The sequence below is a fragment of the Streptomyces rubiginosohelvolus genome, from assembly GCF_014649875.1.
GTDB classification, from domain to species: Bacteria; Actinomycetota; Actinomycetes; order Streptomycetales; family Streptomycetaceae; genus Streptomyces; species Streptomyces rubiginosohelvolus.
Window position 1 is genome coordinate 1 of the sequence record NZ_BMTW01000013.1, and the last position, 208,251, is coordinate 208,251.

Here is a 208,251-nt window from a genome sequence, read left to right on the forward strand (position 1 = left end):
TTGCGGCGCAGCATGGTGGTGGTGTCGCGGGCGGCGAGGGTGAGGGAGCTCATCGGGCGTTCTCCTTGGGCTGGTTGGGCTGGGCGGGTACGGACGCGGGGGCGGTGGCCGAGTCGGTGAGGGCGAAGAAAACGTCGTCCAGGTCGGGTGTGTGGACGGTGAGTTCGTCCGCCTCGACACCGGCGGTGTCCAACCGGTCGAGGATGGAGCGCAGTTCGCGCTGACTGCCGTCGCTGGGGATGCGGAGCGACAGTGCCTCCTCGTCGAGGGCGGCCCCGGTCAGCGTGGCGGCGGCGGAGCGATAGGCATCCGGGTCGGTGAAGCGGAGCTTGACGTGTCCGCCGGGGACGATCCGCTTGAGTTCTTCGGCGGTGCCCTCGGCGGCGATCTTTCCGTTGTTGAGGACGGCGATGCGGTCGGCGAGTTCGTCGGCCTCTTCCAGGTACTGGGTGGTCAGGAAGACCGTCACACCGTCGGCGACCAGGCCGCGGATGATGCCCCACATGGTGTGGCGGGAGCGGGGGTCGAGCCCGGTGGTCGGCTCGTCGAGGAAGATGATGCGGGGCCCGCCGACCAGGGTCATGGCGATGTCGAGGCGACGCTTCATGCCCCCGGAGTAGGTCGAGGCGGGCTTCTTCGCCGCCTCCACCAGGTCGAAGCGTTCGAGGAGTTCGGCGGTGACGCGTCGTCCTTCGGCCTTGGGCAGGTGGTGGAGGTCGGCCATGAGGAGCATGTTCTCCTCGCCGGTGATCAGCCCGTCGACGGCGGAGAACTGCCCGGTGACGCCGATCGAGGCGCGGATCGCCTGCGCCTCGGTGGCGAGGTCGTGACCGCCGACGCGGATCTCGCCGGAGTCGGCGCCGGGTGAGACGAGGGTGGAGAGGATCTTGACGGCGGTGGTCTTGCCCGCGCCGTTCGGGCCCAGTAGAGCGAAGACGGTGCCTGCCGGGACGGTCAGGTCGATACCGTCCAGGACGGTCTTGTCGCCGTACGACTTGCGCAGCCCGTTCGCCGCGATGGCCGGATGGGTCATGATCGTTGCTCCTTGAAGGGGTCGGTCGAAGGGGCCGGGGTCAGAGGCTGCGGGCGGTGATGTCGCCGAGGCCCGTGGTGGCGCGGATGGTGAGTTCGGCGGTGCCGTTGTTCTTCAGTGCGTTGCTGACGCGGCCGAGGGCGGTCTCGGCGTCCAGTGCGGCCGAGACGCCGGCCGCGGCGGTGACCGAGATGTCGCCGGACTGGGTGCGCAGTACGGCCGTGCCGTGCGCGGCTTCGGCGATCCGGATGTCGCCCCGGGTGGTGCTGATGTCCGCGGGACCGCCCAGCCGGCCGATCTCGACGTCGCCCTCGATCGCGGTGAGGCGGACACCGGCCGCCTCGTCGATCTTGATCCGGCGGTAGCCGCCGTCGAAGGTCACCTCGCCGAGGCGTCCGACGGCGCGGAGTTCGGCGGCGTCCGAGCGCGCCTCGACGTGGGAACCGGCGGGCAGTTGGACGGTCACCTCGACGGAGCCGGAGGTGCCGAGGAGCCGGTTGCCGGCCGCCTGTGCCGTGACGCGCAGGACGCCCTCATCGTGGGTGACCTCGACCAGCTCGGCGGCCTTCACGTCCCGGCTCCGGGAGGCGTCGGTGGGCCGGACCTCGACCGTGGCGTCGGCCCGGTCGGCGGCGATGAACTGGATGCGTCCGGCGGGGATGTCGAGGACGGCGGTGACGGGGGCGGTGGTGGCGAACTTCTGCATCGTGCTCTCCCTGAGCTCGTTGTTTCCGATGAGGGAAAAGCTACGTTGCATTTACAGATCACTCAACATGCTTGTTGCGATGAATGCGAGTTATTGCAGCTCAGGGTGGCAATTTCGTTGCAATGCTCCTCTGGCTTAACGCAACGTCAGACGGTGTTGCGTTGCAATGAAGTGAAACTGAACGCTATAGTCGGGGCTCCGTGGACCATGAAGGAGAACAAGGAGAACCGCGATGCCGGGAGGCAGGCTCACTCAGCAGGAACGTCAGCAGATCGCGCTGGGGCTGGCCGACGGCCTCGCCTACGCGGAGATCGCCAGACGCCTGGACCGTCCGACCTCGACGATCACGCGCGAGGTGATGCGCAACGGCGGCCCGACCGGCTACCGCGCCGATCTGGCCCACCGCGCCACCGAGCGCCGTGCGCACCGCCGGAAGCCGTCCGCCCCCCGCGAGCAGCAGGCGTCGGCGCAGCCCTACGGGCGCGACGCCGAGGCCGTGCGTGAGTTCGAGGAGGTGTATGCCGTCGCGATGATGGCGTCGGGCATGCCGTTGATGATGGGCCGGGTGCTGGCCTGCCTCACCATCTCCGACTCCGGCAGCCTCACCGCGCAGGAGCTCGCCCAGCGCCTCCAGGTCAGCCCGGCGTCCATCTCCAAGGCGATCGCGTTCCTCGACAGCCAGGGCATGGTTCGCCGGGAGCGCGACGAGCGCCGCCGCGAGCGCTACATCGTCGACGACGAGATCTGGTACCAGGCGATGATGGTCAGCGTGCGGTCCACCGCCCAGCTCGTCGAGACCACCCGGCAGGGCGTCGACGTGCTCGGTGCCGGCACTCCGGCCGCCGCCCGTCTGGAGGGCGTCGCCCGCTTCCTCGACTTCGTCTCCGAGGGGATGGCCCGCGCTGCGGAGCAGGCCCGCGACGTTCTCCGTACGTCGTCGGGTCCGCAGGACGCGGCCGACCTGAAGCCGGACCGCGGGTAGGCGGCCCCGGCAGGGTCGCCTACCCGCGGTCCGGTTCGCTGCTCAGCCGTGGGCCGGCTGGGCGCCCCTCTCCTGCGTGGCGCCCTCTTCCTGCTGGGCGCTCTTGTCCGGGTGGGTGGTACGGGACGTGTCCGTGCGGGCGGTGCGGGGCGGCGTGTCCGGGCGGGTCGTGCGGGACGGCGGCTGCGGTGTGCGGTCCGCGTCCGGCGATGCCGCCGGTGTCTGCGTACGGGTCCGGGCGAGGAAGCGGATCAGCGTCCGGATCTCGAACTGGAACACCTCGACCCCGTCCGTCGAATGCAGCTCCACGATCAGCTGCGTACGGCCGCAGGGCCAGACGCGGACCGCGCCGCGCTCGATCGGCGTGCGCAGGCCGCGTTCCAGGAGGTCGCGGCCGAACGCCCAGTCGGTGCCGTCGGGCAGTCCTATGTGGACGGTGCGCCGCTCGTCGGCCGGGTCGTAGCGCAGGTCGACGGGGACCGGGCGGGTGAGGGGGCCATCGGTGATGAGCCGGGCGCGTGCGTGTTCTTCGATCACAGGGGACATAGGCCGGCTCCTCCTATATGTGTAGCTCTGCCCTCTAATGTCCCATATTTCGCAGGAGCGGCTCGGTGAGCGCGGATGTCCTCGTTCTGCCCTCGCTCTGCTCTTGCGCACAGTTCGCAAGAGAGCACTATTATTGATGGGTTCATGACCCCGCCCGCGGGTCCGTGCCCGCGCGGACGCGGACACCGTGCGGAACCGCAGAAAGCGGAGTCTCTGTCATGCATGTACCCGATGGATTCATCGACGCACCTGTCTCCGTCGCCGCCGGGGTGTTCGCGGTCGGCGCGGTCGCCGTCAGCCTGCGGGGTGCGCGCCGTGAGCTTGACGAGCGCACCGCCCCGCTCGCCGGTCTGGTGGCCGCCTTCATCTTCGCCGTGCAGATGCTCAACTTCCCGGTGGCCGCCGGTACCAGCGGCCACCTGATGGGAGGGGCACTGGCCGCGATCCTTGTCGGGCCCTACACGGCCGTGCTCTGCCTGTCCGTGGTGCTGTTGCTCCAGGGCATCTTCTTCGCGGACGGAGGCCTCACCGCGCTCGGTGTGAACATCACCGTCATGGGCGTGGTCACCGTCGTCGTCGCGTACGCGGTGTTCCGCCTGCTCACCGGCCTCCTGCCGCGCACCCGCCGGTCCGCGACCGCCTCGGCGTTCGTCGCCGCGCTCGTCTCCGTGCCGACGTCGGCCGCCGCCTTCACGCTCCTCTACTGGATCGGCGGCACCACCGACATCCCGATCGGCAAGGTCTTCACGGCCATGGTCGGCGTCCACGTCCTGATCGGCATCGGTGAAGCGGTCATCACGGCCCTGACGGTGGGCGCGGTTCTGGCCGTACGCCCCGACCTCGTCCACGGTGTCAGTGGAGTCGCCGCCCCGCTCAAGCTCCGGGTCGACGGCGAACTGGTCGACGCGCCCGCCGCCACCCGCGACCCCGAGCCGGCTCCCGCGCGCCGGTCGACCCGAGGTTTCTGGATCACCGGGCTGGTCTCGGCGTTCCTCCTCGCCGGGTTCGTCTCCTTCTACGCCTCCGCCAACCCGGACGGCCTGGAGCGGGTCGCGAGCGACCAGGGCTTCGACGAGAAGGTGGAGGAGCACGGCGCGGCCGACTCCCCGCTCGCCGATTACGGCGTCGGCGACATCGAGAACGCCCGGCTCTCCGGCGGCCTCGCCGGGGTGATCGGCGTCAGCGCCACCGTCGTCGTGGGCACCGGGGTGTTCTGGGTGGTCCGCCGCCGGAAGGAAGAGCCCGGCGAAGCACCCCGCGACCGCGACCACGAGAACGCCTGACATGGGTGCGGGCCACGCCCACACGCTCTACCGGCACGGACACTCGCCGGTCCACGGGCTGCCCCCGCACTGCAAACTCGTCGCCGTCTTCTGCTTCGTGCTCGTGGTCGTCTGCACCCCGCGCGAGGCGATGTGGGCCTTCGGCCTGTACGCGGCGCTGCTCGCCGGCGTCGCCGCCGTGGCCCGGATCCCTGCCGGCTTCCTGCTGAAACGGCTCGTCGTCGAGGTGCCGTTCGTCGCGTTCGCCCTGCTCATGCCGTTCGTGGTGCCGGGCGAGCAGACGGCCGTCCTCGGCGTCTCCGTCAGCGTCCCCGGCCTCTGGGGCGCGTGGAACGTGCTGGCCAAGGCCACCCTCGGCGTCGCCGCCTCGGTGCTCCTGGCCTCCACCACCGAACTGCGCGCCGTTCTGCTCGGCCTCCAGCGTCTGAAGCTGCCGCCGCTGCTCGTGCAGATCGCCTCGTTCATGATCCGGTACGGGGACGTCGTCACCGACGAGATGCGGCGCATGGCGATCGCCCGCCGCTCCCGGGGCTTCGAGGCGCGCGGCGTACAGCAGTGGCGGGTGCTCGCCGCCTCGGCGGGGGCCCTGTTCATCCGCTCCTACGAACGCGGCGAACGCGTCCACCTCGCCATGGTGAGCCGGGGGTACGCGGGCACGATGCCGGTGATCGACGAGGTGACGGCGGACCGGACGCAATGGGCGTACGCGGCGACGCTCCCCGTGCTCGCGCTCGCGGTCTGTCTGCTGGGATGGACCCTGTGACCGTTTCCCCGAACTCCCCGAACTCCCCGGATTCCCCGGACTCCCCGAAGGACGCAGAGGCCGTCGCCCCGTCGCTCGAAGTCAGCGGCCTTGCCTACGCCTACCCCGACGGCCACCAGGCCCTCTTCGGGGTGAACCTGACCGTCGGACGCGGCGAACGCGTCGCGCTCCTCGGCCCCAACGGCGCGGGCAAGACCACGCTCGTCCTGCACCTCAACGGCATCCTGGAGGCGGGCTCCGGCACGGTCCGCGTCGCCGGGCTCCCGGTCGCCAAGCGGAATCTGGCCGAGATCCGCCGCCGGGTCGGCATCGTGTTCCAGGACCCGGACGACCAGCTGTTCATGCCCACGGTCCGCGAGGACGTCGCCTTCGGGCCCGCCTCCGCCGGGCTGCGCGGACCGGAGCTGGAGGAACGCATCCTGCGGGCGTTGAAGCAGGTCGGCATGGAGGAGTACGCGGCCCGCCCGCCGCACCACCTCTCCTTCGGGCAGCGTCGCCGGGTCGCCGTGGCCACCGTCCTCGCGATGGACCCGGAGATCCTCGTCCTGGACGAACCCTCGTCCAACCTGGACCCGGCCTCCCGCCGTGAACTGGCCGATATTCTGCGGTCCTTGGACATCACGGTGCTGATGGTCACCCACGATCTGCCGTACGCCCTGGAGCTCTGCCCGCGCGCGGTCATCCTCAGCGAGGGCGTCATCGCCGCCGACGACCGTACGCAGGACCTCCTGCGGGACGAGGAGCTGATGCGCTCCCACCGGCTGGAGCTGCCGTTCGGCTTCGACCCGGGAGCCGTCGACATTCCGGCACCGTAAACAGATGGTGACAGCCCGGTGGTGACGGAGACCCGCTCCCCGAACACCCCGCCGGGACGTGCACCATGGGGGGATGAGCGGGAGCGCGGGAGTGAGCACGACGGGTACGGGCGCGGGAGCGGAAGCGGAATCCGGCACGGGGGCAGCCGTGACCGCGAGCGCGGACAGGGCCGTGGACGTGCGGGGCACGGTGGCCCCCGGGTACGAACCGGTCGCGGACGCCTTCGTCCGCAACTTCGAGCAGCGCGGCGAGCGGGGCGCGGCCGTCGCCGTCTACCGCCACGGGCGCAAGGTCGTCGACCTCTGGGCCGGTACGAGAGACGTGGACGGCACCGAACCGTGGGCCGTCGACACCGTCCAGATCGTCCGCTCGGCCGGCAAGGGCATCGCCGCCGCCGTCCCGCTCCTCCTCCACCAGCGCGGGCAGGTGGACCTGGACGCCCCGGTCTCCACCTACTGGCCGGAGTTCAAGGCGGCCGGCAAGGAACGCGTCCTCGTCCGCGACCTCCTCGCCCACCGGGCCGGGGTCCCGGCCCTGGACCGCACCCTCACCCCCGCCGAGGCCGCCGACGGGGTCTCCGGACCGGCGGCCGTGGCGGCGCAGCACCCGCAGTGGGAGCCCGGCACCGACCACGGCTACCACGCGCAGACCTACAGCTGGCTGATCGGCGAACTGGTCCGCCGCGCCACGGGCCGCACCATCGGCCGCTGGATCGCCGAGGAGATCGCCCGCCCGCTCGGCCTCGACTTCTGGTTCGGGCTCCCCGCCGACGAGGCCCACCGCATCGGCCGTATCGGCCCCGTGGAGCCCCCGGCCGCGGCCGGCGCGTCGGGCGCCCTGCGCGTACGACCCAAACGCTCCGTCGTCGAGGCGTACAACGACCCGGAGTCGCTGACCCGGCGGGCGTTCGGCGCGATCGACCCGTTCCCCGACGAGAACGACCCCGCCTACCGCGCGGCCGAACTCCCCGCCTCGGGCGGCATCGCGACCGCCCGGGGCCTGGCCCGCTGCTACGCCGCGATGATCGGCCCCGTCGACGGCCACCGCCGCCTGTTCGCCCCCGCCACGCTCACCCTGGCCCGCACGGAGGAGTCGGCGGGCCCGGACCGGGTCCTGGTCGTCAACACCCGTTTCGGGCTCGGCTACATGCTGCACGGCCCGGCCTCCCCGCTGCTGGGCCCTGGCTCGTTCGGCCACCCGGGCCGCGGCGGCTCCCTCGGCTTCGCCGACCCCGAGTCCGGCATCGCGCTCGGCTACGTCACCAACGGCCTCCAGAAGGGAGTCACCGCCGACCCCCGTGCCCAGGCGCTGGTCAGAGCAGTACGGTCAGCCCTATGACACCTGTGACACCTGCCCGCTTCGCCGGCTACAGCATTCTGATCACCGCCGCAGGCCAGGGCATCGGCGCGGCAACGGCCCACCGCCTGGCGGCGGAAGGGGCCTCGGTCCTCGTCACGGATCTGGACGCGCAGCGCGCGTCCGACACGGCGGCGGCGATACGCGAGGCGGGCGGCACCGCCGACTCACTGGCCTGCGACGTGGCCGACCGGACGGCGGTGGAGGCGGCGGTGGCGTACGCGGTCGAGACCTTCGGCCGGCTCGACGTCCTGGTCAACAACGCGTACGCGGCGAGCGAGGACGCCGAGCTCTTCGAGGACGTGCCGGACGAGCAGTGGGAACGCGACCTGGACATCACGCTCTCCGGCCCGTTCCGCTGCGCCCGCGCCGCCCTGCCGCACCTGGTCGCCTCGGGCCGGGGCGCGATCGTCACCATCGGCTCGGTCAACGGTGAACAGGACTTCGGCGGCCACGCGTACAGCGCCGCGAAGGCGGGCCTGGCCAGCCTGACCCGCACACTGGCGGGCCACGCCGGACCGCGCGGGGTACGGGTCAACCTGGTCGCCCCCGGCACGATCCGCACCGACGCCTGGGCGGGCCGCGACGCGGAGTTGGCCCGGGCGGCGGCCCTCTACCCGCTGGGCCGGATCGGCACCCCCGAGGACATCGCCTCGGCCGTGGCCTTCCTCGCCTCGTCCGACGCGTCGTGGATCACCGGGACGACGCTGCGCGTGGACGGCGGGATCCTCGCGGTGAACACGGGCTTCCGGCAGGCGATGGCGCAGCAGCCGTAAACTCCCTGGCCGAGCACCATCCCGGCGGCCTAACCTGCGCGGATGATCGACCACGGACACACCGACAGAACCGGCCGCCCCGTCACCCTCCACGAGGTGGACGCGGACAACTGGCGGGCGGTCGCCGACTGCGCCCCGCGCGACGACCAGCGCGACTGGGTCCCGGCTCTGGCCGCCCGCTACCTCGTCCTGAGCAGCCGCGAGGACACCTGGAACTCCCTGGCGGTCGTCGCGGGCGACGAGGTGACCGGCCACATCATGTGGGCCCGGGACGAGGACGGTTCGCACTGGATCGGCGGCATGCTGATCGACGCCGCCCACCAGGGCACGGGCATCGGCCGCGCAGCCGTACACACCCTGGCGGGCTGGCTGTCGGCCCGCGAGCCCGGCACCGCCGTACGCCTCTCGTACGCCCCGGAGAACAAGGCGGCCGCGCACCTGTACACCGCGCTCGGCTTCCGGCCGACGGGGGTGGAGGAGGACGGGGAGATCGTGGCGGAGCTGCGGTGAGACCTCATCTACACTCCCGGGCATGTTCAAGTCAGGAGTGGGGTTCCTCGCCTTGTTCGGTCTCGGCTGGTGGCTGCTGGCCACCAGCGCTCTCGACGGTGCGGCCCGGCTGATCGCGGTAGGCGCTGGGTGCTTGGTCACCGTGGGGCTGATGCTCGCCGCACGCCGTCTCCTTCCCGCGTCGGCAGGTGCACCCTTCCCGGCCGACCGCCGCCGGCGGTTCAACCAGATCAACGGTCTCCAGTGGCTCGTGATCATCGTCATCGCCGTGGTGTGCTCGCGTGCGGGGGTGCCCGTACTCGTTCCCCCGCTCGTCGCCCTGGTCGTCGGGCTGCATTTCCTCCCGCTCGCCGCCGTGTTCGGCCAGCCCCGGCTGCGGGTGCCGGCCGCCCTGCTGGTGGTGGCCGGACTGGCGGGCGCGGCCGTGTGGCTGGCGGACGGCCCGGACCATGCCGTCCGCTTCACCGTGGGCCTCGTCTCCGCTCTCTGCCTGTGGGGGACGGCCCTGTGGACCGTGGCCGGGACGGCTTCCGCCGCCGGTCGTGGTGTCACCGGGTGAGGCGGGCGACCGACACCCGCTGCTCTACGTCGCCGGGCCCAGCATCATCAGCATCTGCGGGTCGGGCACGGGGGTGAACCCGACCTTGGCGTACAGCTCGTGGGCGTCGAGCGTGGCGAGCAGGGTCCGCTTGAGTGCGTACGGGGCGAGGTGGTCGCGTACGGCGGTCGCCAGGCGTACGCCGAGGCCCCGGCCGCGGTGCGCGGGGTCCACGTAGACGTCACAGAGCCAGGCGAAGGTGGCGTGGTCCGTGACGACCCGGGCGTAGGCGACCTGCGTTCCCTCGCCTTCGTACACACCGAAGTTGAGCGACCCGCGCATCGACCGCTCGACGAGATCCCGGCTGCGGCCGAGCGCCCAGAAGGCGTCGGTGGAGAGCCAGTGGTGTACGAGGTCGAGGTCGATGCGGTCCGGATCGGTGTCGATCTCGTACGCGTCCTCGCCGGGCCGGCCGCTGGTGTCGGTGGAGGTGGTCATGGGCCGGGATGGTAGTCGCGCAACGGAGCCCCCGCCGTTGGTGCGGGTGGACGTCGTCGTCCGTGACGCCCGACACCGCGGATAAATCGGATGGCGGGGGCGGGCATCGCGCGGCAGGATGCCCCGCATGACCTTGCCCACCCCCGAGTTGCGCACCGAGCGCCTGCGCCTGCGGCCGTTCACCGACGCCGACGCGGCGCCGCTCTACGCGCTCCAGAGCGACGCCCACGTGCTGCGGTACTGGGACTCCCCGCCGTGGACCGATCCGGCCCGCTTCCGGACCTTCCTCGCGACCTGCCGGAGGATCGAGGAGGAGGGCTCGGGGGCGCGGCTGGCGGTCGAACGCGTCTCCGACGGCGCGTTCATCGGCTGGTGCGGCCTGTTCGGCTGGAACCCGGACTTCCGCAGCGCGTCACTGTGCTACGTCTTCGACGCGGCCACGTGGGGCAACGGCTACGGCACGGAGACCGCGCGGGCCGTTCTGCGATGGGGGTACGACACCCTGGACCTGAACCGCGTCCAGGCCGAGACCGACACCCGTAACGTGGGGTCCGCCCGGCTTTTGGAAAAGCTCGGCTTCGTGCGCGAGGGCACCCTGCGCGAGGACTGCATCGTCAACGGCGACGTCTCCGACTCCTGGGTCTTCGGCCTGCTCCGCCGTGACTGGGAAGCGACGGCCGAGAGCCGGTGACCGTGCCCAACGCATTGGCCGCTGGCGAGATCCCGCAACGCCTGGTGGCCTCGTACGCCACGGGCTTCGGCGAGGAAGGCAGAGCCTGGATCGCCGGACTGCCCGCTCTCGCTGCGGACTTACTGGAACGCTGGCAGCTGCGGCGGGACGGTGGGGTCCTGTCCGGCCAGGCTTCCTTGGTGCTGCCGGTCCTGCGCCCCGACGGCACGCGCGCGGTTCTCAAGCTCCAGCTGCCCCGGGAGGAGACCGCCGCCGCCCTGATCGGGCTCCGCGCCTGGAACGGCGACGGAATGGTCCGGCTGCTCGATCACGACCCCGCGAGCAGCAGCATGCTCCTGGAACGGCTCGACGGAGCCCGCACCCTGGCGTCGATCGACGATGACGACGTGGCGATGGGCATCCTCGCCGACCTGCACGCGCGGCTGGTCGCGGTCCCCGCGCCGCAGGGTCTGCGCGGCCTCGGTGACGTCGCCGCCGCGATGCTGGAGCAGGTCCCGCAGGCGGTCGCTCGGTTGAACGACCCGGCCGACCGGGATCTGCTGCGGGGCTGGGCATCGGCCGTCGCCGAACTGGCCGACGAGCCCGGAGACCGGTTGCTGCACTGGGATCTCCACTACGACAACGTCCTTGCCGCGCAGCGTGAGCCGTGGATCGCCATCGATCCCGAACCGCTCGTCGGTGATCCGGGGTTCGACCTGTGGCCCGCCCTGGACAGCCGGTGGGACGACGTCGTCGCGCAGGGCGAGCCGCTGCGTGTGGTGCGACGCCGGTTCGACCTGCTGACAGACACTCTCGGCCTGGACCGCGCACGGGCCGCCGGCTGGACGCTGGGGCGGCTGCTGCAGAACGCCCTGTGGGACATCGAGGACGGTGAGCCGCGGCTCGCCCCGTCCGCCGTCGTCATCGCGGAGGCCCTGCGCACGCGGTGATCTCGGCTCGTGCGGACCCGGTAAGACTGCTCATGCGGCGGCGGCCTGCGCGTATGCGGCGCGGGTCTCCCGGCAGTCGCGGCAATGGCCGGGATCGGGTGAGCGGAAGGCCCGGTCGCAGTCCTCGCAGGTCTGGAAGGGCGTGACGGCGAAGCGGGGGCGGGGGCGATCCAGCGCCGCGAGGGCGTCGACTCCGGGTGGTGCGGGTGGGAGCAGCTCGGTGAGCCGGTGGGCGAGGAGTTTGGCCGGGTGCTTGAGTGGGTGCGGCGGGTCGTCGGTGAGGGCACGCCGGATGGCGTCGGGGCGGGCCGCGCGTTCGAGCCAGGCCGCAACTCCGGGGACGAGTCGGCGGACGTCGTCCTCGGACAGGAAGAACTGGGGCGCGTGGCGGTGCAGATCGCTGAGGAAGGCGGTGGCCGCGTGGTCGAGCTCCGGGGTGAGGTCGCTGGGCTGGGGGAGCGGCCGGCGAGGCGCCTTGGGCGCGGTCGGGGGCGGTACGCGGGGCATGAAGAGCGGGGCTGACGGAGCGGGCGGGGCCACCGGTACCTCCGGCGCGGCCATCGGATGGCCTGCGGGTGCGGGCGCGGGTTCCTGCATGGGCACCGGTGCGGGCGCAGGCTCCTGCACGGGCGCCGGTACGGGCGCGGGCGTCGGCTCAGGCTTTGCGGGCTGCGGTGGTACCTCGGCCGGCCGGCGGGGGTGCAGCAGCGCGGCGGGCCGGTTGCAGAAGACGGTGCGGGTGATGATCCGGCCGCTCGGCAGCCGCTCGCGGACGCGTCGCAGGTAGCCGTGGGCTTCGAGTTCGTGCAGGGCGGCGGCGATGCGCTTCTCGCCTTCCCGGCAGTGGGCCGCGAGCGCCTTGATGCCCACCTTCGCCCCCTGGGGCAGGGACTGGATGCGTACGGCGATCCCGACGGCGGTGCAGCTGAGGTCGGGGTGCTGGGCGAGGTGGTTGCCGACGACGGTGAAGCGGTCGTTGTGCGGGATGATGATGTGGATGACGCCGGAGGTGGGGAGAGGTCCGGGAACCTCCGCCAGGGCGCGGGTGAGGGCAGTACTCTGCTGGGTATCCATCGGGAAGGCTGAATCTTCCTAGGTGGCCAGGCCCTCGGTTGGGATTGCAGTCCCGGTCGGGGGCCGACGTATGTGTGGGATGTGGTCTGGCGTGAGCATATGCCGGGCAACCCGCCCGAAAGCGAGCTGAGTTGGGAAATGTCACCCGTGTGAGTGACGAAGCCACGAAAGCCCCCCCGGGATCCGTCAGGTGGCCACCGGGGTGGGGTCGGGTGGGGTTCTTTCTCGTGTTTCTTTAGGTAGTTGATGTCGCGCCGCAGGGGGTCGCGGTGGAGTGCGATCCGGTGGGGGCTTACGAGGGGCGTACCGGATCGCAGTGGGGCGCGATCCGGCGAGAGGCAGCACCTCTGACCTGGAGATAGGTGTCCGATAAACACATCTGGGGTTCCGCATAACGATGACGTCACCGTTGCCGCATCTTCACTTACCGGCACGGAAAAGGTGACCTGCATCACTAAAGATCAGGTAAAGCGCGTGGTACAAATACCCAACTTCGCCGCCGAAAGCACCGCCGCGGCGTAGTAGCCGGGACCGCCCCGGAAGCAGGCCAGAGCGACCTTCGCCGTCGTCCACTCCGTGGGACAACACCGGTCGCCGACCGGACAACGACGTTCGCTCATTCCTCAGGAATCGTCCCCCCATCGCACATCGAACGGCCAGGACTCCCCACCGGTCCACCGCTCCAGCGTCATCGAGGTAGCCAACGTGTCACTCGACTCCATCACCGAGAACATCGATGAATCCGTCAGCGGGTTCTTCGAGCCCATAGCCACCTGGCTGGGCGACATCGTCTTCTACTCCGTCACCATCGCCGGGGCGGACGTCCCGCTCATCGTCACCTGGCTGGCGCTGGCCGGCCTGGTCTTCACGGGCTGGTTCGGCTTCGTCCAGGTGCGCAAGTTCCGGCTCGCCGTGGACGTGGTGCGCGGCAAGTACGACGACAAGGACTCGGCGGGCGAGGTCAACCACTTCCAGGCCCTGACCGCCGCCGTCTCCGGCACGGTCGGCCTCGGCAACATCGCCGGTGTCGCGGTAGCCGTCTCCATCGGCGGCGCCGGAGCCACCTTCTGGATGATCCTCTGCGGCCTCCTCGGCATGGCCACCAAGTTCGTCGAGGTCACCCTCGGCGTGAAGTACCGCGAGGTCCACGCCGACGGCACGGTCTCCGGCGGGCCGATGCACTACCTGCCCAAGGGCCTCGCCGAACGCTTCGGTAAGAACGGCAAGACCCTCGGCAAGGTCCTCGCCGTCCTCGCCTCGATCATGATCCTGTTCTTCGGGCTCTTCGGCGGCAACCTGTTCCAGGTCAACCAGTCCTACGCCCAGCTCGTCTCCGTAACCGGCGGCGAGGACGGTGCGATGGGCTCCTCCGGCGGTGCGCTCTTCTTCGGCATCCTGGTCGCCGCGCTCGTCGGCATCGTCCTGCTCGGCGGCATCCGCTCGATCGCCTCGGTCACCAGCCGCCTGGTCCCCGCGATGGCGGGCATCTACGTCGCCGGCTGCCTCGTCGTCATCCTCGTCAACGTCACCGCCGTCCCCGCTGCGATCGGCGAGATCATCGAGCAGGCGTTCAACCCCCAGGGCGTCGCGGGCGGTGTGCTCGGCGCACTGATCATCGGCTTCCAGCGCGCCGCGTTCTCCAACGAGGCCGGCATCGGCTCCGCGCCGATCGCCCACTCCGCGGTCAAGACCAAGCACCCCGCCAGCGAGGGCCTGGTCGCCCTGCTGGAGCCGTTCATCGACACGGTCATCATCTGCACCATGACCGCGCTGACCATCGTCATCGCCAACCCCGCCAGCTGGGGCGAGGCCCGCGACGGCGAGTCCATCGGCGGCGTGACGATCACCTCGGACGCGTTCGAGACCGTGCTGCCCTGGTTCCCGTACATCCTCACCATCGCGGTGATGCTCTTCGCGATCTCCACGGTGCTCACCTGGGGCTACTACGGCCTCAAGGCCTGGACGCACCTCTTCGGGCGCAGCCGCACGAGCGAGACGGTCTACAAGTCCCTCTACACCTTGTTCGCCGTCGCCGGGTCCCTGCTCACGCTGGAGACCCTCATCAGCCTGGCCGACGCGGTGCTCTTCACCCTCGCCGTCGTCAACATCATCGGCCTGTACCTCCTCGCCCCCGTGGTCAAGCGCGAGCTGGACAGCTTCCTCGACTACGTGCGGGTCCGGAAGGCAGGCGGCTCCGCCGAGACCGGCGGGGACACGGACGACGAGACGACGAAGGCGACCGTCTGACCCGAACAGCTCCGGATGCCCCTCGCCCTGCCTGTACGGAGGGCGAGGGGCATCTGCCGTGGAACGCCCCCCCCGGTACATCGAGGAGCCCGCGCAATCGACGATCACCGTACGAGGCTGATCTCCGCCCACACCGTCTTGCGCGGGACCGGCCCGGGGACGATGCCCCAGTGGTCCGCCAGCGCCTCGACGATGAGCAGGCCGCGCCCGGCCTCCGCGTCGTCCCCGGGCGGCTTCACGGCCCCGGGGCCGGGCGGGACGCTGTCACCGCGTGTGTCCGTAACCTCGATCCGCAGCGTGCCGCTCCGGACGGTGAGGCCGAGTTGGAAGTCCCGGCCCTTCACGCGGCCGTGGACGGTGGCGTTGGCCGCCAGCTCGGCGACGATGTGCGAGGCCGACTCCGACGGGAGCCCCCACGCGCCGAGATGGGCCGTGGTCAGCAGCCGGGCGAGCCGGGCTCCTCGGCGGGTGGGGGAGAGCAGCACGGTGAACGCGCGTTCGGTGGGCGTGTGGTGGGTGCGAGCGACTTCCTGGTTCATGTCACTCAGCGTGGCCGCCCCGGCGTACCTTTCCCAGTGATGCGGCCGTTGCGTACGGTGACTGTCCGGCGCTTGTCCGGCGCTTGTCCGGAGTTGTCCGGGCTGTCGGCGGTGACGTGCGGGGAACGGAAGCGGTTGATGCAGGAACGGCACGCACGTCGGAAGCGGGGGCTCGCATGAGCATGGTCGAGGACGGTACGGGGCGCGGCAACGACGCGGTGGACGAGCCCGGTTGGGAGGTCGACCCGGACGACGAGTCGGGAGCGGCGGTCGTCGCGGCGGTGGGCCGCCAGATCAAGACCTGGCGCGAGGCGGCGGGGCTGCGGGCGGGCGAGCTGGGGTCGTTGCTGGGGTACGGCGAGGACCTGATCTACAAGGTGGAGGGCGGAAGCCGCATCCCGCGCCCGGAGTTCATGGACGCGGTGGATGTGGCGGTGGGGGCGGGCGGGAAGCTTGCGGCGATGAAGCCGGATGTCGCGGAGGTGCGGTATCCGAAGAAGATCCGTGAGCTGGCGAAGCTGGAGGCTGCCGCCGTGGAGGTTATGGCTTACGGCAACGGCAGTGTCCACGGCCTGTTGCAGACGGCCGATTACGCGCGAGCGCTGTTCTCGATGCGCCAGCCTGCCTACCCGCCGGAGGAGATCGAACGTGGAGTGGCCGCGCGTATGGCTCGGCAGGCCATCTTCGAGCGGTCGCCTGCCCCGACGCTCGGATTCGTCCTGGAAGAGGTGGTGCTCCGGCGTCCGCTCGGAGGCAAGATGGTGTTACGTCGCCAGCTGGAACACCTCTTGTCGGTAAGCGAGTTGCGCAACGTCACGGTTCAGGTGATGCCGATGGACCTGGAGGAGCACGCGGGAATCGATGGGGAGATCCAGGTGCTGAAGTTCAAGGACGGCTCGGCGGTAGGGCGGTCCGAGGGGGCGTTCGGCGGGCGGCCGGTCTCCGATCCGAAGCAGGTCCGAATCCTTGATTTGCGGTGTGGCATGATCCGGGCCCAGGCCCTCACTCCTCGGGAGTCGACGGCCTTCATCGAGCACGTGCTGGGAGAGACATGATGGGCAAGCCGCTTGCTGGGAGCGCCTCCGAGCTGCGCTGGTTCAAGAGCAGCTACAGCGACAGCAGTAACGGCAGCGAGTGCGTCGAGGTCGCGGCGGCCTCCGACGCCGTTCACGTACGCGACTCCAAGAACACGCAGGGCCCCCGCCTCGCCCTCGCCCCCACCGCATGGGCGGCCTTCGTGCCGTACGCGGGCGGCGGTGGCGACGGAGGCCGCTGAACCCGGCCTCAACTCGTGTGCAGCATCAGGCCGATGCCCACCACCATCAGCCCCGCCGCCGCGATCCTCGGAGCCCCGAAGCGCTCCTTGAAGAACAGCGTGCCGATCGCCGCGCCCACGATGATCGACGACTCGCGCAGCGCCGCGATCGGGGCGAGCGGGGCCCTCGTCTGGGCCCAGAGCACCAGCCCGTACGCGACCACCGAAAGGGCCGCGCCTAGCAGTCCCCGTACGGCGAACGGACGCAGCTGGGAGGCCAGTTCGGTGCGGCGGCGGTAGTACGCGTACGCCGGGATCGCCAGGCCCTCCAGGATCATCAGCCACGCGACGTAACCGAGCGGGGTGCCGGAGGCCCGTACACCCACGCCGTCCACCGTCGTGTACCCCGCGATTGCCAGGCCCGTGCCGAGGGCCGCCAAGATCGCCGGCCAGTGCGGGCGCTTCCCGGAACCCCGGATGCCCCACAGGGCCAGGCCGACCAGGCCGGCCGAGGCCACCGCCACGCCCGCCGTGGCCCAGGCGTCCGGGCGCTCGCCGACGAACACCGCCGCCAGGACCGTCACCACCAGCGGGGCCGTGCCCCGGGCGATCGGATACATCTGGCCGAAGTCGCCCAGCGTGAACGAGCGCATCAGCAGCAGCATGTACGCGACGTGCAGCGCGGCCGAGACCAGGAGGTACGGCCAGGCGCCCGCCGCCGGGAACGGGGCGAACAGCGCCATCGCCGCGCCGATCAGCAGGCCGCCGCCGGAGATCAGCGTGAAGGAGAGCAGCTGGTCCTTGATCGCGTGGGCGATGGCGTTCCAACTGGCGTGCGTGACGGCGGCTATGAGGACCGCGAGGGCGACCAGCGGGGTCACTTGGCGGGCTCGCGCACATCCGCGACGGTCGCGCCCGCGTGGGCGATCAGCGTTTTCGGGTCGAGCGGGAACACCGTGTGCGGGGTGCCCGCCGCCGCCCACACCACCGCGTGGTCCAGGAGGCGCCGGTCGGCCAGGACGCGGGTCTTCGTGGCGTGCCCGAAGGGGGGTACGCCTCCGATCGCGTAGCCCGTCGTCTCGCGGACCAGGTCCGCGTTCGCCCGAGCCACCTTCTGCGCGCCGAGTTCGCGGCGTACCAGCTCAAGGTCCACCCGGGACGACCCGTCCATCAGGACCAGCACCGGCACGCCGTCCGCCGTGAAGACCAGCGACTTGACGATCTCGCTCAGCTCGCAGCCGACCGCCGCCGCGGCCTCGGCGGCGGTCCTGGTCGCGTCGGGGAAGCGGCGCACCTCGACCTGGAGGCCCAGCCCGGCCAGCGCCTCCGCGAACCGGGGGTGGGCATGGGAGGCAGGGGTGGACGAGGCGGTTTCTGTGGGTTCGGGTGTGCTCATGGCTGCACGCTAGCGGTCCGTGCACGATGCACGCGAGGGGGTTCCGGAGCGTGGGCTGACCGGGCGGTTGCGAGCCCGCAGCGTGCCGCGACCTGCTCGGGCAGTGGGGCCGCGAAACCCGGGTGCCCCGGGGCGGCGGCGCTTCTACGCTCACCTCATGGACATGGGGGAGCGGGATGCGTACCTGCTGAACGTGGTCGACGTCGAGGCGACCTGCTGGGAGGGGCAGCCGCCGCCCGGTCAGGTGAGCGAGATCATCGAGATCGGCCTCACGGTCGTCGACCTGAGGGCGGGTGAACGCCTGGCCAAGCACCGGTTGCTGGTCCGGCCCGCGCGCTCGAAAGTCAGCCCGTTCTGCGCGGAGCTGACCGGCCTGACGCAGGCGGAGGTGGACGGCGGCCTGCCGTTCGCCGGGGCCTGCCGGGTGCTGGCGGCCGAGCACCGCACGGGGCTGCTGCCGTGGGCGAGTTGGGGCGACTACGATCGTAACCAGTTCACCCGCCAGTGCCGGGAGACGGGCACGGAATACCCCTTCGGGCAGCGCCACACGAACGCCAAGGTCGCCTTCACCACTGCGTACGGCCTGCGCCGCCGCCCCGGCATGGCTCAGGCCCTGGAGACGGCCGGCCTCCCGCTGGAGGGCCGCCACCACCGGGGCGACGACGACGCGTGGAACATCGCCGCGCTGGTGCTGGATCTGGCGGGGCGGGGAGACTGGACGGCGGGGTAGGGGCCTCGGGTCGGGGCCAGCCGCTGACGCGCAGAGGTCGGGGCGGGCGCGGCGGCCCGTGCGGGTCAGCCACCCGTGCGGGCATCTGCGGCCGCGGCCGCCCACCCACGCCGACTGCGGCCTCAGCCGCCCGCCTTCAGCACCTCCGCCACGACCGGGCCCGCCGCGTCGCCGCCGTGGCCGCCGGTCTGGACGACCGCCGCGGCCGCGAGGTCGTTGCTGAAGCCGGTGAACCAGGCGTTCGAGGTGTCCTGCCCGTCGACCTCCGCCGAACCGGTCTTCGCGCCCTTGTCGCCGCCGACGCCCGCCATGGCCTTCGCGCCCGTGCCCCAGGCGGCCGTGGCACGCATCATCGTGTTCAGCTGCTGGGTAGCGGACGGCGACAGCGAACGCGAGGCCGTCGCCAACTCCCGGTCGTCCAGGGACTGCGGGACGATGACGGGCTGGCGGAAGGTACCGGTGCGGGCCGTCGCGGTGATGGACGCCATGTTGAGGACGTTCATCTGGACCGTGCCCTGCCCGATGTACTGGGCGGCCGCCTCGCCGCCCACCTCCTCCGGCACGCTGCCGTCCGTGGTGACGACGCCCGTCTTCCAGTCCAGGCCGATCCCGAAGACGTCCTTGGCGATCTTGGGGAGCGCGGCGTCGTCCTTCGTGTCGTCGATCAGCTTGATGAAGGCGGTGTTGCAGGACTTGGCGAAGCTCTGCGTGAAGGTGGAACCGTCCGGCAGATCGAAGTGCTTCAGGTTATGGAACGAATTGCCCTGGTACATCACGTCCTTGGGGCACTCCGTCGCCCCGTTCGCCGTGACGAGGCCCTTCTCCAGCAGCAGCGCCGCCGTCATGATCTTCAGCGTCGAGCCGGGCGCCTGCTTGCCCTGGAGCGCCACGTTGAACTCGGTCACCGGGTTGTTGGCCACCGCGCGGATCGCCCCCGTCGACGGCTTCACCGCGACCACCGACGCCTGGGCGAACTTCTTCACCGCCCGCTCGGCCGCCGCCTGCGCGTTCGCGTCCAGTGTCGTCTGCACCTTGCCCGGCTTGCCCTTGGCCAGGGTCAGCAGGTTGACGTCCGGCTGGGACGCGTCGGCGGGCTCGATCCAGGTCTCGATACCGGCCGAACCGCCCGAGGTCTCCCCGTACTTCTGGCGCAGGGTGTCCAGGATCGGCCCCAGCGAGGGGTACTTCTCCTTCGTCAGCACCGTGCCGTTGCGGTCGACGGCCTCGATCGCCGGTGTCGAGGACTCGCCCGTCTTCAGCGTCGCGCCCTCCGCCAACTGCGGGTGTACGACGGTCGGGTCCCAGTCGACGAGGGCCTTCCCGGTCGTCAGACCGCGGACGACGGTCAACTCCGAGGCGTAAGAGATGGGCTTGGACGTCCCCTCGTACGCGACGGTGGCCTTGACCGTGTACGGGACCTTCGTGCCGACGGGCGGGCCCGGGGTGATCTTCACCTTGCCGATGTGGGCGTCCTCGCCGTACGAGGCGAGCACCGGTTTCGCGCCCGCCTCGTTGTTGGTCAGGACGGCCGCCGCCGACGCGTTCCCGGCCGCCCACGCGTCGAAGAAGTCCTTCGACGTCTCTGCTATCTCCTCCGCGCTCGGCGGCCCCGTCTTCACCTTCGACGACTGGGACTGGCTCTGCGTGCCGCCGTCCCCGCCGCCGGTGTCCCCGAGCATGCTGTACGCCCCGAAACCGATCCCGCCGGCCACCAGCACGAACGCTCCGCCGATGACGGCGACCTTCGCTCCACTGCGCATCTCGCAGTCCCCCTCCCCAGGAGACCCCCTGAACATGTTCAAGGGGCAACTGTGAGGAACCCTAAGGGGCTGTGGCGGGCGGTGAGGGGGTTGTTACCGGACCGGAATGCTTGGCTGGAAAGCGCTCTCCGGCGTGGTCTGTGTGGGCTGGGGCCGTTGCGGGAAGACTGGCCGGGAATGCGTGGGGGCATGCGCGGGGGAACGGACGTCGGGGGGCGTACGGGATGGTCATGCGGGGGACGTACCACGATCGGCCGCTGGCGGTGAATCACCTCAAGTACCTGCCGCCCGGGACCTTGCCCGAACGTGGCGTTCCGGTCTGGTCCGTGGGCGGGGACGGCAGCACCACCCGGTCCGCGACCGGAGGTTCCGTCGCGGCCTGGTCCGTGGCCGACGCCGAACGGTGGCGCAGGGCAGGGGCCCCGACGGTCCTCGCCCCGGTCCTGGGCGGCTGGATCCTGGCGGCGCTGGTGGTGACGGCGTACGTCCTCCTCTTCGGGCTCTCGTCGGCGTCCGGGGCCTGGCGCGACGGGATCGGGATCGGGGGCGGGACGGACTGGCTGAGGTATCCGGGCGTGGTCCTGCTGACGGCCCTGCCGCTCTGGTACCGGTACGTTCCGGTCGCGGTCTTCCCGGCGGCGCTGTTCGCCGCGGTGGAGACGGCCTTGCTGGCGGCCCGGACCGATGGCATCGACCGCCCGGCGACAGCGGGACACCTGGTCGTCCTCGCCGTCTGCGCCATCGCCGCGACCGGGGCCGGCCTGCGGCTGCGGGCCCGCCGACGGCAGCGGGCCCTGGTTCTCGCCGCGGCCGGGCAACGTCGCTTCCCGCTGCCCCGGGGAGTCCCGGAATCGGACGGTCACCGCGGCCACGGGCAGGTCTACCTCGGCCTGGCGCTCTGCCTGGTCGGCCTCGCGATCCTGACCGACGGCCTGGTCGAGGACCTGACCTCGGGCGGTGTCCCGTACGACGCCATCGGGCAGCAGCGTGTCTGCCTGGTGCTTCTGGTGGCCGGTACGGCCTTCGGCGGCTGGGGCCAACTCGCGTACCGGGCGGCGCGGCGGCTCCACGAGGAGGACCAGCCGGCCCTGGTCGTGGGCGTACGCGCCGGGGCGGACGGACGCCACTGGGTGTGCGCGGACGCCCGTACGCCCTCGGCGCCCCCGCTGATCGCGTACGTACCCCGGAAGCGCGACACCCGTACCAGGACGCGGCTCCTGGGCAGCGGTTCGGTGTACGCGGAGGGGAACGGGCACCACGACATCGACCCGCGGCAGGAGCCCTTCGAGGCGGTCCTGTACGGCACGCCGACGGAGGGCGACGAGGTCGTCCTCGAATTCGCCTGCGCCGAATACCACCCCTACCAGGAGACCGGGCGGATGTACGCGGCCGTGACCACGGTCCTGCTCCGGCCGGACCGCCACCACGGGCTGGGCGTCTGGGAACCGGTGGACGGCGCCACCCGGCAGCGCGAACGGCTACGCGCGGCCCGGGAGGAGGCGGAGCGCCGGCGGGCGGCGGACGAGCGGGCGAAGCGCGCGGCGGAGGAGCGCCGCAGGAACCCGCCGCGGCCTTCGTCGGGCCGGTCGAGCGGTGGCGACGGGAGCGGCAGGTACGGCAGTGGTGGCGGCTGCGGGTCGAGCTGTGGGTCGAGTTGTGGTGGCTGCGGGGGCGATTGAGCCCGGACGGGGCGTATCTCTGCCCGGGGCCGGCCCCGGGCACCCGAACTAGTCTGCTCGTACACCAGAACGGGGAACGTCGGCCGGGCGCCGACGGGCGGGGAGGGCGGGACAGGTGGAAGGCAAAGTGAACGGGAGCGCAGCGGGGAGCGGGCAGGCCGGGCAGAGCGGGCTGGGGCCACGTGGGTCCCTGGTGATGTCACTGACGCTCACGCTGCTGCTGGGGATGCTGTCGCTGCTGGTGATGTTCCCGGCGGCCGAGCACCTGCGCTCCCTCCGTGGCGGCGAGCGGGCCGACGCGACGCTGCACACGAGCGGGTCGTGCATGATCGGCCAGTGCCGCGTCGAGTTCGAGGCCGACGGGCGGACCGTGGTGGCGGATCTGCCGACGGGCAGCGGCGGCGGCAAGCAGTCCGTGGGCGCCGCGGTGACCGTCCGCTACCAGGCCGACGATCCCCAGGTGGTCGCCCGCGATGAGGATGTCGGGGGCGGTGGCGCGGCCCTGTTCGCCTGGATGTCGGCGGGTGCCGCTCTGCTCTTCCTGGTGCTGTCGGCCGTGGCGGCGGTCTTCCTGGTACGGCAGCGGCAAAAGGCGGCGGCCGGGCCGGGAGTCGCGGCGTGACCAGGGGCTGAGGCGAGGCCGGGCGGGTGCCTGGCTGCGCTCAGGCGTCCGTGCGGGGCGTGGGGAGAAGCACCGCCTGGGTCTCCGGGAGGGCCGCTGTATTCGCGGCATGGGGGGACTGGACGTGAAGGTCCGGCTGAAGCCGTGCAAGTGGTGCGGGCGCCCGGTCAAGCAGCGCCGATGGTGGAGACCGAAGCGCTTCTGCAGCCGCTGGCACCACGTGAAGTACCGGTTCACGAGTCTGGTCGCGGAAGTGGTGGACAGCTTCTAGCATCGGGCGGGCCCATGGCCCAGCGGCCATCGCCTGGGCGCCCGGCCCCACGCCCTGGTCACCATGTCCTGGGTGTCGGAGACGTCGAGCCCGAACGAGCGCAATCCGAAGACGTCCCGCAGGGCGGTGACGGTGTCCTCCGGACGAAGCCCTGCGGCGTGCTCGGCGAAGGTGGCGCGGGTCCGTCGGCCCTCGATGCGGGGGTGCGCCGCGCTCCGTCGCGCTCATCACCTGCCGCACCGCACCCACCGCACCTATCGGCAACCCGTTGGAGCGGCGGACACGGTCCCGGTCCCCGAGCCGGAGGCGGCGGTTCCAGAAATTTCGAAGATCTGTGTGAGCAATGTGTGTGAGCGTCGAATCGCCGGGCACACGGACCTTCGCAACGAGGTCCCGGCGACATTCGGAGCCGGGACATTTCCGGTGGGGTGCAACGAGGCCGTTGTGAAGCGCAGGCGCGCAAGTGTCTGAACCGGACTTGACGATGGGAGCTAAGAAATGATCATCCTCGGACTTATTCTGCTGATTATCGGCCTGCTTGTGGGCATGGGCCTGCTGACCACGATCGGGGGCATCCTTATCCTGGTCGGTGCCATCCTGTGGATCCTGGGTGCGACCGGCCGTGCCGTCGGCGGGCGAAAGCACTTCTTCTAAGCTTCAGCTCCAGATCCGACTTCTGGAGATTCGGGAATTCTGCCGATGAGGTGAAATCCCGTGAAATGCGGGCGGGCTGCGACGTGTTGTCGTCGCGGCCCGCCCGCATTTCTTCTTTTCGCTTCCGTCACACCGCGGCGCCTACACCCACGTATCCAGCCACATCCGGTCCCGCCACAGGTCCTCCGGGATCGACGTCCCGGTGTAGAGCGGCCAGAAGTAGATGAAGTTCCAGATGATCAGGAGCACCAGCACGCCCACCGCGATCGCCCCCAGGGTGCGGCGGCGTTCGCCGGTGGGGTCGTCCGTGGTGAGGCCCAGTTCGGCTCGGGCGCCCGTGCCTGCCGCTGGGCCGGCGATCGCGCCCAGCATCATCGTGACCGCCAGGCAGAGGAACGGGACGAACACCACCGCGTAGAAGAGGAAGATCGTCCGCTCCTGGTAGAAGAACCAGGGCAGCCAGCCCGCCACCACGCCGCAGGCGATCGCGCCGGCCCGCCAGTCGCGGCGGAAGAACCAGCGCCACACCACGTACGCGAGGGCGAAGCACGCCAGCCACCACAGGAGCGGGGTGCCGATGGCCAGGACCTCGGCGGCGCACTTGCCCGTGGACGACTGCGTGCAGCCCGTCTGCTCCTCGTAGAAGTACGAGACGGGGCGGCCGAGCACCAGCCAGCTCCAGGGGTTGGACTCGTACGTGTGGCCCGAGGTGAGGCCGACATGGAAGTCGTACACCTGGTTCTCGTAGTGCCACAGGCTGCGCAGCCAGTCCGGGAACAGCCAGCTCCAGGAGGAGTCCTTGCCCTCGGTGGTCGCCCAGTTGCGGTAGTAGCCCTTGTCCGTGACGATCCAGCCGGTCCAGGACACGATGTACGTGACGATCGCCACCGGGACCGTGGAGACGAACGCGGGTAGCAGGTCGCGGCGCAGTACCGCCTGGTACGGGTGCACCGCGCCTGCCGTGCGCCGGGCGCCTACGTCCCACAACACCGTCATCAGGCCGAACGCCGCCAGCACGTACAGGCCGTTCCACTTCGTCGCGAACGCCAGGCCCAGCATCACGCCCGCCGCGAGACGCCACGGCCGCCAGCCGAGGCGCAGCGTCTCCGCCACCCGGGCGTCCGGGCGCAGGACGCCCTCCTCGTCCACCGGCAGCGCGGCCGCCAGTCTGCGGCGGGCGTGGTCCCGGTCCACCACCAGGCAGCCGAACGCCGCCAGCACGAAGAACATGACGATCAGGTCCAGCAGCGCGGTCCGGCTCATCACGAAGTGCAGGCCGTCCACCGCGAGCAGCAGGCCCGCCAGGCAGCCCAGGAACGTCGAGCGGAACAGGCGTCGGCCGATCCGGCAGAGCAGGAGCACGGAGATCGTGCCGAGCACCGCCACCATGAACCGCCAGCCGAACGGCGTGAAGCCGAACAGCTGCTCGCCGAAGCCGATGATCCACTTGCCGACCGGCGGGTGCACCACATAGCCCGGGTCGGTCGGGATGGGGACGGAGGAAGGGTCGTTGAGGATCTGCTTGTCGACGTCCTTCGGCCAGGACCCCTCGTACCCCTGGTTGACCAGCGCCCACGCGTCCTTCGCGTAGTACGTCTCGTCGAATATCACCGCATGCGGCTGGTCCAGCTTCCAGAAGCGCAGCAGGCCCGCGACGAGTGTCACGAGCAGCGGGCCGCCCCAGCCGGACCACCGCACCAGGCGGTCCGCCACGTGCGGCGGGATCGCGAGCACCGACCACACCTGCCGGCCGGGCCGCGTGTACGGCGGGTCCAGCCGGTCGCGGAGCGAGGTCTCCGGGCGGGGGACATGGCCGAAGCGGCGCAGCCGCCGTTGCCAGGAGGTCGGCTGTTCGCCGAGCGGGTCCCCGGCGTCGTGGCCCCGCTGGGTCTCGGGTGCGGTACTCGTCACCGCGCCATCGTAGGGAACGCATCTGTGCGAAGGGTGCTGCCCGTGCTGCGAGGATGGCTGATGTGACTGGAACGACTGGAACGCTCGTGCTCGCAGGGACCCCCATCGGCGATGTGGCGGACGCCCCGCCCCGCCTCGCCGCCGAACTGGAGCGGGCCGACGTCGTCGCCGCCGAGGACACCCGGCGGCTGCGCCGGCTCACCCAGGCGCTCGGCATCCACACCTCGGGGCGTGTCGTCTCCTACTTCGAGGGGAACGAGTCCGCCCGGACGCCCGAGCTGGTCGAGGCGCTGAGCGGTGGGGCTCGTGTGCTTCTTGTCACGGATGCGGGGATGCCGTCCGTCTCCGACCCGGGGTATCGGCTCGTCGCCGCCGCTGTGGAGCAGGACATCCGTGTCACCGCCGTGCCGGGGCCGAGTGCCGTGCTGACTGCCCTCGCCCTCTCCGGGCTGCCCGTTGACCGGTTCTGCTTCGAGGGCTTCCTGCCGCGCAAGGCCGGTGAGCGGCTCTCCAAGCTCCGGGAGAACGCCGACGAGCGGCGCACCATGGTCTTCTTCGAGGCCCCCCACCGGCTCGACGACACCCTTGCCGCCATGGCCGAGGTCTTCGGCGCCGAGCGCCGCGCCGCCGTCTGCCGCGAGCTGACCAAGACGTACGAGGAGGTCAAGCGCGGTCCCCTCGGCGAGCTGGCCGTGTGGGCCGCCGACGGGGTGCGCGGCGAGATCACCGTCGTGGTGGAGGGGGCGGCGGATTCCGGCCCCGGGGACCTGGACGCCGACGAGCTGGTGCGGCGTGTACGGGTGCGCGAGGAGGCGGGGGAGCGGCGCAAGGAGGCCATCGCCGCCGTCGCCGCCGAAGCCGGGCTGCCGAAGCGCGAGGTGTTCGACGCGGTCGTCGCCGCCAAGAACGCGGAGAAGGCCCCGCAGAAGCCTTAGTACGTACGGCAGTGCTTACCGTGTTTCCGTCAGCAGTCCGTACGCCGTCGCCACGAACGTGTCCGCCCGGTGCACCCGCCGCGTCGCCGTCGCCGCCACCGCCAGCCCCGTCCCGGGGCGGAACCCGAGGAACGCCTGCTGCCCGAGGGTCGCTCCCGCGTGGAAGAGGACCGGGCCGAACGGGGTCGGGTGCTGGAACCACGTCAGCGTGTGGGTGTGCGCGTGGCGCAGGCCCCGCCGTAGCACCGGGCGGGTCACCTCGGTGAGTGCGGCGGCCAGTGAGGAGTCTGTCGGGGAGCCCGCAGCGCCCCCCGTATGCGCCTCCAGGAACGTCAGCAGGTCCAGCGGGGTCGCCCGGACCGCGCCCGCCGCCGTGAAGCCCCCGGTGTCCAGCGCGGGCACCGGCGTGCCGTCGCGGCGGTGGCCCACCGCGTCCGTGCCGTCGGGGCCCGGGCGCACCCGGGTCGCGTCCAGGCCCAGCGGGGCCAGCACCTGCTGGTGCAGCAGGACCTCCCACGGGGTCCCGGTGGCCGCCGCCAGGGTGTGGCCGAGCACCGAGACGGCGAAGTTCGAGTAGTGCCAGCGGGTACCGGGCCGGTGGCGCGGGCGGGCCCGCAGGAAGGCGCGGACCACCCGGTCGGCCGGGTAGCCGCCGTACGGGTCGGTCGACCAGCGGGGCACCGCCTGCGGGTAGAAGTCGGCGGGCAGGCCCGGCAGCCCCGAGGTGTGGGTGAGCAGATGGCGCAGGGTGATCCGGCGTACCGCGGGGTGCACCGGGAAGCCCGGGGCCAGCAGGTCCGCCGCCCGGTCCTCGTACCGCACCCGGCCCTGCGCCACCAGCCGGGCCAGCAGCAGCCCCGCGTACGGCTTCGACGCCGAACCCAGCTCGTACGCCATCAGCTCGCGGGGGACCGGGCCCGGATCCGCGCTTCCGCCGGTGTGGACCGTGCGCACCCCGTTCCGGCTGACCGCGAGCACCAGGTCGGGCGCGTCGACGGCCCGCGCGGCCTCGGCCAGGACGCGGGCGGTGGCCGGAGTTCCAGGGACGGTCACGGGGGCCGCCGTCATCTCGGTCATGCCGGAGCCGGGGAAGCGGACAGGTCGGACAGGGCGCGGGACATCGCCAGCGCCGAGGCGAACGCGGCGACCAGCGTCGGGTGGTAGACCAGGTCGAACACCGACTCCTCGTCCCCCTCCGGCATCGCGCCGACCACCGGCATCGCCCCGTCCGGCTCCTGCGCCTGGGCGAGCCCGGCCCAGGCCGCCCGGTCCAGGGTCGGTTCCGGCAGGCAGGCGTCCACGACCAGCAGCTCGCCCAGCAGGTCCCAGCGCTTCAGGTCCAGCCAGTCGTCCAGCCAGACCGGCAGCCAGAGGGCCAGGTACTCCGCGATGTCGGCGGGGAGCCCGGCCGGCTTCTCGCCCCAGTCCGTGAGGTGGAAGACCGTGTGCGTGATGTCGTAGCCGATGTGGCCCTCGACCGTCCACGGCTCGGGTCTGCGCGCCAGCCAGGTGTGGGCCAGCGCCGCCGTCTCCGGAACGCTCGGCTCCACCCCGAACCGCCGCTCGATGGCGCTGAGGCCGAGCCGCCGCACCGGCAGCACCTCCAGCGCCGCCCAGCTGGCCAGTCGGTGGTTGAGCCGGATCGCGGACTCCAGGTCCGGCTGCCGGTAGCCCAGCTCCCGGAACGGTACGTAGACCTCCAGCGGCACCGGCGACAGCGGTTCGCGCCGCTGGCCCTCCAGCAGCCGTTCCCCGGAGCCCAGCAGCTCGTGCCAGGCGTGGTCCAGCAGCTTGTGGGCGAGGGAGGACTGCTGCGAACCGGCCACCCCCTCGCGGAAGATGACCTTCCCGATCAGCGCCAGCTCGCCCAGCGGTTTGAACCGGTCCAGCATCCCCGCCTCCGGGGACGGGTCCGCCTCCAGCCGGAAGCCCTCGCGGTGTTCGTACAGCCAGCCCAGGGCCTTCGCCCCGACGTCGTGGATCTGCTGGATGCCGCTGGTGGTGCCGCTGGGGGTGCCGCTGCTCATGGGGTGTGCCTTTCCCGGCCGGGAGTCGTTTCGCCTGTCTGCTCGCCTGTCGGCCTGCCTGCCCGCTCGTCCGTCTGCCGCAGCGATCTGAGGGACAGGGCCGCCGCGAAGGCCGTCACCAGCGTGGAGTGGTAGCAGTCGATGAAGGGGTACGGGTCGGGCGACGGGTCCTCGGCCGGTACACCGGTCTCCGGGACGCAGCCGGTCGGATGCTGGACGTCGGCCAGCACCGGCCAGACCGCGTCCAGCAGCTCCACGGGAGCCGGGCCAGGCAGCGACGCGGCCACCGCCAGCAGTTCGCCCGTGAGGTCCCACTGGCCGCTCTCCAGGCAGCCGTCCGCCCACGCGGGCAGCCAGGTCCGCAGGTAGCCGTCGATCTTCTTCGGCACCCGGTCGGGCATCCGGCCCCAGTCGGTGAGGTGGAAGACGGTGTGCGTCAGCGCGTAGCCGGAGGAGCCCTCGAACATCCACGGCTCGGACAGACCGCCCAGCCAGGTCCGGGACAGCACCCCGCCCGCGTCCGTATGGGTCACCACCCCCACCCGGCGCTCGGAGTTGACCAGGCCGAGCTGCCGGTTGGCGTGCTGCTCGGTGTGCGCCCAGGCGCGGGTCGCGGTGAGCGGGCGGGCCAGCGCCTCGAAGCCCTCGTGGCGCAGCCCGTACCCGGCGAAGGCGGCGTAGATCTCGTACGGGTACGCGGCGAACGGCTCGGCGCGCAGCAGCTCCAGGAGCAGCGCGCCCTCGTGCACCTGCTCCCAGGCGTACGCGACGAGGTCCCCGGCCACCTCGTGCTCGGGGGTGCCGGGGGCGGTCGTGCGGCGGATCGTCGAGCCGAGCTGGGCCAGCTCGCCCAGCGGCTTCAGCGTGGCGTTGACCTGGGTGTGGGGTTCCAGGACGTCGTCGGGGAGCGCGAAGCGGGTGCGGTGCGCGTCGGTCCAGGCGAGGGCGGAGGCCAGGACGCCGGGGAGGACGGCGAGCGCGGCCCCGGAGGCCCCCGAAGCCCCAGGGGTGAAGGCGGGCTCCCGGGCCGGGCGGCCCTGCGGGTCCTGCCCGGGACGGCCCTGCGGGTCCTCGGTCGCGGTCGTCGTCACCGGGCCCTCGCCTCGGCCATCAGCCGGGCGGCCCGCACATGGAGGGTCACCCGGGGGTCGTGCCCGCCCATCAGCTCGACGAAGTCCAGGCCGCGGTCCAGGCCCAGGGTGGCCGGTTCGCCGCCGGTCGCCGCGAGCCAGCGGCCCGCGCCCGCCGCCTGGAGCCAGTCGCGCCGTCGCACCGCGCGGACGAAGCCGCGCGACAGGTCGACGGCCCGGTTCGCCGCGGCCCGCTGCACGGCCGAGGGGGCGGCCGGGACGGCGAGCGGCGCGAGGACCGAGAGCTGGTGGGTGAACGCCTGCCAGGGGGCCTCCTCCAGCCAGGCCGCGTCCGGCTCCGCGTACGTGCCGGGGGCGGCGGCTCCCGGTGCCGGCGGCGCCATCCGCTGGAGCGTCGAGATCATGTGCCAGTGGCTCCAGGCCGTGGCGGCCGGAGCGTCGGGCTTGGGCGGGAATTCCCGCACCGCCCGGTCGAGTACGGCGACATCACCCGGATGCGGATGGCGTCCGTACAGAACACTCGGCAGCAGCAGGTCGGCCCCGATGACCCGTACCGCCGCGATTCCGGTCCGATTTTCCTCGTCGATTCCCGCAGCGCCGCACACCGTGGCGAGGTGGTCCCCGCTCCGAAGAGCGAGGACCACCTCTGTTGCCAGGTCATGCACGGCACCCGCCAAGGGCGACGAAGCATGTTTCTGGTCCATGTGCCGGCGACTAGCCCTTCTTCGGGCGCGGGGTCGGAGGCGAGAGCAGCAGGGCTCCGCCGCCTGCGAGGAGCGCCAGGTAGGCGCACTCGCGGGAGTCGCGGTACAGACCTTCGACCTCACCGGGGTTGAGAGCGGCGTCGAGGTCGAGCTCGATGTCGGTGGCAGTGGTGTCCGTGGTGAACATGGGTTGTTCCCCGTCCTGTGGGAAATGGGGTGGACGTAACGAGTGAAAAGGAGGAATGGGGGCGTCGCAAATCGGGAGCGTCAGATGGGGAAATCGCTTATTCAATTGAATGCTGAATTCATGTGGGGCGGGTGGGGTGAAAGCCCGGGAATTCAAGGGAAAGGAGGGGGCGGGCGGGGGTGGTACGCGGGCGCGTTCGCACCTGGCGCCGGGCGCGTTCGGGGGCGCTCGGCGCGGCTGCGGTCACGAGCTGTCCAGCCGCGGTCCTCACCCTCGCCATGCGTCGGCAAAGGGCGGCCCAAAGGAGGCCAAGAACGCATCAACAATGCCTCTGAGCTGGTGCGTCCATCCGGGTGCAGGTGTCCACTGGAAGGGACGGGCCACCCGTTCGAACCCCTCGTGCGGGCCGGCCGTCCCCGGAGCGCGTGTCCGGCGGACAAGAGGAGCAGGCATGAGCGAGATCGCAGCGACCACTGTCCATGAGGCGTACGCCTTCGCCTGCATGAAGTGCGGGTACGGCTGGGAGCAGTCCTACGAGATAGAGCACCACGTCGATGTGCACGGCCATGCGTTCGTCGTCTACACGGCGGACGGTGAGCGGGTGCCGTCGCCGCTCTCCACGCCCACCTGCGCCAACTGCGGCGGACATGTGGTGCGCATCATGCGGGCGGGGCGGGTCGCGGGCGTCCAGGAACTGCTGCGGAAGCAGCAGACGCCGCAGACCTCGGAGAGCAGCGCGAAGGACCGTACGGTGTCGACCGCCGCCACGCCGGAGCGCCACTGGCGGCTGTCCGACCTGCTGCACCCGTTCCACCGCAGGTGACGGCGCCTGCGGGCCGGATGCCGACGATCGTACGAGGGCGGGCCCTCGTACGATCGTCGGCATGAGCCGTACCGAAGCCCCGCCGCTGCCCGAGCCCCTGCGGGTTCCGGTCGCCGACTCCCACACCCACCTGGACATGCAGGACGCCACCGTCGAGGAGGCCCTCGCCCGGGCCGCCGCGGTGAACGTGGCCACCGTCGTCCAGGTGGGCTGCGACGTGGCGGGCTCCCGCTGGGCCGCCGAGACCGCGGCGGCCCACTCCGCCGTCCACGCCTCGGTCGCCCTGCACCCGAACGAGGCCCCGCGCATCGTCCACGGCGATCCGGACGGCACCGCACGGCAGGGGGCGCGGGAGCCCGGCGGCAAGGCGGCGCTGGACGAGGCGCTCGCGGAGATCGACGCGCTGGCCGCCCTCGACCACGTCCGCGGGGTCGGCGAGACGGGCCTCGACTTCTTCCGTACGGGCCCCGAGGGCATCGCCGCCCAGGAGGAGTCCTTCCGGGCCCACATCGAGATCGCCAAGCGGCACGGCAAGGCCCTGGTCATCCACGACCGCGACGCGCACGCGGACGTCCTGCGGGTGCTGGCGGACGCGGGCGCGCCCGAGCGGACGGTGTTCCACTGCTACTCCGGCGACGCCGACATGGCCCGGATCTGCGCGCGGGCCGGGTACTTCATGTCGTTCGCGGGCAACGTGACCTTCAAGAACGCCCAGCCGCTGCGGGACGCCCTCGCCGTCGCCCCGGCCGAGCTGGTCCTCGTCGAGACGGACGCCCCTTTCCTCACCCCCGCGCCGTATCGCGGACGGCCCAACGCGCCCTACCTCATCCCGGTCACGCTCCGCGCGATGGCCGAGGTCAAGGGGCTGGAGGAGGACGTGCTGGCCGCCGCGATCTACGACAACACGGCGCGGGCGTTCGACTTCTGACCGCAGCCGGACACTCTCTGTAGCTGTGTCGCTTTGGAGAGTCACCGCCGCTCCGCTATCGTCCCCGGCCACGACGGGGCGGCAGCGGGCGGATCTTCAGGAGCGGCGTGAACGGCGTGAACATTTCGCAGGACAGGCGTCTCGACGCGTTTCACGAGCAGCTGACGCTGGGGGGCGGGGACAGGGTGTGGGCGCACGCCCCGACCATGGTCGACACCCCGCTCGTCGACACTCCTCTCGTCCACACCGCGCCCGACGGCCCGCCGCCGCCCGCGATGCCCCGGCAGGGCCCCACCCGGGCCGACGCCCGGCGGGCCGCCAAGCGCCGCCGGAGACGCGTCGTCGTCGACCCCCAGAACCTGAAGCTGAGCCGGCTCGTCCCCCGGGCCCTGGTCGTCGCCTTCCTGGCCGGAGGCACCACCGCGTTCGTCGCCCACGACAAGGCCGTCCGGCTGGAGGTCGACGGCACGCCCCGGACCCTGCACACCTTCGCCGACGACGTCACCGAGCTGCTGGAGGAGGAAGGCGTCACCGTCGGCGCGCACGACCGCGTCTCGCCGGACCCCGGAGTCGGCCTCGACCACGGCGACGAGGTCGTCGTCCGGTACGGGCGGCCCGTCACCCTCACCCTCGACGGCGTCCGCCATCGGGTCTGGACGACCGCCGACACCGTGGCCGGGGCGCTGCGCGAGTTCGGGATCCGGGCCGAGGGGGCGCACCTCTCCGCCGCCCGCTCCACCCGGATCGCCCGCACCGGCCTGGTCCTCACCGTCCGCACCGAACGCACCGTGACCTTCATGGCCGACGGCCAGGAACGCACCCTGCGCACCAACGCCGCCACCGTCCAGGAGGCCCTCGCCGAGGCGGGCGTCACCCTGCACGGCCAGGACACCACCTCCGTCGCCCCGGCGAGCTTCCCGCGCGACGGCCAGACGATCTCCGTCATGCGGATCACCGACACCCGCGAGGTGCGCGAGGAGACGGTCCCGTACGCCGTCGAACGCAGCGAGGACCCCGCCCTGTTCCGGGGCACCGAGGTCATCGAGCGCGCGGGCCGCAACGGCGTACGCCGGGTCACGTACGCGGTCCGGACCGTCAACGGCGTCCGGCAGAAGCCGCGCCGGACGGCCGAGGAGCTGGTCCACCTGCCGGAGAGCCGCGTCGTGCGCACCGGCACCCGGCAGCGGCCCGACTCCGTCGCCGGGGCGGACGGGCTGAACTGGTCCGCGCTCGCCGCCTGCGAGTCCGGCGGGCGCGCCGACGCGGTCGACCCGAGCGGCACGTACGGCGGGCTGTACCAGTTCGACACGCAGACCTGGCAGTCCCTCGGCGGCAGTGGACGGCCCCAGGACGCGCCCGCCGCCGAGCAGACGCACCGGGCGAAGAAGCTGTACGTGCAGCGGGGGGCGAGTCCGTGGCCCCACTGCGGCCGTAGGCTTACCGGGTGAGCAGCACAGAGCCCGACGCCCTCCTGGGGCCCGCAGACATCCGCGACCTGGCCGCGACGCTGGGCGTACGCCCCACGAAGCAGCGCGGTCAGAACTTCGTCATCGACGCCAACACCGTCCGCCGCATCGTGCGCACGGCCGAGGTCCGCCCGGACGACGTGGTCGTCGAGGTGGGTCCCGGGCTCGGCTCGCTGACCCTGGCGCTGCTGGAGGCGGCGGACCGGGTGATCGCCGTCGAGATCGACGACGTGCTGGCGGCCGCGCTGCCCGCCACGGTGAACGCCCGGATGCCGGAGCGCGCCGACCGCTTCGCCCTCGTCCACTCCGACGCGATGCTGGTCACCGAGCTGCCGGGCCCCGCGCCGACCGCGCTCGTCGCGAACCTCCCGTACAACGTGGCCGTGCCCGTCCTGCTCACCATGCTGGAGCGGTTCCCCAGCATCGAGCGGACCCTCGTCATGGTCCAGTCCGAGGTCGCCGACCGCCTCGCCGCCCGCCCGGGCAACAAGGTCTACGGCGTGCCGTCGGTGAAGGCCAACTGGTACGCGGACGTGAAGCGCGCCGGGGCGATCGGCCGCAACGTCTTCTGGCCCGCCCCGAACGTCGACTCCGGCCTCGTCTCGCTCGTCCGCCGCACCGAGCCCATCGCCACCAAGGCCTCCCGCGCCGAGGTCTTCGCGGTCGTGGACGCGGCGTTCGCCCAGCGCCGCAAGACGCTGCGCGCGGCCCTGGCCGGCTGGGCCGGTTCCGCACCCGCCGCCGAGGCCGCGCTCGTCGCCGCCGGGATCTCCCCGCAGGCGCGCGGGGAGGCGCTGACGGTGGAGGAGTTCGCGGCGATCGCGGAGCACAAGCCGGAGGTGTCGTCCCTGTGAGTGCTGTGACCGCCGCTGTCACTGTCCGCGTTCCCGCCAAGGTCAACGTCCAGCTCGCCGTGGGCGCCGCCCGCCCCGACGGCTTCCACGACCTGGCCAACGTCTTCCTCGCCGTCGGCCTGTACGACGAGGTCACCGCGACCCCCGCCGACGAGCTGCGCATCACCTGCTCGGGCCCGGACGCCGGCCAGGTGCCTCTGGACCGTACGAATCTCGCCGCCCGGGCCGCCCTCGCGCTGGCCGAGCGGTACGGCATCGACCCCGCCGTCCACCTCCACATCGCCAAGGACATCCCGGTCGCGGGCGGCATGGCGGGCGGCAGCGCCGACGGGGCCGCCGCCCTGGTCGCCTGCGACGCCCTGTGGGGCACCGGCGCGAGCCGCGACGAGCTGTTGGCCATCTGCGCCGAACTGGGCAGCGACGTGCCGTTCAGCCTGGTGGGCGGGGCCGCGCTCGGTACGGGACGCGGCGAGAAGCTGACCCCGATCGAGGTCGGCGGCACGTTCCACTGGGTCTTCGCGGTGGCGGACGGGGGTCTGTCGACGCCCGCGGTGTACGGGGAGTTCGACCGCCTCACCGCCGACACCGAGGTCCCCGAGCCGACCGCGTCCCCCGCCCTCCTGGCCGCCCTGCGCTCCGGCGACTCCGGCGCACTCGCGGGAGCCCTGAGCAACGACCTCCAGCCCGCCGCGCTCTCCCTGCGCCCGTCCCTCGCGGACACGCTGGCGGCCGGTACGGAAGCGGGGGCGCTGGCCGCCCTGGTCTCCGGTTCCGGGCCGACGACCGCGTTCCTCGTCCCGGACGCGGAGACGGCCGAGAAGGTGGCGGCCGCGCTGTTGACCTCCGGGACCTGCCGCAACGCGCGCCTGGCGGCGTCGCCCGCGCCGGGCGCGCACGTGATCTGAGCTTCCTGCCCGGCGTACTCACCCCGGATCTGAGTACGGTCGCGCTGCCGCACCCCACCCGGCTCGCGCGACCGTACGTTCATGGGATCAAGTGTTCGTGAACTGGCCGGGGCGACGCCCGCCACCCGGGACCGTTACGTCGACCTCCTCCGGGTCGCCTCGCTCGGCGCGGTCGTCCTCGGCCACTGGCTGATGGCCGCCGTCACCCCGGACGGGGTCGGCAACCTCCTCGCCGTCGTCCCGGCGCTCCAGCCGCTGACCTGGCTGCTCCAGGTCATGCCGGTGTTCTTCTTCGTCGGCGGTTTCTCGCACGCGCTGTCCTACCGCTCCCTGCTCCGCAAGCGCCCCGAGGGGTCCGAGGACTCCGTCTACTCCGCCTTCCTGCGCGCCCGCCTCCAGCGGCTGCTGCGCCCCACCATGGTCTTCGTCCTCGTCTGGGGCGCGGCGGCGCTACTGGTCCAACTCCTCGGCGGGGGCGGCGGGCTGACCGGCGTGACCCTGCGCATGGTGACCCAGCCGCTGTGGTTCATCGGGATCTACCTGGCGATGGTCGCGTTCACCCCGCCGCTGCTGAGGCTGCACGAGCGGTACGGCTGGGGGGCGTTCGCCGGTCTCGCGGGCGCGGCGGTCGCGGTGGACGTCCTCCGGTTCGCCGCCGGAGTCCCGTACGTCGAGTTTCTCAACTTCGCGTTCGTCTGGCTGGCGGTCCACCAGCTCGGCTTCCTGCGTGCCGACGGACGCATCCACCTGCGCCGCGCCGCCCTGCTCGCCGGTGGCGGCCTGGTCACCGCCGCCGCCCTGGTGGCGCTGGGCCCGTACCCGCTGTCCATGGTCGGGATGCCCGGCGAGAAGGTCAGCAACATGGCCCCGCCCACCCTCGCCCTCCTGGCCCACGGCCTCTGGCTGGTCGGCGCGGTCGAGCTGCTCCGCGCCCCGGCGGCCCGCCTGCTGGAGCGCCCCCGCGTCTGGCGCGCGGTGGTGGCGGCCAACGGGGTGGCGATGACCGCGTTCCTCTGGCACCTCACGGCGATGTTCGGGGTGTACGGGGCGCTGCTCGCCCTCGACGTCGACCTGCCCGAGCCCGCATCGGCCGCCTGGTGGGCCCAGGTCCCGCTGCGCCTCGCCCTCGCGGCGGCCCTGACCGCGGCTCTGGTCGCCGCCTTCCGCGCCTTCGAACGCCCGGCCGCCTCAGCCCCCGTTCAGGGCCACGGCCCGCTCGCGGCGCTCGGCGCGACGCTCTGCCTGCTCGGCGTCCTCGGCCTGTCCATGGTCGGCTTCGGCGGCCTGCTGGACGGCCGAACGGCCCTGCTGATCGCGATCCCGGTCAGCGCCCCGGCCGCCGTCGCGATGACGCTGGGCGGCTGGCTGCTGGTGGAGCGGGCGGGGCGGAGGACGCCGTAGAGGCGACAGCGAGGGAAGCCGGGCGGCCCACCCTCCTCCCCCCTACGCCGGGCGCGGCGCCTTGCAGCCATGCCGCTTCGCCGAGCGCTCCGCGAAGCGCTGGAGGGCCGCCCGTAGTCCCTTGTGGTCCACGACCGGCGCCGCCTGCTGGGGGGTGTCATCGTCAAGGAGCGTTTCCACCTCGAACAAGGCGGTCCCGCCCGCGCCGGGGCATCCGGCGGCCAGCGCGTAGGCACTCGTACCGGGCCGCCGGCTGTCCCGCCTCTCGTCCAGCCGCATGTGGGCGTACCGGGCGGACGGCCCGTAGGACGCGGTGAACCCGTACAGGAACGCGCCGCTCCGACTGCCCAGCACGCAGTTCTCCCCGGGCGCCGGGTCCCCGGCGACCTCCTGCACCGTGCGTACGCCCCACCGGGCGGCGGTCTTCCCGTCCAGCAGGCCCGCGCAGCTCCCCGTGGCCGCGGCGACGGGCTTGTAGTCCGCGCGGGTCGTCGTGACACCGACGTTCTTCACCCGCCCGCCGACCGGAGCCTCACAGCCGGTCCGCCGGGCGTACGCGGAGGCCGTCTCCGTGAGGACGGCGACGAGCCGCTCCCGGGCCACCGGGTCGTCGAAACCGCCCCGGTCGAGGTCGGCCTCCGCCGTCATCAGCTGCCCGTAACCGGACTCCTTGCCGCAGCTCAGCATCAGGACGGCCCCCGCCTCGTCCGTGTCCTCGGTGTCCGGGTTGAACCGGAAGGAGCCGGTCCAGCCGTGCCCCAGGGGTGCGTCGAATCCGTCGGAGTTCTCCAGGTTCGTCATGTGTTCCGTTTGCCCCGACCACAGGACCAGACCCGCGTCCGTGTCGTCGTCGGACGCGCTGACCGTGCAGTGCCCCCGGTCGGCCCAGCGGCCCGACGAGGTCAGGGAGATGCCGCCGAACAGCTCCCGCACCGCCCCGGCCGCCAGGTCGCCGTCGCAGGCCGAATCCAGCGCCCGGTCGTCGCGCCAGGAGTCGTAGCCGCCGGAGACCCAGAAGAGCCCTCCCGCCAGCACCGCCGCGGTCACGGTCCAGGCCGCCGCGCGGCGCACCCGCCGCCTGCGCCAGAAACGCACGTCGCTCACTTCCACACCTTCCCGAGGACCTTCACCGCACGGCAGTCGGACGCGGCCAGATACGCGGCCAGGATCCGGTCGGCCCGGCCGGCCGCGAGAGCGGACTCGGCAGTCGTCACCGTCACCCGGCTCAGCGTCCGGGCGCCCGAGCACGAGGACTCGGCCCAGACGGCCAGCGTGTACGACTTCTCGCCGCTCTCCGGTTCCGGGGCCCCGGACAGGGCGGCCAGCTCCGCCCCGTACGCCGTGCGCACCTCGGGCAGCAGCGGCCCCCGCCAGCTCACCGAACCCACCTCGGCGACATGGTCCAGCCGGTTCGCCGGCTTCGCGCGCGGCACGCTCAGGGAGCAGGCGTCCACGTCGTCGCCCGTGACGCCGTCGGGTTCCCGGTCGTCCGGCCCCCAGGCCTTGCCGTCGAGCATCCCCGGCCGGAACCAGCGGCAGGACGGCGGAACGGCGTCGGACTCCTCGTCCGGATCCTCGACGGGCCCGGCCGGCGGCGGCCGTACGTCCGAGGGCTTCACCGCCGGGCCCCCGCAACCGCCCCGGTCCCGTACGTGGTTGGCGGCGGCCGCCACCGCGCCGCGCAGCTTTTCCGGCGCCCCCGCGACCTCCGCCCCGTCGTCCTCCAGCGAGGCGTGGACGCGGAAGCGGGTCACCGGCCGGGGGTAGCCGGGCAGGCCGGCCGGGCAGTCGGCGGTGACCTGGGTGGTGGCGTCGAGGTACGCGGTGGCCCAGCGGGGTTCCTTCGCGGCGCTCGCGGAGAGGATGTCCCTCAGGCGCACCCCGGTCGGCGCGAAGTCCAGCACCGGCACCGCAGCGAGCTCCAGACTCCCGGACGCGTCACCCCAGTATTCGTCCCACTGCACCGAGCACCGCAGCAGGGTGCGCGGCCCGCGCCCGGAGGGTCCGGTCAGGTCCAGGTCGCCGTACAGCTCCCAGGTCTCGTCCCCGGGCAGCAGACCGCTTATCGCCGCACGCGGCAGGACACCCCCGCACGCCGTGTCCAGGACCTCGGCGTTATGGGCGTCGCGCCGCTCGGACCGTACGAGGAGGAACCCGGCCACCAGCGCCGCGGCGAGGACGACCAGGGCCGCCTTCGGCAGCACCCGATGACCGATGAACCGTTCCCATGCCGCTGCCACCACGTCGCCCCCCGGCCCTTGATCAGTGCGCGCACGCTATCGCACGCCCCCGGCCCCGCGGCGAGGGTGGTCAGCCGAGCGTCAGGCTCTTCTTCGCCAGCTCGAACGCGGGCAGCATCGCAGTGTGCTCGTCGGAGTCCAGTCCGCCGAGGTGCACCACCACCGGGCCGTCGGGCGTGGTGACGGCGAAGGCGCGCTCCTTCTTCGACTCGTCCATCAGCTCGCTGTGCACGGTGTACCCGACCTCGGCGGCCGCGAGCGCACCGGCCTTCACCTGCGCGTAGGCGGCCTCGCTCGCGTTCGGGTCGTCCGCCACGAAGGCCTTCAGCACCGCCTGCGGGTCGTCCTCGGACGCCTCGCCCTGCCACACCCGCAGGAAGCCGATGTTCCCCGCCGGTTTGGCGTCGATCTCGCAGACCATCTTCACGGTGCCCTGCTCGGCCAGATCGGCCAGGATGGAGTCCGGCTCCAGCTCGATCGCCTTCGGCTTCCAGCGGGCGGCGAGGTCGAAGGTCACCGGAAGCTCGCACGCCGAACCGGCGCCCCCGAGCCGCCCGCCCTTCGCCGCCACGGCCGCCTCCGTCCCGGCCTTGTCCGCCCCGGCCTTCTCCGCCCCGGCCTTCTCCGCCGCCTTCGCGGGCGCGCTGCCGCTGACCGCCGGGACGGGGGCCGAGCCCTCGTCCTCGGTTCCCGTCCCGGCCGACGACGAACAACCGGCCAGCGTCATCGCCACCGCTGCCGTCACCGCCGCCAGTGCCGCCGGAACCCGGCCCCGTCCCGTCCCTCGCGTCATCGTCATGAAGTCCCCACCCCTGATGTCGTGCGCACCGCTCCGACCTGGGGCTTCTCCCCATGATCGATCGCGGCACGCTATCGCACCCCGCACGGCGACTACTCTGGTACGTCGAGCGGTCCTCGCCGCAGGGACCCCCGGGACAGGAGTGAAATGGCCGTCAATCTGGTCAATGTCGAGCAGGTCAGCAAGGTGTACGGCACCCGTGCCCTGCTCGACGGTGTATCCCTCGGGGTGTCCGAGGGCGACCGGATCGGTGTCGTGGGCCGCAACGGTGACGGCAAGACCACCCTCATCCGGATGCTCGCCAAGCTGGAGGAGGCGGACACCGGCCGCGTCACCCACAACGGCGGGCTGCGCCTCGGCGTCCTCACCCAGCACGACTCCCTGGACCCGAAGAAGACCATCCGCCAGGAGGTCATCGGGGATCTCGCCGACCACGAGTGGGCGGGCAGCGCCAAGATCCGGGACGTGCTGACCGGGCTCTTCGGCGGTCTCGCCCTCCCCGGCTTCGAGCACGGGCTCGACACCGTCATCGCCCCGCTCTCCGGCGGTGAGCGCCGCCGGATCGCGCTGGCGAAGCTGCTCATCGAGGAGCAGGACCTGATCGTCCTCGACGAGCCCACCAACCACCTCGACGTCGAGGGCATCTCCTGGCTCGCCGGACATCTGCGCGCCCGCCGCTCCGCCCTCGTCTGCGTCACCCACGACCGGTGGTTCCTCGACCAGGTCTGCACCCGCATGTGGGACGTCCAGCGGGGCGCCGTCCACGAGTACGAGGGCGGCTACAGCGACTACGTGTTCGCCCGCGCCGAGCGCGAACGCATCGCCGCCACCGAGGAGTCCAAGCGGCAGAACCTGATGCGCAAGGAGCTGGCCTGGCTGCGCCGGGGCGCCCCCGCCCGTACCTCCAAGCCGCGCTACCGCATCGAGGCCGCCAACGAACTCATCGCCGACGTGCCGCCGCCGCGCGACACCAGCGAGCTGATGAAGTTCGCCAACGCCCGTCTCGGCAAGACCGTGTTCGACCTGGAGGACGTGACCGTCCAGGCCGGGCCCAAGACCCTCCTCACCCACCTCACCTGGCAGCTCGGCCCCGGCGACCGCGTCGGCCTCGTCGGCGTCAACGGCGCGGGCAAGACCTCCCTGCTGCGCGCCCTCGCCGAGGCCGCCCGCACCCAGGGCGAGGAACAGCCCGCCGCCGGGAAGGTCGTCGTCGGCAAGACCGTCAAGCTCGCCTACCTCTCCCAGGAGGTCTCCGAGCTGAACCCGAACCTCCGGGTCCTGGAGGCCGTCCAGCAGGTCCGCGACCGGGTCGACCTCGGCAAGGGCCGCGAGATGACCGCCGGTCAGCTCTGCGAGCAGTTCGGCTTCACCAAGGAGAAGCAGTGGACGCCCGTCGGCGACCTCTCCGGCGGTGAGCGCCGCCGGCTCCAGATCCTGCGGCTGCTGATGGACGAGCCCAACGTCCTCTTCCTCGACGAGCCCACCAACGACCTCGACATCGAGACCCTGACCCAGCTGGAGGACCTCCTCGACGGCTGGCCCGGATCGATGATCGTGATCTCCCACGACCGGTTCTTCATCGAGCGGACCACCGACAAGGTCATGGCCCTCCTCGGCGACCGCGCCCTGCGGATGCTGCCGCGCGGGATCGACGAGTACCTGGAGCGCCGGCAGAAGATGGAGGAGGCGGCGACCCCGTCCGCCGCCGCCGCGCCCCGCTCGCCCTCGGCCCCCGCCGCCGCTCCGGCCGTCTCGGCGCAGGCGTCCCGCGCCGCGAAGAAGGAGCTGCAGAAGGTCGAGCGGCAGCTCGACAAGCTCTCCACACGCGAGACCACGCTGCACAAGCAGATCGCGGACAACGCCACCGACTTCGAGAAGGTCGCCAAGCTCGACGCCGAACTGCGTGAACTCGTCACCGAGCGGGACGAGTTGGAAATGCGCTGGCTGGAACTGGCCGAGGACGCCTGACCGGACCCGTGGGGCCGGTGGGACGGGTGGTAGAACGGGACGGCAGTGACCGTACGTTCGAGGGGGACCACACCGATGTCACAGCCGCCGCAGCAGGGCTTCGGTGCTCCGTACGAACCACAGCCCGGGGTGTACGGAGATCCGGGGCAGCCTCAGCCCGGCTCGTACGGCTACCCGCCGCAGCCGCCCACCGTGCCGTACGGCCGGCCGCAGCCTCAGTCGCCGAACCGGCCTTCCGGTGGGCGCTCCCGTGGCCGGCTCGTCGGGCTCGTCGCCGCCGTGCTCGCCGGGGTTCTCGTCGTCGGGGCGGGCGTCTGGTTCGTCGCCGGTGGCGATGACGGGTCCGACGACAAGAAGCCCGTCGCGAAGGAGAGCACCGCCCCGAAGCAGCCCGGCGCCGAGTCGAACCGGAAGAAGACGCCCGCCGCAGAGGCCGCGGAGATCAACAAGGGGCGCAAGGAAGGCGAGGCGAAGGTCCGCTGGATCCAGAAGAACGGCGTGGACCTGCCGTTGGGGGCAGCCGCCCTCGGCCCCTGGATCACCGGCGGCATCGTGGCCAAGGCCATGTACCGCACGGTGTCCGGCTATTCGCTGGAGGACGGATCGCAGAAGTGGAGCCTGCGCCTGCCCGCCGACGTCTGCGCGGCACCCACCCGGCCGACCGCCGACGGGAAGATCGTCATCGGGCTCCTGACCGACACCTCTGCGAACGCGGAGGAGAACTGCGACAGGCTTCAGATGATCGATCTGGCCACCGGTGAGGCGGTCTGGTCCAAGACCATCGATCGCGCGGTGAACAGTGACTTGCTTCGGTATGTCGTCATGGCGATCAGCGGCGACGTGATGACGATCGGGGGCCTTGGCCGTGCCGAGGCCTATCGGGTCAGTGACGGCAAGCCCCTGTGGGGCAAACTGCCCGGCTCCTGTGCGGTGAACGGCTTCGCCGGTGGATCCGTCCTGCTTGCCTCTGTCTCCTGCCCCTCGCAGACGGAGGACGGGTTCCATGACGAGGTGCGGCGTATCGACCCGGTCACCGGCCGGACCCTGTGGACGTACAAGGTCAGGAAGGGCTGGAACGTCGACGCGTTCCACTCCGTCGACCCGCCGGTGATCTTCCTGCGGAAGGGCCCGTTGGTCGGTGGCACGTCAGCGATCGCCGTCCTGAACGACGACGGGACCTTCCGCTCCCAGCCGGCCCCCGGAGGCGACGCCCTGGAGGGGCGGTGCCCCGGCAAGGAGCGCGAACTGGGCTGGAACCTCGACATCTGCATGGGCGTGGCCGCCGACACCGACACGCTCTACGTCGCCACGAAGCCCCGGCCTCAGGGCCGGTCGTTCACCAACGACGTCGTCGCCTTCGACATGAGCACCGGCAAGAAGAAGTGGAAGGTGTCCTCGCCCGCCACGCAGACCCTGATGCCGCTCAGGGTCGAGGACGGCAAGGTGCTGATGTACCTGAGTCCGCCCGGCCCGAAGACCAAGGACGTGGGCGGCGGCCTCATGGCCCTCGGCCCGCAGGGCGGCACCCCTCAACCGGTCCTGCGGCACCCGGCGTCGGCCGCGGCGACCGAGCGCGCCTTCGAGGAGGCGATCGTCCTCCATACCGACGGACGCTCCCTCCTCATGCTTCCCCAGGTATCCGGAGAAACCGAAGAGGAGGAGCTGGAACTGCGCACGATGATCGCCTTCGGTGACTGACCCTCATCTCTGCCCAGACACCGTATGTTCGAGGGGAACCACTCCGATGTCGCAACCACCGCCGCAGCAGGGCTTCGGCGCTCCGTACGAACCGCAGCCCGGGGTGTACGGGGATCCGGGTCAGCCGCACCCCGGTCCGTACGGGCAGCCGCTCCAGCCGTCGTACGGCTATCCGCCGCAGCCGCCCACCGTGCCGTACGGGCGGCCCCAGCCTCAGCCTCCGACCCCGCCTTCCGGCGGGCGCTCGCGGGGCCGGGTCGCCGGGCTTGTCGCCGCCGTGCTCGCCGGGGTCCTCGTCGTCGGTGCGGGCGTCTGGTTCGTGGCCGGTGGCGACGGCGGCTCCGACGACAGGAAACCCGTCGCGACGGAGAGCACCGGACCGCAGCAGCCCGGCGGTGAGCCGCGCCCGAAGATGACGCCCGCCCCGGGCGCCGATGAGCTCAACAAGGGCCGTAAGGAGGGTGAGGCGAAGGTCCGCTGGGTCCAGAAGAACGGCGTCGACGTTCCCGCGGGCGGCGGCGCGGTGCGTGGTCCATGGGTCACGGGTGACATCGTGGCCAAGGCCATGTACCGCACGGTGTCCGGCTATTCCGTCGAGGACGGGACACGGAGATGGAGCCTGCCCCTGCCGGCCGACTTCTGTGCGGCGCCCACGCTGCCGAGTGCGGACGGGAAGATCGTCCTGGCGCTCAGGGCCGACACCACCGGGGAAGCGGACTGCGACCGGCTCCAGATGATCGACCTGACCACCGGCAAGGCCGGCTGGACCGCCACGCTCGATCGTTCGGGAAGCATGGACGGGCTGTCGCACATCGCCATGGCGGTCAACGGCGACGTGGTGACGGTCGGGCGGCTGACCCGCACCGACGCCTACCGGATCGGTGACGGCAAGCATCTGTGGGACAGGCTGCCAGGCTCCTGCCAGCCGTACGCCTTCACCAGCGGCGATGTTCCGCTGGCCGCGGTCGACTGCCGGAAGGACCCGGGCGAGGACGGCACGCCCGACCAGGAAGTGCGGCGCATGGACCCGGCCACGGGCCGGGCGGTGTGGACGTACAAGGTCAAGAAGGGCTGGAGGATCGACCAGTTCTACTCCGTCGACCCGCCGGTCGTCTCGCTCCGCAAGGACGAGGACACCCCGGAGCCGATGTGGGCGATCGCGTTCCTGAACGCCGACGGCACCTTCCGTGCCCAGCCCGTCCCCGGCAAGGAGAACTTCGCGGTCCGGTGCGGCAAGGAAGGAGAGAACCTCGACAACTGCATCGGTGTGGCCACCGACGACGACACCTTCTACCTCACCACGGAGCCTGCCTCTGTGGGCGGGGAGGCGTCGAACGCCGTCGTCGCTTTCGACATGCGCACCGGCAAGATCAAGTGGAAGGTTCCGGCGCCGTACGCGCAGCATCTGTATCCGCTCAGGGTCGAGGACGGAAAGGTGCTGCTCTACCTGAGCCCGTCGCTCGCGGGGGACGGCACGCGCGGCGGCGGCATCATGGCACTCGGGCCGCAGGGCGGCGCACTGCGACCGGTTCTGCGGCACCCGGCGTCGGCCGCTTACGCCGAGAGCGGCATGTTCCTGCCCGCGGTCCGCTATTCCGGCGGGCGCTCCTTGATCACCAGAACCCTGGTCGGCGCGGACGGCGACGAGGAAGAAATGGACCAGCAGACGATGATCGCCTTCGGTGACTGACCATCACCTCCGCCAAGGCGTAACGACGGCATCACAAGCCGGTTCTCCCTTGGGAACAGGGGGTGGCCCGAATCGGTGCCCGACGCCTGGCGGGTGGTACAAAGAAGCCCCGCCCGACTGTCGTAACACTGCGGAAGCCATGCCCGATTCGCTCCTTTCCGAGGGGGATTGACCCTCTTGGGAATGCGGGGGAGACCGGATCGCGCACCGGGCCGCACGAAGGGGGACGTGCTGATATGAGCCAGCCGCCCAGCCAGCAACCGCCGCAGGGAGGCTTCGGGGCTCCGCAGGAGCCGCCGAACGGAGTTCCTCAGCCGCCCCAGGGCCAGCCGAATCCGGCCGATGCGCCGCAGACGCCGCCGCCCCCGGCCGGCCCGCCGCAGACGCCCCCGCCGGGCACCCCGGCGTACGGCTATCCGCAGCAGCCCGGCTACGGCTACCCGCAGCAGCCCGGCCAGGCCCCCGGTCCCTACGGTCAGCAGGCCCCCGGCCCGTACGGGCAGCAGCCCGGGCCCTACGGTCAGCAGGCCCCGGGGCCGTACGGTCAGCAGGCTCCCGGTCCGTACGGGCAGCAGCCCCAGGCCGGTTACGGCTATCCGCAGCAGCAGTACCCCGGCGCCCCCGCCCCCGGCGGACCGGGCTCCGGCGGCGGGTTCCTCAAGGGGAAGACCGGCATCGTCGTCGCGGCGGCGCTCGCCGTGGTCCTGGCGGCCGGGGTGGGCACCTGGTTCCTCGTGAGCGACAGCGGGGACGACGACCCGAAGAAGCCCGTCGCCACCGGCAGCAACGACCCCAAGGCCCCCAGCGAGTCGCCGACGGTCGACGAAGGTGACGGCAGCGGTGACGGGCGCGAGGCCGGCGACGACCTCAACGCCGGGCGCAAGCCGGGCGAGGCCAAGGTCGCCTGGCTCCAGAAGAACGACATCGACCTGCCGCGCAACGGTTCCGCCGTCCAGGGCCCCTGGTTCGCCGGCGACGTCGTCGCCAAGGCCATCTACCGGAGCGTGTCCGGCTACTCCGTCGCCGACGGCAAGCAGAAGTGGAAGCTCGACCTCCCCGCCGACGTGTGCGCCACGCCCAACTCCCCGACCCCCGACGGCAAGATCGTCATCGGGGTGAAGAACGGCACCACGGACCGCGCCAACTGCTCCGTCCTTCAGATGGTCGACCTCAACACCGGCAAGGCCGGGTGGAAGAAGGAGATCAAGAAGAACGGGAACTGGGACTTCCTGTCGGACATCGGCCTCGCGATCAGCGGGGACACCGTCGCCGTCGGGCGCACCGGCAACTCCAACGCCTACCGGGTCAGCGACGGCAAGGAGCTGTTCGGCACCCCCGAAGGCAACTGCAAGCCCTTCGCCTTCTCCGGCGGCGACAAGCTGATCGCCGCGGTCAGCTGCCGCACCGACGACATCAAGAACCCGCAGAACCAGGTCCAGGAGCTGAACCCCGCCACCGGCAAGCCCCGGTGGACGTACCAGCCGCCGCGCGGCTGGGAGGTCAGCAAGGTCTACTCGACCACCCCGCTCGTCGTGCGGCTGGAGCACGAGGAGAAGAAGCAGTACACCATCGTCGCGCTCACCGAGAGCGGCAAGCTCCGCTCCCAGCTCGTGCCCGGCAAGAGTGACAAGCTCACCGCCGACTGCGGCAACAGCTTCGCGATCTTCGGCGAGAAGCTCGAAGGGTGCAGCGGCGTCGCCGCCGACGCCAACACCTTCTACATCGCGACCGAGGACGACAGCAGCGGTACCGCCCGGACGAACAAGGTCATCGCCTTCGACCTGAACACCGGGAAGCCCAAGTGGGAGGCGCCGGCCCCGGCCGAGCGCGTGCTGAAGCCGCTGGGCATGGAGGGCGGCGACGTCCTGCTCTACATGCGGCCGAAGTACGACACCGCCGGCGCCCTCGTGACCCTCCCGCCGACCGGCGGCACCCCGAAGACGCTGCTTCAGCACCCGTCGGGGGCGGGCCGGGTCGAGAACGGCTTCTTCTCGTCCAAGGTCCTCTACCAGGGCGGCCGTTCCTTCATCTTCAGCCAGCGCGTGAGCGCGAGCAACGACAAGGAAGAGCTGGAGCAGACGACGATGCTGGTGTTCGAGAAGTGACGGCCCGCCGCCACTCCCGAACGCAGCCGGCCGCTCCCGGCTCCCCGCGCCCCCACACCCACACGTCCCCCGAGGTACGCACGCCATGACCCAGCCGCCGCAGCAGCCGCCCCGCCCCGACGAGCCGTCGGACACGCCGCCGGGAGCACCGAACACGCCCCCGGCACCGCCCGCCGGTCCGCCCGCCGGTGGGTTCGGCGCGCCGCAGGACCCGCCGCCCGGGGGCTTCGGCCAGCCGACTCCGCCGCCCGCGGACCCCTTCGGCAAGCAGCCCCAGCAGCCGCCCGCCGCCCCGCCGCAGCCGCCCGCCGCACCCCAGCAGCCGCCCGCGGCCCCGCAGGGCGCGCCCGCCGGGGGCTACGGCACCCCGCCGCCCCCGGCGCCGGGCAGCTACCCCACCCCGCCCGCGCCGCAGCCCAACGGCTACGGCTACCCCCAGGCCCCGCAGCCGGGGTACGGCTACCCGCAGGCACCCGGCCAGCACGGCCAGCCCGGGATGCCGCAGCAGCCGTACGGGTACCCGACCCAGCCGATGCAGCCGCAGTACGGGGCTCCGCAGCCGGGCGGCAACGGCGGCAAGAAGTTCTCCACCCAGATGCAGATCATCGTCGCCGCGGCCGTCGCCGTGGTGCTGATCATCGGCGCCGGGGTCATCTACTCCGCCACCAGCGGTGATGGTGGCAAGGACGAGGCCTCCTCGTCCGGCTCCACCGGTGGCGAGGGCAAGGGCGGCGAGGGCAGCGGACTGGCCGGCGGCAGCGAGAAGGTGCCCGCCAACACCAAGTCCAAGGTCGCCTTCCAGGTGCCGCAGCCGGTGGTCAAGGACATCGTGACGGTCGAGGGCTCCTGGCTCACCGACAAGGCGTACGTGAAGTCCGGGATCAACGAGATCAACGGCTACGACCGCGACAAGGGCACCAAGCTCTGGTCCTTCCCGCTGCCCGGCGAGGTCTGCACCACGTCCCGGCACGTGAGCAAGGACGACAAGACGGCCATCGTCTTCCAGGAGACGAAGCCGACCAAGGAGAACAAGTACCCGTCGTGCAACCAGGTCGGCGTGATCGACCTGGCCGCCGGGAAGCTCCTGTGGAGCAAGAGCGTCACCTCCGCCACCGGCGGCGACCGGCCGGTCACCTTCGACGAGGTCACGCTCAGCGGGACCACCGTCGCCGCGGGCGGCACCTCGGGCGGCGCGGCCTTCAAGCTGGCCGACGGCGCCGAGCTCTGGAAGCCGAAGACCGGCGCGGACGGCTGCTACGACCGCGGCTACGCGGGCGGCGAGGCCCTCGCCGTGGTCCGCAAGTGCGGTACGTACGACAGCCCGCAGCTCACCGTGCAGGCGCTGAACCCGACGACCGGCGCACCGCTCTCCTCGTACCAGATGCCCGCCGGTGTCGAGTACGCGCACATCATCTCCACCAAGCCGCTGGTGGTCGCGGCCGACGTCGGCGACACCGCCGGCGACGGCAGCGGCATCTCCGACTTCTTCTCGATCGACGCGGCGACCGGCAAGCTGAAGGTCCGTATCCCCGCCGACGCGGAGAAGTACGCGGGCGACTGCGACTCCACCGAAGTCGAGAAGTGCCAGAACATGGCCGTCGGCAACAACCGGCTCTACCTGCCGACCGAGCGCCACGACGGAACCAGCGAGTACGGCGACACGAACGAGGTCGTCGCCTTCGACCTGGACACCGGCAAGCTCCTCGGCGGCCGGGCGGACGCGGGCGACCGCCACATCCTGACCCCGCTCCGGATGGACGGCACCAGCATCATCGCCTACAAGGAGGCCCCCTACGACAAGGGCGGCCAGGTCGTCTCCATCGACGGTGAGACCTTCAAGCAGACCACGCTGATGGAGAACCCGGACGACGAGGCCGTCCGCAAGGCGGAGAAGCGCTTCAGCATCGGCTCGGGAGCTGAACTCCTCTACTCCGAGGGGCAGCTCTACATGTCCGCCAAGTCGGTCCACAAGCCCAGCACCGTCACCCCCGACGAGAAGGTCTACCTCGTCGTCGCCTACGGCACCGGCTGATCACCCCGCCCCCTCCGGGCGACAACAGGCCCCGCCGGTCGATCTCCTGACCGGCGGGGCCGATCGTTTTCCGCCCCACTTGCGCGTGACGTGATCACCGATCGCAGGTCAACGAAGGCCGAAGGGCCCGGAATTCGGCAATCCCGGGGACTTCTCCCACGTAAGCGCCGCGCCGCGTCGGGCGAGCGTGTACCTTGCCGGGTCAGGAGTCCGGGGGGCCGGGCGTACAGGGCTTTTGGGGGCTGAGGACCGATGGGCGTGCGGCTCATGGTGGTCGACGATCACCGTCTGCTCGCCGAGGCACTCGCCTCGGCGCTGAAACTCCGCGGGCACCGGGTGCTCGCGGCGGCCGCGCCGACCTCCGGCGCCGCGGAACTGGTCGTCAGCAGGGCCCCGGAGGTCTGTCTGTTCGGTACGGCCTCGCCCGCCGCCCCCGGCGTCTTCGACCCGATCACGCGCATCGGCCAGGAGCGCCCGCAGGTGGCGGTGGTGGTCCTCGGACCGGTGCCCAGCCCGCGCGGGATCGCCGCGGCGTTCGCCGCCGGAGCCGCGGGGTACGTCCGGCACGACGAGCGCATCGAGGGCGTCGAGCGGGCCATGCTCAAGGCGCGGGCGGGGGAGAGCGCCATCGCCCCGCAGCTGCTGCGGGGGGCCTTCGCCGAGCTGCTCAACCCGGCGGCCCAGCCCGACGACGAGGGCCGGCGGCTGCTGCGGATGCTCACCCCGCGCGAGGCCGAGGTGCTGGTGCGGGTCGCCGAGGGCGAGGGCACCCGGCTGATCGCGGCCGGGATGGACATCGCCCCGAGCACCGCCCGCACCCACGTCCAGCGGGTCCTGATGAAGCTCGGGGTCGGCTCCCGGCTGGAGGCGGCCGCCCTCGCCGCCCGCACCGGACTGCTGGAGCGCGCCGCGGCGAACGGCGGCGCGCAGCAGGGCCCGTACGCTCCCGGGGGAACACAGCGCGGTACGCAGCAGGGGGACACCCCTGGCGGTACGCGACAGGGGCCGTACGTTCCCGGGCAGCGCGGGTGACGAACGGCCCCTGAGCGTGGAGTGGGCGGCGGCGGGTCAGCCCGTGCCGGACCCCGGCTCCCGCTCCGGCTCCGCTTCCGGGGCCGCCGGGGCCTCGGCCGGGCGCAGCTTCATCCAGACCAGGAAGAACAGGCCGAGCGCCAGCATGGCGAGGCCGGTCCACAGGTTGATGTGGACGCCCTCGGCCTTCTTCAGGTCGGCGTCGGACGGGCTGAGTCCGGCGATGGTGACGATCACTCCGTAGACCACGAACAGGCCGCCGATGATCCGCCGGATGTCGAAGAGACGGGCCGCGGTCGCGGACTTGCGCTCCAGCTCGGAGACTTCCTTGTGCAGGTCGGACATGGTGAGTGCCTCCGATCAGAACGAGTAGGGGATGTAGCACGCGGCGGCGAGCACGATCGCGCCCCAGCCGAGCAGCGCCGGCTTGCGGTACCAGGCCCGGTCGGCCTCGTCCAGCTCCTCGTCGGGGCTCGGCGACTCGGTCCCGTACACCAGACCGGCCAGCTCCGCCTCGGGCTTCGGCGCGGTGAAGAGGGTGACGACGACCATGACGACGGCTCCGGCGACGAAGCCGACGATCGCGGAGACGAAGTTGGCGCCCTGGTCGGAGGGGATGTCGATGATCCCGCCCTTGTAGATCCAGAAGTAGTTGATCATCGCGGCCGCGGTGCCCGCGACCAGGCCCCAGACACCGGACTTCATCGAGGCCCGCTTCCAGAACATGCCGATGATGAAGACGACGAACATCGGGACGTTGAAGAACGAGAACAGCGTCTGGAGGTAGCTCATGATGTTCGAGAAGCTGGCGGCGATGAACGCCGTGCCGATCGAGGCCAGCACACCGATCGCGGTGATCAGCCGGCCGAACCGCAGGTAGTACGTGTCCGGCTTGTCCTTCACCACGTACCGCTGCCAGATGTCGGTGGTGAACACCGTGTTGAACGAGGACACGTTGGCCGCCATGCCCGCCATGAACGCGGCGAGCAGACCGGTGACGGCGATGCCGAGCACACCGTTGGGCAGCAGTTCCTGCATCAGCAGGGGTATCGCGTCGTTGTAGGTCAGGTCGGAGTCCGGGGTGCCGATCTTGGGCACGATCACGGCGGCGACCAGGCCCGGGATCATCACCGCGAAGACGATGAAGATCTTCGGGAAGGCGGCGATCAGCGGGGTGCGCTTGGCGGCGGAGAGGTTCTTCGCGGACAGCGCGCGCTGCACCTCGGCGAAGTTCGTCGTCCAGTAGCCGAAGGACAGCACGAAGCCGAGGCCGAGGATGATCGTCAGCCAGTTGGCGCCCAGCGGGTTGGCGTCACCGATGCCGGTGCCGCCCCAGGCGGTCATGAAGTCCCCGCCGTGCTGCTTGGTCAGCGAGTCGCTCATGGCGTCCCAGCCGCCGACCCGCTTCAGGCCGAGGACGGTGAGGGGGATCAGCGCGGCGAGGATGACGAAGAACTGGAGCACCTCGTTGTAGATCGCCGAGGAGAGCCCGCCGATCGTGATGTAGACCAGCACGAACAGGCCCGCGACGACGATCGCGACCCACTGCGGCCAGCCGAGGAGCGCCTCGACGACGATCGACAGGGCGTAGAGGTTGACGCCCGCGATGAGGATCGCCGCGAAGGCGAAGAGCACGGAGCTCAGCAGGTGCGCGGACCTGTCGAACCGCTGGAGCAGGAACTCCGGCACGGAGCGCACCTTGGATCGGTAGTAGAACGGCATCATCACCAGGCCGAGGAAGACCATGGCGGGGATGGCGCCGATCCAGTACCAGTGCACCACCGCGACGCCGTACTGCGCGCCGGTGGCCGCCATGCCGAGGATCTCGGTGGCGCCGAGGTTCGCCGCGACGAAGGCGAGCCCGGTCACCCAGGCGGGCAGGGACCGTCCGGAGAGGAAGAAGTCGAGGCTCGTCTTGACGCTGGCACGGGCCATGAAGCCGATGCCGAGGACGACGACGAAGTAGATCGCCAGGATGGCGTAGTCGAGCCCGTTCGTGGGGAGCCGAAGCCCTTCGGCCAGTGTCTGCATGGGGGGTACTCGCTTCGTATCGCGAACTTAACCCGACGGAACTTACGCCGTCATGTTCGAGAAATGAACAGTCTCGTTGGGGTTCTTTGTTCGATCGTGATCGAGTGCGGGCGAATGTCCGGGTATGGGGCCCGTGCAACCGGAGTCGGATCCACCGCACCTCCGGCATTGACGGAGGTGTTCGCTTGTGATTTGTTGTGTGCGATTATGTTGGAGGGATCTGGTGGAGGACCCTGGTGAAGAAGACGGTGACGACCCTCGCCGACGGCCGTGAGCTGATCTACTACGACGCCGCGGAGGACACCGTCCGCGACGCCGTCGACCAGCGCCCCCTGGACCCCGTCTCGACCTCGTCCGAGATCCGCCGCGACCCGCTGCTCGGCGACGCGGTCGCCATCGCCTCGCACCGCCAGGCCCGCACCTACCACCCGCCGGCCGACGCCTGCCCGCTCTGCCCCACCCGGGAGGGCCGGCACAGCGAGATCCCCGACGACCACTACGACGTCGCGGTCTTCGAGAACCGCTTCCCCTCGCTCGCCGGCGACTCCGGCCGCTGCGAGGTCGTCTGCTTCACCTCCGACCACGACGCGTCCTTCGCCGACCTCACCGAGGAACAGGCCGCGCTCGTCCTCGCCGCCTGGACCGACCGCACCGCCGCCCTCGCCGCCCTCGGCCAGGTCACCCAGGTCTTCTGCTTCGAGAACCGCGGCGCCGAGATCGGCGTCACCCTCGGCCACCCGCACGGCCAGATCTACGGCTACCCCTTCGTCACCCCGCGCACCGAGCTGATGCTCCGCTCGGCCGCCCGGCACCGCGAGGAGACCGGCTCCAACCTCTTCGACGACGTGGTCGCCCGCGAGGAGAAGGACGGCTCACGCGTCGTCCTCGCCACCGACCACTGGATCGCCTTCGTCCCCTACGCGGCGCACTGGCCGTACGAGGTCCACCTGTACCCCCGCCGCCGCGTCCCCGACCTGCGGGAGCTGGACGAGGGCGCGCGGACAGAGTTCCCACAGGTCTATCTGGAACTCTTGAGGCGCTTCGACCGGATCTTCGGACCCGGCGAGCCGCCGACCCCGTACATCTCCGCCTGGCACCAGGCGCCGTTCGTGGCCGACGGCCGGGAGGACTTCGCCCTGCACCTGGAGCTTTTCACCATTCGCCGGACCTCCGGCAAGCTGAAGTTCCTCGCGGGGTCCGAGTCCGGCATGAGCGTGTTCATCAACGACGTGCCGCCGGAGGCCGCGGCCGAGCGACTGCGAGAGGTAGCGAGCCAGTGAGCAACCCCCAGAGCGTGTCCAACCCGCCCAAGAAGTACCTGGTCACCGGCGGCGCCGGATACGTCGGCAGTGTCGTCGCCCAGCATCTGCTGGAGGCCGGACACGCCGTGACCGTCCTCGACGACCTGTCGACCGGCTTCCGTGAGGGCGTCCCGGCCGGGGCCGCGTTCATCGAGGGCCGCATCCAGGACGCCGCCCGCCATCTGGACCCCTCCTACGACGGCGTCCTGCACTTCGCCGCCTTCTCCCAGGTCGGCGAGTCCGTCGTGAACCCCGAGAAGTACTGGGTCAACAACGTCGGCGGCACCACCGCCCTGCTCGCCGCCATGCGCGAACACGGCGTCCGCACCCTCGTGTTCTCCTCCACCGCCGCCACCTACGGCGAACCGGTCTCCAGCCCCATCACCGAGACCGACCCCACCGCGCCCACCAGCCCCTACGGGGCGTCCAAGCTCGCCGTCGACCACATGATCAGCGGCGAGGCCACCGCCCACGGCCTGGCAGCCGTCTCGCTGCGCTACTTCAACGTGGCGGGGGCGTACGGAAGTTGCGGGGAGCGGCACGACCCCGAGTCCCACCTCATCCCGTTGGTCCTCCAAGTCGCCCTGGGCAAGCGCGAGTCGATCAACGTCTACGGCGACGACTACCCCACCCCCGACGGCACCTGCGTCCGCGACTACATCCACGTCGCCGACCTCGCCGAGGCCCACCTGCTGGCCCTCACCGCCGCCGCCCCCGGCGAGCACCTGATCTGCAACCTCGGCAACGGCAACGGCTTCTCGGTCCGCGAGGTCATCGAGACCGTCCGCAAGGTCACCGGCCACCCGGTCCCCGAGACCGCAGCCCCCCGCCGCGGCGGCGACCCGGCCGTCCTCGTCGCCTCCGCCGCCACCGCCATCGAGCGCCTCGGCTGGCAGCCGTCCCGCGCCGACCTGGCCGGAATCATCGCCGACGCCTGGCAGTTCGCCCGCCGAGAGGACACGACCACCCCATGACCGAGCACGCCGAACCGACCGCGACCGCCGTCGAGGGGCACCGGGCCGACCCCGCCGCGACCTTCGCCGAGCTGTACGGAAACGAGCCCGACGGCATCTGGGCCGCACCCGGACGAGTGAACCTGATCGGCGAGTACACCGACTTCAACGACGGCTTCGTCATGCCGCTCGCCCTCCCGCACACCGCCGTCGCCGCCGTCTCCCGCCGCGACGACGGCGTCCTGCGCCTCTACTCCACCGACGTCCCCGGCGGTGTCGTCTCGCTGCGCACCGACGAACTCACCCCGCACTCCGGCCACGGCTGGGCCGCCTACCCCGCCGGGGTCCTCTGGGCGCTGCGCGAGGCCGGGCACCCGGTCACCGGGGCGGACATCGCGCTGACCTCCACCGTGCCCACCGGTGCCGGGCTCTCCTCATCCGCCGCCCTCGAAGTCGTCACCGCGCTCGCCCTGAACGACCTCTTCGCACTCGGCCTGAGCGCCGCCGAACTCGCCGTGATCGGCCGCCGCGCCGAGAACGACTTCGTCGGCGTGCCCTGCGGGATCATGGACCAGATGGCCTCGGCCTGCTGCACCGAGGGCCATGCCCTCCACCTGGACACCCGCGACCTCTCGCTGCGCCAGGTCCCCTTCGACCTGGCGTCCCAGGGGCTGACGCTCCTGGCCGTCGACACCCGGGTCAAGCACGCGCTCGGCGACGGTGCGTACGCGGAGCGCCGGGCCGGCTGCGAGGAGGGCGCCCGGCTGCTCGGCATACCGATGCTGCGCGATCTGCCGTACGAGAATCTCGCCTCGGCCCTGGCCACCCTCGCCGACGCCGGGGCGGACGAGTCCGTCATCCGGTACGTACGCCATGTCGTCGGCGACAACCGCCGGGTCGAGCAGGTCATCGCCCTGCTCGACGCGGGCGACGTCCGTGCAGCGGGCCCCGTCCTGAACGAGGGCCACCTCTCGCTCCGGGACGATCTGCGGGTCTCCTGCCCCGAGTTGGACCTCGTGGTCGAGTCGGCGAACGCGGCCGGGGCGCTGGGTGCGCGGATGACCGGGGGCGGCTTCGGTGGCTCCGCGGTCGTCCTGGTGGAGGAGTCGGCGGCCGGAACGGTGGCCAAGGCGGTCAGCGAGGCGTTCGCGGCGGCCGGACACGCGGCCCCGGGGATCTTCGACGCCGTCCCGTCCGCCGGAGCGCGCCGGCTGCGCTGAGCCTGTTCCGGTGTCCCGCGCTCACAGGTCCTTGACCAGGATGAACTCGGTGACGCCGGGCGGGTAGTCGGCGACCCGGCCGATCTCCTCGTACCCCTGTCCGCGGTAGAAGCCGGGGGCCTGGAAATCCCAGGTCTCCAGCCGCGAGCGGGTGCAGGCGCGCTCGGTGCGGGCCGTCCGTTCGGCCTCGGCGAGCAGGCGCGCGCCGAGGCCGAGGCCCCGGTGCGGGGCGTCGACCCAGAGCAGATCGACGTGCAGCCAGTACGCCCAGGTCCGCCCGGTCAGCCCGCCCGCCAGGGCCCCGTGCTCGTCCAACGCCCACACCTCCAGCGGGACTTCGTGCTCTGCGGAGGTGGAGAGCAGCGCACGCAGGCCGGCCGACGCGGCGACGTTGTCCTCGTGCAGACGCCCGCTCAGCAGAATGCGACGTTCTTTGTCTACTTCTGTCTCAAGACGGAACATGAATCCACCCTAAGACGCGCCTGAGGCAACCAGTTCGCCGAATCGCCTTCCCCCTGTGGCCCCCGCCCGTACGCTGATGCTCAGCACCGGTGGGGGCCGGTGTCGATTCAGGGGAGCGAGAAAGCCGGGTACGGCGTCCGGGGCAGGGTGGCAGGCGGTTCGACGACGGCGGTCGTCGGCGCGGCAGACCACCGAGCGGCCGACGGACGCCGTACCCGCAGCTATCCGCCCCCACCGATGGGGGTTCTGTGGCGCGTATCCGGGTTCTCGTGGTGGACGACCACCGCATCTTCGCCGAGTCGCTCGCGGCCGCCCTCGCGGCCGAACCGGACGTCGACGTCTCCGCCGCGGGCAGCGGCCCGGCCGCGCTGCGCGCCCTGGAGCGCGCGGCCGCCGAGGGGCGCGGTTACGACGTGCTCCTGGTCGACGCCGAGCTGGGCGCCCTGACGAACGGCGAGCCGCCCGCCGTCCCCGCGCCCCGGCAGGAGGAGACGGCCGCCGTCGACGGCATCGCGCTGGTCGCCGGGGTCCGCGCGGCCCGGCCCGCCGTGCGGTCGGTGGTGCTCGCCGAGAAGGACGACCCGCGCGCGGCCGCCCGGGCGCTCCAGGCGGGGGCCTCGGGCTGGGTGGCCAAGGACTGTTCGCTGCAACGGCTGCTGTCGGTGATCCGGGGCGTGCTGCGCGACGAGACGCATCTGCCGCCCGCCCTGCTCACCGGCGTCCTGCGGGAGCTGACCGCGGCCCGCAAGCACCGCACCGAGAGCGAGCGGCTGGTGGAGTCGCTGACGCCCCGGGAGCGCGAGGTGCTGCGCTGCATGGTGGCGGGCCTGGGCCGCAAGGCGGTCGCGGAGCGGCTGTTCCTGTCCCCGCACACGGTGCGCACCCATATGCAGAACGTGCTGGGCAAGCTCGGGGTGCACTCGACGCTGGCCGCGGTGGCGCTGGCCCGCCGGGCGGGGGTCGGCCCGGCCGACGCGGGAACGGGTGCGCTAGGTCGGGATGTTGTCGAACGGGGCGGTCAACTGGCGCAGTAGCCCGGCCAGGTCGCCGCGCTGGGCGCGGGAGAGCTCGGCGAGGATGGCGCGCTCCTGGGCGAGGAGCCCGGCCAGCGACTGGTCGGCCTTGTCGCGCCCCTCGGCCGTGAGCCGGACGAGGACGCCGCGCCGGTCGTTCGGGTCGGGCAGCCGCTCGACGAGGTTCTTCTTGGTGAGCCGGTCGATGCGGTTGGTCATCGTGCCCGAGGTGACCAGGGTCTGGGTGAGGAGCTGCCCGGGGGAGAGCTGGTACGGGGCGCCGGCCCGGCGGAGCGACGTGAGCACGTCGAACTCCCACGGCTCCAGATTGTGCTCGGAGAACGCTATGCGGCGGGCCCGGTCGAGGTGGCGTGCCAGGCGGGAGACGCGACTGAGCACCTCGAGTGGTTCCACGTCGAGGTCGGGGCGCTCGCGGCGCCATGCAGCGACCAGTCGGTCGACCTCGTCCTCCATGTCGATCAGTGTAGAGGGTCCCTCGACATGAAGTCTCTTGAATTCAAGTGTCTTGACATCAAGAGATCCTCGGCGTGATCCTGTTCCCCATGACCGCAACCCACCAGCCTTCCTGGGATCCGCAGCAGTACCTGCGCCACGCGGACCACCGCACCCGCCCCTTCCAGGACCTCCTGGCCCGTATCGGCGATCTTCCCGGCCACCCCGCACCCCGTATCGCCGACCTCGGCTGCGGCGCGGGCAACGTCACCGCGCTCCTCGCCGACCGCTGGCCCGAGGCCCGGATCACCGGCTACGACACCTCGCGCGAGATGCTCGCCGAGGCCGCCGCCCACGCCCGGCCGCCCCTGCTCGACTTCGCCGAGGCCGACGCCGCGACCTGGGAGCCCACCGAGACGTACGGTCTGATCGTCTCCACCTCCGCACTCCAGTGGATCCCCGGCCACGCCGACCACTTCCCCCGCTGGCTCGACGCCCTCGCGCCCGGCGGCACGCTCGCCTTCCAGGTCCCCGGCAACTTCACCGCCCCCAGCCACACACTCCTGGCCGGCCTCCGCGAGTCCGACCGCTGGCGTCCCCTGCTCCACGGCGTCGGCGACCGCACCGCCTCCGTCCTGGACCCCACCGACTACCTCACCCGCCTCCGCGACCTCGGCTGCACGGCGGATGTCTGGGAGACCACCTACCTCCAGACCCTGCACGGCGACGACGCGGTCCTCGACTGGGTCAAGGGCACCGCCCTGCGCCCCGTCCTCACCGCGCTGGCCGACAACCCGGCCGCCCGCGACGCGTTCCTCGCCGCCTACCGCGACCTGCTCCGCGAGGCCTACCCGCCGGGCCCGTACGGCACGGTCTTCCCGTTCCGCCGCATCTTCGCGGTCGCCCGCAAGGAGAAGCGATGACCGCCGCTCCCGGCCTCGCCCTCGCCGCCGTCGACCACGTCCAGCTCGCCGCCCCGCCCGGCTCCGAGGACGCCCTGCGCACCTTCTACGCCGGCGCCCTGGGCATGACCGAGATCCCCAAACCCCCGGTGCTCGCCGCCCGCGGCGGCTGCTGGTTCGCCGCCGGACCGGTCCAGCTCCACCTGGGCATCGAGGAGGACTTCCGCCCCGCGAAGAAGGCCCACCCGGGACTGCGCGTCACCGGCATCGAGGCCTGCGCGGCCCGCCTGGAGTCCCACGGCGTGGCCGTCACCTGGGACGACGACCTCCCCGGCCACCGCCGCTTCTACGCCCACGACCCGGCCGGCAACCGCCTGGAGTTCCTGGAGCCGGACGCGTAACCGGGCGGAGCAAGCCCCGAGCCGCTGCGGGGTGAGCCCGGAGCCGGCTCCTCAGCTCTTCCGGTGCCCTATCAGCCGCGGCTTCGACTCCAGGTTCTCCAGCCCGTGCCAGCAGAGGTTCACCAGGTGCGCGGCCACCTCCGCCTTCTTCGGCTTGCGCACGTCCAGCCACCACTGGCCCGTCAGCGCCACCATCCCCACCAGCGCCTGCGCGTACAGCGGGGCCAGCTTCGGGTCGAAGCCGCGGGCCTTGAACTCCAGGCCCAGGATGTCCTCCACCTGCGTGGCGATATCGCTGATCAGCGACGCGAACGTGCCCGTCGACTGCGCCACAGGCGAATCCCGCACCAGGATCCGGAAACCGTCCGTGTACGACTCGATGTAGTCCAGCAGCGCGAACGCCGCCTGCTCCAGCAGCTCACGTGGATGCCCCGCCGTGAGCGCCCCCTGCACCATGTCCAGCAGCTGGCGCATCTCGCGGTCGACCACCACCGCGTACAGGCCCTCCTTGCCGCCGAAGTGCTCGTACACCACCGGCTTGGACACCCCGGCGCGCGCCGCGATCTCCTCCACCGACGTGCCCTCGAAGCCCTTGTCGGCGAACAGGGCGCGCCCGATGTCCAGCAGCTGCTCGCGGCGCTCCTTCCCCGTCATCCGGACCCGCCGGGCCCGGCGGGAGGGGGAGGTCCTGCTCTTGTCGCTGCCTGTGCTGGAGTCCGTCGCCACGTCGTCAATCATGCCGCGTCGGCCGGTACGGACGTGCGCCGGGAGTCGATCCGCGCGGCATCCGGCCACCGCACGTCATAGGCCCAGCCCAGCTTCTCGAACCAGCGGATCAGCCGGGCGCTGGAGTCGATCTGCCCCCGCATCACCCCGTGGCGGGCGCTCGTCGGGTCCGCGTGGTGCAGGTTGTGCCAGGACTCGCCGCACGACAGCACCGCCAGCCACCACACGTTCCCCGACCGGTCACGCGACTTGAACGGCCGCTTGCCCACCGCGTGGCAGATCGAGTTGATCGACCAGGTCACGTGGTGCAGCAGCGCGACCCGTACCAGCGAACCCCAGAAGAACGCCGTCGCCGCACCCCACCACGACATCGTCACCAGGCCGCCCACCAGCGGCGGGATCGCCAGCGAGACGATCGTGAAGGTCAGGAAGTGGCGCGAGACCGCCCGGATCGCCGGGTCCTTGATCAGATCGGGAGCGTACTTCTGCTGCGGCGTCTGCTCCTCGTCGAACATCCACGCGATGTGCGCCCACCACAGCCCCTTCATCAGAGCCGGCAGGCTCTCCCCGAACCGCCACGGCGAATGCGGGTCGCCCTCCGCGTCCGAGAACCGGTGGTGCTTGCGGTGATCGGCCACCCACCGCACCAGCGGCCCCTCCACCGCCAGCGAGCCCATCACGGCCAGCGCGATCCGCAGCGGCCGCTTCGCCTTGAACGAACCGTGCGTGAAATACCGGTGGAAGCCGATCGTGATCCCGTGACAGCCGATGAAGTACATCGCCACCAGCAGGCCGATGTCGAGCCAGCTCACCCCCCAGCCCCACGCCAACGGCACCGCCGCGACCAGCGCCACGAACGGCACCACGATGAACGCCAGCAGCGCGAACTGCTCGATCGACCGCTTGCTGTCGCCGCCCAGTGTGGCGGAGGGCAGCGGAGCCGCGGCGGCTCCGGGTGGCTCGGTCTCGTCGACCGCAGGAGGAGTGCTCGGCATGGGGGGATACCTCTGAGGGTGAGGGAGAAGGCTCGGACGGCCGTGGCTACGGTTCCGTAACCTACGGCTTGGTAAGTATGGCAGTGACGGGCCCCACAACACGAGAGGCCGCTCCAACCCGTCCCACGCGGTAGCCCGCCCGCCACCGGGGTAGGGGGTAACCGCCCGGGTGCGCCCGCGGCGGCGGCCGCGACCCCTGCGGGGCAACGGACACGCCGCCTGCGACGACACCTATCCTGGGAGGGTCGGACAGCGCGGTCCGCACCCGCTCGTCGGGGCGTGGCGACAGCACCGCTGCCAGCCGCAGGGCCCCGGACCCCGCCACCCGCCCCCACCGCCACGCACCGGGGGACGGCGAAGCGAACGCACCTCCTCATTCACTGCAAGGAGCCGCACACTGTGAGCAGTGCCGACCAGACCCCTGCCGCCAGCCCCGCGCTGCGCGCCGACATCCGCCGCCTCGGCGACCTCCTCGGCGAGACCCTCGTACGCCAGGAGGGCCAGGAACTCCTCGACCTCGTCGAACGAGTACGCGCCCTGACCCGCACCGACGGCGAAGCCGCCGCCGAGCTCCTCGGCGAGACGGAGCTGGAGACCGCCGCACAGCTCGTGCGCGCCTTCTCCACCTACTTCCACCTCGCCAACGTCACCGAGCAGGTCCACCGCGCCCACGAGATGCGCGACCGCCGCTCGGCCGAGGGCGGCCTCCTGGCCCGCACCGCCGACCGCCTCAAGGACGCCGACCCCGAGCACCTCCGCGAGACGGTCAAGAACCTCAACGTCCGGCCCGTCTTCACCGCCCACCCCACCGAGGCCGCCCGCCGCTCCGTCCTCAACAAGCTGCGCCGCATCGCCGAGCTGCTGGAGACCCCGGTCATCGAGGCCGACCGCCGCCGCCTCGACCTCCGCCTCGCCGAGAACATCGACCTCATCTGGCAGACCGACGAGCTCCGCGTCGTCCGCCCGGAGCCCGCCGACGAGGCCCGCAACGCCATCTACTACCTGGACGAGCTGCACGCAGGCGCCGTCGGCGACGTCCTGGAGGACCTCGCCGCCGAGCTGGACCGCGTCGGCGTCGAACTCCCCGCCGGGACCCGCCCCCTCACCTTCGGCACCTGGATCGGCGGCGACCGCGACGGCAACCCCAACGTGACGCCCGCCGTCACCTGGGACGTCCTGATCCTCCAGCACGAGCACGGCATCACCGACGCCCTGGAGATGATCGACTACCTCCGAGGCCTCCTCTCCAACTCCATCCGTTACGCCGGAGCCACCGAGGAACTCCTCACCTCCCTCCAGGCCGACCTGGAGCGCCTCCCCGGCATCAGCCCCCGCTACAAGCGGCTGAACGCCGAGGAGCCCTACCGCCTCAAGGCCACCTGCATCCGGCAGAAGCTCGTCAACACCCGCGAGCGCCTCGCCGAGGGCACCCCCCACCGCCCCGGCTGCGACTACCTCGGCACCGCCGAGCTCCTCGCCGACCTGGAGCTCATCCAGACCTCCCTGCGCGAGCACCGCGGCGGCCTCTTCGCCGACGGCCGCATGGACCGCACCATCCGCACGCTCGCCGCCTTCGGCCTCCAGCTCGCCACCATGGACGTACGCGAGCACGCCGACGCCCACCACCACGCCCTCGGCCAGCTCTTCGACCGGCTCGGCGAGGAATCCTGGCGCTACGCCGACATGCCGCGCGACTACCGCCAGAAGCTGCTCGCCAAGGAGCTGCGCTCCCGCCGGCCGCTGGCCCCCACCCCCGCCCCGCTCGACGCGGCCGGCGAGAAGACCCTCGGCGTCTTCCACACCATCAAGCAGGCCTTCGAACGCTTCGGCCCCGAAGTCATCGAGTCCTACATCATCTCCATGTGCCAGGGCGCCGACGACGTCTTCGCCGCCGCCGTCCTCGCCCGCGAGGCCGGACTCATCGACCTCCACGCCGGCTGGGCCAAGATCGGCATCGTGCCGCTCCTGGAGACCACCGACGAGCTCAAGGCCGCCGACCTCATCCTCGACGAGATGCTCGCCGACCCCTCCTACCGGCGCCTCGTCTCCCTGCGCGGCGACGTCCAGGAGGTCATGCTCGGCTACAGCGACTCGTCCAAGTTCGGCGGGATCACCACCTCCCAGTGGGAGATCCACCGCGCCCAGCGCCGGCTGCGCGACGTCGCCCACCGCTACGGCGTACGCCTGCGCCTCTTCCACGGCCGCGGCGGCACCGTCGGCCGCGGCGGCGGCCCCTCGCACGACGCGATCCTCGCCCAGCCGTGGGGGACGCTGGAGGGCGAGATCAAGGTGACCGAGCAGGGCGAGGTCATCTCCGACAAGTACCTCATCCCCGCGCTCGCCCGCGAGAACCTGGAACTGACCGTCGCGGCCACCCTCCAGGCCTCCGCCCTGCACACCGCGCCCCGCCAGTCCGACGAGGCCCTCGCCCGCTGGGACGCGGCCATGGACACCGTCTCCGACGCGGCCCACAGCGCCTACCGCAAGCTCGTCGAGGACCCGGACCTGCCGTCGTACTTCCTCGCCTCCACCCCGGTGGACCAGCTCGCCGACCTGCACCTGGGCTCGCGGCCCGCCCGCCGCCCCGGCTCGGGCGTCTCGCTGGACGGCCTGCGGGCCATCCCGTGGGTCTTCGGCTGGACCCAGTCGCGGCAGATCGTGCCCGGCTGGTTCGGCGTCGGCTCCGGCCTCAAGGCCCTGCGCGAGGCCGGTCTCGACACCGTCCTCGACGAGATGCACGAGCACTGGCACTTCTTCCGCAACTTCATCTCCAACGTCGAGATGACGCTCGCCAAGACCGACCTGCGCATCGCCCGCCACTACGTCGACACGCTCGTCCCCGACGAGCTGAAGCACGTCTTCGACGGCATCGAGGCCGAACACGCCCTCACCGTGCAGGAAGTCCTGCGGATCACCGGCGGCGAGAAGCTGCTCGACACCAACCCGGTGCTCCAGCAGACCTTCTCCATCCGCGACGCCTACCTGGACCCGATCTCCTACCTCCAGGTCTCCCTGCTCGCCCGCCAGCGCCAGGCCGCCGAACGCGGCGAGGAGCCCGACCCGCTGCTCTCCCGCGCCCTGCTGCTCACCGTCAACGGCGTCGCGGCAGGTCTGCGCAACACCGGCTGAGCACCGCGCAGTCAAACGGGCGGTCCTGCTACAGCGCGACGAACGTCGCCACCAGCAGGGCCGCCCCCGCCGTTCCCGCACCCCACGCCGTCCGCGTCATCCGCAGCCCCCCGCCGATCACGAACGCGGCCAGCACCAGCGCACCGGCGAGCGGAACCCAGGCATGCAGAAAGCCCGGCAACCCCGTGCGGACCACCGCATCGGAACCGGGCTTCACCACCACGGGGAAACGATCCCCCTCACGCGCCGCGACGGACCGGTCCACGGTCACCCGCGGGCGCTCCCGCGACACCGAGTCGGGTGTGAACGACCCGGTGCACTTCTCCTCGCCGCACTCCGTGACCGTCACGGTCCCGTGGTCGCGGCCCTTGGCCAGAATGATGTGGTGCGCGGCGTCCCACGACGCCCAGGCACCCGCGACCAGCAGCACCAGGACGACCAGCCCCATGGCCACCCGCCGCCCCGCTGCCGCCGCCCGGTGGGAAGAGCTCCGCTTCATGGGGGCAGATCCTTGGCCAGACCCGCACCCGCGGTCAACCTATGGCCGAAAAACGCCCCAGCAGCACCAGGAATGTCAGGAGTTGTACGCGGCGAGGGAGAGGCACCCCTCGCTCAGGAGTTGTACGCGCTCTGCGCCCGCTCAAGACCCTCCGCCAGCAGACACTCCACCGCGTCCGCCGACCGGTCCACCAGGAACGCCAGCTCCTTGCGCTCCGTCGACGAGAAGTCCTTGAGCACGAAGTCCGCGACCTGCATCCGCCCCGGCGGCCGCCCGATCCCGAACCGCACCCGGTGATAGTCCGGACCCATCGCCTTCGTCATCGACTTCAGCCCGTTGTGCCCGTTGTCCCCGCCGCCCAGCTTCAGCCGCAGCGAACCGTAGTCGACGTCCAACTCGTCGTGGATCGCGACGACATGGTCCGTCGGCACCTTGTAGAAGTCGCGCAGCGCCGTCACCGGACCGCCCGACAGATTCATGTACGACATCGGCTTCACCAGCACCACCCGCCGGCTCGCCGGACCCGGCGGACCGATCCGCCCCTCCACGACCTGCGCCTGCGCCTTCTGCGCCCGCTTGAACTTCCCGCCGATCCGGGTCGCCAGCAGATCGGCGACCATGAACCCGACGTTGTGGCGGTTCGCCGCGTAGTCGGGACCCGGATTGCCCAGGCCCACGATGAGCCAGGGGTCGGTGGCGTCGGACATCAGCGCTCGGTCTCCTCGTACTCGTACATCTCGCACTTGGGGCATGGCAGGCAGGGCAGGCACGGCAGCCGAACGGGGCGGCGGCTCCCCGGGAAGGGAACCACCACCCCGTCAGTCAAGCAGGTGGAACGGTGAGGGGAGAGGCTCAGGCCTCGGCGCCTTCGGCGGTCTCGCCCTCGGCGGCCTCGTCGGCGGCCGGCTCCTCGGCCTGCGCGGCGACGACCTGGATCACGATGGCGTCCTCGTCACCGGCCAGCGTGGCGCCCTTGGGCAGCTCGATGTCCTTGGCGACGATCGAGTCGCCGGCGTCCAGGCCCGCGACGGAGACCGTGACGGACTCGGGGATGTGGGTGGCCTCGGCCTCGACCAGCAGGGTGTTCTGGACGAACTCCAGCAGGTTGGCGCCCGGCGCCAGGTCGCCCTCGGCGTGGACCGCGATCTCGACCTGGACCTTCTCGCCGCGCTTCACGGTGAGCAGGTCGACGTGCTCGATGGTGCCCTTGAGGGGGTGACGCTGGACGGCCTTCGGGATGACCAGCGCGTCCTTGCCGTCGATCTCCAGACCGATCAGCACGTTGGCCGTACGCAGGGCGAGCAGCAGCTCGTGGCCCGGCAGCGTGACGTGGACGGGCTCGGCGCCGTGGCCGTAGACGACACCGGGAACACGGTCGGCGCGGCGGACACGGCGGGCGGCGCCCTTGCCGAACTCGGTACGGACCTCGGTGGCGAGCTTGATCTCGGCCATGGTGCACTCCTCGTCAGGTACGGAGAGCCGTCGGGGGTGACGGAACTCGAACGGTCACCCGGCCCACGACAGGCCTGCTACGAAGAGCGCGTCGATAACGGACCGCCGTACACACGGGTACGGCCTCCCTCGCCGAGCAACTCGCTGAGTCTACCCGGCGGGGAGGCCGCACCCCAAAGTGGATCAACAGGGGACCGCTCGGGCGGTCGGCCCTGCTCCTCTCAGCCCTGCCCTGTCAGCCCTGCTCCTCGAAGAGGCTCGTCACCGAACCGTCCTCGAACACCTCACGCACCGCACGCGCGATCGTCGGCGCGATCGAGAGCACCGTGATCTTGTCCAGCTCCAGCTCGCCCGGCGTCGGCAGCGTGTCCGTGAACACGAACTCGCTCACCTTCGAGTTCTTCAGCCGGTCGGCCGCCGGACCCGACAGCACGCCGTGCGTCGCCGTGACGATGACGTCCTCCGCGCCGTGCGCGAACAGGGCGTCCGCGGCGGCGCAGATCGTGCCACCGGTGTCGATCATGTCGTCGACCAGCACACAGACCCGGCCCTCGACGTTGCCGACGACCTCGTGGACGGAGACCTGGTTCGGCACGTCCTTGTCGCGGCGCTTGTGCACGATCGCCAGCGGGGCGTCCAGCCGGTCGCACCAGCGGTCGGCGACCCGCACGCGGCCCGCGTCCGGCGAGACGATCGTCAGCTTGGAGCGGTCGACCTTCGCACCCACGTAGTCCGCCAGGATCGGCAGCGCGAACAGGTGGTCCACCGGGCCGTCGAAGAAGCCCTGGATCTGGTCCGTGTGCAGATCGACGGTGAGGATCCGGTCCGCACCCGCCGTCTTCATCAGGTCCGCCACCAGACGGGCCGAGATCGGCTCGCGGCCCTTGTGCTTCTTGTCCTGGCGGGCGTACCCGTAGAACGGCACGATCACCGTGATCGAGCGGGCGGACGCGCGCTTCAGCGCGTCCAGCATGATCAGCTGCTCCATGATCCACTTGTTGATCGGAGCCGTGTGGCTCTGGATCAGGAAGCAGTCCGCGCCACGTGCCGACTCCTGGAACCGCACATAGATCTCACCGTTGGCGAAATCGAACGCCTTCGTCGGCACGAGACCGACTCCCAGCTGATGGGCGACCTCCTCGGCCAGCTCGGGGTGGGCGCGGCCGGAGAAGAGCATCAGTTTCTTCTCGCCGGTCGTCTTGATCCCGGTCACAGCACAGTCTCCTCAGACGTGTATCTGGCGCTGCACGCATAGGTCCCGATGTGCAACGAGCCAGCCGAAATGGGGTGAGCATCTATCACGGTACGCCGTCACCGGCGCACCTGTTTCCGGTCAGCTTTGCCCGTTGGGCTCCTGCGACGACGCCTGAGCGGCCTGCGCGGCGGCGCTGCCCGGACGCTTCCGGGCCACCCAACCCTCGATATTCCGCTGCTGGCCCCGCGCCACGGCCAGCGAACCGGACGGCACGTCCTTCGTGATGACCGACCCGGCGGCGGTGTAGACGCCGTCCCCGACCGTGACCGGTGCCACAAACATATTGTCCGAACCGGTGCGGCAGTGGGAACCGATCGTCGTGTGGTGCTTGGCCACCCCGTCGTAGTTCACGAAGACGCTCGCCGCACCGATGTTGGTGTGGTCGCCGATGGTCGCGTCGCCGACGTAGCTGAGGTGCGGGACCTTCGTCCCTTCCCCGATGGTGGCGTTCTTCATCTCCACGTACGTCCCGGCCTTGGCCTTGACCCCCAGCCGGGTCCCCGGCCGCAGGTACGCGTACGGGCCGACGGTCGCCCCCGGCCCGATCTCGGCCGAGAGCGTCACGGTGTTGTCGACGCGGGCGCCGGCGCCGACGAGGGTGTCCTCGATCCGGGAGTTCGGCCCCACCTCGGAGTCCTCGGCGAGATGCGTGGAGCCGAGCAGCTGCGTCCCCGGGTGCACGACCGCGTCCCGCTCGTACGTCACGGTCGCGTCGATCAGCGTGGACGCCGGGTCGACGATCGTCACCCCGGCGAGCATCGCCCGCTCCAGCAGCCGCTCGTTCAGCAGCCGGCGTGCCTCGGCCAGCTGGAGCCGGTTGTTGATGCCGAGGATCTCGCGGTGGTCGCCCGCCACGGACGCGCCGACGCGGTGCCCGGCCTCGCGGAGGATGGACAGCACGTCGGTGAGGTACTCCTCGCCCTGGCTGTTGTCGGTGCGCACCTTGCCCAGCGCGTCGCCCAGCAGCCGCCCGTCGAACGCGAACACCCCGGAGTTGATCTCGCGGATCGCCCGCTGCTCGTCGGTGGCGTCCTTGTGCTCGACGATCTCGGTGACCGCGCCGGTGGAGGGGTCGCGCACGATGCGCCCGTAGCCGGTGGAGTCCGGGACCTCGGCGGTCAGGACGGTCACCGCGTTGGCGTCGGCGGAGTGGGTGGCGGCGAGCGCGCCGAGCGTCTCGCCGGAGAGCAGCGGGGTGTCGCCGCACACGACGATCACGGTCCCGTCGACGGCCCCGCCGAGCTCTTCCAGCCCCATGCGGACGGCGTGCCCGGTGCCGTTCTGCTCGGCCTGGAAGGCGGTGCGCACGGGGGCGTCGCCGGCGTTGAGATGCGCGGTGACCTGCTCACTGGCGTGGCCGACGACCACGACGAGGTGCTGGGGGTCCAGCTCGCGGGCGGCGGCGACGACATGTCCGACGAGCGAGCGCCCGGAGATCTCGTGCAGAACCTTGGGAGTCTTCGACTTCATACGGGTGCCCTCACCCGCTGCGAGGACGACGACGGCTGCCGGGCTGGTTGCGCTCACGGATGTGCCCTTCGGCTTCGGGTGGTGGTCATCCGCAGGATACCGGGGGTGTTTCCACGGGAAACGGGGGCGGGCCCCGACCGGTGTGGTCGGGGCCCGCGTGTCGAAGCTCCCCCATCAGGATTCGAACCTGAACAGACGGTACCAAAAACCGCAGTGCTGCCTGATTACACCATGGGGGATTAATACCGGCTAAACCGGACATTGGATCGGTTCGCCGGATCGGCACCCAACACTATGCCGTACCAAGCGCCTTCCACGCGACGATAGAGCTCGGCGCTCTTGGTCACGTAGACGACGAGGCAACCGCGATAGGCCTCACCGGTGTTCTTGCGGTTGGTCTTCGGGGTGTGCTTCTTGAGTGTTGCCTTCATGAAGTCGGTGCGGGGCACCCCCGTGACCTCCGACCAGAAGCTCTCCGCTCCCGCCACGTCCACCGATTCGTGGATGCTGACGCGCACGTGCAGCCGCTCGCGTGCCACGCCCAGCAGGTCGAGCCAGCTGAGGTAGAACTTGATCACGTCGGGGTCGCTGTTGATGAAGAGCAGGCTTTCCCGGCGACTGTATGGCTTGTCCTTCATGCCCTCGGCCCAGTAGAGCGCGACGCCTGCGACAAAGAGCTCCCGATCGGTGAGTTCGCCCACCGACTCTCGTGCGACGCGCTTGGTCTCCAGTCGTTCCTGGTCCTGACCCGCCCGCAGCGCGGCGAGTCCTGCCTGCATCCGGGCGAGGCGCTCCTCTTCGGTGTAGCGAGGTTCAGGCTTCGGCAGATCCCGTACCCAGAGTGAGACCGAACTCTTCGAGCACCCCAGCTCCACCTGGATCTGGTCATACGTCATGCCCTTGAGGCGCAGTTCCCGGGCCCTCTCCCGGAGGTCGTCCTTGGCGTTCGGCCGCTTCGTCCACTCCGGTGCCGGTTCACCCTGGAGGAGGCGGTGGAGCATGTCGTTGTTGAAGACCTTCAGCCGGTCCCTGATCTGCCGAACGCTCAACCCCTCCCGGCGCAGCGCCACCGCCCGCTCGCGTAACCCCTCGAAGTCGGCGTACTTGCTTGTGGTTTCCGTCATACGGTGATCGTCGTCCGGAATGCGAACGTCCGGGTCGAAAGCGCGGTCGATTCGCCATTTCAGGCGATCGGCATGCGTTTCGTGCATGTTCGAATGCGGAACGTGCTGTTGCCGGTCACCCGGAATTGAGATGCGTCCGCCCGTAGGCTGGATGCCATGACCGCAACGGGGGCAGACCGGGAGGCGGCGGGATCGACCACCCGCGGCTACTGGTGGTGGGAGCGGCGACGGAGTGTCGCCCTGGACGTGGGACTGGCGCTGGTATCGGCGCTGGAGTGTGGCCTGGAGGGGGTGGAGTTCGCCCGGAACACCGGGATTCCGGTGCCGGTGGGTGTGGTGTTCGGGCTTCTCGCGGGTTCGGTGCTGCTGGTGCGCCGGCGGTGGCCGATCGTCGTGGTGTTGCTGACGATCGCGATGACGCCCGCCGAGATGGGCTTCCTGATGGCCCTGGTCGGCCTGTACACGCTGGCCGCCTCCGAGGTGCCGCGCCGGATCACCGTCGTGCTCGCGAGCATGGCGCTGGTGGGGACGTTCATCATCACGTACGTACGGCTGCGGCAGAGCGTGGCCGAGCAGACCGACTTCGGTCCGGGGGACTGGTACGTCCCCCTGATGTCCGTCTTCATGGCGGTGGGGCTCACGGCCCCGTCCGTGCTCCTCGGCCTCTACATAGGGGCCAGGCGCCGCCTGATGGAGAGCCTGCGGGAGCGGGCCGATTCGCTGGAGCGGGAGCTGTCCCTGCTCGCGGACCGGGCCGAGGAGCGGGCCGAGTGGGCGCGTACGGAGGAGCGGACCCGGATCGCCCGGGAGATGCACGACGTGGTCGCCCACCGGGTGAGCCTGATGGTCGTGCACGCCGCCGCCCTCCAGGCCGTCGCCCCGAAGGATCCGGCGAAGGCCGTGCGCAACGCGGCGCTGGTCGGGGACATGGGCCGGCAGGCGCTGACGGAGCTGCGCGAGATGCTCGGGGTGCTGCGGACGGGGGAGGCGCTGACCGCGCCGGCTGCGGCGGGCGGGGTTCCGCTGGCGTCGGTACGGCAGGCGGCCGCGGCGGCCGCCGCCTCCGCCGCGACGGAGGACGGGCCCCGGCTGCACGAGCTGGAGGCGCTGGTGGCGCAGTCCCGGCAGGCGGGGATGGTGGTGGAGCTGACGGTCCACGGAGACCTGCGGCCGTATCCGCCGGAGGTGGAGCAGACGGCGTACCGGGTGGTGCAGGAGGCGCTGACGAACGTGCACAAGCATGCGGCGGGCGCGAAGACGTGGGTGCGGCTCGCGCATCGGGAGGCCGAGGTCGCGATGCAGGTGGAGAACGGCCCGTCGGACGCGGGCGCGGCGGATGCGGGGTTGCCGAGCGGGGGGAACGGGTTGGTGGGGATGCGGGAGCGGGTGCTGGGGCTGGGGGGCGTGTTCGTCTCCGGGCCCACGGACGCGGGGGGCTTCCGGGTGTCGGCGGTGCTCCCGGTGGGGGCTGCCACTTAAGCCCGTGGCGCTTGGCCCTTTCAGCCCGTGCGCCTGGCTTTCAGCCTGTGCGGCGCGTGAGTGCCCACCTTTATAGCCCGTCCGGCGATTGAGGGCCAGCCTTCTCAGCCCGTCCGGCGATTGAGGACGGAACCCTGGTGGTGGGGAGCGGCGACCCCTTCGTGTCCGGGGAAGTGATGGTGCCGGTTCGTCCCGAGCCACGGTTCCGTCCTCAAACGCCGGACGGGCTGAATGGGCCGGGCCCGTCTGTCAGCCCTCAAACGCCGGACGGGCTGGATTTGCTCAGGCCGACGTAAGGCGCGGCGGTTGCGTGCCCGTGACCAGCGTGGACAGTGCCTCGTCGATGTCCTGGCCCAGGAACCAGTCGCCGGTGTGATCGATGCTGTACACCCGCCCCTCCGTATCGATCGCCAGCACCGCCCGCTCCTCGCCCTCCGCCCCCAGCGGGCTGACCTCGGTCTCCAGGGCCCGGCCGAGGTCCCCGAGCGTGCGGGCCAGGTGCAGGCCGCTCAGGGGGTCGATCCGTACCGCCGTGGGTGCGATGTGCCGGCCCGGCGCCGACGCGGTGATGCGGAGGCCGCCGAACTCCGCCCACGCCTCGACCGCGGCCGGGAACACCGCGTGCCGGTGGCCGGCCGGGGAGGCGTGGGAGCGCAGGGCGTCGGCCCATTCCTCCGCCTGGCGGATGTCCCAGCGCCCGGGCTGCCAGCCCGCCTCGCGCAGGGCGGCGTCGACGGCGACGGAGAAGCGGGTGGTGGAGGTGTGCTGCTGGCGGTCGTGCATCGGTGGGCGGTCAGCCCTTCTCGGCGGTGGTCGCGGCGCCGGTGGAGGTCAGGTCGACGGGGCGTACGCCGAAGTGGGACAGGAGGGCGGAACAGGACCGGCACGGCGGTGCGTAGCTGCCGTGCAGCGGGTCGCCGTCCTCGCGGATCCGCCGTGCGGTGATCCGCGCGTGCTTGAGCGCGCGCCGCGCCTCCCCGTTGGTCAGGGGTTTTCGCTGGGCCCGTTTGGAGCGCCCGGTCTCGGCGGCGGTGAGGTGACGGGAGAGCAGTATCGCTTCGGGGCAGCGGCCGGTGAAGCGTTCGCGCTGGCCGCTGGTGAGGGTGTCGAGGAAGTCCTGGACGAGCGGGTGCAGCACCGGCGGCTGGTCCCCCTTGCCCGCGGTGCAGGTCAGCGTCTCGCCGCGGACGGACAGCGCGGCGGCCACGGCCGGGAGGATCCCGTCGCGGCGGTGGATCAGTCGGGGCGTACGGCTTGGCTCGGTACTGCTCCAGCTGAGGCGCGGATCCCCTGATGTGACGGTTTGTGTGGAATGCATCGTGCTGACGTCCCTCCCTGCAATCCCCCGAGTTGCGGGGACAGCCTGCCAAATGTGCCGGGTGGTGGGGAAGCTGGGTGGGGGAAACGTGTCTGCGTGTCGCCCGAAGGTGCGAAACTGCCGCCTCACGGTCACGCGCCTGTGACCGTTCGTGACGGAAACGGCGGGGCGGGACCCCCTGTTGCCCCACCGCTTAGGCTGTGCGGAACACCGGACGCAGCAGGGGGCATCAGCCATGACGACAGGTCGGCTCGGGCAGCAAGCCGCGCCACCGAACGCCGCCTATGCCGGGCAGGTCGTGCATTTCCCGGATCCGGTCCGGGCGTCCCGGCACCCCGCAGGGGTGCGGATGGACGGGAACGGCCACCCGGTTCTCTCGCCGTACGCGCGCGCCGCGGCCGAGATCGCCGACCCGCCTCCGGGCTTCGGCATCGACGAGCTGCGCCTGACCGACTACGTGTCGGCGAACGCGGCGATGGCGGCGAGCGGACACGACCTGTGGGACACGATTCCCGCGGTGGCGACCCCGCACGGCTGGACGTGGCACCACGTGCCCGGCGGCCGGCGGATGGAGCTGGTGCCGGTCGAGGTGAAGGCGCTGCTGCGTCATCACGGCGGCCTCGCGGGTACGGACGTCGACCAGAACCGGCGTGGCACCCGCCCGTTGCAGGAGACCCGTCCGGCCCACTTCCGGCTGCCGAAGGGCGCGGGCGCGGTGACCGAGCAGCAGGTTCAGGGCGTCGAGGAGGACCTCGGCTACCGGCTGCCCGGCGCGTACCGCTCCTTCCTCAAGGCGGCGGGCGGTTCGGCCCCCGTGGGTGCGGCGCTGGACGCGGAACTGGGGCTGCTGGTGGACCAGCCGTTCTTCACGGTGCGTGACGAGGCCGCGATGAACGACCTGGTGTACGTGAACAAGTGTCTGCGGGACCACTTCACCAAGGACTACCTGGGCGTCGCGTTCGTCCAGGGCGGGATTCTCGCTGTGAAGGTGCGCGGCCAGGACGTCGGTTCGGTGTGGTTCTGCCCGTACGACGATGCCCGGGACCAGGACGGCTGGAGCGTCCAGGAGCGTGTGGAGCGGCTGCTGCTGCCCTGCGGTACGGACTTCGACGCCTTCCTGGAGCGGCTGGCGGGCAACCCGCCGGAGCTGGAGACCGTGGCGAACCTGATGGTGGACGGCGGCTTCGCGCGCGCCGTCCCGGTGGAGGGGTGAGCGCGGTGGTGACTTTCGCGCAGGCACAGGATCGGGCGGACGAGTGGGTCAACGGTGACGTGCCCGCGTATCAGCACCGTGAGGTGCGCGTCCGTGAGTTCGACCTCGGTTTCGTGGTGTGGGCCGAGGACCGGCCGGAGGGTCCCGTCTCGGACGGGGGCCGTCAGCGGCTGGTGATCGCCCGGGACAGCGGTGAGGCGACGCTGTGGCCGGGGCTGCCGGTCGGTGAGGTGATCCGGCGGTACGAGGAGGAGTACGGGACTCCGGCGGGTGCGCCGGCCGCTGCTCCGGAGCCGCCGCAGCGGGTGGATCTGAACCAGACGTCGTTCCTGCTGACGCCGCCGGAGTGGCTCCAGGAGGCGGCGGACAAGCTGGGGATTCCGGATCACCGCGCGGAGCGCCGGGACGCGGACGCGGCTGCGGCTGCGGCTGAGCCGGCCCCGTCGTCGCCGGCGTCCGCGGCCCCGTCGCAGCCCACGCCCCCGGTTCCGGCTGCGTCTTCGCCCTCGGTCCCGTCGCAGGCCCCGTCTTCGCCCTCGGCCCCGTCCCCTTCCGTACCGGCGTCGGGTCAGACTCCCGTTCCCGGTCCCGTCGCCGCGGACGCGACGCCGCCCTCCGCCCCCTCCTGGCCCGCCGCCGACGGTGGCGAGGCCTACGAGCCCACGGCTTCCGACGGTGTGCCCGCCGGGGCGACCCCGTGGGCCGGTACGGACACCAACTCCGATTCCGACGACGCGGCGGTCCCGCTGCCCGCGACGGTTTTCGCACCGCCGCTGTCGGGGACGGACGACGAGGAGGCCCCGCCGCCGGTCGTTCCGGCGGAGGCGCCCACCGCGCTCATGTCGGGTGGCAGCCAGTTGCCGCGTACGCAGGTGGCCCCGGCGCTCCGGCCGGAGCAGGGCGCTTCGGACGGGACCGGTGACATCGCCGACGCGGCCACCAGCAAGGCCGTGGTGCCGCCGCGCGGGGCGCGTGGGGGCGGTCCGTCGACCCCGCCGCCGCCCGGTGCCCCGGGGATTCCCGGCAGGCCTCCCGGTGCGACGCCGCCGCCCTCGGGTCCGGGTGCGCCCGGCGCCCCCGCGGGTGGGTACGTCCCGACGCAGCTCGTCTCGCAGCTCGGCCCGCCCGGCGCCACCCCGCCGGGCCCGCCCGGGCCGCCGCCGGGTTCCACCCCGCCGCCCGCTCCGCCCGGCCCGCCCGCGGCCCCCGGTTCCACGCCGCCTCCGGGCGGCGGGGTGCACCATGCCGCGACGATGCTCGCCGACGGGAGCAGCATCGGCGCGGGCGTCCCCGGCGCGCCCAGGCCGCCGGGCCCGCCCGGTGCTCCGGGTGCTCCGCAGCCCCCCGGGCCTCCCGGTCCGCCGCCGGGTTCCACGCCGCCTCCGGGTGGCGGGGTGCACCACGCCGAGACGATGTTCGCGGGTCCGGGCCAGGTCGGCCCGCCCGGCCCGCCCGGGGCCCCGGGCGGTTCGGTGGGTGGCCCCGGTCCCGTACCGCAGCCGCCGGGTCCGCCCGGTCCTCCCGGTCCGCCGCCCGGCGGGCACACCCCGCCGCCTCCGGCGTACGGCTATCCGCAGCAGCCCACCGGTCAGCCGACCGTGGGCCCCGGCTACCAGGCCGTGCTGCGGTTCCGGGCTCCGGACGGCAGCGAGCAGCAGCTGATCCGCCGCTCGGCGCCGGGTACTCCGCACCCCGAGTGGCAGATGCTGCACGAGCTCCGGGCGATGAACGTGCCGCCGCAGCAGGTCATCGAGCTCCACACGGAGCTGGAGTCCTGCGAGCTGCCGGGCGGGTACTGCGCGCGGATGATCCGGGAGACCTGGCCGCAGGTGCGGATCACCAGCGTCGCTCCGTACGGCACGGATCACGCCAGCCGCCAGCAGGGCATGCAGCATCTGCTGACGCACCAGGGCGAGCTGCACCAGGTGGCGGACGGCCCGGCGCGGCCCGCGCCGGTGCGGGCGCCGCTGCCGCAGATGCCGCCCGCGCCCGCGCTGCCGCCGGAGGCGATCGCCGAGGAGCTGGCGCAGGCGTTCGGTCCGCAGGGCATTCTCCGGTTCGACCAGCGGGCGGTGTCCCGTCAGGGCGTGCCGGAGGTCGTCGCGCGCACCCTGGTGTGGGCGGGGCTGCCCGCCGATTTCGGGCCGTTCTTCTGGGCGCAGCCGGGGCAGCCGGTGGTGCCGACGCTGGCCGAGCTGGCCGCGCAGCGCCAGGTGCAGCCGGCGCCGGACGCGGGGTCGTACCTGGTGATGGGTACGGACTTCGGCCGGGCGATCTGTGTGCAGTACGGGACGGCGAACATCGTGGCCGTGCCGGTGGAGGCGGGCCCCGGCGGGCAGCCGGTACCGCCGCAGTTCGTGAACACGGGGCTGCCCGAGTTCGTGCGGTCGATGGCACTGCTGGGCCGGATGTGGCGGCTGCGGTACGGGCTGAACCCGGAGCAGGCGGGCCGTTGGACCGTCGACTTCCAGGCACAGCTGGTGGCGCTGGACCCGGCGGCGCTGGCGTCGCCGGAGAGCTGGTGGTCGGTGCTGCTGGAGCAGATGTGGGACGGCTTGATCTGATCTGACCCGGTCTGCCGGCCCGGTCCGGCGGTCAGGCTTCATGGTCCGGCCGAGGCGCCCGAACCCTTCGCGGGTTCGGGCGCTTCGCTGTGTGCCGGTTCGGCCGGATCTGTGATGCCGGTCGCTTCCGGCCGGAATGACGCTGATCGATTCCGACTTCCGGCACCAATTGCCGCATCCTTGGCGTATCGCGGTAGGTCGGAGAGAGGGCTTCAGGGATGAGTGCTGGACCGGTGTCCGCGTTCGACGTCGTCGGTGTCCGGGGGAAGGGATACCGCCCGGAGCAGGTGGACCGTGCGATGGCCGCCCTGACGGCCGAGCGGGACGGGGCGCTCGCCGAGATCGTGCGGCTGACCGGCCGGGCCGAGGAGCTGCACGCCGAGGCGGCCCGGCTGGCGGAGACCGTCGCGACGCTGCCCGTGCAGGACTACGCCGAGCTGGGGGAGCGGGCGCAGCGGATCCTGGCCCTGGCCGGGGACGAGGCCCAGGCGCTGGAGGCCGGGGCCGTGGCGGCGGGCCAGGCGCTGCGGGACGAGGCGGAGGCGGCGGGCCGGGCCGCCGGGGACGCGGCGCGCGAGGCGGCCGATGCGGTGCGCGCGGCGGCGGACCGGGCGGCGGAGGAGCGGGTGGCCGCCGCGGTCCGGGAGGCGGAAGGGCTGCTGGCGGCGGCCCGGCAGGACGCCGAGGAGGTGCGGGAGGCCGCCGCGTCGGCGATGGCGGCGACCCGTGACCGTACGGCGAGCGTGCTGGCCCACCAGGAGCAGGAGCACGCGGAGCGCCTCAAGGCGGCCGAGGCCGAAATGGCCGCCGAGGAAGCCGCGTTGGAGGCCCGGCACACGGAGCTGACCGAGCGGGCCGAGGCGCTGCTCACGGAGGCGGGCCGGCACCTCGCCGCCACGCAGGAGGCCGCCCGGCACGGCCAGGAGGACGCGGAGGCGCGGGCGGCGGAGCTGCTGGCCGAGGCCCGGTTCCGGGAGGAGCGGGTGGTCCGGGAGACGGAGCGGATCCTGCGGGAGCACGAGGAGGGCCGCGAGGAGGTCCAGGCGCACATGGCGCACGTCCGCAGCTCGCTGGCGGCGTTGACGGGGCGGGTGACGTCGAACGACGACGGGAACGAGGGCGGGGACGAGAACGAGAGCGAGGGGGCCTGAGCGCCCGAGCGCACCGGGCGCCCGAGCGCACCGAGCGCCCCGAGCGCCGCCCCGTGTGACCGAGCGCGTGGGCGCGGCGAAGCGGTCCGGTCTTTCGTCGTCCCATTGGCCCGGGATACCGATCCGTTCGCGGCCTACGGTGGTGATCGTTCCTCCCGGAGAAACGTCCAGGAGGGCACGACAGCCCACTTGTTGAGGAGTTCCGCATGCTGCGACGTCGTATCGGAGGGCCCGCCGGTCCCCTGGCCAGCGCTCTGGCCCTGGGCACGCTGCCGTTCGGCACCACGGTGGACGAGAAGACGTCCTTCGCCATCCTGGACCGGTTCGTCGAGGCGGGCGGCAACCTCCTCGACACCGCCAACGCCTACGCGTTCTGGGTTCCGGGCGGCACCGGGGACGAGAGCGAGGCGACCATCGGCCGCTGGCTCGCCGCCCGGGGCGTGCGCGACGAGGTGCTGATCTCCACCAAGGCGGGGGCGCGGCCCACCGTGCCCGGCACCGGCCTGGAGACGGCCGAGGGGCTGTCGGGGGCGGTCGTCACCAAGGCCGCCGAGGACAGCCTGCGCCGCCTGGGCACGGACCGCCTCGATGTGTACTGGGCCCATCTTGAAGACCGGACCGTCCCGTTGGAGGAGACGGTCGAGGCCCTCGACTCCCTGGTCAAGGACGGCAAGGCGACCGTCCTCGGCTGCTCGAACCACGCCACCTGGCGAACGGAGCGGGCGCGCGCCGTGGCCCGTGCGGGCGGGATGACGCCCTACACCTGCGTCCAGCAGCGCTACTCCTACCTCCAGCCGCGCTTCGACCTGAGCCTGCCGGAGAGCGCGCACGTGCACGTCACGCCGGAGCTGCTCGACTATCTGCGGGCCGAGTCCGACCTGACGCTGATGGCCTACTCGGCGCTGATCTCGGGCGCGTACACCCGGGCGGACAAGCCGCTGCCGGAGGCGTACGACCACCCGGGCAGCGCGCGGCGGCTCGCGGTGCTCGGCGAGGTGGCCGGTGAACTGGGGGCGACGCCGAACCAGGTGGTGCTGGCCTGGCTGATGGCCGGTGACCCGCCGGTCATCCCGATCGTGGGCGTCAGCTCGGTCGAGCAGCTGGACGAGGTGCTGGGGGCGGCTGAGCTGCGGCTGCCGGAGGAGCTCAAGGCCCGCCTGGACTCGGCGGACTCCGGTCAGGCCGACTGACCGCCGTACGTGGCCGACCGGCCGTCCCGTACGCGTTCCACGGCCTGGGCCAGGCGCCGGACGGCTTCCGGCACCGCCCGGTCGGTGAGGTTCCCGTAACCGACGACGAGGGTCGAGACCGAGGGGTCCGCCCCGGGGTCCTCCGGCGCCATCCGGTAGTCGTCCAGGCTCGCCAGGCGTACGTCGTGGCCGGCCGCTTCCTTCACCACGTCGCCCGCCGGGCAGTCGCGCAGGGGGAGCAGCAGATGGAATCCGGCGGCCGCCCCGCCGACGGCCGCTTCGGGCAGGTGCGAGGCGAGTTCGCGCAGGAGGTGGTCGCGGCGGCGTTTGTAGCGCAGCCGGGAGGCGCGCAGGTGGCGGTCGTAGGAGCCGGACGTGAGGAAGCGGGAGAAGGCGTCCTGGTCGATGACGGGGGGCGGGGCGCCTCCGCTGTCCCGGGCGACGAGGGCCGCGGTCCAGCGGCCGGGAGCGGCGACCCAGCCCAGCCGTACGGCGGGGGAGAGCGTCTTGCTGAGCGAACCGAGCAGGGCGACATGGTCCGGCGCCATGCCCTGGAGGGCCCCCACCGGGTGGCGGTCGTAGCGGAACTCGGCGTCGTAGTCGTCCTCCATGATCAGGCCGTCCACCTCCCGGGCCCAGTCGGCCAGTTCCGCGCGGCGGGTGGGCGCGAGGACGACGCCGGTGGGGAACTGGTGCGCCGGGGCAACGATCACCGCCCGCACGCCCGTCGCCCGGCGCAACAGGTCGACCCGCAGCCCTTGTTCGTCCACCGCGACCGGCACCGGTGTCAGGCCCGCCGCGGCCACGGTCAGGCGCAGCTGGGTCCAGCCGGGGTCCTCGACCGCGACCCGGGTGTGCCCGGCGGCCCGCAGCGCCCGGCACAGCCGCAGGACACCGTCCAACGTGCCCGCGCAGATGACGAGTTGATCCGGCTCCACGCGGGCTCCGCGCCCGCGCGCGAGGTAGGAGGCGAGCTGTCGGCGCAGCCTCGGCAGTCCCGCCGCATCGGGGTAGCCCAGCTCGTCCCAGGTCAGTTCGGTGGTGGCGGCCCGGACCATGTCGGCCCAGCGCTTACGCGGGAACGCGCGCAGGTCGGGGACGCCCGGCAGCAGGTCGAACCGGGGCGTCCACCGCGATGCGCCCGCGCCGGCGTCCCGGGGCGCGGTGACACCGGCGTGCGCCCGCACCCGGGTGGCCGAGCCGCTGCGGGCCTCGAAGTAGCCCTCGGCGACGAGCTGGGCGTACGCCTCGGTCACCACCCAGCGGGAGCACCGCAGATCCGCCGCGAGGACGCGGCTCGGGGGCAGGGTGCTGCCCACGGCGAGCCGCCCGTCGGCGACGGCGGCCCGCAGCGCGCGGGCCAGCCGTGTGTGCAGAGGGCCGTCGGCGGGATCCGCCAGCTCCAGGAAGGTCCCCCACGCGGGCCCGGTCCGCTCACGGTCATGCGTCACAGCCGGAGATCGTAGCGGCCGGGATGCCGTACCGGCCCGGGGATTTCGCGACCCGTGGCTCTTGCATATATCCGCCGGTACGAGCTGAATAAGTCATGCACCTCGCAGTTCCCCGTTCTGCTTGCAAGGGAGTGGTCATGACCGTCCGAGCACCGGACATTCTGTCGCCAGAGTTCGAGAGAGACCCGTATGCGGCGTATCGCCGCATGCGACAGGACGCGCCACTCCTGTGGCACGAGGCCACGAAGAGTTACATCGTCTCGCGCTACGAGGACGTGGAGCGCGTCTTCAAGGACAAAGCCGGTGAGTTCACCACCGAGAACTACGACTGGCAGATCGAGCCCGTGCACGGGCGGACGATTCTCCAGCTCAGCGGGCGCGAGCACGCCGTACGCCGGGCCCTCGTCGCGCCCGCCTTCCGGGGTGCCGACCTGCGGGACAAGTTCTTACCGGTCATCGAGCGCAATTCGCGCGAATTGATCGACCGGTTCCGCGACTCCGGTTCCGTCGATCTGGTGGCCGACTACGCCACCCGATTTCCCGTGAACGTCATTGCGGACATGCTCGGTCTGGACAAGTCCGACTATGAGCGTTTTCACGGTTGGTATACGGCCGTCATCGCCTTTCTCGGTAATCTCTCCGGCGACCAGGACGTGGCGCGGGCCGGTGAACGTACGCGCGTCGAGTTCGCCGAGTACATGCTGCCGATCATCCGCAAACGGCGGGAGGCGCCGGGCGGCGATCTGCTGTCGACGCTCTGCACCGCGGAGGTCGACGGGGTCCGCATGAGCGACGAGGACGTCAAGGCGTTCTGCAGTCTGCTGCTGGCGGCGGGCGGGGAGACCACAGACAAGGCCATCGCCGGTATCTTCGCCAACCTGCTCACGCACCCGGAGCAGTTGGCGGCGGTCCGCGCCGACCGGAGCCTGATAGCCCGCGCCTTCGCCGAGACGCTGCGCTACACCCCGCCGGTGCACATGATCATGCGCCAGTCGGCGACGGACGTGGAGCTGAGCGGCGGCACCGTACCGGCGGGCTCCACGGTGACCTGCCTGATCGGCTCCGCCAACCGGGACGAGGACCGCTACCGCGACCCCGATGTCTTCGACATCTTCCGCGAGGACCTGACCGCCACGAACGCGTTCTCGGCGGCGGCCGACCATCTCGCCTTCGCGCTCGGCCGGCACTTCTGCGTGGGTGCCCTGCTGGCCAGGTCCGAAGTCGAGACCGGGGTGGGCCAGTTGCTGGACGCCATGCCCGATCTGCGGCTGGCCGACGGCTTCGACCCGGTCGAGAACGGGGTGTTCACCCGGGGGCCGAAGAGCCTGCCGGTGCTTTTCACACCGGTAGCGGGCTGACGGCACGCCGTCGTCCACGGGCGGCCGGGCCGGGGAACGCTTCCCGGCCCGGCCGCTCGCCCCGGCCACCCGGAAGGGTTCCCCGGCCCCGGCTCTCGCTACTGCGCCATCGGACTGAACTGCACCGGCAGCGCCGACAGTCCGCGCATCCAGATCGAGGGCCGCCACGTCAGCTCCGCCGGTTCGACGGCCAGCATCAGGTCCGGCAGCTGTTCCAGCAGCGTCTCCACCGCCGTCCGGGCCATCACGTCGGCCAGCAGCGGTGCGGGGTAGGGGCAGCGGTGCTCGCCGCCGCTGAACGACAGGTGCGCGGAGTTCTCGGCCCCGACGTACGCCTCCGGCCAGATCTCCGGGTCGGTGTTGGCGGCGGCGATGCCCAGGACCAGGCAGTCGCCCGCCCGGATGTGCCGGCCGCCGAGCTGGGTGTCCCGTACGGCCCAGCGGCCGATGAAGTTCTGCGTCGGGGTGTCCAGCCACAGCACCTCGTTGAGCGCCTCGCCGACGCTGAGCCTGCCGCCGGAGACGTTCACCGCGAAGCGTTCGTCGGTCAGCAGCAGCCGCAGCGTGTTGCAGATCCAGTTGGCGGTGGGCTGCTGGGCGGCGGCGATCACCGAGATCAGGTCCTGGACGATCTCCTCGTCGGTGAGCCCCGCGCCGTGCGTCACCATGCGGGAGGTGACGTCGGGGCCGGGTACGGCCCGCTTGTCCTTGACCAGTTGGCGCAGCCGGTCGCCGACCCGCCCGTAGGCCGCCACCGGGTCGTCGCCCTCACCGGCGTCGAGCGAGATCCGCAGGTCGTCCACCAGTTGCTGGGTGTCCGAGCCCGACACCGGCATCCCGCACATCTGGACCACGGCCCGCATCGGCAGGGCGTGGACGTAACTGCTCATCAGCTCCGTCCGGCCGCTTCCGGCGAAGTCCGCGATGAGCCGCTCGGCGATGCGCCGGCAGTCGCGGGCCAGCTCGAACTGGTCGACGCCCTCCAGCGCTTCGGTGATGACCCCGGCCCTGCGGCGGTGCTCGTCGCCCTCCGTGAAGAGCACCGACGGCTGGTAGCCGACGAACGGCAGCAGGGGCCAGTCCGGCGGAATGCTGTCCCACTGGTTCCAGCGGCGCGAGTCCCGTGCGAACAGCTCGTCGTGCGTAGTGACGTAGGAGAGTTCGGCGTACCCGAGGACCAGCCAGGCCGGTACGTCACCGTCGAGCAGGACCGGCGCCACCGCGCCGTGCTCCCGCCGCAGCGAGCGGTAGAGCTCCGTGGGCGTCTGTTGGTAGGAGGCGCCGGACAGGCGTACGGCACCGGGGGCGACCGGGCAGCCGGAGGGGGCGGTGGCGCCCGTAGCGCGGGGGGAGCCGAAGGAAGGATCGAAGGACGGGCTGGAGGTGCTCATGGTGTCGTCTCCCGGGCGATGGCCATCGTGCGCAGATGGTCGACGAGCGTGATCAGGACGTTCTTGCTGGAGGTCCGGACCCGGGCATCGCAGTCGATCATCGGGATGTGCTCGGGCAGGGCCAGGGCCTGACGGATCTCTTCGAGGGGGTGGGCGACGTCGTCGTCGAACCGGTTGACCGCCACCACGAACGGGGTGCCGTGGTGTTCCAGCCGGTCGATCGCGTACCAGGAGTCGTCCATCCGGCGGGTGTCCACGAGGACGACCGCGCCGAGCGTGCCGGAGAACAGCCGGTCCCACAGGAACCAGAAGCGCTCCTGCCCCGGGGCGCCGAACAGGTACAGCACGATGCGCTCGTTGAGGCTGATGCGGCCGAAGTCGAAGGCGACCGTGGTGGTCGTCTTGGCGTCGACGCCGCTCGTCTCGTCGACGCCGACACCGGCCTGGGTCATGATCTCTTCGGTGTTCAGCGGCCGGATCTCGCTCACCGAGCGGACGAGCGTGGTCTTGCCGACGCCGAACCCTCCGACCACGACTATCTTCAGGCCGGTCTCGGCGGCGTCGGCCAGCGGGGTGCGCTGGGCGGGCAGCTCACAGCTTCCGGAGACCATGGAGCACCTCCTTCAGCAGTTCGGAGTCGGGGAGTTCGGAGTGCGAGGCGGCCACGCGGGGGTGGCGGGCGGTGATGCGGCCCATGACGTGGAGGTCGTCGAGCAGGATGCGGACCACGGTGACCGGGAGGGAGAGCTCGGCGGCGATCTCGACGACGGCGGTCGGGTGGCTGCACAGGTCGAGGATCCGCGCGTGCTCGGACTGCATGCCGGGGGTCGGCCGGGACTCGCTGACCACCAGGGTCACCAGGTCGAACGAGTCCGCGGCGCGGCTGCGTCCGCCGGTGACCGTGTAGAGCCGGTCGGGGGCTCCGGTGTCGACGGGGCGCCGGGGCGTCACGAGGGACTCCCCGGCGACGTACGTCCCGGAGAAGCGCTCCCCGGTACGGTGCCGCGCGGTGCGGCGCGCAGGTGCTCGCCGATCTGGTCGACCATCTGCGTCATCTGGTTGCCCACGATGCTGGGGTCGGCCTCCTCCGTGGCGACGACGGCCAGATGCGCGCCCTCACCTGCCTCGACGATGAACAGCAGGCCGCCGTGGAACTCGGTCATCGAGTGCCGGACGCCGCCGGAACCGTCGCCGAACTCGATGGAGGCGCCCTGCGCCAGCGCCTGCATGCCCGAGCAGATGGCCGCCAGCTGGTCGGCCTGGTCGAGGGTGAGGTGCTCGCTCCAGCAGAGCTTGAGCCCGTCGCGGGACAGGGCCAGGGCGTGCCGCGTGCCGGGGGTCTGCTCCAGCAGCCTCTGCAGGAGCCAGGTGAGGCTGTTGTCCGTTGTCTGCATGATGAGTGACGGGACCGTGGCGCCGGGATCCGGCCGACGGCCCGTACCTCCAATCTCGGATGTTCGAGCGAGCGCGTCCGGTGGCCCCGGACACCCTGTGGATGGCGTTCCTGGCTACGGCGCGGAGGACTGTGGCGGCGGTACGGTCCCGGCGTCCGGCTGCTCCGCTGCCGCCGCGTTGTCCTGGGGCCGCCGGCCGCGCTGGAAGGCGCCGAACTGCTGGCCGGCGGTGCGGGGCGGGGTGGCCCGGGGTGTGTCGCCCCGCGGGTTCGCCGCGGAGGTGGGAGCGGGCGCGCCACGGTGCCGGCCGCGCTCGCGCTCCGCCTCGCCCATGGTGCGGCCGGGCGTGCGGACGGGCAGGCCGCCGGGGGTGGAGGCCGCCGCCGGGCGGGCCGCGGGCTGCTGCGGCTCACGCGGGCGGACGACCAGGGGGTCGGGGGCGGCGGGAGCGGGGGCCGGCATCGGCGCGGCGGGGGCGACGGCTTCCGGCAGGGAGGGCGTCGCGGGTACGGGCGCGGGCACCGGCGACAGGGGTTCCGGCGACACGGGTTCCGGCGTGAGCGTGCCCGTGGGGGCGGGAGCGGGTACGGCCGTGGGCGCGGGCGTCGGCGTCGCGGCTGCGGCGGCTTCCCGGAGGCTCGGCACGACCGTATGGCTCTCGCGGGACTCCTGGGCGATCAGATGCCTCGGCAGCAGGACGACGACGCCGGTGCCACCGCGCGAGGACGGCCGGTAGTTGACGCTGATCCGGTGCTTGAGCGCGAGCCGTCCCACCACGGCGAGGCCGAGGCGCGTGCCCTGGAGGGCCGCGAGGTCGGTCAGCCGCCCGGCGACGGAGTCCGCGGCCCGCCGCATCGCCGCGTCGGCCATCTTCAGGCCGCTGTCCTCGATGGTGACGACGATGCCGGTGCCGCGCTCCTCGACGTAGACGTGCACCTCGTCGATGGGCGGCGAGAAGTTGGCGGCGTTGTCCATCAGTTCGGCGAGGAGGTGCATGACGCCTTCGGCGGCGAAGCCGGAGATGGCGACGTTCGACGAGCAGTGCAGCCGGACCCGCTGGTAGGCGGCGATCCGGCCGACCGCGCCGCGAAGGATGCTTTCCATCACGATCGGCCTGTTCCAGGCGCGGCTGGGCCGGCCGCCCATCAGCAGGGCGAGGCGGTCCGTCATCAGGCCGAGCTGCGAGGTGCTGTGGTCCAGCTTCAGCAGATCGCCGAACACCTCTTCGCCGTGACGTTCCTGCATGGTGCGCAGGTCGGCGAGCATGCTGACGGACTTGGCCTGGACGCGGCTGAGCGCCTTGGCGGACGCGGTCTGCGCGGCGAGGGCGCGGCGTTCGCTGAGCGCGAGCTCCCGGAGCACCGCCTCGACGGACGCGCGCAGCAGCGGCTGGTCCGGGAGGTACACCTCGGCCTGCACCGCGGCGCCGGACTCGCCCTCACGGAGCCGGGCGGCCACACTCGGCAAGGTCTCGCGGGTGAAGCGTTCGACCTCGGAGGTCAGGGCGTGCAACTCGTCGCGGAGCCGGGCGTTCTCCCTGCCCAGTTCGTCGTGGATCCGCGTGCTCTCGGTGCGCAGGGCGGCGGTCTGCCGCTCCTGCCCCTCGACCGTGGCCGCGAGGGCGTGCAGCAGCTTGCGCTGACGCGGCCCGCGCGGGAGCGGTACGCGGCCGAGGGCCTCGTCGGCCGGTACTCCGCCGCGTACCAGCTGGAGCAGCGCGGGCAGGGCCACGTCGGCGGTGTGGGCGGTGTCCGCTTCGAGCGCGGTCAGTGAGGTCTTGAGCCGTTCGGCCTCGGCGTTGCGGGCCGAGGCGGCGCGCTCGGTACGCCGGGCGATGGCGTGCGCGGCGGCGAGCGTGACGGCCAGGACAACCCAGGCGGTGACCACCACCGCCACCGCCCAGCCGCGCGCCCCGGACGGGGCCAGGAGGACGGCCACGGCTCCGGCGACGGCGAGTACGGACAGCACGGCCACAAGCGGCGCCGTCGCCGCCCCGGGCGCTTTCATCGGCCTCCGCCGCTGACTGGCTGGTACGGGTTCTGGCATGGATGCGGTCCCTCAGTTCTACCGACAGTTCTACCGAGCAGAAGGTGTGCGGCCGCTCCGAGAAGGTGCAGTTCACCTGGCGAATCGGAGAAAAGCGGAAGCAGCCTTTCCTGTCAGGGGTTGACCTCATCGTAGACATGCTTGTGCGGAGGTTGATCCGGTGAGCGGCATAGTCCGTAGGCAGAGTGATTTTGTCGGGAAGTGGCCAGCGGGCTGCGGCTGTTGTGGTAATTGCGAGGCGGTGCGCCGCGTTGACCGGCGTCGGGCCGGAATGAGCCCCGGGGGAATGGTCGGGGCATATGCGCCATGCCTGCCGACCGGCTTCGGGGCGGGCCGCGAAGTGCTGACTCCCCGGGTGCCGGGGAATTCTTTTCGGCCAATCTGGAAAGCCTCGCCGGATCATATCGGGCGAGGCTGCGGGGCCGGTAAATCCGGTATGGCACCGGTAAATGCTCAGTGACACCAGTAAACGGTGGGACGCCGTTGCGCGCGGGATGACGCCGCGCGCAACGCGTCAGTCGGTGACGACCCCGGCGATGAACGCACTCCAGGCGGCGGCGGGGACGACGAGTGCGGGGCCGGTGGGGTTCTTGCTGTCACGCACCGGGACGACGCCGGGGAATCCGTCCGCCACCTGCACGCAGTTGCCGCCCTCCTGGTTGCTGTAGCTGCTGCTGCGCCAGTCGGCGGCGGTCGGATCGGGACGGGGCACTCGCTGCACGGTAATCGGCCTCCAGTACGGATCGGATCAAGGCGAGTGACATCAGCGGCGGCAGCGCCATCGCCCTGAGCTGATCGTAAGTGAGAACGAACCGTTCGACCTCGTCCGGTTCCTCGGTCAACTGGCCGTAATGCGCGCCCTCCGTGTAGGCGACGTCGGTGCCGTCCGGCATCACCAGCACCGTGAGGGAACCGCCCAACGAACCGTGCGCGCCCTGGTTGAACGGCAGCACCTGGATCGTGACGTTGGGCTCCTCGGCCATCCTCAGCAGTCTCTCCAACTGGCCGCGCATCACGGCGGATCCGCCGACCGGCCGACGCAGCACGGCCTCGTCGAGGATGATCCACAGCTCCGGCCGGTCCGGGCCGGTCAGCCGCACCTGCCGGTCGAGCCGGGCCGCGAGACGTTCCTCCAGATGCTCGGCGTCCCGCAGCGTGTGGCCCACGCTCAGCAACGCCCGCGCGTACTCCGGTGTCTGCAACAGACCGGGCACGGCGTGCGAGGCGTACTCGCGGATCACCGCCGCGCGGGCGGAGTACGCGATGAACGCCCGCGACCAGTCCGGGAACGCCTCGCGGTAGACGTACGGCCAGAGGTCGATCAGTAAGTCGTCCGCCACCAGCTCCTTGTCCAGGACCCGGGTCAGCTCCAGCGTGGGCTTCGCGCCGGTCGCCCGCTCCAGTTGGGCGATCCGGCTGCTGACCACGTGCGCGAGCGAGCCCACTTCGGCCTGGGTGAGTCCGGCAGCGACGCGGAGCTTGCGCAGGCGCGACCCGAAGAGGGCCGCCATGGAGGACTGCGGGTCAATTGCTTTGGCCATGGGGCTGCTTCCGATTCTTACGGCCTGCGGGGTAAGGCGCTGTCACCTTCCGAGGCTAGGGCGCACGGCCGACTCTTGAGTACGGAACGTCACGGAACCCGCACGTGCGGGTGACGTGAGAGGAGTCGAGTGAACGGATGGTCGGCATGACCGGGAAGAGGACGACTGCGGCGAACAGTGCCGACGGGCAGGAGGAGCCCCCACCCCTCCCGCGCCGCTTCGGCCTGACCGCCAACGGCTACGGGAGCCTGTCGCGGCAGTTCCCCTCGACGCCCAGGGGAGCACGGCTCGCCCGCCGCACGGTGGTGCGGCAGCTGGGGTACTGGGGGTTCGGGCCGATGACGGACGCGTCGTGCTCGGTGGCCCTGGTGGTGGCGGAACTGGCCGCCAACGCGGTGTGCCACGGGCGGTTGCGGGGGCGGAACTTCCACGTGCGGGTGGATTACGAAGGCCCGGCGAGCCGCTTCCGTATCGAGGTCTCGGACGCCGTGCTCGGCCGGACGCCCGAGCACGCGACGCTGCCCCCGGAGGACCAGGAGTCGGGGCGTGGCGTGGAGTGCCTGGCGACGAAGTGGGGGTGGGAGCCCCGGAACCCGATCGGGAAGATCGTGTGGGCGGAGGTGGCGGCCGGCCCGCCTGCCGGCGGGGCGTGAGGGTGCCCGCCCTACGCGCTCTGCATGATCTGGATCAGGTTGCCGCAGGTGTCGTCCAGGACGGCGGTGGTGACGGGGCCCATCTCGGTCGGCTCCTGGGTGAAGCGGACGCCGAGCTTGCTGAGCCGGTCGAACTCCGTCCGTACGTCGTCCACGGCGAAGGCGGTGGCCGGGATGCCGTCCTCGACCAGGGCCGTCGTGTACGGCTTCACGGCGGGGTGCTTGTCCGGCTCCAGGAGGAGTTCGGTGCCGTCGGGGTCCTCCGGCGAGACCACGGTCAGCCAGCGGTCCTCGCCGCCGAGCGGGACGTCGTGCTTCTTCGTGAAGCCGAGGACGTCCGTGTAGAAGCGCAGGGCCTTCTCCTGGTCGTCGACGAAGACGCTGGTCAGGTTGATTCTCATGGGGTCCTACCTTCTTGATCGGGCTGAGCGAGCCATCGCGTGACGATGTGCTCAAGGGGTTCGGTGTGCAGGTCGTGGAACTTGTAGCGGCCCTCGCGGCGGGTGCTGACCAGGCCCGCCGCCTCCAGGACGGCCAGATGCTGGCTGACCGCCTGCCGGGACAGCCCGAGGCCGTGCTTGGTCACCAGCCGTCCGCATATCTCGAAGAGCGTCTGGCCGTTCCGGTCGGTCAGCTCGTCGAGGATGAGCCGGCGGGTGGGGTCGGCCAGGGCCTTGAAGACATCGTCCGTCATGACTCCACGATAGGCAAGTATCGACTTGCCTATCAAGTGGAGTGCTCGCCGCCGCTACGGCAAGGCCTACGAAGCGGCGTCCTGCCGGCCCGGCGCCCCGGCGGTCCCGGCCGCCTCCGTCGGCTCCGTGATGACCGGGAAGCGGCGCGGGGCCAGCGTGATCAGGGCGAGCAGGGCCAGGGCCGCGGCTCCGGCCGCCCCGATGTAGACGTAGTCCACCGCCGCGTCGACCGCCCGGCGCACGTGGTCCGTCGCCGCCGCGGAGAACGCGCCCGGGTCCTCCAGCGCGCGGGTCACCGCGTCCAGGTCGCCGGGGAGGCCGTCCACCGGGGCGTCCAGGAGGCGGGCGGCCAGGACGCCGTTGGCGACGGCCCCGAAGAGCGCCGCGCCGATGCTCTGGCCCACCTGGCGGCAGAAGAGGACCGACGCCGTCGTCGTGCCGCGCTCCGCCCAGCCGACCGTCGACTGCACGCCCACGATCAAAGGGAGTTGGAACAGGCCGAGGGCCGCGCCGAGCAGCAGCATGAGGAGGGCCGGATGCCAGGGCTCACCGGGGTAGGGGAGGAGCGGGAAGGCCAGCAGGATCAGCAGCGCCGCGCTCATGCCGATCATCGCGGTCCGCCGGAAGCCGATGCGGTTGTAGACCCGGTCGGACAGCGCCGCCGACACCGGCCAGCTCAGCGTCATCACCGAGAGCACGAACCCGGCGGCGATCGGGCCGAGGCCCAGCACCGACTGGGCGTACGTGGGCAGGAAGACGGTCGGCGCGACCATCAGCAGCCCCATCGCGCCGAGCGCCAGGTTGACCGATGCGATGGTGCGCCGCCGCCACACCCAGCCCGGGATGATCGGCTCCGCCGCCCGCCGTTCGATGACCACGGTCAGCGCGGCCAGCACCGCGCTCGCCCCGAGCAGGCCGAGCGAGGGCGCCGAGAGCCAGGGCCAGGCCACCCCGCCCTGCACGAGCGCCGTGAGCAGCAGACTGCCGGTCGCGAAGACGGCGAGCGCGCCCGCCCAGTCGACCTTGGGCCGGGTGGCCGGACGCGGGCGGGAGGGCTCGTGCAGATGGCGGACGACCAGCCAGAGGGCGACGGCCCCGACCGGGAGGTTGATCAGGAAGATCCACCGCCAGTCGGCGTACCCGGCGAGCAGCCCGCCGACCACCGGACCGGCGACCGCCGAGGTGGCCCACACGGTGGACAACTTCGCCTGGATGCGCGGGCGTTCCTTGAGCGGGTAGAGGTCGGCCGCGATGGTCTGCACCGTGCCCTGGAGCGCGCCGCCGCCCAGCCCCTGGACGATGCGGAACGCGATGAGCGCGGCCATGTTCCACGCGGCCGCGCAGAGGACCGAGCCGACCAGGAACAGGATGATCCCGGCGACCAGGACCGGCTTGCGGCCGAAGGTGTCGGAGAGCTTCCCGTACAGGGGGAGCGTGACGGTGACGGCCAGCAGATAGCCGGAGAAGAGCCAGGAGAAGACGGTGAGCCCGCCGAGGTCGCCGACGATCTGGGGGACGGCGGTGGAGACGATGGTGCCGTCGATGGCGGCCAGCGCCATACCGAGCATGAGCGCCGCGACGACGGGGCGGCGGCCCCGGGGGGTGGTGACGGCGGTCGGCGGCGCCGCCGCAGCCTTGCCGCCGCCCGTGTCCGCGTCGCTCCTGCCGTCTGTGCCGCTCACCGGGTTCCTTCCCTATGCACGTATCTCCGGTGGCACTGTCTCATCCAGGGACGCCGAGGGGGAGCCCCTGACCCCGTCTCCGCCCGAGGGACGAGTTCCCCTAGGGGGCGCCCCCTCATAGTGGCCAGGGCCCGTTCCTCCCGGCGGAGGACGTGGCGGCGGGGGGCCTCTCCTTAACCTCTTCTTACGTCGCCGCTACGGCTCACCGCAGGGGGGTGGGTGGGGAAAACCCCACCTGAAGACTGCGCTGAGCACCATCGCGCGGGGGACGGTCCGGAACGCAGACTCGGAACGTACCCAGCGACGTCCAGTCATCGACCGACATAGGAGAAAAACCGTGACAACGGCTGTGACCATTCCCAGGCACGGGGGCACTGGAGGGCGTACGGCCGTCGCGGCACGGGCGCGACAGGTAGTGAAGGCCTACGGCACCGGCGAGACCCGGGTCGTCGCGCTCGACCATGTCGATGTGGACATCGCCCGCGGGCAGTTCACGGCGATCATGGGCCCGTCCGGCTCCGGCAAGTCGACCCTGATGCACTGCCTGGCCGGGCTCGACACGGTGACGTCGGGCGAGATCTTCCTCGACGAGACCGAGATCACCAAGCTCAAGGACAAGAAGCTCACCCAGCTCCGGCGCGACCGGATCGGGTTCATCTTCCAGGCGTTCAACCTGCTCCCGACGCTCAACGCGCTCGAGAACATCACGCTGCCGATGGACATCGCGGGCCGCAAGCCCGACGCCGCCTGGCTCCAGCAGGTCGTGGAGACGGTCGGGCTCGCCGAGCGTCTCAAGCACCGCCCCACCCAGCTTTCCGGCGGTCAGCAGCAGCGCGTCGCCGTCGCCCGGGCGCTCGCCGCCCGGCCGGAGATCATCTTCGGTGACGAGCCCACCGGAAACCTGGACTCCCGCGCCGGGGCCGAAGTCCTCTCCTTCCTCCGCAGGTCGGTCGACGAGCTGGGCCAGACCATCGTCATGGTCACCCACGACCCCGTCGCCGCCTCCTACGCGGACCGGGTGCTGTATCTCGCCGACGGCTCCATCGTCGACGAGATGCAGAACCCGACCGCCGAGCAGGTCCTCGACCGCATGAAGCACTTCGACGCACGCGGGCGGACGTCATGACCGTCTGGAAGACCTCGGTGCGCAACTTCCTCGCGCACAAGGGCCGGATGGCCCTCTCCGCCGTGGCGGTGCTGCTGTCCGTGGCGTTCGTCTGCGGCACGCTCGTCTTCACCGACACGATGAACACCACGTTCGACAAGCTCTTCACCATCTCCTCGCCCGATGTCACCGTCAGCCCGAAGGGCTCGGACGACGAAGGCGAGCAGCCCGACAACGGCAAGCCCGTCTCGCTGCCCGCCTCCGTGGTCCAGCAGGTCGAGAAGGCCGACGGGGTGGAGCGGGCCGAAGGCTCCGCCTTCTCCATGGCGGTCACCGTCGTCAACGGCGACAACAAGAACATGGGCTCCGACACCGGCGCCCCCACCATCGCGAGCAACTGGACCAAGAACGACCTGCGTTCGATGGAGATCACCTCCGGGCACGCACCCCGCGGCCCCACCGAGGTGATGGTCGACGCCGACACCGCGAAGAAGCACAAGCTCACCATCGGCGACGAACTGCGCACCATCGCCGCCACCGGTGACCTCAAGGCGAAGATCAGCGGCATCGCGTCCTTCACCGTCACCAACCCGGGCGCGGCCGTCGTCTACCTCGACACCGCCACCGCACAGAAGCACCTGCTGGGCGCCCCCGACGTCTTCACCCAGATCCTGGTGACGGCCGAGAGCGGCGTCAGCGACACCCAGCTCAAGAAGAACGTGGCCGCCGCCCTCGACGGCACCGCCGCGTACAAGCTCCAGACCCAGCAGGAGGCCGCCGACGCCAACAAGGACGACATGGGCGCCTTCCTGGACGTCATGAAGTACGCGATGCTCGGCTTCGCCGGAATCGCCTTCCTCGTCGGCATCTTCCTCATCGTCAACACCTTCTCGATGCTGGTCGCCCAGCGGACCCGCGAGATCGGCCTGATGCGGGCCATCGGCTCCAGCCGCAAGCAGGTCAACCGGTCCGTGCTCCTGGAGGCCGTCCTCCTCGGCATCGTCGGCTCCCTGCTCGGCGTCGCGGCCGGCGTCGGCCTCGCCGTCGGGCTGATGAAGATGATGAGCGCCGTCGGTATGACGCTCTCCACCGAGGACCTCACCGTCGCCTGGACGACGCCCACGATCGGCCTCGTGCTCGGGATCGTCGTCACCGTCCTCGCCGCGTACATCCCGGCCCGCCGGGCCGGCAAGGTCTCCCCGATGGCCGCCCTGCGCGACGCCGGGACCCCCGCCGACGGCCGCTCCGGCTGGGTCAGGGCCGGTATCGGTCTCTTCCTGACGGCGGCGGGCGGCGCGGCCCTGTGGGCGACGACCCAGGCGGACAAGGCCACCGAGGGCTCCATGTTCCTCGCCCTCGGCGTGCTGCTGACCCTCATCGGCTTCATCGTGATCGGCCCGCTCCTGGCCGGCGTCGTGGTGCGCGCACTGAGCGTCGTCGTCCTGCGGCTCTTCGGCCCGGTCGGCCGGCTGGCCGAGCGCAACGCCCTGCGCAACCCCCGGCGTACGGGAGCGACCGGCGCCGCCCTGATGATCGGGCTCGCCCTGGTGGCCTGCCTGTCCGTCGTCGGGTCCTCCATGGTCGCCTCGGCCACCGAGGAGCTCGACAAGTCGGTCGGCGCGGACTTCATCGTCCAGGACGGCAGCACCGGCCGCCCGATCGTGCCCCAGGCCGCCGACGCCGTGCGCGCCGTCCCCGGCCTGGAGCACATGACCGACTACACCTTCGTCAAGGCGAAGATCACCGCGCCGAACGGCAGGACGGAGGACGAGGGGATCACCGCCGCCGACCCGACGTACCAGCAGGACGTCCGCCGGACGGTCATCTCCGGTGACCTCGCGAAGGCGTACGGCAAGGACGCCATGTCCGTCGGCGACGAGTACGCCGATCGGCACGGGATCAAGGTCGGCGACACGATCACCGTCGCCTTCAAGGCGGGCGAGACCGCGAAGCTCAAGGTCGCGGCCATCACCTCGGACGACACCAACATCGACCGCGGCGCGATGTACACCAACCTCACGACGGCGGCGTCCTACGTCCCGGCCGACCGGATGCCGCAGAACGTGGTCATGTTCGCCAAGGCCGAGGAGGGCAAGGAGAAGGAGGCGTACGCGGCCCTCAAGAGCGCCATCGCCGAGTACCCGGTCTACAAGGTCCAGAACCAGGCCGACTTCAAGGAGCAGCTGAAGGACCAGATCGGACAGCTGCTGAACATCGTGTACGGCCTGCTCGCCCTGGCGATCATCGTCGCAATCCTCGGTGTGGTGAACACCCTCGCCCTGTCCGTCGTCGAACGGACCCGCGAGATCGGCCTGATGCGCGCCATCGGGCTCTCCCGCCGCCAGCTGCGCCGCATGATCCGGCTGGAGTCCGTGGTCATCGCCCTCTTCGGGGCGCTGCTCGGACTCGGACTCGGGATGGGCTGGGGCACCGCGGCCCAGAAGCTGCTGGCGCTGGAGGGCCTTGAGGTCCTGGAGATCCCGTGGCCGACGATCCTCACGGTCTTCGCCTGCTCGGCCCTCGTCGGACTGTTCGCCGCCCTGGTCCCGGCCTTCCGGGCGGGCCGGATGAACGTCCTGAACGCCATCGCGACGGACGGGTGAGCCCGCACCCGCAGGGCGGGGGGTGAGCCCGAGGGCGTCACCGTAGGATGACGGGCAGGCCCCGGGACGTTCCTCCAAACGTCCCGGGGCCGAGCCCGTTCCCCGCTTTCCCGCGCCCCGATCGCGGCTCTTCCCGGGCCTCGGGTTCCCCGGCCTCCTTTGGCCTCCTCCGGCCTCCTCAGATCCAGCCGCGTTCGCGGGCCAGCAGAGCGGCCTGGGCCCGGCTGGTCGCGCCGAGCGTCTGGATGAGATCGGCAACATGTCGCCGGTAGGTCCGCACCGACACTCCCAGCTTCCGCGCGCCCGCCTCGTCCTTGCCCACAGTGCACATCGAAACGAGCACCCGTCGCTCGATGCCGGAAGGGCGTGGGACGGCCGCGCCCGCACCGCTCCTCGCACCGCCGAGCTCCGCGCGTAGACCATCAATGACGTGCCGCGACCGGGTGACGCGCTGCAGCTCCTGATGGAGCGCGGCCAGCCGTACGTCCACCAGCCGGGCCAGCGCCACCTCGGGGTCCGCCGCGAAGATCCGCCGCTCCGCGTCCTCGGTGTGCAGCAGCCCCAGCTTCTGGAGCCGGGCGATCCGGGCCCGGGTCTCGTCCGGCCGGGCGTGCGGCAGGAGGTGGAGGTCGTCGGTGCGGGTTCCGGGGTTGCGCAGGAAGTGCCGGTAGATCTCTTCCTCGGCCTCCGGGACCCCAAAGACAGACATCTCGTTCTCGCCCACGTACGCCCCCGATGCCTGATGCCGCGGGGCCGTGCACCGAGGGGGATCGCCCCGCGCCGCCCGCCCCGGGCCGCTGCTCGCTCCGCCCGTGCTCGGTACTGCCTGTGTGACGCTCTCGGAACACCCTGGTGTGCAAGGGTCGGGCAAAGACTAGACGCTGCGCTCACTCCTGTGAGGATCCCCGGCACAACTGTGTGCGATACGGAGATGAACGGTGCGCGACCGTCGACGAGCGGCGGGCCCGCCACGACGGGCGGCCGGGGCCTCCCGGCCGGTTGCGGGCGCGGCTGTCACCCCCGGGTCGTAACCTGGAAACCCCGGCGCGTCCCACGTGTCGGGTCCTTCGCGTTGCCCCGCCAGCAGCCGGCTGCCGGCAACGACCGAGCCACCGCTGATCTGATCCCGGACGGAAACTTCATGAGCCTGCACGGTCTGCTGGATGTCGTCGTTACGGACCCGGCGCTCGCCGAGGCGGTGAAGGCCGCCGGGGACGGGCACCGGGCCCATGTCGACCTGGTCGGCCCGCCCGGCGCGCGCCCGTTCGCCGTGGCCGCGCTGGCCCGGCAGACCGGCCGGACCGTGCTGGCCGTCACCGCCACGGGCCGCGAGGCCGAGGACCTGGCCGCGGCCCTGCGCACGCTGCTGCCGCCGGACACGGTCGCGGAGTACCCCTCGTGGGAGACCCTGCCGCACGAGCGGCTCTCGCCCCGCTCGGACACCGTGGGCCGCCGCCTCGCCGTGCTGCGCCGCCTGGCGCACCCGCGCGAGGACGACCCGGAGACCGGCCCGGTCTCCGTCGTCGTCGCCCCGATCCGCTCCGTGCTCCAGCCGCAGGTCAAGGGGCTCGGCGAGCTGGAGCCGGTGAGCCTTGCGGGCGGGCAGAGCGCGGACCTGGGGGAGGTGGTGGACGCGCTGGCGGCCGCCGCGTACTCCCGGGTGGAACTGGTCGAGAAGCGCGGAGAGTTCGCCGTACGCGGCGGGATCCTGGACGTCTTCCCGCCGACCGAGGAGCACCCCCTCCGGGTGGAGTTCTGGGGCGACGAGGTCGAGGAGATCCGCTACTTCAAGATCGCCGACCAGCGGTCGCTGGAGGTCGCCGCGCACGGGCTGTGGGCCCCGCCCTGCCGCGAGCTGCTGCTGACCGACCAGGTCCGCGAGCGGGCGGCGGCCCTCGCCGAGGCCCACCCGGAGCTGGGCGAACTGCTCGGCAAGATCGCCGAGGGCATCGCGGTCGAGGGCATGGAGTCGCTGGCCCCGGTCCTCGTCGACGACATGGAGCTGCTGCTCGACGTCCTGCCGAAGGACGCGATGGCGATCGTCTGCGACCCGGAGCGGGTGCGGACGCGGGCGGCCGATCTGGTCGCCACCAGCCAGGAGTTCCTCCAGGCGTCCTGGGCGGCGAGCGCGGGCGGCGGCGAGGCCCCGATCGACGTGGGCGCGGCCTCGCTGTGGGGCATCGCGGACGTCCGGGACCGGGCCCGCGAGCTGGACATGATGTGGTGGTCGCTCTCGCCGTTCGCGGCCGACGCCACCGACCACGACGACGACACCCTCCAGCTCTCGATGCACGCCCCCGAGGCGTACCGGGGCGACACCGCCCGGGCGCTCGCCGACACCAAGGGCTGGCTGGCCGACGGCTGGCGCACGGTGTACGTCACGGAGGGCCAGGGGCTCGCCTCCCGTACGGTCGAGGTGCTGAGCGGCGAGGGCATCGCGGCCCGCCTCGACGCGGACCTGACGGAGATCACCCCGTCCCTGGTCCACGTCTCGTGCGGGGCGATCGAGCAGGGCTTCGTCGACCCGGCGCTGAAGCTGGCGGTGCTCACCGAGACCGACCTGACCGGCCAGCGCACGGCCACCAAGGACCTGGGCCGGATGCCGGCCCGCCGCAGGAAGACGATCGATCCGCTGACGCTGGAGGTCGGCGACTACATCGTCCACGAGCAGCACGGTGTCGGCCGGTACGTGGAGATGGTGCAGCGCACGGTCCAGGGCGCGACCCGCGAGTATCTGCTCGTCGAGTACGCCCCGGCCAAGCGCGGCCAGCCCGGCGACCGCCTCTACATCCCGACCGACCAGCTGGAGCAGGTCACCAAGTACGTCGGCGGCGAGGCCCCGACGCTGCACCGGCTCGGCGGCGCGGACTGGACGAAGACGAAGCAGCGGGCGAAGAAGGCGGTCAAGGAGATCGCCGCCGACCTGATCAAGCTGTACAGCGCGCGCATGGCGGCCCCCGGCCACGCCTTCGGCGCGGACACCCCGTGGCAGCGGGAGCTGGAGGACGCCTTCCCGTACGCGGAGACGCCCGACCAGCTGTCGACGATCGCCGAGGTCAAGGAGGACATGGAGAAGACGGTCCCGATGGACCGGCTGATCTGCGGCGACGTCGGCTACGGCAAGACGGAGATCGCGGTCCGGGCGGCGTTCAAGGCGGTCCAGGACGGCAAGCAGGTGGCGGTCCTGGTCCCCACGACGCTCCTCGTCCAGCAGCACTACGGCACGTTCACCGAGCGCTACTCCCAATTCCCGGTCAACGTCCGCGCCCTGAGCCGCTTCCAGTCGGAATCAGAATCCAAGGCAACCCTGGAAGGCCTGAAGGACGGCGCGGTCGACCTGGTCATCGGCACGCACCGCCTGTTCTCCTCCGAGACGAAGTTCAAGGACCTCGGCCTGGTCATCGTGGACGAGGAGCAGCGGTTCGGTGTCGAGCACAAAGAACAGCTGAAGAAGCTCCGCGCCAACGTGGACGTCCTCACGATGTCCGCGACGCCCATCCCCCGTACGCTCGAAATGGCGGTCACGGGCATCCGCGAGATGTCCACGATCACCACTCCGCCGGAGGAGCGCCACCCGGTGCTCACCTTCGTCGGCCCGTACGAGGAGAAGCAGATCGGCGCGGCGATCCGCCGTGAACTGCTGCGCGAGGGCCAGGTCTTCTACATCCACAACCGGGTCGAGTCCATCGACCGGGCGGCCGCCCGCCTCCGCGAGATCGTCCCCGAGGCGCGGATCGCGACGGCACACGGCCAGATGTCCGAACAGGCCCTGGAACAGGTGGTGGTGGACTTCTGGGAGAAGAAGTTCGACGTCCTGGTCTCCACGACGATCGTCGAGTCCGGCATCGACATCTCCAACGCCAACACCCTGATCGTGGAGCGCGGCGACAACTTCGGCCTCTCCCAACTGCACCAGCTGCGCGGCCGGGTGGGCCGAGGCCGAGACCGGGGCTACGCCTACTTCTTGTATCCCCCCGAGAAGCCCCTCACCGAGACGGCCCACGAGCGCCTGGCGACGATCGCCCAGCACACGGAGATGGGCGCGGGCATGTACGTGGCGATGAAGGACCTGGAGATCCGCGGCGCGGGCAACCTGCTGGGCGGCGAGCAGTCCGGCCACATCGCGGGCGTCGGCTTCGACCTGTACGTCCGCATGGTCGGCGAGGCCGTGGCCGACTACCGGGCCCAGATGGAGGGCGGCGTCGAGGAGGAGCCCCCGCTGGAGGTCAAGATCGAGCTCCCGGTCGACGCGCACGTCCCGCACGACTACGCCCCCGGCGAGCGCCTGCGCCTCCAGGCGTACCGCGCGATCGCCCAGGCCAACTCGGAGGACGACATCCGAGCGGTCCGCGAGGAACTCACCGACCGCTACGGCCCGTTGCCCGAACCGGTCGAGAACCTCCTCCTGGTGGCGGGCCTGCGCATGCTGGCCCGTGCCTGCGGAGTCGGCGAGATCGTCCTCCAGGGCTCCAACATCCGCTTCGCCCCGGTGGAGCTGCGCGAGTCCCAGGAACTGCGCCTGAAGCGCCTGCACCCCAAGACGGTCATCAAGCCGGCCGCCCACCAGATCCTGGTCCCGCGCCCGACGACGGGCAAGATCGGCGGCAAGCCGGTCATCGGCCGCGAACTGCTGGCGTGGACGGGGGAGTTCCTGACGACGATCCTGGGGTCGTAGGTCCCCGGAACTCTGCGAACGGCCGACCCCTGGGGGCCTACGCTCCCCGAGGCTCGCGAACGATGGGGCCCCGCCGGGTTCGCTCACCCGGTGGGGCCCGATGTGCCCCGGTCGCAGGTACTGGACGCCGCTTCTCCCGTGTCCTGGATGATGACCGGCATGAACACGGAAACCTGCGCCCCGTCGGAGGCGGCCGCCCTCCGCGAGATCTTCGCGTCCGATCCCGATGCGGCGCCGCCGGCCGGTTGGGACGCGGTGCGGTCGTTCGAGGCGGAGCACGGCATCGTGCTCCCGGAGCCGTATCGCACCTGCGTGGCGGAGATCAGCGACGGACTGCGCGCGGGACCGCCCGACTACGGTCTGCTGCCCCTCGCGAAAACGCCCTCGGACTGGGGCGAGGGCCGCGCCGAGCGCCTGCTCGCCCAGCCTTTTCCGCTCACGGAGACATGGCAGTGGGAAGGGGGAGAGGAAGGGGAGGAGCTGTCGGACGAGGAGTTCGATACCCGGGTGGAAGCCGTGTACGACCACGGCTCCCTGCTGCTGGGCACGGACGGCTGCGGCATGTACTGGCACCTGATCACCACGGGCCCGCAACGCGGTCACGTCTGGCTGATCGACGAGAACGGCGCGATACCGTTCGGCACCCGGCCGGGCACGCTCGTGATGCCGGGCACGCCCGGTTTCGCGGGATGGGTGGCCCACTGGGCCGAGGGTCGTTCCTGGTTCGCGGACGACTAGGCCGTCGCGGGGCGTAGGCCCTCCGGACTCGGCCGAACGGGGCGACCAAGGCCGTCCGGACTCAGGCCGGACGGCCTTGCCGACGGCCCCGTGCTCGACCGGCCGAGGTCACCCGGCGCGGGACAGCGCCCCCGCGATCTCCTCGTGCAGCCCCAGCGGGAGCCGGACGCCCCACCGGTCCGCCGCTTCGGCCGCCAGCTCCCGGCTCCACTGCCAGCTGTTCGCGGCCGCCGTGCGGACCGCCTCCGGGGTCAGGGGCCCGGTCGTCGTGGCGTACCGCTCGACGTCCGCGCCCGGCAGGTCCGCCTCCAGGGCGCGGCTCGGGGTGAGCCAGTGGGCGGTCGAGCCGCGCAGCAGGCGGCAGAGCTTGAGCTGGAGCGGGGCGATCACGGCGTGCAGCAGGTTGTGGGCGCGGGCGTGCTCGCCCCGGGCCTGTACGTGGGCCAGCATCAGGGTCCAGTTGGCCAGTTCGTCGGTGAGCTGCTGGGCGGTGGCCAGCGGCTCCGGCGGGGTGAAGGCGGCCAGTTCGCGGGCGGCGGCGGTCAGGCGGCCGGTGCGGTCCAGGAGCACGGCGGCTTCGGGGCGGGGGAAGTGGACCTGGCCGCGCCAGGTGGCGATCTCGGCGATACCGGGGCCCGTGGGCTCGACGTGGAACTCGCCGCGCATCAGGTCGTCGAAGACCACCGCGAGGATGCCGTACATGTTGGTGTACGCCAGCTTCAGCGGGGCCAGCCGCTCCACGAATTCCCGCCCGTCGAAGGCGTCGACGTCCTCCTCCCGTACGTACAGGCAGGCGTCCAGGTCCGAGTGGGCGTCGGCCTCGCCGAGCGTCCACGAGCCGTAGAGCAGGACGCCCTCCACCCGGGGATCGGCCTCGGCCGTCGCGCGCAGCGACTCGATTCGGCGGTCCAGGGAGGCGGGAGCGGTAGGGGCGGTACGGGCGTGGGTGGGCCGGGTGTGCGGCATGGCCGGGTCTCCTGAGGAAGGGGGCATGGGCAGACGAACGAGGCCCGGCGGTCGACGCCGGGCTGCTTCCGGTCCCGGTCCGGGACCTCGTTCGTCGCTCAGGAAACGCCCATGGGGGCAGCCTAGGCCGTGTCCGTCAACGGCCGCGACCGCCTTCTGGCGCGAAGACCGCCGCGGCGAGTGACCGGAACGCCTCCTCCGGGTCCGGCCCGCCATGCCGGGGCGCAACTTCTCGGTCGCCCGGGCTCGGGTGCCGGGGTAGGGCTCAGGCGTGCCTCATCCGAGCTCGGGCCCGACGGCGATGGCGATCTTGCCGCGGGGGCGTCGGCGGCCCTCGCCGACGGAACCGCCCTCCAGCAGCGTGTGTGCCTCCGCGATGTCGGCCAGCGGGAGCACCGCGCCGATGTCCGGCCGGAGTTCGCCCCGGTCGATCAGTCGGCTGAGGGCGTCGAGCTTCGCCCGGCCGGGGCTGACGAAGAGGAAGTGGTAGGTCGCGTTCACGCCCCACGCGGCGAGCAGGTTCTGCGGCTCGGGGGTGTCCACGATGGACACCACGCGGCCCCGGTCGGCGAGGACCTCCGGGCTGCGGGTGAGGGTGTCCCGGCCCACCGTGTCCAGCACGACGTTCACCCCGCCCAGCTCGCGGACCTGCGGTACGTAGTCACCGGCCGAGAAGTCGATCACGGTGTCGGCTCCAAGACCGGTGACGAACTCGTGGTCCTTCGCCCGCGCGGTGGTCACCACCTCCGCGCCCAGGGCGTGGGCGACCTGGATGGCGGCCGAGCCGACCCCGCCCGCTCCGCCGTGCACCAGGACCCGTTCCCCGGCCTGCACCCCGGCTCGTTCCACCAGCGCCTCCCACGCCGTCACGCCCACGAGCGCGAGACCGGCGGCCTCGACGTGCGACAGCCCCTCGGGCTTGCGGGCGACCAGGGCCTGGTCGACCACGTGGAACTCGGCGTACGTCCCCTGCCCGGCGAGCACCGGCGCGAGATACCAGACCTCGTCGCCCGGGCGGAAGTCGTCCGCCCCGGGGCCGGTCCCGACCACCACCCCGGACACGTCGTTGCCGATCACCGCCGGCAGCGCCACCTGGTCGCGGTAGTCGCCGCGCCGGGTCTGCAGGTCGAGAGGGTTCACGGACGTGGCCAGCACACGCACCAGCAACTGACCGGGGCCCGGAGCGGGCCTCGGCAGCTCCCGGGCGGCGAACGCGGTGTCCGCGTCGCCGAAGTGGACGAGTTCCATCACACGCATCGAAGTCGACATGCCGCAACCATAAATCGTCATATCGCGAATTTCCAATATGTGATTGAGTTACGATCGCCTGGTGTTCTCGGAGACGGAGTTGCTGGCGGTGTTCCGGGCCCTGTCCAACCCGGCCCGCCGCCAGATGCTGGTGTGGCTCAAGGACCCGATGAGCTTCCCGGGCCAGGAGCCCGCCGACGTCGGGATCGGCGTCTGTGTGAGCGACATCCAGCAGCGTGCGGGGCTCGGACAGTCGACCACCTCGCAGTACCTGGCGATACTGCGGCAGGCAGGGCTGGTGGTCGCCACGCGGCGGGGCAAGTGGACCTACTACCGCCGCGACGAGGCGAACATCGCCCGTCTCCTGGAGACCCTGGGCGACGTGTTCTAGAGGCCTTGCGGTCATGGAAGCGACTCCGACGGGGAAGGCGCCCATAGGATCCTCAGCGCCCGCTCCCCTCACCGTCAGGACAACTCCCCGTGACAGCTCCCCGTACGCACCGCCGCCGTACGCACCGAGCAGCGGCCCTGCCCGCCGTCGGCGCCCTCGTCGTGATCGCCCTGGCGGGTTGCGACCCCGACGACCTCGCGGCCGACGGCGGTGGCACGAGCGGCGGGACCAACGGCGGAGCGCAGTCCGCCGAGGGCTTCGGCGCCAGCCCGCTCGACAACCCGGACGGTACGAAGCCGGGCCTGGCGCCCCTCACCGGCGACGCGGACCGGGCCGCCGCCCGGCAGCTCATCGAGAAGGTGGCCACCAAGGGGCGCGGCCCGAAGACCGGCTACGAGCGGGACAAGTTCGGTTACGCCTGGAAGGACGGCGTCGACGGCATCCCGCTCGCCCGCAACGGCTGCGACACCCGCAACGACCTGCTCGCCCGTGACGGCAAGGGCATTGAGCACAAGACGGGCTCCGACTGCGTCGTCATGGCGATGACGCTCCAGGACCCCTATACCGGCGAGACCATCGACTGGCGCAAGCAGCAGGCGACGAAGGTGCAGATCGACCATGTGATGCCGCTGTCCTACAACTGGCAGATGGGCGCCGCCCGCTGGAACGAGTCGAAGCGCGAGCAGATCGCCAACGACCCGCTCAACCTCATCCCGGTGGACGGTCCGGCCAACAACGCCAAGCGCGACTCCGGCCCCGCCTCCTGGCTGCCGCCGTACAAGCCGATCCGCTGCTCGTACGCGGTGCGGTTCGCCCAGGTCTCGCTGAAGTACGAACTCCCGGTCACGACGGCGGACAAGCGGGCCATGCTCACCCAGTGCGGCGGCTGAGCGGGCCCCGGAAGGCGTCCGATCAGACCTTGCCGCCGCAGATGACGTCGTACGGGCGGCCCATCGCCATCATCAGCTCCATCGGCTCCGTGGTCGCCGCGGGGCACTCCGCCTTCTCCTTGACGAGGCCGAGGACCTTGAAGTCGTTCGCCCCGGCCGAGGCGCAGGCGATCTCCTTGGCCGTCGCCGAGATGCAGTCGCCCTCGACGAGCTGGCCGCCGCCGGCGCCCGCGTCGCCGGGGTGGTCGCCCGTCAGGTTCCGGCCGCAGACGGTGTTGGTGGGGATGCCGCCGCCCTTCTTGTCGCCGCCGGAGCCGAAGACCCGGGAGACCTGGATGATCAGGTCCGTTCCGGCCGGGCACTGGATCGCGTTGGGCAGGAAGCTCGCGTCCTCGATCTTCAGGGCCTTGAAGGTCGCGCCCGTCTCGTCGCAGTCGAAGGCGCGGTAGCCGTCCGGCTTGTTCTCCGGGTCCGGGCCTCCGCAGTCACCGATCGCCCACGATCCGCCCTTGCCGTCCGAGGCGGAGGAGGAGGACGACGAGGACCCCTTCGACTTCGACGACTCGTCACCGAAGATCTTGGACGCTCCGTAACCCAGGCCGAGGATCACCGCGAGCACCAGCAGGCTCTGCAGGCATCCGGCGCCTCTCCGGGGGCGGTTCGGTGTACTGCCGGGCTGGGTCATGGTTCTGCTCCTCGACGGGTCCTCGACGGGTGACGCCCGGGTGGCGCACGGGGTGGAAAGTCACGGGTGGGGACGCGGCATGCACACCTCACGGTTCCGGCCGGATCACTCGGCCCTCAAGCGCCCCCCGTCCAGCTCCTTGACCAGGAAGCGGGCCGGGTCCGCGACCTCGTGCCGGACGCCGTCGTCGTCGAGGTACGCGTACCGGTCCAGGTAGCGGCAGCCGGTCTCCCGGTAGCCGATCCGCAGGTAGAGCGCGGCCGCCCGGTGGTTGTCGTCGTCCACGCCGAGGCCGATCAGGGTGTGGCCGGCGGCCCGGACCTGCTCCTCCGCCGCCCGGATCAACGCCGTGCCGATGCCCCGGGACCGCAGCTCCGGTGGCCAGATCCCGAGCCCGTTCAGCTCCGGGCAGCCGGGGAGGCGGGCCTGCACCTCCGGGGCCGCGCAGCCCTGCCACAGGATCTGTGCCGTTCCCACGGGTACGTCGTCGGCCCAGGCGGTCAGGAAGGCGGTGAGCCCCTGCTCCTGCCGGTCGAACCGGGCTGCGTGCCGCCGGGTCCGGCCGGGCGAGGGCATGTGCCGCTCCAGCACGTCGAGGTCCGCCGCCCGGCAGGGACGGATGCGTACGGGGGAGTCCGGTGGTGTCGTCGTTGTCATGCGGCGAGAGGGTAGCCGGGGCCGTCCACCGCCTCCGCGGCGCGGCGGTCCACGCCGATATTCGCTGGTCGGAGCGGTGCCGGCTGCCTAAGGTCACGCGTATGGAGCTGAACATCACCACCCTCGCCGAGCGTCCCGAGCTCGCCGGCGCCCTGGACGGAATGCCGGACACCTGGCCGGAGTTCGTGCTGGAGGACATCGTCGGCTGGGCCAACTTCGCCCGGATCGCCGTCGAGTTCCCCCAGTACGTACTGGTCGCCACCGACCCCGAGGGTGCCGTCGTCGCCCGCGCCTACAGCGTGCCCTTCGTGCTGGACGCGCCCGGGCGCGGTGAACTGCCCGTCGGCGGCTGGGACCGGATGCTGCTGTGGGCCTTCGCCGACCTGCGGCGCGGGCGGACGCCCGACACGGTCGGCGCGATCGAGATCACGGTGGCCACCGGCCATCAGGGCAAGGGGATATCGGGCCGGATGCTCGCCGCGATGCGGGACAACGCGCGGCGGCACGGCTTCCGGGAGGTCGTCGCCCCGGTGCGGCCGAGCGGCAAGCATCTGAAGTCCGGCCTGCCGATGGAGGAGTACGCCCGGCTGACGCGGGCCGATGACGGGCTGCCCGAGGACCCCTGGCTGCGGGTCCACGCCCGGGCGGGCGGGACGGTCGACTCGGTCGCCACCGTGTCGATGACGGTGAGCGGTTCGCTCGCGCAGTGGCGGGAATGGACCGGGCTGCCGTTCGACACGGACGGTCCGGTGGAGGTGCCGGGGGCGCTCGTCCCGGTCCACTGCGCGCTCGCCCACGGGTACGCGGTGTACGTCGAGCCCAACGTATGGGTACGGCACCGGCTGTGACGGTGAGACGCGATGGGGCGGCGGCTCCCGGAGTGACCGTGGCCTCCGGGGTGACCGCGGCCTCCGGGGTGACCGCGGCTTCCCCGGCGGAGGCGCCGCCCACCCCCGCCCTCCTCGTCATCGACATGCAGAACACCCTCGTCGCGATCGCGCACCGCGCCTCCGCCACCGTCGCGGCCGTCGCCGGTCTCCAGGCGCGGGCCAGGGCGGCCGGGGTCCCGGTGGTGTTCGCGCAGCAGCAGGACGAGGAGCTGGAGCCGGGGACCGAGGGGTGGCGGATCGTGCCCGAACTGGCCCCCGCCGCCGGGGACACCGTCGTACCCAAGGACGCCCCGGACAGCTTCCTCGGCACGGAGCTGGACGCCGTCCTGCGCGCCCGAGGGGTGACCGAGGTCGTCGTCACCGGGTTCGCCACCGAGATCTGCGTCGAATCCACGGCCCGGCAGGCGCTGAGCCGAGGGTACGACGTGGTGCTCGTCGCGGACGGGCACACCACGTCCGTCCGGCCCGCCGTCTCCGGCCGGTACGCCGCACCGCCGGCGTCCGTCGCGCACCACAACGAGATCTACCGGAACCTCCGCTTCCCGGGGCGTCGGGTGCGCGTCCTGCCCGCGGCCGAGGTCGACTTCGGCCGCGGAAACCCCTCGTAAGGCGAAAGGCCCTGCGGCGCCCCCTCCCCGGGCCGAGCCCTACTGCTCCAGATCGATGATGTCCTTCGCGGCGGGCTTCTCCGCCACGACCGGCACATCGAAGTCGGACAGGTTCATCGTCATGGGCTCCTCGCCGCCCCGGGACGTGACGCGCAGGATGTACGGGGCGCCCTCGGCGGCGACGTCGATGGTGTAGGTCTCCTTGCCCTCCTTCTCCGTCAGCCGCAGGGCCGGCGTGCCCGCGACCTTCGTGGGGCCCTTCTTCCTCGCGGCGTTGTCGCTCGCCTCGAACTCCTTCAGGAGCCCCTTCAGGTCGCAGAACTCGATGGAGTCCTTGGTGTCCGGGTCGGACGCCTTCGACTCCGTCCAGCGGCCCGCGAGCAGCTCGACCGCCGCGTCCACGTCCTCCTTCGGCTCGCCCTTCGACTGCTCGCGCAGCAGGGCCTCGTCGAACTTCGTGTAGACCGTGTCGCCGGTCTTCACGACGTCCATCCGGCCCTCGCCGCCCATGCTCATCGTCCCGGTGCAGTCGCCGCCGAGGCTCGACGCGAAGTCGGCCTTGATGCGGCCGTCGGGCGTGGTCATGTCGAGGCCTATGCGCAAGGACTTCACCCCGTTCGTCTTGTCGAGGGCCTTGTTGACGACTTCCGGCCCCGACTGGCCGGCGAACGGTCCGGTCTCCTTCGGGGAGTCGGTGCCGCAGGCGGCGAGACCGGCCAGGGCCAGCGCGCAGAGGGTGTTGACGGAGATACGGGTGACGAGACGCATGGGTCAGGCTCCGGGAGGAGGGGCGCGAGGCGCGCCGGACAGCGGATGGAGAGCGCCCCGCAGGGACGCCCCCTGCAGGAACGTCCCCTGCCGGGATGTCCCTGTGGTGACGGGTCAATAAGAGCAAAGCTTGTGAACCGAGTCAACACGGTTCACGCGAGATGTGTCGGGCAACCGCCTCTGTGGGTGTGGCGCGGGAGTGTCGCTATGCTCGGCGAGGCGGGCAGTCAGGACGGGCAGGACAAGCAGCGCGCACGGACCGAGGAGAGAGCCAGTGCCGGAGAACGCGACCGAGGTCACCGCGGCCGGTATCGCCCGACTCGCGGGCGTGGGACGCGCCGCCGTCAGCAACTGGCGCCGTCGGTACGCCGACTTCCCGCAGCCGGTCGGCGGGACCGGCACCAGCCCGTCCTTCGCGCTGGCCGAGGTCGAGCAGTGGCTGCGCGACCAGGGGAAACTCGCCGAGGTGCCGCTGCGTGAGCGCGTCTGGCAAGCGGTCGCCGGGCATCCCGCGGGCGCCGGCCGGGCGCTGATCCACGTCGGCTGCGCCCTGCTGCTCGTCCGTGACCGGCCCACCGCCTGGCTGGAGCTCGCGGCGGCCCCGGACGAGCGGATGGCCGCCCTGCTGCCGCAGGCCATGGAGCACGTGCTCACCGCGAGGCTCGGGCCTGCGGCCGACGGTGTTCACGGGGCGAGTGCGCCGGAGCCGGCAGGTGTTCACACGGCCGGTGCGCAGGAGCCGGGAGATGATCACACGGCCGGTGCGCAGGAGCCGGGAGGTGTTCACACAGCGAGTGCGCCGCAGTCGGCACGTGTTCACACGCCCACCGCTCAGGACCTGCTCCCGTCCGTGCCGCTCCTCCGCGCGGCCGCCGAGCTGGCCGCCGGGATCGGGGCCGGTCAGGCCTTCGAGTTCCTGCTCGGCCGGCAGCTGGACGCCAACCCCCGCCAGTACACGCTGACCCCGCCCCAGCTCGCCGAGCTGATGGTGGACCTCGCCGAACCGCCGAAGGACGCGGACCGGGCGGCCCGGGAGCAGCCCGTCCGCAGCGTTCTCGACCCGGCCGCCGGAACCGGCGCCCTGCTCCGGGCGGTCGGCGGGCCCGCCGCCCTGTACGCCCAGGAAGCCGACCCCGCCCTCGCCGCGCTCACCGCCCTGCGTCTGGCCCTGGCCGCCGAAGGACCAGGCCGCGCCGCCGAAGGACCGCGCCGCGCCGCCGACGGAGCGCATCGCGCCGCCCCAGGGCCGACCGTGCGGACCGGCGACACGCTGCGGGCCGACGCCTTCCCGGAGCTGGCCGCCGACACCGTGCTCTGCCACCCGCCGTTCAACGAACGCAACTGGGGGCACGACGAACTGGCCTACGACCCCCGCTGGGAGTACGGCCTCCCGGCCCGCACCGAGTCCGAACTCGCCTGGGTCCAGCACGTCCTGGCCCGGCTGCGCGACGGCGGCACCGCCGTCCTGCTCATGCCGCCCGCCGCCGCCTCCCGCCGCTCCGGCCGCCGGATCCGCGCCGGACTCCTGCGGCGGGGAGCCCTGCGCGCCGTCATCGCGCTGCCGGCCGGCGCCGCCCCTCCGTACGGCATTCCGCTCCACCTCTGGATCCTGTGCAAGCCGGAGCCCGGCACGCGGCCCGCCGCCGATCTCCTCCTGGCCGACACCTCCGACCTCTCCGGACCGGCCCCGGACGCGTCCGCGGGCCCCGGACGGCCGCCCGGTGGCAAAGCGGCCGGCGGCAAGACCCCGGGCGGTGGACGCGAACGGTTCGACTGGCCCGCCGTACGCTCCGCCGTCCTCGACGCCTGGCGCGACCGGGCCGACGTCGAGGGGGTCAGCCGCGTCGTGCCCGTGATCGAACTCCTCGACGACGACGTGGACCTGGCCCCGGCCCGCCACCTGCCGCGCCCCGCGTCCGGAGGCGGCGCGTCCGGCCTCGGCGAGATCCGGGAACGCCTGACCGAGACGCTCCGCCTCACCACGGGGCTCGTCCCGCCCGCCGCTTCCCCCGCCGAGCCAGCGCACCGCCCGCTCACCACCGTCGGCGAACTCGCCCGCGCCGGTGCGCTGTTCCTGCACAGCGGTACGGCGGTTCCCGGCAGCGCGGTCGCCCCCGTCCTCACCGAGCACGACGTCCTCACCGGCGCGGCCCCGACCGCCCTCCCGCCCACCGGCCAGGAGGCCCCGGGCGGGGCGGCCGCCGACGACCCGGTCCTGCTCGAACCCGGCGACGTCGTCGTGCCCGTGCTCGGGGGCGGCACCGCGGCCCGGGTCGTGGACGCGGCGACGGCCGGGGCCGCGCTCGGCCGCAACCTCCAGCTCCTGCGGCCCGACCCGGCCGCCGTCGATCCCTGGTTCCTCGCCGGATTCCTGCGCGGCACCGCCAACCACCGGCAGGCCAGCAGCTACGCGTCCACCGCCGCCCGGCTGGACGCACGCCGCCTCCAACTGCCCCGGATGCCGCTCGCGGAGCAGCAGCGGTACGGGGAGCGGTTCCGCGAACTGGCCGCCTTCGAGGACGCTTTGCGGACGGCGGGGCGGCTCGGCGGCCAACTGGTCCAGGGGATGTACGACGGCCTGACGGACGGCACGGTCACGCCCGGATGAGGTGACCGCGCCGGGCGCCCCGGGGGTGGCGGCGCGGCCGGGGAGGACCGCCGCACACAACGGTGCGGACAACCTTGGGGGCAACCGGGGACAGCCGGTCGGGGGAGGTGTATACGCTCACCCCACACGTCCGACATACGCCTCCCAGGAGCAGCACATGCACGGCTACGGCCCCATGCCGCAGCAGCCGACGACACCGCGGCCGTCCCCGGCGACGCTCACGACGGTGCGCGTGATCCTCGTGGCGCTGACCGTGCTGAGCTGCGGCCTGCTGGGCTGGGCGCCGATGCTGCGGCTCGCGATCGTCACCCGCAGGCCGCGCGACTGGTTCCTGCTGGTGGTCGTGCTCGCCCTCAACATCGGGCTGTTCGCCTTCATCATGGCCACCCCGGACGACCCCGACCAGATGTCGGACGCGGCCGCGCTGTTCATGATGCTCTGGATCCTCGGCCTGCTGGCCGGGGTGATCACCTACTACCTGTACGCGGAGATACGGCACTACAACACCCTCGGCGCCCCGGCCCCGTACGCCACGCCCGTGCACCCGGCGCCCCCGCTCCCGTACCAGCAACAGCACCTCGCCCCGCACCAGCAGCCCCAGCAGCATCAGCCCCAGTCTCAGCAGCACCAGCAGCCCAACCCGTACACCGCGCCGACCACCCCGCCCACCCCCACGCCCGCGCCCCAGCGCCTCGACCAGGTCCGGGCCGAGCTGGACGAGCTGAGCGACTACCTCCGCAAGGAGAACAAGGACAGCAGGGACGGCGAGGGCCGGTGAGCGGGCGGACCATCGCCGACCGCTACGAGCTGGCGGCCATCCTCGGCCAGGGCGGCATGGGCCAGGTGTGGACGGCGTACGACCGGCGCCTGGACCGCCGCGTCGCCGTGAAGCTGCTGCGCCCCGACCGGGTCGCCGGCCCCACCGGCAGCGACGCGGCCGACGAACTGCGCCGCCGGTTCGTCCGCGAGTGCCGCGTCACCGCCCAGGTCGACCACCCGGGCCTGGTCACCGTCCACGACGCGGGCAGCGACGGCGACGACCTCTACCTCGTCATGCAGTACGTCGAGGGCGCCGACCTCGCCGACCACCTGGCCGAGCAGGACCCCTACCCCTGGCCGTGGGCCGTCGCGGTCGCCGCCCAGCTCTGCGCGGTCCTCTGCGCGGTGCACGCCGTGCCGATCGTCCACCGCGACCTCAAGCCCCGGAACGTGATGGTCCGCCCCGACGGCACCGTCACCGTCCTCGACCTCGGCGTCGCCTCCGTCCTCGACACCGACACCACCCGCCTCACCCACACCGGTTCGCCCATCGGATCCCCGGCCTACATGGCCCCCGAGCAGGCGATGGGCGGCGCGGTCGGCCCGTACACCGACCTGTACGCCCTCGGGGTCCTCCTGCACGAACTCCTCAGCGGTGACGTGCCGTTCGCCGGGTCCACCGCGCTGGGCGTCCTGCACCGCCACCTCTACGAGGCCCCGGTCCCGGTCCGGCAGAAGCGCCCCGAGGTGCCCGTCGCGCTGGAGGCCCTCGTCCTGCGGCTGCTCGCCAAGGACCCGCAGGACAGGCCCGCCTCCGCCCAGGAGGTGTACGAGGAACTGGCCCCGCTGCTGCCGAAGCACGGGACCCCCGCCGGGCCGCTCGACCCGACCCGCCCCTTCCTGCGGCCGCACGCCCCCTGGCCGGACCGGGCCGCCACCCCGGCCGCCGTGCCCGCCCCCGCCACCTTCGCCGCGCCGCCGCCGGTCCTGCCCGCGACGCGGCCCACCCTCGGCGGCCCGCCGTCCTTCACCGGGCCCCCGGCCGCCTTCCCGACCCCGGCCCAGGCCACCCCCGCCCGCCCCACCACCCCGCCGCCCGGCCGGCTGGACGTCGCGCGGGCCGTGGACGAGGTGAAGAAGCTGCTCGGCGAGGGCCGGATCACCCAGGCCGTGGACGTCCTCGGCGCCACCCTCCCGGCCGCCGCGGCCGAGCACGGCGAGCACTCACCGGTCGTCCGCATCCTGCGCAAGCAGTACGCCGCGACGCTCATGGACGACGGGCAGTACCGCCGCGCCCTGCCCGAACTGCGCCGTCTCGCCGAGGACCGCACCGCCGAGGCGGGCCCGGCCGACAGCCAGGCCCTCCAGTTCCGTTACGACGCGGCCCAGTGTCTGGAACAGCTCGGCGAGGCCGGGGCAGCGCTGGTCGAGTACCGCGCGGTCCTCCCGTACTACGAGAACGCCTACGGGCCGATCACCTCCGACCCCGGCCGCGCCCTCGACATCCGGCACCGCATCGGACAGCTGCTCCTGGCGGTCGGCGACCACACCGCGGGCCGGGCCCAGCTCCAGGCGCTGCTGTACGACGCCGAGCGCACCTACGGGCCGCACCACCCGCTGCCCCTGGACCTGCGCCGCCTGCTCAGCCACCAGCGGGACGTCCGCGGCGGCTGACAGCGCCCCGGAGCACCGGCCTTCGCGGACCACATCCCCAACTCCTCCCGAATCGTTGGTCGAATCAGTGGCACAGGCCACATCCACTGCCTAACATCGATCACCGCAAGGCTTTGTGCACCGATGCACAAACTCTCCCCGGGAGGCTCCTTTGCACCGCCGCCGTCGCACCGCGCTCTCCGTCCTCGCCGCAACGCTCGTCGCCGCGCCGCTCCTGTCGGCCTGCGGCAACCAGGCCCACCCCGGTGCCGCGGCCGTCGTGGGCGGCGAGCGGATCGAGGTGTCGGCGGTCCAGGAGCGGGCCGCTGAGGTCCGCACCGCCCAGGAGAGCTCCCCGCAGGCCGCCCAGCTGGTGAACAAGTCGGGCCAGCTCAACCGGGCCAAGCTGCACGGGCTGATCTTCGGCCGGATCCTCGACCGCGCCGCCGAGGACGCGGGGGTCACGGTCTCCCGCAAGGAGATCCAGGAGATGCGGCAGGCCAGCCTCGCCCAGCAGGGCGGCGAGGACCAGTTCGAGGCGATGATGCTCCAGCAGCGCTGGGTGGCCCCGGACCAGATCGACGCCGACATGCGCCAGGAGGTCCAGCTCCCGAAGCTGGCCCGGGCGCTCGGCGCGGACCTGGGCACGCCCGCCGGCCAGCAGGTCGTCGGCGAGGCCCTCACGAAGGCGTCCAAGGCCCTCGACATCGACGTCAACCCGCGCTTCGGCACCTGGGACGACCAGAAGATGCAGCTCGGCGACTACAGCGCGCCCTGGATCACCCAGCGCACCGAGTTCACCCCCGAGCAGCCGACGGAGACCTGACCGGCCCGGCCGCGCAGGGCGGCCCGTCGGCCGCCGGCGGAGCCGGGGGTAGGTTCGCAGGGTGAACGCCGAAGCCCCCGACACCTCCGTCGAGACCCCCGCCGACCCCGGCCGCATCGTCCTGCTCACCGCCAGCCACCGGGTCGCACCCGGCCTGCTGTCCTGGCCGGCCTGGCAGACCCTGCACGCCGCCGACCGCGTCCTCACCGCGGACCCGGACCAGCCGCAGCTGCCCTACCTCCGCGAGGCGGGCGTACGCGTCGAACACGCCACGCCCTCCGCGGACGAACTGGTCGCGGACTGCGCGGGCGGCCGGACGGTCGTCGTCCTGACCGGCGGCGGGGGCAACGGCCCCCTCACCGACGGCCTGGCCCGCCTCGGCGGCTCGGGCCGGGTGGCCATGCCGGACCTGGAACTGCTCCCCGGCTCCTACGACCTCCCCGGCGCCCGCCTCCTCGACCTGGTCCAGGTCATGGACCGGATCCGCCGCGCCTGCCCCTGGACCTCGCAGAAGACGCACCGGGGCCTCGCCAAGTACGCCATCGAGGAGGCGTACGAACTGGTCGAGGCGATCGAGGACGGCGACCGGGACGAGCTGCGCGAGGAGCTGGGCGACGTCCTGCTCCAGGTCGTCTTCCACGCCCGTATCGCGGAGGAGGACCCCGAGGAGCCCTTCGCCATCGACGACGTCGCGGGCGGCCTCGTCGAGAAGCTGATCCACCGCCACCCGCACGTCTTCGGCGACGAGACCGCGGAGACCCCCGAGGACGTCCACGCGCACTGGCTGCGCACCAAGGCGATCGAGAAGCAGCGCACCTCGGTCACCGACGGCGTCCCCCTCGGCCAGCCCGGCCTGGCCCTCGCGGCGAAACTCGGCAGCCGGGTCCGCACGGCGGGCCTCGACGTGCCCCTGCCGACGGGCGATCCCTCGTCCGACTCCATCGGCTACGAGCTCCTCGCCCTCGCCGTGGCCGCCGAGGCGAACGGCACCGACCCGGAGGCCGCCCTGCGCGCTGCGGCCCGGGCCTACCGGGACGCGATCCTGGCGGCGGAGGGCGCGTGAACGACACCCCGGCCTGCCCGCACAGCGCCACCACCCCCGAAAACGCCCCCGAGCTCTTCACCTGGGAGTTCGCCACCGACCCCTACCCCGCCTACGCCTGGCTCCGCGAGCACCGCCCCGTGCACCGCACCGCGCTGCCCAGCGGGGTCGAGGCCTGGCTCGTGACCCGGTACGGGGATGCCCGGCAGGCGCTCGCCGACGCGCGGCTCTCCAAGAACCCGGCCAACCACGCCGAGTCGCCGCACGCCAAGGGGAAGACGGGGATCCCGGGGGAGCGCAAGGCGGAGTTGATGACGCATCTGCTCAATATCGACCCGCCGGACCACACCCGACTGCGCCGGCTCGTGTCCAAGGCGTTCACCCCGCGCCGGGTCGCGGAGTTCGCGCCCCGCGTGCAGGAGCTGACGGACCAACTCATCGACGGCTTCATCGAGGAGGGGAAGGCCGATCTGATCCATGACTTCGCCTTCCCCCTCCCCATCTACGCCATCTGCGACCTGCTCGGCGTCCCCCGCGAGGATCAGGACGACTTCCGGGACTGGGCGGGCATGATGATCCGGCACGGGGGCGGGCCGCGCGGCGGGGTCGCCCGGTCGGTGAAGAAGATGCGCGGCTATCTCGCCGAACTCATCCACCGTAAAAGGGAGAATCCCGGCGACGACCTGATCTCCGGGCTGATCCGGGCCAGCGACCACGGCGAGCACCTCACGGAGAACGAGGCGGCCGCGATGGCGTTCATCCTCTTGTTCGCCGGGTTCGAGACGACGGTCAACCTGATCGGGAACGGGACGTACGCCCTGCTGCGCCACCCCGAGCAGCGGGCCGCGCTGCAGGCTTCCCTGGAATCCGGGGAGAGCGCGCTGCTGGCCACCGGGATCGAGGAACTGCTCCGGTTCGACGGGCCGGTCGAGATGGCGACCTGGCGGTATGCCACCGAGCCGCTGACCCTGGGCGGCGAGGAGATCGCCGCCGGGGACCCCGTACTGGTCGTGCTCGCGGCGGCCGACCGGGACCCGGAACGGTTCACGGATCCGGACGTTCTGGACCTTGCACGGAGTGACAATCAGCACCTCGGTTACGGGCACGGCATCCACTACTGCCTGGGGGCGCCGCTGGCCCGGCTCGAAGGACAGACCGCGCTGGCCACGCTCCTGAAGCGCCTTCCTGACCTGCGACTTGCTGAGGAAGCGACCGATTTGCGCTGGCGCGGCGGGCTCATCATGCGCGGACTGCGCACCCTTCCGGTCGCGTTCGAACCGGGAATCCGTTCCGAAGAAAGTGACACGCTGTCAACTCTGTGACTTTCACGTGATCTGCGCTGCATCGACTTGTGACACACGTTCGAGTCCCGCTAGGTTCACGGTTCGACGCGTCGGTCGCACGTTGCTCACGCGTCACTTGTGCGCCGACGCAGGCACGGAATCCCGCTGCGCGGCGCTCAGGTCACTCGCTTGTCAGTCGCACGGAAGGCATACCCATGGGCTCCGCGAACGGCAGACACCGCCGCCCTCGCCAGGCACCCGCCATCGTCGTCGCCGCAGGGGTGACGGGGTCGGCCATCGCCATCCCGCTGCTCGGGGCGAGCGGCGCGACCGCGGCCGAGGCCTCCACCTGGGACCGGGTCGCGGAGTGCGAGAGCGGCGGCATGTGGAGCGCCGACCTCGGCAACGGCTACTACGGCGGGCTCCAGTTCTCGCAGGAGACCTGGTCGGCGTACGGCGGTACGGAGTTCGCGCCCCGCGCCGACCTCGCCAGCCGGTCGCAGCAGATCTCCGTCGCCGAGAAGGTCCTGGACGACCAGGGCCCCACGGCGTGGCCGAGCTGTGCGGTGATCTCAGGTCTCGCGGTGGACGGCAGCCTCCCGGGCGTCGACCCGGGCACCTCGCCCGCCCCCGACCCGACGGCCACCCCGACCGACGAAGCGGACGCACCCGACGAAGCGGATGAATCCGGCAAGTCCGGTGAAACTGATGAGTCCGGCAAGGGTGACAAGGGTGATGAGAGCGGCAAGGGTGACCCTGCGGACAAGGGTGACAGCGCTGACGCGGAGAAGGGCGGCGAAGCCCCCGACTCCTTGGTGACGCCCTCCACTCCACCCTCCTCCGAGGCTCCCGACGCCACCGACCCCTCCACCGCCCCCGACTCCTCGAAGGGCAAGGGCGGCAAGCACCGCGGCACCCCGGCGCCCGAGGAGGCCGGAGCGGGTCAGGAGGACGGTCCGCGCGGCTCCGGCCGGCACGCCTCGCGCGGCGACGGCGACGCCCGGGACGGCGGTGCGGCGGCCGGTGCGTACACGGTGCAGCCCGGCGACAACCTCTGGGCCATCGCCGACGCCCAGGAACTCCCTGACGGCTGGACCGGTCTCTACGAGGCCAACAAGGACCTCCTGGGCTCCGACCCGGACCTGATCCTGCCCGGCCAGAACCTGGATCTGGGGCTGGGCCAGGCCGCCGGCCAGGCCGCGCCGGAAGGTGCCGAAGAGCCTGCCGAGGAGTCCGCCGAGGCGCCTGCCGCCAACTGATCCAATTCGGGAAAATACCCCGAAAACAGAGGCAGTTAAGAGACCTATGTCCACTTTGCGTAAGTGAGACATGGGTCTCTTTGCTTCAACTCACGCTCCCCTTCCGGCCCATTCGTACACATCGCCCCCGACCTGCGGAAACGACCCACCAACCGCCGCGAGTTCGGGCTGATTGCCCCCTATGTCCATCTTTGAATGTCGGGGTTGCCTGTGTTTACGGTCTAAGCCGCTCGCACCGCGGGCCCCGTCGACCGTCACGCCGAATCCTGCCGTCGGTCGAAGGGAACAGACGCGTAAGCGCCGTAGGCAGGAGCGGGGGACCCAGGTAAGCCGCCGGGTCCGCACAGCCCCTCCAGGGGGTGTACGGGACCGGCTAGGGGTGAAGCCGTGCGCAAGGTCGCACGGCCGGGCAACTCATCAGCCCGAACCCGACAGCTCACCTCGTAGGCGTCGGTGAGGAGATTCGTTCCATGCTGCTGAACAGCAAGGGCAAGCACCGCCGCCCGTCCAAGGCCGCCCGTATCGCCACCCTCGCGGGTGTCACCGGTGCCGCCGTCGCCGTCCCGCTGATGGGCGCGACCAACGCTTCCGCCGCCTCCGTCGAGACCTGGGACGCCGTCGCCCAGTGCGAGTCCGGCGGCAACTGGTCCATCAACACCGGCAACGGCTACTACGGCGGACTGCAGTTCTCGCAGTCCAGCTGGGCCGCCGCCGGCGGTACGCAGTACGCCTCGCGCGCCGACCTGGCCTCCAAGGACCAGCAGATCGCCACCGCCGAGAAGCTTCTCGACATGCAGGGCCCGGGCGCTTGGGCCTGCGCCGGTGCCGGCGGCCTCACCAACGACGGTGTGGACCCGGGCGTGAACCCCGGCGGCTCCGGCCAGTCCGAGAGCAAGCCCGAGCAGGCGCAGCCCGAGCGTCAGGCCGAGCAGCCCACCACGCGCAGCGAGCAGCGCGAGGCCCCCAAGGCCGAGAGCAAGAAGACCGTCACCACCCCGACCGGCGACAAGGTCAAGAAGGGCGACGGCGAGTACAAGGTCAAGGCCGGCGACACCCTGAGCAAGATCGCTCAGAAGGAAGACGTCAAGGGCGGCTGGAGCAAGCTCTTCAAGCTCAACGACGACATCGTCGAGGACGCCAACCTGATCTTCCCGGGTCAGCAGCTCCACCTGAAGTAATCGCCGTCTCTCCTCCCCGGAGGGAGAGGGTCCGGCGGCACTCTCCCTCGCACGGCTTCCCGGCCCGGCGCGCTCTTCCCCCCAGCGCGCCGGGCCGGGTTCTTCGTGGGCGGCGGGCGTCCGGGGGCCCGTATGCGTTCACCTCTTGTTGTTACCGCTCAGTAGATTTCTAGAGTTCTGTCCCGCTATGCAGGCCCTTGGGTCCTTTTTCGTCCCAGGAGGCGGGCGGGCGGCCGACGGACGCGGCCGGGCCGGATAGGCTCGGGTCGCAAGGCCACAGTGACCCTGCACAACCAGTGTCAGATCCCAGAAGGAGATGCCTCGTGCCGTCCATCGACGTCGTCGTAGCCAGGGAAATCCTCGACTCCCGGGGCAACCCCACGGTCGAGGTCGAGGTCGGCCTCGACGACGGCAGCACGGGCCGTGCTGCCGTTCCGTCCGGCGCCTCCACCGGTGCGTTCGAGGCCATCGAGCTTCGCGACGGTGACCCCAACCGCTACCAGGGCAAGGGCGTCGAGAAGGCCGTCCTCGCCGTCATCGAGCAGATCGGCCCGGAGCTCGTCGGGTACGACGCCACCGAGCAGCGCCTCATCGACCAGGCGATGTTCGACCTGGACGCCACCGAGAACAAGGCCTCGCTCGGCGCGAACGCCATCCTCGGCGTCTCGCTGGCCGTCGCGCACGCCGCCTCCGAGGCGTCCGACCTGCCGCTCTTCCGCTACCTCGGCGGCCCGAACGCGCACCTGCTGCCCGTTCCGATGATGAACATCCTGAACGGCGGCTCGCACGCCGACTCCAACGTGGACATCCAGGAGTTCATGATCGCCCCGATCGGCGCGGAGTCCTTCTCCGAGGCCCTGCGCTGGGGCGCGGAGATCTACCACACGCTGAAGAAGGTCCTGAAGACCAAGGGCCTGTCCACCGGACTCGGCGACGAGGGCGGCTTCGCCCCGAACCTGGAGTCCAACCGCGCCGCCCTGGACCTCATCGTCGAGGCCATCAAGGAGGCCGGTTACGTCCCGGGCCGCGACATCGCGCTCGCGCTCGACGTCGCCGCGTCCGAGTTCTACAAGGACGGCGTCTACGAGTTCGAGGGCAAGTCCCGCTCGGCCGCCGAGATGACCGAGTACTACGAGGAGCTCGTCTCCGCGTACCCGCTGGTCTCCATCGAGGACCCGCTGTACGAGGACGACTGGGCCGGCTGGAAGGTCATCACCGACCGCATCGGCGCCAAGGTGCAGATCGTCGGCGACGACCTCTTCGTCACCAACCCCGAGCGCCTGGCCCGCGGCATCGAGGAGGGCTCCGCCAACGCCCTGCTCGTCAAGGTCAACCAGATCGGTTCGCTGACCGAGACCCTGGACGCCGTCGAGCTGGCCCAGCGCAACGGCTTCAAGTGCATGATGTCGCACCGCTCCGGTGAGACCGAGGACGTCACCATCGCCGACCTCGCCGTCGCCGTGAACTGCGGCCAGATCAAGACAGGCGCCCCGGCCCGCTCGGACCGCGTCGCCAAGTACAACCAGCTGCTGCGCATCGAGGAGATCCTCGACGACGCCGCGGTGTACGCGGGCCGCTCCGCCTTCCCGCGTTTCAAGGGCTGACCCGCGGCGCCAAGTCGGTGGCCTCCGTCCGTCCCCGCACCCGGTCCCGTACCGTGTGCGGGGACGGACGTATGTGACGGGGAGGCGGGGAGACATGGCCGGCAAGGACCGTGACCGGTTCTCCACCGCGACCAGGCTGCGGCTGCTCGGCGAGCAGACCGCGGCCCGCGTGTACCGGTCGCAGAACCGCCGCCAGGCCCGCCGCTCCCGGCTCACCGGCCGGGCCGCGTTCCTGGCGCTGGTCGTCTGCTCCCTGGTGGTGGCGCTCGCCTACCCGATGCGGCAGTACGTCTCCCAGCGCGACGAGATCGCCGAGCAGGAGCGGCTCTCGCAGGAGGCGGAGCGGCGTACCGAGGAACTGCGGGACGAGAAGGCGCGGCTCCAGGACGACGCGTACATCATGCGCCTGGCCCGCCAGCACCTCCATTACGTCCTTCCCGGGGAGACCGGCTACACCGTGGCAGACCCCGACGCGGCGGAGGACCGCCGGTCGGAACCCGGCGCGAGCGACCGTCCCTGGCACTCCAACCTCTGGGACGGCGTGGACAGCGCCGACCGTGACGACCGCGACTGACCGAGCCGCGACCCCCCCTTACGAGCTTCGAGCAGAACCAAGGCAGGCATGGAAACGCCCCCTCCGCAGACCGAGTCCACCAAGCCCACCGACGCGGACATCGCCGCGTTCGAGCAGCAGCTCGGCCGCCCGCCGCGCGGTCTGCGCGCCATCGCGCACCGCTGCCCGTGCGGCAACCCGGACGTGGTGGAGACCCAGCCCCGTCTGGAGGACGGCACGCCGTTCCCGACGACGTACTACCTGACCTGCCCCCGGGCGGCCTCGGCGATCGGCACGCTGGAGGCCAACGGGGTCATGAAGGAGATGACGGCCCGTCTGGAGACCGACCCGGAGCTGGCGAAGGCCTACCGGGCCGCGCACGAGGACTACATCACCCGCCGCGACGCCATCGAGGTCCTGGAGGGCTTCCCGAGCGCGGGCGGCATGCCGGACCGGGTGAAGTGCCTGCACGTCCTGGTCGGCCACTCGCTGGCCGCGGGCCCCGGGGTGAACCCGCTGGGCGACGAGGCCATCGCGATGCTGCCCGAGTGGTGGGCCAAGGGCCCCTGCGTCGCGCCGTGCGCGCCGACGGGCGAGGACGACGGCTGGACGGTCGACGAGGGCGACGAGGGCCACTTCGCCTTCCGCCCGCTCGACGGCCCCGCCGACGGGAAGGGCGCATGACCCGGGTCGCCGCCGTCGACTGCGGCACCAACTCCATCCGGCTCCTCGTCGCCGACGTGGACCCCGCCACCGGCTCCTTCACCGAGCTGGACCGGCGGATGACGATCGTCCGCCTCGGCCAGGGCGTCGACCGGACCGGCCGGCTCGCCCCCGAGGCGCTGGAGCGGACGTTCGCGGCCTGCCGTGAGTACGCCGCCGCGATCGCGGAACTGGGCGCGGAACGGATCCGCTTCGTCGCCACCTCCGCCTCCCGCGACGCCGAGAACAGCGCCGACTTCGTGGCCGGGGTGCGGGACATCCTGGGCGTCGAGCCCGAGGTGATCACCGGCGACCAGGAGGCCCAGCTCTCCTTCGACGGGGCCACCAAGGAGCTGGCCGGCAGCGACCATCTGGCGAAGCCTTATCTGGTCGTCGACATCGGCGGCGGCTCCACCGAGTTCGTCCTCGGCTCGGACGAGGTGGAGGCGGCCCGGTCCGTCGACATCGGCTGCGTACGGATGACGGAGCGTCACCTCGTCGTGGACGGGGCCGTCGTGGACCCGCCGAGCCACGAGCGGGCCGCCGCGATCCGCGCGGACATCGACGCCGCCCTCGACATCGCCGAGGAGACCGTGCCGCTCACCGGCGCGGGCACGCTCGTCGGCCTCGCGGGTACCGTCACCACGGTCGCCGGGATCGCGCTGGAGCTGGCGGAGTACGACTCCGGGGCCATCCACCACTCCCGGGTCTCCCGGGGCCAGGTCCGCGCGATCACCGAGCACCTGCTGCGCTCGACGCACGAGGAGCGCGCCGCGATCCCCGTGATGCACCCGGGCCGGGTCGACGTGATCGGCGCCGGGGCGCTCGTCCTGCTCGCGGTGATGGAGCGGACGGGAGCCCACGAGGTCGTCGTGAGCGAACACGACATCCTGGACGGGATCGCGTGGAGTGCGGCGGGCTGACCGCCCCCGCTCAATCGCTTCGTCACCTGCACCTTTGAGCCGCCCACCGGCTTCGGTGGGCCGCTCGGGGGACCCCTTCCGGGACACGCGGCGAGAAAGTTCGTGAACTTCTTCACAAGGAATTGGGCTCTGTCGGGCGCAGTTCGCGCCCCGTACGCCCCTGCGGGGCACTCCCGAGGCCCTGGAGGAGCGTCGCGGGCGCGTTCCCGGGGTGTTACGCCCGGGTGAAAGAGGGGCGTGCTTCACCCCGCCCGAAGGGTCAAGGTCCAGCTCACAAGCGGTGAACAACGTTTCCCGCAGTGTCGTGGTTCCCTTTCGTACCCATGACCTGGGTCACGTGGGCGGCGAAGTGTAGCAGAGGGTCGGTCAATCCTTGTGAAGGGGCTCACGAGCACCCCCCTGGGGCGGGGTGGATACTCGATGGCATGAGCACCACGGAGCGTCCCAGGATCCTCGTTGTAGGCGGTGGGTACGTAGGCCTGTACGCAGCTCGTCGCATTCTGAAGAAGATGCGATACGGAGAGGCGACCGTCACGGTCGTCGACCCGCGGTCGTACATGACGTACCAGCCCTTCCTCCCCGAAGCTGCCGCCGGCAGCATCTCGCCTCGGCATGTCGTCGTCCCGCTGCGACGCGTGCTGCCCAAGGCTGAGGTTCTCACCGGTCGTGTCACGACCATCGACCAGGACCGCAAGGTCGCCACGGTCGCGCCGCTCGTCGGCGAGGCCTACGAGCTGCCCTTCGACTACCTGGTCATCGCGATGGGCGCGGTCTCCCGCACCTTCCCGATCCCCGGCCTCGCCGAGCAGGGCATCGGCATGAAGGGCGTCGAGGAGGCCATCGGCCTGCGCAACCACGTCCTGGAGCAGCTGGACAAGGCCGACTCCACGACCGACGAGGACGTCCGCCGCAAGGCGCTGACGTTCGTCTTCGTGGGCGGCGGCTTCGCCGGCGCGGAGACCATCGGCGAGGTCGAGGACATGGCCCGCGACGCGGCGAAGTACTACACCAGCGTGAAGCGCGAGGACATGCGCTTCATCCTCGTCGACGCCGCCGACAAGATCCTCCCCGAGGTCGGCCCGAAGCTGGGCGCCTACGGCAAGGAGCACCTGGAGAGCCGCGGTGTGGAGATCTACCTCTCCACCTCGATGGACTCCTGCGTCGACGGCCACGTGGTCCTGAAGAACGGCCTGGAGGTCGACTCCAGCACCATCGTGTGGACCGCCGGTGTGAAGCCGAACCCGGCGCTGGCCCGCTTCGGCCTGCCGCTCGGCCCCCGCGGCCACGTGGACACCTCGGAGAAGCTCCAGGTGCAGGGCACCGACTACATCTGGGCCGCGGGCGACAACGCCCAGGTGCCGGACATGGTCGGCCGCCGCGCCGGCAACCCGAACGCCTGGTGCCCGCCCAACGCCCAGCACGCGCTGCGTCAGGCGAAGGTCCTCGGCGACAACGTGATCTCCGGTATGCGGGGCTTCCCGCAGAAGGAGTACAGCCACGCCAACAAGGGTGCGGTCGCCGGTCTCGGCCTGCACAAGGGCGTCGCGATGATCGTCATGGGCAAGGTGAAGATCAAGCTCAAGGGCCGTCTCGCCTGGTACATGCACCGCGGCTACCACGGCATGGCCATGCCGACCTGGAACCGCAAGATCCGGATCTTCGCCGACTGGACGCTGGCGATGTTCCTCAAGCGCGAGGTCGTCTCGCTCGGCGCCATGGAGACGCCGCGCGAGGAGTTCTACGAGGCCGCCAAGCCGGCCCCGGCTCCGGCCGCCGCCAAGCCCGAGGGCGAGAAGGCCAAGGCCTCCTGACCCTCCGGTGACCCGCTCCGCGAGGAGCGCTCCGTACGACGCCCGAAGGGGCCGTCCGCCATCCGTGGTGCGGACGGCCCCTTCGGCGTACCCGGGCGCGGGTCAAGGCAGAGGCCCGGCGGGCGGCGGTGGCCCGGCCCCGCCGATGTGGGTGGGACGTACACACGCTTTGCCCTTTCGTTGCCCGGTAGCGGGATGACGGAGTGTGCGGGAAGAGTTGACGCAGGTGTACCTCGCGACGGCGCCCGGGGTGTCGTGGCGGGGTTACGAGCATGTCTGTTGCCTGTGCTTGTCGATCTTGTGCTTGCTGTGCTTGTCGGGGAAACACCACGGAGGTGTGCGCCATGGCAGACGCCGCGTCGCGGCTGACCGCTCTCGCCGAGGAGTTGCTCTCGGAACCCCTGCCGGTCCGGATCCGGGCCTGGGACGGCAGTGAGTCGGGGCCGCCCGACGCCCCGGCCCTCGTGATCCGCCACCGCCGCGCCCTGCGCCGCCTCCTGTGGAAGCCCGGCGAACTGGGCCTGGCCCGCGCCTGGGTGGCCGGGGAGATCGACGTCGAGGGCGATCTGTACGAGGTCCTCGACCGGATCGCCGGGCTGCTGTGGGACCGGGGCGCCGACGCCAAGGACACCGTCCACCCGGTCCGCGACCCGAAGGTCCGCGCCTTCGCCCGCGGCCTCCTCGACCTCGCCGGCCCCTGGCCGCCGCCCGCCCCGCCCGCCGAGGAGGTGCGCCGCCGCACCGGCCCGCTGCACACCAGACGCCGGGACAAGGAGGCCATCAGCCACCACTACGACGTCGGCAACGACTTCTACGCCCTGGTGCTCGGCCCCTCCATGGTCTACTCCTGCGCCTACTGGCAGGACGGCTCCACCCTGGAAGAGGCCCAGCGCGACAAGCTCGACCTGGTCTGCCGCAAGCTCGGCCTGAAGGAGGGCGACCGGCTCCTGGACGTCGGCTGCGGCTGGGGCTCGATGGCCATCCACGCCGCCCGCCACTACGGGGCCCGGGTCACCGGCATCACCCTCTCCCGGGAACAGGCCGCCCACGCCCGCAAGCGCATCGCCGAGGAGGGCCTGACCGACCGGATCGAGATCCGCGTCCAGGACTACCGGGACGTCGGCGACGGCCCGTACGACGCGATCTCCTCGATCGGCATGGCCGAGCACGTCGGCTCGGTCCGCTACCGCGAGTACGCCGAGGACCTCTACGCCCTCCTCAAGCCCGGCGGCCGCCTCCTGAACCACCAGATCGCCCGCCGCCCCGAACGGGACGAGGAGGCGTACCACATCGACGCGTTCATCGACGCCTACGTCTTCCCCGACGGCGAACTCGCCCCGGTCGGCCGCACCCTGGCCACCCTGGAGGAGGCCGGCTTCGAGGCCCGGGACGTCGAGGCGCTGCGCGAGCACTACGCGCTGACCCTGCGCCAGTGGGTGGCCAACCTGGAGCGGCACTGGGAGCAGGCCGTACGCGCCACCTCTCCGGGCCGGGCCCGGGTCTGGCGGCTCTACATGGCGGCCTCGGCGCTCTCCTTCGAGCGCAACAAGATCGGCGTCAACCAGATCCTCGCGGTGCGCCCGCTGGACGGCGGCGGCTCCCGGCTGCCGCTGCGCGCCCGCGCGTGGACGGAGGACGCGGACGACGCGGACACGGACATGGACGCCTGACCCGTACGCGTACGGGCACGGGCACGGGCGAGGGGCCGGTGCTCCGCTCCCCAGCGGTGCACCGGCCCCTCGTCGTCCCCTGCGTCCCGGCCCCGGGACCTGTGGCTACTCCGTCTTGATCGCCGTCAGCATGTTGAGCTTCGCGGCGCTGCGGGCGGGCCACAGCGAGGCGAGGACGCCCACCAGGCCGGCCAGGAGGAGGAAGACGCCGAGCCGGTCCCACGGGATGACCAGGGCGTAGCCGGGGATGTCGGAGGACAGGGTCCGGCCGATCGCCCAGCCGAGGAAGACCCCGAGGCCGACCCCGATCACCGCGCCGAAGACCGAGATGACGACGGCCTCCAGACGGATCATCCGCTTGACGCGACCCCGGTCGAGGCCGATCGCGCGGAGCATGCCGATCTCCTGCTGCCGCTCGAACACCGACATCGCGAGGGTGTTGACGACCCCGAGGACCGCGATCAGCAGGGCCATGGCGAGCAGCCCGTACATGATGTTCAGGGCGGTGTTGATGAAGCCGCCGAACATGTCACGGATGTCCTGCCGGTCCATGACGCTCATCGCCGGGTTGTCGCCGAGGGCGTCCACGATGGACTGCTCGTTGGCCTTGCTCGCGCCGCCGTCCGACTTGATCCAGATCTCGCGGATCTCCGGGCGGGTGGACGCGCTGTGCCGGTCGGCCAGCTCCTTCGGGAGGACGAAGGGCGAGAGGAACTCGTTCTCCTTGTACGTCGCCCCGATCGTCACCTCGCCCTTCTTCTCGTCCTCGAACGTCACCGGAAGGGTGTCGCCGGTCTTCCAGCCGTTCGACTTCGCGGTCTTGGAGCCGACCGCGACCTGGCCGTCCTTCAGCGAGGCCAGCGAACCGGACTCGGTCGTCAGCGAGAAGACCTTCTCCACGTCACCCGGGGTGACGCCGGAGGCCGAGTGGTACTCACCGTCGACCTGGAGCGAGGCCGCCTGCTGCGGGGAGAGCGCGGCGACGCCGTCGGCCTTCGACAGGGCCGTGAGCGCGGACTCGTCGAGCGAGTCGCCGCTCGCCATCGAGATCAGGTAGTCGGCCTTGATGTTGTCCGTGGTCATCTTGTCGATGGCCTGGCCGAGCGTGACGCCGAGCACCGAGATGCCGGTGACCAGGGTGAGCCCGATGGCCAGCGCGGAGGCGGTGGCTCCGGTGCGCCGCGGGTTGCGGACCGCGTTCTGCGAGGCCAGCTTCCCGGAGACGCCGAACACCTTCTTCAGCAGCGGCCGGACCAGCGCGATCACCGGGCGGGAGAGCAGCGGGATCAGGATGATGACGCCGATCAGGGCGAAGAACGCGCCCGCGGCGACCAGCTGCCGGCCGGAGGTGCCGCCGGTCGCGGCACCGCCGACGATGCCGGCGGAGCCCAGCAGGGTGATCACACCGCCGATCGAGTTCCGTACGACGAGGGACTTGACGGAGGCGGTGGCGTGCACGCTGCTCATCGCGGCGACCGGGGCGATCTTCGCGGCCCGGCGGGCGGGCAGCCAGGCGGCCAGCACGGTGATCAGGATGCCGACCGCGAAGGCGGAGATCACGGCGGTGGGCGAGACGACCAGCGGACCGGCCGGGATCTTGCCGCCCATGAGGCCCATCGCGGAGCGCAGACCGGTGGCGAGGCCCAGACCGAGGAGGAAGCCGATGACGGAGGCGAGGACGCCGACGAAGGCGGCCTCCAGCAGCACCGAGCGCTTCACCTGGCGGCGGGTGGCGCCGATGGCGCGCATCAGGGCCAGCTCACGGGTCCGCTGGGCGATCAGCATCGTGAAGGTGTTGGCGATGAGGAAGATGCCGACGAACAGCGCGATGCCGGCGAAGGCCAGCAGCATGGTGTTGAGGCTGGTCAGGCCGGACTCGATGTCCTTGGCCTGCTGGTCGGCCAGGGCCTTGCCGGTCTGCGCGGTGGCGTCCTTCGGCAGCAGCGGCTCGATCTCGTCCAGCAGCTTCTGGTCGGAGACCCCGCCCGCCGCGCTGACCGTGGCGTTCTGGAAGACACCGGGCTTCAGGTAGAGCTTCTGGGCGGTCGGGGTGTCGAACAGCACGAGGCTGCCGCCCGCGTTGACCGCGCCGTCCTCGGTGGTGAAGATCCCCGAGAGGGTGTACTCCTTCACCGGGCCGTTGGTCGCGACCCGCACCGGGTCGCCGACCTTGTACTTGCCCTTGCTCGCGGTGTCCTTGTCGAGCGCGACCGAGCCGTTCTTCGCCGGGCCCGAGCCCTCGACGAAGGCGTACTGGGCGTCCTTGCCGTCCTTGCCGGGGGCGAAGTTCGCACCGGTGTTGGACCAGCCGTTGCCGATCAGCTTGCCGTCGGGGTCGGCGACCCCGGCGAAGCCGTCGACGCGGCCGGTGGCGGAGGCCACGCCGTCCAGGCCCCGGATCTTCTCCAGGGTGGCGTCGTCGATGCCGGGGGTCTTCTCGTCGTCGCCGGCGTAGGTCTCGATGGAGACGGCGACGTTGTCGTAGCTCTTGGCGGACTGGTTGCGGAAGGCGTTGCCGAGGGTGTCGGTGAAGACCAGCGTGCCGGAGACGAACGCTACGCCGAGCATGACGGCGAGCACGGTCATCAGCAGCCTGGCCTTGTGCGCGAGCACATTGCGCAGGGCGGTACGGAACATGTCTGTGTCCTGGGATGGGTTCCGGAAGGGGAGGGCGGGGCGTGCGGGTACGGGGCCGGGTACGGCGGCCGTACGCGTCAGCCGTGCGGCGGCCGGTCGTGGTGACCGGCCGCGGGCGTCAGCTGGTGCGGCCCTTCGCGTCGAACGCCTTCATCCGGTCGAGGACGCCGTCGGCGGTCGGGTGCATCATCTGGTCGACGACCGCGCCGTCCGCGAGGAAGATGACCCGGTCCGCGTAGGAGGCGGCCACCGGGTCGTGCGTCACCATCACCACGGTCTGGCCCAGCTCGCGCACCGAGTTGCGCAGGAAGCCCAGCACCTCGGCGCCGGAGCGGGAGTCCAGGTTTCCGGTCGGCTCGTCACCGAAGATGATCTCGGGCTGCGCGGCCAGGGCGCGGGCCACGGCGACGCGCTGCTGCTGACCGCCGGAGAGCTCGGTCGGGCGGTGCTTCAGCCGCTCCGAGAGACCGACCATGTCGATCACCTTCTGGAGCCACGCGGCGTCCGGCTTACGGCCCGCGATGTCCATCGGCAGGGTGATGTTCTCCAGCGCGGTGAGCGTCGGAAGCAGGTTGAACGCCTGGAAGATGAAGCCGATCTTGTCCCGGCGCAACTGGGTGAGCTGCTTGTCCTTCAGCGTGGACAGCTCGGTGTCGCCGATCCGCACCGAGCCGCTGCTGAAGCTGTCGAGCCCGGCGACGCAGTGCATCAGCGTCGACTTGCCGGAGCCCGAGGGGCCCATGATCGCCGTGAACTCGCCCTGCGGGAAGTCCACGGTCACCCGGTCCAGGGCGACGACCTGTGTCTCGCCCTCGCCGTAGACCTTCGACAGCTCCGTGGCGCGGGCAGCCACCGCGGTGGCGCGGTGAACGGTGGGGGTGGTGGTCACTGGGACGCTCCTGGTTCGGGTGGGGCGGGGGCCTGGGTCATGCCGATGCGGGCGTTGACGCCATGCCTGGGGGACTTACTCCATCCTTACGGCCCGACTGCCCCTGGTCGTCACCCCCGATGCCCGTTCCCGGGGCCGTCTTGAGTCGCATCGAGGGCGTGGCTTCGTCCTCCTCGGGTATGACACGACCCTGAGCGGAGTCCTCCCACCCCCGGACGTCGCCGGCCGGCCGTGACGCAGTGTGAGTGTGCGGAGCGTGGACGAGGGGCCGGTCGCGGCGGCTGCCGGGCGGTCGCGGAGCGGTGCCGGGCCCGAGGTCGGAGTGCCGTCGGAGCCGAGGGTGGCGCACGCCCTGGCGGGGCATGGCGCGGACCTGGCGCGTTGGGCCGTACGAGTGCGGCGACTTTCCGTCATTCCGATGCGGCGCGCACACCGCCCGGGAACGGCCGCAGGCGTGTGGTCAGCCCGGCCCGATGTGCTGACGGACCCTCAAGCGGTCAATAAAATAAGACAACATCGCGCCACTGTTCCGCTGATCGAGGGACAGCCCCGGATAGGGTCGGTAGCCAGACGCGGAGCCGCGCGGCACGCCCGGATGGTGGAACGTAGACACGGCGAGCTTAAACCTCGCTGCCCCTCGGGGGCGTGCCGGTTCGAGTCCGGCTCCGGGCACCACGCGCCGCACGCTGCGTGACGGGCACGGGCCTTACCGTGACCGCCGAATCGCCTCCGACCGTGACCGTCGAACCGCCTCGGAACCCGGCCCGGTCCCCGACGGGCGCTCCGGCACGGATGCCGGAAAGATCCTCCCCGGGCACTAGGGTGATTCCTTTGCCTACCCATTACTCTTGTGGCAAGGCCACGCAGTGTGGCCATGGAGGAGTGAGATGAGGAGCAGCAACCCGGTCTTCTCGCGACGGGGGTTCAGCCGCGACAACGGCCACGCGGGCTTCAACGCGGCGCCGCAGGCCGGGGCCCCCGCGACGGGCAACCCGTACGCACAGGGCACCGCCGCCAACCCGTACGCCACCAACCCCTACGCGCAGACGGACATGCAGGGTGCCCCGCAGGCGCCCGCCCGTACCGACGCGATGACCATCGACGGCGTCGTGACGCGCACGGCGATGACGCTCGGCACCGTGATCCTGGCCGCCGCGGCCGCGTGGTGGATCATGCCGGTCGACCAGGCGAACCTGGGCAGCGCCTACGGCGTGGCCATCGGCGCCGCGCTCATCGGCTTCGTGCTGTCGCTGGTCAACTCGTTCAAGCGCCGGCCCTCGCCCGCGCTGATCCTGACCTACGCGGCGTTCGAGGGTGTCTTCCTCGGCATCGTCAGCAACATCGTCAGCATGTACGTCGCCCCCGGCGCCGCGATGCAGGCGGTGCTCGGCACCATGGCGGTCTTCGCCGGTGTGCTGATCGCCTACCGCACCGGTCTGATCCGGGTCACGCGCCGCTTCTACGGCTTCGTGATGGCGGCCGCCATCGGCTTCATGCTGCTGATGATGGTCAACCTCCTGTTCGCCGTCTTCGGCGGCGGTGACGGCCTCGGCTTCCGCAGTGGGGCCCTCGGCGTCGTCTTCGGCATCGTGGCCATCGTCATCGGCGCGGCCATCCTCGCCCTGAACTTCAAGCAGGTCGAGGACGGCATCGCGTACGGCGCTCCCCGTGAGGAGGAGTGGCTGGCCGCTTTCGGTCTCACCGTGACCCTGGTGTGGATCTACATCGAGATGCTGCGCCTGGTCGCGATCCTCAGCGGCGACGACTGAGCGACCCCGTAGTACCCGCAGTACCCCGTAGCACCGGAACGGCCCGCAGGCACCGCGCCTGCGGGCCGTTCCGCGTTCGCGGGAAGGGCGCGTAGGGTCGGTCGGGTGCTCGATACGACGCCCCTGATCCTGGCCGTGGACCGTTTCGCCGACCGGCTGCGTTCGGCCCCGCAGAGCCGCCTCCAGCGCGGTGCGGCCGCCGAGGCGCTGGCCGCCGCCCGGGAGCTCGCCGTGCGGGCCCAGCGGCTGGAGAGCCCGGGCGCCGAGCCGCGGGAGCTGCCGGACGCCGGGATGTTCGCGGTGGGCGACCAGCTCGCCGTCGCCGGGCGGGACCTGGCCGTGGCACTGGAAACGGCCCCGTCCCAGGAGCTGGACGAGGCCGTGCGGTGTGTCGACGAAGCGGTGGCGCGGGCTTTCGCGTGAGCGGCGCGGGTGCGCGTACGAGCGGCCCGCGCCCGGCGGTCAGAACGAGGCGATGACGCGGTCGGCGAGGATGTACACGTTGTCCTCGCCGCAGGAGAAGGTCAGCGCGTAGGCGCCCGAGACGCCCGAACCGCCCAGCAGGACCGGCTGCCGGCCCGCCCGCAGCGCGTCCGCGAGCCGCTCGGCGGTCTCGCGGTGGCCCGGGGTCATGCAGAGCGTGGTGCCGTCGGCGAAGACGTACACATCGAGCGTGCCCAGCGGGCCGGGCCGCACATCGGTCAGCTCGGTCGCGGTGTCGGCCAGCTCCTCAAGACGGTTCACGGTGCGCTCGTGGTCGGTGACGACCGGCGTCTGTACGGGGACGAAGTCCGGGTGCGAGGGGTGGCGGCGGCGGGCGGCGGCCAGCTCGGGGGAGTCCTCGGGGAACTCCGAGGTCTCCGGAAGCCCGGTCGCCAGGTCCGTCGACAGCTCCGTGTGCAGGTCCGTCGGCAGATCGGTCAGCTCACCGACCTCGTGCTCCGCGAGGGTCCGCTCGCTCAGCTCGACGAGCTCCTCCATCGCCTCGGCCGCCTCCAGGTCCATCGACTCCAGGCCGGCGAAGTCGGCCTGCCGGGGCAGGTAGTACGGGGCGTCGTCGCCCAGGCCGGGCAGACCGCCCAACAGGGACGGGGTGTCGGCGGCGTCACGGGCTTCCTGGGCCGCCCAGAAGGCGCGCGCCTCGGCCAGCTCGCGCTCCCGCTCCTCGGCGAGCGCGTCGGCGACGGCCGCGCGTATCTCCTCGGCGGGAGTGGCCGTACTGCGGCTCTGCGGTGGCACCGAGGCGCCGGGAACGTGGCTCGCGGCCAGCTCCGTGCGCAGCGCCACGACCTGCTTGCGCAGCCCGTGAGCGGCGTGCAGTGCGGCGGCGCCGACGGCCGTGGCAGCGGCGGTGGTCAGCAACAGGGCAAATGACATGGCGCTCACTGACATACTCCCGGTCTCAATCGATACCCCCGACTTCCTACATCAGCTTGGCCTGTACCGGTACGGGCTGTCAGTGCATTACGTCACGAAATGGACAGGTCTTTCGGTCCGATGTTTAGCCCCAAACCGGCCTGACCTGCGGAAACGACTCTCCCCCGGGACGCAGATCACATCCTGGGGGAGATTCGGTCACGGTCGGGGCTCGACGGGGTTAGCTGAGGCGCTCAATCACCATCGCCATGCCCTGGCCGCCGCCCACGCACATCGTCTCCAGGCCGAACTGCTTGTCGTGGAACTGGAGGCTGTTGATCAGCGTGCCGGTGATGCGGGCGCCGGTCATGCCGAAGGGGTGGCCGACCGCGATCGCGCCGCCGTTGACGTTGACCTTGTCCAGCGGCAGGCCGAGGTCCCGGTAGGAGGGGATGACCTGGGCGGCGAACGCCTCGTTGATCTCGGCGAGGTCGATGTCGTCGATGGTCAGGCCGGCCCGCCTCAGCGCCTGCTTGCTGGCCTCGACCGGGCCGTAGCCCATGATCTCCGGGGAGAGGCCGGAGACGCCGGTGGAGACGATCCGGGCCAGCGGGGTCAGGCCCAGCTCGCGCGCCTTGGTGTCGGACATGATCACCAGGGCCGCGGCGCCGTCGTTGAGCGGGCAGCAGTTGCCCGCGGTGACCAGGCCGTCGGGGCGGAACACCGGCTTCAGGCCCTGCACGCCCTCCAGCGTGACGCCCGCGCGCGGGCCGTCGTCCTTGGAGACGACCGTGCCGTCGGGGGTGGTGACCGGCGTGATCTCCCGCTCCCAGAAGCCGTTCTTCAGGGCTTCCTCGGCGAGGTTCTGCGACCGTACGCCGAACTCGTCCATGTCCTGACGGGTGACGCCCTTGGCCCGGGCCAGGTTCTCCGCCGTCTGTCCCATCGAGATGTACGCGTCCGGGACGAGGCCGTCCTCGCGCGGGTCGTGCCAGCTCGCGCCGGACTCCTCGGCGCGGGCCGCGGTGCGGGCCTCGGCCTCGGCGAACAGCGGGTTGTGCGTGTCCGGCAGGCTGTCGGAGTTGCCCTTGGTGAAGCGGGACACCATCTCGACACCGGCCGAGATGAAGACGTCGCCCTCGCCCGCCTTGATCGCGTGCAGCGCCATCCGGCTGGTCTGCAGCGAGGAGGAGCAGTAGCGGGTGACCGTACAGCCGGGAAGGTGGTCCATCCCCATCTGCACGGCGATGATGCGGCCCAGGTTGTTGCCCTGCTCGCCGCCGGGCAGACCGCAGCCCAGCATCAGGTCGTCGATGTCCTTCGGGTCCAGCTCGGGGACCTTGGCCAGCGCGGTCTGGATGATCGTGGCGGTCAGGTCGTCCGCGCGCAGGTCCTTCAGGGACCCCTTGAAGGCGCGGCCGATCGGCGAACGGGCGGCAGAGACGATCACGGCTTCGGGCATCACGCGGCTCCAAGGGGCTGGAAGGCTGTACGGGCTGTGAGGCTGTACGGCTGCACGTCGGGGTGGGCAGGCGGAACTCCTCTGGAAGTTACCCGGACGTATCGCCGGGGTCACCCGGCAGGCCGTGTGATGCGGGACTCTTTTCTAAGCGCTTGCTCAGCACGGCCCGCCGGGTGACCCCACCCGCTACGCGTGCCCGTGGGCCGCGTCCGGGTGGGCGTGCGGGGTGGGTTCCGTGGAGGCGGGCAGACGCCGCCGCCTGCGGTGCTTGAGGAGGGCCCAGGGAGCGCGCGCCCCCGTGACCTCCGTACCGGCCTCCCGGGCCGCCTGGGAGGCCGCCTTCGCCACCGGGAGGATGTCCTCGCGCCGTGCGCCGTCCAGCCGGTCGGTCTCCGGCCACAGGCCCAGCACCGCGCACAGCGTGGGCAGCACCGCCATGGCCGCCGTGGCGTAGCCCTCGGCGGAGGGGTGGTAGTTGTCCGGGCCGAACAGTTCGCGCGGGTTCGCCGCGAACTCCGGGCCCAGCAGGTCGCCCAGCGACACCGTGCGCCCGCCCTGCTCCACCGTGCCGATCGTCTGCGCCGCCGCCAGCTGCCGGCTCACCCGCCGGGCCAGCCAGCGCAGCGGCTGGTAGACCGGCTCGATCGTGCCCAGGTCCGGGCAGGTCCCGACGACCACCTCCGCCCCCGCCGTCCGCAGCCTGCGCACCGCCGTCGTCAGACAGCGCACCGACTGGGTCGCCGGCATCCGGTGGGTGACGTCGTTCGCCCCGATCATGATCACGCAGACGTCCGGGACCCGCGCCGGATCCGCGAGCAGCAGCGACACCTGCCGCTCCAGATCGTCCGACCGGGCCCCGGGCAGGGCCACGTTCCGCAGATCCACCGGCCGCTCGGCCACCGCCGCGAGACCCGAGGCCAGCAGGGCGCCCGGGGTCTGCCCGGCCCGCCGCACCCCCTGGCCCGCGGCCGTCGAATCCCCGAGCATCCCGAGCCGCATCGCGTCGTTCGGCCCGGCGAACGCCACTCCGTACCGCCCGTCCGCACTCGGCGGAACCGGCGCCGTCCCGCCGCCGACCTGCCTCTTCGCGAGCTGGACCTCCGCCAGGAACACGCCCACGGCCGCCGCACCGATCAACCCGATGCTGCCACCGCCGTAAGCCGCGCCCGCCGCGATCCGCCGTGCCACCCTTGCTCTCGACACAGTCCGGTCCACCTCCTCCTCGCCGTACAGCCGTACACGTACCTACTTGCCCCGCTCGGGGCTCCGCGTACTCCTTCCCGTACGCACAGTGCGTCCCGTACGCATACTCTGGGCCGGACCATCTCGGAGATCCCGGAGTACACGGTGCAATTCCACGATTCGATGATCAGTCTTGTCGGCAACACCCCGCTGGTGAGGCTGCGCAACGTCACGGCAGGTATCCAGGCGACCGTCCTGGCCAAGGTCGAGTACTTCAACCCCGGCGGGTCCGTGAAGGACCGCATCGCGCTGCGCATGATCGAGGCGGCCGAGCAGAGCGGGGAGCTGAAGCCCGGCGGCACGATCGTCGAGCCGACCAGCGGCAACACCGGCGTCGGCCTCGCCATCGTCGCGCAGCAGAAGGGCTACAAGTGCATCTTCGTCTGCCCGGACAAGGTGTCCACGGACAAGATCAACGTGCTGCGGGCGTACGGCGCCGAGGTCGTCGTCTGCCCCACCGCCGTTGACCCCGAGCACCCGGACTCGTACTACAACGTCTCCGACCGGCTGGTCACCGAGACGCCGGGCGCCTGGAAGCCCGACCAGTACTCCAACCCGAACAACCCGCGCTCGCACTACGAGACCACCGGTCCCGAGCTGTGGGAGCAGACGGAGGGGAAGATCACCCACTTCGTCGCGGGCGTCGGCACCGGCGGCACCATCAGCGGCACCGGCCGCTACCTCAAGGAGATCAGCGACGGCGCGGTCCAGGTCATCGGCGCGGACCCGGAGGGCTCGGTCTACTCCGGCGGCTCCGGGCGGCCGTATCTGGTCGAGGGCGTCGGCGAGGACTTCTGGCCGAGCGCCTACGACCGCAACGTGACGGACGAGATCGTCGCGGTGTCCGACAAGGACTCCTTCCAGATGACCCGCCGCCTCGCGAAGGAGGAGGGCCTGCTCGTCGGCGGCTCCTGCGGCATGGCGGTCGTCGGCGCCCTGGAGGTCGCCAAGCGGCTCGGCCCCGACGACGTCGTCGTGGTGCTGCTCCCCGACAGCGGGCGCGGCTACCTGAGCAAGATCTTCAACGACGAGTGGATGGCCGACTACGGCTTCCTGGAGGACTCCGGCACCTCCGCCAACGTCGGCGCGGTCCTGGACTTCAAGGAGGGCCCGATGCCCTCGCTCGTCCACATGCACCCGGAGGAGACGGTCGGCGAGGCCATCGACGTGCTGCGCGAGTACGGCGTCTCCCAGATGCCGATCGTGAAGCCGGGCGCCGGCCACCCGGACGTGATGGCCGCCGAGGTCATCGGCTCCGTCGTGGAGCGGCAGCTGCTGGACGCGCTGTTCACCCAGCGCGCCTCGCTGAGCGACCCGCTGGAGAAGCACATGTCGGCCCCGCTGCCGCAGGTCGGCTCCGGCGAACCGGTCGAGGACCTGATGGCCGTGCTCAGCGGCACGGACGGGGCCGACGCCGCGATCGTGCTCGTCGAGGGCAAGCCGAAGGGCGTCGTGAGCCGGCAGGACCTGCTGGCTTTCCTCGCCAAGGACGCGGGCACGGCGAAGGCCTGACGGGGCATCTCCGTCGCCCGGCTCTCCCAGGGCCGGGCGACGGGCCTGGGAGGGTCGGGCGCGGGGCGTCCGAGAGTCCGGCGCGCGGCCTCGGGGAAGCCGGTCGCGGGGCTTCGCGAAAACGGTACGAGCGCGTCACGTCCGCGCAGCACCCGCTTAACACGGCTCCGGCACATTGGTGGGTGTCGGCAGGGAAACCCGCCGGCACCCAGAACGGCGACACCGGACTACGGAGCGGCTCCCGGACCTCCACCGTCGCCCGGACGCGAGCAACCGGCCCTGACCCGGACCGCGTCCCTCGCGGGGACCGCCGTCGTCCCGCCCCCCGGGTGACCGGGGGTGCGGCGGTCCCCGCGACATAACCTTCCGGCTCGGCCCTTCCCCGCCCCCGCGCCGGGCTCAGGTCTGCCCGGCCCCTTGCCGGGCTCAGTCCTTCCAGTCGGACGACGTCCGTTCCTCCCGGCGGCGGAACAGCCCCCCGCCCCGCGCCGCCTGGAACGCGTTGACGCCGACGATGCCGAGCCAGGCCACCACCAGCCCTCCCATCCCGGCGTTCACGACGCCGATCGCGGACAGCGGGACCGCCAGGATCAGCGAGACGATCCCCAGCGCGTGCCGCTCCCCGAAGGTCTCCGGCTGCGCCGGACGCGCGCCTCGGGCATGGGTCATCTGCTGCTCGGCGAGCTGACGGCGGACCCGGCGGTCGAGTGTGGTGTCGAGGCGCTGCTCGACCTTCTCCAGGAACGATTCGATGAGCACGGACTCGTACTCCGCACCCAGCTCGCCGCGGGCCTGGAGGGTGGCGGCGAGCTCCTTCTTGAGCTCGTGGTCACGGGCTTCCATACGGATGACGGTACGGAGTCCGGGCCCCCGTGACAGTAGGGCTAGCCCCCGAATTCCCTGGGGCTAACCCCCCTTACAGGGCTCCTGCATATGGACATACAGCAACCTTCCTGGCTGAATAGAATGGTCGTCGCCGGTCGGGCGCGACGGATCCAGCAAGATCCAGCAAGGGGACACCATGAGCGGGAGCAGCCCCGCCGCACGGTTGCAGCGGCTCTTCGAGGGCCACCGGCTCACGCCCACCCAGCGGCGCATCGCGCACTGCATGGTCCGCCGGGCCGCCGACGCGCCGTTCCTCTCCAGCGTCGAGCTGGCCGAGCTGGCCGGAGTGAGCCAGCCCTCCGTCACCCGCTTCGCCGTCGCCCTCGGCTTCGACGGCTATCCGGCGCTGCGCAGGCACCTGCGCGAGGTCGCCCCCGCCGACCCGGAGCAGGAGGAGACGGGCGAGCGGTACAACGAGTACCAGCAGGCCGTCCGCGCCGAGATCGAGAACCTTCAGCACCTCTCCGACGTGCTCGCCGACCCCGCGCCCGTCGAGCGGGCCGGGCGGCTGCTCGCCGGCTCCCGGCCCCTGCCGGTGCTCGGGCTGCGCGCCGCCTCCTCGCAGGCGCGCGGTTTCGGCTACTTCGCCGCCAAGGTGCACCCCGACGTCCGTGTGCTCGACGAGGGCGGCAGCATGCTGGCCGACCGGATCGACTCCGCCCGCCGGGCCGGGGCCACCGCCTTGATGTGCTTCGCACTGCCGCGCCACCCCAAGGAGAGCGTGGACGCGCTCGCGTACGCCCAGGACCAGGGGCTGACCGTCGTGACGGTCGCCGACTCCGCGTTCGCGCCCGTCGCCAAGCACAGCGATCTGCTGCTCCCGGCGGCCATCGGCTCCGGGCTCTCCTTCGACACCGTCTGTGCGCCGATGCTGCTCGGCCGGGTGCTGCTGGAGGCGATGTGCGACGGACTCCCGGATGCCCAGGCGCGGTTGGAGGAGTTCGACGTACGGGCGGCGGCGCGCGGTCTGTTCGTGGAGTGAGACCCCGGCCCCGCGCCGCCCCGGATGCGTCAGACCTCCAGCTCGGCCTCGATCTTCTTCAACTGGTGGCGGGCCATGGCCAGGTTCGCCCGGCTGGCGTCCAGCACCAGGTAGAGGAACAGGCCGTTGCCGCCACGGGTCTTGAGCAGCCGGATCAGGTGGTACTGGGTGTTCAGGGTGATGAGGATGTCCTCGATCTCCTCCTTGAGCCCCAGGTGCTCCATGGTGCGGAGCTTGGCGCGGATCACGTCGGTGTTGCCCGCGGCGGCGACCTCCAGGTTGAAGTCCTTGCCGCCGCCGAGCGTGCCCAGGGCCATCCCGCTCGTGTAGTCGACGAGGGCGACACCCGTGGTGCCCTCGATCGAGCTCATCGCTTCCTTCAGTGCCGCTTCGGTGTTCGCCATGGAGGCTCGTTTCCTTTCCCTGGCCGGTCGCGGTGACCGGGTCCGTTTCTGTGCCGGCCGCTCGGCCGGTTTCCGTGCGGGCTGGTGCTCGGGCTTCTGCGTGATGGCTGAGTCCCGGTGGTTGTGGCGGTACGGGTGGGGGGAATCGGGCGACCCCTGCGCGAGGGCGCGTTACGTGGGGCGTTGCGGCAGGGCGCGGTTGGGTGCGGTGGCGGGGCGCGGCGGCGCGGCACGGGGGGTGGCGGCGGGGCGCTCGACCCGCTCCAGGGCGGCGTCGACGAGTTCGCCGATCCGGGCGCCCGCGCGGCGGCCCTCCAGATGGAGCCGGCCGACGTTGATGCGGTCCTCGGCCAGCAGCGTCAGGACGGCAGAGGAGCCCGCGGCGTAGGTGGCGATGTAGCCGCTGCCGCCGCGGACGAGGAGTTCCCGGAAGCCGCCCCGGCCGGTGGCGTCGGTCATCCGGATGGAGACGCCGAGGGCGGCCGCGGTGAGGGCGGCGACGCCCTCCGCCTCGACGCCCGGGGTGTCGTGGGCCAGGACGAGCCCGTCGGTGGAGGCGGCCAGCGCCCCGGAGAGCAGGGGGACCCGGGCGCGTAACCGCTGGAGCTCGTCGAGGACATCACGTGTTTCGGCCTCGGGCACCATCGGCTGTCTCCTCCCGGCACGCTGTCTGAGCGCGCGTATCACAGGGCCTCCAATGCGTCTCGGAGTCGGCGCAGCAGGGCGATATCGGGGTCGGCCGTCACCTCGGGGAGCGTGATCCGGCCGGGGGTCTCGGCGGCCGGCAGGGGCTGGGCGCGGACCGCCTCCACCAGGCCGGCCGCGGCGAGACGCCGTAGGTCGACCAGGATGTGAAACGCCGAACGGCCCAGCGCCTGCGCGATGTCCGAGGCCGTACGGACCCCGTCGACCAGCTCCAGGAGCCGCCGCTGCCGGGCGGGGACCGGGGCGTCGGTCCCGTGCGCCGTCCGCAGCAGCGGGGCGCTGTCGCAGGCGGGGTCGGGCCAGATCCGGTCCAGGAACTCCCGTCTGCGCAGCGTCTCGCGCTCCACGGCGGCGACCGGGACGGGCCGCACCGGACCGATCCAGTGCGCCACCCCGTAACGGAAGCGGGCGGGCGTCCCGGTCGGGGCGAGTGCGAAGAACGCGGCGTCGTACAGCGCACCCAGATGGCACAACTCCAGTGCGCCGCCCGGCACATGACCGCTGTCCACGAGATAGCGGCCGACCCGGTGGCCCGCCCCGGCCTGCGCCACGGCGTCCCACCAGCCCTCGTGCCGCAGGGTTCCGCCGGTGGTGAGCAGGACGTCGATACCAGGGGTGGCGGGGCTCTCGGCGTGCACCACCTGGCCGTCGGCGAGGTAGAGCGTGCCGCGGTCGCGCATCAGGGCGCCGGTGGCGCGCTCGGCGGCCAGTCGCTGGAGCATCGGGGAGAGGACCGGGAGCCTGTCCGTCTCCGGTGCGTCGGGGTCGGCGGCTATCGCGCTCATGCCAGCACCAGCCGCTCGGCCAGTTCGCTCAGCCGCATCCGGGCGAGCGCGAGATTGCCCGCCGAGCGGTCGAGCCAGAGATGCAGGAAGACACTGCTGTCGAATGCCGTCTCCACGAATCGGAGCATGTGGTATCCGTCGTGGGTGGTGACGATGACGTCCTCGACCGGGGTGCTCGGTGACTCCGCGGGTCGCCCGCCTTCCGCGCCGAGGTGGGCGAAGGCGGGCTGTTCGGCGGTCATCCGGGCGACCTCCGCCGTCTCGGCGGCGGTCGCCTCGTGGTCGCCGTTGGGGGAGTCCCCGATGGTGCCGAGGGCGAGACCGCTCGTCCAGTCGACCACCGAGGCGCCCCGGGCACCGGGCAGCCTCATGACTTCGAGCAGGCACTCGTCGATTCCGGGCACGCGGATTTCCCCTCCCGACGTGGCGTACGGCTGTAACGCAGAGGCTACGCAACGTGCTCAGGGCTGGTGGAGGTTCTGGCATTTTCCTTTGGTACATGCCCTCCGGGGTGTAAAGGAGCGGCCGAAAAGTGGTGGCCGACAGGTGTGGTGACGTCCGGTCAGGAGGCGTCGGCGCCGGACTTCTCGCGGGCGGTCATCACCACCTTGTTGAGCACCCAGAGCCCGATCCCGATGAGCAGGAGGATCCCGGCGCGTACGTACACGTCGGAGCCCCGGTCGGCGAGCGGGCTCGCCAGGATCAGCGAGGTGAGCGCGCCGAGCACGGGAAGCGCCGTGGGCGTACGGAAGTGGCGGTGGTCCACCGGGTCCCTGCGCAGCACCAGTACAGCGATGTTGACCACGGCGAAGACGCAGAGCAGCAGGAACGAGGTGGTGTCGCCGAGCCCTTCGATCTCGCCGGTGGAGACCAGGCCGATCGCCAGGGCGGAGACGAAGACGATCCCGACCCAGGGGGTGCGCCGGCCGGACAGCACCTTGCCCATCGTGGGCGGCAGGATGCGCTCGTTGGCCATGCCGTAGCAGAGCCGCGAGGCCATCATGATGTTGATCAGCGCCGAGTTGGTGACGGCGAACAGGGCGATCAGCGCGAAGAGTTTCGGCGGGAAATCGACGCCCCCGGCCTTCACCACCTCCAGCAGCGGGCCGCTGGATCCCGACAGGGTCTCGGAGTCGACCAGGAGCGAGGAGACCAGGGCGACCAGGACGTAGATGGTGCCGGTGACGCCCACACCGATGAAGATGGCGCGGGGGAAGTTGCGGGCCGGGTTCTTGGTCTCCTCGGCCATGTTCACCGAGTCCTCGAAGCCCACGAAGGCGAAGAAGCCGAGCGCGGTGGCGCCGAGGACGCCGGTGAGCAGGGCGTACCCGGTGCCGCCGGTCTCGATCTGGGTCAGCCGGGAGGGTTCGCCCTCGCCGCTGAACACGGCGTACGCGCCGATCGCGAGGATCACCGCGAGCCCGCTGACCTCGACCAGGGTCAGGACGACGTTGGCCTTGACCGATTCGGCGACCCCGCGCAGGTTGATCGCGGCCAGGACGAGGATGAACAGGATCGCGATCAGGGTCGGCGGTACCGCGTCGGTGAACTCGCCCAGATAGTCGCCGCTGAACGCCCGTGCCGCCGCGCTCGCCGAGGAGAGGCCCGAGCACATCACCATGAAGGCGACGACGAAGGTCAGGAAGGGGACCTTGAACGCCTTCTGGGTGTAGAGCGCGGCCCCGGCCGCCTTCGGGTACTTGCCGACCAGCTCCACGTACGAGGCCGCCGTCAGCAGCGCGACGGCGAAGCCGATCGCGAACGGCAGCCACAGCGCGCCGCCGACCTTGCCAGCCACGTCTCCGGTGGTGGCGTAGATGCCGGTGCCGAGGATGTCGCCGATGACGAAGAGGATCAGCAACTTGGGGCCCAGCGCGCGCTTGAGCGGCGGCTCCGAGCCGGGTTTCGCGGGGGCCGCGTGGCCTTTGGGGCCCTCGGGTTCCGCCGGTGCGGGTGTGTCGGGAGTGCTCATCGGTGCCTCCGGTCCGGCCTGGGATGCGGCCCGGATCCTCCCTCGGATCCGGCCTCCTGCTCGGTAGGGAGAACGTCTGCCCGATCACGACGCGAACCGCACCTGTTGACTACGACTATTCAGAGCATCAGGATGTGAATAGATTTCCACCGTCGCGAGGAGGCACCGCCATGTCAGGACCCCGCCCCGTACGGGCACCGCGCGGCAGCGCACTGACCGCCCTGGGATGGCAGCAGGAAGCCGCGCTGCGCATGCTGCAGAACAACCTCGACCCCGAGGTCGCCGAGCACCCCGACAAGCTCGTCGTCTACGGCGGCACCGGCAAGGCGGCCCGCGACTGGCGCTCGTTCGACGCGATGGTCCGCACGCTGGAGACGCTCAAGCAGGACGAGACGATGCTCGTCCAGTCCGGGCGGCCGGTCGGCGTCATGCAGACCCACGAGTGGGCGCCGCGCGTGCTCATCGCCAACTCCAACCTGGTCGGCGACTGGGCCAACTGGGAGGAGTTCCGCCGCCTGGAGCAGCTGGGCCTCACCATGTACGGCCAGATGACCGCCGGGTCCTGGATCTACATCGGCACCCAGGGCATCCTCCAGGGCACCTACGAGACCTTCGCCGCCGTCGCCGCGAAGAAGTTCGGCGGGACGCTGGCCGGGACGATCACCCTGACCGCCGGACTCGGCGGCATGGGCGGCGCCCAGCCGCTCGCCGTCACCATGAACGACGGCGTCGCGATCTGCATCGACGTCGACCCGCGCGCCATCGAGCGCCGCATCCAGCACCGCTACCTGGACGTGAAGGCCGACAGCCTGGAGCACGCCCTCCAGCTCGCCGTCGAAGCCCGTGACCAGCGGAAGCCCCTCTCCATCGGCCTCCTCGGCAACGCTGCCGAGCTGCTGCCCCGGATGCTCGCCGAGGGCGCGCCGATCGACATCGTCACCGACCAGACCAGCGCCCACGACCCGCTGGCCTACCTGCCGCTCGGCGTCGACTTCGACGACATGGCGACGCTCGCCGCCGAGAAGCCCGCCGACTTCACCCAGCGCGCCCGCGAGTCCATGGCCCGCCACGTCGAGGCCATGGTCGGCTTCATGGACGCCGGCGCCGAGGTCTTCGACTACGGCAACTCCATCCGCGGTGAGGCCCAGCTCGCCGGCTACGACCGGGCCTTCGACTTCCCCGGCTTCGTCCCCGCCTACATCCGCCCCCTCTTCTGCGAGGGCAAGGGCCCCTTCCGCTGGGCGGCCCTCTCCGGCGAGGCCTCCGACATCCACAAGACCGACAAGGCGATGCTGGAGCTCTTCCCGGAGAACGAGTCGCTGCACCGCTGGATCAAGATGGCCGGCGAGCGCGTCCACTTCCAGGGCCTGCCCGCCCGTATCTGCTGGCTCGGCTACGGCGAGCGCGACAAGGCCGGCGAGCGCTTCAACGACATGGTCGCGAGCGGCGAACTGGCCGCCCCGCTGGCCATCGGCCGCGACCACCTCGACTGCGGCTCGGTCGCCTCCCCGTACCGCGAGACCGAGGCCATGCTCGACGGCTCCGACGCCATCGCCGACTGGCCGCTGCTCAACGCCATGGTCAACGTCGCCTCCGGCGCCTCCTGGGTCTCCCTCCACCACGGCGGCGGCGTCGGCATGGGCCGCTCCATCCACGCGGGCCAGGTCTCCGTCGCCGACGGCACGAAGCTCGCGGGCGAGAAGATCCGCCGCGTCCTGACCAACGACCCCGGCATGGGCGTCATCCGCCACGTCGACGCCGGCTACGACATCGCGGAGTCCGTCGCCGCCGACAAGGGCGTACGGGTCCCGATGACGGAGGACAACTGATGCCCACGGGCACCTCGGGGCAGGGCCCGGCCGGAGCGGCCGGGCCCACCCCGCCCGGTCCGGGACGCCAGCCGTGGCGTGCCGGTGACTCCTTCCTCGCGATGTGGCGGGAGCTGGCTCCCGTCGGGCGCCACCCCGAAAGCGGCGGCTACCGGCGCTACGCCTGGTCGGCGGCCGACCTCGACTGCCGGGCCTGGTTCCGCGCGCAGGCCGAGGCACGAGGGCTCACGTACGAGACCGACCGCAACGGCAACCAGTGGGCCTGGCTCGGCGACCCCCTGGCCGGGGACGCCGTCGTCACCGGCTCCCATCTGGACTCCGTCCCGGACGGCGGGGCCTTCGACGGCCCGCTCGGCGTGGTGTCCTCCTTCGCCGCGCTCGACGAACTCCACCGCAGGGGAGCGGAGTTCACCCGGCCGCTGGCCATCACCAACTTCGGTGACGAGGAGGGCGCCCGCTTCGGACTGGCCTGCGTCGGGTCCCGGCTCGCCGCCGGACAGCTCACCGTCGCCGACGCCCACCGCCTGAGGGACGCGGACGGGACCACCCTGCCCGCCGCCATGGAGGCGGCCGGATACGACCCCGGGACCATCGGCCCCGACCCGGAACGGCTCGCCCGGATCGGCGCGTTCGTCGAACTCCACGTCGAGCAGGGCCGCGCCCTCGACCTGACCGGCGACCCCGTCGGTATCGCCTCCGCCATCTGGCCGCACGGCCGCTGGCGGTTCGACTTCCGCGGCGAGGCCAACCACGCGGGCACCACCCGGCTCGCCGACCGCCGCGACCCGATGCTCACGTACGCCGAGACCGTGCTCGCCGCCCGCCGCGAGGCCGAACTGACCGGCGCGCTCGCCACCTTCGGCAAGATCGCGGTCGAGCCCAACGGGGTCAACGCCATCCCCTCCCTCGTCCGCGGCTGGCTCGACTCCCGCGCCGCCGACCAGGCCACCCTGGACGCCGTCGTCACCGGTGTCGAGCGCGCCGCCCGGGAGTACGCCGAGCGGGCCGGGATCGACCTCGACGTCGTGCGCGAATCGTTCACGCCCGTCGTCGAGTTCGAGCACGCCCTGCGCGACGAGCTGGCCAAGATCCTCGAAGGCGGCGGCGACACGGGGCGGCCCGTGCCCGTCCTCGGCACCGGCGCGGGCCACGATGCGGGTATTTTGTCCGCCTCGGTGCCCACCGCCATGCTCTTCGTACGGAACCCCACCGGCATCTCGCACTCACCCGCCGAGCACGCCGCCGAGGACGACTGCACGGCCGGGGTCGAGGCACTCGCCGACGTACTGGAAGGTCTCGCGTGCAGCTGACACAACGGACGGCGGGCGCGCCCGTCACCGCGACCTACTGGATGGACCACGCCTGGCTCGGCACGCACGTCGAGCCGGGCGTCACCCTGGACGTCGCGGACGGCCGCATCGCCGGGATCAGGACCGGGGTCGAGGCACCGCCGCCCGGCGCGACCGCGCTGCGCGGCCTGACCCTCCCCGGCCTCGCCAACACCCACTCCCACGCCTTCCACCGGGCCCTGCGCGCCACCGTCCAGGTGGGCACCGGGACCTTCTGGACCTGGCGCGAGCTGATGTACCGCACGGCGGCCGAGCTCACCCCGGACACCTACTTCGACCTGGCCCGCGCCACGTACGCCGAAATGGCCCTGGCCGGCATCACCTCCGTCGGCGAATTCCACTATCTGCACCACGCCCCCGGCGGCACCCCCTACGCCAACCCGAACGCCATGGGCGAGGCGCTCATCGCGGCCGCCGCCGAGGCCGGGATCCGGATCACCCTGCTGGACACCGCCTATCTCGCCGCCGGATTCGGCGAGCGGCCCAACCGGCACCAGCTGCGCTTCTCCGACACCACCGCCGAGGCCTGGGCCGAGCGCGCCTCCCTCCTCAAGGGCGACGACCACACGCTGATCGGCGCGGCGATCCACTCCGTCCGGGCGGTCCCGGCGGACCAGCTGGCCACCGTCGCCGCCTGGGCGGAGGAGCGGGAGGCCCCGCTCCACGTCCACCTCTCCGAGCAGACGGCGGAGAACGACGCCTGCCGGGCCGCCCACGGCCGCACCCCCACCCGGCTGCTGGCCGACCACGGGGTCCTCGGCCCGCGCACCACCGGCATCCACAACACGCACCTGACCGAGGCGGACATCGAGCTGCTGGGCTCCTCGGCGACGGGCACCTGCATGTGCCCCACCACCGAACGCGACCTGGCCGACGGCATCGGCCCCGCCACCGCCCTCCAGAAGGCGGGCTCGCCGCTCTCGCTGGGCAGCGACAGCCACGCCGTGATCGACCTCTTCGAAGAGGCGCGGGCGATGGAGCTCAACGAGCGGCTGCGCACCCACATCCGGGGCCACTGGACGGCCGCCGCCCTGCTGAGGGCCGCCTCCGCCGACGGGCACGCCGCGCTGGGCCGCCCCGACGCGGGTGTGCTGGAGCCGGGCGCCCCCGCCGATCTGACCACCGTCGCCCTGGACTCCGTCAGGACGGCAGGACCGGTACCCCGACTGGCAGCGGAGACCGCCGTATTCGCCGCCTCCGCCGCTGATGTGCGGCACACGGTCGTGGCAGGGCGGCACATCGTCCGGGACGGCCGTCACACACAGGTCGAGGACGTGCCCCGGGCGCTCGCGACAGCCGTCGCAGCCCTGCACCGCTGACCACCGGACGCGACCGCCCCGCACCACCGACCCGGGAACCCCCGGAACCTTGGGAACCTCCAGACCGCCCGGAACGCAAGGAGAACACTCTCCAGATGACGACCACCGCCGTCACCCACATCGCCAGCCTGGTCACCAATGACCCCTCCCTCGGCAACGGGACCCCCCTGGGCCTGATCCAGGACGCGGCCGTCGTCATCGAGGGCGACCGCATCGTCTGGACCGGTGAATCCAGCAAAGCACCCGCCACTGACAACGTCCTCGACGCGGCCGGCCGCGCGGTGATCCCGGGCTTCGTCGACTCCCACTCCCACCTGGTCTTCGCGGGCGACCGCACCGAGGAGTTCAACGCCCGCATGTCCGGGCAGCCCTACCGCGCGGGCGGCATCCGCACCACCGTCGGCGCCACCCGGGCCGCCACCGACGAGGAACTGTCCGCCAACGTCGCCCGCTACCTCGCCGAGGCCCTGCGCCAGGGCACCACCACCTTCGAGACCAAGTCCGGCTACGGCCTCACCGTCGAGGACGAGGCCCGCGCCCTGCGCATCGCGGGCCGCCACACCGACGAGGTCACCTACCTCGGCGCCCACATCGTGTCCCCCGACTACGCCGACGACCCCGCCGGATACGTCGACCTGGTCACCGGCCCGATGCTGGAGGCCTGCGCCCCGCACGCCCGCTGGATCGACGTGTTCTGCGAGCAGGGCGCCTTCGACGGCGACCAGGCCCGCGCCATCCTCACCGCGGGCCGCGCCAAGGGACTGCACCCGCGCATCCACGCCAACCAGCTGAGCTACGGCCCCGGTGTCCAGCTCGCCGTCGAGCTCGACGCCGCGTCGGCCGACCACTGCACCCACCTCACCGACGCGGACGTCGACGCGCTCGGCCAGGGCAGCACGGTCGCCACGCTGCTCCCGGGCGCGGAGTTCTCCACCCGCGCCACCTGGCCCGACGCCCGCCGCCTCCTCGACGCCGGGGCCACCGTCGCGCTCTCCACGGACTGCAACCCCGGCTCGTCGTTCACCTCGTCCCTGCCGTTCTGCATCGCGCTGGCCGTACGCGACATGGGGATGACCCCGGACGAGGCGATCTGGTCCGCCACCGCGGGCGGAGCCGCGGCCCTGCGCCGTAGCGACATCGGCCGGATCACCCCCGGCGCCCGCGCCGACCTGGTCCTCCTCGACGCCCCGAGCCACGTCCACCTCGCCTACCGCCCGGGCGTCCCGCTGGTCAGCGCGGTGTGGCGGAGCGGGGAGCGGGTGGTGTAGGTCCCGTACACGGGCAGGGTTCCGTACCGACCCCCGACACGCGGAAGGACCCGCTCCCGGCGATCCGGGGCGGGTCCTTCCGCGGTGCTCGACGGCCCGTGGAGCCCCGAGGAGGGGCGGCGGGCCGACCGGGGTCACTCATCCAGGGTCAGACCCTTGCGGAGCTTGGTCAGCGTGCGGGAGAGCAGCCGGGAGACGTGCATCTGCGAGATGTTCAGCTCCTCGCCGATCTCCGACTGCGTCATGTTGCTGACGAAGCGGAGCGAGAGGATCATCCGGTCCCGGGCGGGCAGCGCGGCGATCAGCGGCTTCAGCGACTCGACGTACTCGATGCCTTCGAGCCCGTGGTCCTCGTAACCGATGCGGTCGGCGAGGGCGCCCTCGCCGTCGTCCTCCTCGGGCTTGGCGTCCAGCGAGCTCGCGGTGTACGCGTTGCTCGCGGACATGCCCTCGACGACCTCGTCCGGGGTGATGCCCAGACGCTCGGACAGCTCCGCCACGGTGGGCGCGCGGTCCAGCTGCTGGGAGAGCTCGTCGCCCGCCTTCGCCAGGTCGAGCCGCAGCTCCTGGAGCCGGCGCGGTACGCGCACGGACCAGCTGGTGTCACGGAAGAAGCGCTTGATCTCACCGACGATCGTCGGCATCGCGAAGGTCGGGAACTCGACGCCGCGGCTCAGCTCGAACCGGTCGATCGCCTTGATCAGGCCGATGGTGCCGACCTGGACGATGTCCTCCATCGGCTCGCTGCGGGAGCGGAACCGGGAGGCGGCGAACTTGACGAGCGCGAGGTTCAGCTCGACGAGGGTGTTGCGGACGTACGCGTACTCGTGCGTGCCCTCTTCGAGGGACTCCAGCCGCTCGAAGAGCGTCTTCGACAGGGCCCTGGCGTCCAGAGCGCCCACTTCGGCGTACGGCGGGATCTCGGGAAGCCCTTCGAGGCCCTCACCGGAAGCGCCGGAGAAGTCTGAGGTGGTGCTGGTCGTGCTGGTGGTGCTTGCGCGCGGGCCGGTGACGGCGCTCGCGGCGGGGGAGTCGGAATTGGTCGGTCCCTGAGGACATGCCGACGACGCGTCCTGGGTACGCGCTACGTCGAGCCGGGGTGACATGCTTCTCCTCCATCGTTCTCGGCATATGGCTGCCGATGCCCATACGTGTTCTTGCGGTGAAGCGGCGCCTCCAAAGCCGGTCGCATTTCTGGTGTCCCTCTACCCATACCCGGTCTTGACCTGCAGTGACAAGCGCCAATTGCCGTCATATGTCCGCTTTGTTGAGGTCTCCGACTACCGTGTGGCGTGGGAAACGCGTAATGTTTTGCGCACGTCGGCGGCAGCTATGCATGCAGCCGCACAGGCAGTGACGCGCACAGTGACGAACGGCGAAGAGGGACAGGCATGGACCGCGGGACGGTCGGCAGTGCGAACCGGGGTCGGCTTCAGGTCGAGGCCCGGACCGAGGGGCGCAGCGAGGTGGTGACCCCGGTGGGTGAGCTCGATCACCACACCGCGGATCTGCTGCGCGAGCCTCTGGAGAGTGCGGTCGAGCAGGGGCGGTCACGCCTGGTGGTCGACTGCTCCCGGCTGGATTTCTGCGACTCCACCGGGCTGAACGTGCTGCTCGGCGCCCGCCTCAAGGCGGAGGCGGCCGGAGGCGGCGTCCATCTGGCCGGAATGCTGCCCGTCGTGGCGAGGGTGTTCGAGATCACCGGCGCGGACGCGGTCTTCACCGTCCACGCCACGCTCGAAGAGGCCCTGGCCGCCTGACCCTGCACGGCCGTGCGACCGCGGGCATCCTTGATGTCGGCTGTGTCACGCGATCGTGTGCCTCAAGTGGGTGTTGTTGCGACATGGCAGGGCAGGAGACACCCCGTCGGTGCCCCGCAAGGGGTCCGGCACACTCGGTAACTGACCACTATCTGTTCAACGGCGACATGGCGACATGGCGAATCGGTGAGGTGAAGCGCTGATGAGCACCACCCGGCAGCATCCGCCGGGCGACCTCGGTCGCGAGCCGGACGAAGCGGGCGCAGCCTCGACCGTCCCGGACGGGCGGCAGTGGCGCACGCTCTCGCTCGCACAGGCCAGCGGCATCGTTCCGACGGCCCGGGACTTCGCCCGGCAGGCGCTGAACGACTGGGGCTGGCTCCCCGCGTCCACCGCGGACCGCAGGGCCGCCGCCGAGGACGTCCTGCTGGTCGTCTCCGAGCTGGTGACCAACGCCTGCCTGCATGCGGAGGGACCCGAGGAGCTCCGGATCGGCCGCACCCCCAAGGGGCTGCGGGTGGAGGTCGTCGACCGAGGGGCCGGACAGCCCGCACCCCGTACGCCGCACCGCGCGGGCCGGCCCGGGGGGCACGGCATGTTCATCGTGCAGCGCCTCTGCCTCGACTGGGGCGTGCTGCGTGCGCCGGACGCCCCGGGCAAGACGGTCTGGGCGGAGCTCGCCGCTCCGGCCTAGGGCCCGCGCCTCCCGCCCTGCCCTCTCACCCGCACCGAAAAGAGCGCGCCGGATCGGCGCGCTCTTTGTCTTCCCTCCATCAGGCCCCGGGCGTACCTTGAGCGCCCAATCTGATGTGCCGTCAGTAATGCGCGCCCGTACGGTTCGTGGCGCGCGGCGGCGTCCGGCAAGAGGGGAACACGAGGTGCCGAACCAGAAACGGACAACTCTCGCGCTGGCGGCCGCGCTGGCGGGCTCGATCGTGGTGGCGGGCGCGCCCGCCGCGTACGCCGAGGTCGTGGACGTCAACTACCAGTGCGTGACGCCCATCGGGCCCAAGGGGGCGGTCTCGCCCATCGACATCAAGAGCGTCAAGAGCGGCAACGGCTACAAGCTCACCATGTCCTTCCAGAAGGGCGTCTCCTCCAGCCCGGTCGAGCTGGGGAAGGGGGCCATGAACCCGAGCGCCGTGATCGAACTGGGCGGCGCGGAGACGGGCAAGGTCCAGGTCTCCGGCCCGGCGAACGCCGAGGCGATACCGGCCAACACCCCGATCAAGATCAGTGACTTGTCGGGGACGTACACCCCGAAGAAGAGCGGCAAGGTCACCTTCACCGCCGGGGTCCTGACCATCAAGGCCCTCGGTACGACCACCACCTGTACGCCCAAGAACAGCCCCGGCCCGTCCCTCGAACTCGACGTCCAGGGGGCGGGCGGATCGTCGGGCGGCGGCTCCACGGGGGGATCGACCGGTGGCTCCACCGGCGGTGCCTCGGGAGGTGCTTCGGGAGGTGCTTCGGGAGGTGGCGAACTGCCCCGCACCGGCCCGCTGGACTCGGCGGCGGCGCTCGGCACCCTCGGCGGCACCGTGCTGCTGACCGGAGCGGCCGGAGTGCTCTGGCTGACCCGGCGCGGACAGCGCTCCGCAGGCTGATCACGGCCCGTGCGGTCCGTGCGGTCCGTGCGTCCGAGCGGTCGTGCGGCTGGCGGCCTGCGCGGCACCGGCCGTCCGTACGCCTGCGTACGGCCCGCACGGCAGCGCCATCGGCCGCCGGAAGGCAAAGGAGCCGCCCATGTCGCCACCCACCCCGCGCCGCCGCCGGGCGCTGCCCGTCCTGACGGCGGCGCTCGCCGCGCTGCTGTGCGGGCTCGCGCCCCCGGCCGCCGCCGACGACGGTCCGCCCGACTGGACGGCCCGCCCCGCCGGCGGCACCGACCGGGACGCCCGGCCGTACGTCTATCTGGAGGGCACCCCCGGCACGGTCCTCCAGGACCGCCTCACGGTGACCAACTCCGGCCGGGCCCCGCTGACCGTACGGCTCCGGGGCGACGGCCGGGCCGGGGACTGGATCAGGTTCGCCGAGGACACGGTCACCGTCCCGGCCAGGACCCGCGCCGACGTGCCGCTCGCCCTCACGGTGCCGCACGACGCGGTGCCCGGCGACACCTCCGGGGAAGCCGTGGCCACCGGCGGGGGCGAGGAGATCCGCGTACCGGTCCGGATCCGGACGGTCGGCCCGACGCTGGCGGCGCTCGGCGTCGAGGACGTCGAGGTGTCCGGCGGGACCATCCGGTACGCCCTGGTCAACCGGGGCAACGCGATGCTGAGGCCCCGGCTGGCGGTGCGCGCCGAGGGGGTGTTCGGCACGCTGCTGGACCGCCCGGAACGGCCTCTGCCGCTGGAGCTCGCCCCCGGCCGGAGGGTCGAGCGGACCGAACCCTGGCCCGACGCCCCGGCCCTGGACGCGGTCACCGTACGGCTGCGGGTCACCGCGTCGGGGGGTGCCCGGGACGAGGCCGAGGCCTCGGCGACGTACGTCCCGGTGGCCCCGGCGATCGGCGGCGGGCTGCTGGTCCTCGGCGGCCTGGCCGCGCTCGCCTCCGGCGCGTACCGACGGTGGCGCACCGGGTGCGCGGGCCCGCAACCGCCCCCGGACGCGGGGCCCGCGGTGCAGCCGGAGCCCCCGGAGCAGGCCGGACCTCCGGAGCAGGCGCAACTCCCGGTGGCCACCGAACCGTTGCTGAAGGCGGGAGTGAAGACGTGACGCGGCAGCCCGGACCCGAAGCCCCCCACCCGACCCGACCGACCGGCCCCCCATCCCTCACCGCCCTTCTTACGCTCCTCGCCCTCCTGCCCGCCCTCTGCGCCCTGTTCGTCCTGACCGCGCCGGGTGCTCGGGCGGCCGAGGGCGACCCCGCCGTCAGCCTGTCCAAGAAGGAGGCGGGCAAGGGCGGGGAGATCACCGTCAGGGGCAGCGGCTGGCGGCCCGACGCGCTGCTGATGCTGCTGATCTGCGGTCAGTCCACGCCGGAGCGGGGCGTGATCGGCGGTACCAACTCCTGCGCCAACGCCGACGGCCGCGCCGTCACGACCGACAAGAAGGGCGCGTTCAGCAAGAAGCTGCCGGTGACCGAACCGCCGAAACCGTGCCCCTGCGTGGTGCACGTCGCCACGGTGACGGGTGAAGAGGCGCTGGCCGACGCGGTGTTCACGGTGGCGGGCCATCCGACGGCGGAGCTGCCGCGGCAGGGCGGCGACGGGAAGCTCGCGGTGCTGGCCACCACCCGGCTGGAGGGCGACAGCTCCCTGCTCACCTGGTTCGGGGCCCCGCCCGCCCGCCGGCTCGTCCTCACCGTGGGCAATCTCGGGTCGGACCCGGTCCAGGACCCCGTCTTCGAGATCGGCACCGCGCACGGCGTCTACGCGCCGCAGTGGGAGGAACGCCAGTGGCGCGGCACGGTCGCGCCCGGCGGCAAGGCGCGGATCGAGCTGCCGGTCGAGCTGTCCGCGGGCGCGCACGGCGACTACCAGGTCTCCCTGCGGTACGGGGACAAGGTGCTGGCCGAGCAGCCGTGGGGGGTGGGCCGGCCCTGGGGCGTCACGCTCTTCTGGGTCCTGCTCTGCCTGGTCGTCCCGGCGGCGGTCTTCCGTATCGGCATGGCCGTCGTGGACAAGGTCCGGCCCCGCCCCGCCGGCGCGCACCGCCTGCGGAGGCCGACCGCGCCCACCGCCGTCATCGCGAAGACGAAGACGAAAGCGGACACGGACACGAACGCGAACGCGACCACGGCCGTGCTGCCGTGGTTCACCCCGGATTCCGCACCGTCAGAGAACCGACCCCGACCCACGACGAAGGGACAAGCGTGAGAACGCAACGGAGGATGAGCGCGGCAGGAGTCGCGCTGATGCTCGGCGGCGCGGGCATCCTGATGGCCGCGAGCCCGGCCCAGGCCGCCGAGGTCAGTTACGCGACGGAGTGCGTGCCGCCGCCGATCTCGGGACTGCCCGCCGTGCAGGGCACCACGAAGGTGGAGCTGACCGCTCCGGCCGAGGCGAAGGTGGGCGACGAGATCGAGGTCGTCTGGAAGACGGTCGAGGCCGCGTCCAAGAACCCGGACGTGCTGGACCTGGGGGCGGACACGGTCAAGCCGACCGGAACCGTCACCCTGGGCGGTGCGGCGAGCGGCGAACTGAAGCTGGAGGGCCCCCGGCAGAACCCGCCGATCCCCAAGAACAGCCCGATGGTGCTGCCCGACATGAAGGGCACGCTGAAGCTGGAGAAGGCCGGGGAGATCACGCTGACCCCGGGCGCGTACAACATCAACGTGTCCAAGCCGATCTCCACGGACACCAAGTGCGCGCCGAAGGAGGAGGTGCGGCCGGGCGCCACGATCAAGGTCACCGAGGGCGGCGGCTCCACCACCGGCGGCACGACCTCCGGCGGCACGGACACCGGCGGCACCACCACCGGAGGCACGGACACCGGTGGCACGACGACGGGCGGTTCGGACAGCGGCGGTTCGGACTCCGGAGGCAGCACGTCCGGGGGCGGTGACGGCGGAAGCACCGGCGGCGGAGGCGGCGAGACCGACTTCCCCGGCAAGGAGGTGTCCGTCGCCTACGCGTGCAAGACGCCCATCGGGGACAAGAACGCCACCTCACCGGTCCGTATCAGCGCCAAGAAGAACGGCGGCGACTACGACCTGACGGTGAAGTTCAGCAAGTCCGTGATGGACAGCCCGATCGACATTCCGGCGGGCCAGGTCAAGCCGTCCATGGAGGTCGAGCTCGGCGGGGCGGACCAGGGCACGGTCAAGGTCGAGGGGCCGCTGAACAAGGAGGTCATCAAGACCGGCGCCCCGATCGAGATCCCGGATCTCACCGGCACGTACAAGCCCGGCGCGAGCGGGAAGTCCACGCTCAGCCCCGGCGTCCTGACGGTGATGGCCGCCGGTACGACGACCACCTGCACCCCGCCCGCCGATGTGGCCGTCTCCCTGGAACTGGACACCTCCGCCCAGCCGGGCGGCGCGTCCGGCGGCAGCGGAAGCGGCGGCGCGGCGGTCTCCGGCGGAGCTGCGGCGTCCGGCGGCGGCACGGACTCGGGTGGCGGCCTGGCCGCCACCGGCGCCGAGGACGGCGGCGCGCTGAGAGCACTCGGCCTGGTCGCCGGCACGGCGATCCTGCTGGGCGGCGCGGTGTTCACGTTCACGCCCTGGCGGAAGCTGCGCGGCATGCGCTGAGCGAGGGGCACGAGCCTGGACCGGGCCGCTCCCGGTCCAGGCTCAGAACTAGCTCAAATCGTCGGCCTCACCTTGCTCGCACAAGATCGAGAAGGCTAGGTTCCTCAGGTGCCTCTTCGCAGGAGCGAAGAGAATGATCTGGGTGCGGCGCTCACCGGCAGGCTTGACCACCTGCCCGGCCCGCACCAGTGGAGAAAAGGAACATCATGAAGGTGACCTGGGGGAAGAAGGCTGCGACGGGCGTGCTCGCCGGCCTGCTGATGACGTCCGGACTGTCGCTCGCCACCGCGGCGCCCGCCGCCGCGGCCGGTGCGAAGTACACCTGCAAGGCCACGCCCAGCCTCTCGCTGGGGCGTCCGGTCTCGACGTCGTCCTGCAAGAAGTCGTCGAAGGGGAAGGCCGTCAAGAAGCACCGCGCCGTGCTCGTGTGCGACGTCGTGCGCGGCCGGGGTGCCGAGCACACCATCCCGTGGACGGTGTTCGGCGACTGGAAGAAGCCCGGCGAGAAGTCCTCGGTGAAGTGCGGGTTCAGCAGCTTCCTGCGCAGCGTCAAGGTCGAGACCAAGAAGTAGTCGGGACCGAGAAGCAGTCGAGGCCGCGAAGTACCGGCCGACGGCAGACGGCAGCGGGTCCGCACGAGAGCTTCTCGTGCGGACCCGCTGCCGTTCTTCCCCGGTGGGGAGTTACTTCACGCCGCCCATGAGGGCGCGGATCTTGCGGCCCGCCACCATGAAGGCGAGACCCGCGGCCACCGCCACGACCGCCTGCAGCGTGTAGTACGCGGCGTCGCCCAGCGGGGCGTTGAGCTTGGTGGTCCAGCCGTTCAGGGCGTTGCCCGTCGAGGTGGCCAGGAACCACAGACCCATGATCTGGCCGACGAACATCTTCGGCGCCAGCTTCGTGGAGAGCGACAGGCCGACCGGGGAGAGGCACATCTCACCCATGGTCTGCGCCAGGTAGACCGCGAGCAGCCAGAACACGGTGACCTTGCCCGTGTCGCTGTTGGCCGCGGCGGCGCCCGCCAGGCCCATGATGCCGAAGGAGCCACCGATGAGGAGCATCGCCAGGGCGAACTTCATCGGGGTGCTGGGCTCACGGTTGCGCGTGGCCAGCTTGACCCAGAGCGCGGCGAAGATCGGGGCCAGGATGATGACCATGGCCGGGTTGACCGACTGCAGCCAGGAGGCCGGGAACTCCCAGCCGCCGATGAAGCGGTCCGTCTTGTTGTCCGCGAAGATCGTCAGCAGCGAACCGGACTGGTCGTAGATCATCCAGAACAGCACGGCGGTGATGAAGAACCACACGTACGCCTTGATCTTCGGGCGGTCCTCCGCCGTCAGCGCCGGGTCCCGGAAGATCGTGATGAAGTAGATGATCGGGACGACGACGCCCAGCACGGCCAGGACGTTGACGATGTGCTCGATGTCGTACGTGCCCAGCGCCAGGTCGATCAGCAGCGCGGCGACCGCGATACCGACCCACAGGACCACCTTGCGCAGCGTCTTCCGCCGCTCCTCGGGGGAGATGGGCTTCGCGGGCAGCTTGCCGACGTCGCCGAGGTGCTTGGAGCCGATCGCGTACTGGATCACCGCGAAGGTCATACCGACACCGGCGACACCGAAGCCGAGGTGCCAGTTGACGTGCTCGCCGAGGTAGCCGACCAGCAGCGGGGCGGCGAGGCCACCGATGTTGATCGCCATGTAGAAGAGCGTGAAACCGGCGTCGCGGCGGGCGCTGGTCTGGCCCTCGTAGAGGCCGCCGACCATCGCCGAGATGTTCGGCTTCAGCAGGCCCGTACCGGCCGCGATCAGCGCCAGGCCGACGAAGAACGCGATGTCGCTCGGCAGTGCCAGGGTGAAGTGGCCCAGCGCGATGATGATCCCGCCGACCAGAACGGCCTTGCGGGCGCCCCAGAGGCGGTCGGCGACCCAGCCGCCGGGCATCGCGGCCATGTAGACGACGGCGTTGTAGACACCGTAGATGGAGGCGGCGAGCGCCTCCCGGCCCTCGAGGGGGCCGTCGAGCACCGCGGCCACCAAGTACAGGGTGAGGATGGCGCGCATCCCGTACCAGGAGAAGCGTTCCCACATCTCCGTCATGAACAGGGTGGCCATACCGCGGGGGTGGCCGAAGAAGGTCTGCTCGCCGGAGTTCGGCGAGTCCTTCGTCAGGCTGGACGCCATGGTCGATCCTTGCTGGTCGGGACGCGCCGCCTCGTGAGCGGTACGCGCCCGGTGGGGGGCAGCCGGCACCGGCGCGGCGTGCCCCGTCCCCGCGCCTGAGGGGACGTGCTCCATGCGGCCGGGCTCCTGGCGGGGGCTCGGCGGTGGAGCGGGGAAGAACCGCGTCGGGATCCACACCCGGGGCGCGTCCTCGCGCTCCGGGCCCGGCTCACAGGTCATTCACTCAGAGCGGGCCGGCGAAAACCGGCCCCGCACACAAAAGAGACCCTTGGCGCTCATGGCTGCCCAAAGGTCCTTGAGTAGTGCAACAGGCGTCGGGACACCATACGACACGACACGGCGGGATATGGAAGGACTTGAGAGATGGATCACAGGTCCTGACGGAACCAGACTCCCATATTCAAAGGTCTCCGTCCTCTTTACGGCGCTGACCCGCAGGTGGCGTCGCGGGCCTCACTCCGGGGCCCCCGGCCGGACTACCATCAGTCCATGACCCGTGTACTGCTCGCCGAGGACGACGCATCCATCTCGGAGCCACTGGCCCGCGCACTGCGTCGGGAGGGTTACGAGGTCGAGGTCCGCCAGGACGGTCCGACCGCGCTCGACGCCGGACTCCAGGGCGGTATCGACCTGGTCGTCCTCGATCTGGGGCTGCCCGGGATGGACGGTCTCGAAGTCGCCCGCAGGCTCCGGGCCGGCGGGCACACCATCCCGATCCTGGTGCTGACGGCCCGCGCGGACGAGGTCGACACGGTCGTCGGCCTGGACGCGGGCGCCGACGACTACGTCACCAAGCCGTTCCGGCTCGCCGAGCTCCTCGCCCGGGTCCGCGCCCTGCTGCGCCGCGGCGCCTCCGAGCCCGTGCCGCAGCCCGCCACCCACGGCGTCAGGATCGACGTCGAGTCGCACCGCGCCTGGATGGGCGAGGAGGAACTCCAGCTCACCGCCAAGGAGTTCGACCTGCTGCGGGTTCTCGTCCGGGACGCCGGCCGGGTCGTCACCCGCGACCAGCTGATGCGCGAGGTCTGGGACACCACCTGGTGGTCCTCCACCAAGACCCTCGACATGCACATCTCCTGGCTGCGCAAGAAGCTCGGCGACGACGCCGCCAATCCGCGCTACATCGCCACCGTCCGGGGCGTCGGCTTCCGGTTCGAGAAGAGCTGACGTACGAAGCTCCCATGCGCTCCGATAACCGTCCCGGCGGCCCCATGAGGCGGCGGGCATGCGCCGCCGGCTGATCAACTCCACGCTCGCCGTGGTGCTCGTCGTCATCGCCGTCTTCGGCGTCTCGCTCGTGATCGTCGAGACCCGCACCATCAGCGCCAGCGCCCAGGAGAGCGTCGAGTCCGAGGCGCTCCGGCTGATCAGCGTGGTCGAGAGCCGGCTGCTGGGGGAGGAGACGATCAACTCCGGCGTGCTGGCCGAGCAGATCGACCCGGCCCGGTTCGCGCTGATCGAGATCCCCGGCCGCGAGCCCATCTCCGTCGGTGAACGCCCCACCGGCTCCGTCCTGCGCGCCACCGAGACCGGTGAGGGGGGCGAGAAGGTCACCGTCGAGGAGTCCCGCTCGTCCGTCACCCGCGAGGTCGGGCGCACGCTCCTGATCATCGGCGCGGTGGCGCTGCTGGCGATCGTCTCGGCCGTGCTCCTCGCCGTACGCCAGGCCAACCGGCTGGCCTCCCCGCTCACCGACCTCGCCGAGACCGCGGAACGCCTCGGCTCCGGGGACCCCCGCCCGCGTCACAAGCGGTACGGGGTGCCCGAACTGGACCGGGTCGCCGACGTCCTGGACTCCTCCGCCGAGCGGATCGCCCGGATGCTGACCGCCGAACGCCGGCTGGCCGCGGACGCCTCGCACCAGCTGCGGACGCCGCTGACCGCGCTCTCCATGCGGATCGAGGAGATCTCGGTCACCGACGACCCCGAGACGGTCAAGGAGGAGGCGAACATCGCCCTCACCCAGGTCGAGCGCCTCACCGACGTCGTCGAGCGGCTCCTGACGAACTCCCGCGACCCGCGCACCGGCTCCGCCGTCGTCTTCGACCTCGACGAGGTCATCAAACAGCAGATCGAGGAGTGGCGCCCCGCCTACCGCTCCACGGGCCGGGCCCTCGTCTGCTCCGGCAAGCACGGGCTGCGGGCCGTCGGCACCCCGGGCGCGGTCGCCCAGGTCCTGGCGGCGCTGATCGAGAACTCCCTCATGCACGGCGGCGGCACCGTCGCCCTGCGCACCCGGGTCACCGGCAACCAGGTCGTCGTCGAGGTCACCGACGAGGGCCCCGGCGTCCCCGCCGAACTGGGGGCGCGGATCTTCGAGCGGGCCATCAGCGGCCGCAACTCCACCGGCATCGGCCTGGCCGTTGCCCGCGACCTCGCGGAGGCGGACGGCGGGCGGCTGGAGCTGCTCCAGCAGCACCCGGCGGTCTTCGCGCTCTTCCTCAGCCGCGTCCCGGTCGACCGCAGGACTCCTGAGCGCCCGGTGCGCTGAACAACGACGGACGCGGCGCTTCAGTTCCGTAAAGGAGACGAGTCCGTACGGAGAGACGCGGCGCGTCAGTTCCGTACGGGATCGGGCTCTACCGTCTCCGGCGGCCGCCGCTGTTCCAGAAACCGCTCCGCAGGGCGTGCGGCCTCCTCGGCGGGAGCGGGCTCGGCGGGGAGGGCCTTGAAGACCCACGTCCGGTAGGACCAGAAGCGGAAGAGGGTCGCGATCCCGATGCCCAGGATCTTGAAGACGTTGCTCTGGACCGGGCTGTTCCAGTCGAAGCCGTACGTCGCCAGGTACAGCACACCGTTCTCGATGACCGCGCCCGCCGCGCTGAACAGCAGGAAGAGCGTCAGCTCGCGGGTCCGGCCGGTCTTGTCGCGGTCCCGGTAGGTCCAGTAACGGAAGCCCACGTAGTTGCAGAGGATGGCGACGAAGGTGGCCAGCACGCTCGCCCGGACGACCTGGAGGTCGGTGGTGTGCCGGAGCAGGTTGAAGACGGCGATGTTGACCAGCAGCCCCACCGCACCGACCGCGCCGAACTTGGCGACCTCCCGGGCCAGCAGATCAAGCCGGGCCCGCAGTGCGCCCCGTTCGCTCATGGTGATCGCTCAGTCCGTCCGTTCGATGGCGTCGACGGTTCCGTCAACCCGGCCATGCTAACCAGCCCACCCGTGTGACGCCCGTGAGTCCGCGGGGGCGGCGGAGGTACGGCCATCCGTACGGCCGTCCGGGGACCACCGGCGTGGCGGATACCCTGGAGACGTGACGTTCCCGGTAGTCGGCATGGTCGGCGGCGGTCAGCTCGCCCGCATGACCCACGAGGCGGGTATCCCCCTCGGCCTGAAATTCAAGCTGCTCAGTGACACCCCCCAGGACTCGGCGGCCCAGGTGGTGAGCGAGGTCGTCATCGGCGACTATCGCGACCTGGACACCCTGCGCGCCTTCGCGCGCGGCTGTGACGTGATCACCTTCGATCACGAGCATGTGCCGACCGAGCATCTGCGCGCCCTGGAGGCGGACGGCATCCCCGTGCGCCCCGGCCCCGATGCCCTGGTCCACGCCCAGGACAAGGGGGTGATGCGCGCCAGGCTCGCGGAGATCGGCGCCCCCTGCCCCCGTAACCGCATCGTGAGCGACCCGGCCGACGCCGCCGCGTTCGCCGAGGAGGCCGGGGGCTTCCCCGTCATCCTCAAGACCGTGCGCGGCGGGTACGACGGCAAGGGCGTGTGGGTGGTCCGCTCCGAGGCGGACGCCGCCGACCCGTTCCGCGCCGGGGTCCCGGTCCTCGCGGAGGAGAAGGTCGACTTCGTACGGGAGCTGGCGGCCAACATCGTCCGCTCGCCGCACGGCCAGGCCGTCGCCTACCCGGTCGTCGAGTCCATCCAGGTCGACGGCGTCTGCGACACGGTGATCGCCCCCGCCCCGGACCTCTCCGAGGAGCTGGCCGGCGAGGCCCAGCAGCTCGCGCTGCGGATCGCCGCCGAGCTGGACGTCGTCGGCCACCTCGCCGTCGAGCTGTTCGAGACCCGTGACGGCCGCATCCTCGTCAACGAGCTGGCGATGCGCCCGCACAACTCCGGCCACTGGACCCAGGACGGCGCGATCACCTCGCAGTTCGCCAACCACGTCCGGGCGGTCCTCGACCTCCCGCTCGGCGACCCGCGCCCCCGCGCGCCCTGGACGGTCATGTGCAACGTCCTGGGCGGCGACTACCCGGACATGTACCAGGGTTACCTGCACTGCATGGCCCGTGACCCGCAGCTCAAGATCCACATGTACGGCAAGGACGTGAAGCCCGGCCGCAAGGTCGGACACGTCAACACCTACGGCGACGATCTGGCGGACGTGCGGGAGCGCGCCCGGCACGCGGCCGACTACCTGCGAGGAACGATCACCGAATGACTTCCCCCTCCGCACCGGCGCCCGTGATCGGCATCGTGATGGGCTCGGACTCCGACTGGCCCGTCATGGAGGCGGCCGCCAAGGCGCTCGACGAGTTCGAGATCCCGTACGAGGTCGACGTCGTCTCCGCCCACCGGATGCCGCGCGAGATGATCGCGTACGGCGAGGAGGCCGCGGGCCGCGGCCTGAAGGCGGTCATCGCGGGCGCGGGCGGAGCCGCCCACCTGCCCGGGATGCTGGCCTCGGTCACCCCGCTGCCGGTCATCGGCGTTCCGGTGCCGCTGAAGTACCTGGACGGCATGGACAGCCTGCTCTCCATCGTCCAGATGCCCGCGGGTGTCCCCGTCGCCACCGTCTCCGTCGGCGGAGCGCGCAACGCGGGCCTGCTGGCCGCCCGCATCCTGGCCGCTTCCGACCCGGCGCTCCAGGAGCGGATGGGCGAATTCCTGCAGGAACTGAACGCCCAGGCCACGGAGAAGGGCAAGCGCCTGCGCTCCAAGGTCCAGGGCTCGGACTCCTTCGGCTTCGGAAAGTAGGGGACGCCTCATGGACCATCTCGCCCGCGCCCGCGAACTGCTCGCCGTCCACCCCGTCGTCGACGGCCACAACGACCTCCCCTGGGCCCTGCGCGAACAGGTCGGCTACGACCTCGACGCCCGGGACATCGCCGCCGACCAGCGCGGCATGCTCCACACCGATCTGAACCGGCTGCGGGCCGGCGGGGTCGGCGGCCAGTTCTGGTCGGTGTACGTCCGCACCGACCTCACCGGGGACGCGGCCGTCAGCGCCACCCTGGAGCAGATCGACGTCGTCGCCGAGCTGATCGCCCGCTACCCGACGCATCTGCGCCGGGCGCTCACCGCCGACGACCTGGAGAAGGCCCGCGCCGAGGGCCGGATCGCCTCGCTGATGGGAGCCGAGGGCGGCCACTCCATCAACAACTCGCTGGGCACCCTGCGCGCCCTGTACGACCTGGGCGTCCGCTACATGACGCTCACGCACAACGACAACATCGACTGGGCCGACAGCGCGACGGACCTGCGGCGCCTGGGCGGGCTCTCCGCCTTCGGTCACGAGGTCGTCCGCGAGATGAACCGCATCGGCATGCTCGTCGACCTGAGCCATGTCGCCGACGGCGTCATGCGCGACGCGCTCGCCACCAGCACCGCGCCGGTGATCTTCTCGCACTCCTCGGCCCGCGCCGTCTGCGACCACCCGCGCAACATCCCCGACGACGTCCTGGCGGCCCTCCCGGCCAACGGGGGCGTCGCGATGGCGACCTTCGTCCCGAAGTTCGTGCTGCCCGAGGCGGTCGCCTGGACCCTGGCCGCCGACCGCAACATGCGCGAGCACGGCCTGCACCACCTCGACACCACCCCGGTCGCGATGCGCATCCACGAGGACTTCGAGGCGGCCCACCCGCGCCCCGAGGCCACCGTCGCCACCATCGCGGACCACCTCGACCACATGCGCGCGGTCGCGGGCATCGACCACATCGGCATCGGCGGCGACTACGACGGCACGGCGTTCACCCCGCGCGGCCTGGAGGACGTCTCCGGCTACCCGAACCTGATCGCCGAGCTCCTGCGGCGTCACTGGTCCGAGGGCGACCTCGCCAAGCTGACCTGGCAGAACTCCGTACGGGTGCTGCGCGACGCGGAAGCCGTGGCCCGCGACGAGCAGAGCGGGCGCGGCCCGTCCCACGCCACGATCGCCGAACTGGACGGGCAGCGGACGCGCTGACCCGGGCACCCTCTCCGGCGACACGGAAGATTCGGGCAATCATCCCCATATCCGAAGCAACCTCGTGTTAGGGATAGCGGGCAGGAATCCCCCAACAGGAGGTACGCAACGATGCGCACGAATCTTCTCCGCATCACGACCGCGCTCGGTGCCGCGGCCGTACTGGCCATCGGCGGCGCGGGCGTGGCCGCCGCCGACGGTGTGGGCAACGCGGGCATCGGGAACCAGGGCGTCGGCAACGCGGGCATCGAGAACATGGGCCTGGGCAACGCGGGCGGCTTCAACGGTGGCATCGGCAACGCCGGCCTCGGCAACTGGGGCTGGGGCAACGCCGGTATCGGCAACACGGGCGTCGGCAGCCACGGCCTCGGCAACTCGGGCCTCGGCAGCTCCGGCATCGGCAACACCGGCGTGGGCAGCTCCGGCATCGGCAACTGATCGCCTCACGCCCCCGGCCGCTCCGGCCGGACACCCCCGGGCCGGCCGCCCGCTCCACCAGCGGCCGGCCCGCGTGCGTGGCGCCCGGGTGATCGACGCCGGACGGGTTCGGGCGCCGGAGCGGGCCTCAGCCGCCTGAGCGGCTTCCGGGGCGCTCCGCCGCCCCCGCGAACGGTCCCCCCGGACCGAAGGCGAACGCCCCGAAGCGCTCGCCCATGCGACGGTGGGCGGCGGCGTCCGGGTGGAGCCGGTCGGGCAGCGGCAGCTCGGCGTGGTCGGCCTCGCCGTACAGGGTGAGGCCGTCCAGGTGGAAGAGGTACGGGTCCGACGCCGCCCGCTCCGCCACGATCCGGGCCAGCTCCTGGCGTACGACGCGCAGCGTCAGCTTGCCGCGAGCCGCGTCGGCCGGGTCGCCCAGCGCCGTGAACCCCACCCGCCCGTCGGAGACGTCCGGGGCGGCGGGCCCCGGGGTGTCCTCCTGCGCGGGGCAGAGGATGGGCGAGACGACGAGCAGCGGCGCGGTGGGATGCCCGTCGCGGACGGTGTCGAGAAAGGCGTGCACGGCCGGGCCGAAGTCGCTCAGCCCCATCGCGTCGCGGTTGACGAGATTGATGCCGATCTTGACGCTGATCAGATCGGCCGGGGTGTCCCGCAGGGCGCACGCGGTGAACGGATCGAGGAGCGCGCTGCCCGCCAGCGAGAGGTTGACCAGCTCCACGCCTCCCGCGGCGGCGGCCAGGGCGGGCCAGGCGGTGGCGGAGCTGTCGGCCGAGGAACCCTGGCTGATGGAACTGCCGTGATGCAACCAGACCGGCCGCCCGCCCGGGGCCGGGGCGGCCACGGGCGCGTCGGTGCGCAGCCCGATCAGCTCGGTGGTCTCGGTGTACGGCAGCCAGATCTCGACGGTCTTCTCCCGCGCGGGCAGCCCGGTGAACGACACGGCCCCGACGCTGCCGGGGAACAGCTCCCGCGACCCGTCGGACAGGTCGACCAGCAGCACGTGGCCGCCGCTCGCCGAGGCCCGGCCGGTCGGCTCGCCGTCGACGTACAGGTCGTACGCGCCGTCCGGCAGGGGCGGGAGGCCCCGGTGAACCGTCACCGTGCGCAGGACGTCCAGCTCCACGGCGGTGGCCCGGGTACGGAAGACCACGCGCACCCCCGAGGGCTGCGACTCCGCCTGCGCCACCTGCTCGTCGCCGCCGGACCGGGCGCGGGCCGGGGCGGGCAGCCGGTGGGGGAGGAGACCGCCCCGCTCGGTGCGCTCCAGTTCGAGCGCGCCGCGCAGGAGGTCGGCGGTGAGCGGGGTGCTGATCCAGTCGCGCGAGTCGTCCATGGGCTCAGCCTGTCCGCCGGAGGCGGGGCCGAAGCCGCAGAGCCGCTGTCGGACGGATACCGGGGCCGAGCCGGCGGGGCGGCCAGGGCGGGCCCTGCCCTGATCCGCCGAACACCCCCTAGGCCTTCGGGCGGCCCATCGCCCGGTACGTCCACCCGGCCTCGCGCCACACCGTGCTGTCCAGGGCGTTGCGCCCGTCCAGGATGATCCGCCGGGAGGCCACCTCGCCCAGCTCGGCCGGGTCCAGCTCGCGGAACTCGCGCCACTCCGTCAGGTGCAGCACCACGTCCGCGCCGCGCACGGCCTCCAGCGCGGAGTCCGCGTAACCGAGGGTCGGGAACAGCCGCCGGGCGTTGTCCATCCCCTTCGGGTCGAACACGGTCACCTGGCCGCCCTGGAGGTGGATCTGCCCGGCGACGTTGAGCGCGGGGGAGTCGCGTACGTCGTCGGAGTCGGGCTTGAACGTGGCGCCCAGCACCGCCACCCGGGTGCCGAGGAACGAGCCGCCGCCCACCGCCTCGCGGGCGAGCTCCACCATGTGGCCGCGGCGGCGCATGTTGATGGAGTCGACCTCGCGGAGGAAGGTGAGCGCCTGGTCGGCGCCCAGCTCGCCGGCGCGGGCCATGAAGGCGCGGATGTCCTTGGGCAGGCAGCCACCGCCGAAGCCGATCCCGGCCCGCAGGAACTTCTTCCCGATCCGGTCGTCGTGCCCGATGGCCTCGGCGAGCTTCACGACGTCCCCGTCGGCGGCCTCGCAGACCTCGGCCATCGCGTTGATGAAGGAGATCTTGGTGGCGAGGAAGGAGTTGGCGGAGGTCTTCACCAGCTCGGCGGTCGGGAAGTCGGTCACCACGAACGGCGAGCCCTCGGCGACCGGTACGGCGTACACCTCGCGGAGCAGCTTCTCGGCGTTCTCGCTCGTGACGCCCACGACGATCCGGTCGGGGTGGAGGGTGTCCTTGACGGCGAAGCCCTCGCGGAGGAACTCCGGGTTCCAGGCCAGCTCGGCCCCGTCCCCCACCGGAGCCAGCTCGGCGAGCCGGTCCGCGAGACGGGCGGCGGAGCCCACGGGGACGGTCGACTTGCCGACGACCAGGGCGGGCCGGGTCAGATGCGGGGCGAGCGCGTCGAAGGCGCTGTCCACATAGCTCATGTCGCACGCGTACTCGCCGTGCTTCTGCGGAGTGTTCACACAGACGAAGTGGACGTCGCCGAACTCCGCGACCTCCTCCCAGGAGGTGGTGAAGCGCAGCCGCCCGCTGGACCCCTCGATGCCCGCGACATGCCGCTGAAGCATCTCCTCCAGCCCGGGCTCGTACATCGGCACACGTCCGGTGGACAGCAGCTCGATCTTCTCCGGCACGATGTCGAGCCCCAGGACCTCGAAGCCCAGCTCGGCCATGGCCGCGGCATGGGTGGCGCCGAGATAGCCGGTGCCGATCACTGTGATCCTGAGGGCCATGGAGTGCTCCTGGGAGGTACGGACGAACGTGCGGACCGAGCATAGTCGGGGACCCGGAGGCCGGAATTCACCGCACGATATGCCCGGTACCTCCCCCATGCCCCACCCCTGTCGGCAAGCTCACGTGCTCGTCACGTATGCCGCCGGGCGGTCCGCGCACTAAAATTGAGTTACTTAACGGTAGTTAGCATCTGGGGAGTGAGCGTCTTGGCGGGTTCGACCGATTTCGACCTGTACCGTCCGGCCGAGGAGCACGACATGCTCCGCGAGACGATCCGCGCGCTCGCCGAGTCGAAGATCGCCCCCTTCGCCGCCGCGGTCGACGAGGAGAGCCGCTTCCCGCAGGAGGCGCTGGACGCCCTGGTCTCGTCGGACCTCGCCGCCGTCCACGTCCCGGAGGAGTACGGCGGGGCCGGCGCGGACGCGCTCGCCACGGTCATCGTGATCGAGGAGGTGGCCCGCGTCTGCGCCTCCTCCTCCCTGATCCCGGCCGTGAACAAGCTCGGCTCGCTCCCGGTGATCCTCTCGGGCTCCGAGGAGCTGAAGGCCAAGTACCTGGGCCCGCTCGCCAAGGGCGACGCGATGTTCTCGTACGCCCTCTCCGAGCCGGACGCCGGCTCCGACGCGGCGGGCATGAAGACGAAGGCTGTGCGCGACGGTGACTTCTGGGTCCTCAACGGTGTGAAGCGCTGGATCACCAACGCGGGCGTCTCCGAGTACTACACGGTCATGGCGGTCACCGACCCGACCAAGCGCTCCAAGGGCATCTCGGCGTTCGTCGTCGAGAAGTCCGACGAGGGCGTCTCCTTCGGCGCCCCGGAGAAGAAGCTCGGCATCAAGGGCTCCCCGACCCGCGAGGTCTACCTCGACAACGTGCGTATCCCCGCGGACCGCATGATCGGCGAGGAGGGCACGGGCTTCGCCACCGCGATGAAGACCCTGGACCACACCCGCATCACGATCGCGGCCCAGGCCCTCGGCATCGCCCAGGGCGCGCTGGACTACGCCAAGGGGTACGTCCAGGAGCGCAAGCAGTTCGGCAAGCCGATCGGGGACTTCCAGGGCATCCAGTTCATGCTCGCGGACATGGCGATGAAGATCGAGGCGGCCCGCCAGCTCACGTACGCGGCCGCCGCCAAGTCGGAGCGCGGCGACGCCGACCTGACCTTCCAGGGCGCGGCGGCCAAGTGCTTCGCCTCGGACGTCGCGATGGAGGTCACCACGGACGCCGTCCAGCTGCTCGGCGGCTACGGCTACACGCGGGACTACCCGGTGGAGCGCATGATGCGCGACGCCAAGATCACCCAGATCTACGAGGGCACGAACCAGGTCCAGCGCATCGTGATGGCGCGCAACCTGCCGTAACGGCCCTTCGCGCAGCGCCCCTTGTACGGCCCCCGGCGGCTCCGCCGGGGGCCGTCGCCGTCGTCGTTCTCCGCGCGGACGGGCCGGTGGGTCGCGGCCGCCTGGGGGCCACGCGGCGCGGATTTTCATTGGCCGCGAGCGACCTCGGACAGCCCACGGTACGGCTGAACTCGGGGGCATACCGGGGGAGTTCGCCGGCGGATTGGCTGGCTCACGCTTCCCGTCATCCCTAGGGTGGACCGATGATCATCTGGCTGAACGGAACCTTCGGTGCGGGCAAGACCACCACCGCGAAGGAGGTGACCTCGCTCCTCCCGGATTCCCGGCTCTTCGACACCGAGACGGTCGGCTGGATGCTCCGGCACGTTCTCGGAGTGCCGGAGAAGGACTTCCAGGACTTCCCGCCCTGGCGGGGCCTGGTCGTGGAGACCGCGCGGCAGGTGCTCGACCATGTGGGCGGCACGCTGGTGGTGACCCAGACCGTGCTGGTCGAGACGTACTGGCAGGAGATCCGCGAAGGTCTGGCGAAGGCCGGTATCCCCGTGCGCCACTTCCTGCTCCACACCGACCGGGACACCCTCGTCGAACGCATCGAGACCGACACCAAGCCCGAGAGCGCCGGGGCCCGGCAGTGGCGTCTGGACCACCTGAGCGACTACGAGCGGGCCCTGCCGTGGCTCCGCCGGGAGGCTCAGGTGGTGGACACGACCGGTGTCCCGCCCGCCGAGGTGGCGGAAACCGTCCTACGAGGGGTACGCACCGGCTGACCGTCCCCTTCCCGTCAGCGGACGACCTCGAAGACGTTCTTCTGGATGCCGTTCGCGTACGCCTCGTGCTCGACCAGCTTCAGCTTCTGCTGGTCCTTGTCCGTCGTGCTGAACAGACGCTTGCCCGCGCCGAGCAGAACCGGGAAGACCAGCAGGTGGTACCGGTCGATCAGGTCGGCGTCCGCGAGGTTCCGGTTCAGCTCGGTGCTGCCGTGCACGATGATCGGTCCACCCTCGGTGTCCTTCAGCGCGGCGACCTCGTCGAGCGACCGCAGGATCGTCGTCTCGCCCCAGTCGGACACCAGGTCGCCGTCGGTCAGCTTGGTGGAGACGACGTACTTCGGCATCGCCTTGTACCCGGTGAACTCCTCCATGCCCGGCCACACGGGGCTGAACGCCTCGTAGCTGGCCCGGCCCATCATCAGGGCCGCGGCCTCGTCCTGCTCCCGGGCCTTGAGCTCGTACGCCTCGGGCAGGAACTCGATGTCCTTGAACGTCCACCCCGAGTTCCGGTAGCCGGGCTCGCCGCCCGGGGCCTCCATGACACCGTCGAGCGAAACGAAGGCGGTGCTGATCAGGGTGCGCATCAGGACTCCTGGGTGTGTCGTGGCGGGCCTCGTTCGGTGCCCGGCGTCGCTTCTCACTCTTACGGATGTACTGACCGCGTGCCAGGCGAAAACTCATCGCTCCCATGCCGACCAACCGCCGGACGGCTTCCCGCCCACAGGCCGGTAGCCTCCCTCCCCATGACCGAACTCGACAGGCTGACCGCCCTCTTCAGCGCCCTGGGGGCGGACGCCGACGCCCGGGACTGGGCGGAGTCCGAGGCCGAGGAGGGGCTGCCGCAGCTCGCCCGCTACCGGCTCCTGCGGACGGTGTGGCAGGACGTCGACGCCTGGGGCACGGCCGCCCGGCAGTGGGTGGACGCCTACCGCGCCGACGGGGCGGCGGCCGACGCCGTCGATCGCGCCCTCGCGGCCGGGCTCACCCCCGAGGACCTCGGCGCGCTGGCCCGCGAGGTCGCCAGGGAGACCGCGTTCGGGGTGCTGTACGCCCTGGCGGACCCGGCGGACGGCTCGCTCCCCGCCGACGTCGAGGCGCAACTGCCCGGCTGGCGGCTGGCGGAGCTGAACGCGGCGGGCGCACCGACCGGCCGCCATCTCGACGCCCTCCACGAGGACTTCGCCGAACTCGAACCGAAGGGCATCGCGCCGTGACCGACGTGGAGGCCGTGACCGCCCCCACCGCCGCATCCACCCCCTTCGACCTAGTCGAGCGCCGCATCTGGTCCGGCCGCGCCGAGGCCTACGCCCGTACGTACGCCCGGCTCTGCGCCCACCCGTCGGCGGCACTCCTCGACGCCGTCGAGGCCGGCCCCGGCGCCCGCGTCCTCGACGTGGGCTGCGGCAGCGGGACCGTGAGCGCGGCCGCCGTCGCGCGCGGGGCGTCCGTGTACGCGGCCGACGCCGAACCCGGCATGGCGGCCGCGACCCGCCGGGCCGTCCCGGGCGTCACCGCGCACATCGCCCGGCTCCCCGAACTGCCCTACGCCAACGACACGTTCGACGCGGTCGTCGGCAACTTCGTGCTCAACCACGTGGGCCGCCCCCGCGCCGCCCTGGCCGAACTCCGCCGGATCACCCGCCCCGGCGGCCGGGTCGCGGTCACCATCTGGCGGGCGCCCGGAGCCCCCGGCCAGACCCTGATCGGCCGAGCCGCCCAGGCCGCCGGCCTCACCCGCCCCGCCTGGCTCCCCGCCCTCGCACCGCAGGACGACTTCCCCCGTACGCCCGAAGGGCTCGCGGCCCTGCTCGACGCGGCCGGGCTCCTCGACGCGGAGTGCTCCGAGATGGCCTGGGAGCACCGCTGCGACCCGGACACCTGGTGGGCGGGCGCAGAGGAGGGGATCGGCGCGATCGGCCAGGTCCTCACCAGCGGAGGCGCGGAGGGAGTGGCGGCGGCGCGGCGCGCGTACGACGACCTGTGCGCTGAATTCCGCATGCGGGAGGGCCTGCTGGTTCTGCCGCATGTTGCGCTGCTGGCGGGTGGAAGAGCGTAGGAGGGCGGCCGGAGATCAACAATGGAGATTCATTTGATCGCACAGGTAGGGTGACGCGCGCGAAACGATTCTCCAGGTAGTGGACGGGGTGTGGAGCGTGTTGTTCGAAGACCATCTCCACGCGGCTGCCGAGAGTTGGTTCCAGTACGGCATCGAGGGCGCCCAGAAGAAGCTGGGGCAGCTGTAGCCATGAAGAAGAAGCACCTGCTCCTGCCCACCGCGTCGCGGTCGGCCACGATCCGGTGGGCCGATACCGGGTCGTGAGGCACCACGACCCGGCGTGAGCAGCGAATTCGCGTGGATCTCCGGGTATCCGCCCGAGGCCCTTCCCGCTTTTCGGACCTCGCCTCTGCGTCGGAAACCACGGAAACCCCGGAAACCCTGACACCGGCAACCCCCTTCGGCACACTGAGTACATGGACGATCACTCGGGGAAGTCGCCGGATCACCTCACGATCAACGTGACCCACCGCGACGACCCGGTCTTCGAGGTCACCGAGGCCGACGCGTTCGCCTCGGTCCGGAAGTATCCGAACATCGTCGTGCGCGGGCCGCTGTTCGGGCTCGCCGAGCAGCGGCGCGGGGACCGGCCGCGCTGGCGGCTGATGGGTGAACTCGACACCGGATTCCCGCAGATGGTCCGGGACGAGCTGAATTCGCACCTCTGGTTCAAGGCGAGGGACGAGACCGAGGACCGGGCGGAGCGGCGGTCACTGCTGGCCGCCGTGGCGCGGCTGGAGACCGAGAAGGCCGACGAGGTGTCGGCTTGCGGCGTGCGCTACCGGGTCGTGCGCGCCGACGAGTTCGCCCGGATCGGCGACGGGCGCCTTGAGCCGCCCCGGGCCACCGACCCGGACGACGACGGCTGGGACCTGGACGCCACCGAGCCCTGCCGCACCGACGGCTTCGTGGTCGATCACGCGGCCGCCGTCGGGCTGAGCGAGGGGATCGGCCGGGCCGGGCTGCTCCAGCTCGCCTACACCGCGGACCGCTTCCCCGCCGACGTACGGGCCGACTCCCGGCGGGCGTTGACCACCCACCCGGGGGTCGTGCTCCTCCCGACGACGTTCCGGGTGGTGCAGCGCAAGGAGATGTCCTGGTCGATGGTGACCGGGCAGCACTCGACCCCGCAGGGCGCCCGGCGCGCCCTCGTCGACCACCTCACCCGGCCCTTCCCCGAGCTGCCGGACCTCCCGGGCATGCCGGAGGTCCCCGCGTGGATGAAGGTGGACGAGAAGGAGGCGGCCGTCAACGAGCGGGCCGCGAAGAAGTTCATGGGACGCCGCAGAGCCAACGAACTCATCGTGCGGGGAAAGCGGTTCGAGGTCGTCCGGGTCGAGCGCATGATGCGCATCGGGCCCGACGGGCCGGAGAAGCCGCGCTCGTCCGACGTCGACCAGTACGGCCCGTCCCAGATCCATCCCCTCATGGACGAGCACGGGAACATCACCCACGGCACGTAGCTCGCAGAGGGCGGCCACGGACGGCGAAAGGGCGCCGGGCGGCCATCGCCCGGCGCCCTCAACGGCTTTGCCAACGGCCTCAGTTGCCCTTGACCGTGACCTTCTCATCGTTGTTGAGCTGCTGCACCAGCTGCTTCACCTTGGCCTTGTCCCAGACCAGGTTGCCGCCGACGCTGCCCGAGATCGGCATGTTCATCGACGTACCCTCGCCGCCCGTGACGCCCTTCATCGCGAAGAACATGTTGCCCAGCGCCCAGAGCGACATGTCCTTGTCCACGATCAGCGTGTCCAGGCCCGCACCCATCGTCGGGTACAGCTTGAACGGGTTGATGATCGTGGACGGGGTCGCCGTCTGGCTCGCCAGCGCCGCGAGGAACTTCTGCTGGTTCTTCGTACGGTCCAGGTCACTGCCCGCGAACGCGTACCGCGTACGGACGAAGGCGAGGGACTGCTCGCCGTTCAGCGTCTGCTTGCCCGCCTGGAAGTCGGCCCCGGACTTCTTGTCCTTGAACGCCTTCGGGATGTCCATCTCGACCCCGCCGATCGCGTCCACGATCTTCGCGAAGCCGCCGAAGCCGATCTCGACGTAGTGGTCGATGTGCAGGCCCGTGTTGAACTCGACCGTACGGACGAGGAGTTCGGGGCCGTCCTCGGCGTAGGCGGCGTTCAACTTCACCTGCCGGCCGGTGCCCTGGAACTTCTTTCCGGACTCGGACCCCACGAACGTCGGGATCTCGACGTTGGAGTCGCGCGGCAGCGAGATCAGCGTCGGGCCGTTCGAGCCGTCGTGCAGGATCATCATCGAGTCGGTGCGCTTGCCCTCGGCGGAACCGGTGCGCAGCCGCTTCTTCTCCTCGGCCGACATGCCCTCGCGGCTGTCGGACCCGACGATCAGGTAGTTCGTGCCGTCACCGGACTCCGGCCGCTCGATGACCTTGGAGAGGTCCACCTCGCGCTTCAGCTTCGAGTCGGCCCAGAAGTACGTCGAGATCGAGACCGCGAGCACCACGACCACCAGGGTCAGCGCGCCGAGCTTGATCCGGCGGCGCCAGTCCGGGGCCGGGCGGCCCTGGACGTAACCCCCGTCACCGCCGCCGCGACGGCCACCGCCGCCCCGGCCGCCGGAGCCGCCGCTGCCCGATCCGTAGACCTGGCCCGTGTTGTAGCCGCTGTCGTACCCGGGGTCGGGGCTGCTGCCGTAGCCGCCGTCCTGGTACCCGCCGTCCTGGTAGCGGTCGTCGTACCCCTGGCTCTGCGGCGGTACCTGCGGCCGCTGCGGGGTACGGGGCTGGGCCGGGCGGCGCTGGATGTGCGGCATCGACCGGGCGCCCTCGGGCTGGGAGCTGGCACTGCCCCGCCCGTAGCGCTCGCTGCGGTCGCCGGTCCGTCGATCGGGCCAATCGTTCATCCGAACAGTGTGCCGCCCCGGCCCACGGCTATTACAGGGTGTAAGGGAAATCGCACCAGGGCTGTTGCGAACCTGATGCATTCTGCGGGATCGCGGACCCCGCATAAGGTGGACGGTATGACAGATCAGGCCACTGGCGTAACAGATCCGGCCAACCGTGCGGAGGGTGAGATTCCGGGCAAGCCGACCTCGGCGTCCCGGACCACCCTCAGCCACATCATGACCGGCAGCGACACCAACCTCCTCGGCACGGTGCACGGTGGCGTGATCATGAAACTGGTCGACGACGCGGCGGGCGCGGTGGCCGGTCGGCACTCCGGTGGGCCCGCCGTGACCGCGTCGATGGACGAGATGGTCTTCCTGGAGCCGGTCCGCGTCGGTGACCTCGTCCATGTGAAGGCCCAGGTCAACTGGACGGGCCGGTCCTCCATGGAGGTCGGCGTCCGGGTCATGGCCGAACGCTGGAACGAGTCCACCCCCGCCCAGCAGGTCGGCAGCGCCTATCTGGTCTTCGCCGCCGTCGACGGGGACGGCAAGCCCCGCCGCGTACCGCCGGTGATGCCCGAGACCGAGCGCGACAACCGGCGCTACCAGGAGGCGCAGATCCGGCGCACCCACCGGCTCGCCCGCCGCCGCGCGATCAAGGAACTGCGCGAGAAGCGCGCCGCCGAGGGCATCGACGACTGAGCCCTCCCGAAGCCCGGGCCCTCCCCGCTCCCGGGGCTACGGGCACACCACCTCGTCGCCCGTCACCGTGGAGAACTCGCCCGTCTGACGGGTCTCCGCCTTCACCCGCTGCACCTTCGTGAAGTCCGCGCCCACCGTCACCTTCATCTGCGGGCCCTGGCCCTTCACCGCCTTGAGCTCGCTCCCGGGCAGCGCCGTGGCCAGGGACTTCGCCGACCGGTCCCAGCGCGGGTCGTACTCCACGAGCGTCCGCTTCAGCTCCCGCACCTCCCCGTTGAGCGGGGCCTCGGTCGTGGTGAACCCGGTCGCGCGCAGCCCCTCGTCCACGGTCCGGCCGAGGCCGTCCTTCGGGGTGCCGTTGTAGACCTGCACCTTCACGTCCTTCGGTGCCACGTCGACCAGCTTCGCGGGCGGCTGCTGCGGGCCCGCCGCGGGCTTCGGTTTCGGCTTCGCCGGGGCCAGCGGCTTGTCCTCGCGCAGGGCCTGGAACAGCTTCTTCGCCTTCTTCGCGTCCCACTGCACCGTCGAGCCGATGCCCTTGACCGGGAAGCTGGGGTTGCCGATGGGCACGGAAGCGAACTCCGACGAGGCAGGACCGAAGTCCTTCATCGCCTTGCCGAGCGCCAGCATCTGCTCCGTACCGAAGCCCTTGTCGGCCCGGACCGAACCGAGCGCCGAGGCGGAGACCTGCTGGAACTTCACCGGGTTCAGCAGCACCCCGCTGCTCGTCGCCTGCTTGATCAGCGCCGCCATGAACTTCTGCTGGCGCTCCATCCGGCCCAGGTCGGAGGCCACGTCGACATGGCGCGAGCGGACGTACTGGAGCGCCTGCCCGCCGTCCAGCTCATGCGTGCCGGCGGGGAGGTCCAGTCCGGTGTACGAGTCCTTCATCGGCCGCGCCGTGCAGATCTTCACCCCGCCCACCGCGTCGACCGTCTTCATGAAGCTGGTGAAGTCGACCTCCAGATAGTGGTCGATCTTGATCTTGGTCATGTTCTCGACGGTCCGCACGGTCAGCGTCGGCCCGCCCTCGGCGTACGCGGCGTTCAGCTTCACCGGGTGGCTCGCGTGGTGCTTGCCCGTGGTGCGGTCGGTGTGGGCGGGCATCTCGGCGTAACTGTCCCGGGGGAGGCTGACCACGCTCGCCCGCTGCCGGTCGGCCGACAGATGGACCAGCATGATCGTGTCGGTGCAGTGGCAGGGCGCGCCGCCGAGCTTGTACTTCTGCTTCTCGGCCTTGGTGATCGTGTCCCGGCCGTCCGTGCCGACGAGCAGCAGATTCGTGCCGTGGCCCCCCTCGGGGCGGTTCTTCATGTCCCGGAACGGATCGACCCTGCCGATCCCGCCCTCCAGGCTGCTCACCACGGCGTGACCGATCCCACCCGCCCCCAGCACCAGCACCGAGAGACCGGTGGCCACCCGCATGCCCCAGCGCGGCCGTTCGTCCTGCTTCCGGGGCCGGACGGGCCGGGTGCCCTGCGGCGGACGGCGTCGCGGGGGAGTGGTGCGGGGGTGCGGCGGGCGCTGAGAGGGGCGTTGCGGTCGCTGCGGTGGGGGCACGGGGGGAGACACCTCCGGGGTGCAAGGGAGACACCTCTGCGGTGCAAGGGGACCATCGCACGGTAGGCCCATACGATCTCCGTCCCGGCCCGCGACCCGGCGGCGCGCACCGGTGTCCCCCATTCGCGGTAACGTGGCGGCCGAATACCGCCGCCTCCCGGGGCGCCCGCCGCCCGCGGCGCGGAACCCCCCGGCGCCCCCGAGGACCCCCCGAGGACCACATGTCTGCCGCGCAGTACCCCGCCGTCTCCGTGATCATGCCGGTGCTCAACGAGGAACGCCATCTCAGGAACTCGGTCCGGCACATCCTGGAGCAGGAGTACCCCGGTGAGATGGAGGTCGTGATCGCGCTCGGCCCCTCCGCCGACCGGACGGACGAGATCGCCGCCGAGCTGGTCGCCGAGGACCCCCGCGTCCACACGGTGCCCAACCCCACCGGCCGCACCCCCGCCGCCCTCAACGCGGCGATCAAGGCCTCCCGCCACCCGGTCGTCGTCCGGGTCGACGGCCACGGCATGCTCTCGCCGAACTACATCGCGACCGCCGTCCGCCTCCTGGAGGAGACCGGCGCGCAGAACGTCGGCGGCATCATGCACGCCGAGGGCGAGAACGCCTGGGAGGACGCCGTCGCCGCCGCGATGACCTCGAAGATCGGTGTCGGCAACGCGGCCTTCCACACCGGCGGCCAGGCGGGCCCGGCCGAGACCGTCTACCTGGGCGTCTTCCGCCGCGAGGCCCTGGAGCGGGCGGACGGCTACAACGTCGAGTTCATCCGCGCCCAGGACTGGGAGCTGAACTTCCGCATCCGCGAGGCCGGCGGGCTGATCTGGTTCTCGCCCGAGCTGAAAGTCCAGTACCGCCCGCGCCCCACGGTGAAGGCGCTCGCCAAGCAGTACAAGGACTACGGCCGCTGGCGTCACGTCGTCGCCCGCTACCACGCCGGCTCGATCAACCTGCGCTACCTGGCCCCGCCGACCGCCGTCGTCGCCATCGCGGCGGGCCTGGTCCTCGGCGCGACCGTCACCCCGTGGGCGCTGGTCGTCCCCGGCGGTTACCTCGCCGCGATCGTCGCCGGATCGCTGCCCGCAGGCAAGGGCCTCCCGCTGAAGGCCCGGGCCCAGATCCCGGTGGCGCTGGCGACGATGCACATGTGCTGGGGCTTCGGCTTCCTCACCAGCCCCCGTTCCCTGGCCAAGCGGGTCATCGCGAGCCGCCGCCCCGCGATGACCGGCAGCAGCGAAACCGTCTGAGCCGGACCGCTTCAGGCATACGAAGGGCCCCGACGCTCGGCGTCGGGGCCCTTCGTCGTGTACGCGCGCCGCTACGGGGTCACCAGGTGTAGTTCGGGTTGACCTTCATGCAGGCCTTCTCGTCGTCCCCGTTGAGGGCGCCCGCCGACTCCGGGGTCTTCTCCGTGCCCTTGGACACCGGGTAGGTCCCGTCCTCGCGCCAGTCCGCGCCCACCGCGAGCGAGATCCCCGACACGTCGGTGGACCGCTTCACCTGCGCCAGCGGCACCCCGAGCGCCTTGGCGACCGCCTGCGCGTCGCCCTCCAGATCCGCGCTCGGGTACAGGATGCCGGTACGCGCCGCCCCGGTGACGTTGTCCGAGTCGATGCTGGTCCGCCCGAAGCCCGCGTTCTTCAGCTGGTCCGCCACCTCACCGGCCCGTCCCGACGCCGGTCCGAGCGCGTCGGTCGCGGTCCCGTTCCGTACGGAGACGGCGATCTCGCCGACCGGTGCGGACGGGTCCTTGGGCTCCTCCGGCTTCTTCCGCTTGGAGGCCTTGCCGTCCAGCGGTACGTCGTCCCGCACCATCCGGAACAACTGCTCGGCGTCGCCCGCCTTCGGGTACACCCGGCCGCTGTTGACGCCGGTGCCGTACACGTTCGGCATGGTCGACATCGTGATGCGCTTCGTCGGGACCTTCTTGAACTCCTCGGCCAGGTCGTAGAGCTTCTTGACCGTGTCCAGGCCCTTGTCGACCGTCAGCGCCTCCGTGGCCGCCTCGGCGAGGTTCATCAGCTTCGCCGGGTCGGTGAGCTTGGTGCCCTTGCGCAGCTCACGCACCATCGAGTTCATGTACATGTGCTGGGCCTTGGCCCGCCCCAGGTCGGTGTTGTCCTCGAAGCCGTACCGGGTGCGCAGCCACTGGAGGGCCTGCTCGCCCTTGATGGATGTGGTGCCCTTCTCCAGCTTCAGCCCGGAGCCCTTGCCGTCGGCGCTGCGCGAGTGGATGTTGGCGTCGACGCAGACCGGGACACCGCCGATGGCGTCGGCCATGGACACCACACCCGCGAAGTCGATCATCATGAAGTGGTCGATCCGGATGCCGGTCAGCTCGTACCAGGTGGCCACCGTGCACCCCGGACCGCCGCGCCCCAGGCTCTCGTTGGTCTGTACGTCGCGCGTGCTGGCCGGGAAGACCTCGCCGTCCGGGGCCGTGCACTTGGGCATCTTCAGCATGGTGTCGCGCGGCATGCTGATGACGGAGAGGTTGCTGCGGTCCGCGGAGAGGTGGAGCAGCATCTGCACATCGGCGAGCGGGGTCCCGCCGAAGGTCTCCTTCGCGCCGCCCAGCTTCTGGTTGGCCTTGGAGTCCCGGGCGTCGGAACCGATGAGCAGGATGTTGAGCGGGGTCTGGCCGGCGGCGTTGGCCTTGTGATCGGCCATCTGCTTGTCGCCGAGGGTCAGATCCCCTTTCTTGATGTTGCCGTTGAGGTGCTCGTAGTAGAGATAACCGGCGCCGCCGGTGGCGAGTATGAGCACGGCCAGCACGGAGGCGCTCCAGCGCAGGACGCGCCGCTTGCCGCTCTTGGGCGCGCGGCGGCCGCTGCGCCCTCGCCCGCCGGCCGAGGCGCCGCGCCGGTGGCCCTCGGCCCGACGGCCGCGCTCACCGCTCGCGGACGCGTCACCGCCCTCCGTGTCCCGGGCGTCGCCCCGGGCTTCCTCCCCGCCGAGCCGATCGCCGCGGCGGACGCGTGATCGCGTCTCCTCCCCGGGCATGCTGCTCCGTCCCACCGGACCCCCCATGCTGTTCAGATTTCCGCTGTGGCCCGGTGACCCGGTGTCACTTGGCGCATACCGCCTTGTCGGCGCTCGCTTGCTCGACGCCCTCCGGAGCCTTCGCCGGTCCGGTGATGAGCTGGCCCGCGCCCTTGAAGTCCGCCCCCAGCGTGAGCACCATCGCCTCGAGCCCCTCGGCGTCGGCGGTGCCCTGCTTCATGGCCGTTGCGGGAAGCCCCATCATCTCGGCGAGCGCCCGGGCCTGATCGGCCTGGTTGGGCGCGTACTCCAGTGTCGTCTTCTTGATCTTCTCGGGTGCGTTGGCCTTGTTGGTGGACTTCAGCACCCCCTGCTCGTTCTGCAGCCAGGTGACGGTCGAACCGGCCGCACCGGGGATCTCGCCGCCGTTGAGGACATCGACCCGTACGTCGGCGGGATCGGCCTTCGGCCCCTTGAGCAGGGCCGCCTGCTTGCTCTTGGCGTCCTTCTCCTTCTTCTTCACCTCGGTCAGCGAGGTGTCGGAGCGCATCATCGCGAAGAGCTGCTCGCCCTTGACCGGGTCCACGACCACGGTGACGGGCGTCGGCTCGGCCGGGTTGTCCACCACCGGCATCGTGAGGAAGGTGATGTTCTTCGTGTCGACCTTGGAGATCTCCTGGGCGAGCGTCATCAGCTTCTGCGCGTCGGCGATGGCCGAGTCGACGGTCAGCGCGTTGGTGGCGGCGTCGGCCAGCTTGTAGAGCTTCTTCGGGTTGGTCAGGGTGTCGCTCGACTTCATCTCGCGGATCATCGAGGCGAGGAACTGCTGCTGCACCTTGATCCGGTCGAGGTCGCTCTCGTTGCCGAAGCTGTGCCGGGTACGCAGGAGGGCCAGCGCCTGTTCGCCCTGAACCTCCGACTTGCCCTGCGGCAGCTTCAGATGGGACTTCGGGTCGTCGACCGGCTTGGCCATGCAGACCTCGACGCCGCCGACCGCGGTGGTCAGCTCCTTGACCGCGTTGAAGTCGACCATCATGAAGTGGTCGGGCTTGAGGCCGGTGATGTTCTCGACCGTCTTCATGGTGCAGCCGGGGTTACGGCCGCTCTGGCCGAGGCTCGTGTTGAAGCGCTCGTTCGGAGTGCCGGGGATGGTGACCTCGGCGCCGTCCGCGTCCTTCCCCTCGCACTCGGGAATCTCGGTCATCAGGTCGCGCGGGATGCTCATCGCCGTCGCGTTGGTGCGGTCCTCGGAGACGTGGAACAGGATGGTGGTGTCGGCGTGGCCTTCGCTGCCCTTGTCCCCGTACCCCTCGTTGCCCTTGCCGGTGCGCTTGTCGGTGCCGATGATCAGGATGTTCATCGGGCCGTCGGTAACGACGTTCTTGCTGCCGGCGTCGCCGACGTCGATGGAGTCGATGTTCCCGTTGAACTTCTGGTACAGGGCGTACGCGCCGATCGAGGTGCCCACCACGACGAACGCCATCACGCCGCCCGTCCACAGCAGCGCCTTCTTCTTGCGCGACTTCTGGGGCTTGCGCTTCCGGCGGCCGGCTGTGGGGGGCTCGGCGGCCCCACGGCCCCCCTGGGAGCTGCGGCGGCTGCGCTGGCCCGGCACCTCGCGGCGCGTCCCGTCCGTGGCGGCCCCGCGGGAACCGGCCGCGCGGCGACCCGAACCCTCGCGGGAGGAACCGGTCCGGGACTCCCCGCGGCGGCCGGTCTCCTCGGCCGTCGCCGTACGCGCGGAACTGCCGCTCGACTCCCCAGCGGAGTGGTCCAGTCGCAATTCGTAATTACCGGTGTGCGGGTTGAGTACCCACTGGTCGGCGGGGTCGATATCGTCCGCCCGTCCACGACTGTGCGCGTCCACGGTTGCCTGCGTCCTCCGTCGGTGCCACGCGAGGCGCCCTCCCCCGGCAGGGCGCTCGTTCCTTCGCTCCAGCAGTGCACGACCTGACGGCCGGAAGCACCGGATCGCGTCACACTATCCGGCCGATTCCAGGTCGAGCGACGTGCGTGACACATTCCACGCCCCTTACAACCGGGCATACTTCCCATTCCGCGCCGATTATGTTCTGTGTCTTGGCAATTGCTTTACTGCTTGCACAGGTCGTCCGCCGCACTCGACCCCGAATAGGTGGGTGCGGGCGTCGGACTCTCGGACCCGGCGTCATCCGGCTTTCCGTCCTGCCCGCTTTCCTTGTCCCGTTCCGCCTCTTCCAGTTCGTCGGCCGGGACCACGGCGACGGGCTTGTCCTCGCGGAGTTGCTTGAACAGGTCGCCTGCGTCCGGTTCGACGAGTTCGTCCCGGTTGGGGTTGTTACGGTACGGCTGCCGGGGCACGGTCAGGAACTGCACCTGCTCGGTCGGTACGTTACGCATCCCGCGCACCAGGTCGTACAGGTCGCGGAGCGAGTCGAGACCCGGGTCGGTGGTCAGCGACTTGGTGGCCGCGTCCAGCACCGGGTAGAGCCGTGTCGGGTTCAGCAGGACGCCGTTGCTCTGCATCTTGTTGACGAGAGCGCCCAGGAACTGCTGCTGGCGCTCCATGCGTTCGGTGTCGCTGCCGTTGCCGAGGGACTTGCGCGCCCTGACGTAGCCGAGGGCCTCCTCGCCGTTCAGCGTCTGCCGCCCCGCCGGTAGCTCCAGGTGCGCGTCCTTGTCGTCGATCGGCTCCTTGAGGCAGATCTCGACCCCGTCCACCGCGTCGACCATGTCCTTGAAGCCGTTGAAGTCGACGACCATGTGGTGATCGACGCGGATGCCGGTCATCCGTTCCACGGTCCGGATCGTGCAGGCGGTGCCGCCGAGCTCGAACGCCGTGTTGAACTGGGTGAACTGCTCCCGCGACTTCTTGTCGTCCCCGGTGCTGCAGCTGGGGATCTCCACCATCAGGTCACGGGGGATCGACACGGCGGTCGCGCTCTTCCGGTCCGCCGCGAGGTGCAGCAGGATCGTGGTGTCGGAGCGCTGGCTGCCGCCGTCGTCCCGCCCGTACTTGCGGTTGTCCCCGGCCCGGCTGTCGGACCCGATGAGCAGGATGTTCTGGGCGTCCATGACGACCGGCGTCGGCCGCTCCTTCTCGTACGCCTTGAGTTCGGCGGCGGCGCTCGTGTCGGTGGTGATGTTCCCGTCGAGCTTCTTGTACATCCACCAGCCGACCCCCGCGGCGACCAGCACGAGGAACGAGGCGGCGAGCGCGGTCCAGCGCAGCCAGTGGCTCTTGCGGGCGGCGGCGATGGCGTCCTTGGGCTGATCGGCCCAGGTCTGCACACCGTCGGCGCCCGCCGCGGCCTCGGGCTCGGATGCGGACGTCGCCTCGGCCTCGGACTCGGCAGGGCCGCCCTCGGTGCTGTCGCCCTCACCGGTCTCAGGGGCGGCTACGTCGGTCTCCGCGGCGGCCGGGCCCTCCTCCCGCGAGGCGTCGTCCTGAGGCGGACCGTCCTGCGGGGCCCCGTCCTCGGGGGCGGGGGCCTCGGAAGCCGTGCCTTCGGACGTCGCGCCCCCGGGGGCCTCGCCCTCGGGCCGCCCGGACTCTTCCCGCGACCTGTCCCGTGACCTGTCCTGCGGTTTGCCCTCGGACGGGCGGTCCGGGTCGGACGGCGGGCCAGCACTGTCGGTCACGTCTGCGTCCATCCTTCACGTTCGGCGGCGCGAGGGGCCGCCGGTCGCAGGAGTAGACGGCTGAAACTCGCGCTTGGTTGTGCACGGCCAGGAGAGTGGTCTGTACCGCTCGATCATCTACCCGCTCCGGTGCCGTTCACCGAGGACTCGGCCCGCTGTGGGCCGGACGAGTGGACCTCAGCGCGCTTGTCATACCGCGGTGTTGGTGACCCGCTCGCTCTCGACCCGCTTGGCCAGACCGTCCGCGTCGAGCTGCCCGATGTGACGGCACAGCACCACGGACCCACCGGCCGCCAGGGGCGCGAAGAGCCCGGTGCTCAGCCCTTCCCAGGTGTCGTACGTACGCCCGGTGAGCAGCCGGGACCCCGGTACGAGGCCGAGGGCGTCGGCGTCCTCACGGGCCCGGGCGACGAGCTGCGCACCCGTCACCTCGACCCCGCCCACGGCCAGCGCGGGGGCGTCGGCGTCCACCGGGGCGAAGGGCGCGAAGCGGTCGCCCTGGCTCGGCACCTCCACCGCGTAGTCCGCGAACCCCTCGGGCGCCTGCGGGAACCGGCCACCCAGCGGACGCAGAGCGAGGGCGACACGCTCGCCCCGGCAGGCCCGCGCCCGCTCCAGGGTGTCCGGGCCGGTCACGACGAGGTCGGCGGCGGCCGGGTCGCCCTGGACGTCGACGACGACCCCGACGGACGAACAGGCGAGCAGCCAGACCGCGGACTGCCAGTGCGCGGGCAGCAGCAGGGCGAGCCGGTCGCCGGGCTCCGCGGCCAGGTCGCCCTGGAGCAGATTGGCGGTCTTGGCCACCCAATTGGCGAAGGTGGCCACCGACAGTTCGACGCGTTCTCCGGTGGCGTCGTCGTAGAAGGTGACCAGGGGGCGGGCCGGGTCCGCGGAGAGCGCGGATCGCAGCAGGTCGGCGGGGGTGCGGTCGCTGGAGTTCATCCGCGCAAGCGTACGCGGGGGCGCGGTGCCGGGCGGGCTGAACGGGTGTCACGTACACCGGTTCGGCAGACGGTGCGTCACGAGGCGGCCGATGTCCGGGTAGCCGGAGTCGTCACCGTATGTTCAATATCGTCCGTATGCGTGCACTATTGGTCACCTCAGTCGGCATCACCTGCGCGGCGGCCCTCACTCTGCCGCTCGCCGCCCCCGCCCTGTCCGCCCCGCCCGCGCTCTCCGCCTCGGCCCTGCCTCCTGAATCACCGGGAGCCGGGCCGCCGTCGGTACGGGCCGCCGCGCTCCCCGCCGCCGAGTCCGCGGGCTCGACGCAGTCCCTGCCCCTGGAGCCCCTCGCCGCACCGTCCGACCGGTCCATGGGCCCGGCGACGGCCGGCCAGGGGCTGGAGCGCCGGACGGCGCGGCCGTTCTCCCTCGTGGGGGTGGTCTGGGACGACGCGGAGGCCGAACTCCACGGCACGGTCCAGGTCCGCACCCGGGCGACCGGCTCCGCGAACTGGTCGGACTGGCAGGACGTCGAGACCCACAACGCCGAACACGCCGCCGACCTCGGCAGCGACGAACGGTCCTCCGGCGCCGTGCGCGGCGCGACCGCCCCGCTCTGGGTCGGCGCATCGGACGGCGTGGAGGTCCGCGTACGCCCGGAGCCGGCCGATCCGCAGGACCGGTCCGAAGCCGCGCCGCTCCCCGAAGGGCTGCGCCTCGAACTCGTCGACCCCGGCCCGGACCCCGCACCCGAGCCCGCCGCGGAGACGGCCCCCGAGCCCGCCCGGGCCGCCCCCGTCGGCCGGACCGCCACCACGGCGGCGTTCGCGCTCAACCCGTCCCCGCCCACGACGACACCGGCGGTCGTGCCGGAGGTGCTCACCGCCGAGGCCGAGGCGGCCTCGGCCGTCAACGCGGAGCTGGCACCGCTCGGTGCGTCCGTCATCCCCGCGCTGACCAAGGCGGAGACGGAGGAGGCGGCGAACGTCGCGCCCGGGGCGAAGCCGTACATCGGACCGCGGCCGGGGATCATCACCCGTAAGGGCTGGGGCGCGGACGAGAAGCTCCGCGAGCGCCAGTTCGCGTACACGAAGACCGTCAAGGCGGCCTTCGTGCACCACAGCGCGACCGGGAACAACTACACCTGCAAGCAGGCGCCCTCGGTGCTCCGCTCCATCTACCGCTACCACGTCAAGAGCAGCGGCTGGCGCGACTTCGGCTACAACTTCGCCGTCGACAAGTGCGGAAACATCTACGAGGGCCGGGCCGGCGGTGTCACCAAGGCGGTCCTCGGCGCGCACACCCTGGGCTTCAACTCCAACACCATGGGCATCGCGGTCCTCGGCTCCTACTCCTCCACCAACCCGCCCGCCGCCGCCGTCACCGCCGTCTCCAAGCTCACCGCCTGGAAGCTCGGACTGTTCGGCGCCAACCCCAAGGGCAAGGTGACCCTCACCTCCGGCGGAAGCAACAAGTACAAGGCGGGTGCGAAGGTCAAGATGAACGTCATCTCGGGCCACCGGGACGGGTTCGCAACCGAATGCCCCGGAGCGCGTCTTTACAAGAAGCTCGGCAAGGCCAGGACCAGCTCCGCCAAACTACAGGGCCGCTGACCGGACGGGGCGGGACCGGTCTGCTTAACTGACCAGTCACATACGAGGCCACGCCCCAGCAGGAAGCAGAGACGGTGCTGTGACAGAGGCAAAAGAAGCGATCCTCCTGGTCGGGGGCAAGGGCACCCGGCTGCGTCCGCTCACGGTGCACACCCCGAAGCCGATGGTCCCGGCGGCGGGGGTCCCCTTCCTCACCCACCAGCTGGCGCGGGCCAGGGCGGCCGGGGTGGAGCACATCGTGCTCGCCACGTCCTACCTGGCCGAGGTCTTCGAGCCGTACTTCGGCGACGGCTCCTCGCTCGGTCTGCACATCGAGTACGTCACCGAGCAGGAGCCGCTCGGCACCGGCGGAGCCATCCGCAACGTGGCGCCGAAGCTGTCCTCGGGGCCGGACGAACCGGTCCTGATCTTCAACGGCGACATCCTGACCGGGCTCGACATCCGGGCCCTGGTCACCTCGCACACCGTCTCCGGGGCGGATGTCTCCCTCCATCTGACCCGGGTGGAGGACCCGCGCGCCTTCGGCCTCGTGCCGACCGACGCGACGGGCCGGGTCACCGCCTTCCTGGAGAAGCCGCAGACGCCGGAGGAGATCGTCACCGACCAGATCAACGCCGGGGCGTACATCTTCCGGCGCTCGGTCATCGACACGATCCCGTCCGGCCGCCCGGTCTCCGTCGAACGCGAGACCTTCCCCGGACTGCTCGCCTCCGGCGCCCATCTCCAGGGCATGGTCGACTCCACGTACTGGCTGGATCTCGGCACCCCCGGCGCCTTCGTGCGCGGCTCCGCCGACCTCGTCCTCGGCCGCGCACCGTCCCCGGCGGTCCCCGGCCGCTGCGGCGACCGCCTGGTCCTGCCGACCGCCTCCGTGGCCCCGGACGCCAAGCTCACCGGCGGTACGGTCGTCGGCGCCGGCGCGGTGATCGGCGCGGGCGCGAGGATAGAGGGCTCGACGATCCTGGAGAACGCGATCGTCGAACCGAACGCGGTCATCACGGACTCCCTGGTCGGGGCGGGCGCGCGGATCGGCGGCCGTACGGTCCTCGCGGGCGCGGTGATCGGCGACGGCGCCCAGGTGGGCGCGGACAACGAACTGCGCGACGGGATCAGGATCTGGTGCGGGGCGACACTGCCGGACGGCTCGGTCCGCTTCTCCTCGGACCAGTAGCCCCCGCCTGCCCGTACCCTCGACAGAGCCGTGGGAGGAGCAGCAGCCCTCCCGCACCGACGAGCACCCAGGGACACCGAGCTTCGTGGCAGGACGATTCGCCCCCCGCACCACGCGGGCAGCGCTGCCGCACCAGGCTGCGGGGCGCGGGGCCGCCGCGTCCGGGGCTGGCGCGTCCCGGGCCGCCGCGTCCGGCAGACAGTCCGCCTCCGCCCCGGCCTCGCCCGAAGGGCCACCCCTGACCCGGGAGTGGACGCCCCAGGCCCCCCTGGACCTCCGCCTGGTGCTGGGTCCGCTGCGCCGGGGCCCGGCGGACCCGACGTTCCGGATGACGGGGGACGGCACGTTCTGGCGGGCGACCCGCACGCCCGCGGGCCCCGGCACGCTGCGCATCGCGCGCCGCGGCGACCGGATCGCGGCGGCGGCGTGGGGCCCCGGCGCGGACTGGCTGCTGGAGGGCCTGCCGGCGCTCCTGGGCGCGGAGGACGACCCGGACGCGTTCGTCCCGCGCCACCGCCTGCTGGCCCTGACCCGGCACCGCCGCCAGGGGCTGCGCCTGCTGCGCACGGGCCTGGTGCTGGAGTCGCTGATCCCCTCGGTCCTGGAGCAGAAGGTCACCACGGACGAGGCGTACCGCGCCTGGCGCCACCTGGTCCGCCGCTTCGGCACGCCCGCGCCCGGCCCCACCGCCGACCTGGGCCTGCACGTCATGCCGGACCCGCGCGGCTGGGCGATGATCCCGTCCTGGGAATGGCACAAGGCGAACGTCGACGCCAGGCGCTCGTCGACGATCCTGCGAGCCGTACGCGTGGCCCGCCGCCTGGAGGAAGCGGCGACGATGCCGCTGCCCGAGGCGCTGGCCCGCCTCCAGCTGATCCCCGGAATCGGCCCCTGGACGGCGGCGGAGACCCTCCAGCGCTCGAACGGCGCGGCGGACGCGGTCACGATCGGCGACCTGCACCTCCCCGGCATCGTCGGCCACGCCCTGGCGGACAACCGCGATGCGGACGACGAGGAGATGCTGAGGCTGCTGACCCCCTACGAGGGCCAACGCCACCGAGCGACGCGCCTGATCCTGCTCTCGGGCCGCATCCCGGCCCGCAGGGCACCGAGGATGCAGCCGGGCAACATCGTGAACCTGTAATTCCAGCCTCTCCGGCGCCTTCTCCAGCGTCTCCGGGCAATTTCAGCCCCTCCGGCGTTTGAGGGGCGGGGTCCGGGGCGGAGCCCCGGTTTCGGGAAGGGGCGGGTAGGGGACAAGCCCCGCGCAGCGGCCCGCCCCCCCCCGGCCCTCACCGCACGGTGAGAAACTCCTCCGCCTCCCGAACAGCCCGCTCCCGAGGCACCCCCACCCCATGCCCCACAGCCACCGCCCCCAACGGATCCCAGGACGACGGCAGCGAGAGCACCTCCCGCACCACCGGCCGGCAGAACATCGTCGAGGACACCCACGCCGACCCCAGCCGCTCACCCGCCAGCGCCACCAGGAAGTTCTGCACCCCGGCCCCCGCCGCGACCACGAACATCTCGCGCTCCGCGGTGTCGCGCCGCTCGTCCCCGTACGTGTGGGAGCCGTCCATCACCAGGCACGGCACCACCAGATACGGCGCGTTGCGCAGCACATCCCCGCGCCGCACCCGCTTGGCGATCGACTCCTCGCTCTTCCCGTCGCGCCGCAGATCCTCGATCCACGCCTCCCGCATCGCGTCGAGCAGCCGGGTCCGCGACTCGGCGGACTCCAGCAGGACGAACCGCCACGGCGTCGTGTGATGCGGCGCGGGCGCGGTGACGGCAGCCGCCACGGCGCGCCGCACCGCCCCCGGATCCACCGGCTCGTCGCTGAACTCGCGCACCGTACGCCGCAGCGTCACCGCTTCCCGCACGGCCTCGGACGTACCCAGCCGGAACATGTCATCGGCAGCACTCCGCACGAGCGCACGCGCACCGGGCTCATCGTCCCCGGCGGAGGCGACCACATGCGACAACCCCCGGACCACCGCCACCGGCAGCCCCTCCGCCTTGCCCTTGACCAGATCCCCGGCCGAGGCCAGCTCGTCCGCCGTGGCCACGACCGTGGCGCTGAGCGGATTGCCGTACGCGTCCGTCCCGCCCCGCAGATCGTCCAGCACCCGCACCCCGGCCGCACCGATCGCGACGTCGGTCAGCCCGTTGCGCCAGGGCCGCCCGAAGGTGTCCGTGACGACGACGCCGACCTCCACGCCGAGGATGTCCCGCAGCCCGTCCCGGATGACACGGGCGGAGGCGTCGGGGTCCTCGGGCAGCAGGAGCACGGTCCCGGCGGGAGTGTTGGACGCGTCGACCCCGGCGGCGGCCATGACGAGACCCTGCCGGTTCTCCACGATCCGCAGCGTCCCGCGCCGGGCGACGACCCGTACGGTCTCGGCGTCGATGGCGGCCTCGCGGTCCGCGGCCTCGACGATCCTGCCCTCGGCCTTGGAGACGATCTTCGAGGTGACGAGCAGGACGTCCCCGTCGACCAGCCCCGGCTCGGCGGCGGCGATCAGCTTGGCGAGATCGTCACCGCCCCGCACTTCGGGCATCCCGCCCACGGCCCACACACGAAAGGAAGGCGCGCCCGCGGGCGAACCGCCCATGCCCTCACCGGCCTCGACCGAACCCTCGGCCTCGACCGAACCCCCGGCCCCGGCCGAAGAGCCGGCGCCCCCGGCCCCGGAGACCGCACTCACGCCCGGACCTCCTCGGCCAGAGCCAGCGCCTGCCGGGCCATCTCCGCGGTCGCGTCCACGTCCGTCATCATCAGCGGCACTGCCCGGCAGCGGATCCCCGCCGCCTCCACCTCGTCGACCGCACCCGCGTCCACCGTGTCCACCAGCCACCCGTCCAGCAGCCCCGACCCGTAGTGCCGGGCCACGGCCGAGGCCGTCGACTCGACGCCCACCGCGGCCAGCACCTTGTCCGCCATCCCGCGCACGGGCGCGTCCCCGACGATGGGGGAGAGGCCGACGACCGGCACACCCGCCTCGGCGATGGCCTCACGGATCCCGGGCACGGCAAGGATGGTGCCGACGGACACCACCGGGTTCGACGGCGGGAAGACGATGACATCGGCGGCGCCGATGGCCTCCAGCACCCCCGGAGCCGGCTTGGCCTGCTCCGCCCCGACCGGCACGATCGCCCGCGCCTCGACGGAGGCGCGCAGCTTCACCCAGTACTCCTGGAAGTGGATCGCCTTGCTCTCGCCGTCCATCTCGACGGCGACATGCGTCTCGACCCGGTCGTCGGACATGGGGAGCAGCCGCACGCCCGGCTGCCAGCGGGCGCAGAGCGCCTCGGTGACCGCGCTCAGGGGGTAGCCCGCGCCGAGCATCTGCGTACGGACGATGTGGGTCGCGAAGTCGCGGTCGCCGAGACCGAACCACTCGGGGCCCACGCCGTACGCCGCGAGCTCCTCCTTGACCCGGAAGGTCTCGTCGGTACGCCCCCAGCCCTGCTCCTCGTTGATGCCACCGCCGAGGGTGTACATCACGGTGTCGAGGTCGGGACAGACCTTCAGCCCGAACAGATGGATGTCATCACCCGTGTTGCCGATCACCGTGATGTCCGCGTCGGGCGCGGCCTGCTTGAGGCCGCGAAGGAAGCGGGCACCGCCGATGCCACCGGCCAGAACAACAATGCGCATGCACAGCAGTTTGTCAGGCGGGTACGGCACCCACGGCCGTCGGGGCGCTTTGGCTCGGGTGCATCGGCATCTCGGTCAGGCCCGGGTAGTAGATGTGCAGACTCACGGCCGGTTCGAGCGAATCGTTGACCACTTCGTGGACGTACCCCGGGGCGAAGGACCGCTGCGCACCCGCGCCGAGGGACCGCGTCCCGCGCTCGGTGTGCTCCGTCAACTCGCCTTCAAGGACCGTCAGGACGCCGGCGGAGAGGCCGTGGTCGTGGCGCCCGCTGCCCTGTCCGGGCACCCAGCTGAGCAGCCACACCTCGTAGCCGGGGCCCTGGTGCAGGCGGTGGTACCAGCGGGAGGCGGAGTCGTACCGCACGATGTCCGCCCACCGCGCGCGGTCGGCCGCGATGGAGCGCGCGAGGCCGACGAACTCGGAGACGGTGGAGGGGTGCTCGCGGGCGGGCTGCAGGAGGTGCTGTACCTCGAGGATGTCGCCGGCGATCTGAAGGTCGCTGTCGCTGTTCATTGCTGCGGTGGTTCCTCGGCATGAGGGGTGCACGTGCGGGGAGTCACGATGACTGCAGGGAGGAGCGGAAACGAAGAAACGCTCCACCGGAGAGCCGGAGAGGCTGGATTCAGAGCTGGAGCGCTACGGCATCAACAGCTGTGACAGCTGGAACAGCAACAGCGGGCCTGGACAGCGCTACGGAACCCACGGACGTGGGTGACGTGCAGGGCTGCGGTCGCTGGCATGGAATCAAGGAGACCGGCTCGGCCGTCCGCTGTCAACCCAATGCCCGAAATGGGGGCAATGTTTCACCCCTTCCGGTTCTCGGGTTCGGAGAAAGGTTTATGCACCCAGTAGTGGGGACATGTGGCGCATCATCCGTGCCCTCAAACGCGGCTGACGCTCCGTGACCTGACTGTGATCTTGGTCGCTTCGGTGATCGAATCGCAACACGGGGCCGACCTCGATCGTCTTCATCGAGAGAGGGTGCGACCCTGAGGGGGCCGTGGCATATGTCAGATTTTTGCTGATTTGAACACTTACCGCATACGCTTGGTTCCGCAGAGTGAATCCCTGGGCCAATAGCAGATCCTCGCTTGACTGCCCCAGAGCTACAGATTTGTAATTTCACTCGTGTCGTTCAGCCGCAAAAGGCTGCATCACGGGACGCAAGAGACAGACGAGGGGCGCACATGACCGAGCTGTTCCAGCAACTGCTGGTCGAGGACGCGGACGAGGAACTCGGCTGGCAGGAGCGCGCACTGTGCGCCCAGACCGATCCCGAGTCCTTCTTTCCCGAGAAGGGCGGATCCACCCGCGAGGCCAAGAAGGTCTGCCTCGCCTGTGAGGTGCGCTCGGAATGCCTCGAGTACGCCCTCTCCAACGACGAACGCTTCGGCATCTGGGGCGGACTCTCCGAGCGGGAGCGGCGACGCCTCAAGAAGGCCGCCATCTGACCATCCGGCTGCGCCGCCGCCCGCCATCCGGCGGACCGGCCGAAGCCGCCCCTCCGATCATCTCCGACGGCCCGTCCACCGCCCCCTCCCCCCGGGGCCGGTGGACGGGCCGTCGGCAGGTCCGGGCCCGTCCCCTTCACCGGCTCGGACCCCCGCCACCTGTCCGTACCGTTAGTGTGGGGCCCCGTCCGAGACGCGCCAACGCCCCGCCGGGGCGCGCGTGTACACCGATGCAGCCCCCGGGGACGCCCCCGGACCCGGCCGGAGGGCCCGTACCCCGATGTCCGTGCACAGCCACTCGGCGGCGCCGAACGCGGCCGCCGCCGCCCCAGAGTTCCCCCGGCACGTCGTCACCGCCGTGCTCGTCTCCCACGACGGCGCCCGCTGGCTGCCCGACGTGCTGGCCGGGCTGCTCGGGCAGGAACGCCCCGTACAGAACGTCATCGCCGCCGACACCGGCAGCGCCGACGACTCGGCCCGGCTGGTCACCGAGGCGCTCGGCGACGAACGCGTCCTGCACCTCGCACGCCGTACGAGCTTCGGCACGGCCGTCGACGAGGCGGCCCGCACGGCCGGGATCCTCACCCCGGACGACCTGCCGTACCTCAAGCGCCCCAGCGGCTGGGACCCGCAGACCCGGACCTGGGTCGACGAGAACTACGACCTCCCCGAGCTGCCCCACGGCGAACCGGTCCAGTGGCTCTGGCTGCTGCACGACGACTGCGCACCCGAGCCCGACGCGCTCGCCGCGATGCTGCGCGTCGTCGACGCCGACAAGCACGCCACGATCGTCGGCCCCAAGCTGCGCGGCTGGTACGACCGCAAGCAGCTCCTCGAAGTCGGCGTCTCCATCGCCAACAGCGGACGCCGCTGGACCGGCCTGGACCGCCGCGAGCAGGACCAGGGCCAGCACGACCAGGTCCGTACCGTCCTGTCCGTCTCCTCCGCCGGCATGCTCATCCGCCGCGACGTCTACGAGGAGCTCGGCGGCTTCGACCGCAGGCTCCCCCTGATGCGCGACGACGTCGACCTCTGCTGGCGCGCCCACCTGGCCGGCCACCGGGTCCTCGTCGCCCCGGACGCCGTCCTGCGGCACGCCGAGGCCTCCGCCCGCGAACGCCGCCCCATCGACTGCGCCGGCCGCTCCGTCGCCAGCCCGCACCGCGTCGACAAGGCGGGCGCGGTCTACACGATGCTCGTCAACGCCCGCGGCAAGGCCCTGCCCTGGGTCCTGCTCCGGCTCGTCGTCGGCACCCTCCTGCGCACCCTCGCCTACCTCGTCGGCAAGGTGCCCGGCCAGGCCCTCGACGAAGTCACCGGCCTGCTCGGCACCCTGCTGCGCCCCGGCCGCATCCTCGCCGCCCGCCGCAACCGCGGAAAGGGCGTCGTCGACGCCGCCGAGCTGCGCGCCCTGTTCCCGCCGCCCGGCGCCACCGTCCGGGCCACCGTCGACCAGGTCGCGGGCAACTTCGGCGGCCGTACGGACTCCGACTCCGGCGGCTCGCGCCACGGAGCCGTCGAATCCGGTCCCGGCGGCGACGACGCCGACTTCCTCGAAGTCGACCAGTTCGCCCGCCTCAAGCGCATCGGCCGCAAGCCCGGACCCGTCCTCTTCGCCCTGCTCCTCGTCGTCTCGCTCGTCGCCTGCCGCAACCTGCTCAGCGGCGGCGCGCTCGCGGGCGGCGCGCTGCTGCCCGTCCCCGCCGAGCTCGGCTCGCTCTGGGACCGGTACGCGGACGCCTGGCACACCGTGGGCACCGGCGGCACCCAGACCGCGCCCCCCTACCTCGCGCTGCTCGCAGCCCTGTCGGCCCTCTTCTTCGGCTCGACCGGACTCGCCGTCAGCGTGCTGCTGGTCTGCTCGATCCCGCTGGCCGGGGCCACCGCCTACTTCGCCTCCCGCCCGCTGCTCCCCTCCCGGCTGCTGCGGGCCTGGGCGAGCATCGCGTACGCCTTCCTGCCCGCCGCGACCGGCGCCCTGGCCACCGGCCGCCTGGGCACCGCCGTCCTGCTCGTCCTCCTCCCGCTGATCGCCCGCGCGGGCGTCGCCGCCCACGGGCTGCGCGTGGACAGCGCGGCGGGGGAGCGCGGCAGCTGGCGCGCCACCTGGGCGTACACGCTGCTGCTGACCGTCACCATGGCGTTCACCCCGATCGTCTGGCCGCTCGCCGTGGTCCTCGGCCTCGGTGTGCTCGTGCTGCGGCGCGGCGACATCACGGCGTACGCGCTCCGCTTCGTCGCCGCCGTCGCCACCCCGGTCCTGGTCCTCGCCCCCTGGTCGCTGAGCCTCCTGACGAACCCGTCCGCGCTCCTGACCGAAGCGGGTCTGGACACCGGTACGGGCGAGGCCTCGGGCCTCGACCTGCTCGGCATCAGCCCCGGTGGCCCCGGCGCTGCGGGCGGCATCCTGCTGCTCGGCATCGTGCTGGCCGCGCTCGCCGCCCTGCTGCGCGAGGAGCGGCAGTTCGCCGTCCGCACCGCGTGGGCCGTCGCGCTCACCGGCTTCCTCTTCGCCGCCGTCGCCAACGGATCCACCTGGGCCGGACCCGCCACCCTCGTCTACGGCACCGCCCTGATCGCCGCCGCCCTGGTCGGCGCGGACGGCGCCCGCATCCGGGTCGCCGAGCAGAGCTTCGGCTGGCGGCAGCCCGTGGCCGTCCTGATCGCGCTCGCCGCCGGACTGGCCCCGGTCCTGGCCGCGGCCGGCTGGATGATCGGCGGCGCCGACGGCCCGCTGGAGCGCCGCGACCCCGTCCAGGTCCCCGCCTTCGTCGCGGAGGAGAGCACCACCCGCGACCAGCCCCGCACCCTCATCCTCGGCGGCTCCTCGCCCGACACCGTCTCGTACAGCCTGGTCCGCGGCTCGGGCGCCCGGCTCGGCGACGGCGAACTGACCGAGGCGGGCGGCAGCAACAGCCACCTCGACAAGGTCGTCGCCAACCTGGTCGCCGGCTCCGGCGCCGACCAGGGCGGCCAGCTCAGCGGCTTCGCGATCCGCTACGTCCTCGTCCGGGACGGAGCACCGCGCGAGATGAGCCGGGTCCTCGACTCGACCCCCGGCCTCAGCCGCCTCAGCCAGCTCGACGGCAGCGCCCTGTGGCGGGTGGACCGCCAGGTCGCCCGCGTCATGATCACCCCGGCCTCCGGTGAGGGCGAGCGCGTCGCGGTCGGCTCGGCCGCCGTCGAGGCCCACTCCGAGATCCCGTCCGGCGAGTCGGGCCGCGTGCTGCGGATCGCGGACGCCGCCGACCCGGGCTGGACGGCCACGCTGGACGGCAAGCCGCTGCCCCGCAAGACCGTCGACGGCTGGGCCCAGGGCTTCGAACTGCCCGCGAACGGCGGCCGTCTGGACCTCACCCACGACGCCCCGATCACCCACACCGCGTGGATCTGGGCCCAGATCGGGCTGCTGGTGGTCCTGGTGGTCATGGCCCTGCCGGGCCGCCGCCGGGAGATCGACGACGACCTGCCCGACGAGGCGCTCGCCGTCGCCGCCGAGCCGGTCGACGGCGAGGGCCGCCGCGCCCGCAGGCTGCGCGCCGCGGCCCAGGCCGAGGCGGCCGCCGAGGAGGCCGGGAACGACGACCCGTCGCGGGCCGTGGACCCGGGGGAGTACATCCCGGCGCAGCAGTCAGCCGACCCGTACGCCGAGAACCCCCCGGCGCACGACCCGCAGGAGGCCACCGGCGGCTATGCGGCGGTCCCGCAGCAGCAGGAGGTCCCGCAGCAGTACGACGCGTACGCACAGTGGGACGGGCAGCAGCCGACGGCCGACTACTACGCGACGTACCAGCAGCCGGACCCGTACGCCCAGCAGCAACAGCAGGGGCACCAGAGCGCCGGATACCAGGGCGGCTACGGAGTCCAGGACCCGTACGCGCAGCAGTACGACGACCAGGGCGCGTACAACGGCCAGAACGCCGCGTACGACAACCAGGGCGTGTACGACGAATACGGCCGGTACATCGGCGGGCAGCAGCACCAGCACCCGTATACCGAGAACGGCGAACAGACCGACCCCCCGGCCCCGGGTCAGGCCCCGTGGCAGACCGGTAACGCATCGCGAGGCGAGTCCGAGTGAAGTCCACCCACCTGTCCCTGATCGCGGGCGCCGCCGTCCTGGCCGCCGTCACCGGATTCGCCACGGTCACCGCGCCCGGCGCCCCGGCCGAGTCCACCGCGAAGTCCGCCGCGCTGCTGCCGGTCGAGCGGGCCGGCCTGGTCTGCCCGGCGCCCAGCAACTCCGACCTCGCCGAGACGCAGTACACCGCGTTCACCCCGGCGGGCGAGGGCGGCGAGGCCAAGGGCGCCGCCGAGCTGAAGCCGGCGCTGCCGATCGTGGACGACGAGGACGAGACCGACCCGAAGAAGGCCAAGAAGGCCGAGGAAGCGGCGAAGAAGGCGAAGGCGAAGGCCGAGAAGCCGGTCCTCGCCGTGAAGGAGCCCGGAAAGCCGGTCGTCGCGGAGGCGAACGGGTCCACTGCCCCGGCCCTCGTCGGCACGGCCACCGGCAAGCTGGCCCCCGGCTGGACCGCTCAGCAGACCACCGAGGTCACCGCGGGCGGCTCCCGCGGCCTCCTCGGGGTCACCTGCACCGCCCCCGACACGGACTTCTGGTTCCCGGGCGCGAGCACCGCCAAGTCCCGCCAGGACTACATCCACCTCACCAACCCCGACGACACCGGCGCCGTGGCCGACATCGAGCTGTACGGCCCCGAGGGCGCGCTCAAGTCCGACGTCGGCGACGGCATCACCGTGCCCGCCCGCTCCAGCGTCGCCGTCCTGCTGTCCACCCTCACCGCCGAGGCCGTCGACCAGCTGACCGCCCACGTCACCACCCGCTCGGGGCGGATCGGCGCGGTCGTCATGAGCGCCGACGACAGCGCGGGCAGCGACTGGATCACCGCGTCCGAAGACCCCTCCGGCACGCTGGTGATGCCGGGCATCCCGGCCGACGCCACCTCCGTACAGCTGGTGGCGTTCGCGCCCGGCGAGGACGACGCGGACGTGAAGGTCCAGCTCATGGGGAAGAACGCGACGTTCTCCCCGGCCGGCAACGCCACCCTGCACATCAAGTCCTCGATGACGGCCTCCGCCGACCTCAAGGACCTCACCCGCGGCGAGCCGGGTTCGCTGCGCCTGACCCCCGTCCGGAAGGACCGGGCGACCCCGATCGTGGCCGCGCTGCGCGTGGTCCGGGGCAAGGGCGACAAGCAGGAGATCGCCTACATCCCCGCCACCGGGCCCGTCGGCGCCCGGGCGACCGTCCCGGACAACCGCGCCAAGGGCTCGACGCTGTCCCTGACCGCGCCGGGCGCCACGGCGAAGGTGAAGGTCACCGCGTCGGCGGGCAGCGGCGGCGGCGAACCGGCGGTCGAGACGTACACGGTCAAGGCCGGTACGACCCTCGCCGTCACCCCGAAGGCCCCGGAAGGCCTCAAGGGCTCCTACGCCCTGACCGTCGAGACGACCTCGGGCGGCCCGGTCCACGCGTCGCGCTCCCTGGCGCTCGCCTCGGACGGCGTCCAGATGTTCACGGTGCAGACGCTCCCCGACGACCGGGGCATGGTCGAGGTCCCGTCAGCGCGCCAGGACCTGTCGGTCCTGGACGACTGAGGGCGCGTGGTTCTCCGGTGAACGCCTGATCCTGCGCTTACCGGCTCCCGGCCCTCGGGAAGGTCAGTCCTGCCCGTACCGGGGGTCGACCGACTCGGGGGCCAGCCCCAGCAGCTCGGCGACCTGCTCGACGACGACCTCGTGCACGAGCAGGGCGCGCTCGTCACGGCTCTTGGTGCGGATCTCGACGGGCCGCCGGTAGACGACGATCTGCGCGGGCCGCCCCTTCTCCGCGGAGACCGCGCTGCCGAGCGGAACGACCTCCTCCGGGGTGCCGGGCACATCGAGGACGACGAAGTCGACCTCGGCCAGCTGGGGCCAGCGCCGCTCCAGCCGCTCCACCGAGTCCTGGACCAGATCACGGAACGTCTCGCCCCGGCTGGCCGACAGCGGCACCTGCGGCGGTGCGACCGGCCCGCGCATACCGCGGCCATGACGGTCACGGCGCCGGGGCCGCGGCTCGAACGGGTGGGGAGGTACGGGACTGTCCATCACCGACGCAGCGTAACGCTCCGGGGACCGAGGTGATCGGCGGGACGACGCAGCCGGGCCGACGTTCTGCTCTCGCCGGGGACGGAGGGGACGACGGCCCCAGGACGGGAATCGGGCACCCCGCTTCCGGATGTCCACAGTTGAACATTTCGGCCAAGGTTGAGCCCGTTTCAGGCCCCTCATTCGATCATTGACCGTGCTCCTGACACCGCGATCCACCCCGACCGCGACCGGCGCGACCGGCCGGCGATCACGAGGCCCTTGCCGCGGCGCAGGTCAGGGTAGCCGCCGGAAGCCTCGCTGTGCCGCAGGTCACAGGGCGACACGGTGGGGTGACCCGAGGGGGAGTCGTCGCGGCCCGCTCAAGAGTGCGGTACCGTCCAACATCGTGAGCCCTGTACGTCGCTGTTCGCGCACCGCGTGCGGCCGCCCTGCCGTCGCGACACTGACGTACGTCTATGCCGATTCGACTGCGGTCCTCGGCCCGCTCGCCACCTACGCCGAGCCCCACTGCTACGACCTGTGCGCCGAACACAGTGAGCGGCTCACCGCGCCACGGGGCTGGGAAGTGGTGCGGCTCTCCGACGGCTCCGCCCCGGCGCACCCGAGCGGCGACGACCTCGAAGCACTGGCCAACGCGGTCCGCGAGGCGGCACGCCCGCACGACCGGGGCCCGGACGGCGGAGGCCGGGGGCGGCGCTCGGCCGACCCGGTGGAAGTGGCCCGCCGGGGCCACCTGAGGGTGCTGCGCTCCCCGGACTCCTGAGTCCGTCTCTCAAGGCTCTACCGGCCGGGTAGTTTGGGCGGTCCGTAAAGACCCCCAGGAGGACCGGCCGTGGTTGCTGATCTGTCGCAGCTCGTGAAGGCGTACGACGTGCGCGGAGTGGTGCCCGACCAGTGGGACGAGTCGCTGGCCGAACTCTTCGGATCCGCGTTCGTCCAGGTCACGGCCGCCGACGCGATCGTGATCGGCCACGACATGCGGCCCACCTCACCGGGTCTGTCCGCCGCCTTCGCGCGCGGCGCGGCGGCCCGGGGAGCGGACGTCACGCTCATCGGCCTCTGCTCGACGGACCAGCTCTACTACGCGTCGGGGGCGCTGCACCTCCCCGGGGCGATGTTCACGGCCTCGCACAACCCGGCGCAGTACAACGGCATCAAGATGTGCCGGGCGGGCGCGGCCCCGGTCGGCCAGGACACCGGCCTGGCGGAGATCCGCACCCTGGTCGAGCAGTGGTCGGAAGGCGCCCCGAGGCCGGCCGCCGCGACGACCCCCGGCACGATCACGGAGCGCGACACCCTCACCGACTACGCGTCCCACCTCCTCGGCCTGGTCGACCTGACCGCGATCCGTCCCCTGAAGGTCGTGGTGGACGCGGGCAACGGCATGGGCGGTCACACGGTTCCCACGGTCTTCGAGGGCCTCCCGCTCGACCTCGTACCGATGTACTTCGAGCTGGACGGCACCTTCCCCCACCACGAGGCCAACCCCCTCGACCCCAAGAACATCGTCGACCTCCAGGCCCGCGTACTCGCCGAGGGCGCCGACCTGGGCCTCGCTTTCGACGGCGACGCGGACCGCTGCTTCGTGGTCGACGAGCGGGGCACGGGCGTGTCACCGTCCGCGATCACGGCCCTGGTGGCCGCCCGCGAACTGGCCCGCAACGGCGGCCAGGGCATCGTCATCCACAACCTGATCACCTCCTCGTCCGTCCCCGAGGTGGTCCGCGAGAACGGCGGCACCCCGGTCCGCACCCGGGTCGGCCACTCGTTCATCAAGGCGGAGATGGCCGGGCACGGCGCGATCTTCGGCGGCGAGCACTCGGCGCACTACTACTTCCGCGACTTCTGGAACGCCGATACGGGCATGCTCGCCGCCCTCCACGTACTCGCCGCACTCGGCGGCCAGCAGAAGCCGCTCTCCGAGCTGGTCGCGGAGTACGACCGCTACACCGGCTCCGGCGAGATCAACTCCACCGTCGCCGACCAGACCGCCAGCCTGACCAAGGTCAAGAAGGCGTACGGCACCCGCGAGGACATCACCTTCGACGACCTGGACGGCCTCACGGTGACGGCCCCCGACTGGTGGTTCAACCTCCGAGCCTCGAACACGGAACCGCTGCTGCGCCTGAACGTGGAGGCGGGGGACGAGAAGACGATGACGGCGGTACGGGACGAGGTCCTGGGCCTGATCCGGGGGCCTCTTTAGCCCCTACCTGGTCACGTCCAGCCGGACCGGGCGTCTTCCACAGCCCCTCCGGCCCACCCCAGCCCCTCCGGCGTTTGAGGAGCGGGGTCCGGGGCGGAGCCCCGGTTGCGGGAAGGGGCGGGGTAGGGGAGAAGTCCGCCGCAGGCGCCACCCCCCGCCCACCCCCACCCCCCGCCCCATCCTCCGTTTCCACCCCCGGGCCAGGCCGCGCCCCCATCACCCCAGCGGTAGGCTGACGACGCCTGATCCACGCGGATCGGAACTCGCATGCTCGAAGGGACTCACCCCATGGCGCTCGAAGCCGGCCTCCTGGAGATCCTGGCCTGCCCGGCCTGCCACTCCCCGCTCGACGACCGTTCGGCGGCCGACACCCCCGAACTGGTCTGCACGGGCGACGACTGCGGCCTGGCCTACCCGGTCCGGGACGGCATCCCGGTCCTTCTCGTCGACGAGGCCCGCCGCCCCGCCTGACCGCGAGCGACACCCGTACGGGACGACGGGGCGGCAGCGGGCCGCAGGCGAGGCGAACCGCCTCGGCTCCGAGCCAGGCCAAGCCAGGCAGGGCAAGGCAAGGCAAGGCCAAGCCAGGCGAGGGCGCCCCACCCCCGTACCCGCAGCCCGCACCCCACCCGGTGATCGGAGGCCCACCGCCATGCTCGACGAGTCCTTGCTCGACGCCCCGGAAGCCCTGGCCCGAGCCGACCGCCGCGATCTGCTGCGCGGCGCAGCCGAGGCCGGCGCCCGGGTCCGTACCGCCGCCCGGCACGCCGCCGAGGCGGGCATCGACGGCCTGACCCCCGAGGGCCGCCCCCGCGCCGTCCTCGTCGCGGGCCCCGGCACCGCCGCCTCCGGGGTCGCCGACCTGATCGGCGCGCTGGCGGGCGCGGCCGCCCCCGTCACCCGTATCCACCCCACGGGCGTCGCCGCCGCCCCCGGCGCCCTGCGCTGGGCCCTGCCCGGCTGGGCCGGATCCGTGGACCTGCTGCTCATCGCGACCGCCGACGGCTCCGAACCGGGCCTCGCCCTGCTCGCCGAGCAGGCCTACCGCCGCGGCTGCACCGTCGTCGCCGTCGCCCCCACCCGCTCACCGCTGCGCGAGGCGGTCGACGGGGTGCATGGGCTGGTCGTGCCGATGGCGGCCGCCCCGCACGGCGAGTACGACGCGGAGACCTCGGCCGCCGGCCCCGGCACACTGTGGGCGCTGCTCACACCTCTGCTGGCGCTCCTGGACCGGGTCGGCCTGGTGACCGCGACCCCCGAGGACCTGCAGAAGGTGGCGGACCGCCTGGACCGCACCGCGGAACGCTGCGGCCCGGCCATCGCCACCTACAGCAACCCGGCCAAGACACTCGCCGCCGAACTCGCCGACAGCCTGCCGCTGCTGTGGACGGAGGGCGAGGCCGCGGGCCCGGTCGGCCGCCGCTTCGCCGCCGTACTGTCCGAACTGGCGGGCCGCCCCGCTCTCACCGCACAGCTCCCCGAGGCGCTGCCCTCGCACGGCACGCTCCTCGCCGGGGACTTCGCGGCCGGCGCGGACCCCGACGACTTCTTCCGCGACCGGGTCGAGGAGGGCGAGACGCTGCGAGCCCGGGTCGTCCTGCTCCGGGACCGCCCGACGGGAGGCCTCAGCGCCTACCCGGCGGCCAGGGAACTGGCGCTCGGCCATGACACACCCGTCAGCGAGCTGGAACCGGAGGAGGGCGGCGAACTGGAGAACCTGGCCGAACTGCTCGCGATCACCGACTTCGCGGCGGTCTACCTCTCGCTGGCGTCGGCACCCCAGCCCTGACACGGACCACAGGAGGGCCAACCCCCACCTGACAGGGCGAGCCCCACCGAACGCACCCCAGTCCCCAGGCCAAGGCCCCAGGCCCAGTCCCCAGGGCCAGGGCTCCAAGCCCCACAGACCCCACCCACCCCTCACCCCCCGTCCACCCCACCGACGCCAGGGCCTCACGCACCTCTGATACCCCTGGCGTGAGCTCGAACCGCCCACCTGCCCAGCCCCACCCGAGGACGACTCCATGGACCGGCTGTCCAACACCGTGCGCCCCTACGCCTGGGGGTCCACCACGGCCATCCCCGCCCTGCTCGGCATCGCACCGACCGGCGAACCGCAGGCCGAGATGTGGATGGGAGCCCACCCCGGAGCGCCCTCGCGTATCACCCGTACCACCGCGTCCGGCGAGCTCGAACTGGCCCTCACCGAGGCCATCGACGCCGACCCGGAGGGCGAGCTCGGCGCGCCCACCGTCGCCCGGTTCGGCCCTCGCCTCCCCTTCCTCCTGAAGCTCCTCGCCGCCGGCGCCCCCCTCTCCGTCCAGGTCCACCCGGACCTGGACCAGGCCCGCGAGGGTTACGCCGACGAGGAGGCCCGGGGCGTCCCGATCGACGCCCCCCACCGCACGTACAAGGACGCCAACCACAAGCCCGAACTGATCTGCGCCCTCACCCCCTTCGCCGGGCTGTGCGGCTTCCGCCCGCCCACCGAGGCGGCGGACGCGATGGAGGCGCTGGGAGTCGACTCCCTCAAGCCGTACGTGGACCTCCTCCGCGCCCACCCCGAGGAGGCGGCCCTCCGCGAGGTGCTCACGGCCATCCTCGGCGCGGACCCGGCGGAGATGACCGAGACCGTGACGGAGGCGGCGGCCGCCTCCGAACGCCTCGGCGGTGCCCACGCCCCGTACGCCCGCATCGCCCACCACTTCCCCGGCGACCCCGGGGTCCTCGCCGCGATGCTGCTGAACTACGTACAACTCCAGCCCGGCGAAGCCCTGTTCCTCGGCGCGGGCGTTCCGCACGCCTATCTCGACGGCCTCGGCGTCGAGATCATGGCCAACTCGGACAACGTGCTGCGCTGCGGCCTGACCCCCAAGCACATCGACGTCCCCGAACTCCTGCGCATCGTCCGCTTCGAGGCCACCGAGCCCGGCGTGCTGCGCCCGGAAGCGGCCCCGTCGGGCGAGGAACGCTACGAGACCCCGGTCGACGAGTTCGCCCTGTCCCGCTACACCCTCGCGTCCGGCGCGGCCCCCACCGACCTCACCGCCCCCACCCCCCAGATCCTGCTCTGCACGGCGGGCACGGTCACGGTCGGCGAAATCCCGCTGGGACCGGGGGAGTCGGCCTACGTCCCGGCCGACGAGCGTGTCGAGGCGACGGGACCGGGCACACTCTTCCGGGCCACCGTGGCGGCCTGACCCACGGGCCGTCCGGACGGCTGCAACAATGTGCCGCCTCACTGCGACGGCACGTGCTGTCGCGCACCGACGAAGGGACACCACGCACTCATGAGCGCGTCAGGCGGAACCAAGGCGATCGTGGCGGCACTCGCCGCCAACCTCTCGATCGCCGTGGCCAAATTCGTAGCGTTCCTCTTCAGTGGGTCCTCGTCGATGCTCGCGGAGAGCGTCCACTCGCTCGCCGACTCGGGCAACCAGGGACTCCTGCTGCTCGGCGGCAAGAGGGCGAAGCGCGAAGCGACCCCGGAACACCCCTTCGGCTATGGCCGCGAGCGCTACATCTACGCGTTCCTCGTCTCCATCGTCCTCTTCTCGGTCGGTGGCATGTTCGCCGTGTACGAGGGCTACGAGAAGATCAAGCACCCGCACGAGATCGAGGCCTGGTACTGGCCCGTCGGGGTCCTGGTCTTCGCGATCATCGCCGAGATCTTCTCCTTCCGTACGGCGATCAAGGAGTCCAACCTCACCCGTGGCGACCGCTCCTGGACCGAGTTCGTCCGCCGCTCCAAGGCCCCCGAGCTGCCGGTCGTCCTGCTGGAGGACCTCGGCGCCCTCGTCGGTCTGATCCTGGCGCTCGGCGGCGTCGGCCTCGCCCTCGCCACCGGCGACGGCGTCTGGGACGGCATCGGCACCCTCTGCATCGGCATCCTGCTGATCCTCATCGCGATCGTCCTGGCCGTCGAGACGAAGTCCCTGCTGCTCGGCGAGTCCGCCGGCATCGAGGACGTCCAGAAGATCAAGGCGGCCGTGGTGGACGGCGAGACCGTCACCGGCATCATCCACATGCGCACCCTGCACCTCGGCCCCGAGGAGCTGCTGGTCGCCGCCAAGATCGCCGTCCGGCACGACGAGACCGCCGCCGAGGTCGCCGAGGCCATCAACGCCGCCGAGCACCGCATCCGCGACGCGGTCCCGATCGCCCGGGTCATCTACCTGGAGCCGGACATCTACAACGCGGAGGCCGCCGCGACCGGAACCAACCCGGGCAAGACGCTCGACGGCCCGGCCGAGGCCCCGAGCGATTCCGGCCACTGACCCACCGCACACCAGCCCCGATCGGCCCGGTGACCCCTCACACACGCCCCTCTCCCCGAACGGGCTGGGGTCCACTGGGCCGTTCGGTGTAGATTCGGATACGGAAAACAGACGTCGCTGCTGATGGCGGTCGACCGGCTGGCGCCAGCGAGCCGGGCGAGGGACAGAGGGCCTCCGACGGACTGCACTGCGAATCCGCCCGGGCATTCCTGTGCCCGCCGCGCCGCAGAGTCAGCCCAGACAAGCCCACCCTCGACCCATCACGAGGAGCAGCCCGCTATGACGACGACGACCAACCGTCAGGACTTCAAGGTCGCCGACCTCTCCCTCGCCCCGTTCGGGCGCAAGGAGATCACGCTCGCCGAGCACGAGATGCCCGGCCTGATGTCGATCCGCAAGGAGTTCGCCGCCGCCCAGCCGCTGGCCGGCGCCCGGATCACCGGCTCGCTGCACATGACCGTGCAGACCGCCGTGCTCATCGAGACCCTCGTCGCCCTGGGCGCCGAGGTCCGCTGGGCCTCCTGCAACATCTTCTCCACCCAGGATCACGCCGCCGCCGCCATCGCGGTCGGCCCGAACGGCACCCCGGAAGCCCCTGCGGGCGTCCCGGTCTTCGCCTGGAAGGGCGAGACCCTGGAGGAGTACTGGTGGTGCACGGAGCAGGCGCTGACCTGGCCGAACACCCCCACCGGCGGCCCGAACATGATCCTCGACGACGGTGGCGACGCCACCCTCCTCGTCCACAAGGGCGTCGAGTTCGAGAAGGCCGGCGCCGCCCCGGACCCGTCGACCGCGGACAGCGAGGAGTACGCCCACATCCTCACCCTGCTGAACCGCACCCTCGGCGAAGCCCCGCAGAAGTGGACCCAGCTCGCGTCCGAGATCCGCGGTGTCACCGAGGAGACGACGACGGGCGTCCACCGCCTGTACGAGATGCACCGTGACGGCTCCCTCCTGTTCCCCGCGATCAACGTGAACGACGCGGTGACCAAGTCCAAGTTCGACAACAAGTACGGCTGCCGCCACTCCCTCATCGACGGCATCAACCGCGCCACCGACGTCCTCATCGGCGGCAAGACCGCCGTCGTCTTCGGCTACGGAGACGTGGGCAAGGGCTGCGCGGAGTCCCTGCGCGGCCAGGGCGCCCGCGTGATCATCACGGAGATCGACCCGATCTGCGCGCTGCAGGCGGCGATGGACGGCTACCAGGTCGCCACGCTGGACGATGTCGTGGAGCAGGCCGACATCTTCGTCACCACGACGGGCAACAAGGACATCATCATGGCCAAGGACATGGCCCGGATGAAGCACCAGGCCATCGTCGGGAACATCGGCCACTTCGACAACGAGATCGACATGGCCGGTCTCGCCCAGATCGACGGCATCGTCAAGGACGAGGTCAAGCCCCAGGTCCACACCTGGACGTTCTCCGACGGCAAGGTCCTCATCGTCCTGTCCGAGGGCCGCCTGCTGAACCTGGGCAACGCGACCGGACACCCGTCCTTCGTGATGTCCAACAGCTTCGCCGACCAGACCCTCGCGCAGATCGAGCTGTTCACGAAGCCCCAGGAGTACCCGACCGACGTGTACGTGCTGCCCAAGCACCTGGACGAGAAGGTCGCCCGCCTCCACCTCGACGCGCTGGGCGTCAAGCTCACGACGCTGCGCCCCGAGCAGGCGGCGTACATCGGTGTCGAGGTAGAGGGCCCGTACAAGCCCGACCACTACCGCTACTGATCCACTCCCGGAGTTCGGAAGGCCGGCCTTCCGAACTCCGGGCGGCGTCACAGCATCCAGCAGCAGTTCCGCAGCAGATGCGTTGCCGTCCGCAGCAGATCCGAGTGCAGGCCCCCGCACCCCCGTGCCGGGGGCCTGCTCCCGTTACCGCCCCCGCACAGCCCGAGGAACCCGAAGGACCCCATGCCCCGCGGCAGGTATTCGCTCCACGACCTTCACGATCACACCCCCCTCGGCGAAGAACACTTCCACTGCGCCCCCGGCCCATCCGGCTGGCGCTACGTCTCCCAGACCACATCCCCCTCCGGAGACCACCTCGGCTCCGTCGACCTGGCCCTGGACGAGCTGGGCCGGCCCATCCGCCTCGAACTCCATGCCGCGAGCTGGCAGGTACGAGGAGCGGCCTTGGAAGGGGTCACCTGGGTCCGGACCGATCCCGCCGGCAGCCACGCCACCGAAGGCAACGTCCGCGCCCACGCCTTCGCCGGCACGTCCCCCGCATTCCTCATCGCCATGACCCGTCTCCTGCGCCTCACCCCCGCTTCCCCCACGACCCGCGTCCGCGTGGTCACCTTCACGGACCCGGTCCTCGCACCCAGGACCGTCGACCAGTCCTGGGCCCTGATGAACAGTGAAGCGCACGCCACTGACAACGGCCCCCTGATCGTGGACGAATACCAGGTCAGCGCCCTGGACACCGGGGAGCAGCACACCGTCCACATCGCCGGCGACGTGGTCCTCGCGGCCCCCGGCATCGAGCTCGAACACCTGGAGACGCCCCCGTCCCGGCGCGCCTACGAGTCGGACCTCGGCGAGCCGGACACGGACAGGCCGGACGCCGGCTAGCCGGGCGGAGCGAACCCGCCCGAGGAAGCACCCCCGCGCCGCTGCTCGTCATCACCGGCGCCACGGCCCCCAGCCCGAGAACCGGCCCCAGCGGCCGAGGGGGCCACAGGGGCCACAGGGACAACGGGGGTCACAGGGGCAACGGGGGCCTCGACGTACCCACCTGCCCGAGGCCCGGCGAACATCCGCCGCGCATCCCGCGACTGCCGCTCATGTACCACCGCGGCCAGAAACGCGGCCGCGGGAACACCCTGCGGCGCGGCGGCCCCCGTCCGCGCGACCAGTTCACCGGCCAGCCGTTCCGCGATCGACCGCCCCACGCCGGGATCCAGCTGCTGCATGCGCGTCAGGTACTGCCGTATCGCGGACCAGAGCTCGTCCCGTACGCCCGACAGATCCAGCTCCGCGAACCGGCCCACCAGCCAGGGCGGGGGAGGCGGTACCGCGACGGACCGGCCCGTCGCGGCGACACGCTCCCGGATCACCAGCGTTCCGGCGAACACGTCACCGATCCGGCGCCCCCGCGCCGACACCAGGGACGCGATGGAGGCCACGGCACCGAAGGTCAGGAGAATCTCGACGAGCCCCATGGCTCCGCGGACGAGCGCGTGCCGGAACCGGATCGGCCCGCCGTCGTCCCGCACCACCCGCAGCCCGCAGGCCAGCTTCCCCAGGGAGCGGCCATGGCTCAACGTCTCCACAGCGACGGGCCCACCGATCAGGACCAGCAGGAACGAGGCGACCCCGATCGCCGCGACGGCGGCCTCGTCCAGGGCGGCGGAGGCGATTCCCAACACCACCGACACCAGGATGAAGACGACGAACGTCACCGCCAGATCGATGGCGGAGGCCAGGGCCCGGCTGGGCAGCCGAGCGGGCCTCAAGCCCAGAACGACCGCGTCACCGGTCACCAGCTCACTCATCGGTCCCCACCCTTCGCCGACCTTCCCTGCCCCAGCCGGGCCCAGTCTGCCAAGCTGACCGCCAGCGCGCCGCAGCAGTACGGACCCGTACGCCCCTTTGCCTGGAGCAACAGACGCCCATGGACCTCGACGTCTTCGTCACCGCCCACCGCACGGAGTGGGACCGCCTGGAACACCTCCTGCGCCGAGGGCGCCACCTCACGGGTGCGGAAGCGGACGAACTGGTCGTCCTCTACCAGCGCACGGCGGCACACCTCTCGCTGATCCAGTCGAGCAGCTCCGACCCGCTCCTCACCGGACGCCTCACCCAGCTCGTGGCCCGCGCCCGGTCGACCGTGACAGGCACCCGCAAGGCCTCCTGGCGCGACGCGGCCCGGTTCCTCACCGCGGGATTTCCTGCCGCGGTCTACCGCTCGCGCCACTGGTGGGTGCCCACCGCGGTGCTCTCGACCGTGGTGGCGGCACTGCTGGGATGGTGGATCGGTACGCACCCCGAGGTGCAGGCCGCGATCGCGGCACCGGAGGACCTCCGCGCGATGACCCGGCCGGGCGGGGAGTACGAGACCTACTACTCCAGCCATCCGGCGGCGTCGTTCGCGGCACAGGTATGGACGAACAACGCGCAGGCCGCGGCCCTGTGCCTGATCCTGGGCGCGTTCCTCTGCATACCGGTGATCTGGATCCTCTTCCTCAACATGCTGAACCTCGGCGTCGGCATAGGCCTCATGTCCTCTGCGGGCCGGCTCGACGTCTTCCTCGGCCTGGTGCTTCCCCACGGTCTGCTCGAACTGACCGCGGTGTTCGTCGCCGCGGGTACGGGGCTGCGCCTCGGCTGGGCGGTGATCGACCCGGGCCCCCTGTCACGCCGGACCGCCCTGGCCCAGCAGGGCCGTGCCGCACTGGGCATGGCCATCGGCCTGGCCCTGGTCCTGTTCGTCTCCGGGCTCATCGAGGGCTTCGTAACGCCGTCCGGTCTCCCGACCTGGGCCCGGATCACCATCGGCATCGTCGCTGAGCTGGCCTTTCTCGCGTACGTCTACATCCTGGGCGGCCGAGCGGCCCGCGCCGGCGACACGGGCGACCTCGCAGCGGTCGAACGCAGCGCCGAACTTCCCACCGCAGCCTGACCACCGATGTGCTTTCACCCCTGCTGAGCTGCTAGTGTCCTCTTCGCCCACAAAACCCGTTGACACGGCAGATGTGGGGAGGTAGATTTGAACGGTTGCCTCGGACTGGACAAGTTCGGGATGAGCGCTTATTGTCTACTCCGCTCGTGCAGGGGTTCTTGTTAACTCCGCCGGGCCACATGATTCTCCTTTACCGAATCTCTCGGGTTGTTCGTTTGCCCCGTGAGATTCTGATAAAGTCGGGTCCGCCGAAAGGCAAGGCCACTCCACAGGCCACCGGAAATCGAATTCGGGCCGGAAACGGAACGAAAAAGAGTCTGGTAAAGTTGGAACCGCCGG

Annotated in this window: 186 protein-coding genes, 2 tRNA genes and 1 riboswitch; of the genes, 110 read left to right on the top strand and 78 right to left on the bottom strand. The window is 71.7% G+C overall.

The window, feature by feature from the left end; all coding sequences use genetic code 11:
- Positions 1 to 49: 49 nt before the first annotated feature.
- Together IE134_RS24995 and IE134_RS25000 are read right to left on the bottom strand one after the other, a co-directional pair.
- Positions 50 to 1,033, bottom strand: a complete 984-nt coding sequence (locus IE134_RS24995; protein ID WP_189431799.1) for an ATP-binding cassette domain-containing protein — start codon at positions 1,031 to 1,033, stop codon at positions 50 to 52.
- A 40-nt stretch (positions 1,034 to 1,073) separates the two neighbouring features.
- Positions 1,074 to 1,739 carry a DUF4097 family beta strand repeat-containing protein gene (locus IE134_RS25000; RefSeq protein WP_098894911.1) on the bottom strand — a complete coding sequence of 222 codons (666 nt, stop codon included), beginning with the start codon at positions 1,737 to 1,739 and terminating at the stop codon, positions 1,074 to 1,076.
- A gap of 232 nt (positions 1,740 to 1,971) precedes the next feature.
- Here IE134_RS25000 and IE134_RS25005 point away from each other — a divergent pair, with 232 nt between their 5' ends.
- Complete coding sequence (locus tag IE134_RS25005; protein ID WP_030710588.1) at positions 1,972 to 2,721, top strand: GbsR/MarR family transcriptional regulator; 750 nt, start codon at positions 1,972 to 1,974, stop codon at positions 2,719 to 2,721.
- 42 nt (positions 2,722 to 2,763) lie between these two features.
- Here IE134_RS25005 and IE134_RS25010 read toward each other — a convergent pair whose 3' ends face one another.
- The gene (locus tag IE134_RS25010) at positions 2,764 to 3,267 is read right to left on the bottom strand and encodes an SsgA family sporulation/cell division regulator (protein WP_030710585.1); all 504 of its coding nucleotides are present in this window, start codon (positions 3,265 to 3,267) and stop codon (positions 2,764 to 2,766) included.
- 218 nt (positions 3,268 to 3,485) lie between these two features.
- On the opposite strand from IE134_RS25010, the gene IE134_RS25015 reads away from it, so the two are divergent.
- From IE134_RS25015 to IE134_RS25045, 7 genes are all read left to right on the top strand, one after another.
- On the top strand, positions 3,486 to 4,550 hold the full coding sequence (locus tag IE134_RS25015; RefSeq protein WP_098894912.1) for an energy-coupling factor ABC transporter permease: 1,065 nt from the start codon (positions 3,486 to 3,488) through the stop codon (positions 4,548 to 4,550).
- Position 4,551: 1 nt separating this feature from the next.
- Positions 4,552 to 5,313 carry a cobalt ECF transporter T component CbiQ gene (cbiQ, locus tag IE134_RS25020; protein WP_030710581.1) on the top strand — a complete coding sequence of 254 codons (762 nt, stop codon included), beginning with the start codon at positions 4,552 to 4,554 and terminating at the stop codon, positions 5,311 to 5,313.
- On the top strand, positions 5,301 to 6,128 hold the full coding sequence (locus IE134_RS25025) for an energy-coupling factor ABC transporter ATP-binding protein (protein ID WP_189431801.1): 828 nt from the start codon (positions 5,301 to 5,303) through the stop codon (positions 6,126 to 6,128). The genes cbiQ and IE134_RS25025 overlap by 13 nt, the downstream gene beginning before the upstream one ends.
- A gap of 172 nt (positions 6,129 to 6,300) precedes the next feature.
- Entirely contained in the window at positions 6,301 to 7,467 is a 1,167-nt protein-coding gene (locus IE134_RS25030) for a serine hydrolase domain-containing protein (protein ID WP_030710577.1), read from the top strand.
- Positions 7,464 to 8,261, top strand: coding sequence for an SDR family NAD(P)-dependent oxidoreductase (locus IE134_RS25035; protein ID WP_189431803.1), 798 nt, complete (start codon positions 7,464 to 7,466; stop codon positions 8,259 to 8,261). Before IE134_RS25030 ends, IE134_RS25035 begins: the two co-directional genes overlap by 4 nt.
- A gap of 42 nt (positions 8,262 to 8,303) precedes the next feature.
- Positions 8,304 to 8,771, top strand: a complete 468-nt coding sequence (locus tag IE134_RS25040) for a GNAT family N-acetyltransferase (protein WP_189431805.1) — start codon at positions 8,304 to 8,306, stop codon at positions 8,769 to 8,771.
- A 22-nt stretch (positions 8,772 to 8,793) separates the two neighbouring features.
- A complete protein-coding gene (locus IE134_RS25045; RefSeq protein WP_098019683.1) occupies positions 8,794 to 9,330 on the top strand; it encodes a hypothetical protein in 537 nt (178 codons plus the stop codon).
- A gap of 24 nt (positions 9,331 to 9,354) precedes the next feature.
- Here the strand turns inward: IE134_RS25045 and IE134_RS25050 are convergent, their stop codons facing one another.
- Positions 9,355 to 9,807: a GNAT family N-acetyltransferase gene (locus IE134_RS25050; RefSeq protein ID WP_030710569.1), complete on the bottom strand. Its 453-nt coding sequence runs from the start codon at positions 9,805 to 9,807 to the stop codon at positions 9,355 to 9,357.
- 127 nt (positions 9,808 to 9,934) lie between these two features.
- On the opposite strand from IE134_RS25050, the gene IE134_RS25055 reads away from it, so the two are divergent.
- Positions 9,935 to 10,498 (top strand): GNAT family N-acetyltransferase, encoded by a 564-nt coding sequence (locus tag IE134_RS25055; protein WP_098019682.1) that lies wholly within the window; start codon positions 9,935 to 9,937, stop codon positions 10,496 to 10,498.
- Between the two features lie 14 nt (positions 10,499 to 10,512).
- On the top strand, positions 10,513 to 11,427 hold the full coding sequence (locus IE134_RS25060; protein ID WP_189431895.1) for an APH(6)-I family aminoglycoside O-phosphotransferase: 915 nt from the start codon (positions 10,513 to 10,515) through the stop codon (positions 11,425 to 11,427).
- A gap of 30 nt (positions 11,428 to 11,457) precedes the next feature.
- Here the strand turns inward: IE134_RS25060 and IE134_RS25065 are convergent, their stop codons facing one another.
- Entirely contained in the window at positions 11,458 to 12,501 is a 1,044-nt protein-coding gene (locus tag IE134_RS25065; protein WP_189431807.1) for a hypothetical protein, read from the bottom strand.
- A 705-nt stretch (positions 12,502 to 13,206) separates the two neighbouring features.
- Between IE134_RS25065 and IE134_RS25070 the strand changes: the two genes are divergently transcribed.
- Entirely contained in the window at positions 13,207 to 14,748 is a 1,542-nt protein-coding gene (locus tag IE134_RS25070; protein WP_098019680.1) for an alanine/glycine:cation symporter family protein, read from the top strand.
- A gap of 104 nt (positions 14,749 to 14,852) precedes the next feature.
- On the opposite strand, the gene IE134_RS25075 is transcribed toward IE134_RS25070, so the two are convergent.
- On the bottom strand, positions 14,853 to 15,287 hold the full coding sequence (locus tag IE134_RS25075; RefSeq protein ID WP_189431809.1) for an ATP-binding protein: 435 nt from the start codon (positions 15,285 to 15,287) through the stop codon (positions 14,853 to 14,855).
- A 176-nt stretch (positions 15,288 to 15,463) separates the two neighbouring features.
- On the opposite strand from IE134_RS25075, the gene IE134_RS25080 reads away from it, so the two are divergent.
- Both IE134_RS25080 and IE134_RS25085 read left to right on the top strand, forming a co-directional pair.
- Entirely contained in the window at positions 15,464 to 16,342 is an 879-nt protein-coding gene (locus IE134_RS25080; RefSeq protein WP_098019678.1) for a helix-turn-helix domain-containing protein, read from the top strand.
- Positions 16,339 to 16,563 carry a DUF397 domain-containing protein gene (locus tag IE134_RS25085; RefSeq protein WP_189431811.1) on the top strand — a complete coding sequence of 75 codons (225 nt, stop codon included), beginning with the start codon at positions 16,339 to 16,341 and terminating at the stop codon, positions 16,561 to 16,563. The genes IE134_RS25080 and IE134_RS25085 overlap by 4 nt, the downstream gene beginning before the upstream one ends.
- 8 nt (positions 16,564 to 16,571) lie before the next feature.
- Here IE134_RS25085 and IE134_RS25090 read toward each other — a convergent pair whose 3' ends face one another.
- Together IE134_RS25090 and IE134_RS25095 are read right to left on the bottom strand one after the other, a co-directional pair.
- The gene (locus IE134_RS25090; RefSeq protein WP_189431813.1) at positions 16,572 to 17,423 is read right to left on the bottom strand and encodes an EamA family transporter; all 852 of its coding nucleotides are present in this window, start codon (positions 17,421 to 17,423) and stop codon (positions 16,572 to 16,574) included.
- A complete protein-coding gene (locus IE134_RS25095) occupies positions 17,420 to 17,938 on the bottom strand; it encodes a YbaK/EbsC family protein (protein WP_189431815.1) in 519 nt (172 codons plus the stop codon). Before IE134_RS25095 ends, IE134_RS25090 begins: the two co-directional genes overlap by 4 nt.
- Positions 17,939 to 18,095: 157 nt before the next feature.
- Here IE134_RS25095 and IE134_RS25100 point away from each other — a divergent pair, with 157 nt between their 5' ends.
- Complete coding sequence (locus IE134_RS25100) at positions 18,096 to 18,668, top strand: 3'-5' exonuclease (RefSeq protein ID WP_030710549.1); 573 nt, start codon at positions 18,096 to 18,098, stop codon at positions 18,666 to 18,668.
- A gap of 122 nt (positions 18,669 to 18,790) precedes the next feature.
- On the opposite strand, the gene IE134_RS25105 is transcribed toward IE134_RS25100, so the two are convergent.
- Positions 18,791 to 20,428 carry a penicillin-binding transpeptidase domain-containing protein gene (locus tag IE134_RS25105; RefSeq protein ID WP_189431817.1) on the bottom strand — a complete coding sequence of 546 codons (1,638 nt, stop codon included), beginning with the start codon at positions 20,426 to 20,428 and terminating at the stop codon, positions 18,791 to 18,793.
- A gap of 263 nt (positions 20,429 to 20,691) precedes the next feature.
- Between IE134_RS25105 and IE134_RS25110 the strand changes: the two genes are divergently transcribed.
- From IE134_RS25110 to IE134_RS25120, 3 genes are all read left to right on the top strand, one after another.
- Positions 20,692 to 22,107 (top strand): hypothetical protein, encoded by a 1,416-nt coding sequence (locus IE134_RS25110; protein ID WP_229823734.1) that lies wholly within the window; start codon positions 20,692 to 20,694, stop codon positions 22,105 to 22,107.
- 196 nt (positions 22,108 to 22,303) lie between these two features.
- Positions 22,304 to 22,729, top strand: a complete 426-nt coding sequence (locus IE134_RS25115; RefSeq protein ID WP_229823735.1) for a hypothetical protein — start codon at positions 22,304 to 22,306, stop codon at positions 22,727 to 22,729.
- 769 nt (positions 22,730 to 23,498) lie between these two features.
- On the top strand, positions 23,499 to 23,654 hold the full coding sequence (locus IE134_RS25120) for a hypothetical protein (RefSeq protein ID WP_010059700.1): 156 nt from the start codon (positions 23,499 to 23,501) through the stop codon (positions 23,652 to 23,654).
- Positions 23,655 to 23,795: 141 nt separating this feature from the next.
- Here IE134_RS25120 and IE134_RS25125 read toward each other — a convergent pair whose 3' ends face one another.
- On the bottom strand, positions 23,796 to 25,565 hold the full coding sequence (locus IE134_RS25125) for a dolichyl-phosphate-mannose--protein mannosyltransferase (protein WP_098019669.1): 1,770 nt from the start codon (positions 25,563 to 25,565) through the stop codon (positions 23,796 to 23,798).
- A gap of 53 nt (positions 25,566 to 25,618) precedes the next feature.
- Between IE134_RS25125 and rsmI the strand changes: the two genes are divergently transcribed.
- Positions 25,619 to 26,500, top strand: coding sequence for a 16S rRNA (cytidine(1402)-2'-O)-methyltransferase (rsmI, locus tag IE134_RS25130; RefSeq protein WP_199807653.1), 882 nt, complete (start codon positions 25,619 to 25,621; stop codon positions 26,498 to 26,500).
- Positions 26,501 to 26,515: 15 nt separating this feature from the next.
- On the opposite strand, the gene IE134_RS25135 is transcribed toward rsmI, so the two are convergent.
- The 5 genes from IE134_RS25135 to IE134_RS25155 are packed head-to-tail and all read right to left on the bottom strand — an operon-like array spanning position 26,516 to position 30,509.
- On the bottom strand, positions 26,516 to 27,577 hold the full coding sequence (locus IE134_RS25135) for a serine hydrolase domain-containing protein (protein WP_189431823.1): 1,062 nt from the start codon (positions 27,575 to 27,577) through the stop codon (positions 26,516 to 26,518).
- Positions 27,574 to 28,527 (bottom strand): DUF6895 family protein, encoded by a 954-nt coding sequence (locus IE134_RS25140; RefSeq protein WP_189431825.1) that lies wholly within the window; start codon positions 28,525 to 28,527, stop codon positions 27,574 to 27,576. Before IE134_RS25140 ends, IE134_RS25135 begins: the two co-directional genes overlap by 4 nt.
- On the bottom strand, positions 28,524 to 29,618 hold the full coding sequence (locus IE134_RS25145; protein WP_030710503.1) for a DUF6895 family protein: 1,095 nt from the start codon (positions 29,616 to 29,618) through the stop codon (positions 28,524 to 28,526). Before IE134_RS25145 ends, IE134_RS25140 begins: the two co-directional genes overlap by 4 nt.
- Positions 29,615 to 30,322 (bottom strand): hypothetical protein, encoded by a 708-nt coding sequence (locus IE134_RS25150; RefSeq protein ID WP_030710501.1) that lies wholly within the window; start codon positions 30,320 to 30,322, stop codon positions 29,615 to 29,617. Before IE134_RS25150 ends, IE134_RS25145 begins: the two co-directional genes overlap by 4 nt.
- A gap of 10 nt (positions 30,323 to 30,332) precedes the next feature.
- The gene (locus IE134_RS25155) at positions 30,333 to 30,509 is read right to left on the bottom strand and encodes a hypothetical protein (RefSeq protein ID WP_007455151.1); all 177 of its coding nucleotides are present in this window, start codon (positions 30,507 to 30,509) and stop codon (positions 30,333 to 30,335) included.
- Positions 30,510 to 30,960: 451 nt separating this feature from the next.
- Here IE134_RS25155 and IE134_RS25160 point away from each other — a divergent pair, with 451 nt between their 5' ends.
- The 6 genes from IE134_RS25160 to IE134_RS25185 all read left to right on the top strand — a co-directional run bounded on the left by IE134_RS25160 (position 30,961) and on the right by IE134_RS25185 (position 36,886).
- A complete protein-coding gene (locus tag IE134_RS25160) occupies positions 30,961 to 31,332 on the top strand; it encodes a hypothetical protein (protein WP_030710499.1) in 372 nt (123 codons plus the stop codon).
- A 61-nt stretch (positions 31,333 to 31,393) separates the two neighbouring features.
- Complete coding sequence (locus IE134_RS25165) at positions 31,394 to 32,260, top strand: TatD family hydrolase (protein WP_189431826.1); 867 nt, start codon at positions 31,394 to 31,396, stop codon at positions 32,258 to 32,260.
- Positions 32,261 to 32,367: 107 nt separating this feature from the next.
- Positions 32,368 to 33,708 carry a resuscitation-promoting factor gene (locus IE134_RS25170; protein WP_189431828.1) on the top strand — a complete coding sequence of 447 codons (1,341 nt, stop codon included), beginning with the start codon at positions 32,368 to 32,370 and terminating at the stop codon, positions 33,706 to 33,708.
- Positions 33,705 to 34,580: a 16S rRNA (adenine(1518)-N(6)/adenine(1519)-N(6))-dimethyltransferase RsmA gene (gene rsmA / locus IE134_RS25175; protein WP_030710492.1), complete on the top strand. Its 876-nt coding sequence runs from the start codon at positions 33,705 to 33,707 to the stop codon at positions 34,578 to 34,580. The genes IE134_RS25170 and rsmA overlap by 4 nt, the downstream gene beginning before the upstream one ends.
- A 5-nt stretch (positions 34,581 to 34,585) precedes the next feature.
- The gene (locus tag IE134_RS25180) at positions 34,586 to 35,485 is read left to right on the top strand and encodes a 4-(cytidine 5'-diphospho)-2-C-methyl-D-erythritol kinase (RefSeq protein WP_032768171.1); all 900 of its coding nucleotides are present in this window, start codon (positions 34,586 to 34,588) and stop codon (positions 35,483 to 35,485) included.
- Positions 35,486 to 35,566: 81 nt separating this feature from the next.
- Positions 35,567 to 36,886 (top strand): acyltransferase family protein, encoded by a 1,320-nt coding sequence (locus tag IE134_RS25185; protein WP_189431830.1) that lies wholly within the window; start codon positions 35,567 to 35,569, stop codon positions 36,884 to 36,886.
- Between the two features lie 42 nt (positions 36,887 to 36,928).
- On the opposite strand, the gene IE134_RS25190 is transcribed toward IE134_RS25185, so the two are convergent.
- The 3 genes from IE134_RS25190 to IE134_RS25200 form a co-directional block, all read right to left on the bottom strand.
- Positions 36,929 to 37,990 carry a hypothetical protein gene (locus IE134_RS25190; protein WP_189431831.1) on the bottom strand — a complete coding sequence of 354 codons (1,062 nt, stop codon included), beginning with the start codon at positions 37,988 to 37,990 and terminating at the stop codon, positions 36,929 to 36,931.
- Positions 37,987 to 39,129: a hypothetical protein gene (locus IE134_RS25195; RefSeq protein ID WP_189431833.1), complete on the bottom strand. Its 1,143-nt coding sequence runs from the start codon at positions 39,127 to 39,129 to the stop codon at positions 37,987 to 37,989. Before IE134_RS25195 ends, IE134_RS25190 begins: the two co-directional genes overlap by 4 nt.
- A 67-nt stretch (positions 39,130 to 39,196) precedes the next feature.
- The gene (locus IE134_RS25200) at positions 39,197 to 39,925 is read right to left on the bottom strand and encodes a lipoprotein (protein ID WP_229823736.1); all 729 of its coding nucleotides are present in this window, start codon (positions 39,923 to 39,925) and stop codon (positions 39,197 to 39,199) included.
- Between the two features lie 147 nt (positions 39,926 to 40,072).
- Between IE134_RS25200 and IE134_RS25210 the strand changes: the two genes are divergently transcribed.
- The 6 genes from IE134_RS25210 (at position 40,073) to IE134_RS25235 (ending at position 50,450) form a co-directional block, all read left to right on the top strand.
- Positions 40,073 to 41,893, top strand: a complete 1,821-nt coding sequence (locus IE134_RS25210) for an ABC-F family ATP-binding cassette domain-containing protein (RefSeq protein ID WP_098019661.1) — start codon at positions 40,073 to 40,075, stop codon at positions 41,891 to 41,893.
- Between the two features lie 75 nt (positions 41,894 to 41,968).
- On the top strand, positions 41,969 to 43,591 hold the full coding sequence (locus tag IE134_RS25215) for an outer membrane protein assembly factor BamB family protein (protein ID WP_189431835.1): 1,623 nt from the start codon (positions 41,969 to 41,971) through the stop codon (positions 43,589 to 43,591).
- A gap of 46 nt (positions 43,592 to 43,637) precedes the next feature.
- The gene (locus IE134_RS25220) at positions 43,638 to 45,281 is read left to right on the top strand and encodes an outer membrane protein assembly factor BamB family protein (RefSeq protein ID WP_189431837.1); all 1,644 of its coding nucleotides are present in this window, start codon (positions 43,638 to 43,640) and stop codon (positions 45,279 to 45,281) included.
- A 236-nt stretch (positions 45,282 to 45,517) separates the two neighbouring features.
- Positions 45,518 to 47,386, top strand: a complete 1,869-nt coding sequence (locus tag IE134_RS25225; protein ID WP_189431839.1) for an outer membrane protein assembly factor BamB family protein — start codon at positions 45,518 to 45,520, stop codon at positions 47,384 to 47,386.
- Between the two features lie 85 nt (positions 47,387 to 47,471).
- A complete protein-coding gene (locus IE134_RS25230; protein ID WP_030710477.1) occupies positions 47,472 to 49,418 on the top strand; it encodes an outer membrane protein assembly factor BamB family protein in 1,947 nt (648 codons plus the stop codon).
- Positions 49,419 to 49,670: 252 nt separating this feature from the next.
- The gene (locus IE134_RS25235) at positions 49,671 to 50,450 is read left to right on the top strand and encodes a response regulator transcription factor (protein WP_030710475.1); all 780 of its coding nucleotides are present in this window, start codon (positions 49,671 to 49,673) and stop codon (positions 50,448 to 50,450) included.
- 36 nt (positions 50,451 to 50,486) lie between these two features.
- Here IE134_RS25235 and IE134_RS25240 read toward each other — a convergent pair whose 3' ends face one another.
- Complete coding sequence (locus tag IE134_RS25240; protein WP_030710473.1) at positions 50,487 to 50,795, bottom strand: hypothetical protein; 309 nt, start codon at positions 50,793 to 50,795, stop codon at positions 50,487 to 50,489.
- A 15-nt stretch (positions 50,796 to 50,810) separates the two neighbouring features.
- Entirely contained in the window at positions 50,811 to 52,481 is a 1,671-nt protein-coding gene (locus IE134_RS25245; protein WP_030710472.1) for a sodium:solute symporter family protein, read from the bottom strand.
- Positions 52,482 to 52,717: 236 nt separating this feature from the next.
- Between IE134_RS25245 and galT the strand changes: the two genes are divergently transcribed.
- Genes galT through galK form a run of 3 tightly spaced genes read left to right on the top strand, consistent with a single transcriptional unit; the run spans position 52,718 to position 55,955 of the window.
- Positions 52,718 to 53,761 (top strand): galactose-1-phosphate uridylyltransferase, encoded by a 1,044-nt coding sequence (gene galT, locus IE134_RS25250; RefSeq protein WP_030710469.1) that lies wholly within the window; start codon positions 52,718 to 52,720, stop codon positions 53,759 to 53,761.
- Between the two features lie 14 nt (positions 53,762 to 53,775).
- On the top strand, positions 53,776 to 54,756 hold the full coding sequence (galE, locus tag IE134_RS25255) for a UDP-glucose 4-epimerase GalE (RefSeq protein WP_030710467.1): 981 nt from the start codon (positions 53,776 to 53,778) through the stop codon (positions 54,754 to 54,756).
- Positions 54,753 to 55,955, top strand: a complete 1,203-nt coding sequence (gene galK, locus IE134_RS25260) for a galactokinase (protein ID WP_030710465.1) — start codon at positions 54,753 to 54,755, stop codon at positions 55,953 to 55,955. The genes galE and galK overlap by 4 nt, the downstream gene beginning before the upstream one ends.
- A gap of 21 nt (positions 55,956 to 55,976) precedes the next feature.
- On the opposite strand, the gene IE134_RS25265 is transcribed toward galK, so the two are convergent.
- Positions 55,977 to 56,417: a GNAT family N-acetyltransferase gene (locus IE134_RS25265; RefSeq protein WP_030710463.1), complete on the bottom strand. Its 441-nt coding sequence runs from the start codon at positions 56,415 to 56,417 to the stop codon at positions 55,977 to 55,979.
- Positions 56,418 to 56,665: 248 nt separating this feature from the next.
- Here IE134_RS25265 and IE134_RS25270 point away from each other — a divergent pair, with 248 nt between their 5' ends.
- A complete protein-coding gene (locus IE134_RS25270) occupies positions 56,666 to 57,451 on the top strand; it encodes a response regulator transcription factor (RefSeq protein ID WP_030710462.1) in 786 nt (261 codons plus the stop codon).
- Here IE134_RS25270 and IE134_RS25275 read toward each other — a convergent pair.
- Positions 57,407 to 57,904, bottom strand: coding sequence for a MarR family winged helix-turn-helix transcriptional regulator (locus tag IE134_RS25275; protein WP_030710461.1), 498 nt, complete (start codon positions 57,902 to 57,904; stop codon positions 57,407 to 57,409). The genes IE134_RS25270 and IE134_RS25275 overlap by 45 nt on opposite strands.
- An 89-nt stretch (positions 57,905 to 57,993) precedes the next feature.
- On the opposite strand from IE134_RS25275, the gene IE134_RS25280 reads away from it, so the two are divergent.
- Both IE134_RS25280 and IE134_RS25285 read left to right on the top strand, forming a co-directional pair.
- Entirely contained in the window at positions 57,994 to 58,806 is an 813-nt protein-coding gene (locus IE134_RS25280) for a trans-aconitate 2-methyltransferase (protein WP_189431841.1), read from the top strand.
- Positions 58,803 to 59,186, top strand: coding sequence for a VOC family protein (locus IE134_RS25285; protein ID WP_189431842.1), 384 nt, complete (start codon positions 58,803 to 58,805; stop codon positions 59,184 to 59,186). Before IE134_RS25280 ends, IE134_RS25285 begins: the two co-directional genes overlap by 4 nt.
- A gap of 51 nt (positions 59,187 to 59,237) precedes the next feature.
- Here the strand turns inward: IE134_RS25285 and IE134_RS25290 are convergent, their stop codons facing one another.
- Together IE134_RS25290 and IE134_RS25295 are read right to left on the bottom strand one after the other, a co-directional pair.
- Positions 59,238 to 59,924 (bottom strand): TetR/AcrR family transcriptional regulator, encoded by a 687-nt coding sequence (locus IE134_RS25290; RefSeq protein ID WP_030710457.1) that lies wholly within the window; start codon positions 59,922 to 59,924, stop codon positions 59,238 to 59,240.
- Positions 59,921 to 60,907: an acyl-CoA desaturase gene (locus IE134_RS25295; RefSeq protein ID WP_097948372.1), complete on the bottom strand. Its 987-nt coding sequence runs from the start codon at positions 60,905 to 60,907 to the stop codon at positions 59,921 to 59,923. Before IE134_RS25295 ends, IE134_RS25290 begins: the two co-directional genes overlap by 4 nt.
- A 399-nt stretch (positions 60,908 to 61,306) precedes the next feature.
- On the opposite strand from IE134_RS25295, the gene ppc reads away from it, so the two are divergent.
- Positions 61,307 to 64,036: a phosphoenolpyruvate carboxylase gene (gene ppc / locus IE134_RS25300; protein WP_030710453.1), complete on the top strand. Its 2,730-nt coding sequence runs from the start codon at positions 61,307 to 61,309 to the stop codon at positions 64,034 to 64,036.
- A gap of 28 nt (positions 64,037 to 64,064) precedes the next feature.
- Here ppc and IE134_RS25305 read toward each other — a convergent pair whose 3' ends face one another.
- The 7 genes from IE134_RS25305 to IE134_RS25335 all read right to left on the bottom strand — a co-directional run bounded on the left by IE134_RS25305 (position 64,065) and on the right by IE134_RS25335 (position 69,836).
- Positions 64,065 to 64,535 carry a hypothetical protein gene (locus tag IE134_RS25305; protein WP_030710451.1) on the bottom strand — a complete coding sequence of 157 codons (471 nt, stop codon included), beginning with the start codon at positions 64,533 to 64,535 and terminating at the stop codon, positions 64,065 to 64,067.
- A gap of 113 nt (positions 64,536 to 64,648) precedes the next feature.
- A complete protein-coding gene (pth, locus tag IE134_RS25310) occupies positions 64,649 to 65,242 on the bottom strand; it encodes an aminoacyl-tRNA hydrolase (protein ID WP_030710449.1) in 594 nt (197 codons plus the stop codon).
- 145 nt (positions 65,243 to 65,387) lie between these two features.
- The gene (locus IE134_RS25315; RefSeq protein ID WP_030710447.1) at positions 65,388 to 65,987 is read right to left on the bottom strand and encodes a 50S ribosomal protein L25/general stress protein Ctc; all 600 of its coding nucleotides are present in this window, start codon (positions 65,985 to 65,987) and stop codon (positions 65,388 to 65,390) included.
- A 235-nt stretch (positions 65,988 to 66,222) separates the two neighbouring features.
- A complete protein-coding gene (locus tag IE134_RS25320) occupies positions 66,223 to 67,200 on the bottom strand; it encodes a ribose-phosphate diphosphokinase (protein ID WP_006125162.1) in 978 nt (325 codons plus the stop codon).
- A gap of 120 nt (positions 67,201 to 67,320) precedes the next feature.
- Positions 67,321 to 68,769: a bifunctional UDP-N-acetylglucosamine diphosphorylase/glucosamine-1-phosphate N-acetyltransferase GlmU gene (gene glmU / locus IE134_RS25325; RefSeq protein ID WP_030710445.1), complete on the bottom strand. Its 1,449-nt coding sequence runs from the start codon at positions 68,767 to 68,769 to the stop codon at positions 67,321 to 67,323.
- Positions 68,770 to 68,878: 109 nt separating this feature from the next.
- Positions 68,879 to 68,951: transfer RNA gene (locus tag IE134_RS25330), tRNA-Gln, on the bottom strand.
- Positions 68,952 to 69,836: a hypothetical protein gene (locus tag IE134_RS25335; RefSeq protein ID WP_189431898.1), complete on the bottom strand. Its 885-nt coding sequence runs from the start codon at positions 69,834 to 69,836 to the stop codon at positions 68,952 to 68,954.
- Positions 69,837 to 69,992: 156 nt separating this feature from the next.
- Between IE134_RS25335 and IE134_RS25340 the strand changes: the two genes are divergently transcribed.
- On the top strand, positions 69,993 to 71,315 hold the full coding sequence (locus tag IE134_RS25340; RefSeq protein ID WP_126932092.1) for a sensor histidine kinase: 1,323 nt from the start codon (positions 69,993 to 69,995) through the stop codon (positions 71,313 to 71,315).
- 282 nt (positions 71,316 to 71,597) lie between these two features.
- Here the strand turns inward: IE134_RS25340 and IE134_RS25345 are convergent, their stop codons facing one another.
- Together IE134_RS25345 and IE134_RS25350 are read right to left on the bottom strand one after the other, a co-directional pair.
- A complete protein-coding gene (locus IE134_RS25345; RefSeq protein WP_030710439.1) occupies positions 71,598 to 72,098 on the bottom strand; it encodes an SUKH-3 domain-containing protein in 501 nt (166 codons plus the stop codon).
- 10 nt (positions 72,099 to 72,108) lie between these two features.
- The gene (locus IE134_RS25350; protein ID WP_030710437.1) at positions 72,109 to 72,633 is read right to left on the bottom strand and encodes a YwqJ-related putative deaminase; all 525 of its coding nucleotides are present in this window, start codon (positions 72,631 to 72,633) and stop codon (positions 72,109 to 72,111) included.
- Between the two features lie 235 nt (positions 72,634 to 72,868).
- On the opposite strand from IE134_RS25350, the gene IE134_RS25355 reads away from it, so the two are divergent.
- The 4 genes from IE134_RS25355 to IE134_RS25370 all read left to right on the top strand — a co-directional run bounded on the left by IE134_RS25355 (position 72,869) and on the right by IE134_RS25370 (position 78,751).
- Positions 72,869 to 73,846, top strand: a complete 978-nt coding sequence (locus tag IE134_RS25355) for an SMI1/KNR4 family protein (protein WP_030710435.1) — start codon at positions 72,869 to 72,871, stop codon at positions 73,844 to 73,846.
- A 5-nt stretch (positions 73,847 to 73,851) separates the two neighbouring features.
- Positions 73,852 to 76,410 carry an SUKH-4 family immunity protein gene (locus IE134_RS25360; protein WP_444545693.1) on the top strand — a complete coding sequence of 853 codons (2,559 nt, stop codon included), beginning with the start codon at positions 73,852 to 73,854 and terminating at the stop codon, positions 76,408 to 76,410.
- Between the two features lie 218 nt (positions 76,411 to 76,628).
- Positions 76,629 to 77,561: a coiled-coil domain-containing protein gene (locus tag IE134_RS25365; RefSeq protein ID WP_189431846.1), complete on the top strand. Its 933-nt coding sequence runs from the start codon at positions 76,629 to 76,631 to the stop codon at positions 77,559 to 77,561.
- Between the two features lie 206 nt (positions 77,562 to 77,767).
- On the top strand, positions 77,768 to 78,751 hold the full coding sequence (locus IE134_RS25370) for an aldo/keto reductase (protein WP_030710426.1): 984 nt from the start codon (positions 77,768 to 77,770) through the stop codon (positions 78,749 to 78,751).
- Here the strand turns inward: IE134_RS25370 and pdxR are convergent.
- Positions 78,739 to 80,202 carry a MocR-like pyridoxine biosynthesis transcription factor PdxR gene (gene pdxR / locus IE134_RS25375; protein WP_189431848.1) on the bottom strand — a complete coding sequence of 488 codons (1,464 nt, stop codon included), beginning with the start codon at positions 80,200 to 80,202 and terminating at the stop codon, positions 78,739 to 78,741. The genes IE134_RS25370 and pdxR overlap by 13 nt on opposite strands.
- Positions 80,203 to 80,408: 206 nt before the next feature.
- Between pdxR and IE134_RS25380 the strand changes: the two genes are divergently transcribed.
- Positions 80,409 to 81,560 (top strand): cytochrome P450, encoded by a 1,152-nt coding sequence (locus IE134_RS25380; protein ID WP_229823737.1) that lies wholly within the window; start codon positions 80,409 to 80,411, stop codon positions 81,558 to 81,560.
- Positions 81,561 to 81,658: 98 nt separating this feature from the next.
- Here IE134_RS25380 and IE134_RS25385 read toward each other — a convergent pair whose 3' ends face one another.
- From IE134_RS25385 to IE134_RS25415, 7 genes are all read right to left on the bottom strand, one after another.
- Positions 81,659 to 82,951, bottom strand: a complete 1,293-nt coding sequence (locus tag IE134_RS25385; RefSeq protein ID WP_030710421.1) for a cytochrome P450 — start codon at positions 82,949 to 82,951, stop codon at positions 81,659 to 81,661.
- Positions 82,948 to 83,562 (bottom strand): GTP-binding protein, encoded by a 615-nt coding sequence (locus IE134_RS25390; protein WP_030710420.1) that lies wholly within the window; start codon positions 83,560 to 83,562, stop codon positions 82,948 to 82,950. The genes IE134_RS25385 and IE134_RS25390 overlap by 4 nt, the downstream gene beginning before the upstream one ends.
- Positions 83,543 to 83,902: a DUF742 domain-containing protein gene (locus tag IE134_RS25395; RefSeq protein ID WP_030710416.1), complete on the bottom strand. Its 360-nt coding sequence runs from the start codon at positions 83,900 to 83,902 to the stop codon at positions 83,543 to 83,545. The genes IE134_RS25390 and IE134_RS25395 overlap by 20 nt, the downstream gene beginning before the upstream one ends.
- The gene (locus IE134_RS25400; protein WP_010059774.1) at positions 83,899 to 84,345 is read right to left on the bottom strand and encodes a roadblock/LC7 domain-containing protein; all 447 of its coding nucleotides are present in this window, start codon (positions 84,343 to 84,345) and stop codon (positions 83,899 to 83,901) included. The genes IE134_RS25395 and IE134_RS25400 overlap by 4 nt, the downstream gene beginning before the upstream one ends.
- A 114-nt stretch (positions 84,346 to 84,459) precedes the next feature.
- Entirely contained in the window at positions 84,460 to 86,352 is a 1,893-nt protein-coding gene (locus IE134_RS25405; protein WP_189431852.1) for an ATP-binding protein, read from the bottom strand.
- Between the two features lie 553 nt (positions 86,353 to 86,905).
- Positions 86,906 to 87,031 carry a DUF397 domain-containing protein gene (locus tag IE134_RS25410; RefSeq protein WP_075265905.1) on the bottom strand — a complete coding sequence of 42 codons (126 nt, stop codon included), beginning with the start codon at positions 87,029 to 87,031 and terminating at the stop codon, positions 86,906 to 86,908.
- Positions 86,988 to 87,932 carry a helix-turn-helix domain-containing protein gene (locus IE134_RS25415; protein ID WP_189431854.1) on the bottom strand — a complete coding sequence of 315 codons (945 nt, stop codon included), beginning with the start codon at positions 87,930 to 87,932 and terminating at the stop codon, positions 86,988 to 86,990. Before IE134_RS25415 ends, IE134_RS25410 begins: the two co-directional genes overlap by 44 nt.
- Positions 87,933 to 88,069: 137 nt before the next feature.
- On the opposite strand from IE134_RS25415, the gene IE134_RS25420 reads away from it, so the two are divergent.
- On the top strand, positions 88,070 to 88,585 hold the full coding sequence (locus IE134_RS25420; RefSeq protein ID WP_189431856.1) for an ATP-binding protein: 516 nt from the start codon (positions 88,070 to 88,072) through the stop codon (positions 88,583 to 88,585).
- 11 nt (positions 88,586 to 88,596) lie between these two features.
- Here IE134_RS25420 and IE134_RS25425 read toward each other — a convergent pair whose 3' ends face one another.
- The 3 genes from IE134_RS25425 to IE134_RS25435 form a co-directional block, all read right to left on the bottom strand.
- Positions 88,597 to 88,986 (bottom strand): VOC family protein, encoded by a 390-nt coding sequence (locus IE134_RS25425; RefSeq protein ID WP_030710406.1) that lies wholly within the window; start codon positions 88,984 to 88,986, stop codon positions 88,597 to 88,599.
- Complete coding sequence (locus IE134_RS25430; RefSeq protein ID WP_030710404.1) at positions 88,983 to 89,279, bottom strand: ArsR/SmtB family transcription factor; 297 nt, start codon at positions 89,277 to 89,279, stop codon at positions 88,983 to 88,985. Before IE134_RS25430 ends, IE134_RS25425 begins: the two co-directional genes overlap by 4 nt.
- Positions 89,280 to 89,345: 66 nt before the next feature.
- Positions 89,346 to 90,962, bottom strand: coding sequence for an MFS transporter (locus tag IE134_RS25435; protein ID WP_098895521.1), 1,617 nt, complete (start codon positions 90,960 to 90,962; stop codon positions 89,346 to 89,348).
- Between the two features lie 337 nt (positions 90,963 to 91,299).
- On the opposite strand from IE134_RS25435, the gene IE134_RS25440 reads away from it, so the two are divergent.
- A complete protein-coding gene (locus IE134_RS25440; RefSeq protein WP_030710402.1) occupies positions 91,300 to 92,088 on the top strand; it encodes an ABC transporter ATP-binding protein in 789 nt (262 codons plus the stop codon).
- Positions 92,085 to 94,670, top strand: a complete 2,586-nt coding sequence (locus IE134_RS25445) for an ABC transporter permease (RefSeq protein ID WP_189431858.1) — start codon at positions 92,085 to 92,087, stop codon at positions 94,668 to 94,670. The genes IE134_RS25440 and IE134_RS25445 overlap by 4 nt, the downstream gene beginning before the upstream one ends.
- 178 nt (positions 94,671 to 94,848) lie before the next feature.
- On the opposite strand, the gene IE134_RS25450 is transcribed toward IE134_RS25445, so the two are convergent.
- Positions 94,849 to 95,394, bottom strand: a complete 546-nt coding sequence (locus tag IE134_RS25450; protein ID WP_030710400.1) for a helix-turn-helix transcriptional regulator — start codon at positions 95,392 to 95,394, stop codon at positions 94,849 to 94,851.
- Between the two features lie 417 nt (positions 95,395 to 95,811).
- Here IE134_RS25450 and mfd point away from each other — a divergent pair, with 417 nt between their 5' ends.
- Both mfd and IE134_RS25460 read left to right on the top strand, forming a co-directional pair.
- Positions 95,812 to 99,345, top strand: a complete 3,534-nt coding sequence (mfd, locus tag IE134_RS25455; RefSeq protein ID WP_189431860.1) for a transcription-repair coupling factor — start codon at positions 95,812 to 95,814, stop codon at positions 99,343 to 99,345.
- Positions 99,346 to 99,492: 147 nt separating this feature from the next.
- Positions 99,493 to 100,083 (top strand): SMI1/KNR4 family protein, encoded by a 591-nt coding sequence (locus tag IE134_RS25460; RefSeq protein ID WP_030710395.1) that lies wholly within the window; start codon positions 99,493 to 99,495, stop codon positions 100,081 to 100,083.
- A gap of 108 nt (positions 100,084 to 100,191) precedes the next feature.
- Here IE134_RS25460 and IE134_RS25465 read toward each other — a convergent pair whose 3' ends face one another.
- Together IE134_RS25465 and IE134_RS25470 are read right to left on the bottom strand one after the other, a co-directional pair.
- Positions 100,192 to 101,049, bottom strand: a complete 858-nt coding sequence (locus tag IE134_RS25465; protein ID WP_030710393.1) for a nucleotidyltransferase domain-containing protein — start codon at positions 101,047 to 101,049, stop codon at positions 100,192 to 100,194.
- Between the two features lie 276 nt (positions 101,050 to 101,325).
- On the bottom strand, positions 101,326 to 102,318 hold the full coding sequence (locus IE134_RS25470) for a zinc-binding dehydrogenase (RefSeq protein WP_189431873.1): 993 nt from the start codon (positions 102,316 to 102,318) through the stop codon (positions 101,326 to 101,328).
- A 61-nt stretch (positions 102,319 to 102,379) separates the two neighbouring features.
- On the opposite strand from IE134_RS25470, the gene IE134_RS25475 reads away from it, so the two are divergent.
- Complete coding sequence (locus IE134_RS25475; protein WP_030710384.1) at positions 102,380 to 102,688, top strand: ArsR/SmtB family transcription factor; 309 nt, start codon at positions 102,380 to 102,382, stop codon at positions 102,686 to 102,688.
- A gap of 89 nt (positions 102,689 to 102,777) precedes the next feature.
- Positions 102,778 to 103,578, top strand: coding sequence for an HNH endonuclease family protein (locus IE134_RS25480; RefSeq protein ID WP_030710382.1), 801 nt, complete (start codon positions 102,778 to 102,780; stop codon positions 103,576 to 103,578).
- Positions 103,579 to 103,600: 22 nt separating this feature from the next.
- Here the strand turns inward: IE134_RS25480 and IE134_RS25485 are convergent, their stop codons facing one another.
- Together IE134_RS25485 and IE134_RS25490 are read right to left on the bottom strand one after the other, a co-directional pair.
- Positions 103,601 to 104,263 carry a hypothetical protein gene (locus tag IE134_RS25485; protein ID WP_030710380.1) on the bottom strand — a complete coding sequence of 221 codons (663 nt, stop codon included), beginning with the start codon at positions 104,261 to 104,263 and terminating at the stop codon, positions 103,601 to 103,603.
- A 105-nt stretch (positions 104,264 to 104,368) separates the two neighbouring features.
- Positions 104,369 to 104,920, bottom strand: a complete 552-nt coding sequence (locus IE134_RS25490; protein ID WP_030710378.1) for a GNAT family N-acetyltransferase — start codon at positions 104,918 to 104,920, stop codon at positions 104,369 to 104,371.
- A gap of 101 nt (positions 104,921 to 105,021) precedes the next feature.
- On the opposite strand from IE134_RS25490, the gene IE134_RS25495 reads away from it, so the two are divergent.
- Positions 105,022 to 105,768, top strand: coding sequence for a GNAT family N-acetyltransferase (locus IE134_RS25495; RefSeq protein WP_030710376.1), 747 nt, complete (start codon positions 105,022 to 105,024; stop codon positions 105,766 to 105,768).
- Between the two features lie 125 nt (positions 105,769 to 105,893).
- Positions 105,894 to 106,418, top strand: a complete 525-nt coding sequence (locus tag IE134_RS25500; RefSeq protein WP_229823742.1) for a cysteine hydrolase family protein — start codon at positions 105,894 to 105,896, stop codon at positions 106,416 to 106,418.
- 39 nt (positions 106,419 to 106,457) lie between these two features.
- Here the strand turns inward: IE134_RS25500 and IE134_RS25505 are convergent, their stop codons facing one another.
- Entirely contained in the window at positions 106,458 to 107,186 is a 729-nt protein-coding gene (locus tag IE134_RS25505) for a hypothetical protein (RefSeq protein WP_189431875.1), read from the bottom strand.
- 274 nt (positions 107,187 to 107,460) lie between these two features.
- On the opposite strand from IE134_RS25505, the gene IE134_RS25510 reads away from it, so the two are divergent.
- From IE134_RS25510 to IE134_RS25575, 14 genes are all read left to right on the top strand, one after another.
- Positions 107,461 to 109,794: an N-6 DNA methylase gene (locus tag IE134_RS25510; RefSeq protein WP_098017277.1), complete on the top strand. Its 2,334-nt coding sequence runs from the start codon at positions 107,461 to 107,463 to the stop codon at positions 109,792 to 109,794.
- A 157-nt stretch (positions 109,795 to 109,951) separates the two neighbouring features.
- Positions 109,952 to 110,572 (top strand): hypothetical protein, encoded by a 621-nt coding sequence (locus IE134_RS25515; protein ID WP_126932083.1) that lies wholly within the window; start codon positions 109,952 to 109,954, stop codon positions 110,570 to 110,572.
- The gene (locus IE134_RS25520) at positions 110,569 to 112,227 is read left to right on the top strand and encodes a serine/threonine-protein kinase (RefSeq protein WP_030710361.1); all 1,659 of its coding nucleotides are present in this window, start codon (positions 110,569 to 110,571) and stop codon (positions 112,225 to 112,227) included. Before IE134_RS25515 ends, IE134_RS25520 begins: the two co-directional genes overlap by 4 nt.
- A 151-nt stretch (positions 112,228 to 112,378) precedes the next feature.
- Complete coding sequence (locus IE134_RS25525) at positions 112,379 to 113,032, top strand: SurA N-terminal domain-containing protein (RefSeq protein WP_030589173.1); 654 nt, start codon at positions 112,379 to 112,381, stop codon at positions 113,030 to 113,032.
- A 61-nt stretch (positions 113,033 to 113,093) separates the two neighbouring features.
- Positions 113,094 to 114,095: a nucleoside triphosphate pyrophosphohydrolase gene (locus IE134_RS25530; protein WP_189431876.1), complete on the top strand. Its 1,002-nt coding sequence runs from the start codon at positions 113,094 to 113,096 to the stop codon at positions 114,093 to 114,095.
- Complete coding sequence (locus IE134_RS25535) at positions 114,092 to 115,396, top strand: cytochrome P450 family protein (protein WP_030710358.1); 1,305 nt, start codon at positions 114,092 to 114,094, stop codon at positions 115,394 to 115,396. The genes IE134_RS25530 and IE134_RS25535 overlap by 4 nt, the downstream gene beginning before the upstream one ends.
- Positions 115,397 to 115,572: 176 nt before the next feature.
- Positions 115,573 to 116,616: a transglycosylase family protein gene (locus IE134_RS25540; protein WP_098017275.1), complete on the top strand. Its 1,044-nt coding sequence runs from the start codon at positions 115,573 to 115,575 to the stop codon at positions 116,614 to 116,616.
- A gap of 288 nt (positions 116,617 to 116,904) precedes the next feature.
- Positions 116,905 to 117,081, top strand: a riboswitch (cyclic di-AMP (ydaO/yuaA leader).
- Between the two features lie 5 nt (positions 117,082 to 117,086).
- A complete protein-coding gene (locus IE134_RS25545; RefSeq protein WP_030710354.1) occupies positions 117,087 to 117,794 on the top strand; it encodes a transglycosylase family protein in 708 nt (235 codons plus the stop codon).
- Between the two features lie 323 nt (positions 117,795 to 118,117).
- Entirely contained in the window at positions 118,118 to 119,398 is a 1,281-nt protein-coding gene (gene eno / locus IE134_RS25550) for a phosphopyruvate hydratase (protein WP_003968663.1), read from the top strand.
- Between the two features lie 94 nt (positions 119,399 to 119,492).
- Entirely contained in the window at positions 119,493 to 119,972 is a 480-nt protein-coding gene (locus IE134_RS25555; RefSeq protein WP_030710352.1) for an FtsB family cell division protein, read from the top strand.
- Between the two features lie 48 nt (positions 119,973 to 120,020).
- Complete coding sequence (locus IE134_RS25560) at positions 120,021 to 120,635, top strand: DUF501 domain-containing protein (RefSeq protein ID WP_030710350.1); 615 nt, start codon at positions 120,021 to 120,023, stop codon at positions 120,633 to 120,635.
- Entirely contained in the window at positions 120,632 to 121,576 is a 945-nt protein-coding gene (locus IE134_RS25565; RefSeq protein WP_030710349.1) for a Ppx/GppA phosphatase family protein, read from the top strand. The genes IE134_RS25560 and IE134_RS25565 overlap by 4 nt, the downstream gene beginning before the upstream one ends.
- 425 nt (positions 121,577 to 122,001) lie before the next feature.
- Entirely contained in the window at positions 122,002 to 123,387 is a 1,386-nt protein-coding gene (locus IE134_RS25570; RefSeq protein WP_030710348.1) for an NAD(P)/FAD-dependent oxidoreductase, read from the top strand.
- Between the two features lie 344 nt (positions 123,388 to 123,731).
- Positions 123,732 to 125,057 carry a class I SAM-dependent methyltransferase gene (locus IE134_RS25575; protein ID WP_098017273.1) on the top strand — a complete coding sequence of 442 codons (1,326 nt, stop codon included), beginning with the start codon at positions 123,732 to 123,734 and terminating at the stop codon, positions 125,055 to 125,057.
- Between the two features lie 105 nt (positions 125,058 to 125,162).
- Here IE134_RS25575 and IE134_RS25580 read toward each other — a convergent pair whose 3' ends face one another.
- On the bottom strand, positions 125,163 to 127,694 hold the full coding sequence (locus IE134_RS25580; RefSeq protein ID WP_098895286.1) for an ABC transporter permease: 2,532 nt from the start codon (positions 127,692 to 127,694) through the stop codon (positions 125,163 to 125,165).
- 118 nt (positions 127,695 to 127,812) lie between these two features.
- The gene (locus IE134_RS25585) at positions 127,813 to 128,583 is read right to left on the bottom strand and encodes an ABC transporter ATP-binding protein (protein ID WP_010059849.1); all 771 of its coding nucleotides are present in this window, start codon (positions 128,581 to 128,583) and stop codon (positions 127,813 to 127,815) included.
- Between the two features lie 589 nt (positions 128,584 to 129,172).
- Between IE134_RS25585 and IE134_RS25590 the strand changes: the two genes are divergently transcribed.
- From IE134_RS25590 to IE134_RS25600, 3 genes are all read left to right on the top strand, one after another.
- A tRNA-Leu gene (locus tag IE134_RS25590) sits at positions 129,173 to 129,258 on the top strand.
- A gap of 212 nt (positions 129,259 to 129,470) precedes the next feature.
- Complete coding sequence (locus tag IE134_RS25595) at positions 129,471 to 130,352, top strand: Bax inhibitor-1/YccA family protein (RefSeq protein WP_029182214.1); 882 nt, start codon at positions 129,471 to 129,473, stop codon at positions 130,350 to 130,352.
- A 105-nt stretch (positions 130,353 to 130,457) separates the two neighbouring features.
- Positions 130,458 to 130,775 (top strand): hypothetical protein, encoded by a 318-nt coding sequence (locus IE134_RS25600; protein WP_098017270.1) that lies wholly within the window; start codon positions 130,458 to 130,460, stop codon positions 130,773 to 130,775.
- Between the two features lie 39 nt (positions 130,776 to 130,814).
- On the opposite strand, the gene IE134_RS25605 is transcribed toward IE134_RS25600, so the two are convergent.
- From IE134_RS25605 to IE134_RS25615, 3 genes are all read right to left on the bottom strand, one after another.
- Positions 130,815 to 131,714 carry a hypothetical protein gene (locus tag IE134_RS25605; RefSeq protein WP_189431900.1) on the bottom strand — a complete coding sequence of 300 codons (900 nt, stop codon included), beginning with the start codon at positions 131,712 to 131,714 and terminating at the stop codon, positions 130,815 to 130,817.
- Between the two features lie 235 nt (positions 131,715 to 131,949).
- Positions 131,950 to 133,170, bottom strand: a complete 1,221-nt coding sequence (locus IE134_RS25610) for an acetyl-CoA C-acetyltransferase (RefSeq protein ID WP_098017269.1) — start codon at positions 133,168 to 133,170, stop codon at positions 131,950 to 131,952.
- A gap of 186 nt (positions 133,171 to 133,356) precedes the next feature.
- Positions 133,357 to 134,358, bottom strand: coding sequence for an SGNH/GDSL hydrolase family protein (locus IE134_RS25615; RefSeq protein WP_030710337.1), 1,002 nt, complete (start codon positions 134,356 to 134,358; stop codon positions 133,357 to 133,359).
- 159 nt (positions 134,359 to 134,517) lie between these two features.
- Here IE134_RS25615 and IE134_RS25620 point away from each other — a divergent pair, with 159 nt between their 5' ends.
- Positions 134,518 to 135,924: a cystathionine beta-synthase gene (locus IE134_RS25620; protein WP_029182216.1), complete on the top strand. Its 1,407-nt coding sequence runs from the start codon at positions 134,518 to 134,520 to the stop codon at positions 135,922 to 135,924.
- A gap of 426 nt (positions 135,925 to 136,350) precedes the next feature.
- Here IE134_RS25620 and IE134_RS25625 read toward each other — a convergent pair whose 3' ends face one another.
- Entirely contained in the window at positions 136,351 to 136,767 is a 417-nt protein-coding gene (locus IE134_RS25625) for a hypothetical protein (RefSeq protein WP_098895288.1), read from the bottom strand.
- Positions 136,768 to 136,945: 178 nt separating this feature from the next.
- Between IE134_RS25625 and IE134_RS25630 the strand changes: the two genes are divergently transcribed.
- A complete protein-coding gene (locus IE134_RS25630; protein WP_032787264.1) occupies positions 136,946 to 137,791 on the top strand; it encodes a MurR/RpiR family transcriptional regulator in 846 nt (281 codons plus the stop codon).
- A gap of 29 nt (positions 137,792 to 137,820) precedes the next feature.
- Here IE134_RS25630 and IE134_RS25635 read toward each other — a convergent pair whose 3' ends face one another.
- From IE134_RS25635 to IE134_RS25655, 5 genes are all read right to left on the bottom strand, one after another.
- Positions 137,821 to 138,195, bottom strand: coding sequence for a roadblock/LC7 domain-containing protein (locus IE134_RS25635; RefSeq protein ID WP_030710331.1), 375 nt, complete (start codon positions 138,193 to 138,195; stop codon positions 137,821 to 137,823).
- 171 nt (positions 138,196 to 138,366) lie between these two features.
- Positions 138,367 to 138,840 carry a roadblock/LC7 domain-containing protein gene (locus tag IE134_RS25640; protein WP_030710327.1) on the bottom strand — a complete coding sequence of 158 codons (474 nt, stop codon included), beginning with the start codon at positions 138,838 to 138,840 and terminating at the stop codon, positions 138,367 to 138,369.
- Positions 138,841 to 138,878: 38 nt separating this feature from the next.
- A complete protein-coding gene (locus tag IE134_RS25645; RefSeq protein WP_030710325.1) occupies positions 138,879 to 139,685 on the bottom strand; it encodes a helix-turn-helix domain-containing protein in 807 nt (268 codons plus the stop codon).
- Positions 139,682 to 140,089 (bottom strand): hypothetical protein, encoded by a 408-nt coding sequence (locus tag IE134_RS25650; RefSeq protein ID WP_189431879.1) that lies wholly within the window; start codon positions 140,087 to 140,089, stop codon positions 139,682 to 139,684. The genes IE134_RS25645 and IE134_RS25650 overlap by 4 nt, the downstream gene beginning before the upstream one ends.
- A gap of 158 nt (positions 140,090 to 140,247) precedes the next feature.
- Positions 140,248 to 141,657 carry an APC family permease gene (locus IE134_RS25655; RefSeq protein WP_189431881.1) on the bottom strand — a complete coding sequence of 470 codons (1,410 nt, stop codon included), beginning with the start codon at positions 141,655 to 141,657 and terminating at the stop codon, positions 140,248 to 140,250.
- A gap of 170 nt (positions 141,658 to 141,827) precedes the next feature.
- Here IE134_RS25655 and hutU point away from each other — a divergent pair, with 170 nt between their 5' ends.
- The 4 genes from hutU to hutI all read left to right on the top strand — a co-directional run bounded on the left by hutU (position 141,828) and on the right by hutI (position 147,422).
- Positions 141,828 to 143,486, top strand: a complete 1,659-nt coding sequence (gene hutU / locus IE134_RS25660) for a urocanate hydratase (protein WP_189431883.1) — start codon at positions 141,828 to 141,830, stop codon at positions 143,484 to 143,486.
- Positions 143,486 to 144,796 (top strand): allantoate amidohydrolase, encoded by a 1,311-nt coding sequence (locus tag IE134_RS25665; RefSeq protein WP_030710318.1) that lies wholly within the window; start codon positions 143,486 to 143,488, stop codon positions 144,794 to 144,796. The genes hutU and IE134_RS25665 overlap by 1 nt, the downstream gene beginning before the upstream one ends.
- Positions 144,787 to 146,154, top strand: coding sequence for a formimidoylglutamate deiminase (locus tag IE134_RS25670; RefSeq protein ID WP_097973466.1), 1,368 nt, complete (start codon positions 144,787 to 144,789; stop codon positions 146,152 to 146,154). The genes IE134_RS25665 and IE134_RS25670 overlap by 10 nt, the downstream gene beginning before the upstream one ends.
- A 95-nt stretch (positions 146,155 to 146,249) precedes the next feature.
- A complete protein-coding gene (hutI, locus tag IE134_RS25675) occupies positions 146,250 to 147,422 on the top strand; it encodes an imidazolonepropionase (RefSeq protein WP_030710315.1) in 1,173 nt (390 codons plus the stop codon).
- Between the two features lie 134 nt (positions 147,423 to 147,556).
- On the opposite strand, the gene IE134_RS25680 is transcribed toward hutI, so the two are convergent.
- Positions 147,557 to 148,528, bottom strand: a complete 972-nt coding sequence (locus tag IE134_RS25680) for an RNA polymerase sigma factor SigF (RefSeq protein WP_030710313.1) — start codon at positions 148,526 to 148,528, stop codon at positions 147,557 to 147,559.
- A 285-nt stretch (positions 148,529 to 148,813) separates the two neighbouring features.
- Between IE134_RS25680 and IE134_RS25685 the strand changes: the two genes are divergently transcribed.
- The 7 genes from IE134_RS25685 to IE134_RS25715 all read left to right on the top strand — a co-directional run bounded on the left by IE134_RS25685 (position 148,814) and on the right by IE134_RS25715 (position 154,951).
- On the top strand, positions 148,814 to 149,182 hold the full coding sequence (locus tag IE134_RS25685) for an STAS domain-containing protein (protein WP_030710311.1): 369 nt from the start codon (positions 148,814 to 148,816) through the stop codon (positions 149,180 to 149,182).
- 202 nt (positions 149,183 to 149,384) lie between these two features.
- Entirely contained in the window at positions 149,385 to 149,876 is a 492-nt protein-coding gene (locus IE134_RS25690) for an ATP-binding protein (RefSeq protein WP_030710309.1), read from the top strand.
- 184 nt (positions 149,877 to 150,060) lie between these two features.
- A complete protein-coding gene (locus tag IE134_RS25695) occupies positions 150,061 to 150,789 on the top strand; it encodes a hypothetical protein (RefSeq protein WP_030710307.1) in 729 nt (242 codons plus the stop codon).
- Positions 150,790 to 150,928: 139 nt separating this feature from the next.
- Positions 150,929 to 151,900 (top strand): COG1470 family protein, encoded by a 972-nt coding sequence (locus tag IE134_RS25700; RefSeq protein WP_189431886.1) that lies wholly within the window; start codon positions 150,929 to 150,931, stop codon positions 151,898 to 151,900.
- On the top strand, positions 151,897 to 153,003 hold the full coding sequence (locus IE134_RS25705; protein ID WP_126932079.1) for a hypothetical protein: 1,107 nt from the start codon (positions 151,897 to 151,899) through the stop codon (positions 153,001 to 153,003). The genes IE134_RS25700 and IE134_RS25705 overlap by 4 nt, the downstream gene beginning before the upstream one ends.
- Before the next feature lie 14 nt (positions 153,004 to 153,017).
- Positions 153,018 to 154,379: a hypothetical protein gene (locus IE134_RS25710; protein WP_098895351.1), complete on the top strand. Its 1,362-nt coding sequence runs from the start codon at positions 153,018 to 153,020 to the stop codon at positions 154,377 to 154,379.
- A gap of 206 nt (positions 154,380 to 154,585) precedes the next feature.
- Complete coding sequence (locus IE134_RS25715; RefSeq protein WP_030710299.1) at positions 154,586 to 154,951, top strand: hypothetical protein; 366 nt, start codon at positions 154,586 to 154,588, stop codon at positions 154,949 to 154,951.
- A gap of 111 nt (positions 154,952 to 155,062) precedes the next feature.
- Here the strand turns inward: IE134_RS25715 and IE134_RS25720 are convergent, their stop codons facing one another.
- Positions 155,063 to 156,562, bottom strand: coding sequence for a peptide MFS transporter (locus IE134_RS25720; protein ID WP_098017263.1), 1,500 nt, complete (start codon positions 156,560 to 156,562; stop codon positions 155,063 to 155,065).
- Positions 156,563 to 157,051: 489 nt separating this feature from the next.
- Between IE134_RS25720 and IE134_RS25725 the strand changes: the two genes are divergently transcribed.
- Both IE134_RS25725 and IE134_RS25730 read left to right on the top strand, forming a co-directional pair.
- Positions 157,052 to 157,729 (top strand): response regulator transcription factor, encoded by a 678-nt coding sequence (locus tag IE134_RS25725; protein WP_007450117.1) that lies wholly within the window; start codon positions 157,052 to 157,054, stop codon positions 157,727 to 157,729.
- A gap of 58 nt (positions 157,730 to 157,787) precedes the next feature.
- Positions 157,788 to 159,053 carry a sensor histidine kinase gene (locus tag IE134_RS25730; protein ID WP_030710295.1) on the top strand — a complete coding sequence of 422 codons (1,266 nt, stop codon included), beginning with the start codon at positions 157,788 to 157,790 and terminating at the stop codon, positions 159,051 to 159,053.
- A 65-nt stretch (positions 159,054 to 159,118) separates the two neighbouring features.
- Here IE134_RS25730 and IE134_RS25735 read toward each other — a convergent pair whose 3' ends face one another.
- Positions 159,119 to 159,652, bottom strand: coding sequence for a GtrA family protein (locus IE134_RS25735; protein WP_032787236.1), 534 nt, complete (start codon positions 159,650 to 159,652; stop codon positions 159,119 to 159,121).
- A gap of 163 nt (positions 159,653 to 159,815) precedes the next feature.
- On the opposite strand from IE134_RS25735, the gene IE134_RS25740 reads away from it, so the two are divergent.
- From IE134_RS25740 to IE134_RS25755, 4 genes are all read left to right on the top strand, one after another.
- Positions 159,816 to 160,955 (top strand): 5-(carboxyamino)imidazole ribonucleotide synthase, encoded by a 1,140-nt coding sequence (locus IE134_RS25740; protein ID WP_073779749.1) that lies wholly within the window; start codon positions 159,816 to 159,818, stop codon positions 160,953 to 160,955.
- Positions 160,952 to 161,491, top strand: a complete 540-nt coding sequence (gene purE / locus IE134_RS25745) for a 5-(carboxyamino)imidazole ribonucleotide mutase (protein WP_030710288.1) — start codon at positions 160,952 to 160,954, stop codon at positions 161,489 to 161,491. Before IE134_RS25740 ends, purE begins: the two co-directional genes overlap by 4 nt.
- 10 nt (positions 161,492 to 161,501) lie before the next feature.
- Entirely contained in the window at positions 161,502 to 162,698 is a 1,197-nt protein-coding gene (locus tag IE134_RS25750; RefSeq protein ID WP_030710286.1) for a dipeptidase, read from the top strand.
- A 111-nt stretch (positions 162,699 to 162,809) separates the two neighbouring features.
- Entirely contained in the window at positions 162,810 to 163,136 is a 327-nt protein-coding gene (locus IE134_RS25755) for a pentapeptide repeat-containing protein (RefSeq protein ID WP_030710284.1), read from the top strand.
- A gap of 127 nt (positions 163,137 to 163,263) precedes the next feature.
- Here IE134_RS25755 and IE134_RS25760 read toward each other — a convergent pair whose 3' ends face one another.
- Positions 163,264 to 164,469 (bottom strand): GDSL-type esterase/lipase family protein, encoded by a 1,206-nt coding sequence (locus tag IE134_RS25760; RefSeq protein WP_030710282.1) that lies wholly within the window; start codon positions 164,467 to 164,469, stop codon positions 163,264 to 163,266.
- A gap of 118 nt (positions 164,470 to 164,587) precedes the next feature.
- Positions 164,588 to 165,931 carry a UDP-glucose dehydrogenase family protein gene (locus tag IE134_RS25765; protein WP_098017262.1) on the bottom strand — a complete coding sequence of 448 codons (1,344 nt, stop codon included), beginning with the start codon at positions 165,929 to 165,931 and terminating at the stop codon, positions 164,588 to 164,590.
- Between the two features lie 207 nt (positions 165,932 to 166,138).
- Here IE134_RS25765 and IE134_RS25770 point away from each other — a divergent pair, with 207 nt between their 5' ends.
- Positions 166,139 to 167,296, top strand: coding sequence for an acyl-CoA dehydrogenase (locus tag IE134_RS25770; RefSeq protein WP_030710278.1), 1,158 nt, complete (start codon positions 166,139 to 166,141; stop codon positions 167,294 to 167,296).
- Positions 167,297 to 167,538: 242 nt separating this feature from the next.
- Positions 167,539 to 168,063, top strand: a complete 525-nt coding sequence (locus tag IE134_RS25775; RefSeq protein WP_030710276.1) for a P-loop nucleotide/nucleoside kinase family protein — start codon at positions 167,539 to 167,541, stop codon at positions 168,061 to 168,063.
- 14 nt (positions 168,064 to 168,077) lie between these two features.
- Here the strand turns inward: IE134_RS25775 and IE134_RS25780 are convergent, their stop codons facing one another.
- Positions 168,078 to 168,650, bottom strand: a complete 573-nt coding sequence (locus IE134_RS25780; RefSeq protein WP_097886794.1) for a dihydrofolate reductase family protein — start codon at positions 168,648 to 168,650, stop codon at positions 168,078 to 168,080.
- A 159-nt stretch (positions 168,651 to 168,809) separates the two neighbouring features.
- Between IE134_RS25780 and IE134_RS25785 the strand changes: the two genes are divergently transcribed.
- The 3 genes from IE134_RS25785 (at position 168,810) to IE134_RS25795 (ending at position 171,585) form a co-directional block, all read left to right on the top strand.
- Entirely contained in the window at positions 168,810 to 169,280 is a 471-nt protein-coding gene (locus tag IE134_RS25785) for a hypothetical protein (RefSeq protein WP_189431888.1), read from the top strand.
- Complete coding sequence (locus IE134_RS25790) at positions 169,277 to 170,122, top strand: class I SAM-dependent methyltransferase (protein WP_229823738.1); 846 nt, start codon at positions 169,277 to 169,279, stop codon at positions 170,120 to 170,122. Before IE134_RS25785 ends, IE134_RS25790 begins: the two co-directional genes overlap by 4 nt.
- 416 nt (positions 170,123 to 170,538) lie before the next feature.
- Positions 170,539 to 171,585 (top strand): DUF5954 family protein, encoded by a 1,047-nt coding sequence (locus IE134_RS25795; protein WP_030710268.1) that lies wholly within the window; start codon positions 170,539 to 170,541, stop codon positions 171,583 to 171,585.
- Positions 171,586 to 171,664: 79 nt separating this feature from the next.
- Here IE134_RS25795 and IE134_RS25800 read toward each other — a convergent pair whose 3' ends face one another.
- On the bottom strand, positions 171,665 to 172,993 hold the full coding sequence (locus IE134_RS25800; protein WP_078614345.1) for an LCP family protein: 1,329 nt from the start codon (positions 172,991 to 172,993) through the stop codon (positions 171,665 to 171,667).
- A gap of 117 nt (positions 172,994 to 173,110) precedes the next feature.
- On the opposite strand from IE134_RS25800, the gene IE134_RS25805 reads away from it, so the two are divergent.
- Positions 173,111 to 173,680, top strand: coding sequence for an acyl-CoA thioesterase (locus IE134_RS25805; protein WP_030710265.1), 570 nt, complete (start codon positions 173,111 to 173,113; stop codon positions 173,678 to 173,680).
- 36 nt (positions 173,681 to 173,716) lie between these two features.
- Here IE134_RS25805 and IE134_RS25810 read toward each other — a convergent pair whose 3' ends face one another.
- Positions 173,717 to 175,312 (bottom strand): LCP family protein, encoded by a 1,596-nt coding sequence (locus IE134_RS25810; RefSeq protein WP_441350292.1) that lies wholly within the window; start codon positions 175,310 to 175,312, stop codon positions 173,717 to 173,719.
- Between the two features lie 149 nt (positions 175,313 to 175,461).
- Between IE134_RS25810 and IE134_RS25815 the strand changes: the two genes are divergently transcribed.
- Positions 175,462 to 176,490, top strand: a complete 1,029-nt coding sequence (locus tag IE134_RS25815) for a glycosyltransferase family 2 protein (RefSeq protein ID WP_030710261.1) — start codon at positions 175,462 to 175,464, stop codon at positions 176,488 to 176,490.
- A 79-nt stretch (positions 176,491 to 176,569) separates the two neighbouring features.
- On the opposite strand, the gene IE134_RS25820 is transcribed toward IE134_RS25815, so the two are convergent.
- The 4 genes from IE134_RS25820 to IE134_RS25835 all read right to left on the bottom strand — a co-directional run bounded on the left by IE134_RS25820 (position 176,570) and on the right by IE134_RS25835 (position 182,788).
- A complete protein-coding gene (locus tag IE134_RS25820; RefSeq protein ID WP_179892689.1) occupies positions 176,570 to 178,273 on the bottom strand; it encodes an LCP family protein in 1,704 nt (567 codons plus the stop codon).
- 37 nt (positions 178,274 to 178,310) lie between these two features.
- Positions 178,311 to 180,092 (bottom strand): LCP family protein, encoded by a 1,782-nt coding sequence (locus tag IE134_RS25825; RefSeq protein WP_373296824.1) that lies wholly within the window; start codon positions 180,090 to 180,092, stop codon positions 178,311 to 178,313.
- Positions 180,093 to 180,316: 224 nt separating this feature from the next.
- Positions 180,317 to 181,858, bottom strand: coding sequence for an LCP family protein (locus IE134_RS25830; RefSeq protein ID WP_126932074.1), 1,542 nt, complete (start codon positions 181,856 to 181,858; stop codon positions 180,317 to 180,319).
- Positions 181,859 to 182,035: 177 nt separating this feature from the next.
- Positions 182,036 to 182,788: a TIGR03089 family protein gene (locus tag IE134_RS25835; protein WP_030710254.1), complete on the bottom strand. Its 753-nt coding sequence runs from the start codon at positions 182,786 to 182,788 to the stop codon at positions 182,036 to 182,038.
- A gap of 137 nt (positions 182,789 to 182,925) precedes the next feature.
- On the opposite strand from IE134_RS25835, the gene IE134_RS25840 reads away from it, so the two are divergent.
- The 3 genes from IE134_RS25840 (at position 182,926) to IE134_RS25850 (ending at position 186,716) form a co-directional block, all read left to right on the top strand.
- On the top strand, positions 182,926 to 184,401 hold the full coding sequence (locus IE134_RS25840) for a peptidoglycan recognition protein family protein (protein WP_030710252.1): 1,476 nt from the start codon (positions 182,926 to 182,928) through the stop codon (positions 184,399 to 184,401).
- Positions 184,402 to 184,480: 79 nt separating this feature from the next.
- A complete protein-coding gene (manB, locus tag IE134_RS25845; protein ID WP_030710250.1) occupies positions 184,481 to 185,572 on the top strand; it encodes a mannose-1-phosphate guanylyltransferase in 1,092 nt (363 codons plus the stop codon).
- Between the two features lie 85 nt (positions 185,573 to 185,657).
- Positions 185,658 to 186,716: a DNA-3-methyladenine glycosylase family protein gene (locus tag IE134_RS25850; RefSeq protein WP_189431890.1), complete on the top strand. Its 1,059-nt coding sequence runs from the start codon at positions 185,658 to 185,660 to the stop codon at positions 186,714 to 186,716.
- Positions 186,717 to 186,864: 148 nt separating this feature from the next.
- On the opposite strand, the gene IE134_RS25855 is transcribed toward IE134_RS25850, so the two are convergent.
- From IE134_RS25855 to IE134_RS25865, 3 genes are all read right to left on the bottom strand, one after another.
- Entirely contained in the window at positions 186,865 to 188,187 is a 1,323-nt protein-coding gene (locus IE134_RS25855) for a coenzyme F420-0:L-glutamate ligase (protein ID WP_189431904.1), read from the bottom strand.
- A gap of 89 nt (positions 188,188 to 188,276) precedes the next feature.
- Positions 188,277 to 189,233, bottom strand: coding sequence for a 2-phospho-L-lactate transferase (cofD, locus tag IE134_RS25860; RefSeq protein ID WP_010059930.1), 957 nt, complete (start codon positions 189,231 to 189,233; stop codon positions 188,277 to 188,279).
- A 13-nt stretch (positions 189,234 to 189,246) separates the two neighbouring features.
- Positions 189,247 to 189,747 carry a cysteine dioxygenase gene (locus IE134_RS25865; RefSeq protein WP_030710241.1) on the bottom strand — a complete coding sequence of 167 codons (501 nt, stop codon included), beginning with the start codon at positions 189,745 to 189,747 and terminating at the stop codon, positions 189,247 to 189,249.
- A gap of 674 nt (positions 189,748 to 190,421) precedes the next feature.
- Between IE134_RS25865 and IE134_RS25870 the strand changes: the two genes are divergently transcribed.
- The 3 genes from IE134_RS25870 to IE134_RS25880 all read left to right on the top strand — a co-directional run bounded on the left by IE134_RS25870 (position 190,422) and on the right by IE134_RS25880 (position 196,301).
- On the top strand, positions 190,422 to 190,685 hold the full coding sequence (locus tag IE134_RS25870; protein ID WP_003968728.1) for a WhiB family transcriptional regulator: 264 nt from the start codon (positions 190,422 to 190,424) through the stop codon (positions 190,683 to 190,685).
- Between the two features lie 280 nt (positions 190,686 to 190,965).
- A complete protein-coding gene (locus IE134_RS25875; RefSeq protein ID WP_189431892.1) occupies positions 190,966 to 194,766 on the top strand; it encodes a glycosyltransferase in 3,801 nt (1,266 codons plus the stop codon).
- Positions 194,763 to 196,301, top strand: coding sequence for a DUF5719 family protein (locus IE134_RS25880; protein WP_189431894.1), 1,539 nt, complete (start codon positions 194,763 to 194,765; stop codon positions 196,299 to 196,301). The genes IE134_RS25875 and IE134_RS25880 overlap by 4 nt, the downstream gene beginning before the upstream one ends.
- Positions 196,302 to 196,364: 63 nt before the next feature.
- Here IE134_RS25880 and IE134_RS25885 read toward each other — a convergent pair whose 3' ends face one another.
- Positions 196,365 to 196,793, bottom strand: coding sequence for a metallopeptidase family protein (locus IE134_RS25885; protein ID WP_073779769.1), 429 nt, complete (start codon positions 196,791 to 196,793; stop codon positions 196,365 to 196,367).
- Positions 196,794 to 197,181: 388 nt separating this feature from the next.
- Here IE134_RS25885 and IE134_RS25890 point away from each other — a divergent pair, with 388 nt between their 5' ends.
- From IE134_RS25890 to IE134_RS25925, 8 genes are all read left to right on the top strand, one after another.
- The gene (locus IE134_RS25890) at positions 197,182 to 197,559 is read left to right on the top strand and encodes a DUF3499 domain-containing protein (protein ID WP_029182223.1); all 378 of its coding nucleotides are present in this window, start codon (positions 197,182 to 197,184) and stop codon (positions 197,557 to 197,559) included.
- Between the two features lie 69 nt (positions 197,560 to 197,628).
- A complete protein-coding gene (locus tag IE134_RS25895) occupies positions 197,629 to 199,002 on the top strand; it encodes a phosphomannomutase/phosphoglucomutase (RefSeq protein ID WP_030710236.1) in 1,374 nt (457 codons plus the stop codon).
- A 288-nt stretch (positions 199,003 to 199,290) separates the two neighbouring features.
- Positions 199,291 to 199,473 (top strand): Trm112 family protein, encoded by a 183-nt coding sequence (locus IE134_RS25900; RefSeq protein WP_030589348.1) that lies wholly within the window; start codon positions 199,291 to 199,293, stop codon positions 199,471 to 199,473.
- A 181-nt stretch (positions 199,474 to 199,654) separates the two neighbouring features.
- Positions 199,655 to 200,791 carry an SIS domain-containing protein gene (locus IE134_RS25905; protein ID WP_030723201.1) on the top strand — a complete coding sequence of 379 codons (1,137 nt, stop codon included), beginning with the start codon at positions 199,655 to 199,657 and terminating at the stop codon, positions 200,789 to 200,791.
- 235 nt (positions 200,792 to 201,026) lie between these two features.
- Positions 201,027 to 202,202: a mannose-6-phosphate isomerase, class I gene (gene manA / locus IE134_RS25910; RefSeq protein WP_030723203.1), complete on the top strand. Its 1,176-nt coding sequence runs from the start codon at positions 201,027 to 201,029 to the stop codon at positions 202,200 to 202,202.
- A 90-nt stretch (positions 202,203 to 202,292) separates the two neighbouring features.
- On the top strand, positions 202,293 to 203,279 hold the full coding sequence (locus IE134_RS25915) for a cation diffusion facilitator family transporter (RefSeq protein WP_098020608.1): 987 nt from the start codon (positions 202,293 to 202,295) through the stop codon (positions 203,277 to 203,279).
- A gap of 279 nt (positions 203,280 to 203,558) precedes the next feature.
- Positions 203,559 to 205,016, top strand: a complete 1,458-nt coding sequence (gene ahcY, locus IE134_RS25920; RefSeq protein WP_030723207.1) for an adenosylhomocysteinase — start codon at positions 203,559 to 203,561, stop codon at positions 205,014 to 205,016.
- Between the two features lie 183 nt (positions 205,017 to 205,199).
- On the top strand, positions 205,200 to 205,862 hold the full coding sequence (locus tag IE134_RS25925; protein WP_030723209.1) for a hypothetical protein: 663 nt from the start codon (positions 205,200 to 205,202) through the stop codon (positions 205,860 to 205,862).
- On the opposite strand, the gene IE134_RS25930 is transcribed toward IE134_RS25925, so the two are convergent.
- Positions 205,859 to 206,785 (bottom strand): RDD family protein, encoded by a 927-nt coding sequence (locus tag IE134_RS25930; protein WP_030723212.1) that lies wholly within the window; start codon positions 206,783 to 206,785, stop codon positions 205,859 to 205,861. The genes IE134_RS25925 and IE134_RS25930 overlap by 4 nt on opposite strands.
- A gap of 119 nt (positions 206,786 to 206,904) precedes the next feature.
- On the opposite strand from IE134_RS25930, the gene IE134_RS25935 reads away from it, so the two are divergent.
- Positions 206,905 to 207,912, top strand: coding sequence for a stage II sporulation protein M (locus tag IE134_RS25935; protein WP_030723215.1), 1,008 nt, complete (start codon positions 206,905 to 206,907; stop codon positions 207,910 to 207,912).
- Positions 207,913 to 208,251 lie beyond the last annotated feature (339 nt).

Excerpts from the sequence above, each read along its gene's own strand:
- IE134_RS24995 (WP_189431799.1), bottom strand. The coding sequence starts at position 1,033 with ATGACCCATCCGGCCATCGCGGCGAACGGGCTGCGCAAGTCGTACGGC.
- IE134_RS25000 (WP_098894911.1), bottom strand. The coding sequence starts at position 1,739 with ATGCAGAAGTTCGCCACCACCGCCCCCGTCACCGCCGTCCTCGACATC.
- IE134_RS25005 (WP_030710588.1), top strand. The coding sequence starts at position 1,972 with ATGCCGGGAGGCAGGCTCACTCAGCAGGAACGTCAGCAGATCGCGCTG.
- IE134_RS25010 (WP_030710585.1), bottom strand. The coding sequence starts at position 3,267 with ATGTCCCCTGTGATCGAAGAACACGCACGCGCCCGGCTCATCACCGAT.
- IE134_RS25015 (WP_098894912.1), top strand. The coding sequence starts at position 3,486 with ATGCATGTACCCGATGGATTCATCGACGCACCTGTCTCCGTCGCCGCC.
- cbiQ (WP_030710581.1), top strand. The coding sequence starts at position 4,552 with ATGGGTGCGGGCCACGCCCACACGCTCTACCGGCACGGACACTCGCCG.
- IE134_RS25025 (WP_189431801.1), top strand. The coding sequence starts at position 5,301 with ATGGACCCTGTGACCGTTTCCCCGAACTCCCCGAACTCCCCGGATTCC.
- IE134_RS25035 (WP_189431803.1), top strand. The coding sequence starts at position 7,464 with ATGACACCTGTGACACCTGCCCGCTTCGCCGGCTACAGCATTCTGATC.
- IE134_RS25040 (WP_189431805.1), top strand. The coding sequence starts at position 8,304 with ATGATCGACCACGGACACACCGACAGAACCGGCCGCCCCGTCACCCTC.
- IE134_RS25045 (WP_098019683.1), top strand. The coding sequence starts at position 8,794 with ATGTTCAAGTCAGGAGTGGGGTTCCTCGCCTTGTTCGGTCTCGGCTGG.
- IE134_RS25050 (WP_030710569.1), bottom strand. The coding sequence starts at position 9,807 with ATGACCACCTCCACCGACACCAGCGGCCGGCCCGGCGAGGACGCGTAC.
- IE134_RS25055 (WP_098019682.1), top strand. The coding sequence starts at position 9,935 with ATGACCTTGCCCACCCCCGAGTTGCGCACCGAGCGCCTGCGCCTGCGG.
- IE134_RS25065 (WP_189431807.1), bottom strand. The coding sequence starts at position 12,501 with ATGGATACCCAGCAGAGTACTGCCCTCACCCGCGCCCTGGCGGAGGTT.
- IE134_RS25075 (WP_189431809.1), bottom strand. The coding sequence starts at position 15,287 with ATGAACCAGGAAGTCGCTCGCACCCACCACACGCCCACCGAACGCGCG.
- IE134_RS25080 (WP_098019678.1), top strand. The coding sequence starts at position 15,464 with ATGAGCATGGTCGAGGACGGTACGGGGCGCGGCAACGACGCGGTGGAC.
- IE134_RS25085 (WP_189431811.1), top strand. The coding sequence starts at position 16,339 with ATGATGGGCAAGCCGCTTGCTGGGAGCGCCTCCGAGCTGCGCTGGTTC.
- IE134_RS25095 (WP_189431815.1), bottom strand. The coding sequence starts at position 17,938 with ATGAGCACACCCGAACCCACAGAAACCGCCTCGTCCACCCCTGCCTCC.
- IE134_RS25100 (WP_030710549.1), top strand. The coding sequence starts at position 18,096 with ATGGACATGGGGGAGCGGGATGCGTACCTGCTGAACGTGGTCGACGTC.
- IE134_RS25105 (WP_189431817.1), bottom strand. The coding sequence starts at position 20,428 with ATGCGCAGTGGAGCGAAGGTCGCCGTCATCGGCGGAGCGTTCGTGCTG.
- IE134_RS25115 (WP_229823735.1), top strand. The coding sequence starts at position 22,304 with ATGTCACTGACGCTCACGCTGCTGCTGGGGATGCTGTCGCTGCTGGTG.
- IE134_RS25120 (WP_010059700.1), top strand. The coding sequence starts at position 23,499 with ATGATCATCCTCGGACTTATTCTGCTGATTATCGGCCTGCTTGTGGGC.
- rsmI (WP_199807653.1), top strand. The coding sequence starts at position 25,619 with ATGGCTGATGTGACTGGAACGACTGGAACGCTCGTGCTCGCAGGGACC.
- IE134_RS25135 (WP_189431823.1), bottom strand. The coding sequence starts at position 27,577 with ATGACCGAGATGACGGCGGCCCCCGTGACCGTCCCTGGAACTCCGGCC.
- IE134_RS25140 (WP_189431825.1), bottom strand. The coding sequence starts at position 28,527 with ATGAGCAGCGGCACCCCCAGCGGCACCACCAGCGGCATCCAGCAGATC.
- IE134_RS25150 (WP_030710501.1), bottom strand. The coding sequence starts at position 30,322 with ATGGACCAGAAACATGCTTCGTCGCCCTTGGCGGGTGCCGTGCATGAC.
- IE134_RS25155 (WP_007455151.1), bottom strand. The coding sequence starts at position 30,509 with ATGTTCACCACGGACACCACTGCCACCGACATCGAGCTCGACCTCGAC.
- IE134_RS25160 (WP_030710499.1), top strand. The coding sequence starts at position 30,961 with ATGAGCGAGATCGCAGCGACCACTGTCCATGAGGCGTACGCCTTCGCC.
- IE134_RS25165 (WP_189431826.1), top strand. The coding sequence starts at position 31,394 with ATGAGCCGTACCGAAGCCCCGCCGCTGCCCGAGCCCCTGCGGGTTCCG.
- IE134_RS25185 (WP_189431830.1), top strand. The coding sequence starts at position 35,567 with ATGGGATCAAGTGTTCGTGAACTGGCCGGGGCGACGCCCGCCACCCGG.
- IE134_RS25200 (WP_229823736.1), bottom strand. The coding sequence starts at position 39,925 with ATGACGATGACGCGAGGGACGGGACGGGGCCGGGTTCCGGCGGCACTG.
- IE134_RS25210 (WP_098019661.1), top strand. The coding sequence starts at position 40,073 with ATGGCCGTCAATCTGGTCAATGTCGAGCAGGTCAGCAAGGTGTACGGC.
- IE134_RS25215 (WP_189431835.1), top strand. The coding sequence starts at position 41,969 with ATGTCACAGCCGCCGCAGCAGGGCTTCGGTGCTCCGTACGAACCACAG.
- IE134_RS25220 (WP_189431837.1), top strand. The coding sequence starts at position 43,638 with ATGTCGCAACCACCGCCGCAGCAGGGCTTCGGCGCTCCGTACGAACCG.
- IE134_RS25225 (WP_189431839.1), top strand. The coding sequence starts at position 45,518 with ATGAGCCAGCCGCCCAGCCAGCAACCGCCGCAGGGAGGCTTCGGGGCT.
- IE134_RS25230 (WP_030710477.1), top strand. The coding sequence starts at position 47,472 with ATGACCCAGCCGCCGCAGCAGCCGCCCCGCCCCGACGAGCCGTCGGAC.
- IE134_RS25235 (WP_030710475.1), top strand. The coding sequence starts at position 49,671 with ATGGGCGTGCGGCTCATGGTGGTCGACGATCACCGTCTGCTCGCCGAG.
- IE134_RS25240 (WP_030710473.1), bottom strand. The coding sequence starts at position 50,795 with ATGTCCGACCTGCACAAGGAAGTCTCCGAGCTGGAGCGCAAGTCCGCG.
- IE134_RS25245 (WP_030710472.1), bottom strand. The coding sequence starts at position 52,481 with ATGCAGACACTGGCCGAAGGGCTTCGGCTCCCCACGAACGGGCTCGAC.
- galK (WP_030710465.1), top strand. The coding sequence starts at position 54,753 with ATGACCGAGCACGCCGAACCGACCGCGACCGCCGTCGAGGGGCACCGG.
- IE134_RS25265 (WP_030710463.1), bottom strand. The coding sequence starts at position 56,417 with ATGTTCCGTCTTGAGACAGAAGTAGACAAAGAACGTCGCATTCTGCTG.
- IE134_RS25275 (WP_030710461.1), bottom strand. The coding sequence starts at position 57,904 with ATGGAGGACGAGGTCGACCGACTGGTCGCTGCATGGCGCCGCGAGCGC.
- IE134_RS25280 (WP_189431841.1), top strand. The coding sequence starts at position 57,994 with ATGACCGCAACCCACCAGCCTTCCTGGGATCCGCAGCAGTACCTGCGC.
- IE134_RS25285 (WP_189431842.1), top strand. The coding sequence starts at position 58,803 with ATGACCGCCGCTCCCGGCCTCGCCCTCGCCGCCGTCGACCACGTCCAG.
- IE134_RS25290 (WP_030710457.1), bottom strand. The coding sequence starts at position 59,924 with ATGATTGACGACGTGGCGACGGACTCCAGCACAGGCAGCGACAAGAGC.
- IE134_RS25295 (WP_097948372.1), bottom strand. The coding sequence starts at position 60,907 with ATGCCGAGCACTCCTCCTGCGGTCGACGAGACCGAGCCACCCGGAGCC.
- IE134_RS25305 (WP_030710451.1), bottom strand. The coding sequence starts at position 64,535 with ATGAAGCGGAGCTCTTCCCACCGGGCGGCGGCAGCGGGGCGGCGGGTG.
- pth (WP_030710449.1), bottom strand. The coding sequence starts at position 65,242 with ATGTCCGACGCCACCGACCCCTGGCTCATCGTGGGCCTGGGCAATCCG.
- IE134_RS25315 (WP_030710447.1), bottom strand. The coding sequence starts at position 65,987 with ATGGCCGAGATCAAGCTCGCCACCGAGGTCCGTACCGAGTTCGGCAAG.
- IE134_RS25335 (WP_189431898.1), bottom strand. The coding sequence starts at position 69,836 with ATGACGGAAACCACAAGCAAGTACGCCGACTTCGAGGGGTTACGCGAG.
- IE134_RS25340 (WP_126932092.1), top strand. The coding sequence starts at position 69,993 with ATGACCGCAACGGGGGCAGACCGGGAGGCGGCGGGATCGACCACCCGC.
- IE134_RS25345 (WP_030710439.1), bottom strand. The coding sequence starts at position 72,098 with ATGCACGACCGCCAGCAGCACACCTCCACCACCCGCTTCTCCGTCGCC.
- IE134_RS25350 (WP_030710437.1), bottom strand. The coding sequence starts at position 72,633 with ATGCATTCCACACAAACCGTCACATCAGGGGATCCGCGCCTCAGCTGG.
- IE134_RS25355 (WP_030710435.1), top strand. The coding sequence starts at position 72,869 with ATGACGACAGGTCGGCTCGGGCAGCAAGCCGCGCCACCGAACGCCGCC.
- IE134_RS25365 (WP_189431846.1), top strand. The coding sequence starts at position 76,629 with ATGAGTGCTGGACCGGTGTCCGCGTTCGACGTCGTCGGTGTCCGGGGG.
- IE134_RS25370 (WP_030710426.1), top strand. The coding sequence starts at position 77,768 with ATGCTGCGACGTCGTATCGGAGGGCCCGCCGGTCCCCTGGCCAGCGCT.
- IE134_RS25380 (WP_229823737.1), top strand. The coding sequence starts at position 80,409 with ATGCGACAGGACGCGCCACTCCTGTGGCACGAGGCCACGAAGAGTTAC.
- IE134_RS25385 (WP_030710421.1), bottom strand. The coding sequence starts at position 82,951 with ATGAGCACCTCCAGCCCGTCCTTCGATCCTTCCTTCGGCTCCCCCCGC.
- IE134_RS25390 (WP_030710420.1), bottom strand. The coding sequence starts at position 83,562 with ATGGTCTCCGGAAGCTGTGAGCTGCCCGCCCAGCGCACCCCGCTGGCC.
- IE134_RS25400 (WP_010059774.1), bottom strand. The coding sequence starts at position 84,345 with ATGCAGACAACGGACAACAGCCTCACCTGGCTCCTGCAGAGGCTGCTG.
- IE134_RS25405 (WP_189431852.1), bottom strand. The coding sequence starts at position 86,352 with ATGAAAGCGCCCGGGGCGGCGACGGCGCCGCTTGTGGCCGTGCTGTCC.
- IE134_RS25415 (WP_189431854.1), bottom strand. The coding sequence starts at position 87,932 with ATGGCCAAAGCAATTGACCCGCAGTCCTCCATGGCGGCCCTCTTCGGG.
- IE134_RS25420 (WP_189431856.1), top strand. The coding sequence starts at position 88,070 with ATGGTCGGCATGACCGGGAAGAGGACGACTGCGGCGAACAGTGCCGAC.
- IE134_RS25425 (WP_030710406.1), bottom strand. The coding sequence starts at position 88,986 with ATGAGAATCAACCTGACCAGCGTCTTCGTCGACGACCAGGAGAAGGCC.
- IE134_RS25430 (WP_030710404.1), bottom strand. The coding sequence starts at position 89,279 with ATGACGGACGATGTCTTCAAGGCCCTGGCCGACCCCACCCGCCGGCTC.
- IE134_RS25445 (WP_189431858.1), top strand. The coding sequence starts at position 92,085 with ATGACCGTCTGGAAGACCTCGGTGCGCAACTTCCTCGCGCACAAGGGC.
- mfd (WP_189431860.1), top strand. The coding sequence starts at position 95,812 with ATGAGCCTGCACGGTCTGCTGGATGTCGTCGTTACGGACCCGGCGCTC.
- IE134_RS25460 (WP_030710395.1), top strand. The coding sequence starts at position 99,493 with ATGATGACCGGCATGAACACGGAAACCTGCGCCCCGTCGGAGGCGGCC.
- IE134_RS25465 (WP_030710393.1), bottom strand. The coding sequence starts at position 101,049 with ATGCCGCACACCCGGCCCACCCACGCCCGTACCGCCCCTACCGCTCCC.
- IE134_RS25470 (WP_189431873.1), bottom strand. The coding sequence starts at position 102,318 with ATGTCGACTTCGATGCGTGTGATGGAACTCGTCCACTTCGGCGACGCG.
- IE134_RS25485 (WP_030710380.1), bottom strand. The coding sequence starts at position 104,263 with ATGACCCAGCCCGGCAGTACACCGAACCGCCCCCGGAGAGGCGCCGGA.
- IE134_RS25490 (WP_030710378.1), bottom strand. The coding sequence starts at position 104,920 with ATGACAACGACGACACCACCGGACTCCCCCGTACGCATCCGTCCCTGC.
- IE134_RS25495 (WP_030710376.1), top strand. The coding sequence starts at position 105,022 with ATGGAGCTGAACATCACCACCCTCGCCGAGCGTCCCGAGCTCGCCGGC.
- IE134_RS25500 (WP_229823742.1), top strand. The coding sequence starts at position 105,894 with ATGCAGAACACCCTCGTCGCGATCGCGCACCGCGCCTCCGCCACCGTC.
- IE134_RS25505 (WP_189431875.1), bottom strand. The coding sequence starts at position 107,186 with ATGCGTCTCGTCACCCGTATCTCCGTCAACACCCTCTGCGCGCTGGCC.
- IE134_RS25515 (WP_126932083.1), top strand. The coding sequence starts at position 109,952 with ATGCACGGCTACGGCCCCATGCCGCAGCAGCCGACGACACCGCGGCCG.
- IE134_RS25540 (WP_098017275.1), top strand. The coding sequence starts at position 115,573 with ATGGGCTCCGCGAACGGCAGACACCGCCGCCCTCGCCAGGCACCCGCC.
- IE134_RS25545 (WP_030710354.1), top strand. The coding sequence starts at position 117,087 with ATGCTGCTGAACAGCAAGGGCAAGCACCGCCGCCCGTCCAAGGCCGCC.
- IE134_RS25555 (WP_030710352.1), top strand. The coding sequence starts at position 119,493 with ATGGCCGGCAAGGACCGTGACCGGTTCTCCACCGCGACCAGGCTGCGG.
- IE134_RS25560 (WP_030710350.1), top strand. The coding sequence starts at position 120,021 with ATGGAAACGCCCCCTCCGCAGACCGAGTCCACCAAGCCCACCGACGCG.
- IE134_RS25565 (WP_030710349.1), top strand. The coding sequence starts at position 120,632 with ATGACCCGGGTCGCCGCCGTCGACTGCGGCACCAACTCCATCCGGCTC.
- IE134_RS25570 (WP_030710348.1), top strand. The coding sequence starts at position 122,002 with ATGAGCACCACGGAGCGTCCCAGGATCCTCGTTGTAGGCGGTGGGTAC.
- IE134_RS25575 (WP_098017273.1), top strand. The coding sequence starts at position 123,732 with ATGGCAGACGCCGCGTCGCGGCTGACCGCTCTCGCCGAGGAGTTGCTC.
- IE134_RS25580 (WP_098895286.1), bottom strand. The coding sequence starts at position 127,694 with ATGTTCCGTACCGCCCTGCGCAATGTGCTCGCGCACAAGGCCAGGCTG.
- IE134_RS25595 (WP_029182214.1), top strand. The coding sequence starts at position 129,471 with ATGAGGAGCAGCAACCCGGTCTTCTCGCGACGGGGGTTCAGCCGCGAC.
- IE134_RS25610 (WP_098017269.1), bottom strand. The coding sequence starts at position 133,170 with ATGCCCGAAGCCGTGATCGTCTCTGCCGCCCGTTCGCCGATCGGCCGC.
- IE134_RS25625 (WP_098895288.1), bottom strand. The coding sequence starts at position 136,767 with ATGGAAGCCCGTGACCACGAGCTCAAGAAGGAGCTCGCCGCCACCCTC.
- IE134_RS25630 (WP_032787264.1), top strand. The coding sequence starts at position 136,946 with ATGAGCGGGAGCAGCCCCGCCGCACGGTTGCAGCGGCTCTTCGAGGGC.
- IE134_RS25635 (WP_030710331.1), bottom strand. The coding sequence starts at position 138,195 with ATGGCGAACACCGAAGCGGCACTGAAGGAAGCGATGAGCTCGATCGAG.
- IE134_RS25640 (WP_030710327.1), bottom strand. The coding sequence starts at position 138,840 with ATGGTGCCCGAGGCCGAAACACGTGATGTCCTCGACGAGCTCCAGCGG.
- IE134_RS25645 (WP_030710325.1), bottom strand. The coding sequence starts at position 139,685 with ATGAGCGCGATAGCCGCCGACCCCGACGCACCGGAGACGGACAGGCTC.
- IE134_RS25655 (WP_189431881.1), bottom strand. The coding sequence starts at position 141,657 with ATGAGCACTCCCGACACACCCGCACCGGCGGAACCCGAGGGCCCCAAA.
- hutU (WP_189431883.1), top strand. The coding sequence starts at position 141,828 with ATGTCAGGACCCCGCCCCGTACGGGCACCGCGCGGCAGCGCACTGACC.
- IE134_RS25665 (WP_030710318.1), top strand. The coding sequence starts at position 143,486 with ATGCCCACGGGCACCTCGGGGCAGGGCCCGGCCGGAGCGGCCGGGCCC.
- hutI (WP_030710315.1), top strand. The coding sequence starts at position 146,250 with ATGACGACCACCGCCGTCACCCACATCGCCAGCCTGGTCACCAATGAC.
- IE134_RS25680 (WP_030710313.1), bottom strand. The coding sequence starts at position 148,528 with ATGTCACCCCGGCTCGACGTAGCGCGTACCCAGGACGCGTCGTCGGCA.
- IE134_RS25685 (WP_030710311.1), top strand. The coding sequence starts at position 148,814 with ATGGACCGCGGGACGGTCGGCAGTGCGAACCGGGGTCGGCTTCAGGTC.
- IE134_RS25690 (WP_030710309.1), top strand. The coding sequence starts at position 149,385 with ATGAGCACCACCCGGCAGCATCCGCCGGGCGACCTCGGTCGCGAGCCG.
- IE134_RS25700 (WP_189431886.1), top strand. The coding sequence starts at position 150,929 with ATGTCGCCACCCACCCCGCGCCGCCGCCGGGCGCTGCCCGTCCTGACG.
- IE134_RS25710 (WP_098895351.1), top strand. The coding sequence starts at position 153,018 with ATGAGCGCGGCAGGAGTCGCGCTGATGCTCGGCGGCGCGGGCATCCTG.
- IE134_RS25715 (WP_030710299.1), top strand. The coding sequence starts at position 154,586 with ATGAAGGTGACCTGGGGGAAGAAGGCTGCGACGGGCGTGCTCGCCGGC.
- IE134_RS25720 (WP_098017263.1), bottom strand. The coding sequence starts at position 156,562 with ATGGCGTCCAGCCTGACGAAGGACTCGCCGAACTCCGGCGAGCAGACC.
- IE134_RS25725 (WP_007450117.1), top strand. The coding sequence starts at position 157,052 with ATGACCCGTGTACTGCTCGCCGAGGACGACGCATCCATCTCGGAGCCA.
- IE134_RS25730 (WP_030710295.1), top strand. The coding sequence starts at position 157,788 with ATGCGCCGCCGGCTGATCAACTCCACGCTCGCCGTGGTGCTCGTCGTC.
- IE134_RS25735 (WP_032787236.1), bottom strand. The coding sequence starts at position 159,652 with ATGAGCGAACGGGGCGCACTGCGGGCCCGGCTTGATCTGCTGGCCCGG.
- purE (WP_030710288.1), top strand. The coding sequence starts at position 160,952 with ATGACTTCCCCCTCCGCACCGGCGCCCGTGATCGGCATCGTGATGGGC.
- IE134_RS25750 (WP_030710286.1), top strand. The coding sequence starts at position 161,502 with ATGGACCATCTCGCCCGCGCCCGCGAACTGCTCGCCGTCCACCCCGTC.
- IE134_RS25755 (WP_030710284.1), top strand. The coding sequence starts at position 162,810 with ATGCGCACGAATCTTCTCCGCATCACGACCGCGCTCGGTGCCGCGGCC.
- IE134_RS25760 (WP_030710282.1), bottom strand. The coding sequence starts at position 164,469 with ATGGACGACTCGCGCGACTGGATCAGCACCCCGCTCACCGCCGACCTC.
- IE134_RS25765 (WP_098017262.1), bottom strand. The coding sequence starts at position 165,931 with ATGGCCCTCAGGATCACAGTGATCGGCACCGGCTATCTCGGCGCCACC.
- IE134_RS25775 (WP_030710276.1), top strand. The coding sequence starts at position 167,539 with ATGATCATCTGGCTGAACGGAACCTTCGGTGCGGGCAAGACCACCACC.
- IE134_RS25780 (WP_097886794.1), bottom strand. The coding sequence starts at position 168,650 with ATGCGCACCCTGATCAGCACCGCCTTCGTTTCGCTCGACGGTGTCATG.
- IE134_RS25785 (WP_189431888.1), top strand. The coding sequence starts at position 168,810 with ATGACCGAACTCGACAGGCTGACCGCCCTCTTCAGCGCCCTGGGGGCG.
- IE134_RS25795 (WP_030710268.1), top strand. The coding sequence starts at position 170,539 with ATGGACGATCACTCGGGGAAGTCGCCGGATCACCTCACGATCAACGTG.
- IE134_RS25800 (WP_078614345.1), bottom strand. The coding sequence starts at position 172,993 with ATGAACGATTGGCCCGATCGACGGACCGGCGACCGCAGCGAGCGCTAC.
- IE134_RS25805 (WP_030710265.1), top strand. The coding sequence starts at position 173,111 with ATGACAGATCAGGCCACTGGCGTAACAGATCCGGCCAACCGTGCGGAG.
- IE134_RS25810 (WP_441350292.1), bottom strand. The coding sequence starts at position 175,312 with ATGGGCCTACCGTGCGATGGTCCCCTTGCACCGCAGAGGTGTCTCCCT.
- IE134_RS25815 (WP_030710261.1), top strand. The coding sequence starts at position 175,462 with ATGTCTGCCGCGCAGTACCCCGCCGTCTCCGTGATCATGCCGGTGCTC.
- IE134_RS25820 (WP_179892689.1), bottom strand. The coding sequence starts at position 178,273 with ATGGGGGGTCCGGTGGGACGGAGCAGCATGCCCGGGGAGGAGACGCGA.
- IE134_RS25830 (WP_126932074.1), bottom strand. The coding sequence starts at position 181,858 with ATGGACGCAGACGTGACCGACAGTGCTGGCCCGCCGTCCGACCCGGAC.
- IE134_RS25835 (WP_030710254.1), bottom strand. The coding sequence starts at position 182,788 with ATGAACTCCAGCGACCGCACCCCCGCCGACCTGCTGCGATCCGCGCTC.
- IE134_RS25840 (WP_030710252.1), top strand. The coding sequence starts at position 182,926 with ATGCGTGCACTATTGGTCACCTCAGTCGGCATCACCTGCGCGGCGGCC.
- IE134_RS25855 (WP_189431904.1), bottom strand. The coding sequence starts at position 188,187 with ATGGGCGGTTCGCCCGCGGGCGCGCCTTCCTTTCGTGTGTGGGCCGTG.
- cofD (WP_010059930.1), bottom strand. The coding sequence starts at position 189,233 with ATGCGCATTGTTGTTCTGGCCGGTGGCATCGGCGGTGCCCGCTTCCTT.
- IE134_RS25865 (WP_030710241.1), bottom strand. The coding sequence starts at position 189,747 with ATGAACAGCGACAGCGACCTTCAGATCGCCGGCGACATCCTCGAGGTA.
- IE134_RS25870 (WP_003968728.1), top strand. The coding sequence starts at position 190,422 with ATGACCGAGCTGTTCCAGCAACTGCTGGTCGAGGACGCGGACGAGGAA.
- IE134_RS25875 (WP_189431892.1), top strand. The coding sequence starts at position 190,966 with ATGTCCGTGCACAGCCACTCGGCGGCGCCGAACGCGGCCGCCGCCGCC.
- IE134_RS25885 (WP_073779769.1), bottom strand. The coding sequence starts at position 196,793 with ATGGACAGTCCCGTACCTCCCCACCCGTTCGAGCCGCGGCCCCGGCGC.
- IE134_RS25900 (WP_030589348.1), top strand. The coding sequence starts at position 199,291 with ATGGCGCTCGAAGCCGGCCTCCTGGAGATCCTGGCCTGCCCGGCCTGC.
- IE134_RS25905 (WP_030723201.1), top strand. The coding sequence starts at position 199,655 with ATGCTCGACGAGTCCTTGCTCGACGCCCCGGAAGCCCTGGCCCGAGCC.
- manA (WP_030723203.1), top strand. The coding sequence starts at position 201,027 with ATGGACCGGCTGTCCAACACCGTGCGCCCCTACGCCTGGGGGTCCACC.
- IE134_RS25915 (WP_098020608.1), top strand. The coding sequence starts at position 202,293 with ATGAGCGCGTCAGGCGGAACCAAGGCGATCGTGGCGGCACTCGCCGCC.
- ahcY (WP_030723207.1), top strand. The coding sequence starts at position 203,559 with ATGACGACGACGACCAACCGTCAGGACTTCAAGGTCGCCGACCTCTCC.
- IE134_RS25925 (WP_030723209.1), top strand. The coding sequence starts at position 205,200 with ATGCCCCGCGGCAGGTATTCGCTCCACGACCTTCACGATCACACCCCC.
- IE134_RS25930 (WP_030723212.1), bottom strand. The coding sequence starts at position 206,785 with ATGAGTGAGCTGGTGACCGGTGACGCGGTCGTTCTGGGCTTGAGGCCC.
- IE134_RS25935 (WP_030723215.1), top strand. The coding sequence starts at position 206,905 with ATGGACCTCGACGTCTTCGTCACCGCCCACCGCACGGAGTGGGACCGC.